The sequence below is a fragment of the Sphingomonas sp. AP28 genome (genome assembly GCF_056680455.1).
Genome location: NZ_CM155283.1, coordinates 1,707,501 through 1,933,004, shown reverse-complemented (window position 1 = coordinate 1,933,004; position 225,504 = coordinate 1,707,501). Strand labels below are relative to the sequence as shown.

Sequence of the window (225,504 nt, the reverse complement as noted above, 5' to 3'; positions counted from 1 at the left end):
CGATCGCGCAGATCCTCACCAACAGCCGGATGTGCGCGGAGGGCCACCGCCCGATCTGTCAGGACACCGGGATCGTCACGATGTTCGTCAAATGGGGCCAGGATTGCCGCCTCGACTCGACCCGCTCGCTACAGGAAGTGATCGATGAAGGCGTGCGGAAAGCCTATCTCAACCCCGAGAACAAGCTGCGCGCGTCGATCCTCGCCGACCCCGCCTTCACCCGGCGCAACACTAAGGACAACACGCCGAGCGTGATGCATGTCGAGATGGTGCCCGGCAACACCGTCTCGATCGACGTCGCGGCGAAGGGCGGCGGCAGCGAGAACAAGTCGAAGTTCAAGATGATGAACCCGAGCGATTCGATCGTCGACTGGGTGCTCGAGATGATCCCGCAGATGGGCGCCGGCTGGTGCCCGCCCGGCATGCTCGGGATCGGCATCGGCGGCACTGCCGAGAAGTCGATGATCCTCGCCAAGCAGTCGCTGATGGGCTCGATCGACATGGCGCAGCTGAAGGCGCGCGGGCCGAAGAACGACATCGAGGCGCTGCGGATCGAGATCTACGACAAGGTCAATGCGCTCGGCATCGGCGCGCAGGGGCTGGGCGGGCTGTCCACGATCCTCGACGTGAAGATCTTCGACTGGCCGACGCACGCCGCATCGAAGCCGGTCGCGATGATCCCCAACTGCGCCGCCACCCGCCACGCGCATTTCGTGCTCGACGGCTCGGGTCCGGTGTATCTGGAGGCGCCGAAGCTGGAGGAATGGCCCGACGTCAACTGGACGCCCGACAAGGCCGCGATCCGCGTCGATCTCGACACGCTGACGCCCGACGTCGTGCAGACGTGGAAGCATGGCGACCGCCTGCTGCTCAACGGCAAGATGCTCACCGGGCGCGACGCGGCGCACAAGCGGATCAGGGACATGCTCGATGCGGGCGAGCCGCTGCCGGTCGATTTCAAAGGTCGCGTGATCTATTATGTCGGGCCGGTCGATCCGGTCGGCGAGGAAGTCGTCGGACCTGCTGGCCCCACCACCGCCACGCGGATGGACAAGTTCACCCGCATGATGCTCGACCAGGGCCTGCTGGCGATGGTCGGCAAGGCCGAGCGCGGGGGCGATGCGACCAAGGCGATCGCGGAGGCCAAGTCGGCGTATCTGATGGCGGTCGGCGGCGCGGCCTATCTGGTCGCGCGCGCGATCAAGGGATCGAAGGTCGTCGGCTTCGAGGATCTCGGGATGGAAGCGATCTACGAGTTCGAAGTCAGCGACTTCCCGGTGACGGTCGCAGTCGATTCCGCGGGCGAGAACGTCCACCAGCTTGCACCGCTGGTGTGGCGCGAGAAGATCGCGCGCGAAGGCTTGCTGACGCCGGCATGACGACGCGCGCACGCAGAAGGGGCAGGGCCCCGTCCGGTGGGTCGTGGCCCTCCTCCTTCTGCTTGCCGTCGCAGTCGTCCACGCGCCGCAGTTGCTCGCGTTTCCGTATAAGCAGCACGTTGGCACCGTCACCGTCTATGCCGAGCGTCCGATCGATCCGCGGATCGGCAGCGAACTGGCACGCGCGGAAGGGTTGTTGCGCGCCAGTCCGATCTACACCGGTCCGCTCGATCGCTCGCTGTTCCTGACGGACGGTGGCTGGCGGTGGCGTCTTTTGGCGATCCAATCGCCGGGCGCCTTTGCATTCCGCCGGCCCTTCAGTTCGGCGATCGTCTTCAACCGCAGCGACGTCGCCGCCGACCGCGTGACGAACGGTCGTGCGATCGGTGGTACCCGGACGCTGTCCGGCGTGATCGCGCACGAGACGACGTACATCATGATCGCCAACCATCTTGGCGAAGTGCGCAGTGCGATGCTCCCGACCTGGCAGCAGGAGGGGTATGCGGATCATGTCGCGCGCGAGAGCAGCCTGACGGACGCGGAGGCCGCTCGTCTTCGCAAGACCGATCCGGGCGCGCCGGCGCTGGTATATTACGATGCCCGCCGACGGGTGTCGGCGGCGTTGAGCGCCAAGCGCGGATCGGTCGACGCGTTCTTCGCGGGCGGCTGAACGAAGCCGAGCCCGGAACGCACCCCGGCCAGTACTGTTGGTAATACGACCTTATCGGAGCACGCTCATCATGCCCAAGACCGCAATCGCCCTCGTCGCAGCCTTCGCCCTCGCGACCACGGCCTCGGCCCAGACCACCGCGCCGCAATCGGCGTCGACTCAGGGTGGCCTGGGCAGCCTCGGGGGACTCGGCGGTCTGCTAGGTGGCGCGTTGCCGAACGTCGGATCGATCGGCGCGGGCAATGCTGCCGGATTGCTCGGCTATTGCCTGAAGAACAATCTGCTCGGGCAAGGCGGTGCACTTGGCGCCTTAACTGGCGGGCGGAATGCTGCGTCACGAGCGGGCAGCGCAAAGGCCCCGGCCACCGGCGCGCAGTCGATCCTCCAGCGTCTGACCGGACGTCAGGGCGTGCAGACGTCGCCGGGCTATGCTGCGGGACAGGAAGGCGAAGTGCAGGCGCCGAACGGCCAGGCGTTTTCACTCGACGATCTCGGCGGGCAGGTGAAGACGCGGATGTGCAGCATCGTCCTCAACCGGGCGAAGTCGTTCCTGTAGGGCGGCGGTCTTGGGCAGCCGGCGCCTCTACCGTGCAAAGCGCCGCGTGTGTACCGGAACCAGCATGTTTCCCCGCGAAGGCGGGGATCCAGTCTGGGCTCCCGCCTTCGCGGGAGAACAAGGATGTGCGCTGCCCTTCGATCCGTCACGAACGGCGGCGTGCCAAACGTCCCGGAATCTCTGGATAGTTTCGGCCACACAATGCCGCAAAACTGAACCGATCAAGTACGTAGCGCGGTGGAGTCTGGAACTGGCCCCACACTAAACGGCGTGGGCCGGGCAATGGATTTGCTCCGAGCGCAGCTTGCCACCACGCCCCGTAGTTCCCACAAACGAAAAGAGGCTGCCGGATCGTCTCACGACGAACCGACAGCCTCCTGACATGGTCAGCGGCCGGAGAGCTCCAGCCCGGAGGACCATGCGTACCACCTATCCTATGACACACGCGTTGACTGGGAGAGGATACTCCCCACGCATGTCGGCGGCGTTAGCGGTGCGTCCCCCGAACGAACCGAACCGAACTCACTGCTGAACCATGAGACATCGGATCACCTCCTTTCGCTTGTTGAAACAACGCGGCCAAGCCTGACCGCAAGGCCAATGTGTGCCGAGCGCGCCTGCGATACAAGCCTTGTTTTACGGAAGTTTTCGGTCAATCCTGTACGACTGCCGGTTCGTCGAAATCAGCCGCGGCAATCCTCGGTGACGCGTTCGATCTCGGCCCAGGCGGGCACGACGAGCGGCGGCAGTCCGGCCTGCTGGACGACGAACCGCCCGCGACTGAACCCCATCGCCTCAAGCAACGAATCGTTCGGCATCAGCGCGGCTGCGACATAGGGCGGCGTGCCTCCGGTCGGCTGTACGGACACGGCCCGCGTAACGCTCGACGTGCGGATCGTCAGCGGCGTCGGTGTGCTGCCCGCGCGCGACAGATAGACTTGGCGCGCCGCGGTGTCGCATCGCACCGTCAGCGACGCATCGGCATTGGCTGGCCCGAACAACGCGATCGAACCGCGCGCATCGCGGCGATACACCCACGTGCCCGGCGAATAGGGCCAGTCGCGCCAGTCGGCGGCAATCGGTGCCGGACGCGGCTCCGGGGCAGGGGCCGGGGCCACGGTGCGCGGCGGGGGCGGCGCTTCCGCACGCGGAGGCGGCACGCAGCCCGCGATCGACGCTAGCGTCGCCAGACCGGCAAGTCGCGCCAGGACGAGAGGGCGGGCAAGCGATCGCAAGCCGACGAGGTGAGGGGACGGTGTGCGCATCGCATCGCTATGCGGCACGCCCGGCGGTCGCTCAAGTACGACGAAGCGCGCCCGGCGGGAACCGCCGCACGGTGATACCGGTTCAACGACGGAAGAAATCAGGAGAACGTCCATGTCCGATACCGCCGCCCAGACGCCCACCCAGTTGCTCGTCCAGTCGAACATCTCCGGCACGATGAAGGTCGAGAGCCGCGACGGCGACAATGTCGGCTCGGTCCACGCGTTCATGGTCCACAAGGGCACGGGCCGCGTCACGCACGCCGTCCTCAGCCTCGGCGGCTTCCTCGGCATGGGCAAGAGCTTCTACCCGCTGCCATTCGCGCTCCTCCAGTTCGACGCGGTCCGCGATCTCTACGTCGTCACGATCGACAAGCGCGTCCTCGAAGGCGGCCCGAGCTGGGCGAACAACGCACCAGTGTTCGACCAGGCCTATGCCGACCGCGTCGCAAGCTATTACGGGTCGAGCAGCGAAGACCTCGTCGTCGGCTAAGCTACATTTCGACCGGTGCGGGTGACTGCCCGCACCGGTAACTTCCGCGATCACCGCGACCGCGATCCCCCCATCCGCATTTTCTGGCTCTTGCCGTAACGCGTTTTGCGCGTGCCCGGCTTGCCCTCGTTCGACCGCCCCATGACCGGCGCCTTCTGCTGGTCGACGGGCAGGCCCAGTTCCTCGTTCTCCAGCTGACGGATCTCGTCGCGAAGGCGCCCTGCAGTCTCGAACTCCAGATCGCTCGCGGCCTTGCGCATCTGCTTCTCGAGATCCTCGATATACGCGCGCAGATTGTGGCCGACCATGTGCGGGCGGTCCTCGTCGATCGGGATCGTCACCTGATCCTGGCTCGCCACATGCGCGATGATGTCGCCGATGTTGCGGCGGATCGTCGTCGGGGTGATGCCGTGTTCGGTGTTGTACGCGACCTGCTTCTCGCGGCGGCGCGATGTCTCGTTCATCGCGCGCTCCATCGATCCGGTAACGCGGTCGGCGTACAGGATCACGCGGCCATCGACGTTGCGTGCCGCGCGCCCGATCGTCTGGATCAGCGACGTTTCGGAGCGCAGGAAGCCTTCTTTGTCCGCATCGAGGATCGCGACCAGCCCGCACTCGGGGATGTCCAATCCCTCACGCAACAGGTTGATGCCGATCAGCACGTCGTACACGCCGAGCCGCAGGTCGCGGATCAGTTCGATGCGCTCCAGCGTCTCGACGTCGCTGTGCATGTAACGGACCTTGATCCCCGCCTCGTGCATGTATTCGGTCAAGTCCTCCGCCATCCGCTTGGTCAGCGTGGTGACGAGCGTGCGGTATCCTAGCGCCGTCGTCTTGCCGACCTCGACGATCAGGTCCTGGACCTGTTCCTCGACCGGCTTGATCTCGACGGGCGGATCGATCAGCCCGGTCGGGCGGATGACCTGTTCGGCGAACACGCCGCCGGTCTGTTCCATTTCCCAGCTGCCGGGAGTGGCCGAGACATAGGTCGTCGGCGGCCGCATCGCGTCCCATTCGTTGAAGCGCAGCGGGCGGTTGTCGATCGCCGACGGCAGGCGGAAGCCGTACTCCGCGAGTGTCAGTTTACGACGGTGATCGCCACGCGACATGCCGTTGATCTGACCGATCGTGACGTGGCTTTCGTCGACGAACAGCAGCGCGTTGTCGGGGAGATATTCGAACAACGTGGGCGGCGGCTCGCCGGGCATGCGGCCGGTCAGGAAACGACTGTAATTCTCGATCCCCGCGCAGGAGCCGGTCGCGGCGATCATCTCCAGGTCGAAGTTGGTGCGCTGCTCGAGCCGCTGCGCCTCCAGCAGCTTGCCCTCCAGCACCAACTCCTTCAGCCGCTCGGCCAGCTCGTGCTTGATCGCCTCGCCCGCCTGCTTGAGCGTCGGACCGGGGGTCACGTAGTGCGAATTTGCGTAGACGCGCACCGAGTTCAGCGACGCGACCTTCTTGCCGGTCAGCGGATCGAACTCGATGATCTCCTCGATATCGTCGCCAAAGAACGAGATGCGCCACGCGCTGTCCTCGTAATGCGACGGGAAGATCTCGAGCGTATCGCCCTTCACGCGGAAATTGCCGCGCTGGAACGCCGCGTCATTGCGCTTGTATTGGAGCGCGACGAGTTTCCGCACGATCTCGCGCTGGTCGACCGTCGTGCCCTTCTTGAGGTCGAAGATCATCGCCGAATAGGTCTCGACCGAGCCGATGCCGTACAGGCATGACACCGACGCGACGATGATCACGTCGTCGCGTTCGAGCAGCGCGCGGGTGGCGGAATGCCGCATCCGGTCGATCGACTCGTTGGTCGAGGATTCCTTCTCGATGTACGTGTCGGAGCGCGCGACATATGCCTCGGGCTGATAATAATCGTAATAGCTGACGAAATATTCAACCGCGTTGTCGGGGAAGAACGACTTCATCTCGCCATACAGCTGTGCCGCCAAGATCTTGTTCGGCGCGAGGATCAGCGCGGGGCGCTGGACGCGGTTGATGACGCTGGCCATCGTGAAGGTCTTGCCCGATCCGGTGACGCCGAGCAGCACTTGGTCCTTCTCGCCGTCGCCGATCGCGGAGACGAGTTCGGCGATCGCGGTCGGCTGGTCGCCCGCGGGTTCGTATTCGCTGACGAGGTTGAACCGCTTGCCGCCCTCGACCTTGTCGGGGCGCGCGGTCGGGCGGTGCGGGACGAAGCTTTCGCCGGTTTCGGGCTCGGCGAGGCTGGTGCGGATCTGAATGGCCATCGAGGGGGAATATGGGGAACATGGCCTGAGTCGGCAACGGCCACGGGACCTGTTTGGGCGATGCCAAGTTTAGCTGTTGTTGACCCGTCCGGCTCACGCCCATAATGCGACCGTTTCGCAAGCCATCGATCCGCCAGCGCCCGCGCGCAGGCCAAGGAATAGACGCATGACCGCCCCGACCGTCGAAGCAACCCGCGCGCCCGCGCTGATCCCCGAGACCCCCGCGTTCCTCAACGCCAAGGTGCTGTGGGTGCGTCACTGGAACGAACATCTGTTCAGCTTCGCGATCGAGCGGCCATCGACCTTCCGCTTCCGCTCGGGCGAGTTCGTGATGATCGGTCTTCCGCAGGAGGGCGGCAAGCCGATCATGCGCGCCTATTCGATCGCGTCCCCGCATTATTCGGAGGAGCTGGAGTTCCTGTCGATCAAGGTCGAGGATGGCCCGCTGACCTCGAAGCTTCAGCTGATCCAGCCGGGCGACGAAGTGTATCTCGGCAAGAAGCCGACCGGCACGCTGGTGCTCGACGCGTTGCTGCCGGGGAAGCGCCTGTTCATGTTCTCGACCGGTACCGGCCTCGCGCCGTTCCTCAGCCTGATGCGCGACCCCGACGTGTACGCGGCGTATGAGCAGGTGATCGTCGTGCACAGCGTGCGCCGCGTGAGCGATCTTGCCTATCACGACGAGATGGTAGGACTGCTCTCGGAGGATCCGCTGATCGCCGAGGAGGCGCAGACGCAGTTCCACTACATCCCGACCGTGACTCGCGAGCCGTTCCGCACCACGCGACGGATCGGCGCGCTGATCGAGGACGCGTCGCTGTTCGGCCATCCGGTCCGTGGCGAGCAGAAGCTCAACCCCGAGACCGACCGTGCGATGCTGTGTGGCTCGACCGAGATGATCAAGGAATTCGCGGTGATGCTCGAGGCGAATGGCTTCGAGGAGGGCGCGAATTCGAAGCCGGGCACGTTCGTGATCGAGCGCGCCTTCGTCGGTTAATCCACGACCGCAACGCTAGCTGTTCCCCCGCGAACGCGGGGGGCGAGGGACTCATTTGCGCCGAACTCCGGGAGGGTGCGGGCCTGGCCCCCCGCGTTCGCGGGGGAACGGTAAAGGCGGATTGTCTCCGCCGTTGAACCCGTCGATAGGCCTCTCCACCAAACAGGAGAGACCCATGATCGGCTACGCAACGCTCGGCACCAACGACATCGACACCGCACTGGCGTTTTACGACGCGCTGTTTGCGACGGTCGGCGGCAAGCGCCTCATGCAGATGCCCGACGCCCGCCAGTTGACCTTCTACGGCGCGGGCCCCGACAAGCCGATGCTCGTGATCGGCAAGCCCTATGACGGCGCGGCCGCGACCGCGGGCAACGGTACGATGGTCGCGCTGGCAGCGGACTCGCGCGAGCAGGTCGACCAGGTTTACGCCAAGGCGATCGAACTCGGCGGCGCGGACGAAGGCGCTGCCGGCACGCGTGGACCCGAGGAGATGGGGTTCTACGGCGCGTATTTCCGCGATCCCGACGGCAACAAGCTCTGCGTGTTCAAGATGGGGTGAGGTACGGGCTGTGTTCGGCGCCTATCGCGTCCGAACAGGTACACCTCCCCGGCGAAGGCCGGGGCCCAGTTGGGTAACGTCGCTAACTCAACGCGGTCTTCCGTTGCTGCGACCTTGCCAACTGGGCCCCGGCCTTCGCCGGGGAGGTATGATGTGGGGGCGGCGTCACGTTTCTCTCTCGTTATTCTCCCGCGGAGGCGGGAGCCCAGTCTGGGTCCCCGCCTTCGCGGGGAAACAGGCTTACTTACTCGAAGGGGATGCTCGACGAGCAGCGCCAAGGTGACGGAAAATTTAGCGCAAAGCCTGAACCGTCGGCGTATCGAGACACTTCAACAAAGCCGCCCGAGCCATCGGCGTTACCGGCACCGGCTTTACATACCCCGCAACCTCTGTCGGCCGCCCGATCGCCACCGGCGCGAACCCAGTCTGCCCCGTGCACCGCATCGCCGCCGCCAGCAGTTTCGGCGGCGTATCATACCCTTCGAACGACAACCGGAACGTCCCCCAGTGGATTGGGATCGCGTGCGCCGCGCCGAGCCGGCGATAGACCTCGACCGCGTCGACCGGCCCGATATGGCTGCCCGACTCCATCTGCCCGTCGACGAACCGGAGCGCGCCGATCGGGATCAGCGCCAGCCGGATCGGCCCGAGTGCCGCCGCCTCGACCGGCCATTGGCCGTCGCCCATCCCGGTATCGCCCGCAAAGAACACATTCCCGCCCGGGAGCGTCACGACGAAGCTCGACCACAGCGCTCGATTGCGATCGGTGAACCAGCGGCTGCCCCAATGATGGTTGCGCGTCACGGTGACCGCGACGCCGGGCTTGATCGCTACCCGCTGCCCCCAGTCGAGCGCGGTCGCCTGCGCGCCGGTCTGACCGATCACGCTATCGTTGCCCAAACTCGTGACGATCCGCGGTCGATCGCGCTCCCAAAGTCGTTTCAGCGTCGCCTTGTCGAGATGATCGTAATGATTGTGGCTGACCAGCACGAGGTCGATCCTGGGCAACGCATCGAACGCGATCCCCGGCTCGGCGACACGACTAGGACCCGTGCCCAGCGGCCCGGCCTTCTCCGCCCAGACCGGATCGGTGAGGATGTTCAGCCCCTGCGTCTGGATCAGCACGCTGGCATGGCCGACCCAGGTCACGACCATCCGCTCGCCCTCGACGCGCGCGGGCGGCGCGATGCGGTTCACCGCGACCGTCTTCGGCCACGCAGGCCGCCCATCGCTGCCGGTGAAATACTTCCAGAAGAAGCTCGCCCGGCCGCCGCCGCTTCCCTTGGGCTGAATCTGCTTGGTATCCGCGTCGCCATCGGGATTAAAGAACCGCGCACCGTCGAAATGGGCCGAAGCCGACCCGCGATAGTAGATCCGGTCGAGGAATTGCGGCACGATCGTCACGATCAGCGCACCGACCACCACCAGCAACAGGATCGCACCGCCGACGATCTTCAATAGTCTCGTCACGGCGTTCCTGTCTGCATGGGATTGGATGTCGCCCTAACGCACGCTGGCGATCATCGTTCAGATCAAGCGTGAGATGCAGTCCGCCGCGCGAAATTCCGCCGCTCAAAATTCCATTGCCACAGCATCAGCAACGGCACGACGACCGTCTCCATGCCCAACCCGAGCACATGGCCCTGCGACGGCACGCCGACCGCGATCAACGATATCAGTCGCGCCACGCCCCCGACGAAGATCAGCCCACCAAGCAGCCGAAACCGCGGTCCCTTGCGCTCGATATCCGGGATGCAACTCACGAACCCGAGCCCGGTCGCGAAGAATATCCCCGAGATATACCGGAAATGGCTGTCGAGATCCCTCGGCACGTCGGCCAGATGCCCGAATGGCGCCGGGCCGTGCAGGATACCCTGGCCGCCGACGATCAGCGGCAACAGGCACGCCACCGCAATCACGGCCTGCAACAGGCGCTTCTCGATCGAGCCGGTCATGGCAGGGGCCTCAGCAATTCGGGGCGGATACGAAATGCGCGGAGCGAGATCCGCACCTCGAAGATGAACGAAATCAGCGCCGCGATCAGCAGGATCATCGCCAGGATGAAGCACACCGCGACGTAGGTCCCGAAGTGCAGCTTCGCGAGTTCGGCGATGAACAGCAGCGCGATCAGGATACACGTCATGATCGCGCTGGAGACCGCGAGGAACAACGCAGCGTTGATGATCGTCATCCGGCGGTCGAGCAGGCGCAGTTCCCAGACGAACCGGACATGCTCGGGTCCAGTGCTGCTCGCGTGGAGATGCTCCAGCTTGCGCGCGCGGTCGATCACCCGCGACAGGCGTCCGGCCAGCACGTTGAGCAACTGGCCGATACCCGCCAGCATGAACACGGGCGCTAGCGAAAGCTGGATCGTCTGGGCGATCGTCGAGACGGCGGGGATCGTCGGCATGCGGGCACCATGTGGTAAAACGCGGTCGATAGGAAGAATGCGCGTACCGCATGGCGCCGCAATTGCAGCGGTTTGTCGACCGAAGGGGTCGATCCAGCCGCAGCGACATCAAGCAGAGGTGGATTACGGGCTAGGTCAGAAGTCCTTGCGCAGCAGCAACCCGGCATAGCGCTTGTCGTCGCGCGGCACGAACCGGACGGTGCCGGCGAACGTGCCCGCGGTGAGGAACGACGAATAGGAGGTGTTCGTCAGGTTCTTCACATACGCGCGCAGCTGCCAGCCGGATGTATCGCTCAGCACCGCAACGCTCGCGTTCCAGATCGCGTACGAAGGCTGGATCGTGCTCGGCGTCTCGGCGAGCGAATATTGCACCTTGCTGCTGAACGTCACGTCGGTCTGGAGCTCGAGCGCCAGTGTGTCGGTCAGCCCGAACTTGTACGCTGCATTCTCGTACAGCTTGATCTTCGGCGCATAGGGGAGCGGCTGGCCGTTGATGTTGCAGCTCGTCGGCGCGCCGGTCGGGCAGAGAAAGTTGCGCACCGTCGCATCGGTATAGGCGGCGGAGATGTCGAGCGTCAGGCCCTTGGTCGGGCGCAGCGTCACGTCCGCCTCGACCCCGCGCGAGCGGACCGACCCGGCGTTGATCAGCCGGCTGACCTGCGCACCCGCGACAACGTCGTTGAAGCTCGCCTGATACCCGTCGAAATTGGTCGTGAACGCAGCCAAGCTATAGCTCAGCGCACGGTTCGCGGTGCTGCCCTTCAGCCCGACCTCGTAGGAGTTGGACGTCTCCGGGCTCAACGGCACTTCGTCCAAAGGCGTCGTCACGTTAAGCGAGCGCATGTTGAAATACACGTTGTACGCCGGGCCCTTATAGCCGTGCGAATAGGTGAAATAGGTCTGCGCATGGTCGCCGAGATCGTACTGGAGCCCGAGGCGATAGCTGTCGCCGCGCTTGTCGATCCCGCCGGTCGCGTTGTGATAGGCGCGGACGCCGGGGCGATCGAGCGCCGCCGCGCCGGTGTCGAGAGGATCCGCGGTCGAGGTGCGGACATGGTAGAAATCCAGGCTGTCCCAGGTCGAGCGATAGCCGGCGATACCCCGGAATTTCGGCGTGAAGTTGACGTTCGCCTCACCGAACAGCGCGTAATTGTCGTTTGTGATGCCGTAGTTGGCGACGCCCGTCGTCGTGCTCTGTGCGCCACCCGCCGCGAGTGAGGTCAGCGTGCGCTGATAGCGTTCGTCGGTCGTCGCGTGCAAATAATACGCGCCGACGACGTAATCGATCAGCCCGCCCTTGGGGGACGTCAGCCGCAGTTCCTCGGAAAATTGCTTGGTGTTGACGCTGCCCGCATCCTGCCCCGACGGGAACGCGGTCGAGAGCGCGGCGACGCTGTCGTAGTCCTGGCGCTGGTTGTTGAGCCATTGCCGCCAGCCGGTGATCGACGTGATGTGATAGTCGCCGAGCGAAAGTTCGCCGGTAAACGACCCGCCGTAATTCTCGTCCTTCACGTCGGTAATCGCATTGTTGTTGGTCCGGCGATTGCTCGGTCCCGCGACGATCCCGCTTGCCCCCAGCGCGGCGGCGAGGTCGGGTGAATTGGTGACGACACCGGTCGGATACGCCGTGCGGCTGGTGGCGGCATAGACGCTGGTCGGGGTGGTATCGTGCGAGTTGAGATAGTCGCCGATGATCGTGAACTTCAAGTCGTCCGACGGCGTGACGACCAGCTTGCCGCGCGCGCCGTAGCGCCGATAGCCGTTGACGTCCTGGTTGCGCGCGACGTTGCGGACGTTGCCCTTATAGTCGTCGTACAGCCCGCCGATCAGCGCCTGCACCTTGCCGGGGACGAGCGCGCCCGAGATGCCGGCCTTGATCCGGTATTCCTCGTCGGAGGTGATGCCCGCCTCGCCGAACGCGCGGAATTCGTCGGTCGGGTTGCGGGTGACGATGTTAACGACGCCCGCCGAGGCGTTCTTGCCGAACAGCGTGCCCTGCGGGCCGCGCAACACCTCGATCCGCTCGACTTCGCCGAGGTCGAGCGTCGACTGGCCGGGGCGGGTGAGGACGACGCCATCGAGCACGGTGGATACCGATGGCTCGACGCCCGGCGAGGTCGTGATCGTGCCGACGCCGCGGATGAAGATCGTGCGATCCTTGTTCGACGCGCCGCTGCGGAAGCCGACCGAGGGGATCGTCGCGGCGATGTTCTCGACCGTGTTCAACTGGCGCTCGGCGAGCGACTGGCCGCTGACCGCGGTGATCGCGATAGGCACCGACTGAAGCGTCTCGTTGCGATAGCGCGCGGTGACGATGACCTCGTCGCTCTGTGCAGCAGGGGCGGGTGGGGCTGTCGGCGTCGCTGCTGGTGCGGTCGTTGCCGGCGCGGGCGTTGCAGGCGTATCCTGCGCCGCGGCCGGGGTGGCAAGCGCAACGAGCGCGGTGCCGGCGAACAACGCGACATGGCGCCGCTGGATGCGTGGGTCGATCATGGGTTCCCTCCCCGAAATTGATGCCGCCTTGTAAATCCCATTCGCGTGATGGGTATAAAGAACGATATGCAGGTGCGTCGTATCAGCTTTAGCGCGCCTCGATCGGTCGCAGCGTTGGCAACAGCAGTTGGATCCATCCGACCGCGAGCAGGTACGACACGCTCGCGAACAGGAATAACGGGAGATATCCGAGTCCTGCGGTCAGCACGAGTCCCGCGACCTTGGCGATCACCATCCCCCCGACATTGCCGCTGAACGATCCGAACGCGGTCACGCGACCGAGCTTGTCCTGTGGCACGACGTCGGCGATCAGCGCGAAGAGATTGGTCGAGAATGCCTGATGTGCGGCGAGCGTCAGTGCCATAAGCCCGATCGTGATCGCGTAATTGCCTGCGTAGAGCACCAGCGGGATCGGCAGCACGCAAAGCGCGGCCACCAGCAAGATGCCTTTGCGCACCGCATTGATGCTGTAGCCCAGCCCCAGCAACCGCGTCGAAACGCCGCCGCCGAGCAACGACCCGACCGCGGCCCCACCGTATGCAATCGCGAGCGGCACGCCGAGCGCTACGCCGGTCAGCCCATATTGCCGATGGAAGAAGTCGGGCAGCCAGAACAGCAACAGCCACCACGTCGCGTCCGAGAGGATTTTCGCGCCCGCGACCGCCCAGGTCTGGCGGTTGCGGAGGATCGGTCCGTAATCAGTCGGGGGCGCGGCGTCTGTCTCGACCGAACTTGGCCGGGAGAAGGTCACGCGGCGCGTCGCGATCAGCCATACCGCGGCCCAGACAAGCCCGAGCGCGCCCGCCGCGACGAACGTCCCGCGCCACCCGACCAGCAACGCGACGCCCGGAATCGCAAGCGGCGCCAGGATCGCGCCGATGCTGTTGGCGGCGTTGGTCGCGCCGAACCCGCTCGATCGCCAGTTCTTCGGCAGCACGGAGGCGATCGTCTTGATCCCGGTCGGCGTCCCCATCGCCTCGGTCGCGCCGAGGCTGACGCGGATCATCACGAACTCGGTCATCGACCGCGCCCAGCCATGCGCCATCGCCGCGATGCTCCACGCCGCGACGCCGATCGGGTTCGCCCATTTGACGCCGAGCTTGTCGACGATCCACCCGGTGAACAGGAACGCGAATGCCGCGCCGCCCTGGAACCACGCGGCGAGCGTCCCGTAGTCATCGTCGCTCCAGCCGAGATCTGTGGCGATGATCGGCTTGAGGACGGAGATGATTTGGCGGTCGACGAGGTTGAGGATGCCGGCAGTGACGACGAGCGCGAACAGCAGCGCGCGGGCGCGGGCGCTGAGTTGCGCGACGGTCTTGGTAGGCTTGGTCATACGCGCATAGCATGGACGAGGCGCGCGCGGTGGCCAGCCAGTTTCTCTTCGCCGAGCCGGTTATTTGGTTGCAACGGTAGGGCTCACTCGAGATTGGCTTGGCGGCCATCTCCTTCGAGCATGCTTGTTTCCCCGCGAAGGCGGGGATCCAGACTGGGCTCCCGCCTTCGCGGGAGAACAAGGAAGGGGAGGGCGGCCGCGAACCCCACACCACCCCGGCGAAGGCCGGGGCCCAGTTGGGGGACGGTGCCAACTGCGCGCAGTCTCTAGTTACTGCGACTTTTCCAACTGGGCCCCGGCCTCCGCCGGGGTGGCGCTACTGTGGGGTGGGTGCGTAATTGAACCGCCGGCGACCAATCAGATCACCAAAGGCCCATGCTCGATCCGCGGCAACACATGCCGCGCAAACAGATCCGCCTCGGCCGCATGCGGATACCCGGAGAGAATAAACGCATCGATCCCCTCCGCCCGGTACGCATTCAGCTTAGCCAGCACCTGGTCCGGATCGCCAACGATCGCCGCCCCGCATCCAGACCGAGCCCGCCCGATGCCCGTCCACAGGTTCGCCTCCGCATACCCGTCGTCCGATCCTTCGCGCAGCTCGGCCTGACGCCGCACGCCAGCCGATTGCGAATCCAGCGACCGCTCCCGGATCGCGCGGCCCTCGGCATCGTCGAGCTTCGAGAGTAGCTGGTCGGCGGCAGCGCGGGCTTCTGCCTCGGTCTCGCGGACGACGACATGGACCCGGTACCCGAACCGCAAAGTCCGACCGTGCTTCGCTGCCCGCGACCGCAGATCCACGACGATCGCCCGAACCGCGTCCATCGTATCCGGCCACATCAGATATACGTCGGCATTGGTCGCCGCAGCCTCGCGCGCGGCCTCCGACAGGCCGCCGAAATACAGCGCCGGGCATGTCCCCGACACGGTCGTCACACGAGGGGGATCGACCTTCAGCTTCCAGAAGTCGCCATCATGATCGAGCAACTTCCCGTCGAGCAACGTCCGCAGAATGTGCATCGCCTCGACCGTCCGCGCATACCGCGGCGCGCTCTCCAGCTTCTCGCCCGGCAGGTCGCTCGAGATGATGTTGATCGCCAGTCGTCCGCCGAGCATCCGGTCGATCGTCGCGATCTGGCGCGCGAGTTGCGGCGGCCAGCTCTCGCCGATCCGCACCGCCATCAGCAGCCGCAACCGCTTGAGCATCGGCGCGATCCCTGCGGCGAACGCGGTCGTGTCGATCCCCAGCGCATAGCCCGACGGCAGCAGGATATTGTCATAGCCCGCGGTCTCGGCCTGCATCACGATGTCGCGGCAATGCTGCCAGCTCGATTTCAGCGCCGCATCGGGCACGCCCAGAAACTCGTAATCGTCGTCGCACAGCGCGGAGAACCAGCTGATCTCGCAGGGGGGCAGGACGGTCATGGCAGATTCTCGCCCATCCCAGCCTGCAGCACCGCATACCATTCGCTACGCGTCCATTCGACCTTGTACGCCTCTGCCGACGCCGCGATCCGCGCCGGGGTCTGAGACCCAACGATCGGGATGATCCGCGCGGGATGCGCCATGATCCAGGCTAGCGTCGCTGTCGCAGCATCGACGCCGTAGCGAGCACCGTGCTCGGCCAGCAGCTTGGCTGCCGGATGATCGCCCTGCGCCAGCCGCCCGCCCCCGAGCGGCGACCACGCTATCACCGCGACGTCGAGCCGCATCGCTTGGTCGAGCGTCCCGTCGAACAGCGGCGCGGTTCGCAGCGGCGAGAACTCAGGCTGCGTGCTAACGATCGGCTGGCGGAGGAACGCCTGCAACGCATCGAACTCGTCCACGCTGTAGTTCGACACGCCGATGCTGCGGATCTTGCCCGCCTCGGCCATCCGCGTCAGCGTCTCGGCCACCTCGTGCGGATGCGTCAGGAAGTCCCGGCGGTGGATCTGGTACAGGTCGACCTGCTCGACGCCGATCCGCGTCAGCGACGCGTCGAGCGCATCGGCCAGATACGTCGCGCTCGAGTTATACGGGATGCCGGGACGGATGCCCGCCTTGGTTGCGATCACCATTTTCGCACGCAATGACCGGTCTTCGGCCAGCGCACGCCCGAACAGTTCCTCTGCCGAGCCGAACCCGGCGGGCACGTCGCAGCCATAGATGTCGGCTGTGTCGAAGAAGTTGATCCCGGCAGAGAGCGCGGCCTCGATCATCGCGTGGACCGGCGCGACATCTCCGGCCAGCCGCCACATGCCCCAGGCTATCGGTGAAACAAGGATTTCGCTCTTGCCGAGCGGGCGAAGGTCGTTGGAAAGGCGGATCGTCGTCATGCAGGCGGCCATGGCATAGGGAATGACAGCTTGGTAGCCACGATCAGATACGGCGTCGTCGGAACGGGCATGATGGGCGTCGAACACCTTCGCAACCTGGCGATCCTGCCGGGCGCGGAGATCGTCGCGATCGCCGATCCGGTCGCGACCTCGATCGACTGGGCGACCGATGCGCTTGGCGACCGCGCCGCCACTGTCGCGCGGTTCGACAGCGTCGAGGCGTTCGCCAAAGCAGCAGATGTCGACGCGATCGTCATCGCCTCGCCCAACAACACGCACCGCGACGTGCTGGAACGACTGTTCGACATGGACGCCGCGATCCTCTGCGAGAAGCCACTGGCGACCACGATCGAGGACGCGCGCTGGATCGTCGAGCGCGCTGCCGCTCATGCAAAACCGTTCTGGACCGGCATGGAATATCGCTTCATGCCCCCCGCCGCCGCGTTCATCGAACAGGTGCGCGCAGGCCGCGTCGGTCGCCTCCAGATGCTCTCGATCCGCGAACACCGCTTCCCGTTCCTGCCCAAGGTCGGCGACTGGAACCGCTTTTCGGCCAACACCGGCGGCACGATGGTCGAGAAATGCTGTCATTTCTTCGATCTGATGCGGCTGATCGTCGGGTCGGAAGCTGTCCGCGTCTACTGCTCGGGCGCGATGGACGTGAACCATCTCGACGAACGCTATGACGGCCAGCGCCCCGACATCATCGACAACAGCTTCACGACCGTCGACTTCGCGAATGGGGTGCGCGCCATGCTAGACCTCAGCATGTTCGCCGACGGTGCCGAGAATCAGGAGGAGATGTCCGCGACCGGCGACGCCGCCCGCCTCGACGTGCTGATCCCCGCAGGCGAACTGGTCTACTCCCCCCGCGTCGGTTTCCTGAACCCGAAGCAGGTCGAGCGTGCCCACGTCGCCGTCGACCCCGCTGCCAAGGCCGCCGGCTCGCACGAAGGCGCGACCTACTACCAGCACGCCGCCTTCGCCGCAGCGGTCCGCGGGGAGGGCCCGGTCCAGGTCTCCGCAGAGGATGGCCTGCGCGCCGTCGCAATCGGCACCGCCGCCGAGATCAGCGCCCGCGAACACCGCGTCGTAACGCTGGCTGAACTCGGGCTCTAGAACGTTCGCGGGAGCCTCAATACAGGCCCTGGCGGAAGTCGGTGTCCCCGCAGGGGATGCTTGTCGCGACGATCAAATGTTGAAAAATGGTGCTGCCGGTGAGGATTGAACTCACGACCTCAGCCTTACCAAGGATGCGCTCTACCACTGAGCTACGGCAGCACTCGCTGGCATCGCTGCCGGCGGAGTGGGGCTAAGAGACGAGGGCGGGATGATTGTCAAGGCACCGTACCGCAATGTAGGGCATATTTATGGATGATCGGGATCGAAAGGCGGCGGAGAAGGCCGAGCGCATGGCCGCCGCACTGCGCGAGAACCTGCGGCGACGGAAGACGCAGGCGCGTGCTGTCAGGGCCGCGCCTGCGACCGAGGACGACCCGCTCAAGTAAGCGGTGCGCATTTGGCGGTGAGCCAGGCGCGATCCTCCGCGTCGGTCATTTCGGGGGTCAGGACCGCCAGCACCTGCGCGTGATAGTCGTCGACCCATTGGCGCTCTTCCGCGGTCAGCAGCGTCGGCTCGATCAGCGTGCGCTCGATCGGGCAGAAGGTGAGCGTCTCGAAGCCCAGCATCGCGCGGTCGGCACCGGGGATCGTGCGCGGTTCGATCAGGATCAGGTTCTCGATGCGGATGCCGTATTCGCCGGCCTTGTAATAGCCGGGCTCGTTGGAGAGCATCATGCCGGCGCGCAACGGCTCCATCGCCGCGCCGCCGGGGTAGTTGGGCGAGGCGATCCGCTGCGGGCCTTCGTGGACCGCGAGATAGGCGCCGATGCCGTGGCCGGTGCCGTGGCCGAAATCGAGGCCGGCTTCCCAGAGCGGACGGCGCGCGAACGCGTCGATCTGGCCGCCCATCGTGCCGTCGGGGAAGACTGCCGTGGCGATGCCGATATGGCCCTTCAGGACACGCGTGAAGCGGTCGCGCATCTCTTCGGTCGGTGCGCCGATCGGCATCACGCGCGTGACGTCGGTGGTGCCGTCCGCATATTGGCCGCCGGAGTCGATCAAATAGAGTTGGCCGGGTTCGATCGGCGCGCTCGACTCCTCGGTGACGTGGTAATGCGGGCTCGCGCCGTGCGGGCCGGTCGCCGAAATGGTGTCGAACGAGGTGTCCTTCAGCAGGCCGGTTTGTTCGCGGAAGGCGAGCAGCTTGGCGGCAGCGCTGAGTTCGGTTTGCCCCCCTTTCACGCATTCGCTCTCGACCCAGCGGAGGAAGCGCGCGAGTGCGGCGCCATCGCGGGCGGAGGCGGCACGGTGGCCGCTTATCTCGACCGGGTTCTTGATGGCTTTTGCGAGAACGACGGGATCACGCAGGGGCAGGATCTTCGCGCCGCCCGCCTGGAGTGCTTGCGTGATCGCGGCGACTGCGCGTTCGGGGTCGGCGGCGACGCGCTTGCGGGCGTAGGTGCCGAGCGCGGCGGCGAAGGCGGTGCGGTCGTGGAGGCGGACCGCGTTGCCGAGATGCTGGCGGACCGCGTCGTCGAGCTTGTCGGGGGCGACGAACAGGTCGGTGGTACCGTCCGCGCCGACGATCGCGTAGGATAGCGCGACGGGGGTGTGGTCGACGTCGCCGCCGCGGATGTTGAGCGCCCACGCGATCGAGTCCAGCGCGGTGAGGACGACCGCGTCGGCGTTCTGCTCGGAGAGCCAGTCGGCGATCTTCGCGCGCTTTTCGGCGGAAGATGCGCCGGTGAACTGGTCGGGCTGGACGGTGAGCTTGGCGGGGGAGGGGGCGGGGCGGTCGGTCCAGATCGCGTCGATGGGGTTGGTGTCGACCGCTTCGAGCGTTGCGCCGCGGTCGGCGAGGGCCGTGGTGGCGTCGGCGACCCAAGTGCCGGTGTGGAGCCACGGGTCGTAGCCGATCCGGCCGCCTTCGGGGGCGTGCTTGGCGAGCCAGGCGGCGGGGCTGGTCTGGGGGACGTCGGCATAGTCCCACTGCGCGCCGTCGACCTGTTCGCGGACCTGGATCGTGTAGCGACCGTCGGTGAAGATCGCGGCGCGGTCGGCGAGGACGACGGCTGTGCCGGCCGAGCCGCCGAAGCCGGTGAGCCAGGCGAGGCGCTGCGCGTAGCCGCCGACATATTCGCTCATGTGTTCGTCGGTGAGCGGGATGACGAAACCGTCGAGATCATCGGTGGTTAGCTGGGCGCGGAGAGCCGCGAGGCGGTCGGCTAAGCGGGCGGTCGGGGTCATCGGTTCGGTCTCTCGTCAAAAGTGAAGTATAGGAAGTGCAGACGCTGGCGAGGTTTCAATACTTGCATCCGGTGGGCGTTGGGGACGGGCGCGACGGCATGGATATGGGTGCGGATCGGGTGGTCACGGTCATGCCGGGGGTTGTGACAGAAAGCAGATGTGTAGGACAGCGGGTGCGGGCGGGGGAGCTTCGTCGGGTGGCTTTCTCGCAGGGCTGACGAACCACATTTACGGCCCCCTTGTTCTCCCGCGAAGGCGGGAGCCCAGACTGGGTCCCCGCCTTCGCGGGGAAACAGAGTTAGGGGCGCCACCGAAGTTTTGTACCACCCCGGCGAAGGCCGGGGCCCAATTGGGGGACGGCAATAACGGAGGATTGCGCGCAGTTAGTGCAACCTTTCCAATTGGGCCCCGGCCTTCGCCGGGGTGGTGTTGGCTGGGTCGGCCGTCACGCCTGCAACGCCGCAGCGTTTGGCTTCCACCCTCCGCCCGGCTAACACACTCGCATGACCACGCCCCCCATCGCCGAACAGCGGCCGCACAGCTTCACCACGCATGGCGTGACGATCGAGGATCCGTATGCGTGGCTGAAGGACCCGAACTATCCGGAGGTCGATGACGCCGACGTGCTCGCGTATCTCGCTGCCGAGAATGTGTATTTCGAAGAGCAGATGGCGCCGCACACTGCGCTGGTCGATACGATCTACGAAGAGATGAAGGCGCGCATCAAGGAGGATGAATCCTCGGTGCCGCAGAAGGATGGCGACTGGCTCTACTGGACCGCGTACGAGACCGGCGGGCAGTACAAGAAATGGTGGCGGAAACCCGTTGCGGGCGGTGACGACGAGCTGTTGCTCGACGAGCCGGCGCTGGCGGAGGGGCATGAGTATTTTCGGCTTGGGGCGTTCTCGGTCAGCAATGACGGGCGCTATCTCGCTTATGCGATCGACGACAATGGGAGCGAGCGGTTCGAGGTTCGGGTCAAGGACCTGGATACCGGCGAGCATCTGCCCGATGTGATCCCGGGGATGCTCAGCGAGATCGTCTGGACTGCGGACGATGCGGGCTTCCTGTACGGGCTGGCGAACGAGCAGTGGCGCACGGACAATGCGCGGTTCCACCGGTTGGGGACGCCGATCTCCGAGGACGTCGTGCTGTTCCACGAGGAGGACGAGGGGTTTCGCGTCGGTGTCGGCGAGACGAGTTCGCGCAAGTGGATCGTGATCGCGACGAGCGACCATGTGACGAGCGAACTGTACCTGCTGCCTGCGCACGAGCCTTTGGCGGTGCCGATCCTCGTCTCCGCGCGGAAAGTCGGGCGCGAGTATGACGTGGACGAGCATGACGGGACGCTGTTCATCCACACCAACGACGTCGATCCGAATTTCCGGCTTTGCACTGCGCTGGTCGAGGAGCCGGATGCGTGGAGCGAGCTGATTCCGGCCTCGCCACATTTCTATATGACGGGCGTGGAGTGCTATCAGGACTTCTTCGTGGTCGACGGGCGCGAGGACGGGCTCGATCAGATCGCGATTCATCGGTACGAGACGCCGACCGAGGGCAAGCGGATCGAGTTTCCCGAGGCGAGCTATGTCGCTGGGCTGGGGGATAATCCCGAATACGACATGACGGTGTTGCGCCTTGGGTATGAGTCGATGGTCACGCCTGGCACCGTGTACGATTATGACGTCGATACCGGTGAGCGGACGATGCTCAAGGTGCAGGAGATTCCGAGCGGGTATGACGCGGCGAAATACGCGACCGAGCGGCTCAAGATCGCCGCGCGGGACGGGACCGAGATTCCGGTCTCGATCGTGTATCCGGCGGGGTTCGTGCGCGATGGGTCGGCGCCGTTGTTCCTCTATGCCTATGGCGCGTACGGCTATGCGATCCCGCCGGGCTTCTCGACGGGCCGCATGAGTTTGCTCGATCGCGGGTTTGCCTATGCGATCGCGCATATCCGCGGCGGCGATGATCTGGGCCAGCAATGGTATCTGGATGGCAAGCTCGAGAAGCGCGCGAACACGTTCAACGATTTCGTCGATGTGGCGAAGGCGCTGGTCGACGCGCAGTGGACGTCGGCGGGGAAGATCGCCATCGCCGGGCGGTCTGCTGGCGGCGAGCTGATGGGGGCGGTGGTCAATTCCGATCCCGAACTGTGGGGCGCGGTAATCGCGGACGTGCCGTTCGTCGACGTGCTGAACACGATGCTCGACGAGAGCCTGCCGCTGACGCCGGGCGAGTGGCCGGAGTGGGGTAATCCGATCGAGGATGAGGCGGCGTTCAAGCTGATCCGGTCGTATTCGCCGTACGACAACGTGAAGGCGCAGGCTTATCCGCCGATGTTCATTTCCGGCGGCCTTAACGATCCGCGCGTGACCTATTGGGAGCCGGCGAAGTGGGCGGCGAAGCTGCGGTTGATGAAGACCGACGACAATGTGCTGCTGCTCAAGACCAACATGGGCGCGGGGCATGGCGGCAAGTCGGGGCGGTTCGAGTCGTTGCGCGAGGGCGCGGAGGAGCATGCGTTCGTGCTGTGGCAACTGGGCGTCGCGGGGTGAGCCGGTTCACGCTCTCGATCACGGCGCAGGACGCGGATATCGACGAGCTTGGGCATGTGAACAATGCGGTCTGGGTGCAGTGGATCCAGGCCATCGCGACCGCGCATTGGGAGGCGGTGGCGCCGGCCGAGCACAAGCTGGCGTATGTGTGGGTGGTGACGCGGCATGAGATCGATTACCGCGGGAGTGTCGTCGCGGGGGAGACTGTGACGGGCGAGACGTGGGTCGAGGGGGCGCCGAAGGGGGCTCGGTTCGATCGGCATGTGCGGTTTGTCGGGGATGATGGGCGGGTGAAGCTGGAGGCGGTTACGACCTGGGCTTTGCTGGATCGGGGGACCGGGCGGTTGATGCGGGTGCGCGAGGATGTTGCTGCGCCGTTTTACGATGGTCCCTCTCCCCTGCGGGGAGAGGGAGGGAGCGACGCAGGAGCGGAAGGGTGAGGGGTGTGAGGCTCGGGACGTTCATCCCAACGCCCCTCTCCCTTCCCACCGCAAGCGCGGCGGGCCCCTTCCCTCTCCCCGGAGGGGCGAGGGAGTTTTTAGCCGCTGTTTCTCAGGGCGGTGGCGATGGCGTTGATGGATAGGAGGATGCCTTCGCCGATGCGGGGGTCGTCCTCGCCTGCTCGGCGGCGTTTTATGAGTTCGATCTGGAGGAGGTTTAGCGGCTCGATGTAGGGGAGGCGGAGGCGGATCGAGGCGTCCAGCGCGGGGTGCTTTTCGAGGAGGCGGGACTGGCCTGTTACCGTGAGGAGCCCGTCGTGGGTCTGGTGCCAGCCGTCGCGGATCGTGGTGAAGATCTCGCGGAGCTTGTCGTCTTCGACCAGCCCGGCATAGCGTTCGGCGATGCCGATGTCGGACTTGGCCAGCACCATCTCGAGGTTGGCCAGCGCGGAGGCGAAGAGCGGCCAGCCTTGCGCCATGTCCTTTAGCAGCGCCTTGTCCTCGAAATCGGCGATCGCGCGGCCGACCCCGTACCAGCCGGGGAGCATGACTCGTGCTTGTGCCCAGCTGAACACCCAGGGGATCGCGCGGAGGTCTTCGATCCTGTCGGACTTGGTGCGGCTGGCGGGGCGGCTGCCGATCTTTAGGCCGGCGATCTCTGCGATCGGGGTCATCTGGCGGAAGAAGGTGCGGAAGCCTTCGGTGCCGTAGACGAGGTCGCGGTAGCTGTGGAATGCGGTGTCGCTGAGCGTGTCCATTGCCGCGGAGAAGCTGGCGTTGTCGGCGTTGGAGAGGCGTTCGGGTTCGAGGCTGGCGAGCAGTGTGGCCGACGCGATTGCCTCGAGATTGGTCATCGCGGCGTCGTGCGTGCCGTATTTCGCGGCGATGACTTCGCCTTGCTCGGTGATGCGGATGCGGCCCTGGACGGTGCCCGAGGGCTGCGCGCGGATCGCACGGAACGCCGAGCCGCCACCGCGCCCGACTGCGCCGCCGCGGCCGTGGAACAACTGCATGCCGACGCCGGCGGCGGCGAAGACGGGTTTGAGCGCGGTCGAGGCTTTCGAGAGCTGCCAGGTGGAGGTGAGGTAGCCGCCGTCCTTGTTGCTGTCCGAATAGCCGATCATCACCTCCTGATGGCCGCGCGCCTTGGAGATCGTGGCGATCTCGGGGAGCGCGAACCAGTCGGTCATGACGGCGGGGGCGGCTTCGAGATCGCCGATCGTCTCGAACAAGGGCACGGCCATGATCGCTGCGGTCGGGGTTTCGCCGGGGCGGTAGAGGCCGACTTCCTTGAGTAGCAGGTTCACTTCGAGCAGGTCGCTGACCGACTGTGCCATCGAGACGATGTAGTTGGTGATGCACTGAGGACCGTAGGCGGCGTGCGCGTCGGCGGCGGCCTGGACGATCGCGAGTTCGCCGGCGGTTTCCTCCGAATATTCGGCGAAGCGCGAGGTGAGGGGGCGGGCGTTGGCAAGCTCGCGGCGGAGTAGCGCGACGCGGGCGTCTTCGTCTAGCGCGAGGTAATCGCCCTCGACCCCTGCGACCTTGAGCAGTTCGGCGACGACGCGTTCGTGGACGGCGCTGTTCTGGCGGAGGTCCAGGGTGGCGAGGTGGAAGCCGAACGTCTCGACCGCGCGGATCAGCCGGCCGAGCGCGCCGCCGGTCTTGAGCGCGATGCCGAGGCCGTGCGCGAGGGTGACTAGGTCGGTGCGGAAGTCGGCGGGGCTCGCATAGGGCTCGCCGACGAGGCGACCGGGGCGGGGGGCGTGCTTGCCGGTGAGCGCGTCGTGCGTCGCGGACAGGCGGGCGTAGATGCCGGAGAGCGCACGGCGATAGGGCTCGTCGCTGCGGCTGGCGGCATCGTCGCCGCTGGCGTCGGCGAGCGCCTGCACCGCGGCATCCGCGGGGGCGTGTTCGGTCGAGATCGAGAGTTCGGCGCCGAGTGCGTGCACCGCGTCGCAGTAGTAACCGAGGACTGCCTCGCTCGCCTTCGACAGCGCGGTCTTGAGCGAGTCCGCGGTGACGTACGGGTTGCCGTCGCGGTCGCCGCCGATCCAGCTGCCGGGGCGCAAGAAACTGGGCGTGCGTTCGCCGAGTGCGCGGTCCCAGCGCTGGTAGAGCGCGGGGAGCGCGGGGAGGAACACGTCGCGGAGATAGCTGAGCGCGGTGTCGACCTCGTCGGTGACGTAGAGCCGGTCGCGGCGCAGGACGCGCGTTTGCCAGAGTAGCGCGATCTGGCGCAGGATCGCGTCGTCGACGCTGTCGCCATCCGGCGTGGTGTCGCGGCCGAGATCGCGCAGGCCCATCAGCTCGGCGATCCGGTTGCGGTGGTCGATCATGCTTTTGCGGCGCACTTCGGTCGGGTGCGCGGTGAGCACGGGCGCGATCAGCGCGTGGTCGAGCAGCGTGCGGATCTGGGCGCGGTCGATGCCTTCGAATTCGAGTTGCGCGATCGCGGAGGCGAGGTCGGCGCCGTCCTCCGCGGCGATGCCCTGGCGGTCCTCGGCGAGGTTGGCGAGCATCGAGAAGAGCATGAAGCCGCGAACGAAATCGAGCGTCTCGTCGAGGCTGAGCTTTTCGAGGCTGAGATCGACGGCAGTGTTGTCGGCGGCCTTGCCCTCGGAAACGTCGCGGTGGCGCTCGACCGATGCCTTGCGGATCGTCTCGGTGGCCTCGAACAGCCGCTCGCCGCCATAGGCGCGGATGACGTCGCCGAGCAGCTTGCCGAGGAAGCGGATGTCGGAATTGTTCGCGATTGCGGGGAGGCTTGCCATGATTCCCTGCTGCGCTGCGGCAGGGACCAGGTCAACCTCATGCGGTATATTTGTCGTGTCGAACCGGTCGCCGTCGACACTTAATTACGCTGATCAGCGCTTGCGCGACTCCGCCCGCTCTTCCGAGGTGACCGTGCCGTCATGGTTCAAGTCCATCTTGTCGAACCATGCGAGCGTGCCTTCGCTCCACTCGATTGCAGTAATGATGCCGTCCTTGTTGCGGTCGAACGCCTTGATCCGCGCGTTGGGCGAGGGCAGTTCGTCCTTGGTGATGCGGTCGTCGGCGTTGCGGTCGAGCGTGCGAAAACGCCGTTCCATGCTGGCGCCGAAGTCGAGCCGCGAGGTTACCGAGGGCGGCACGAAGCCGACCGCGTTGGCGTCGGCCTGCGCGCGCTGGGCGTCCTTGTCGCCGCACGCGGACACCATAATTCCTGTCGCGGCGAGCGCCGCTACCAGTTTCACCTGCATAGAATCTCCCGTCGTATCGATGCCGTCAGGCCTCGAGTTCGATGTCCCAGTACAGCCAGTCGTGCCATGTGTCGTGCAGGTAGTTGGGCGGGAAGCTGCGGCCGTGTTCCTGAAGGTGCCAGTTGGTCGGGCGGATCGCCTCGATGTGCAGCGGCATCGCCGCCTGTTTGGGCGTGCGCCCGCCTTTCTTGAGGTTGCAGGGCGAGCAGGCGGTGACGACGTTCTCCCACGTGGTACGCCCGCCTTGCGCGCGGGGGATGACATGGTCGAAGGTGAGATCGCGCAGCTTGCCGCAATATTGGCAGGTGAACTTGTCGCGCAGGAACAGGTTGAAGCGAGTGAAGGCGGGAAATTGCGACGGTCGGACGAACTGCTTGAGCGCGATCACCGAGGGCAGCTTCAGCGCGAAATTGGCGCTGCGCACTTCGCGTTCATAGGTGGCGACGATGTCGACGCGGTCGAGGAACACCGCCTTGACCGCGGTTTGCCACGGCCAGACACTGAGCGGATAGTAGGAAAGCGGCGTATAATCGGCATTGAGCACGAGCGCCGGACAACCATCCGGATGACGCATCAGATCGGGGTGAAACACGGCTCCTCCCACTCAGGCTTCGCAGAGCGCCCTATGGACGACAGCGATGACAGCGGCATGACAGCACGCCGCGTGGCGGTCGGTCAAGCATGCTGAGCGACGGACCGGTCGTAACGCGGTTCGCACCGAGCCCGACGGGGCGGTTGCACCTGGGGCATGCGGTGTCCGCGATCCGCGCGCACGACTATGCGCGGGAGCGGGGCGGGCGGTTCCTGCTGCGGATCGAGGATATCGATGGGACGCGGAGTCGGCCCGAGTTCGTCGCGGGGATTTTGGAGGACCTGGGGTGGCTTGGGTTGCGGTGGGACTCGTTGGTGTTCCAGTCGGAGCGGCTGGCGACGTATGATGTTGCGCTAGAGGCATTGAAGGCGCGCGGGCTGGTTTACCCCTGTTTCTGTACGCGGGCGGAGATCGCGGCGAGCGCGTCGGCGCCGCAGGGGGATGTCGGGCCGGTGTATCCGGGGATTTGTCGCGGTCTGAGCGCGGACGAGGTCGCTGCGCGGGGGGATGTGGCGCATTGCTGGCGGCTCGACATGGCGAAGGCTGTGGCGATTACCGGCGTGCTTGCGTGGCATGATGCGATTGCTGGGACGGTTGTCGCCGATCCGTTGGCGCAGGGGGATGTCGTGCTGGCGCGGAAGGATGCGCCGGCGAGCTATCATCTGGCGGTGACGCTGGACGATGCGGCGCAGGGGGTGACGGATGTGGTGCGCGGGGTGGATCTGTTCGCGGCGACGGACGTGCACCGGGTGTTGCAGGCTTTGCTGGGGTTGGCGGTGCCGGGGTATCATCATCATCCGTTGGTGGTGGATGCCGCGGGGCGGCGGTTGGCTAAGCGGGATGGGGCTTTGTCGCTGGCGGAGATGCGGGATGGTGGTGAGGATGGGGCGGTGTTGGCGGCTCGGGTGCGGGGTGGGGTGATCGCGGCCGTCTCGCGCTGCTGATCGTCAACGTCCGAGTCAGTCGCAAGGTGTGCTGAGAAACGGAGCGTAGCCGGTGTCTCCTTGTTCTCCCGCGAAGGCGGGAGCCCAGACTGGGTCCCCGCCTTCGCGGGGAAACATGGTGGAAGCGCGGTGTCCTCTCAGTAGCACCACCCCGGCGAAGGCCGGGGCCCATTTGGGGGACGTTGCCAACTAAACGCTGCGCTTCGTTACTGCGACCTTTCCAATTGGGCCCCGGCCTTCGCCGGGGTGGTGCTACGTACGGGTGGCGCTGATTTATATCTGATGAGGGCGCTGCTGCTACAGCTCGATCCCTAGTCTCGGCGCCACCGACGTCATCGCCGCGTACAGCGCGATCGTCAGCACGCAGCCCGCCACCAGCGATAGCCAGAAGGGTGCGCCGTGGCGGAGCAGCGCCGGGATCAGCAGGAACATCGGCAGCGACGGCAGCACGTACCAGAAGGTCGCGCTGGCGTGTGCGGCCATCGTCCGAGGGTCGGGCTTGTGGTGCCAGAGCCAGATCATGCCGAGCACCGAGACCAGAGGCAGGGAAGCGACGAGCGCGCCGAAGCCGGGGTAGCGCTTGGCGATCTCCGAGGCGGCGGCGATCAGGATGCCGGAAATCAAGGCTTTCAACGTCAAGTATAACATGCAGCATTTGCGCGCATCACCAGGCGATCCGCAACACTGTTCAAGCCATTGCTAGCGACAGCCGGTGCGCTTACATTCCGTTCATGAACACATTGCTCGTCATCCTCCTGATCGCGGCGATGATCGCGACCGTCGTGGCCCTGGTGCGGGGCGTCGTGTCGTTCCTGCAGGAGGGCACGGCGCAGGTTCGCGACGGCAACGGGCCGAGCGCGGCATCGCTGAAATCGAATCGGATGATGCAGCAGCGAATCTTCTTCCAGGCGCTGGCGATCCTGATCGTGGTGGTGATCCTGTTCGCGGCGGGACGGAACTAAGAAAGGGGCTGCTCCGCTTACGCGGTTCAGCCATTTCCGCAGTCGGTGTGCGTTCGTCATCCTGACGAAAGTCAGGATCCCGAGTAATTGGCGAGGCGCTCTGGGCTCTGGTTCCTGACTTTCGTCAGGACGACGAGTCTCGGTGTTGGTGGATAAAAATGGTCAAGCTCAACAAGATCTACACGCGAACGGGAGACGACGGCACGACGGGGCTGGTCGACGGATCGCGGGTATCGAAGGCGAGCGCGCTGATGCAGGCGATCGGCGATGTCGACGAGGCGAACTCCGCCATTGGTTTGGCGGTAGTGGCGCTCGGCGACGATCCGCTCGCCGCTGCCCTGGAGCGAATCCAGAACGACATGTTCGATCTTGGTGCCGACCTTGCGACGCCTGCAACCGACGACGGATTTGCACCGTCCGAGATGGTGTTGCGGATCATGCCGGCGCAGGTCGAGCGGCTGGAGCGCGAGATCGATGCGATGAACGTGTACCTCGCGCCGTTGCGCAGCTTCATCCTGCCGGGCGGGTCTCCGCAGGCCGCCGCCCTGCATCTGGCGCGGGCGATTTCGCGCCGTGCGGAACGGTCCGCGGTCGCGGCATCCCAGGACGTAGCGCTAAATCCCGCCGCATTAGCGTACGTTAACCGCCTGTCCGATTTCCTGTTTGTAGCATCGCGCGTGGTGAACCAAAACGGGGCCGGCGACGTTCTATGGCGACCGGGGGCTACGCGCGCGCAGGCGTGATCGGCGTTCGCGCGTTGCGGTACTGGGCGACGCATTGAAGGATAATCGATGCCGCAGCCTGTTCGTCCAGATATCACTCCCGCTCATTCGTCGGATTTGAGCGAGCGTTTCTCCACCGTACGTGCGCTGAGCCTGGCGCTCGCCGCGCCGCTGTCGGATGCCGATGCGACGGTGCAGTCGATGGACGACGCGTCGCCGACCAAATGGCATCTGGCGCATACGACGTGGTTCTTCGAGACGTTCGTCCTGCGCGATCATGTTGAGGGTTATGCGCTCCACGACGAGCGGTTCCCGTTCCTGTTCAACAGCTATTACGAGGCCGAGGGGCGGCGCCATGCGCGCGATCGGCGCGGGATGGTGACGCGGCCATCGCTCGACGAAGTGCGGGCGTACCGCGCGCATGTCGATGCGGCGCTGCTCGATGCGCTGCCCGGCTTGTCGGAGGATGCGCAGGCGCTGGTTGCGCTCGGGTGTCATCACGAGGAGCAGCACCAGGAATTGCTGGTGACGGACATCCTCCACATGTTTTCGGAGAACCCGCTGGAGCCAGCGATGTGGCCCGCACCGCGGAAAGTGCCGGTCGAGATGCCGGGGCCGATCGGCTGGATCGCGCGCGAGAGCGGGATCGTCGAGGTCGGGCATGACGGCGACGGGTTCGCGTTCGATTGCGAGGGACCGCGCCACGCCGCTTTGCTCGTGCCGCATGCGATCGCCGACCGTACCGTGACGAACGGCGAGTGGGCCGCGTTCATCGCCGACGGTGGCTATACCGAAGCGCGGCATTGGCTGGCGGATGGCTGGGCTTGGGTGAAGGCCGAGGGCATCGTCGCGCCGCTCTATTGGGAGAAGGGCGAGGCGGGCTGGACACGGTTCGGGCTCGACGGGCGGCGCGCGATCGATCCGGCGGCGCCGGTGACGCATGTGAGCTTCTTCGAGGCGGATGCGTATGCGAGCTGGGCCGGCGCACGCTTGCCGACCGAGTTCGAATGGGAGGCTGTAGCGGCTGCGCATGACGCGAACGGCGGCAACCAGATGGACGTAGCGGGGCCGGTCGAGCCTCGTCCGGCGGCAAACGGCCCGGCGTTCTTCGGCGACGTCTGGGAATGGACCGGCAGCGCGTACCGGCCGTATCCCGGGTTCGTGACGGCGGCGGGTGCTGTTGGCGAGTATAATGGCAAGTTCATGAGTTCGCAGTTCATCCTGCGCGGGGGCAGTTGTGCCACGCCGCGTGGCCATGCCCGGCCGAGCTACCGCAATTTCTTCTATCCGCACCAACGGTGGCAGTTCACCGGCGTGCGTCTCGCGAAAGATATCTGATGTTGAAGCCTGAGATCGAGGACGGCCAGCAGACGCTCGCCGATCCGCAATTCCGTGCCGATGTGCTGGACGGGCTCGCGCGGCGGCCGCGGGCGATCCCGGCACGGTGGTTTTACGATCGGCGCGGGTCGGAACTGTTCGAGAAGATCACCGACCTCCCCGAATATTATCCGACGCGGACCGAGCGATCGATCCTGGAGACGGCGTGTCCCGAGGTGGCGACGCTGGCGGGCGCAGGGCGTGCGGTCGTCGAGTTCGGCTCCGGGTCGTCGACCAAGACGCCGATCCTGCTCGAGGCCGTAGCGCCGTCGGTATACGTGCCGATCGACATCTCGGGCGACTTCCTGCGCGAGTCGTCGAAGGTGCTGGGCGATCAGTTCCCCGACCTGCTGGTGCTGCCGTTCGAGGCGGACTTCATGCGGCCGTTGAGCTTGCCGAAGACGATCGCGGACACGCCGAAGCTGGGGTTCTTTCCGGGGTCGACGATCGGCAACATGATCCCGCTGATGGCGGTCGATCTGCTGCGCGCGATGCGATCTTCGCTCGGCGTCGGCGCGATGCTGCTGATCGGGATGGACCGGATCAAAAGCGAGGACGTGCTGGTGCCGGCGTATGACGATGCGCAGGGCGTGACCGCGGCGTTCAACCTGAACCTGCTCGAGCGGATCAACCGCGAACTGGACGGCGATATCCCGGTCGACGCGTTCCGGCACAAGGCGGTCTGGAACGACGATCGCGCGCGGATCGAGATGCACCTGGAGGCGACGCGCGACGTCGCGTTCACCGTCGACGGGCGGCCGTTCGCGTTTGCCGAGGGCGAGACGATCCACACCGAGAATTCGCATAAATACGGGTCGCGCGATGCGCGGATCCTGTTGCGGTCGGGCGGGTGGACGCCGGTGGCGGCGTGGACCGATCCGGAAGGGCTGTTCGGGGTGTACCTGGCCGAGGCCCAGATGGAGCGGCCGGCGCCCTGAGGTAGGGGGCCTTCCTCCACCCACCATATGTGGACGGGAACGGTCCATGGGATACGCGAAGCTTGGTATCCGGCGCTAGGCGATCGCCGACGAGGCAGATATAGATCGCTGCGTGCAGGGAGCGCTCCGACGTCAAGTCGAGGCCTAGCCGGGAATACCCCAATTCGCCTCCTCGTTAGCCGATGCCGCGGTGCGAACGAGATGCTCGACGTAATGCTGGAAGATCGGAACCGTGAAGGTGACCAGCGTCGGCTCGCCCCCCGGTTCCTTGAACGTCAGCACCACGAAGCGCTGGCCGTCTTCGTCGAGAACCAGGCCGGCTTCCATCGCGCCGGGGCCGCTCGGAGTAATTACGGTCACTGCCATGATCGTCCTTCGTTGTCGGGTCTTCAGGCGCCCATAACGCCCTGTCGCACCGAGTCCAGGATCACCGGGATATCGCCACCCGTCAGCCTCCCATGTTCCTGGCATCGGCCCGGCGAAGATCTCGGATTTCCTCCCAGGTTATCGGTCGGTCCCGGCCTGCGCACTGGATGATCAAGTCGGCTGCCTCGGCATCGTCATACCCGTCGAACGCCCGGACCATCTCCTGCAACGATCCGCTGGCGACCGACTTGCCGACGTCCTCTTCATTCGCCGCATGCTCGCGCACTACTTTTGCGGGCATATTCCACATGGTCTTCAACACGATTACGGACTCCGGCCCCCCGGTGGACCACCGTCGTGAGCCGTGACGGAGCGTGCGTCCATAGTGTCGGCTGGCGGTATGCGATCGCTTCACGCGGCGGTACGGTGAACCGATCGCGCGGCCGGTTGGCGCATCGCAGGCGGCGACGCGATCGATCGCTACCCGATAGTATTGGCGCAGACTTTGCCGCACCGCGCCGTCGAGCCTTACTTTCCGCCCTCTCTTCGCGTCAGAGCCGCGACACAACTCGCGCGGTCGATCGTGCTGCCATCGGGCTCGCGCGCGTCGAGATAGGTGACGCGGGGTGCATCCGATCCCTTGGGATAGAGATACGCGTCGAGCACGCAGATGCCGCTCTGGAACTGAAGCTTGCGTGCCGCACCTTCGCGGACGTCGGCGTCGGGTTGTCCGAAAAGTCTCGTCAGGCCCGCGGCATCCTGGCCCAGCACGCGTTCCAGGCCGACGCTCGTGTAGGGGATTGCGGGGCGTCCGACCGAGGGCTTGGCCACCGGTGCCGCGCAGCCGGCGAGACCGCCGCCGAGTGTCAGCGCGATGGCTATGGTGGTCAGTCGCGTCATGGCCGGCCCTTGCGAAAATATTGGGTGCGAGAATATTGGGTGTGGAAGTAATGCGTCGCCATCGCCGCACCGAGAACCGGGGCGGCGATGTTGACGACCGGAACCACGAACAGCCCGGTGTTCGCAAGCCCCAGCACGAACCGCCCCGGCCTGGTCGTTGCACGCCAGCCCCGCATCGCCCCCGCATCCATGTGCCGCGCCGCCACCATGTCGCCAAGATCGCGCCCGAGCAGCCAGCCATTGACGACGAAGAACGCGGCGGCGGTGCCGACCCCGGTGACGAGCAGCGCGACGTAGACCGGCAGCATCAAAAGGTTGACGAGGACCACGCGCGCGGCGGAGCGCAGCCCCATGCCGAGGCTACGCGCCAACGCGACGGGGCGAGCGGTCCTGAGCGCGTCGGGGTAATGCCGAGCCTCGACCGCTTCGACGACCTCGTCCGCGAACACGCCGACGACCGCGATCGCGACGGCGCGGAATAGCAGCCACAGGGCAAGGACCGTGACGAACAGCGCGAACGCGGCGGCAAGGCCACCCGCATGCCAGTCGAGCCAAGCGGCCAACGCAGCTTGCGTGCCCCACCAGGTGCCGACGCCGAGGAGAGCAAAGACGAGCAGGGTGACCAGCATCGACTTGACGAACACGCGCAGGACGGGCGGATCGGTAAGCTGGCCAAGCGAAAGGAAGAGCGCGCGAAACATCGGCTCGGGATGGCGCGCGGGCACGGCAAGGTCAACGCGCGTTTCCGCCATGTCTCCGTCGTTTCGGCAGCCCGACCTTTTTCGTTCCCCCGCGGATGCGGGGGCCCAGCCAATCCACGAACATCGCCCGAAACCCTCGCCCCCCGCGTTCGCGAGGGAACGGCAGCGCGCGGTGAGGCTGTCGCGCAGGTATCGACGTCTTCGGCACGGCGAGAACCGTTGGACCCCTCAGAACCGGAGAAACCACACAAACCGCAAACCAAGGCCACCACCCCGGCAAAGGCCGGGGCCCAGTCGGGGGACGGAAATGATGACGGACGGCGTTCCGTTACAACCACCTCTCCACCTGGGCCCCGGCCTTCGCCGGGGTGGTGACCTGACCATAGCTCCATCCGATCGACGATGTTGATCGCTTCCACGTCGGTCACCACCCCCACACCGGTTGCGCCAATCCCCCCCGCCATTTACGGCACTCCTTTACCGCCCGCCCGGAGAGTTCCCCTTGCCCAACCCAACCTATGACGTCGTCGCGATCGGCAATGCCATCGTCGACATCCTCGCCACCGCAGACGACGCGTTCATCGAAGAGATCGGCGTCGCCAAGGGCTCGATGCAGCTCATGTTCTCGTCCGAGGAAGCCGACGCGCTCTACGCCAAGATGGGCCCGGGCATGGAGATATCCGGTGGCTCGGCTGCCAACACCGTCGCCGGCATCGCCGCGCTCGGCGGCAAATGCGGGTTCATCGGCCAGGTCGCCGACGACCAACTCGGCCAGGTCTTCGCGCACGACGTCCGCAGCATCGGCATCGAGTTCGCCACCCCCGTCCGCGCCGGCGACCCGACCACCGGCCGCTGCCTGATCTTCGTAACGCCCGACGGTCAGCGCACGATGAACACCTTCCTCGGTGCCGGCCAGTTCCTCCCCGCCGCCGCGATCGACACCGCGATGATCGCCGACAGCGCGATCCTGTATCTCGAAGGCTATCTCTGGGATCCCGAAGAGCCGCGCGCCGCGATGCGCGCCGCGATCGATTGCGCCCGCGGGGCAGGGCGAAAGGTCGCCTTCACGCTCAGCGACGTGTTCTGCATCTCGCGCCACGGTGGCGATTTCCGCCAGCTGCTGTCGGACGGCCTGATCGACATCCTGTTCGCCAACGAGAGCGAACTCGCCGCGCTCGCCGAGACCGACGAGTTCGACTCAGCGGTCGCCAAGATCTCCGCGCAGGTCCCGACCCTGGTCGTCACCCGCGGCGAGCACGGCGCCTGCGCTATCCAGAACGGTACCCGCGCCGAGGTCAAGGCCGAGCCGATCGCCAAGGTCGTCGACACCACCGGCGCCGGCGACCTGTTCGCGGCGGGCTTTCTCCATGGCCAGGCACAGGGCTACGACCTGAACGCATCGCTGAAGCTCGGCGCGGTCTGTGCGGCGGAGATCATCAGCCATGTCGGCGCCCGCCCGATGGTCGACATGAAGGCGCTCGCCGCCAAGCATATCGGCTGAAGCCTGTGTCCCCGCGAAGGTGGGGACACAGACTGGGCTCCCGCCTTCGCGGGAGAACAAGCCTGGGCACGAAGACATAAAAAAGGGCCGCGGGAGTTTCCTCCCGCGGCCCTTTTTCGTGACTTAATCTAACCCAGCCTCAGTGGTGGGTCGGACCGACATACTCGCCCATCTCGGGACCAGCCTCGTCGTCCAGCCCGTGATACAGCCGGCTGTTGCGCATTCCGTAGGCGAAATACATCACGATCGCGGCCAGCGTGTACCAGAAGAAGAACACCAGCACGCGGTACTCGACCGTCAGGATCAGCGCGCCGCACGCGACGATGCCGAGCGCCGGCAGCACCGGGTACAGTGGCACCTTGAAGCCGCGCGGGATCTCCGGATGCGTGCGCCGCAGCCAGATTACCGACAGGCAGACGATCGCGAACGCCGCTAGCGTGCCGACCGAAGTCATGTCGCCGAGCACGTTGATGTCGAAGAACCCGGCCGCGAACGCGGTGATCAGGCCGACCGCCAGCGTGTTGACCCACGGCGTCTTGAACTTCTTGTGCACCGTCGCGAACACGCGCGGCAACAGGCCGTCGCGCGCCATCGTGTAGAAGATGCGGGTCTGCCCGTACATCAGCACCAGTACGACCGAGGTCAGGCCGATGATCGCGCCGGCCTTGATGATCTGCGCGAACCACGCCCATTGCGGGCCCAGAGCGTCGACCGCGACCGCGACCGGATCGGGAACGTTCAGTTCCTTGTAGTTGACGATCAGCGTCATCACGATCGAGACGAGGATGTACAGGATCGTGCAGACCACGAGGCTGCCGATGATGCCGACCGGCATGTCCTTCTTCGGGTCCTTGGCCTCCTGGCCGGCGGTCGAGACCGCCTCGAAACCGATATAGGCGAAGAACACGATTGAGGCCGCGCGGAACACGCCGCCCCAGCCGAACTCGCCCTTGTCACCCGTCGCGGGCGGGATGAACGGCTGCCAGTTGTGCTTCAGCGTGTCGAAATGCTGGATCACGAACCAGCCGCAGATCAGGATGAACGCGATGATCACGGTCATCTTGATCGCGACGATCACGTTGTTGACCTTCGCGCTCTCGGACACGCCGACGACCAGCAGGCACGACAGCGCGATGCAGATCAGGAACGCGGGCAGGTTGAACAGATATTCGACCGGTGCGCCATTCACGAGGATGTCGACGCCGGCCTTCTGGACATGATGGCCGGTCGGGCCGGTCAGCTCGACCGGGATGACCACGCCGTAATCGCCGAGCAGGCTGACGACATAGCCTGCCCAGCCGACCGCGACGACCGAGGCGGCGAGGCCGTATTCGAGCAGCAGCAACGCACCCATGATCCACGCGGCGAACTCACCGATCGTGGTGTAGCTGTAGGTGTAGGCCGATCCGGAGACGGGCAAGGTCGACGACAGCTCGGCATAGCAAAGCCCGGCGAGCGCGCAGACGATGCCCGCGACGAGGAACGAGAGGAGCACGGCGGGGCCGGCATGCAGTGCGGCGGCGTTGCCGGTCCGCACGAAGATGCCCGCGCCGATGATGCAGCCGATGCCGAGGAACACCAGGTTCCAGGCACCGAGCGTGCGCTTGAGTTCGCTGGTCTGCGTCTCGCGCTGTACCTGCTCCACCGTCTTGCGGAGCGTCATACGCGACAGCAGACCCATTGCGGGTCGAGTGGCCATCAAATCTCCCTTGGCCGCCCCCCGGCGGCGCGGTCTTTCGTTAAGGCCGCAAGCCTAATGGCAATTTTATTACGTGCAATCCTTTAGTGCGGCAAAGCTGCCCTATCCCTGATCCGGGCGCGCAAGCATCGGCCCGAATGGGCGGCCGCCGAAGACATGAACATGCAGATGCGGGACTTCCTGGTTCCCGTGCTGGCCGATATTGGCGAGCAGGCGGTAACCGGGTTCGACGAGTCCCGCGGCGCGCGCGACGGTGCCGACCGCGCGGATGAAGCCGGCAATCTCCGCATCGGGCGCACGTGCGGAAAAGTCGTCCCACGACACGTACGCACTCCGGGGGATCACGAGCAGATGGGTCGGCGCCTGCGGGTTGATGTCGTGGAAAGCGATCGCGAAGTCATCTTCGTACACCCGCTTCGACGGAATCTCGCCACGCAGGATCTTCGCAAAAATGTTCTGGTCGTCATAAGGCTGGGTGGCGTCGATCGGCATGGGCAAGCTCCTTTCGCGGGAACATACCCACTTTCGTCATCCTCGCGAAGGCGGGGATCCATATCCTCGAACGACCGCACTCTCATCGTGGCGCCAGCCAGTATGGCTTCCCGCCTCCGCGGGAATGACGGATGTGGCGTTAGCTCGTCCGACCGGCCTTCTCGGCCAGCCCGCCAACACCTTCGCGCCGTTCCAACTCCGCGCGCACGTCGGCGAGGCTAAGCCCAGCATCCGCCAGCAACACCGCCAGATGAAACATTAGGTCCGCCGCTTCCGGCACAATGCTCGCCTCGTCGCCCGAGCACGCCGCGATCACCGTCTCGACGGCTTCCTCGCCGAGCTTCTGCGCGATCTTGGGTCGGCCCTTGGCGAACAGGCTCGCGGTGTACGAGGTGTCGGCGGGCGCGTCGCGACGCGCGCGGATGGTCGCCTCGAGGCGGTCGAATACGGGGTCCATGCGCGGCGTGCTGACGCAGCGGGGAGGGCGGGTCAATCCTCCGCAGGCGGTTTGGTCTTGGCGAACCGCTTCCGCAACGCTCGCCGGACGAGGAACACGCCCATCACCGCGAACACGAACAGCGCGACGTCCGACAGTTCGGGTCCGGTCCGAGGATGAACGATACCGCTATGCCCCGACTGCACCGCTAGGAGGGGCAGGGCGATCATCCGGTCAGGCCGTCCGGTACCGTCAAGCGTGCACCGGCGAGCGAACCGGGATTCCCGCCGCCGCCAGCGCCTCATGCGCGTCGCCGATCGACGCCTGCCCGAAATGGAAGATCGACGCCGCCAGCACGGCGCTAGCATGCCCGTCGCGGATGCCCGCGACCAGGTCGTCGAGCCCGCCAACGCCGCCGCTTGCGACAACCGGTACGCTTACCCGGTCGGAAATTGCCCGGATCAGGTCGAGGTCGTAGCCACTCCGCGTCCCATCCCGGTCCATCGATGTGACGAGCAACTCGCCCGCACCGAGTTCGGCGAGCTTCAGCGCATGCGCGATCGCATCGATCCCGGTCGCGCGGCGGCCGCCATGCGTGAACACCTCCCAGCCTTCATCCGACCGCCGCGCATCGACGCTGGCGACGCAGCACTGGCTGCCGAACCGCTCGGCGATATCCGCTACCAGTTCGGGCCGCTCGACCGCCGCGGAGTTCACGGCCACCTTGTCCGCCCCCGCCAGCAACAGCGCCCGCGCATCGTCGGCGGTCCGCACCCCACCACCGACCGTCAGCGGCATGAAGCACACCGCCGCGGTCCGTCGCACGACGTCGAGGATCGTCCCGCGACCCTCATGGCTCGCGCCGATATCGAGGAAACACAATTCGTCCGCCCCGGCAGCGTCATACGCCCGCGCCTGCTCGACCGGATCGCCCGCATCGCGCAGTTCGACGAAGTTCACGCCTTTCACCACGCGCCCATCGGCAACGTCGAGGCACGGAATGACGCGCGCGCGGACCGTCATGCGCTGTGCCGCAGGTTTTGTTCACGCGGAGACGCGGAGACGCGGAGACGCGGCGGAGCCGCTAAGAATGATTCACGCGAAGGCGCAAAGGCGCGAAGAGTAAGAAGGAAAGGTAGATCGAACTTCTGCTCACTCTTCGCGCCTTTGCGCCTTCGCGTGAACGAATCACTGCCTGCGGCGCCACAAGTCGCTCTGCGTCCTCCGCGCCTCTGCGCGAAACCACTATCTCCGCGTCTCCGCGTCTCCGCGTGAATCATCCTGCTGCCTTAGCCACGCTCAAAGCCGCCGCGAGATCGAGCCGGCCGTCGTACAAAGCCCGCCCCGTGATCACACCCTCGACCCCGTCCCGCACATGCAAAGCCAGCACGTGGATCTCGGCAATCCCCTTCACCCCGCCGCTGGCGATCACAGGAATGTCCACCGATCGCGCCAGATCGACCGTAGCATCGACGTTGCACCCCTTTAGCATTCCGTCGCGCCCGACATCGGTGAACAGCAACGACGCCACTCCCGCATCCTCGAACCGCCGCGCCAGATCGACCGCGCTCGTGGTCGACACGTCAGCCCAACCCTTGGTCGCGACCATGCCGTCCTTCGCGTCGACAGCGACGACGATCCCACCCGGAAAATCCTTCGCCACGCCGCGCACGAACTCTGGGTTCTCCAGCGCCGCCGTCCCGATCACGACGCGCGAGACGCCCAGGTCGAACCAGCCCTCGACGCTAGCCCGCGTCCGGATCCCGCCGCCGAGCTGCACATGCCCCGGAAACCGCGCGACGATCGACCGCACCGCATCGCCGTTGACCGAAGCCCCCGCGAACGCCCCGTCGAGATCCACCACGTGCAGATGCTCCGCCCCCGCCTCGGCGAACAACATCGCCTGCGCTGCGGGATCGTCGCCGTACACGGTCGCGCGGTCCATATCGCCCTCGGCGAGACGGACCACCTGACCCGCCTTGAGGTCGATCGCGGGGAAGATAATCAGGCTCACGGCCGCCACTCCAGGAAACGTTCGAGCAAGGCCAGGCCGTAGCGCTGGCTCTTCTCAGGATGAAACTGCACGCCGATCATTGTGTCACGACCGATCGCCGCAGTGACGGGACCGGCATGATCGGTCGTCGCGAGCACGTCGGCGCCTTCAAAGGCGAAGCTATGCAGGAAATACGCCTCGCCCGGCTCGATCAGCGGATGCGCCACGGAGGGAACGACGTCGTTCCAGCCCATGTGCGGGACCTTCGCCTCCATCGTCCCCGGCTCCAGCCGCCGCACGCGTCCCGACACCCAGCCAAGCCCGGCATGAGTCCCCATCTCCTCGCCCGCATCGGCCATCAACTGCATGCCGACACAAATGCCGAGAAACGGCGTACCCTCGTCGCGCACTCGCCGGTTCAAAGCCTCGACCATCCCCGGCACTGCGCGCAACGCCGCCGCGCAAGCGCCGTACGCGCCAACACCCGGCAACACGATCCGGTCAGCTTTCGCAACGACATCCGCATCCGAAGTTACGATCAGATCGACACACCCAGCCGTCCGCAACGCGTTCTCGACCGAATGGAGATTGCCAGCGCCGTAATCGATAAGCGCCAGCGTCACGCGAGTAACTCGGCGATCCCGGGCAGGACCATGCTCGCGGTAAACGCGCTGATCTCAGCCGTCGCAAGTCCGCTGCTTACGAACGGATCGGTCGCCACCACCGCTTCGACCGCCGCCTTCTCGCCGCGGATCAGGATGACCCCGCCGGTACGCGGAATTTGCCGGCCCGAAGCGAGAAACACCCCCTCCGCATAGCCCTTGGCGAGCCATGCAACGTGCTCCTTCATCCGCGCATCGATCGCGTCCAGTGGTGCGACGTAGGTCAGCACGACCACGCACATCGGCGCGTCGGTCCGCGCAAACGGCTCGCTCACAGGATTCCCTTGGTCGACGGAATCGCGTCCGCCTTGCGCGGATCGATCTCGATCGCCGCCCGCAACGCCCGCGCCACACCCTTGAAAGCCGCCTCGGCGATGTGGTGGTTGTTCGACCCGTACAGCGTCTCGACGTGCAGCGTGATCCCCGCCGCCTGTGCGAAGCTATGAAAGAAATGCTCGAACATCTCGGTATCCATCCCGCCGAGGCGCTTCTGCGAGAACAGGTCCTTCCACACCAGCCACGGCCGACCGGAAATATCCAGCGCCACCCGCGTCAGCGTCTCGTCCATCGGCGACAGCGCATCGCCGTACCGCGCAATCCCCCGCTTATCGCCGAGCGCCTGCGCGAACGCCTGGCCGATCGCGATGCCGGTATCCTCGACGGTGTGATGCTCGTCGATGTGCAAGTCGCCCTTGGTCCGCACGCGGATATCGATCAGCGAGTGACGCGACAATTGTTCGAGCATGTGATCGAAGAAACCGACCCCGGTCTCGACGTCGTACACGCCGGTCCCATCGAGGTTCACGGTGACGTCGATCGCCGTCTCGGCGGTGGAGCGGGTGATCGTGGCGGTGCGCATGCCACCTCCCATAACGTCCGCCACGACGCATGCAATCTTGACCGGCATCCGAATGGCGCTACCCAAGGGATATGACCGATGGACTGCCCGATAGCCTGATTCCGTACGACGAGATCGTACAAGAAGCCCTGCGTGCCGTGGTCGGCCGCGTGCTCGGTTCGGTCGCGGAGGCCGGCGGGCTTCCCGGCGAGCATCATTTCTACATCACCTTCAAGACGCAGGCACCGGGAGTCGACATCCCCAAGCGCCTGATCGAGCGCTTCCCGGACGAGATGACGATCGTCATGCAGAACCGCTACTGGGACCTCATCGTCGACGACGAGCGCTTCTCGATCGGGCTCAGCTTCAACCAGGTGCCGTCGAAGCTGGTGATCCCATACTCGGCGATCACCGCGTTCCAGGACCCGGCGGTAAGCTTCGAGCTCCGCTTCCAGGCGCAGGAAGGTGCGGAAGACGCACTCGGCGACCATGACGAAGCGGAAAACGACGGCCCGACGGCTGTGCCGATCGAAGACGGCTCGAACGTCGTCGCGGTGGATTTCAAACGGAAGAAGTGAACCTCTGAACTCCCTCTCCCCGTCGGGGAGAGGGAAGGGGCCCGCGGCACTTGCCGTGGGAAGGGTGAGGGGAATTGGGACGCGCGTTCCGAGCCTCAAGCCCCTCACCCTTCCGTCGCCTGCGGCTCCTCCCTCCCTCTCCCCGAAGGGGCGAGGGATCCCGCACACGCTACGGAAGGTTCTCCCCGCATGACCCAAACCCGCACAGAAACCGACACGATCGGCCCGATCGAAGTCCCCGCCGACGCCTATTGGGGCGCCCAGACCGAACGCTCGATCGAGAACTTCCCCTTCGCCACCCGCGAACGCATGCCGATCGAGATCGTCCACGCGCTCGCCCTCGTCAAACAAGCTGCCGCGCGGGTGAATCGCTCGCACGGCCTCGACGAAACCATCGCCACCGCGATCGACTCCGCCGCGCAGGAAGTCATCGACGGCAAGCTCGACGACCAGTTCCCGCTCGTCATCTGGCAGACCGGCAGCGGCACGCAGTCGAACATGAACGCCAACGAGGTCATCGCCGGCCGCGCGAACGAAGTCCTCACCGGCACCCGCGGCGGCAAGTCGCCGGTCCACCCCAACGACCACGTCAACATGAGCCAGTCGTCCAACGACAGCTTCCCCACCGCGCTCCACATCGCCGCCGCGATTGCCACCACCCACCGCCTGATCCCCGCGCTCGACAAGCTGCACGCCGCGCTCGACGCGAAGGCCAATGCCTGGGACGACATCGTCAAGATCGGCCGGACGCACCTGCAGGACGCGACACCGCTGACGCTCGGCCAGGAATTTTCCGGCTATGCGAACCAGCTCTATCGCTGTCGCCACCGGATCGAGCCTGCGATCAGTCACGGCATGGTGATCCTCGCGCAGGGCGGCACCGCAGTCGGCACCGGCCTCAACGCCCCCGCCGGCTTCGGCGACGCGATCGCGCACGAACTGGCCGGGATCACCGGCCTGCCGTTCGTCAGCGCGCGCAACAAGTTCGAGGCGCTCGCGTCGAACGACCCGCTCGTCCACCTGTCCGGCACGCTCAACACGCTGGCGGTCGCACTGACCAAGATCGCCAACGACATCCGCCTGCTCGGCTCGGGCCCGCGCTGCGGCTTCGGCGAGATCGACCTCCCCGCGAACGAGCCCGGCAGTTCGATCATGCCCGGCAAGGTCAACCCCACCCAGTGCGAGATGCTGACGATGGTCGCGGGGCAGGTGATGGGCAACCACGTCGCGGTCACCGTCGGCGGGATGCAGGGCCATCTCGAGCTGAACGTGTTTAAGCCGCTGATCGGCGCCAACGTCCTCCGCTCGATCGACCTGCTCTCGACTGCGATGGAAGGATTCGCCGAGCGCTGTGTCGACGGCATCGAACCCAATCGCGGCCGCATCGCGGACCTGCTCGACCGCTCGCTCATGCTCGTCACCGCACTCGCCCCCGAGATCGGCTACGACGCGGCCGCGAAGATCGCCAAATACGCGCACGCCGAAGGGCTGACGCTTAAGGAAGCCGGCCTCGCGCTGCGGTTGGTCGATGCCGAAACGTTCGACCGCGTCGTCAAACCCGAATCGATGCTAGGCCGCTGACCGTTCTCCTGCGCACGCAGGAGCCCAGGGTACCAACCGAACCGCCCGCGACCCTGGACTCCTGGGTGCGCAGGAGAACGCGGGCGCGGGGGAACCCAATCCTCCGCCAAACGCTAACCCGCCACACGGACAGGAGAAATTACGTGGGCGCAACGACCATAGGCGCGCTGATCGGCGCAGGCATCGACTCGCTCAGTGGCGACGACGGCAACGCGGACGGCGCGATCATCGGTGCGATCACCGCCAACGTACTCAAGATCGTCGTGCCGCTAGCCGTGACCTACGCGATCGGCTGGGCAGTGCTGCGCGGTGCAGCGGAACTCAAAGACCAGGTTCTCGGGGAGTCAGAAGCATGATCGGACGTATTATCAGTGCATTGGTTGGCCGCGAGATGGGCCGTCGCGACGGTTCGGGCGGCGCCTCGGGCGCAGTAAAGGGTGTCGTGGCTATGGGCCTGATGCGTCGCATGGGCCCGCTCGGCATGATCCTCGGCGGCGGCTACGCGGCCAAGAAGGCCTATGACCGCAACAAGGCGCGCAAGGCCGGCTATTAATCCGCCTTCGTAATGCCACGCGCGGGCCGCGCATGGGTTGACGCCCATATGCGGTCCGCGGCAAGGGCGCGCATGCCCCACACACTTCCGTCCGACCCGCATGGTTTCCGTCGTCGCGGAGTCCTGTTCGTCCTGTCCTCGCCGTCCGGCGCCGGCAAGTCGACCATCGCGCGCAGATTGCTCGCGGACGAGCACGAACTCGAGATGTCGGTCTCGGTCACGACCCGGTCGGTGCGACCCGGCGAAGTCGACGGCAAGGACTACCATTTTACCGACCTCGAGGGCTTTCGCGACATGGTCGCGAGGGACGAGTTTCTCGAATGGGCGCACGTCTTCAACCACCGCTACGGCACACCGCGCGCGCAGGTCGAAGAACTGCTTGCGGCCGGCAAGGACGTGCTGTTCGACATCGACTGGCAGGGCGCGCAACAGCTGTTCCAGATCGCCGGCGGCGACGTCGTCCGCGTCTTCATCTTCCCGCCGTCGATGGAAGAACTCCACCGCCGCCTCACCAGCCGCGGCACCGATTCGGAAGAAGTGATCGAAGCCCGCATGTCGCGCGCGGCGAACGAGGTCAGCCATTGGGACGGCTATGACTATGTGCTGGTCAACGACGACGTCGACAGCTGCATCCGCGGCGTAAAGACGATCCTGGCCGCCGAGCGGTTGAAGCGCTCGCGCCAGACCGGGCTGATCGGTTTCATCCGTCGCCTGACGCGCTAACCTGCCAACCCGTTCTCCTGCGAACGCAGGAGTCCAGGGTTACAGGCCGTAGCGTTTGGTATCCTGGGCTCCTGCGTTCGCAGGAGAACGCTTAAAGCAGCCCCAGAAACTTTACCCCGACCCCAAACTCCTTGCGCTTCAATTCCCGCAACTCCGCCGCCTGCCAGTCCTCCCCCCACATCTCGACCGACCAGTCCTCGTCGATCCCCGCCGCCGCCCAGGCCGCATCCGCATCGATCTCACCCTCGATCAACGCCAGCCCGATCACCAGCGACCCGGTCAGCGTCACCACCGGCGACAACCCGGCAAGCCGGAAATCGTCATACGCCGCGACCGCTTCATAAAGCCGCGCGACCGTCGCCGCCGGTTGCGCGACGTGCATCACGCCCGCCGTCACCGCGAAAGTCACGTCATACCGCCCCCGCGCCCAAGCCAGCAGCGGATCCCACGCCGCCGCCTGCCGTTCGACCAGCAGCGGCGGCCCCTCCGCGCGGTAGCAGAGCAGGTCGCTCTCGCCATACGCCGCCAGCCGCGCGGCGAACTGCGCCGGATCGTTCGCGATCGGATCGGTCGCCGCATTGGCCAGGCCCGTCAACGGCATCGTCCGCGGATCGATCGTCTCCCCGACCGCGCGCCATTCCTCCGCGACCGCCTCGGCCAGCGCATCGCTTGGCAACGCCAGCGGTCGCCGCCCGGGCGTCCGCACCGGCTTGCCGTCGAGCGTCACCACCCGGTCCGCATCGATCGCGACGTCTGTCCAGAACCGCTTCATGCGTCAGCACTCCGCCAGCGATGCGCCAAGCTGCGCGGCACGATCGCGATCATTGCCATCGCCGACAACACGATCGCCGTCCCGAGAATTTTCGGCCCGAGATCATGCGCGCGCGCGATCAGGATCAACCCGAGCAACGCGCCCGCAACCCCCGCGAGCCGCACTGCGACCAGCACGAACCAGCGCCGCTGCGCCAGCTTGTCCGCATCGGTCATCGTGGCGCCACCATATGCAGCAAGTCCGGCACAGTCACCGCAACAACATCCGCCCCCGCATCGGAAAGCTCGTGCACGTCGTGATACCCCCACGCGACCCCGACGGCGCGCACACCGGCCGCGCGGGCCATCGCCATGTCGAAGCTCGTATCACCGATCATCGCCGTCGTCTCCTGGGACGCCCCAGCCTCCGCGATCGCCGCGAACAGCATCGCCGGATCGGGCTTTGACGGATGCCGGTCAGCGGTCTGAAGCGTCACGAACCGATCGGTGATCCCGTGCGCGGCGAGGATATGCGCGAGCCCGCGATCGGACTTCCCCGTCGCCACACCTAGCAGCCAGCCGTCATCGGCGAGCGTCTCGATCACCTCGGCAATCCCCTCGAACAGCGGCTCGTCGGCCAGCTCGCCACTCGCCCGCATCGCATGGAACGCATTCTTGTAGTCGGTAGCGAGCGACCGGTGCCGCGCATCGTCCGCCTCCGGCAGCAACACCTGCATAGCCTCGACGAGACTCAAGCCGACGATCCGCCGAATGTCAGCGCGCGGTGGCGAGACCAGTCCGGCGCCTTCGAACGCGCGTTCGCACGCGACGCAGATATTCGCCTGGCTGTCGACAAGCGTCCCGTCGCAATCGAACACGGCAAGACGGATCATGAGATTTTCCAACGCATCGCCGCCTCGTAGATCACGCGTGCACGCGAGGGAACGCCAAACCGGAACGCGCACGCCTGCGAACGGTTCGTGTCGGATAGCTCTGGAGACTCAACGATGGCGCACGCACAGACCGACACCCCGAACATCTGGGCCGCCGCCGCTGCGGGCTTGGTCGCCGGCCTCGCCGCCTCGTTCGTGATGGACCGCTTTCAGGCCGGCGTCGCTGCGCTGTCCTCGTCGGAAAGCGACGCGGAACCCGCGACGGAGAAGGCGGCGGACAAGGTGTCGCAGGTGGTGGTCGGCCACGACATCCCCGACGATCGCAAGCCGCTCGCCGGACAGGTCGTGCATTATGCACTCGGGGCAGGGCTGGGGATCGCCTACGCGGTGGCGGCCGAATACCGGCCTTCGGTGACCGCTGGCTACGGCACCGCGTTCGCTGCGGCGACGACGGCGTTGCTTGATGAGGCTGCGGTGCCGGCGGTGGGTCTCTGTGATGCGCCGTGGAACACCGCGCCGACCACGCATCTGTATAGCGCGGCGTCGCATATCGTGTTCGGGACGGTAACGGAGGGTCTGCGGCGGTTGCTGCTGGGTTGGCTGAAATAGGGTCAGTCTAGTTCCCCCACGAAGGCGGGGGCCCAGGAATCAAGCAGCGCCGACGATCGTGGCCCCTGGACCCCCGCCTTCGCGGGGGAACGGAATGTGCTGAGAAGCTACCGCTAACCAACCATCCCACCCCGGCGAAGGCCGGGGCCCAGTTGGAAAGGTGGCAATAACGGAGCGATGCCCTCCGTTAGCAACGTCCCCCAACTGGGCCCCGGCCTTCGCCGGGGTGGCGCAATATGGTTAGGTCTGATTGCCCAGTCTGACCACTTCACCCTCTCCCCTCGGGGGAGAGGGAAGGGGCCCGCGGCTGCTTGGCCGTGGGAAGGGTGAGGGCACGCGTCAGCCGAAGAGCATCAATTACCGGCTCCCAGGCCCACTCCGAGGCCCAGGCTTCCCAGCCCCACCCGGACGCCCACGCCCAGCAGGCTTGGCCCCCTCAACCCGAGGCCCACTCCGCGGCGCCCCGAACTTCGACCCAGCCCCGGTCCGAGGCCCACCCGTCTTCGGCGCAGGCTTGCCGGTCGCCTTCTCCTCGACAACCCCACGCCCACGCCGCTCACCCTTACGGTCTTTCCGCACCGACTTCGCATGCGCCCTAGCCCGCGACTTCATCTGCTCGCGCGTCGGCGCGGTCTTCTCGTCGAGCACCAGATCGTCGCCCAGCTTCTCCTCGAAACCCAATTGCTTGAGACTCTCGGCGAAATGCGTCGGCAACTCGGCGGTGACGTCGATCGACCCGCCATCGGGATGATCCACCTTGATGCGGCGAGCATGCAGATGCATTTTCCGCGAGATCCCGCCGGTCAAAAACGCAGCAGCCCCGCCGTACTTGCCATCGCCGACGATCGGATGCCCGATCGCCGCCATGTGCACGCGCAACTGGTGTGTCCGCCCCGTAAACGGCTGCAACTCGACCCACGCCGCGCGGTTGCCCGCGCGTTCGATCACCCGGTACCGCGTCCGCGCCGGCGCGCCTTCGGCCTCATCGACGTGCATCTTCTCGCCGCCGGTGCCCGGCTGCTTGGCGATCGGCAGCTCGATCATGCCGTCCTCGATCGACGGCACGTCGACTACCAGCGCCCAGTAGACTTTCCGCGCGGTCCGCCCCGAAAACGCCTTCGCGAAGAACGCAGCAGCCCGCGACGTCCGCGCCACCAGCAGCGCGCCGGACGTGTCCTTGTCGAGCCGGTGGACCAGCTTCGGCCGACCTTCGTTGTCGTACTGCAACCCATCGAGCAGCCCGTCGACATGCTGCTTCGTCTTGGTGCCGCCCTGCGTCGCCAAGCCCGGCGGCTTGTTCAGCACGAACGCCTGGAAATCCTTGTGGATAACCATGGACTGCGCGAGCTCGGTCTCCTCGTCCGACAGGATCACGCGTTCGCGGACGCGCCTGGGCTTGTCGACGTCGGCGGCGGCCTTGTCGGCTTCGGGCGGCGGCACGCGCAGCATCTGGCCCGCCGCGATCCGATCGCCCGGCGTCGCACGCGCGCCGTCGACGCGGAGCTGCCCGGTGCGCGCCCACATCGCCACCGTCGTGAAGCTCGTGTCGGGCAGATGTCGCTTGAACCACCGGTCGAGCCGGATGCCGTCATCGTCGAACCCGACGTTGAATTCCCGAAAGCCGGAATCGCTATCGCTTTTGCCCGCAGTCATGCGACGGCCCTTACTGCGGAGAGACCCGCGAACAACGCGGCGACCGAACCGATCACCGACACCAAAACATACCCGAACGCGACGCCGAATGCGCCCCGCTCGATCATCGTGACGACGTCCAGCGAGAACGCCGAGAACGTCGTGAATCCCCCAAGCACGCCCACGCCGAGCAACAGCCGCCACGTTTCCGAAGCGGTATTGCGGGCGAGTACGCCGACCAGCACCCCCATCAGCAACCCACCGATCAAATTCACGGCGAGCGTACCGAAGGGATAGTCAGGGCCGAGCAACGACAGCATCGCGCGGCCATTCAGATAGCGCGCGCCGGATCCGACCGCACCACCGACCATGACATAGAGAAGGGGAAGCATTCTCGCGCCCTAGCGTGAATCGGGCAAAACGGAAAGGTGGGGTTGGAGGGTAGGGGTGCGCGCGTCATCCGGGTCAGTTCGAGATCACCGTGCGAGCCCTGTCCAAAAGCTTGTTTCCCCGCGAAGGCGGGGACCCAGACTGGGCTCCCGCCTTCGCGGGAGAACAAGGAGTGAGAGGCGTCGCCCCCCAACACGCCACCACGCCATACACCACCACCCCGGCGAAGGCCGGGGCCCAGTTGGAAAGGTGGCAATAACGAAGGACCGCGCTCGGTTAGCGACGTTCCGCAACTGGACCCCGGCCTCCGCCGGGGAGGTGAATCTCAAGCGAAGATTGTCGGGAGGCTTTCAGTAGCGCCAAACCGCTCGTCACCGCCCAGCGTTGGAAACCAGATCCACATCGCTCCCGCCACCAGCCCGCGTCGTCACATACACCACATAAGCGTCATTCCCCCGAACCCCGCCCAGCACATGCTGCTTGCCGTCGGTGCTATGCCCAGCCGAATACCCCGCCGCGCTAGCCTTCGTGAAATACCAGTCGAGCATCTTCTGCATCGGCGCGGCGCTCGCGAAACTCACCACGCGCAACCGACACCCATCGCGATCCGCCCCCGCAGCCTCGGTCAGCCGCGCCGCCGGATACAGCGGCAGGTCCGCCGGCAACCGGTTCGCCCACCCCGCCGAATAGCCGATCTTCTGCGCACAGACTCCCGCATCCGGCGTCGTCTGCCGCTCCGCCAGCGCCCCCAACGTCAAAGCGCCGTTCGCCGACTTGCACTCCGGACAGTCGTTAGACGCTGCCGGCGCACGCTTGAGAATCCGCGGATCGACCGGATCCGCCTTGAGCGGACCCTCCGGCGGCACCGCGCCACTATCCGGCCGAGGCGGCGGCCGCACCGCGTCGGTATTCGATGACTGTGCCAACCGGGGATCGACCATGATCTGCCCCCCCAGCGACGACGTCAGCGCCGGATCGCGCACCGCGCCATTGGTCAGCTCTGCATCGAGGCTGTTGAGATCCTGCTGATCGGTCGACGACCGTCCACACGCGGCCAGCGCGAGCGGCAAAAGAATCAGGGCGGGGCGCAGGGGAAAAGTCATCACTGCCATCCTATGCGCGAAAGATGGTGAAGAAAGCGTTTTCCACACACCCTCAATCCTCCCCCTGGCGGGGGAGGGTCGTAAGGGCCCGCCAAGTCTTGCCCGAACCCCCGCGACTCGCCATGTTCACCCCATGCTGAACATCGTCTCGATCCTCATCGGCCTCGTCACCCTGGTGCTTGGCCTCGTCGCGTTCATCCCGCTGCTCGGCTGGATGAACTGGCTCGTCATCCCGATCGGGATTGTCGGTGCAGCGGTTGGCGCGCTGTCGTCGAGCACCGGCGGCCGCAACCTCAACATCGTCCTGATCATCATCTTTGCGCTCCGCCTGAGCCTCGGCGGCGGCATCATCTGACGCAAGAAGGGCCCGGCGTTTCCACCGGGCCCTCCTGATTGCGAAACCTACCCGCCGTTATGCGGCGAGGTTGTGCTCCAGCGTGATCTCGGCGTTGAGCACCTTCGACACCGGGCAGTTCGCCTTGGCGTCCGCGGCGATCGCCTCGAACTCTTCCTTCGAGATGCCGTCGACCTTGGCGTTCAGCGTCAGCGCCGACTTGGTGATCTTGAACCCGTCGCCGTCCTTGTCAAGCGTCACCTTCGCCGACGTCTCGAGCGTGCCGGCCTCGTAGCCCTTGCCGGCGAGCGCGAAGCTCAGCGCCATCGTGAAGCACGACGCGTGGGCGGCCGCGATCAGCTCCTCGGGGTTGGTGCCGGGCTCGTTCTCGAACCGCGTGTTGAAGCCGTACGGGCTGTCGGACAGCACGCCCGACTGGGTCGAGACATGGCCCTTGCCGCTCTTGCCGAGGCCTTCATACTTTGCCGAACCGCTGCGTGTGGTCATCGTTTTGATCCTTCATCGGACAAGAAAAAAGGCGTCGCGGTTTCCCACGACGCCCTTCCCCAACGCGCAACTACCGAAATAGCGGCATTGATTTAGCCGATGAGTGTCAGCGGCAACGACGGTTGTTGTTGCTCGTGCCCTTGTCGATCGCGCGACCGGCGAGACCGCCGAGGACGGCGCCGCCCAGCGTGCCGACCGTGCGGTCGCCGCGGGTGTCGACCGTGCGGCCGAGCAGTGCGCCACCGACGCCGCCGATGATCGTGCCGGTCGTGCCGTTGCTCTTCTTGCAATAGACGCGGCCGTCGCGACCACGCCATTCGCGACGATCGCGCGCATCGGCGGCCGACACGGGAACGAGGACGGTCGGCAGGACCATTGCGCTGAGGCCCATGGCCAGAACGAACTTACGCATCATGTAACTCCCTAGTGAATTGATCTGCTGGTATAACGAAGCCTCTATAGCGCCAGTTGCATGAACCAAAAACAACACCGCGTTCATGCTGCCGTTCATCTTCGGGACCGGTATCGGACGTTGCTGTTTACGGCCGACGGGCATCATTCCGCGGTCCCGCTTTACGCTGGATGGCAGGCCGGTTACGTCGCCGCGATGTTGCCTGTGCCCTTGCCCGTCGAGATCCTCCCCGTCGCCGCGCCCTGGTTCGACCTCGCAGGCCTAGCGGTGTTCGCCGCGTCGGGTGCGCTTGCCGCGGCCAAGCGCGGCCAGACGTTCGTAACGCTGGTGTTCTTCGGGCTGATCACCGGCGTCGGCGGCGGCACGGTGCGCGACCTGCTGATCGGCGCGCCGGTGTTCTGGGTACACGACGCGCGCGCCGCGAGCGTGTGCCTCGGCATGGCGCTGCTGATCTGGGTGACGCCCGAGCGGTGGTGGAAGGACGAGGCGCTCGGCTGGTTCGACGCGGTCGGGCTCGCGGCGTACGCGGTCTACGGCGCGGCGAAGGCGTTGGGGTACGGCGTGCCACCGGTACCGGCGGCGCTGATGGGGGTGATGACGGCGTGCGTCGGCGGTATCATCCGCGATGTGCTGGCGGGGGAACCGTCGATCCTGATGCGGCCGGAGTTGTACGTGACCGCGGCGGCGCTGGCGGCGGCGAGCTATGTAGGGCTGGTGTTGCTGGGGGTGCCGCTTGCTTTAGCGGCGGTTATCGCGGCAAGTGCGGGGTTCACGTTAAGGGCCGCCGCGATCCGCTTCCATCTGGCGCTGCCTGCATATGGTGGACGCCGCTAACCCACGCAGCGTGTTACGCTATCACTTGTTTCCCCGCGAAGGCGGGGACCCAGTCTGGGCTCTCGCCTTCGCGGGAGAACAAGGATGGGTGGACCGGTGGTTGGGCTTGAACGGACGGCCCTATCTAGCTCGTTCTGATGCTGAGGCTGGTCTCCATCCGTGGGCAAAGCACTACCCAACACCCCAAACCACCCCGGCGAAGGCCGGGGCCCAGTTGGGAGACGTCGCTGAATAGCGTTGCGCTCCGTTACTCCAGCTTTCCCAACTGGGCCCCGGCCTCCGCCGGGGTGGTGGCTCCGCCGGCGGTGCCGCTCGGTCGGCGGTCAGGCCTCCACGAAAAGAAAAACTACCCCCGCACGACCCCAACATCCGCAAACCGCCGCGGCTCCACCGGCGGCACCGCAGGCTCATTCAGCGCGCACTGCCAATGCCCGACATCGATCCACTGCCCGTTCTTGTACCCGACCTCGCGGTACACCCCCGCGCGGCGAAACCCGACCGCCTCATGCAGCTTGATCGACGAATCGTTCGGCAACGCGATCGCCCCGATCGCCTGCGTAAACCCCTGAGCCCGCAACGTATTGATCAGCGCCTCGTACAACAGCCGCCCCGCACCCTGCCGCTGCGCCGCATCCGCGACATACACCGTGGTCTCGCACGCGAACCGATACGCCTCGCGCTTGTGGAACGCCGACGCATAAGCGTACGCCAGCAGGCCACCCTCGATGCCGATCGTTGCCACCAACCAAGGATACAGCCCGTCCGACGCCGCCATCCGCGCGCGCATCTGCCGCGCATCGGGCGCCTCGGTCTCGAACGACACCGTCCCGACCAGCACGTGCGGCGCATAGATCGCCGCGATCGACGCAGCGTCCTCCGGCACCGCCGCCCGAATGACGATCCCGCCGCCGTTGCCAGTTGCGGGGATCGCCATCAGAACCCGATCCGCGCCAACAGCAGATCGAGCAGCTTGGCATCCCCGAGCCCCGCAGCCGTCGGCCCCATCCCGCCGCACTCCAGGCAGCGCGCCTGGATCGAGCCCGACGTCGCCAGCCGCTTCATGTCGCCCACGGCGCGCGCGAGCATCTGGCGTCGGTCCGCCGCCACATGCGCGAACGCATCGCCGCCGGTCGCGCCATCTGCAGCGTCATCCTCGTCGCCCCTGAAATCCTGCGCGATCGTCGCTAGGAAGCCCGGCTTCTTCTCCAGATACTCGGCATGCACCTTGGCGGGATCGAGCTTGGCGCGCTTGGCGGCCTCGTCGATCGCGTCCTGCAACGTCCCGAACCGGTCGACCAGCCCGATCTGGCGTGCGGTGCCACCATCCCAGACGCGGCCCTGGCCGATCTCGTCGACCCGTGCCGGCGTCATCTTCCGCGAGGCGGCGACGCGCGAGACGAACTGGCGATAGCCGTTCTCGATCCCAGCCTGCGCGATCGCGTCGAACATCGGCGTGGTGCCGCCGGTAATGTCGGGCTGGCCCGACAGCGGCGTGGTCTTCACGCCGTCGCTGGTCACGCCGATCTTGGCGAGCGCGTTCTCGAAGGTCGGGATGACGCCGAAAATCCCGATCGAGCCGGTGATCGTGCCGGGCTCGGCAAAGATCACGTCGGCCGGCGTCGACACCCAGTAACCGCCGCTCGCAGCCAGTCCGCCCATCGACACGACGACGGGCAGCTTCTGCCGCTTGGCTTCGAGGATCGCGAGCCGGATCTGCTCCGACGCCAGCACAGACCCACCCGGCGAATCGACACGCACGACGAGCGCCTTCAGCGTCTTCTTGGCAAGCCCGTCGAGTACCGCCTTCTCGATCGTCTTGCCCGCGGCCTTGCCGGGGCCGCTCTCGCCGTCGACGATCTCGCCGGCGATCGTCAGCACGCCGATCGAATCGCCCGCGGTGGGGAGGGGGTTGGCCTTCACCCACGCGTCGTACTTGATCGCGGTGTAGTTGCCCGCCGGCTTGTTCGCGTCGCTGCCGGCATATTCCGCCACGCGCCGGCCGAAGCTGGTCCGATCGCCGAGCTTGTCGACGATGCCCGCGCGCAAATTCGCCTCGGCGATGTTGCCGTTCGCCGCGAGGATGACCTTGTCCGGCGCGGTCATGAACTGCGCGATCTGCGCCTTGGGGCGTGCTTTCGCGACGGCCTCACGCCACTGCGCGAACAACGTGCCGTACAGCGCGGTGCTGGCGGCGCGCGCGTCGTCGCTCTGGTCGGCCCGCGTGTACGGCTCGACGAACGACTTGTAGCGGCCGACGCGGTAGACGTGCGCGTTGACCCCGAGCTTGTCGATCAGGCCCTTGTAATACAGCTGGTTGCCGCCCGGCCCCATGAAGATCGTCCCGCCCAGCGGATTGACCCAGACCTCGCTCGCGTTCGCCGCCAGCCGGTAGCCGGCATCGGTGTACGCGGTCGCATAGGCCAGCACCGGCTTGCCACTAGCCCGCACCCGCGCCAGCGCGTCGCCGACCTCGCCCAGTGCCGCGGGATACGCGCCGCCGAAGCTGTCGAGATCGAGCACGACGACCTTCACGCGCGCATCGGTCCGTGCGGTGTCGATCGAGCGGACCACGTCGCGCAGGCGAAACTGCCGCGTCCTGCTCTGCCCGGAAAGTGCCGCGAACGCGGCCTGCTCCTCGGGCTGCTCGACGATCGAGCCGTTGAGATCGAGGACCAGCGCGCCATCCTTGATCGCCGTCGTGCTCTGCCGCGCGTTGAGTGCCGCGAAGATCAGCCCGAAGAACAGCAACATCGCGATCAGGACGAGCGCGTCCTTGATCGCCACGAGGAACTTCCACACGCCCCGGACAAGCCGCCACTTCCGCCGCGGCGGACGGGCAGGGTCGACATAGGAGGGGGCGTAGGACGGCGCAGCGGTATCGGTCATGGGACCAGAGCTAGAGCATGCGCGGACCGAGGTAAATGCCCTGTATTACGCGTCCAACACAGGAAGCGTTCTAGCCCGCGCATCCACCCCAACCACCACGCAGTTCCCCTCCCGCTTGCGGGAGGGGTTAGGGGAGGGGAGTCCCACGAGCACCCGTCCGAGAAACCCCTCCCCCTACCCCTCCCGCAAACGGAAGGGGAGCAGAAGAGAGTGGGCCCGTCTGGCCTCGTGTTCTCCTGCGAACGCAGGAGCCCAGGATACCAAGCACCGCCCTCCGTCACCCTGGACTCCTGCGTGCGCAGGAGAACGGCAGTGCTCGGCAGTGCCGTGGCTCACCCCCCTCAGCCACGCCGCCCGAATACCACGCCCGCCCGAAAAAATTCGCTCCCGGAACCTTTGACATGCCACACCACGAGGCACATATGCCGTCCGTTGGCACTCGATAACCTCGAGTGCCAGAAATCTGTCACAATCCAAAAGGACATGGACCCCATGAACTTTCGTCCGTTGCATGATCGCGTGCTGGTGAAGCGCCTCGAAGCCGAAGAGAAGACGGCTGGCGGCATCATCATCCCCGACACCGCCAAGGAAAAGCCGCAGGAAGGCGAAGTCGTCGCCATCGGCACCGGCACTCGCGCCGAGAACGGCACGATCACCCCGCTCGACGTCAAGACCGGCGACAAGATCCTGTTCGGCAAATGGTCGGGCACCGAGGTCAAAGTCGACGGCGAAGACCTTCTGATCATGAAGGAATCTGACATCCTCGGGATCGTCGGCTGACTTCTGCCGGGTTACCTTGGTGTAACCTTATCGTGACTTTTAAACTTATACGAAAGGGCAGCTGACATGGCTTCCAAGGACGTAAAATTCGGTCGTGACGCGCGTGAGCGCATCCTCCGCGGCGTCGACATCCTCGCCGACGCGGTCAAGGTGACCTTGGGCCCCAAGGGCCGCAACGTCGTCATCGACAAGAGCTTCGGCGCACCGCGCATCACTAAGGACGGCGTCACCGTCGCCAAGGAGATCGAGCTCAAGGACAAGTTCGAGAACATGGGTGCGCAGATGCTGCGCGAAGTGGCCTCGAAGACCAACGACATCGCCGGTGACGGCACGACCACCGCGACGGTCCTGGCGCAGGCTATCGTCCGCGAGGGCATGAAGTCGGTCGCAGCGGGCATGAACCCGATGGACCTGAAGCGCGGCATTGATCTCGCCGTCATCAAGGTCGTCGAGGACGTCAAGGCGCGTTCGAAGCCGGTTTCGGGTTCGAAGGAAGTGGCGCAGGTCGGCATCATCTCGGCAAACGGCGACCGTGAAGTCGGCGAGAAGATCGCTGAAGCCATGGAGAAGGTCGGCAAGGAAGGCGTGATCACCGTCGAGGAAGCGAAGGGTCTCGAATTCGAGCTCGACGTCGTCGAGGGCATGCAGTTCGACCGCGGCTATCTGTCGCCGTACTTCATCACCAACCCCGAGAAGATGACCGTCGAGCTTCAGGATCCCTACATCCTGATCCACGAGAAGAAGCTCTCGAACCTGCAGGCGATGCTCCCGATCCTGGAAGCCGTCGTTCAGTCGGGTCGTCCGCTCCTGATCATCGCAGAAGACATCGAGGGTGAGGCTCTGGCCACGCTCGTCGTCAACAAGCTGCGCGGCGGCCTGAAGGTCGCAGCGGTCAAGGCACCGGGCTTCGGCGATCGTCGCAAGGCGATGCTTGAGGACATCGCGATCCTGACCAAGGGCGAGATGATCTCGGAAGACCTCGGCATCAAGCTCGAGACCGTCACGCTCGGCATGCTCGGCACCGCCAAGCGCGTCACGATCGACAAGGACAACACCGTCATCGTCGACGGTGCCGGCGATCACGACACGATCAAGGGCCGCACCGAAGCGATCCGCCAGCAGATCGAGAACACGACCAGCGACTACGACAAGGAGAAGCTCCAGGAGCGTCTCGCCAAGCTTGCCGGCGGCGTTGCCGTGATCAAGGTCGGCGGCTCTTCTGAAGTCGAAGTCAAGGAGCGTAAGGACCGCGTCGACGACGCGCTGCACGCAACCCGCGCAGCCGTCGAAGAAGGCATCGTCCCCGGCGGCGGTACGGCTCTGCTGTACGCAACCAAGGCTCTCGACGGCCTCGAGGGTGCGAACGACGACCAGACGCGCGGTATCGACATCGTGCGCAAGTCGCTGACGGCTCTGGTTCGCCAGATCGCACAGAATGCGGGTCATGACGGTGCGGTGGTTTCGGGCAAGCTGCTCGACGGCAACGACACGTCGATCGGCTTTAACGCCGCGACCGACACCTACGAGAACCTGGTGGAAGCCGGCGTGATCGATCCGACCAAGGTCGTCCGCACCGCGCTGCAGAACGCAGCATCGGTCGCAGGCCTCCTGATCACGACCGAAGCGGCCGTGAGCGAAATGGCCGAAGACAAGCCCGCCATGCCCATGGGCGGCGGCGGCATGGGCGGCATGGGCGGCATGGACTTCTGATCTTGGACCGGGCCAGCGAGAGCTGGCCCGGACACAAGATCAGAACGGCCGGCGGGCTGGGCGGCGCAAGCCCCCAGTCCCGTCCGACGAAAAGGGCCGGCTTCGCCGGTCCTCCGTTTCGAACAAGACGACCAAGGCAAAGGGCCGGGGAGCAATCCCCGGCCCTTTGTTTGTCCGCCCGCAAGTGGTAAAACACACCGATGCGGCACGATCCCCTCTACAAGAAGATCACGGTCGACGAGTTCCTCGCGATCGACTTCGGCACCGACCGCAAGTTCGAATTGGTAGACGGCGTCATCCGCATGACGACCGGCGGCACTCCCGCCCATTCTCGGGTGGCTACCAACATCCTCGTATTCTTAGCCGGGAAGCTCCGCGGTACGGGATGCCGAGCGTACAACTCCGACATGGGTGTACGGGTCAATGACACCGATCTGCGCTACCCCGACGTCAGCGTCTTCTGCGGGAATCCGGCAACTCGCGAACGCGAAGAACAGCGCGTATTCAGCGATCCCCAAGTGATTTTCGAAGTCCTCTCCGGCTCGACCGCGAAGGTAGACCAGGGCGCAAAGCTCGCCGAATATCGCGAACTCCTATCGGTCAACACCATCGTCTTCGCCGACCCCGAAAACGAACTGACCGAGTCGTCCAACGTCTCGGACCAACGACGTGGCGTGACGACATGTTCGCCCAGCCGCACGACGTAGCGCTGCCGGCGTTAAACCTGACGATCCCCCATACCGAGATCTTCGCCCGGGACTGACACGCGCTACTTTGCCACCACTTCGTCCGCCGAAATCTGGTCCAGCGCCCGCCACACGACCGGCGCGATGTGGCCCAGGTCGAAGCTGTGATACGCCTCGCCGTCGATGGGCACGACCAACGCCTTGCCGCCAGCTGCCGCGCGTAACCGCTCCGCCGCGGCGAACGGCACGACCTCGTCCTTGCGGCCATGCATCAGCAGCACCGGCACCGTCACCCGCCGGATCGCCGCGACGTTGTCGAACGCGTTCGCGTAAAACGTCCGCGTCATGCCGGGTACGAACCGCGCGAACGAGTCGAACGCCCCCAATGTCACGACGCCATCGATGTCCGGTACCTCGGAGAGGTCCGCGGCCACGCGTAGCGCCACCGCCGCTCCAAGCCCGTCGCCGAAGACGAACCGCTTGCCGTTGGGCACCAGCTGTTTCGCCAGGTCCACGAACGCGCGGCCATCCTGGTACAGCCCGCGTTCGTCGGGAGTGCCGGAATTGTCGCCATAGCCGCGATACGACGCGACGAGTACGCCACGGCCGTCGCGGGCAAAGGCCTGGGCGGCCTTCGCAGCGACATCGCGATTGCCCGCGCGGCCCGGTAGGTAGATCAATACCCCACCGTTCGCGGTTTCGGGCGGCCAGAACCAGCCCTTCAATATGACGCCGTCGGCCGACACGGCCTCGACCATCCGGGGCGCCCGCCCGGTCCATGTCGGTGTCGCGGCAACCGGCACCGGCCGGTACAGTGCTTGCCCGACCGGGTTGACGCAACCGGCGAGCGTTGCGGAGAGAAGTGTCGCAGAAGTCAGCGAAAGCCAAACCCGCCAGGAATGCCCAGATTTGCATTCGCGCAAGCCAAGCCTGCCGTTCGCCGCAGCATTTATCATCACACCCTCTCTCATTGCGCGAACATTACGAACGGGCCGCCAATGAGGCACCAGAAATTCTTTCCAACTCAGAGGTTTGTCATTCAGTTCGCCCAATGATCACGCGAAGGGTGCAACGGTCCCGGGTTCCCGCTACCATCGCGGCATGACCGCAGGACGCATCGATCAGTTGACCGAGGCCCAACGCGCCTGTCTCCGGCTCGTACTCACCCATCACAATTCCAAGGAGATCGCGCAGATCGTTGGCGTTTCGCCGTCCGCGATCGACAAAAGGATCGAGCGTGCGATCCAGATCCTCAGGGTCGGAACGCGATTCGAGGCCGCGCGCCGGTTACAGGATCACGAGCGGACGTTGCCCGACCAGGGCGCCTTGGCCCGTACTCATTTGCCGCCCGATCTCGTCGTCGTCGTCGAGCCAGTCACGACCCCGGAACAGCCTCCGGCATACGAACGGCTACCATCCGAACCACTCGACGTTCCCTCCATCCCCTACAAGCCTGCAAGCAGCGGTCAGATCGAGCCGTGGGGGTTTGTTCGCCGCTTCCTCGGGCTATCCGGTGGCAGCGGATCGACGGGGGTGGCGCGCAATCGGTTTTCGATCGGCGACAGGATATTTCGACTACTCGCACTCATGGGACTGATCGCCGTCACGTCGATGGCGGTCGTCAACATGGCGATGACGTTGACGACATTGTTACGATCGAACCGAGACCAGACCGCTCCCGTACACGGCACCGCAACGTCGGTGCCCAGGGGAGGAATTTCGATGTTGAGGGAACGACGCCGCGCTGCCGACAGGGTGGCCAATGACTTTCTCGAGGCAGAAGCTGCGGTCGACAAGGCCGCGATGCTGACGGCGTCGTGCATGGCCACGTTGATGCAGCAGCGGGTCGCCGCGAACCTGCCGCTCGGCACCGGCGCCGCCGCGTTGCAGATGGTATCGCAGGCATCGTTCGAGATGATCGCCGTCCGACAGCGTTTCATCGAAGCGCACCGTGCGCTGGTCGACGTCCGTACCGAGATCGGCCTCGGCCAGTTCTACGGATATGGCGACACGGCGGAATGCCCGCCGAACGAAGGCGCGATGCGGTTCGCGGCCGACTTCGACACGCCGTTCCATCTGGCCGCGGTCGCCTGAACGGCCGACTGACGGTCCTGCGGAGATAAGAGTTGGATCGGGTCTGGGCTTTCTACGCGATACAGTTGACCGCGTCCGGCTACGCGCTCCTGCGGGGCGGGGCACCGGAGCGGTTGACAGGCCTGGCCTTGTTGCTGGCAGCGCTATCTACGAGCGTCATCCAGCGCGACATTCCGGTATTGTTCGCCGGGATTGAGGTCGGTGTCATGGTCGTCGACCTGATCCTGCTCGTCGTGATGATCGCGATCACGTTGCATGCCGATCGCTTCTGGCCAGCCTGGGTCACCGCGCTCCACGCGTTGGGGACGGGGGCTCATCTGGCCAAGGCGATCAGCCCCGACGTCATCCGCCTCGTCTACGCCGTCCTTTCCGCCGTCTGGAGCTATCCCATCGTTCTGCTTCTCGTGATCGGGACGGTCAGGCATTCGCGACGGATCCAGGCCCAGGGCTGGGATCTCGACTGGAGCCGTCAGGACCAAACGATCCGATAGGCGAATTCGGAAGACGTTTATGACTTACGCACTTGCCGTATCACCCATCAACAGCGCCAAGCGTGCGACCCCGTTCGCGATATCGGACACCGCGCTGGTCGATGCGGCCCGGCGGTTGTACGACCTTCGCAAGGTCCGGGACGCGATGCTCGGGAACGCGCTGTTTTCGGAACCTGCATGGGACATCCTGCTCGACCTGTTCATTTCCGAACACGAGCAGCGGCGGCTCAGCGTATCGGCGGTTTGTATCGGCGCACGGGCGCCATCGGCCACCGCACTGCGCTATCTGACGATGTTGCAGGATGCCGATCTGGTGGAACGCATTCGCGACGCACGGGACGGGCGTCGTTCCCACGTCCAGCTCACCGCGCTCGGCCATCTCCGCATGGCGAACCTGCTATGCCGTCTGATCGACGCCTGATCCGGGCTAGGACCAGGCCGAACCGTCTACCCGCAGGGGGCGGCCTTCGATTGACGGGCACCACGATCTTCGTCAGCGCGCCCACTGCCGGGTATGCCGTGCAAATGGGGTCGCACCGGCTATAGGGCCGCAACCGTCGTGAGGGACCGCGGTGGCGCGGTAGGAGGGGTAGGCTAGTCGCTGCCGATCAGGCATGGCGTTCGCATCTAACGAGGTGAGCGAACAGATGGACGAACGAGCGACGATGCCGCGGATTGCGGGGCCCGAGGATCATGTCGTCGTCGTCGGAGGCGGGTTCTCCGGCGCGTTGTTCGCGGTCAATCTGATGCGGCATGAGGGCCCGCGCGTCACGCTGATCGAGCGGCGCGACCGACAACTCGCGCGCGGCGTGGCGTATAGCGCGGCGCATTCCGATCACCTGTTGAACGTCCGTGCGGGGAACATGAGCGCGCTGCCCGACGACCCCGACCACTTCGTTCGCTGGCTGGAGGCGCACGGCAAGGGCGACCGCAAGACCTTCGTGCCCCGCACCACCTATGGCGCATATCTGCGCGAACTGCTCGATGCGGCGATCGCTGACTCGGACGGGCGTCTGGTGCATGTCGAGGGCGAGGTCTGCGCGATCGATCCGGTCGAAGGCGACGGCGTGACGCTGACGATGGCGGATGGGCGCAAGATCGCCGCCGATACCGCGGTGCTCGCACTTGGCAATTTGCCACCGCATACGCCGCCGGGGTTGAAGCCCGATGCGCTGCCAACCGGGGTCTATTACGCGGACCCGTGGGCGGCCAACCTCGCCGAGGGGCTGGGCGAAAACGACACCGTCGTGCTGGTCGGAACCGGGCTGACCGCGATCGACGCGGCGTTGCTGCTCGATGCGCAGGGGTTCGCCGGAAATATCTTGGCGATGTCGCGGCGCGGATTGTCGCCGCGGCGGCATGTCGATGGCGCGCCGGCGCACCGTGGCGTTTCGGACAAGCCCCAGGGTGGGCTGACCGATCTCGTCCGCCATGTTCGTGCACGGGCGGCGGAGGAAGGCTGGCGCTGCGCAGTCGACGAGCTTCGTCCGGTGACGCAGATGCTGTGGGCGGCGGCGTCGCAGGAGGTGCGCGGGCGCTTCCTTCGTCATCTACGCCCGTATTGGGATGTCCACCGCCACCGGCTCGCACCGGCGGTGGCGGACCGGGTCGAGGCGCTCGTCGCGACCGGGCGGCTGAGCTTCGCGGCGGGCAAGATCGTGTCCGCCGAAGCCGACGGGACGCAGGCAAAGCTGACGTGGCGGCCACGCGGCGAGACCGACCCGGTCGTCACGCGCGCGGCGCGGATCGTCAATTGCACCGGGCCGCAGGGCGACCTGCTGCGCTCGGAAGAGCCGCTCGTGAAGCACTTGCTAGCCGCCGGTGCGATCCGACCCGATCCATTGCGGCTCGGCGTCGACGTCGATGCGCAGTCGCGGGCGATCCGCGCCGACGGGACGCCCGACGACCGGATCCACTGCATCGGACCGATGACTCGCGGCGGCCTGTGGGAGGTCGTCGCGGTGCCCGATATCCGCGTCCAGAGCTGGGATCTCGCGCGCCGCCTGTCCAACGCGCAATGGGTCGGGGGCGAGGGCCTTTGACCGCGATCCGCCGCTTTTTCTCGGGTGATGCAGCGGGCGCCATCGTGCTGCTCGCGGCGGCGATAGCGGCGCTGATCGTCGCAAATTCACCGCTCGCGCCAACGTACTTCGCGACACTGCACCACGCGGTCGGCGGGATGAGCGTCCATCACTGGATCGACGACGGCGCGATGGCGCTGTTCTTCCTGCTGATCGGATTGGAAGTGAAGAGCGAGTTCGTCTCGGGGCATCTCTCGACCTGGGGCGAGCGCATCATGCCCGGTGCGGCGGCGCTCGCGGGCATGGCGGTGCCGGCGTGTATCTATCTGCTCGTCAATATCGGCACGCCAGCGAACTTGCGCGGCTGGGCGATCCCGGCGGCAACCGACATCGCGTTCGCGCTCGGCATCCTGGCCCTGCTCGGGTCGCGCGTGCCGACCTCGCTGAAAGTATTGCTGACGGCGATCGCGGTGATCGACGACCTGCTCGCGATCCTAGTCATCGCGCTGTTCTACACTGGCCATATCGCGCTGCTGCCGTTGCTTGCGGCGGGGTTAGGGCTCGGCGTACTCGTCGTCCTGAACCTTTCGGGCGTGCGGTCGCTGGTGCCGTACCTGCTGATCGGCGTCGGCATCTGGTACGGCGTCTTGTTGTCGGGTGTGCACGCGACGCTCGCGGGTGTGGCGGTCGCGTTGACGATCCCGCTGCGGACCGGGGACGGGCAGCCGCCGCTGAAACGGCTTGAACACGCGCTCCAGCCCTGGTCGAGTTTCCTGATCGTGCCGGCGTTCGGGTTCGCCAATGCGGGTATCGCGTTCGGCGGGATGGTGGCGGCGGACGTGATCTCGCCGCTGCCGGTCGGGATCATGCTGGGGCTGTTCCTCGGCAAGCAGATCGGCATTTTCGCGACGATCCGCGGTCTCGTGACGTTCCGGCTGGCCGAGGCGCCCAAGGACGCGAGTTGGGCACAGGTGTACGGCATGGCGGTGCTGTGCGGGATCGGCTTCACGATGAGCCTGTTCATCGGCGGGCTCGCCTTCGCCGGCGCACCGCACGCGACGGACGCGGTGAAGGTCGGGGTGTTCGCGGGCTCGATCCTGTCGGGGGTTGCCGGCTGGCTGATCCTTCGCCGCACCGCACGATAATTCGACAATACTACGCGAAACATATGCTCCGGCCCGGCAATCGATCTCGAATTGCTACGTCGCCGGAGCCTAATTGCCAGTCCTCGCGAACCGCCATCCTTTCGGCGGCGCGCGCATGGGGACCGCAATGCACATTCTTCGTTTCACCGCCGCCGTCAGCCTGATCGCCGGTATCGCCACGCCTGCGTTCGCACAGGACACCGCGCCGCCGTCACCCGTCACCGTCAGCGGTTCGGTGACGCTCGCGACCGATTATCGCCTGCGCGGCGTTTCGCAGTCGGACAAGGACGGCGCGATCCAGGGCGGGTTGACGATCGCGCACGAGAGCGGCGTGTATGTCGGCGCATGGGGATCGAACCTGTCGGGCTGGGGTACGTTCGGCGGCTCGAACATGGAGCTCGACCTGATCGGTGGCTACAAGCACAAGCTCGCGGACAACGCGACGATCGACGTCGGCCTGACCTGGTACATGTATCCGGGCGGCGCCTCGAAGACGGACTATGCCGAACCCTATGTCAAGCTCAGCGGCACGATCGGCCCGGCAACGCTGACCGCGAGCGCGTTCTACGCGCCGAAGCAGCAGGCGCTCGGCAAATGGTATCGCACCGGCGCCGATGCGGCTGCGGGCGTCTACACTGACGCGGGTGACAAGGAGGACAACCTGTACCTCACCGGCGACGGCGCGTTCGCGATCGTAGGAACGCCGATCACCGCCAAGGCACATATCGGGCATAGCTGGGGCAATGATGGGCTCGGCCCCAACGCGACCAGTGCGGCGCCGACCGGCGACTATTGGGATTGGTCGCTGGGTGCGGACACTACGTATCGAAACCTCACCTTCAACGTGAGCTATGTCGACACCGACATCACGCGTCGCAGTGCTGCGTATCTCCAGCCTAGCTTCAGTCGCGGCCAGGACGGCACCGGATCGATCGCCGACGGCACCGTGGTTGCCTCGCTCACCGCAGCCTTCTGAAAGGAGCCCAGCCATGCAGGACCTTCTCTGGATAGCCATCATGGTCGGACTGGTGGCGGCGACGCTCGCCTATGTCCGCCTGTGCGACAACGCCTGAGCCCATGAGGACACCATCATGACCCTCGACCTCTGGCTCGCCGCGATCGTCGCGCTCGGGCTGCTGTTTTACCTCGTGGCGGTGCTCATCCGCCCCGAACGCTTTTAGGAGCGCGTCCTCATGACATTCGAAGGATGGATCCTCATCCTGGGCTTCGTCGGCATCCTGCTGGCGTTGACCAAACCGGTCGGTATGTGGCTGTTCGCCTTGTACGAAGGCCGCCGCACGCCGATCCACGCGATCCTCGGCCCCGTCGAGACCGGCTTCTACAAGCTCAGCGGCATCGATCCGAAACAGGAGCAGGGCTGGCGCCGATACGCGCTGCACATGATCATGTTCAACGCGATGCTGATGGCGCTGACCTACGCGGTGCTGCGTCTGCAGGGCGTGTTGCCGGGTAACCCGCAAGGTCTCGCGGGGCTCAGCCCCCATCTCGCGTTCAACACCGCGATCAGCTTCACGACGAACACCAACTGGCAGAGCTATGGTGGCGAATCCACCGTGTCGAACTTCAGCCAGATGTTCGGCCTGACGATCCACAACTTCCTGTCGGCGGCCACCGGCATCGCGCTGGCGTTCGCGCTGTTCCGCGGGTTCGCGCGGCGATCGAGCGCGACGATCGGCAATTTCTGGGCCGACATGACGCGCGTCACGCTGTACGTGCTGCTGCCGATCTGCGTCGTGGTGACGATCTTCTACATCGCCAGCGGCGTGCCGCAGACGATGGCGGCCACGGTCGACATCTCCACGCTCGAAGGGCTGAAGCAGACGTTGGTGCTCGGCCCGGTGGCGAGCCAGGAAGCGATCAAGATGCTCGGCACCAACGGTGGCGGCTTCTTCAACGCGAACTCGGCGCATCCGTTCGAGAACCCCACCGCGCTCGTCAACCTCGTGCAGATGCTGTCGATCTTCGTCATCGGCTTCGGCCTGACGTGGACGTTCGGCAAGGCGGTCGGCAACACCAGGCAGGGCTGGGCGATCCTCTCGGCGATGCTCGTGCTGTTCCTCGCCGGCGTCACCATCACCTATGCCCAGGAGGCCGCGGGCAACCCGATCCTCCACCAGATCGGCGTCGCGGGCGGCAACATGGAAGGCAAGGAGGTCCGCTTCGGGATCGCCGCGTCCGCGCTGTTCTCGATCGTCACGACGGCGGCATCGTGCGGCGCGGTCAACGCCATGCACGACAGCTTTACCGCGCTCGGCGGCATGATCCCGTTGCTCAACATGCAGCTCGGCGAAGTCGTCATCGGCGGCGTCGGCGCGGGCATCTACGGCTTCCTGCTGTTCGCCATCCTCGCCGTGTTCGTCGCAGGGCTGATGGTCGGCCGCACACCCGAATATGTCGGCAAGAAGATCGAGAGTCGCGAAGTGAAATTGGCGGTGCTGGCGATCGCCATCCTGCCGCTCGTCATCCTAGGCTTCACCGCGCTCAGCGCCGTGCTGCCGGACGGGCTCGCCGGGCCGCTCAACAAGGGGCCGCACGGGTTCAGCGAGATCCTCTACGCGTTCACTAGCGCGGTCGGGAACAACGGGTCGGCCTTTGCCGGGCTCACCGCCAACACGCCGTATTATAACGGTCTGCTAGGCGTCGCGATGTGGCTCGGGCGCTTCTTCATCATCGTGCCGATGCTCGCCATCGCCGGTGGTCTCGCGGCGAAGAAATACACGCCCGAAAGCGCAGGCTCGTTCCCGACGACGGGTGCGCTGTGGGTCGGCCTGCTGGTCGGGATCATCCTGATCGTCGGCGGCCTGACCTTCCTGCCGAGCCTCGCGCTCGGTCCCATCGCCGATCATCTCGCAATGATCAGCGGCAAAACCTTCTGACGGGACAAGCCAAAATGGCACGCACCCCTACCAAGTCGCTGTTCACAGCCGACTTGATCGTTCCCGCGATCGGCGACGCTTTCCGCAAGCTCGATCCGCGGCAGTTGATCCGCAACCCGGTGATGTTCGTCACCGCCGTCGTCGCCACGCTGTTAACGATCCTCGTCAACGTCGGCGGCGACGGGCTCTCGGTCGGCTTCAAGATACAGCTGGTGATCTGGCTGTGGCTGACGGTGCTGTTCGGCACCTTTGCCGAAGCGCTAGCCGAAGGCCGCGGCAAGGCGCAGGCCGCGTCGTTGCGCGCGACCAAGGCCGAACTGACCGCCCGCCGCATGAAGGGCGACCAGGTCGAGTCCGTCCCCGCCAGCATGCTCCGCGCCGGCGACATCGTGCTCGTCACGATGGGCGACCTGATCCCGGCGGACGGCGAAGTCGTCTGGGGCGTCGCCTCGGTCAACGAAGCGGCGATCACGGGCGAGAGCGCACCGGTGATCCGCGAGGCGGGCGGCGACCGCTCGGCGGTGACCGCGGGCACGCGCGTCATCTCCGACGAGATCCGCGTGAAGGTCACTGCCAACCCTGGCGAAGGCTTTCTCGACCGGATGATCGCACTCGTCGAAGGCGCCGAGCGACAGAAGACGCCGAACGAGATCGCGCTCACGCTGCTGCTCGTCGGCCTGACGATCATCTTCCTGATCGCGGTCGGGACGATCCCCGGTTTCGCGAGCTATGCAGGCGGTAGCGTGCCGGTCGCGATCCTGGCGGCGCTGCTGATCACGCTGATCCCGACGACGATCGCGGCGTTGCTGTCGGCGATCGGGATCGCGGGGATGGATCGGCTGGTGCGCTTCAACGTGCTGGCCAAGTCGGGCCGTGCGGTCGAGGCGGCGGGCGATATCGATGTCCTGCTGCTCGACAAGACCGGCACGATCACGATCGGCGATCGTCAGGCGAGCGAGTTCCGCTCGGTTGGCGGTACGCGCGACGAGGATCTGGCCGAGGCAGCGTTGCTCGCCAGCCTCGCCGACGAGACGCCTGAGGGCCGCTCGATCGTCGTGCTGGCGCGCGAGAAGTTCGGGGTTACGACCAGCGAACTGCCGAGCGATGCGGAGGTGATTCCGTTCACCGCGCAGACGCGCATCTCGGGCGTGATCGTCGGTGGTTCGCTGATCCAGAAGGGGGCCGTCGACTCGATCTTGAAGGCCAATCCGGGGGCAGGGGCAACCGCCGCGGCCACCGAACTGCGCCGGATCACCGATGAGATCGCCCGTGCAGGCGGCACGCCGCTGGCGGTCGCTCGCGATGGGCGGTTGCTCGGTGCGATCTTCCTCAAGGACGTCGTGAAGGCCGGCATCCGCGAACGCTTCGGCGAGCTGCGCGCGATGGGCATCCGCACGGTGATGATCACCGGCGACAACCCGCTCACCGCCGCCGCCATCGCCGCCGAGGCGGGCGTGGACGACTTCCTCGCGCAGGCGACGCCCGAGGACAAGCTCGACCTGATCCGCAAGGAACAGCAGGGGGGCAGGCTGGTCGCGATGTGCGGCGACGGCACCAACGACGCGCCGGCTTTGGCCCAAGCCGATGTCGGCGTGGCGATGAACACCGGCACGCAAGCCGCGCGCGAGGCGGGCAACATGGTCGACCTCGACAGCGATCCGACCAAGCTGATCGAGATCGTCGGTCTCGGCAAGCAGCTGCTGATGACGCGTGGTGCGCTGACGACCTTCTCGGTCGCGAACGACGTGGCGAAGTATTTCGCGATCATCCCGGCGATGTTCGTCGCGCTCTATCCGGGGCTCGGCGTGCTCAACGTGATGCGGCTGGGTTCGCCAGAAAGCGCGATCCTGTCGGCGATCATCTTCAACGCGATCATCATTCCCATGCTGGTGCCGCTCGCGCTCAAGGGCGTCGCGTACAAGCCGATGGCCGCGGGGCCGCTGCTCGCGCGGAACTTGGCGGTGTATGGCCTGGGTGGCCTGATCGCGCCGTTTGTGGGGATCAAGCTGATCGACCTCTTGGTCGGTGCGCTGGGGCTGGCATGATGACAGAGCCTGACCCGTGGCGTGCACATGAACCCTCGCACCGACCCCCAAGACCACCCCGGCGAAGGCCGGGGCCCAAGTGGAAAGGTCGAGGTAACGAAGCGCAACGCAAATTGGCGACGTTACCCAACTGGACCCCGGCCTCCGCCGGGGAGGTGCCTGGCGGGCACGGCCGAGATGCGACGTGTGCCGCCACCCCAAAGAAATGTTCACCCGCCAAGGCGGGTGCCCAGACTGTGTACCCGCCCTCGCAAGGACACATGGAGAAGACAGAATGACCTCCGATTTCACCTCCGCCCTCCGCCCGGCGTTCGTCATGACGATCCTGTTCGCGCTGCTCCTCGGGATCGTCTATCCCCTCGCGATGACCGGGATCGGACAGGCCATCTTCCCCGCGCAAGCGAACGGCAGCCTCGTCATGGCCAACGGCAAGGCGATCGGATCGACCGTCGTCGGGCAGGCGTTCGCCACCGACCGCTATTTCCAGACGCGTCCGTCGGCCGCCGGCAAGGGCTATGACGGCCTGGCTTCGTCCGGCTCGAACTACGGCCCGACCAGCCAGGCGCTGGTCGATCGCACCAAGGCGGACGTTGCCAAGCGCCGCGCGGAAGGCGTGACCGGTCCAATTCCCGCCGATCTCGCCACCGCCTCGGGTTCGGGCCTCGACCCCGACCTGTCGCCGGCCTCGGCCTACGCGCAGGTCGCCCGCGTCTCCCGCACCCGCGGTCTGCCCGCCGACAAGGTCCGCGCGCTGGTCACCGCCAACGTCGACGGTCCGCTGCTCGGGATCCTCGGCGAGGCACGCGTGAATGTCTTCGCCCTCAACCGCGCCCTCGACGCAGCGCGTTGAACGACGACACGCGACCATCACCCGAGGCCCTTCTGCGACAGGCGTCGCAGGAGGGTCGCGGCCGTCTGAAGATCTTCCTCGGCGCCGCCCCCGGTGTCGGGAAAACCTACGAGATGCTCTCAGAAGGCGCGGAACGTCGCCGCGCCGGGGTCGACGTCGTCATCGGCGTGGTCGAGACGCACGGTCGCGTCGAAACCGAAGCGCTGATCAGAGGCCACGAGATCGTCCCACGGAAGGCGATCCCCTATGAAGGCCGCACGCTCGACGAGATGGACCTAGACGCCATCCTCGGACGCGCCCCTACGCTCGTCCTCGTCGACGAACTCGCGCACACCAACGCCCCCGGCAGTCGCCACCCCAAGCGCTATCAGGACGTCGAGGAACTCCTCGCCGCGGGCATCGACGTCTATTCGACGATCAACATCCAGCATATCGAGAGCCTCAACGACGTCGTCGCCTCGTTCACGCGCGTCCGCGTCCGCGAGACCGTCCCCGACAGCATCGTCGAGGCCGCCGAGATCGAAGTCGTCGACATCCCCCCCGACGAACTGATCGAGCGGCTGAAGGCGGGGAAAGTCTATCTCCCCCACGAAGCCACCCGAGCCCTCGCGCATTTCTTCTCCAAGTCGAACCTCTCCGCCCTGCGCGAACTAGCCCTCCGTCGCGCAGCGCAAGCCGTCGATGCGCAGATGCTCGAACACGTCCGCGCGCTTGGCGTCGGCGGCACCTGGGCGGGCGGCGAGCGGATCGTCGTCGCGATCAGCGAACTGCCCGGCGCACTCGGCCTCGTCCGCGCGACCAAGCGGATCGCCGACGCGATGCACGCGCCCTGGACCGCGGTGTATATCGAGACACCCCGCGCGCAGACCTTCGGCGAGCCCGAGCACCGCCGGCTCGCTGCGGTCTTCAACCTCGCGACGCAACTCGGCGGCGATGTCGCCACCGTCCCCGCGACGTCGGTGGTCGACGGCCTCAAGACCTTCACCGCCGAGGCGCGCGCGACGCAACTGGTGGTCGGCAAGTCGACCCGCTCGCGCTGGTTCGAACTCCGCCACGGCTCGGTCGTCGACCAGATGGTCCGCGAGTCACCGGGGATCGCCGTTCACGTACTGCCGATGGACCCAGCCACCGCACCCCGAGGCACGCGCGTGCGGACCGGCGGATGGGGCAGCAAGGCGGGGTACGCGTGGACGACGGCGATGGTCGCGGGCGTCACCGGCGTTGCGAGCGCGCTGTTCCACATCCTCAACCTCGGCAACGTTGCGCTGCTCTATTTGCTGCCAGTGATGGCTGCGGCGAGCCTGTTCGGCCTGCGCACCGGGCTGTTCGCAGGCGTGGTTTCGTCGATCGCGTACAACTTCTTCTTCCTGCCGCCGACCGGCACGCTGACGATCAACAATCCCGAGAACGTGATCTCGATCCTCGTGCTGCTCGGCATCGCGTTCGTGACGAGCCAGCTCACGTCGCGGGTCCGCGCGCAGGCCGATATCGCCGCCGCCAGCGCCCGCACCAACGCCGCGCTCGCCGGCTTTCTGCGCCAACTGACCTCGCTCAACGAACCGGTCGCGCTGGCCCGCGCGATCTGTGAGGAAATCGGACGGTTGTTCGGCGTGCGCTCGGTGATCCTCGTCGCGGAAGATCCGGGCCTCGCGGTACAGGCGGCGAACGGGGCGGATTACCGGCTCGAGACGATGGAGATGGCGGCCGCGCAATGGGCGTATGATACGGGTGCACCGGCGGGGCGTGGGTCGAGTACGCTGGCGGCATCCGAGTGGTTCTTCCAGCCTTTGCGCTCGGGCGAGCGGACGCTGGCGGTGCTCGGGCTCGCGCGTGAGGCGGGAGGCGATCCGGTTCGTTCCGACCAGCTACCATTGCTGATGAGCCTCGTCGACCAGGCCTCCCTCGTGCTCGAACGCGCGCGGCTCGAGGTCGAGATGCGCGACGTCGATGCGGTGCGCGAGCGCGATCGGTTGCGGCAGGCGTTGCTGTCGTCGGTGAGCCACGACCTGCGCACGCCGCTGACGTCGGTAATGGCAGCGGCAGCGGAATTGCATCGCGGCGTCACGCCCGAGCTGATCGACACGATCGAGACCGAGGCGGCGCGGCTCAACCGCTTCGTCGGCAATTTACTCGACATGGCGCGTGTGGAAGCGGGCGCGTTGCGGTTGCGGCTCGAACCGACCGACCTCACAGACGCGGTGGCGGGCGCGGTGCACGACACCAAGCGCGTGCTTGAAGGCCATGCGATCGAATTGGACGTCGCGCCGAACCTGCCGCTCGTCCGCGTCGATCCGCAATTGCTCCACCATTGCCTGCTCAACCTGCTCGACAATGCCGGCCGCTATGCCGACCCCGGCACGCCGATCGTCGTCCGCGCGGAGCACCGCTTCGGGCTGCTGCGGCTGTCGGTGATCGACCAGGGCCCCGGCCTGCCACCCGGCCGCGAGAAGGAGGTGTTCGAGACGTTCCGCCGCCTCGAAGGCTCCGACCGCGCGATCGGCGGCACCGGGCTCGGGCTTGCGATCGTGAAAGCGTTCGCCGAAGCGATGGGCATGACCGTCGAAGCCAGCAATCGCGAAGACCTGGCGGGCGCACGGTTCAGCCTATGCTTCCCCGTGGCCTTGCTGGTGCGTGACACCGATGGAGCGAATCTATGAGCGTGCAGACGGTCCTGATCGTCGACGACGAACTGCATATCCGGCGGCTGTTGAAGAACACGCTGGAGCGGGCGGGATACGGTGTCGAGGAGGCGGTCGACGCGCGCGAGGCGTTGCGGGTTGCAGCGAGCCGGCCGTTGACCGCGGTGCTGTTGGATCTGGGGTTGCCCGACCGTGACGGGCTGGAACTGGTACCGCTGCTGAAGAAGCTCGGCGATCCGATCATCCTCGTCGTCTCCGCGCGCGAGGCGACCGACCAGAAGGTGGCTGCGCTTGATCTCGGGGCAGAGGACTATGTGACCAAGCCGTTCGACACCGAGGAACTTCTCGCCCGCCTCCGCGTCGCGTTGCGCGGGCGAGGGGAGGCGACGTCTCGGCCGACAGTCCTGCGCGCACATGGGGTGGAGATTGATTTCGAACACCGCCTAGTCCGGCGTGGCAACGAGGAGGCGCATCTGACGCGGAAGGAGTTCGACGTGCTGTCGGCGCTGGCGGCGCATCCGGGGCGGGTGGTAACGCATCAGCGGATATTGGAGGCAGCGTGGCCGACCGATCATGACCGCCGGATCGAATATCTCCGCATCGTCGTGCGCAACCTGCGGCAGAAGCTGGAGGGGACGGGGGGAGTCGGCACGGTCATCGCGAACGAACTCGGGATCGGGTACCGGCTGCTCGTCGACGCTTGAGTTGAGAAAACTTGTTTCCCCGCGAAGGCGGGGATCCAGACTGGGCTCCCGCCTTCGCGGGAGAACAAGGAAGCGGGCGGTTCGCTGGTAAATGCACGCAGCCAACCGTCACCAGTGAAGGCCGGGGGATCTCCGCAACAGGTCGCCCCTGCCGCGCGAGGTCCCGGCTTTCGCCGTTATGACGGGGTTGCGCACTACGCGAACACTATGGCTCCCCCACGAAATCAATCTCGAACGCTTATGCGACTAGCGATAGCTGAAGCGTCGCATGACCGACGCCCGCCGACTCCGCACCGATCTCAGCCTCCGCGCTAGCGGAATCCTGTCGCTCGCGATTGCCGTCACCGCGATCTACTCGCTTGCTCGTCTCCACCCGGCAGCCGGCCCACTCGCATTCCTGCTCGCCACGATCGGTTTCCTCTGCGCCAGCGCCGGCGCGATGCTGGTGGTCGTTGGCGGACACATCCACGACCCGGTCAGGATCAGCGCCCGCTGGCAACGCGCCGCGCGATAGGCCGCGCCTGCGGCGGGACCTGTCGACGCGCGCGCCCGCCGGCACTATGCTACCGCGCTGCAGCATGATGACGACAAGGGAGCGCTCTGCATGATCGGTCGACGCGAAGTAGTAACCGCGCTGGGTCTGTTAGGGGTCCTCCCACAGGCCGCCGCCGCGATGCGTGCAGCGCCCGGCAAGGCCGAGCCGTTCTCTTGGGACGCGCTCCAGCAGCGCGCCGCGACGCTCGCCACCAAGCCATATGCCGCCCCTGCCAAGGTCGCAGCCGCCGCCGCGATCGATTACGACAAGGTCGGCAGCATCCGGTTCCGCGCCGACAAGACGCTGGCGGGCGGTATCCGCTTGTTCCCGCTCGGTCGCTATGCGCCGATGCCGGTCGCGATAAACGTCGTCGAGAACGGGCAGGCGCGCCGTGTCGAGTTCTCGCGCGACCTGTTCGAGGCCGAAGAAGGCCACGCCGCTGCGCTCGGTATCGCCGGGTTCCGCGCAATGGCACCGGGCGGGACCAGCGACTGGATGGCGTTCCAAGGCGCGTCCTATTTTCGGACCGCCGGCGCACAGGACCAATATGGCCTGTCCGCGCGCGGGCTCGCGATCAATACCGGGCTGCCCGGCCGCGAGGAGTTTCCCGACTTCACCGAATTCTGGATCGAGCGGACCGGCGCGGACGCGTACACGATCTATGCGCTGATGGACGGCGCGAGCGTCACGGGTGCCTACCGCATCCAGTCGCGACACGTCGCCGGCGCGGGGGTCGAGCAGCAGGTTTCGTCCGTGCTCAACGTCCGCCGCGACATCGAGCGGCTCGGCATCGCGCCTGCGACCAGCATGTTCTGGTACGGCGAAGGCAACCGCGCCGCCGCGGTCGACTGGCGTCCCGAGATCCACGATTCGGACGGTCTGGCGCTGCTCACCGGCGCGGGCGAGCGCATCTGGCGCCCGCTCAACAACCCGCCGCATGATACGCTGGACAGTTTCGCGGACCAGGCGCCCAAGGGCTTCGGGTTGATCCAGCGCGACCGGAATTTCGATCACTACCAGGATGACGGTGCGTTCTACGATCGCCGGCCGAACCTGTGGGTCCAGCCGCAGGGCGACTGGGGCAAGGGCGCGGTGATGCTCTATGCATTCCCGACCAACAGCGAGACGGTCGACAATGTCGTCTCGTTCTGGACCCCGGCAGCGCCTGCGAAAGCGGGGCAGCGGTTGCAGTTCGATTACTCGCTGTCGTGGAAATCGACCGATCCGACCGCCGTCGCCGCGACCGCGCACGTCGTCGATTGCTGGCAGGGCGTCGCCGGCCGACCGGGCGCCGAGCCGGTCAAGGGCGCGCGAAAGCTCGTGGTCGATTTCATCGGCGACGGTCTTGCCGGGCTCGACCGGCAGAGCGGGGTGACCGCCAAGATCGACGTCGTCCGCGGCAAGGTGCTCGCCAACGCGGCCTATCCCGTCGTCGGCCAGAAGAACCGCTGGCGCGTCACCGCCGACGTGGCCCCCGATGCGCAAGGACCCGCCGACGTCCGGCTGTTCCTCACGCGCGGCGGTCGTGCGCTCAGTGAAACCGTCCTGACGCCGATCTTCTGATGACCGTGCTTCCCGCCGTGATGCCCCCCATGATGCCGGGCGAAACGCCGATCGAGATGCTCCCGCAGCGTTTCGACGGGCCGCCGCCGCCCTGGTCCGCACCCGAGCCCGGGCCGGGGATGGTCGTGTCGTCGGACGACATGCTCGCGCGCCGGATCATCCTCGTTCTGATGACCGGCCTGCTGGCGACCGCGGCGTCGTCGGCGGTGCAGGAATCACTGCTCGCCGACGGACTTAGCTTCTGGGACGCGGCGTTGCTCGCGTTGTTCTTCCCGCTGTTCGCGTGGATCGCGTTCGGCTTCATGAACGCCGCGATCGGCTTCGTGCTGTTGATGACCGGCGGGCATCCGGGGTTCGTCCCGACGCCGCGCCAGTCAGAGCCGCTCGAGGGCCGCACCGCGATCCTGATGCCGGTCCACAATGAGGACATCGATGCGGTGTTCGAGCGGATCGCGTGGATGGCGCGTGCGATCGCTACCGGTGGTGTCGCCGACCGGTTCGACATCTTCATCCTGAGCGATTCCGGCGAAGCGGCGGAGGTGGCCGAGATCGCGGCGTGGGAGCGCCTCGCGCCGACGCTCGACTGCGCGCTCTATTACCGGCGCCGGACCGTGAACGTCGGCCGCAAACCGGGCAACGTCGCGGAGTGGATCCGGCGGTTCGGCGGCGGTTACCGCTATATGCTGATGCTCGACGCGGACAGTTTGATGGGCGGCAACACGATCATCGGCATGGCCCAGGTGCTCGAACGGCGGCCTGCGGTGGCGCTGCTCCAGACCGTGCCGGCGGTGATCAACGGCGTGACGTTCTTCCAGCGCTGGATGCAGTTCGCCAGTCGGTTGTATGGTCCGATTTCCACCGCCGGGCTGGTCTGGTGGTCGGGCTCGGAGGCGACCTTCTGGGGGCATAACGCGCTGATCCGGATCGAGGCGTTCGCTTCGAGTTGCGGGCTTCCCGATCTCCCTGGCCGCGCGCCGTTCGGCGGCGTCATTATGAGCCACGACATGGTCGAGGCGGCACTGCTGCGGCGGCGCGGCTGGTGCGTCCACATGCTGATGACCGAGGAGACGTTCGAGGAATACCCGCCCACGCTGATCGACGCGGCGGTACGCGACCGGCGCTGGGCGCAAGGGAATATCCAGCATCTCAGCCTGCTGACGTCGTCGGGGTTCCACTGGATCAGCCGGCTGCAACTGCTGATGGGTGCGTCGGCGTTCATCACGTCGCCGGTGTGGCTGCTGATGATCGCGACGAGCGTGGTGCAGGCGCTGATCGGCGAACGCAACATCGTCGAGGCGCAGACGTCGCTGCAGGTGCTGTTCGTCACGCTGTTGTTGCTGTTCGGGCCGAAGCTGCTGAGTGTAATCTGGGCGATCTCGAACGCGGAGCGGCGCGCGGGGTTCGGTGGGCGACGTGGGATCGTGCGGTCGGTATTGGTCGACGTGCCGTTCTCGATGCTGTCCGCGCCGGTGATCGCTCTGACCCAGACGATGGACCTCGCGGGGATCCTGATGGGGCGGAAATCCGGTTGGGCGCCGCAGAACCGTGACGCGCACGAGTTGTCGCTTGGCGACGTGATGCCGCGCTATCGCTGGCATGTCGGGGTGGGGGTGGCGTTGTTGCTGGTGACGCCGTTCGCCCCGGTCACCGCGGCTTGGCTCGCGCCGGTGACGTTGGGGCTGTTGCTCAGTCCGTTCCTGACGATGCTGACGGCGAGCGAGAAAGCGGGGCGGTGGGCGCTGTCGCACGGGATGTTCGTGGAGCCGGGCGAGCATGTCTCGGTGCTGTCTCGACCATCTTTGCCGGCAACGCAGGTCTGACGCTCTCTACTTCCCCCCTCCTTGAAAGGGAGGGGCCGGGGGTGGGTCGGTTTCCGTATCGCAGAACGGTCGCTGCACAAGCTGGCCTACCCACCCCCAACCCCTCCCTTTCAGGCAGGGGGGCAGGTTGGTCCTGCTATGCCCGGTGTCCACTCAGCTCCGAGCCCGCATTGACCGCGAACCGCCAATTCCAGATCGTAGCCGAGGCCGAAACCGCGGTTACCACCAGAAACGCCAGCGTGAAGTCCGTCAGCGCCGGCCGGGTCGCGCCTGTCCCGAGCATTCCGATGTGCAGCGACGCAGCCCCCACGCAGATGCCGAGCGACAGCATCAGTTGCTGGAACGTCGCGTAGAAGCTCGTCGCGCTGCTCATCCGCGACGACGGGATCTCGTCATACGCGATCGTGTTGTACGCCGAGAACTGGAACGACATGAAGAAGCCCGAGATCATCAGCACGCCGAAGATCGCGGGGATCGGCCAATCCGGGCGGAACAGCCCGGCGACCGCATAGCCCGAACTCGCGCAGAGTCCGCCGACGATCAGGCTGTTGCGGAACCCGAAGCGACGTAGAACGCGCGGTGCGAGGCTTTTCATCATCAGCGAGCCGATCGCGCCGGCGATGGTGATCGCTCCGCTGGCCGCCGCGGTCATGCCGAACCCAAGCTGGAGCATCATCGGCAGCAGGAATGGCTGCGCACCCTGCGTGATGCGGGTCAGCGATCCGCCGATCACCGACAGCCGGAAGGTCGGGATGCGCATCAGCGACAGATCGAGGATCGGATCGCTGCGATGTTTCGCGTGGCGGATATACGCGACGCCCGCAACCAGGCCGACCACGATCAGTACGACGGCGCGCGACAATTCGCCGGTGCGGCTGGTCATCTCGAACCCGAACAACAGGCAGCCGAGCGACACGCCAGACAGGATGAAGCCGGGCACGTCGAAGCGCGCCGGCTTGTCCTCGCGGACCTCGCCGATGAAGCGTGTTACCAGCACGACGCCGAGCAGGCCGATCGGCACGTTGAGGTAGAAGATCCAGCGCCAGTCGAGATACGTCACGATCGCGCCGCCGACCGGGGGGCCCAGGATCGGGCCGATCAGCGCGGGCATGATGAGCCATGACATTGCCTGGACCATGTCCTCCTTGGCGACGCTGCGGAGCAGGACGAGGCGGCCGATCGGGATCATCATCGCCCCGCCGAGCCCTTGCAGGAAGCGCGCGACCATCATGAACGGCAGGCTGGTCGCCTGGCCGCACAACATCGAGCCACCCACGAAGATCAGGATCGCCGCGCGGAAGATCGTCCGCGAGCCGAACCGGTCCGCGAGACGACCGCTCGCCGGGATGAAGATCGCGAGCGCCAGTAGGTACGAGGTCAGCGCCGAACTCATGCTGGTCGCGGGCACGCCGAAATCGCGCGCCATCGTCGGCAGCGCGGTGGCCAGCACGGTCGAATCCATCTGTTCCATGAATAGTGCGCAGGCGATTATCAGGGCGGTGACGCGGTAGTTGCTCGGCGTATGCGGCAACGCGTCCGGGTCCTTGGCGACGCGCGCGATCGTGTCGGCGGCGGGCATGATGCCGTCGCGGATTTCGCTGTTGATCGACGCCAGCCCGCGGCGACGCAGCCTCAAGTCTGCCACCCCCCGCCGAGCGCCTTGAAGACGTCGACCTGGCGATCGACCAGCAGCGCGTCGGACGCGGCAAGGTTCGCCTGCGCGGTGGTCAGCGCCGCTTGCGCCGTCAGCAGCGAGAGGAAATCGGTGCGGCCGAACCGGTACAGCGTACCGGCCTGGTCCGCGGCGCGCGCGGCGCTGGACTGCGCACGGCGGAGCGCGGCGTTGCGGTCGCCTTCACGCGCATAGGCGGAGAGTGCGGTTTCGGTCTGGCGGAGTGCTTCGAGCGTGGTCGAATTGAACTGCGCGAGCGCCTGGTCCGCGCTGGCGCCGGCCTGAGCGATCTGCGCGCGGATGACCGGGCGGTTGGGGAAGCTCCAGCTGATCAACGGCCCGAGCCCGAGATGGAACGCGTTAGTTGAGCCGAGCGACGAGACCGGCCCAGTGAATCCGGCCGAGCCGCCGAGACTTACTTGCGGATAGAGGTTGGCGGTCGCCACGCCGATCCGCGCGGTTGCGGCGGCGAGCGAGCGTTCGGCCTGACGGATATCGGGGCGACGCAGGATCAAGGCGGTTCCGTCGCCGATCGGCAGCGGGCGGGTAAGGGCGGGCGGCCTGGCGCACGTCGCGACGTCCTTGGGATAGTCCGCGGGCGCCCGACCCATCAGCGTGGCGAGGCGGTAGAGCGCGGCGGTGCGCGTCGCGACCTGCGAGGGGATCAACGCCTCGCTCTGGTCTACCGCAGTCCGAGCGCGCGTTACGTCGAACGCGGTGCCGCGGCCGCCGCGTTGCAAGCGCTGCGTCACGTTCAGCGTCTGGCGTTGCAGCGCGAGGATGCGGTTGTTCGCGGCCAGCACCGAGTTCGCGGTGCAAGCGGTGGCGTAGCTGCGCGCGGTCTCCGCGGCGACGGTCACGCGGACATTGTCGCGCGCGGCGGCGACCGCCTCGGCATCGCCCTGTGCCGCCTCGATCGCGCGGCGGATCCGGCCCGACAGGTCGAGCGGGTAGGCGAGCGTGATGCCGAGGTTGTAATCGAGCGTGCCCGGCAGGCTGCCGCCGGTCGTGTAGGGCCGATCAAGCGAGGCGCCGCCGCCGAGGACGGTCGACAGCGTGCGGCCCGCCGCGACTTCGGCGACCACCGCATCGGCGCGGCGCAGGTTCGCGTCGGCGGCGCGGAGGTCGGTGTTGGCGGCTAGCGCTTCGGTGACGAACGAGTCGAGGCGGGCGTCGCCGTATAACTGCCACCAGCGATCGGGAAGGGGGGCGTTGACGAACGCCTTCTCGCGGCCGCTGTCGAAATTGCCCTGGGCGGAGGGGCGGTTGACGACGGCGGACTCGGGGAGCGCATAGTTCGGGCCAGCGGTCGTGCACGCGGCGAGCAATGTGGAGGCCACCACAGCAGCCACGGACGCAACGGCCCCCCTCCCTGAGAGGGAGGGGTTGGGGGTGGGTAGGCCGGCTCGTGGCATAACGGTTCGGACGTGCGGAAGCCGACCCACCCCCGGCCCCTCCCTTTCAGGGAGGGGGGAAGAGAGGGCGTTTCTGAGCGACGTGAGATGGCGACCGAACATCATGCCGTCGTCCCCGGCGCGACCCGCGGCACGACCGTCACCGTCGCAGTCCGCCCGACGATCAGCTGTGTCCCCTTCGGCACGCTGGTCAGCTTCACCCGCACCGGGATACGCTGCGCCAGCCGCACCCAGTTGAAGGTCGGGTTCACGTTGGGCAGCAGGTTGGTCGTGTTGGTCCGCTCGCTGTCGTTGATTCCGGCCGCGATGCTGTCAACGCGGCCGTGCAGCGCCTGCGGTTCGCCCATCAGGTGGACGATCACCGGGTCGCCGACCCGGATGCTGCCGAGCTTGGTCTCTTCGAAATAGCCCTCGACGCGCAGCGAGTCGGTGTCGACCAGCGCCATCGCCTGCGCCCCCGTCGCGATATAGTCGCCGGGATGGAGATCGAGGTTGGTGACGATCCCGTGCACCGTCGCGCGCACCGTCGTCCGCGCGAGATTGAGCGCCGCCGTCGACCGTGCGCTCTGCGCCTGCGCCAGCGCGGCCGACGCGGTCGCCACGCGCGCGACGTTCTGCTCGTGCGTCTCCTTCGCCACAAGATCGCCGAGCGCCAGGTCACGCTGCGCCTCGCGCCGTGCCTGCAACAGCGTCGCGCGTGCGCTCGCGATCGACGCGTCGGACTGTGCCAGCGTCAGCTGGAAGCGCGGGCGATCGACCACGAACAGAACGTCGCCGGGCTTCACCGCCTGGTTGTCGCGCACCGCGACCTGCGTGACGAGACCCGCCACATCGGGCGTCACGCGGACGATATCGGCACGGATATGCCCGTCGCGCGTCCACGGATCGGTCTCGTACCGCTTCCACAGCCACAGCGCGACCAGCACCGCGAGCGCGACGATGATCAGCGTGACGGCCGAGCGACCCAGCGGGGCGAACAGCGATTTGAAGCGGGAAGAGGTCATGCGGAAGGTCCGGTCAGCAGGGCAAGCAGCCCGAGGATGAGGATGAACAGCGCGAGGTCGACGAGCGGTCGATACGTCACCACGCGGTAGGCGCCGGCGAACGCGAGCAGCCGCGTGGCGATGCCGGTCAGGATGACGGCGGCGACGGCGAGCAGCAGGATGCTCGGCAGATAGACGCCGCCGATCGAGATTTCGCCGGTCATGCCGGTGCTCCATACGCTGGTGCTTGCGGGAAGAGATTGCGGCGTAGCGAGGTCAGCGCGAGCACGCCGGTACGGTGGCGATCGGGCGTGCTGGTCGCGAAACCGGTCATCGCGGCGTCGATTCCGGCGAGCAGATCGGGTTCGGGTGGCGCGGGTTCATCCGGACGTAACGCACGGTAATGCGCGCCGATACCACGAAGGACCGGCGTGATCACTGCGGCCTCTTCGGATGAGCCATCCATCCGCAACTGCTTGAGTTCGCCGACCGCGACGCCGACGCGCAGGTCGGTCAGCGCGTCGAGCAGCGGCTTGCCCGGATCCTCGCCCTGCAACGCGAGGCGCGGCGCGAGCAGGCCGATGCGGTCGAGCATCCGGGCGATCCAACCCGCGGCATCGGGGCGGCTCATCGAATCGCTGCGCGCTGCCAGTTCGCGCCAGCCTGCGCGGATCAGTCGCCGCGCGCTGGTATCCGCGCCGATCGTCTGGAACAGGCCGACCGTCACGACCGCGAACAACGTGCCGATCAACTGCGCGATGCCGCCATTGAGGAACGCGTCGAAGCTGCCGCCGAACCGATCGTTGAGGCCGACCGTATTCAGCGCCCCGAGAAGCCCGCCGAGCGTCATCAGCAAGGTTGCCGGACGGGCCAGGAACATCCCTCCGATCAGCATCGGCGGTGCGAGCACGGCGGCGAGCGTCACGAAATCGGTCACGCGCGGCAGGATGGCGAAGGCGTAGACGGCGGATATGACCAGCCCGATGATCGTGCCGTAGAAGAACGCCAGAATCGATGGTGCGGGATCATCGCTGTTGCCGAACAGCGCGCAGCACACGCCCGCGATCAGCACCGCGCCCGCCCCGTCCGACCAGCCCGTACCGATCCAGAAGACGCAGCCGAGCAGAATGGTCGCGACGGTGCCGGCGGCGGCGCGGAGTGCGATGCCGCGGTCACGGTGCAGCGGTCGCTTGGCGATCCGGGCGAGCAGCCGTGCGACCGCGGGTGTGACCGGTGCGCGCGACGGCGACCGCATCTGGTCGCGCAGGTCGCGTGCATTGCGATGCGCGTCGACCAGTTCACCAAGCCGCGCGAGCAGGCTGAGCCGCAACGCATCGCGCCAGATCAGCGTGTCGCCCACCACCGGCTCGAGGACACGCGCCCGTTCGATCAAGGCGTCCGCGGTCGGGCCGCGTTCCGCCACGGGCGGCGGATCGCGCAGCCATTCGCGGACGTCCTCGATCAGAGCGAGCGCTTCGGGGCGGGGCGCATCGGCACCGCGCTTCAGTTCGACGATCCGGTCGTCGACAGCGCTCGCCAGGGGCAGCAACATCGACAGTTCGGCCTGGAGCGCGCGCAGGGTCCGCGTACGCGGCAGCAGGCGCGCGGTGTCGAACGGCAGGTGGATCGACAATTGGTGAAGCTCGTTGATGTCGAGCGCCAGCCGTCGCCGATCGCGGTCGAGCGCGGCATCGGACGCCCCCGCCAGAGAATCCCGCGACCAGCGTTCGGCATCGGCCAGGATCGCGTCGATCCGCGCGAGCAGCGTCGCGGTCACGGTCTGTGGGAAGACGAACCCGTGGATCAGGCTCCCGCACAAAATGCCGATCGTGATCTCCTGCACGCGCAACGCCGCGATCGTGAACACCGCACCCGGCGTCGTGACCGCGGGAAAGCCGATGATGCTGGCGGTATAGCCTGCAAGTAGGAACAGGTACGCGCGCGGCGTCCGGTCGAGCAGCGAAATATACAGGCACAGACCCAGCCACAGCGCGAGACCGAGCGAGAGAAGCTCGGGCGCGTTGACCAGGTTCGGCACCAGCACCACCGCTGCGGCGGCGCCCAGTACCGTGCCGGCGACGCGGAACACCGCCTTCGACAGGACCGCGCCGGCCAGCGGCTGCGCGACGATATACGACGTCGTGACGGCCCAATAGGGTCGCGTCAGCCCGATGCGTAACGCGATGTAATAGGCCAGGAACGCCGCGATCAGGCATTTGACCGAGAAGAGCGCTTCCTTCCCGCCGAACCGGGTGAGGTTCATCGTGCCGGCCTCATCGGGCGTGATCCGCCGTGAACCGTGCGCCGAGCCGTTCCGCGACGTGCAGCGCGGTGGCGAGATCGTCGTCGGACACGTCGTCGAGCATCCCCGCACGCAGGCTTGCGAACTTCGCCTCGATCGTGGTGACGAGCGCACGGCCGCGGTCGGTCAGGCGAATACGGCTGACGCGCGCGTCGGCGGCGTCGCGGCGACGCTCGACCAGTTTGGCCGCCGACATCTGGTCGATCGAGCGGACCAGCGAGGCCTGCGTCACGTCGAGTTCGTTAGCGAGATCGGTCTGGCGGACGTCGTCGCCGAGCCGCCCTACCTGCACCAACGTCCATCCGATCGACGCGGAGACGTTCATGTCGCTGAGCGCGCGATCGGCAGCCCGCCGCCACATCTTCGCGAGCGGCAGGAGAGTGCGAGCGTAGGACGATTCGAGGACGCCGCGAGGGGAAGTCATTAGCGTGCTAAGTAATGGCGATTCCCGATGCTGCAATGCGGAATCGGTTTGTGACGGAAATGTTAGGATTGAGTCGATGCCAAGCTAGCTCTGCCGTCCGAACCTGCGTTGAATTGAAGCCGGAGGCCGCACTAACAAAGCGTCCGTCATCCTGACGAAAGTCAGGATCCAGAGCAAAGCAGGGCAGCGCTCGGTTACCCTGGATCCTGACTTTCGTCAGGATGACGGGAGGAAAGCCACCTCGCATCCTTAAAGCCGGAAACTCTTACTCCACCGCCAGGATTACATGGCTAGCCTTGATCAAGGCCAGCGCCCGCGTGCCGATCTGCAGGTCGAGCGCCTCGGCACTCTCCTTGGTCAACGTCGCGGTCAGCGTCTTGCCGAGCGTCAGTTCCAGCGTCACTTCGCTCGAAATCGCACCGTCCTCGCGCGCGATCACCGTTCCCGCCAGCGTGTTCCGAGCCGACGTCCGCAGGGACTCGTCCCCACGCGCGAGGATTACGAAGCTCGACTTGATCAGCGCGAGCGCGGTCGCGCCCGGCACCAGTCCCAGATCCTCGGCACTGCCGCGCGTGATCGTCGCGACGATCTCCACGCCGTCCGCCAATGCCAGCGTCACCTCGGCATCGATCGTCCCCGGCGTCACGCGCGACACGGTGCCGCGCAAGACGTTGCGTGTGCTCGTCTTCATCCCGATTCCCCATAGCAATGGTTTCAGCGACAGCCCGTTCGACACACTCGCCTCGATCCGCGCCATCGCGCTGGCGAGTTCGGCCTCCGCGACCGCATAGCCGTCGAGCACCGCCACGCCCGCCTCGGTGATCGGGCTCGCGCCACCGTCCTTGCCGCCCGCCGCGGGGAGGACGAGCGGGCGGTCGAACAGATTGTTCATGACCTGCACCGCGTCCCACGCCGCCTTGTAGCTCAGCCCCACGACCTTCGCCGCGCTGGTGATCGAGCCGCCGTCGCGGATCGCGCGGAGCAGCGCGATCCGGTCGGCGCCGACGCGGCCGGTCTGGTCCTTGGCGAGCAGGATCGTGGCGTGGAGGGCGGGGTCCGTCATCCCCGCCTCATACTCACTGCTTGATGCGGAAGGTAAGCCCGATCGTGCGCGGGTCGCTCGGCGTGGCGAGGATCAGGCCCGAATTGCCCGCCTGGATCGTCACGTTCTGGGTGTAATCTTTGTTCAGCAGGTTGCGCGAGAACACAGCGAGTTCCCAGCCCTCCTTCGAGCGGAAGCCCATGCTGCCGTTGACGATCGTATAGCCTTCGATCACCGTGAACGCCGAACCCGAGGGATCGCCGAACTGCCGCGTGCGCGTGTTCGAATCGACGTGCAGGAAGCCGCTGCCGATGTCGGCGATCTGCTGGTTGTAGTCCGCGCCGAGCGTGTACGACCAGCGGGGCAGGCTCGACAGGCGCTGGCCGCTGAGATCGCAGAACGCCGCGGTATTGAAGATCCGTTCGATCGGGCAGGGGGCCGCCGGGTAGGAATTGAACTTGCCGTCCGCGTACGCGACGCTGCCGCGCAGCGACAGGTTGCGGGTGACGAGCGCGGTCGCGTCCGCCTCGAAGCCGCGGACGGTGACCTTCGGGATGTTGGCGAGGTAGGTACGCAAAGCGGCGGCGGCGCGGGTGTCGGTGACGTTCGCCTGGAAATCGGTGACGCGCGTGTAATAGCCGTCGACGTTGAAGATCAGGCGGTCGTCGAACAGCTGCGTCTTGAGGCCGATCTCGTACGCGGTGTTCTTCTCGGGGCGGACGACTGCGGTGCCGATCGCGGGCTGGTTCTGGTCGTTGAGCGGCAGGCCCGACATGTTGATCCCGCCCGACTTCTCGCCGCGCGCGTAGCTGGCATAGGCTAGGACGTTATCGGTCGCTTGGTACGCAATGTTCGCGCGGCCGGTGAGCGCGCCGTCCTTGTCGCTGGCGGCGTAGTTCTGGCCGCGCAGGATCGACAGCTTGGCCGTGTTCAGTGCGGCGTTGGTCGTCTGCAAGCCGCCGAAGGTGAAGGTGTCGTACGTTCCCTCCTTCTCTTCATAGGTATACCGAAGCCCGCCGGTGAGGGTGAGGCGATCGACCGGCTTCCAGTTCACTTCGCCGAATGCCGCATAGCTGTCCGAGCGGAAATCGGTGCGGCCGTCGGTGCCGTAGCCGTCGAGCAGGTTGCTCGGGACGGCGGTTGCGGCGGCGCCGGTGCCCGTCGACGTGCCGATCAGGTAGCGTGCGGCGGCGGAACCGTAGATCGAAATCGGGCGACCGATGACGCGCTGACGGAAGAAGTAGAGTCCGCCGACGTAGCTCAGCTTGTGGTCGCCGTTCGAGGCGAGACGCAGTTCCTGGCTGTACTGGTCCTGTCGCGAGGGAATGTGTTGTTCGGTCTGGATCGAGATGCTGGTGTAGTCGCGATCGTTCGCCGCGTCCCAGTTCCAGAACCGCCACGCGCTGACCGAGGTGAGCGTCGCACCACCAAGGTTCCAGTCCGCGATCACGCCGACGCCGCCCTCGTTGGTGTCGACACCAAGCGCCGCGTCGATGTCGGTCTTGCGGTCGTGCGGATTGGTGCTGGGCGGTGCGTAGTTGAACTGTGCGGCGAGGCCGGTCGGGCCGCCGAACTGGCGCGTGGCCGTGCGGAACACCGCGCCGCTGGCGCCGCTCGTCGGGCGGGTGGCGACGTTGTAATAGACCTGCGTGCAGCAGTTGCTCTGGAAGTTGGTGAAGTCGGCGCTGGCCTTCACCTGGAACACTTCCGAAGGTCGGAACAGCAATTGGCCGCGGATCGCCTGGTTGCCGATGGTGTTCTGATCGCGGCCGGTGACGACGTTGTCGATCACGCCATCGCGGCGCGTGCTGACCACCGACAGGCGACCGGCGAGCGTGTCGCCGATGATCGGGCCCGAGACGGCACCCTTCACCTGGAGGAAGTTGTAGCTCGCATAGCTGATCTCGGCCTCGCCCTGCGTCGTGAAGGTCGGGGCTCGGGTCGTGATGTTGATCGCGCCGGCGGTCGAGTTCTTGCCGAACAGCGTCCCCTGTGGCCCACGCAGCACTTCAACCTGCTGGATATCGCTGAAGTCGAACGCGGCGGTGGCGGGGCGCGCGTGATAGACCTGGTCGACATAATAGCCGACGCCGGGTTCGAGCCCATCGTTCGCCTGGCTGACCGCGACGACGCTGCTGCCGAGCCCGCGGATCGTGAACGCCGTATTGCGGGGATTGGCCGAGCTGTAGTTCAGCGCGGGGACGAGCTGTGCGAGCTGTTGCGTGTTCACGGTGTAGGAGCGGTCGAGCAGCGCGCCACCTACGACGGATAGCGAACCGGGGATCTTCTGCGCGTTTTCTGCGCGACGGCGGGCGGTGACGATCACCTCCATCGAGGTGTCGGGGTCGGCGCTCGGTTGGGCCGTGGTGCCCTCAGTGCGTGTCTGTTCCGGATTGGCGGCGCTGGTCTGCGCGTCTGCCATCATCGGCAGGCACATCGTAGCCAGCAACACGGCACTAAGCCGCGCGAAATCATGTCCCCGCATTGTCGCCACCCCTTCGTTATATAGTCAATCTACATAACGAGAAGTTTCGAAACAGATAGAGGGATTTGCGGACGCGCACGCGCGCGCAACCGCATACCACCCCGGCGAAGGCCGGGGCCCAATTGGGGGACGACGCTTGGCGGGCGTCGGATGCCGTTACTGTGACCTTTCCAATTGCGCCCCGGCCTTCGCCGGGGTGGAGGGCAGCGGCGTCAGGAAAGGAGGGCGACGATCTCCGCCGCGATCTCGGCGGGCAAGCGCGATGCACCATCAGCTACCGTCGACACCGTCGCCCAGCGCCCTAGCAACCCGACCTCGGCCATCGCCGCGTAGTTCGTCCGCACCCGATCCTGCAGTCCGGTATCCGCCTCGTACGCATCGAACGCATCGTCGGTGTAGGACCGCTTCCGCTTCTTCAGGATCAGCCCGCGCGCGATCGCGGCCGGGGTGTCAAGGTACACCGAGAGATCAGGCTTCGGCAGTGCGAACGACCCCGTTTCCAGGTCGGCGATCCACGCCATCATTGCGTCCGCTTCGTCCGCCGGCACCTGCGCCGCCTGATACGCCATGTTCGAGGCGATATACCGGTCGAACACCACCACATCGTTCGCCGCCATCGTCGCCAGCAGATGATCGCGCGACTCCATACGGTCGAGCGCATACAGCACCGCCGCTGCCTTGGGCGACGTGCCCCGCGGCAGGCTGCCGGCCAGCATCGCGCCCAGCGCCCAGCCGCCGACCGTCTCGGTATAGCGCGGGAACGAGACGACATCCGCGGTGCGGCCCGCGGCGCGCAACTGCTCGACCACCAGTGCCGAGGCGGTGGCCTTGCCCGCGCCGTCGGCGCCTTCGATTGCCAGGAGGAAGCTCATGGACGAGCCCTAGCAAGCCTTACCGGCTCACCAAAGCCCGCAAATCTATCAATCCACGCAGCAAGGACGTGCCGCCCGGCGAGGCGATATAGCGCGGCGTCCAGTTCGGTCGGAACTTCTCCTTGTACGCACGCAGCCCGGCAAACCCGTAGAACCGCTCGCCGTGCCGGAACAGGAAGGCGGCAACCTTCGACCAGGTCGGCGACAGGCGCCGCGCCTCGATCCCCGACAGCGGCGCCATCCCGAGCGAGAAATTGCGGTAGCCCTGCTCGTGGCCCCACAGCATTAGCCGCGTGAACAGGAAATCCATGCCACCCTGCGGCATGTCCTCGGCGTGGCGCATCAGGTCGACCGACAGCTCCTGCCTGTTCGGCGTGCCCCAGACGTTGGCGAAGGCAACGATCCTGCCCTCGATCCGCACCACCGCGCAGTCGAACTTCGCCATGTATCCAGGCTCGAACCGGCCGACGCTGAAACTCTTTTCGGCATGATCCTTGTCGGCCAGCCACCAGTCCGAGATCGCCTGTAATTCGGGAATGACCGCCGACATCTCGGCAGCGGGCACGACCGCGAACTCCGCACCTGCCCGTTCGGCGACACGGCTGGCCTTCCGTACGCTGCGCATCTCGGGCGTCTCCAGCGTGAAGCCGTCGAGCTCGACCGTTGCCTCCTCACCGTATTTGACGAGCTTCAGCCCCATCTCGATCGCGATCGGGACGATGCGCAGGCCGATCTGGTACAATAACAATCGGCCCTGCGCAGCGTCGGCGCGGGCGCGGATCGCCCATAACAGCTCGGACCACGCCTCGCTCGGCCCGACCGGATCGCCGAGCACGATCCAGCTCGCACCCTTGACCTGGTACATCAGGAACGCGTCGCCACTGTCCGAGACGAGGAAGCGCTTGTCGCCGGTGAAGGCGAGCATCGCGTCGGTGCGGTCGGCATGCGCGAGTGCGGCGGTCGCGACGTCGTCGGGCAGCATGTCGTGGACCATCGGCACGGGTGCTGCCGCGAACAGCCGCCAGATCGCCGCGCCGATCAGCAACAGCCCGACCGCGAGGCTGGTGCGGAGGAAGCGCGAGGCGTTGGCGTTGGTCTCGAACTGCCACCACAGGTCGCTCGAATAGCCGACGCGGCGGTAGGCGAAGAAGCCGATCAGCACCGACAGCCCGATCGCGGCACCTACGCCAACCAGCCATTCCGGGGACAGCGGCTCCGCGGTCAGTCGCGTCCGCCGGTAGAACGCGGCGCGCGTCCATTGCAGCGCGGCGGCGGTAAGCAGCAGGATCGTCGCCTCCTCGTAATCGAGGCCTTTCGCGATCGACAACAGCGCGCCCGCAACCAGTAGCGTCCGCGCCGCCCAGAATGCGCCGTCGAGCCGTCGATACAGCCCAAGCGCGACCAGCAGCAGCATCACGCCGACGAGGCTCGCCGCGACATGCGCCATCTCGCTGATCGGCAGCGGCAGGATCGTCGCCAGCGTGTCCATGCGACCGGGGGCCGCGGGCAGTGCGCCCGACACGAGCAGCATGGCGCCGCTCAGGAAAACCAGCACGCCCAGCAGCAAGGGCGCTAGCGGCAGTGCGATTGCGAGCGGATCTGTGCCTCGTCCACGCCATTGCCGACCCTCATGGAACGCCATCAGCACCGCGGCCAGGATCAGCGGCGCGACGTAATAGATGATCCGGTAGGCGAGCAGCGCGGCGAGGACCGTCGCATTGTCCTGCGGCATCGTCGCGATGATGACCGCCTCGAACACGCCGAGCCCGCCCGGCACATGGCTGATCAACGCAACGACGATCGCCACCGCGTAGCCGAGGAACAGCACCGGATAGAGCTCGGGGGAGGCATTGGGGAGCAGCACGAACAACGCCGCGCTCGCGGCTGCGAGATCGACCGTCGAGACCAGCAGGAGCGCGAGCGCCTGCCGCCAGTTCGGCAGGGGCAGCCGCCAGCCGAGCAGCCCGATCGAACCGCCCTGGCGGTGACGCAGGACGATCCCCAGCATGACGAGCGGGATGACGATGCCGACGCTGCGCTCGATCAGAGGCGGCATCGTCCACTTCACGATCGGCAGCGTCCCCGGATGGATCGCCATCGACAGGCACGCGACCGTGATTACGCCCGCCCAGAACGTCACGCCGGCTATCAGCACGACGCGCGCCACGGCGGCTTCGTCTAGCCCGGCGCGGCTATACACGCGGTATCGCGCCGAGCCGCCGGTCAGCATGGCCAGCCCGAGATTGTGGCTGATCGTATAGCTGGTGAACGACGCGACTGCAGCGGTCCTCCACGGCAGTGGATGGCCGATCACTTTCAGGGCGATCGAATCGTAGAAGGTCAGCGCGATATAACTGACGACGGTCAGCCCGATCGCCACCGAGAGCTGCGACAAGCCGAGCGCGGAAAACGCGGCGCGGACTTCGGACAGACGGATTTCGGCGGTCAGCTTGTGGATCGCAGCGAAGCCAAGCACCGCTACGATGAGCACCGCCAGCGCGATTAGCGTGCCCCGGCGGTGCGCGATCCAGTCGCGGACCCGAATAACGAACGGACGAGTCGTCATCGGGTCAACCGCGGTGCCAGGTCTGCGTCTTGCACAGGAACCCGCCGATCAGGCAGCCTTTCACGTCGATCGTATTCGCGTCGACCAGCGTCAGCGTCGACCCGAAGGTGCGGCCCATGTCGGGCACGAAGATCTGGCCCGACCATTTCCTGCGGCCGCTAGGGCGATATTCGCGGAGCAAGGCGGTGCCGATCAGTTTCGGCGTGCCGCCATCGCGGGCGTCGGCCTGCGCCTCGTCGCTGGCCCGCACCACCCAGCCGCACAGCCTGTCCCCGCAGGCGCCGGTCTTCACGGCCACGCTGTTCTTCGGGTTGTGCCAGGTCCCTTCCACGGGGGAAGCAGGGGCCGGGCTGCCCACGGCCATCGCGAGCGCCATCATCACAGGAATCATCGGTCGATCCTCAATCCGCGAAAACGAACCGCGCTAGCACTTCGTAGAGCGCATCGGCGTCGCGGTGAAGCGGGTGTCCGCCCGGCAACGCGATCCGCGTCGCATTGGCCTGGGTCAGCAACGGGCACAGGCTGCCGACTTCCTCCGCGCCCTGCACGCATAGCAAAGGTGCCCAGGTCAGCTGCCGCGCAGTCGGCATCGCGTCGACGGTCGGGGTCCAGAGATCGAAGACCTCGCTCGGTGACGCGCGGAACTGCACGTTGTCCTCGGGCACGATCAGCACGACCTTCGCGATCTTCGCGCGCAGTTCGGGCGCGAGATCGACCAGCCCGACATGTAGCATGTCCGCGCCGAACGACTGGCCGATCATCACGACCCGCTCGGTGTGCCCGAGCCGAAGCGCGCGCTGTTCGGCGCGCGCGATCAGCGTCGTTATGTCGGCCGGCGTCCGCCCGGTGCGCAGATAGGTCAGCGTGTTGACCGCAACCACCGGCACGCCGTCGGCCGCCAGCCGCCGCGCGATCTGCGGCGCCATGCCGATCTTGTAGCCGAGATCGCCGGTAAGGAGCACGACGGCGAACGGACGCCGCGGCTTGGCCGGATGGACGTCGGTGAACAGCGGCCCGCCGAAATAGCCGAGCCAGCCCATGAAACCGGTCGCGGCCAGCACGAACGCGACCAGGGCCAGCAGCAAACGGTAGAACCACGTCATCCGCAACCGATTGCACCAGACGAAGTGATCGATAGGTGGAGCGAAGGTGACGTTTTCGTCATGCAGTGGAGCGTCGTGCCGCAATCCTCCAACGCGCGAATTGCCAAGCGACGAAGCACCACCCCGGCGAAGGCCGGGCCCAATTGGAAAGGTCGTCGTAACAGCGCACTGCGTTCCGTTATCGCCGTTCCCCAGTTGGGCCCTGGCCCTCGCCGGGGTGGTAGTTCGGCGGAGTCGATACGCTCAAGCAACCGCCTCACGCCTCAACCCGGATCGTGTGCCAACCGCTCGTGATGCCGGATGACCTCGTCGATGATGAAGCGCAGGAATTTTTCGGAAAACTCCGGATCGAGCTGCGCCTCCGCGGCGAGGTGTCGCAACCGGGCGATCTGGCGTTCCTCGCGGCCGGGATCGGCGGCGGGCAGGCCGTGCGTCGCCTTGTGCCGGCCCACCGCCTGGGTCACCTTGAAGCGCTCGGCGAGCATGTGGATCAGCGCCGCATCGATATTGTCGATGCTCTGGCGGTATCCGGTCAACAGGTCGTCAGCCACCTACTACCCTTTCGTTGGTTCGGCGCGCCTTTTGCGGGCGTGGATCGCGAACGGCAAGGTGTCGCGAGGCGAGGTGAGGCCCGGCAAGGGTTGCTTTGCAGGGGCATAGGCGTCAGAGGCTCGGGAAGATGAGCGCTACCGTCCACCGCCTCGAAACCCTGCGTCCCAATCCCGAGTCCCAGCCGTCGCTGGACCCGATGGTCAAACTCGTCACCGGCGACATGGACCAGGTCAATGCGGTCATTCGCGGCCGGATGCAGTCGGAAATCCCGTTGATACCTGAACTGGCCGGTCACTTGATCGCGGGTGGGGGCAAGCGGATGCGGCCGATGCTGACGCTCGCGAGCGCGCAACTGATCGACTATACCGGGACGCAGCATCACCTGCTCGCCGCCGCGGTCGAATTTATCCATACCGCGACGCTGCTTCACGACGACGTCGTCGACGGCTCCGACCTGCGCCGCGGCAAGCGCACCGCGAACATCATCTGGGGCAATCCCGCGAGCGTGCTGGTCGGCGATTTCCTGTTCAGCCGCAGCTTCGAACTGATGGTCGAGGCGGGCAGCCTCAAGGCGCTGAAGATCCTCTCCTCTACCAGCGCCGTGATCGCGGAGGGCGAGGTCAACCAGCTCACCGCTGCACGCCGCGTCGATCTTGGCGAGGAGCGCTATCTCGATATCATCGGCGCGAAGACCGCGGCGTTGTTCGCGGCTGCTTGCCGGATTTCGGCAGTTGTTGCGGAAAGGCCCGAAGCGGAAGAGGCCGCACTCGACGCTTATGGCCGCAATCTTGGCATCGCGTTCCAGCTGGTCGACGACGCGATCGACTATGTCTCGGACGCGGACACGATGGGCAAGGACGCCGGCGACGACTTCCGCGAGGGCAAGATGACGCTCCCGGTGATCCTCGCCTATGCGCGCGGTTCGGTCGAAGATCGTGCGTTCTGGAAGGATGCGGTCGAGGGTCGCCGCGACAGCGAGGCCGATCTGCAACACGCGATCCGCCTGATCCGCTCGACCCGCGCGATCGACGACACCTTCGCGCGCGCACGGCATTACGGCCAGCGCGCGATCGATTCGATCGGTGGCTTCGCGAACGGCGCCGCCAAGGACGCGATGGTCGAGGCGGTCGAGTTCGCGGTCGCCCGCGCATACTGACGGTCTAGAGGACCGCCGTTCCGGTCTGCGGTAGCGTCGGTGCGATGGCGTCCGGCTTTTTGCCGAACAGTGCGCGGTCTGCGGGTCCGAACGCGTATTTCCACAGGATGTAGAGATAGGTCGCGGCGATCGCGGGTTCGCCGACTGCGAGTTCCACCCATTCGTAGCGCTTGGGCAATGCCGTGAAGCCCGCCCCCACGACGATCGCGGCGAGCGCCGCCCAGATCAGCGGCCAGCGCCACGGCGAGACATTGGCGCCCAGCAGATGGCCGAGCAGCTTTGCCTTGATGATCGAGGTCAGGCCAACCGACAACATCAGCGCGATCGCCGGGCCCGCCGCCTGGTAATTGACCGGGTAGCCCATCGCTCGGATCGTGAAGATCAGTACGAAGCTGAGACCCACCTGGAACGCGAGCATCGCCGCGGAGATCATCAGGTTGCGGTGGCGGGCGATGTAGACGAGCGCAGATTCGCTGACGGCACCGGTCGAGGCGAGCACCTCGGCGGTCAGCAGGAACGCGAGCGCTGCGGTGCCGGCGACGAACTGCGGTCCGACCACGCCCATCACCGCTTCGCCGGGAATCGAGCCCATCAGCGCAAGCCCGCCTTGTGCGGCCATGATCCAGAACGCGACCTGCCGCACCTGGTTGGCGATGGCTGCGCGGTCGTTGATCGCGAGGCTGTGGGTGATGACGGGGCCGAGGATCGGGTCGAAGCTGGTCTTCAATTTCTGCGGCAGGCTCGCGACCTGTTGCGCCATGTAATAGATGCCGACGACCTTGGGCTCGAACATCACGCCGAGGATGAAGCGGTCGACGTTGCGGCTGCCCCATTCGAGGATGTCGGCACCGGCGAGCGGCACGTTGGCGCGGGCGAGCGCGTAGAGTGGACGTAGCTGCGGTTTCCAGCCGCGCGGCACGCCGTAACTGCGCAGGAACGGCACGAGGCTGGCGATCAGCGCCGCGGTCATCGACGCGACGTAGCTGAGGACCAGGCCGTCGCGGATCGTGAAATAGGAAAACGCCCAGGCGGCGATCGAGATTGTCCAGGGCTCGACCACCGCGCGCGCTGTGACCGCGGCCTTGACGTTGAGGCGATAGGCGAGCGCGGCGAGGCTCACGTCGGACCAGGCGACCGCGACGATGATCAGCGGCAGGAACCGGTCGAGCCCGGTGATCGCGCTGTTCGGATACATGATCTGCGGGAAGGTGCAGAGGACTGCGCTGGCGATCAGCGAGGCGACGAACGCGACCGCCATCGCATCCCACACGACGTTGGCGTGCGGGCGGTCGGCGCTGCTGAGTGCTTGGGCGAGCCCTCGCTTTAGCCCAAGCGTCGCGAGAAGCGCGGCGAGTTCGACCACCACGACGGCAATTGCGAAGCGGCCGACGAGGTCGGGGCCGTAGATGCGGCCGGCGATGAACAGGAACGGGATACGCGCGGCGAGGCGGAGGACGAAGCCGGCGATGTTGGTTCGCCCGCCCTTGGCGAGCGTGTCGATATCCTGCGTGGCCGCGGTCACGCTTCTCCCCTCCCTGGAAGGGAGGGGTAGGGGGTGGGTTGGCCAGTGAGGTTCGGTTGCGCCTGCCTCGAGCCGACCCACCCCCGGCCCCTCCCTTCCAGGGAGGAGGGAAGGTTTTTGGGCAGTTTCTGGCTCAATGCGCGGCGCCCCAGCTGAGGCCTGTGCCGATCTCGATGCCGAGTGGGACGTCGAGCGTCACCGCGGGTTGCGCGGCGTTCGCCATGACCTGCTCGATCACCGGTTTGGCTGCGTCCACGTCACCTTCCGGCAGTTCGAACACGAGTTCGTCGTGGACCTGGAGAAGCATGCGGACATTGGGCAGCCCCGCTTCGAGCAACGCCGGCCCCATCCGCACCATTGCGCGCTTGATGATGTCGGCGCTTGTCCCCTGGATCGGCGCATTGATCGCGGCGCGTTCGGCGCCCTGCCGCTCATGCTGGATTTTCGAGCGGATGCGCGGGAAATGGGTCTTTCGGCCGAACAGCGTGGTCGTGAAGCCGCTCGCGCGAACGCTTTCCGTGGTCTCGACGATGTAGTTGGAGATACCGGGGAAGCGGTCGAAATAGCGGTCGATCATCGCTTGCGCTTCGTCCGCCGACACGTCCAGACGCCCGGCGAGTCCCCATCGCGAGATGCCGTAGAGGATCGCGAAGTTGATCGTCTTGGCGCGGCCGCGGGTGTCGCGGTTGACCTCGCCGAACAGTTCCTGCGCGGTGAGGCTGTGGATGTCGTCGCCGTTTGCGAACGCGGCCTTCAGTGCGGGGACGTTCGCCATGTGCGCGGCCAGCCGCAGTTCGATCTGCGAGTAATCGGCGGCGAGGATGACGTTGCCGGGCTCGGCTACGAACGCGTCGCGGATCTGGCGGCCGATCTCGGTGCGGATCGGGATGTTCTGGAGGTTTGGGTCGGTCGACGACAGGCGGCCGGTCTGCGCGCCGGTCAGCGAGTAGGACGTGTGGACGCGGCCCGTCGCCGGGTTGATCTGCGCCTGCAGCGCGTCGGTATAGGTCGATTTCAGCTTCGACAGCTGGCGCCAGTCGAGCACTTTCCGCGCGATCACGGCGCCGGGCGAGTCCTTGTCCGCCGCGATCCGCTCGAGTTCGTTGACGTCGGTCGAATAGACGCCGGACTTGCCCTTTCGGCCGCCCTTGATGCCCATCTTCTCGAACAGCACGTCGCCCAATTGCTTGGGGCTGCCGATCGTGAAGGGCGCGCCGGCGAGCGCGTGGATTTCTGTCTCCAGGCTCGCCATCTGGCCGGCGAACTCGGTCGAGAGCTTCGACAGTTTCGCGGCGTCGACCTTGATCCCGTACATTTCCATCTGCGCGATGACGGGGACGAGCGGGCGATCGACCATCTCGTAGACGCGGGTCGAGCCTTCCGCGGGCAGGCGGCGCTTGAAGCGGCGCCAGAGACGGAGTGTCACGTCTGCGTCCTCTGCGGCGTAACGGGTCGCGGCCTTGAGGTCGATTTCGTTGAAGGTCCGCTGCGTCTTGCCCGTGCCGACGACGTCCTTGAACGCGATGCAGCTGTGCGAGAGATGCGTGGCGGCGAGTTCGTCCATGCCGTGGCCGTGCAGACCGGCGTCGAGATCGAAGCTCATCACGATCGTGTCGTCGAACGGCGCGATGGTCACGCCGCCCGTCGACGCGTAGGCGCGGCCGAGGACGATCATGTCGTATTTGAGGTTGTGGCCGATCTTCAGGACGCTCGGATCCTCCAGCAACGGCTTCAGTTTCGCGAGCACGAGCGCGCGATCGAGCTGGACCGGGTTTTCCGCGAGCAAATCCGTGCCGCCATGCGCGATAGGTACGTAGCAGGCGAGGTTCGGATGCAGCGCCATGCTGACGCCGACCAGGTCCGCGCGCGTCGCATCGATGCCGGTGGTCTCGGTGTCGATCGCGATCCAGCCTTGGTGCTTGGCGACGGTGACCCAGCGATCGAGTGCGGCTTCGTCGACGACGGTTTCGTAGTCGTCGTGCTTGCAGGGCTCGTCCTCGTCGAACTCGGCTGTGCTTGCCGGTTCGGCAACAGGCGCTTCGGCGACCGCAGAGAGCTTGGCGATCAGCGACTTGAAGCCGTGGTGCTCCAGGAATGCCCGCAACGGCGCATCCGGGATGCCCTTAAGTTCGAGATCTTCGAGCGGCTCGGGCAGCGCAACGTCGCATTTGAGCGTGACGAGCACCTTCGACAGACGCGCCATCTCGGCATGCTCGATCAGATTGTCGCGCAGCTTGCCCTTTTTCATGCCGTCGGCGGCAGCGAGCACGGATTCGAGATCGCCGTGTTCGAGGATCAGCTTCGCCGCGGTCTTGAGGCCGACGCCGGGGACGCCGGGGACGTTGTCGACGCTGTCGCCCATCAGCGCGAGCACGTCGCCGAGCTGCGCGGGCGAGACGCCGTGGAACTTCTCCGCGACATGTTCCGCGCCGAGCCGGCGGTTGTTCATCGTGTCGTACATGTCGAGACCGGGCTCGATCAGCTGCATCAGGTCCTTGTCGGACGATACGATCGTGACTTCCCAGCCCTGTGCGAGCGCGGCCTTCGAGTAGCAGGCGATGATGTCGTCGGCTTCGAGTCCCTCGGTCTCGATGCAGGGGAGACTGAACGCGCGCGTGGCGTCGCGGATCATCGGGAACTGGGGGACGAGATCCTCGGGTGGGGGAGGGCGCTGCGCCTTGTACTTGTCGTAGAGATCGTTGCGGAAGGTCTTCGACGACTTGTCGAGGATGACCGCCATGTGGGTCGGGCCGTCGGCGGCGTGGACCTCGTCCGCGAGCTTCCACAGCATCGTCGTATAGCCGTACACCGCACCGACCGGCTCGCCATGCTTGTTGGTGAGCGGCGGCAGCCGGTGATAGGCGCGGAAGATATAGCCGGAGCCGTCGACGAGATAGAGATGGGGCATCGCGCGCGGTCTAGCGGATGCGGGGGCGCGGACCAATGGGCGATGCGTGCTTGTTGGGTATCAGGTAGGGAGAAAAGCGGTGGGGTGTTTGCGCGCTTCAGCTTTCCCGAGAGATGCACCACCCCGGCGAAGGCCGGGGCCCAGTTGGGGGACGGCGATCACAGAGCGGTGCGCGTCGTTACGACCACCTTTCCAACTGGGCCCCGGCCTTCGCCGGGGTGGTGCAGTGGTCAGTGCCAACGCTTCCTTGTTCTCCCGCAAAGGCGTGAGCCCAGTCTGGATCCCCGCCTTCGCAGGGAAACATGCTACCTTACTTCTTGATGAGACCGATCTCGACCAGCCGCTCGTACAGGTAGTCGTGCGCCGTAATCGGGTTCGGATAGCGGTTCGCGTTGTCCGGCGTGATCGTGCCGGGCAGCGTCTCGATCAGGAAATCCGGCGCCGGATGCAGGAAGAACGGCATCGAGTAGCGCGAGTGACCACGGCGCTCGGGTGGCGGGTTGACGACGCGGTGCGTGGTCGAGGGCAGCACGTTGTTGGTCAGGCGCTGAAGCATGTCGCCGACGTTTACCACCATCGCACCCTCGGGCGGCTTGATCGACAGCCAGCGGCCGTTCGCGCGGTCGAGCAGTTCGAGGCCGGCTTCCTCGGCGCCGAGCAGCAGCGTGATGAGGTTGATGTCCTCATGCGCACCGGCGCGGACACCTTCGGCATCGGCGGGGATCGGCGGGTAATGGAGCAAACGAAGTATGCTGTTGCCGTCCTTCACCGCCGGGTCGAACCAGTCGGGCTTGAGCTTCAGGTGGCGCGCGATCGCGGACAGGAGCTTGTCGCCGGCGCGGTCGAATGCGGCGAACAATTCGAGGAAGACCGGCTTGAAGCCCTCGGGGCGCGTTGGCCAGACGTTCGGCGCCATCGTGTCCGCGTAGCGATGCCCCTCGGGGAGTTCGCGGCCGACGTGCCAGAATTCCTTGAGGTCGACGACCTTGGCGTCCTTGGCGATCTCGGTCTTGAACGGCGTGTAGCCGCGCGCGCCGCCGCCGCCGGGGATGTGATAGCCGCGCTTTTCGTCCTCGGGGAGGTCGAACAGAAGCTTCGTCTCGGCCCAGGCGCGCTCGATCAGGTCGGCGGGGATGCCGTGATCGGCGACGATCGCGAAGCCGAACCGCTCGAACGATTCGCCGAACGCGGCGGCGAAGCCATCGGGGTCGGTATCCTGCGTTGCGAGGCTGAGCGTCGGGACCTGGGCGGCGGGCGTATCGAGCATGGGGTGCGTGTCCGGTTTGGGGGATGCCCGATATAGGCGATCGGGGGTGGCGTGCCAAATGCCTGGGTTAGGGTGGGGCGAGATTTCAATCCTCCCCTTGGCGAGGGACGATCGTAGACTAGCCGCTGATGACGATCGTGCCGGTCGCCTTGTCCTTGCCGTCGGGCGCGAGTTCGAGGCGGAAGGGTTTGTTCTCGTCGGTGGTGCCGATCAGGTTCGCGCCCTCGGGATGGACCTGGTAGCCGACCTTGCCGAGCCGCTGTGCAAACCAGTCGCGGACGATCGTCGGGGTGGCGGGGCTGGCGAAGGCGACGCGTAACCCGCCCGCCTTCTCATCGCCGACGATATTGAGCGACTTGATCGACGACCCCGGATACAGGCGCACGCCGTTGAGATCGAAATTGCCCGTGTCGATCTTGATCTTCGGCAGCTTCACCGTGCCCTGGAAGCCGGGCACGTCGATCTTCATCTCGCCGGTCTCGCCGTTGATCGCGCCGAGGACGTTGCCGCCATCGGCGTTGATCGAGACCGACGCATCCTCGTTCGAGCGATCGCAGGCGGACAGTGCTAGCACGCCGGTAAGGCCGACAGCGGCGAGAAAAAACGGACGGATCATGACTGTCTCCGAAGTGTGTTGTTCTGGCAATACAGATAGGAGGCGTTGGTGCATCGCGCAATCGTCACGGGGCGGCGCTGGTTAGCGGGTTCCGCGCGGCCGCCCGAGAGGGTACAGGCGCACGCATCATGCAGACCCAGGATCCCCAATCCGACGCGCCGGCGATGCGCGGCGCGCCGATCGGTTTCGTCGAGTTCGTCGCGCTCGTCGCCTCGCTGATGTCGCTGACTGCGCTCGGCATCGACTCGATGCTGCCCGCGCTGCCCGCGATCGGCGACGCGCTTGGCGTCGCGTCGGAGAACGGCCGGCAATTCGTGGTAACCGCATTCGTCATTGGGTTCGGCGTGGCGCAACTCGTTCACGGGCCGCTCGCGGATCGGTTTGGGCGGCGGACGGTGCTGCTCTGGTCGCTCGTGCTCTACATCATCGCCAACGTTGCCTGCGCGACCGCGGGGAGTTTCACGTTGTTGCTGGCCGCGCGCGCGTTCGGGGGCGCGGTGATCGCCGCGGCGCGGGTTGCGACGATCGCGTTGGTGCGGGACTGCTATCATGGGCGGGCGATGGCGCGGGTCATGTCGATCGCGTTCATGGTGTTCATGATCGTCCCGATACTGGCGCCGACGTTTGGCTGGGCAGTGCTCCAGTTCGGCGACTGGCGCGCGATCTTCTGGACGGTCGCGGTGCTGACGCTGGGCGTTCTGGTGTGGTTCTACTTGCGGATGCCCGAGACGCTGGCGCCCGAGAACGTCCTGCCGATCACGCCAGGGCGGATCCTCAGCGACTGGCGGCAAACGCTCGGCGACCGCAATTCGCTCGGCTATACGCTCGCGTCGACTGCGCTGATGGGCGCGCTGTACGGCTATCTCAATTCGATCCAGCAGATCATGGCGGACGTGTTCCACAAGCCATCGCTGCTGGCTTTGATCTTTGCGACGACGTCGGTGACGATGGCCGTGTGCAACCTGCTCAACTCACGCATCGTGATGCGGCTGGGCACGCGGTTGATCAGCCATGGCGCGCTGTCGCTGCTGATCCTGGTCTCGCTCGTCCATCTGTTCGCGATCGAGATCGGGTTCGAGACGCTGGTCAGCTTCGCGGTCTTCCAGGCGCTGACGCTCGGCTGTTTCGGGCTGGCCGTGTCGAATTTCTCGGCGATGGCGATGGAGAATATGGGGCGGATCGCCGGCACCGCGTCGAGCGTGCAGGGGTTCCTGAGCGTGACCGTCGGTGCGGTGTTCGGCGCGCTGATCGGGCAGGCGTTCAACGGCACGACGGTGCCGCTGGTCGGCGGGTTCCTGCTCGCGGGACTAGCGGCGCTCGTTGCCATCTTGATCACCGAGCGTGGGCGCCTGTTCCGGCCTGCGTCGACGGCGCCCACGCGCGCTTGAAGGAACTAGCGCGCACGTCCACCGTTCGCACCGGGTAAGCCTGCATCACGCGGGCGTCCTGGAACGAGGGAGTGTGACCATGGGCGGACATCAGGTGCCGAGTGCCGGTTCGGGCGACGACGGTTATGACGAAGAGGGCTATGACGAGAGCCAGCGCGCCGAGATCCTCGAGGCCACGCGCAACGGGCCGAGCGACGGCATCATCCTGACCGACCTCGAACCCGATCTGGGCGAAGACGATACCGACGACGAGTCGATCGAAGAGACCAAAATGGACTCCGAGGAGGTCGGCGAGACGGACTCGTCGGTGACGATGGACGAAGCCGACATGGACGAGGACGACGTCCAGGACGAACTCGACGACGACACGATCGACGACGACGAAGACCTGAAGGACGCAGACGACGTCGCGTTGAAGCCCTGAACTATCGGCGGCGCGCCTGCGATGGGCGCGTCGCCCTCAGCCTGCGGCGTTGGCAAGTATCGCCAGATCGTCCGCATTGAACGCAGCTCCGGCGGCGTCGGTCGGTTGTTCGACGACATTGCCTGGAACCGTGTTCGTGGCCACTGGTTCCGGTGCGTCGCTGGCCACGTCATACGCCGTCCACACGATGCCGGCCGCCCAGAACAGGGCCGCCCATCGGCTGCGGAACAGGCGTGAAAACCCCATTGCTGCTGCATCGCACACCAATCGTCACCAGCAGGTAAACGGATGGTGTGAGTATCGGCGCCGGCTGCTTTTTGCCGCTTTTCCGCTGTATTCCTGCCTATGTCGCCACGGCTTGGCCACGGTTCGTTCATCTGAGTGACAGGAACCGTTGCTGTAACGCAACACAGGCGAACAGTTCCCTGGCAGTTCCCTGAATGTGACGTTTTTTGTGCAACCATGTGCCCGCCGGCCTGTTTCGACTTGCCTGGACCGAACCGACGCACCGTGCAGTCGGGGATCCACGCAACACTCGAGATAAGGTCACACCCATGCGTAAGCTTTCCCTGGCAATCGCCCTTGCCGCCGCAACGGTCGCTTTTCCCGCCTTCGCGCAGGACATGTCGGCACCGGCACCCGTCGACAACAGCGCACAGCCCGGCGAAGCAGCCGCTCCGGACGGCTCGAAGGCATTCGGCATCGAGCCGTATTTCGGCGTGATGGGCGGCTGGGAGCAGTTCGACAACGAGCGCGGCCACGGCATCCCGCAGGCGCTGAACGCCGACGGTTCGACCCGTCGCGGCTACAAGCCATCGGGTTCGCTGGTCCAGGGCGTCCTTGGCGTGAACATCCCCCTCGGCCCGGTTTTCGTCGGTGCTGAAGGCAACGTCATCAAGGGCATCGAAGGCAACATCGATTGGGAATATGGCGCAGCAGGCCGTTTCGGCTTCCGCGCTGGCGACAGCGGCCTGATCTACGGCAAGGTCGGCTACCAGTGGGTCAACTTCGACAAGTTCTCGGCACGCTCGACCAACGGCGGCGACACCGGTCGTGACTACAGCGCGATCACCTACGGCATCGGCGCAGAAGTCGGTCCGCAGAGCATCGGCCTGAAGGGCATCACCGGCAACGCAGGCTTCCGCATCCGCGCCGAGGTCAACACCTTCGGCGACGCGCAGAGCTTCCGTCCGATGCTCGGCATCATCACGCACTTCTAAGCCTTTGCCTCGCAAGAGGGAAAAGCTGGGCGCGTAACGAGGGCGGGGAATGGTCAAGGCCATTTTCCGCCCTTCGTGTGTCTGGGGCCGTCGGGCTTTCGAGTCCCGATCGAGCGGTTCGAACGCCCGCCATCGCAGCTTCACCGATGCCCGGATGGCGCGGAAGTGCACAAAGTTCACACGCTGGCGCGGTTGCGCACATCGCTCGACAGCGTCGTAATCGGTCGTCCGAATGCGGATGGATGCCATGCTCACGCCGCATCTGATCACGGCTCGCCGATGTAGGACAGCAGCATCGCTCGTGCCCACGCCGCGTTCCAGGGATGCTGGACGCCCCCATGAAGTTGCTCCGGCACGACGCTGATGCGGCAACGCACACCGGTTATCGCACCCGAGATGTGCATCCGGTCAATGTTCACGATGCGTTCGCCTCGTTTCCGACTCCGCCCGTCGCAACCTTCGCCGCCGTGAGGTGACATCGTCGCGCGCGCGCGTACGCGCGAGGGACGATGGAGTATGTGTTTGATTTCATGCGGTTGCTGAGTGGTGATCGCGCTGGCGCCACGCGCCGCGGTGGATCCGGTCGACGCCCGGCGCCCGGAGTCCTGCTGCAACTCCGCCTGGTATTCTACGGCGTGCTGCTCGGGCTGATGGTGCCGGTGATCCGCCAGATCGACTGGGCGGCTCTGGTGCCGCCAGGCTTGAAGGTCGAATGGCCCAGCGGGTTCGGGATCGCCTGGCCCGCCGGGCATCTGCGTGTGCCGGGCGGCTGGAGCAAGGCCGCGGACGCTGCCGCGGCGGACGCGTCGACTTCCGCAAACGCTGCCGCCGCCGCCGCTTCCACCACCACCGGGGCGCTGGCCACGGCGGCAGGCGTCGCGAGTGCGGCGTCGACCGCCGCTGCCGCCGCCTCCGCGCTGTCGGGCGGCAAGGCGGTATCCGCGCGCTTCACGATATGCGGCCATGCCAAGCGGATCGACTGCATGGTCGACGGCGACACCTTCTGGATGGCAGGGACCAAGATCCGCATCGCCGACATCGACACGCCCGAAACTCATCCGCCCCGCTGTGCGTCCGAAGCGCGCGCCGGCAAGGCCGCCACGCTGAAGATGCAGGCGCTGCTCAACGCCGGCCCCTTCACGCTGGTCCCGATCAAGCGCGACGTCGATCGCTATGGCCGCAAACTGCGCATCGTCGAGCGCGACGGGAAGTCGCTGGGCGAGGCGTTGGTGCGGACCGGGCTTGCGCGGCGTTACGGCGGCGGCAAGCGCGCGCCCTGGTGTCGAACCGGCTGGTTTTGATCCGCGCCCGGTGGTGAGCGCCGTTTCATTCACCGACGTTGCGGTCGAGAACTGGGGTTTCCATCTCTCAGTCCGTCACCAGGCGACCTGCCCGGCTAGTCGAAGCGCTTACGCTCGATCGTGAGCCGAGAATCGTTGCAGAAGCCGCAGTCCTTGCCGACGAAGCGTGCTGCGGCGGTTCGGTCGTTCTTCAGCCGCCAGTCCAGCCACGCGGTTACTACCTCCGCCGCGATGCCGCCGTTGGGCTGCATGTAGGTGCCGCCATGGCCGACCGGTATGTTGACCAGCGCCGCGGGGATCTGGTCGATCCGCCGGAAGTCGTCGGTGCCGTTCGCGGCCGCGATGTCTGTCGGGCCGCCCAGGACGTAGAGGATCGAGCCGTGCAGCGTCTTCAGCAACGCCTTGTCGGACACCACGCCGCCGATCGGGTTCGCGCCTTCGGGAAAGAAGCCGCTGTTCATGATCACCGCGGTCGTCACGCGCGGATCCTGCGCTGCGGACAATGCCTGCAAGCCGCCGCAACTCCAGCCGGACGCCGCGATCTCGGTGGTGGCGATCCTACCCTTGAACGGACTGCCGGCGCGGGCATTCTCGCGCTGCGCCCAGTCGATCGCGTCGGTCAAAGCGCGTGTCGGCGTTGCCGAGGTCAGCTTCGCGCCGGGTGTTGGGGGCGGGGATGGTGTAGCGGCGGCGACTTTCGGCTTGGGGATCGTGCCCGACGCGATCACGAGATAGCCGTGCGAGGCGATCTCCAGCAGGTGGTTGCGCGAACTCGTGCCGTCCGCGCTGCATCCGCCATTGCCGAAGACGTAGATGCCGATCCTGGTCCTACCCAGCGTACCGAGGTTCGCCGGGCGGTAGACGACATGGTCGGGCAGGTCCGCTCGCTCCTCGAAGATGGCGGGGTAGCCGCCCGATCCGCGTTCCTGCGGCGCTGGTCGTGTCGCGGGGGTACCGCCGGTCTGCGCGACCCCGGACGAACCCAGCATCATGACGGCAATCGTAAAGGCGCACGTACGCATGCCGGGTCTCCTGTCGAGGGGGCGTGCCTGCCGCCATTCGCACGGCAGGCGTGGGTAGACGTGGGACGTCAGAACGAGAAGCGGACGCCGACACGGTAGATGCGACCGACGATGTCGTACAAGGCCGGATTGGCATTCTGCGGCGAGGCTGCCGGGTCGTGATCGAACACGTTGTCGACCTTGAAATAGCCGGACACCTGTTTGGTGATGTTGTACGTTCCGCCGACGTCGAGATAGAAGGCGCCTGGCATGAAGTTGCGGTCGATGGTCGGCGCGGTCGTGGTCGACAGCGGGCAGGTGCCGGGCGCGCAGACGACGTACTGGTTGCCGTAATTGCCGTCGCTGAACCAGCGTTCCTGCACCGTCAGGCCGAAGCGATCGTTATTGAACGCCTGGACTGCGAGCAGCTTCCAGCGCGGTGTCGCGCCCAGGTTGACGCCGGCGCCATCGGTCGGGATCGTGCCCGGCAGGCCGGTATCCGTGACGAACTTGCGGATGTGCGTGGCCAGGCCGCGCAGCGTGAAAGTGCCGTCGATGCCGAGCGGGCGCCGCCACCGATAGCTAGCCTCGATATCGAAGCCGTCGGTCTTGATCGAGGCGAGGTTGAACGCCTGTGTGTTGATGAAATTGGGTCCGGCGGTGTTGTTCAAATTATAGGCGCTGCACGTCTCGGGCAGGATATTGCGAAAGCACAGGTCGACGATCTGCGCCGCGCCAAGGCTGGAGATCACGTCCATGACCTTGATATTATAGTAATCGACCGAGGCGCTGAACCCCGGCAGCCAGGACGGGTTGGCGTAGACCGCGCCGACTTCGGTATTGCGCGCGATCTCGGGCGTGAGAGCGGGGTTGCCGATCGCGTTCTGGATGGCGACGACGTTGACGTTGCGCGCAGGGTCGAGAAAGTTCGGCAGCGTCGTCGTCACCGGGGCGGCGAACAGCTCCGATAGATTCGGTGCGCGAACGTCGCGCGAGGTGACGCCGCGCAGGCGCAGGCCGTTGAGCGGCGTGTCCCAGGTTCCGCCGATCTTCCACGTCCAGATCCGGCCCGACGTGCTGTAGTCGGTGATCCGCGCCGCGCCGTTGATGTTGGCCCGGCCCATGGTGTCAGATTTGAAGAGCGGGACGTCGAGTTCGAGGAACGCCTCCTTCACGTCGTAGGCACCGGTGCCGTTCTTGTAGTTGCCGGCGTACCAGTTGTTACCCGCCGCCAGCAGGGTCGGGTCGGCAGGGTATTCGCTGGTATACGGGCTGAGTGCGGAGACGCCGGCGCCGTACGCATCGGCGCGGACCTTGTAGAATTCCTTGCGATATTCGCCGCCGAACGCGACCGACAAGGGGCCTGCCCACAGCTCCAAGGGGGTGCCGGAGAAGGCGAGACTCGCGACGTCCTGTGTCAAATGAAGCCGCTGGATCGGGCCGTTCTCGGGCTGCACGTACCGGCGTGCGGCTTCGGAGGGGGTTGCGCCGCCGATGATGTTGAGCGGTATACAGCCATTGGCGCGCGCGACCGGATTGGCGCAGACGATGGCGCCGTTGAGCGTGATCGCCTGAATCGCCTGGTTGAAGTGCGGCGTGAGGACGATGTCGTCGACGTCGATCGCGGTATCGGTGATGCCGCGCTCGTAATAGGCGTCATAGGTCCAGGGCGAGCCGCCGAGTTGGAACTTGCCCTTCAGACCGCCGACGACACGGTATTGGCGGCGGTCGGTATGGACCTCGGTGTTGGGCAGTACGGCGACGCTGGCGCCGTACTGGAAGTCGGTGATCCCCGCGGTCGCGCATGCCGCCTGGATCGACGCCGGGACGAACGGGTTGGCGCACTGGATCGTCAGGCCGGGTCGGTTGGCCCCGTTGGTGGGCTGGTTGTGCGTCTTCACCTGGCCGACATTGACGCTGACATAGACCTCGTTGTCGGTCGCGAAGTCGTAGCCGAGGCGACCATAGCTATCGAGGCGCTGGATCGCCGATTGCAGCGTGCGGCCGGTATCGATGTTCCCGGACAGGTCGCCGCCGACGCAGAAGCCGGGGAAGCAGCCCTTGACCGCGCCGGACTTGTCCCGCGCGGGCACGCCGTTCGAGCCGTACTGGAACTGGAAGGGGCGCCCGCTCTGGTCGAACGCGGTGCCCTGCAGCGGGCCGGCGGTGATGAGGCCGTATTTGGTGAAGTTGTACGGCTGGGCGAAGTCGCGCATCACATATTGCGGCGATCCGTCGTTGGTGACGTTGCGGTTGATCATCGTCGTCTGCGTGAACCAGTCGCGACCACCGGCGAGATCGGTGCCGAAATCGCCGGGGCCGACGCCCGCTTCCTTGGCATATTCACCGCTGACGACGAGGTGCAGGCGATCGTTCAGGTAGCTTCGCCCTGCGGCGAACTGCGCCAGGCCCTGCCCATCGTCGCCGTAATTGGTGATGCCCCCCTGGATATTGCCCTTGAAGCCCGTGAAATGCGTGTCGGTGATGAAATTGACGACGCCGCCGACCGCGTCCGATCCGTAGGATGCCGACGCGCCGCCGTTGACGACGTCGACCCGCTTGATCAGCAATTGCGGGAGCAGGCTGACGTCGGTCACGCCGGTGTAATAGGCGCCGACGACGCGCTGGCCGTCGATCAGGGTGAGCGTGCGGATCGTGCCGAGGCCGCGGAGTGAGAACGAACTCAGCCCCTGCTGGCCGCTCGACGTGCTGAACGTGTTGGTCGCCGAGCCGCTCGATCCCTGCAACGACGGCAGCTGCGCGATCGTCGTGAAGATGTTGGGCTGCGCGTTGTTCTGGATATCGGCTTCGCTGATGACCGTGGTCGGGGTCGGGGCAGTAAAGCCGCTCGACTGGATACGGGAGCCTGTGACGATGATGTCGGCCGTTCTGACGGCGTCGGACTCGGCGGACTGTGGCGTCTCGACGACTTGCCCCGCGGCGGCGACCGGGTCGGTGGTTTGCGGCGCGGTGGCCTGTGCGAAGGATGGTGCCGAGTATAGCGAGAGGACGAGCGCGACGACGCTGCTGGAACCGGCGATCAGCGCGTGCAAACGACGGGCGGTCGGGCTGGAGCGCGTAGACGTCGACCGCGCCGCCGCTGCCGAAAACCAGGTCTGTTCTGTGCGACGGCCGGCGCGAGCGTGATCCGACGGAGTCGTGATTCTGGAAACCATTGCATCCTACCCCTTTTGACGGCGCGCCATGTCACTGACGTTCCCGCATCGTCATCCCGCAACTCGATGTTACTGTTTGATAACGTTACCACGCAACAATGCGGCGGCGTTGCGGGAGAGTCAATACTCATACTATCAGCGGGGCAAAACAGGGCACGGGGAGACGCGCCGAGAGACTTACGGCGCGGCGTCGTCCTGGGGCGGCGATGTCGACTGCCGCTTGACGATGCCGTGATCCAGCACACGGTCGGCGCGCGTGGGCTGGGTTCTCGGCGGCGTTGCGATCTCCGCGACCAGAAGGCCGAGCGCTTCCGCGGCGAGTCGGCGGACCGGCTGGTGAACCGTCGTCAGCGGCGGCCACAGCATCACGGCGGCGGTGGTATCGTCGAACCCGACGACCGTCAGTTCGCGCGGCACGTCAAGCTGTCGCCGATGCGCGACCGAGACGACAGCGGCGGCCATGTCGTCGTTGCTCGCGAAGATCGCGGTGGGGGGCGGATCGGCCTGGAGCAACTGGTCGCCGGCGGCGAGTCCCGAGGCAAAGCTGAAATCGCCCTGCGCGATCGTCGCGCGAACGCCAGGATGTTCGCGCACCGCGGCGTAGAAGCCGTCGAGCCGTTTCAAACTGGCGACCTGGTCGGGGTTGCCGACGACGAACCCGAGCCGACGGTGACCCATCGCGATCAGCTCGCGCGTCATCTCGTACGCGGCGAGACGATCGTCGATACGGACGCAGATCACGTTGTCGACATCGTGCGCGCCGACCGCCGCCACCGGCACGCGCGCCTTGCGCAACACGTCGAGGACCGCGGCGGACTCGCTCAACGGCGGCGCGCAGATCATGCCGGAGATGCCGGTTGCGACCAGGTTCTCCAGTGCAGCGGGGCTGGGCGGACGGCCGTCCTCGCCCTTCAGCAGGATCAAGCGCGCTCCGCGGATCGAGGCCTCCTCGAACACACCGGTGAGGAAGTCGCTCATGAACGCGGCGCTCGGGTTGGCGTAGATCACGCCGATCTTGAGTTCGGTGGACGTGACCAGGCTGCGCGCGGCGAGGTTCGGCGTGTAGCCGAGCGCGTCGATCGCGTCCTGAACGCTGGCGCGCGTGGTCGGATCGACGCTGGCGCGGCCGTTGATGACGCGCGACACGGTCATCGGCGATACCCCGGCCTGCGCGGCGACATCGATGATCGTCGGGCTGCGCGAGCGCCGAGCGCGTTCCTTCACACCGATCCCTTCAACCCCGCCCGACGATCGTCACGTCGAGCCCCTCAATACGAACCATACACGACGAAGCGACCTAGACCTTTGGCCCCGCGATGCAAGTTGGTCGGATCTCGACCAGAGTATGCCGACCCGCCGAACACTCATGTTGACGTTATCATTAGTCTGCGTAATCTATCTGGACATGCGCTGCGACATCGGGATCGAACCGGCGCGTCGCGATCATCGCCGGAATGGCGAGCACGCACCAAGGGGAGAGATCGATGAAACCGGTCGTCGCAGCGTTCGTCCTGTTCGCGGGTCAAGTCACGGTCTTGGTTTCGGCCGAGGCGCAACGGGCTCAGCCGATCGCCGTCCGGATCGACGCAACGGCGCGGTCTGCGGCCGTTACACCCTATGAATACGGCATGTTCATCGAACCGATCGGCGGACTGGTCGCGCGGACGCTGTGGGCGGAGATGCTCGACGACCGCAAATTCTATTATCCGATCGGCCCGGCCGCCAGCGACGCGCCACCACCGGTCAATGCCGAAGGGCGGCCCGGTGTCGTCTACCGCAAATGGCGCCCGATCGGCGGCGACGCGGCCGTGACGATGGACACGCAGCATCCGTACGTCGGCACGCAGAGCGCGCGGATCGCGGTGTCCCCCGACCATGTCACCGGCATCGGCCAAGGCGGGATCGAGGTCGTCCGCGACCGGCGGTATGTCGGCAAGCTCAAGCTGAGTGGCGAGCCGGGCGTGGCGGTGACGGTAACGTTGGTCTGGGGCGATAGGCCGCAGGACCGGCAGGTCGTGCCGTTGCCGACGCCGGGCGCGGACTGGAGCGAGGCCAGCTTTGCGTTCACGCCGACCGCGGCGGCGACCGATGCACGGTTGGAGATCACCGGCACTGGCCCCTCCACCGGTACGGCCGTGTTTCGGGTCGGCGTGGTGTCGCTAATGCCGGCGGACAACGTCAATGGCTGGCGTGCGGATACGACCGCGATCGCGGAGTCGCTGAACTCGGGCTTCTGGCGCTTGCCCGGCGGAAATTTCCTGTCCGACTGGGACTGGCATGAGGCGATCGGGCCCCGCGACGCCCGCCCGCCGATGTTCGATCACGCTTGGAGCGCGATGCAGCCGAACGATCTCGGCATGGACGAATGGATGGACCTGACGCGTATCCTGGGCGTCGAACCCTATGTCACGGTCAATGCCGGGCTGGGCGATGCGAACTCTGCGGCCGAGGAGGTCGAATATCTCAACGGCGCGGCGACCTCCGAATGGGGCGCGAAGCGTGTGGCGAACGGTCATCCCGAGCCCTACCGCGTCAAATGGTGGAACATCGGCAACGAACCGTTCGGCTGGTGGCAGATCGGCAAGACCTCGCTCGATTACTTCACGATCAAGCACAATGAATTTGCGAAGGCGATGCGCGCGAAGGACCCGTCGATAACGCTGATCGCATCGGGCGCGATGCCCGACCAGTTGCATCCGAAGGGCGTGCAACAGAACTCGTCGATCGAGAGCATCCAGGCGAAGTTCGGTACCGAGGAGGACTGGACCGGCGGCTTCTTCGCCAAGGCATGGGGCAATTTCGACGGCATCACCGAGCATTGGTATGATCGCGCGGAGAAGCGACCCGATGCGCCGGCCGCCGACGAGCTTATCGAGTTCGTTCGTTCGCCCTCGAACCATGTCCGCATGGAGGCGGAGGAATGGGCGATCTACGAAACGAAGTTCCCGAAGATCCGCGCCGCCAAGACGTTCCTGTCGATCGACGAATATGCGTACATGGCGGGGCCGCCGACGCTGAAATCCTCGCTGGCCTATGCGATGGTATTTCAGGAGATGCTCCGCCACACCGATTTCCTGACGATGTCGGCGTTCACCACCGGCGTGTCGACGATGGACATCTCGCCATCCGCCGCGACTCTCAACGCCACTGGCACCGTGTTCAAGCTGTACGGCGAGCATTTCGGCGCCGGGACGGTTCCGCTGAAGGTCGATGGCGATGTACCGCAACCAGAGCCGAAGTACCCGGTCGGCCATGCGCATCCCAAAGTGCGCGCGGGCAGCCCGACCTATCCGCTCGACGTGATCGCCGGGCTGTCGCCGGACGGCACCAAACTGCGCCTCGCAGTGGTGAACGCGACGTTCCAGCCACAGCGACTGAACCTTGCGATTTCCGGCATGAGGCTGCGAGGCGGCGGCAGGCGCTGGGTCATGACCGGCAAGACGGTGGAGGCGGCGAACACCATTGCGTCCCCAAGCGGCGTGACGATCGTCAAAAGCAAGGTGGCGGGGACACGCACCGTGATGGTACCGGCGATCTCCGCGGCGATCTACGAATTGCCGATCGCGGCGGCGCACTGAGCCGGACCGCGACCGCGCCGCGCATGGCTCCAGTTGCTCTCGACCGCAATTCGACGCGTTTTTGCAGCAGCAATGCTTGCCTAAGGCGAGCGTCGGCGGCTACCACGCGATGATAACGTTACCGAGGGGGTGAGGGTGCGGCGCTTCAGGAATATCCGCTGGACCATCATCGGCCTGTTCGTGGTGGCGATGGTCATCAACTATCTTGCACGCAGCGTGCTCGGCGTCGCGGCGCCGGCGATCATGGCCGAGCAGCATATCAGCGCCGCCGAATATTCCTGGATCACCGGCGCATTCCAGATCGGTATCATGTTCCAGCCGCTTGCCGGCTATGTGCTCGACGTGGTCGGGCTGAAGATCGGCTTCACGCTGTTCGTCACGGTCTGGTCGCTGATCACGATGGCGCACGGACTGGCGACCGGCTGGATGGGATTCGCCGGCCTGCGCGGCGCGCTGGGGCTGGTCGAGGGATCGGCGCAGCCCGCGGGTATGAAGCTGGTCGCCGAATGGTTTCCGGCACGAGAGCGCGGTGTCGCGGGCGGCATCTATCAGATCGGGGCCTCGTTCGGCGCCGTGTTCGCGCCGCCGCTGGTCGCCTGGGCGGTACTCAACCATAGCTGGCGCGCGGCCTTCTTCATCGCCGGCGCGCTCGGGCTGGTGTGGGTGATCGCGTGGCTGTTCTGGTATGCGCCGCCCGCAAAACATCGACGGCTGTCGCCGGCGGAACGCACGCTGATCGTCGAAGGACAGGAGGCATCGCTCGCCACGCATCGCAAGCGTCCGCCGCTCGGCGAACTGCTGCGGCGTCGTAACCTGTGGGCGATCGCGGCGGCGCGGTTCCTCGCCGATCCCGTGTGGGGCATGCTGTCGTTCTGGATGCCGCTATACCTCGTGCAGGTGCGCCATTTCGATCTCGGCCAGATCGCGATGTTCGCGTGGCTGCCGTTCCTGGCGGCGGACCTCGGATGCCTGTTCGGGACGATCGTGGTAGCGTGGCTGCAACGGCGCGGCGTCGACCTGATCGATGCGCGGCGTGGCGCCTTCACGGTGGGTGCGGTGCTGATGACGGGGATGATGTTCGTCGGCACGGTGACCAGCCCGATCGCGGCGATCGCGCTGCTGTGCCTCGGCGGTTTCGCGCACCAGACACTGTCGGTAACGGTCATCACGCTGTCGTCGGACCTGTTCCCGCAGGACCAGGTGGCGACCGCGACGGGAATGTCGGGCACCGCCGCCAATCTCGGCGTGCTGATCTTCACGCTGGTGCTCGGCTCGATGGTCGCGGAGGTCGGCTACCAGCCGTTCTTCATCCTGCTCGGACTGCTCGACCTGGTCGGCGCCGCACTCCTCTGGGTCCTGATACGAAAGCCCGCATGACTATTCGAAATCCGATCCTGCCCGGCTTCAATCCGGACCCGTCGATCGTCCGCGTCGGCGACGATTATTACGTCGCGACCTCGACCTTCGAATGGTATCCGGGCGTCCAGATCCACCATTCGCGCGACCTCGCGAACTGGCGGCTGGTGACGCGGCCGCTCAACCGCGCGAGCCAGCTGGACATGCGCGGCAACCCGGACTCGTGCGGAGTCTGGGCGCCGGACCTGAGCCACGCGAACGGCCGGTTCCACCTGATCTACACCGACGTGAAGCGCTACGGCCAGACCACGATCGACGGTGCGCGGGGGGCGTCGCTGCGCGATTTCCATAATTACTGGGTCACGGCGGAGCATATCGACGGACCGTGGTCCGATCCCGTCCACCTCAACAGCAGCGGCTTCGATCCGGCGCTGTTCCATGACGATGACGGGCGAAGCTGGCTGCTCAACATGCTGTGGGACCACCGGCCGGGCGGGCGGCGCTTTGCCGGGATCGTCGCGCAGGAGATCGATCTCGCATCGGGCGACATGCTCGGCGACCGTCGCATGATCTTCGAGGGCACGTCGCTTGGCTTCACCGAGGGCCCGCACCTCTACAAACGCGATGGCTGGTATCACCTGCTGGTCGCCGAGGGCGGCACCGAGCGCAATCATGCCGTCGTGATGGCGCGGGCACGGTCGCTGTTCGGCCCGTACGAGGTGCATCCCGATGGCCCGGTACTGACCGCGACGGGCAAGCAGGGCGTGCAGTTGCAACGAACCGGGCACGGCGATCTGGTCGAAACGCCGACCGGCGAAACCTGGATGGTGTATCTGTGCGGGCGGCCGCTGCCCGTCAGTGACCGGTGCGTGCTGGGCCGCGAGACCGCGATCCAGCCGATGCGCTGGGGCGAGGACGGATGGCTGCGGACGCTCGACGGCGATGCGAGTCCGGCACAGGTCGTGGAGGAGGGTGCGGCGTCGGCCGCTCCCGAACCGCGGCGCGACCGCAGCGTGTTCGATACCGCTATGTTGCCCGAAGCCTTTCAGTGGCTGCGCACCCCGGATGCCGACCAGTTGTTCAGCCTGACCGCGCGGCCCGGCTATCTGCGCCTCTACGGCCGCGAGACGATCGGGAGCCACTTCACGCAGTCGCTGGTCGCGCGCCGGCAGCAGGCGTTCGCCTATGCCGCCGAGACGCTCGTGACGTTCGAACCACGTCACTTCCAGCAGGCGGCGGGGCTGGTCTGCTACTATAATTCGACCAAGTTCCATTATTTGCACGTCACCGCCGACGACGATGGCCGGCGCGTGCTGCAGGTGCTGTCGGCGATACCGACCCCGCTCGGCAGCAGCGTGATCACCCAGCCGATCGCGATCGACGCGGGACCGATCGGACTGCGGGTCGAGGTGGATCACGAAAGCCTTCGCTTCGGATACCGGAGCGCGGGATCGAGCGCGTGGACTTGGCTCGCGGACCGGTTCGACGCGAGTATCCTGTCGGACGAGGCGACCCTGCCGGGCCTGCCCAACTTCACCGGTGCCTTTGTCGGAGTGGCCTGCCAGGATATGTCGGGCGCAGGTGAACCGGCCGATTTCAGCTATTTCGAGTATGTCGAAGCCGGCGGCGACTGAACGGACTGAACGCGGCGTTGATCCCCGTTCAGTCCGTGATTACTGGCCAGCCTTATGCGGCGATCTTCAAGTCCTGCATCACGTCGGCGGTGATCGAGAGGCTCTGCTTGCGTGCTTCGTGGTCGTAGATCGCGCTGGTGACCATGACCTCGTCGACGCCGGTCCGCTCGACGAACGCCGCGATGCCGCGCGCGACCTTGGCCGGGCTGCCGACCGCCGAGCATTGCAGCACGTGGTCGAGGATCTGGTTGCCCTGCGCACCGAGCGACTCGCGGTAGCCGGCGAGGGGGGGCTTCATCTTGCCGGGGTTGCCGGTGCGGAGCGCGACGAACGACTGTTGCTGCGAGGTGGCGAGCAGTTCCGCTTCCGCGTCGGTCGCGGCCGCGAACACGTTGAAGCCGGCCATGACGTGCGGTTTCGTCAGGCGTGCCGAGGGGCGGAAGTCGCGGCGGTAGATCGCCAGTGCGGCATCGAGCGCGTCGGGCGCGAAGTGTGAGGCGAACGCGTAGGGCAGGCCGAGCGCAGCCGCCAATTGCGCGCCGAACGTGCTTGAGCCGAGGATCCACATCTCGACGTCCGCGCCTGCGCCCGGGGTCGCGACGATGCCGGTCTGGCCATCGTTGGCGAAGTAGCTCTGGAGCTCCATCACGTCCTGCGGGAAGGCGTTGGCGTCGGTCTCGAGCGTGCGGCGCATCGCACGCGCGACGCGCTGATCCGAACCGGACGCGCGGCCGAGGCCCAAGTCGATCCGGCCGGGGAACAGCGCGTCGAGCGTGCCGAACTGCTCGGCGATCGTCAGCGGCGCGTGGTTGGGGAGCATGATGCCGCCCGAGCCGACGCGGATGGTCTTCGTGGCGGCGGCGATGTGCGCGATCACGACCGCGGTCGCGGCCGACGCGATGCCGGTCATGCCGTGGTGTTCGGCGACCCAGTAGCGCTGGAACCCGACGCTCTCGGCGTGCCGCGCGAGGTCGGCCGCGTTGGCGAGCGATTGGGAGACGGTGCCGCCTTCGATGACGGGGACCAGATCGAGCAGGGAATAGCGTGTCATGCGGCAGAGATAGGTACCGAGCGGTAGCTTATCCAGTGTTTGGGTCGAATGGTTTGCGACGAAGCCGAACCTGCTCCCCTCCCTGGAAGGGAGGGGTTGGGGGTGGGTCGGGTTCCGCGTGTTCGCCGGGGAGTGGCTCAAGCGGGCCTACCCACCCCCGGCCCCTCCCTTCCAGGGAGGGGGGAAGAGTCAGAAGCCCAGGCTGTACCGCATCGCCATGCCGTAATCGTTGGGGAGCGCGGCGAAGTTGCCGGGGTCGCGGCGGAAGAACAGATTGGTGTCCAGGCCACCGCCGAACGCGGGGAGGCCGTAGCGCAGTTCAACGTCCAACTCGCGGCCTTGTGGGGCGAGGTTGAGGCGTTGCGTGGTCCAGTCGGTGACGGTGTTGCTGGCGTAGTCGAAATAGGTCGGCAGCCCGAGGTCGATCCCGCCGCGCGCAACTCGCAACGGTTGCGCGATGCGGAGGCCGATGCTGTCGTGACCGAACACGCCGTCCTTGCCGATGTCGGCCGCGAACGCGTTGGTGCGGACGAGGCCGTCGCCGCTCAACCCGCCGCGCGCCGCCGCGCGGGTCCAGCCCTGGCGCATCGATCCGCCGATGCTCCAGCCGGCGCCGGCATCGAACCGCGCCTTCGTATCCAGGAACCAGGTCGCCGCGCGTGTCGCGCCCAGCGCCGCGTCGAAGCGCGCGCCGAGAACGGTGTCGTGCTCGTCCATCCGGGTGGCGGCCACCATCGTCGACAGCGCGCCGAAGCGGCGGTCGATGGTCAGAGAGGCGCGGTTGTAGCCGGAGCGCTGCCAGCGGTCGCGCAGGCGGAGGTCGCCGTCACGCTGCGTCAGGACGTCGCCATTCTCGATGCCCGCGGTGAAGCCGAACCCACCGACGCTCTGCCGCATCGCGCTGGAGGCACGGATGTTGCTGTCGAAGCCCATCCCGCCGGCGTTGGCGATCAGGAAGGCGGGCTCGGACTGGCCGGACAGTTGCGCGCTGAGGGCGTTCGATCCCTGCGCGAATCCGAAGCCGAACGACAGCGTGCTGCCGAGCCGCTGCGTCACCATCCCCGCGATCGCCCGCGCGCTGGTCGCGTCGGCTTTCGACAGCGAGGTGCGATCGAGCGCGACGTCGCCGTTCGCGCGCGGGGCTAGTGTCATCGACACGGTCATGCCGCCCTGCGCCAGTGCGACCGTGCGGAACCGCGACTGCAGCGCGCCGCCGAGCGAGCGGTCCGGGCTGCGGCGGGCGATCGTCTTGGCGAGGTCGATCGCGAACGCGCGGCTATAGCCATCGAGGATGACCGCGCCGAGTTCGCCTTGCGCGGCGTCGCCCATCGCTGCGGACAGCGATCCGTTGCCGGTGGTCGAGACGACCGCTTTCGATCCCGCGATCGAGGTCGTGCCGAGCGGCTGGAAGGCGCGCGTCAGGTCGAGCACGCCATTGCCGTAAACCGAGTCCACACCTAGTGCGCCGACGTCGCGTGCGCTCTTGAACAGGATGTCGACGATCTGCGCCCCGCTGAGGTTGGGGAAGGCCTGTGCGAGCAACGCGACCGCGCCGGAAATCTGCGGTGCGGCGAACGACGTGCCGGACCAGAGATAGGCGGTGTCTTTCTGGTCGGGCGCGCGGACACTTTCGCCGACCGCGGTGAGGAAATGCGCGGCGCTGGTGCCGGCGCGGTCGCTGAACGTCGAGATGCCGTCGCTCGCCCCGACCGAGCCGGCGATGATGACCTGGTTTCGGCCCTGCGCTTCGCCGGCGATATTGGTGAACGGATCGGGGTTGGTCGAGCCGTCGTTGCCGGCCGCGATCACGACGACCAGGCCGGCGGCAGTCGCGCGACCGACCGCATCCTTCAGGCTTTGCGGCATCTCGGAGCCGCCGAGCGAAATGTTGACGACCTTGGCACCCGCCGTGCGTGCCGCGTCGAGGCCGCGGGTGATCGCGTCGGTAGGGAATTTACAGCCCGATTCGTCGTCGTCCTTGCTGGCCGTGGCGCAAGTGCCCGGGCGATCGGCGCGCAGGACGATCAGCGTCGCGTCGAACGCCACGCCGTGCGATCCCGCGCCGTTTCTGCGGCCTGCCAGCGTGAACGCGACTGCGGTGCCATGGCCGCCCTCGTCGTCGATCGAGGTATTGCCGGCGACGTCCTGCGAGGCGGACGAGACGCGGCTGCCGAATTCCTGGCTTTGCAGGTCGATGCCGCTGTCGATCACGCCGACGCCGATCCCCTTGCCGGTCGCACCCACCTTGTAAGCCGCAAGCGCGTTCATCGAGACCGCGCCGACGGTGGCGCGATATTCGCTGGTATCGCTCGACGGGGTTGGCGTGGGTGTGGGGGCCGGAGTGGGGGCAGGCGTAGGTGTCGGCGCCGGGGTAGGTGCTGGAGTCGGGGCTGGCGTTGGAGTCGGCGTCGACGCCGTGGGCGGCGCCGGTATGCTGTTGATCCCGCCGCCACCGCCTCCGCAGGCGGCTAGCAACAGGCCGTTCGCCAATGCCGCCGATCTCAGCAGCCCCGCTCTCGTGCCGCGCATCAATCCCGCCCTTTTGTAATTTGCCGTAACGTACTGGAATGCAAAGGGTTACGCGATCGTAAACTTCGGGAATTGAGCCGGCGAAACTCATGGGGAACGTCGTCGACGAAGTTCCGGCTCGTGCACCGCTTGTCGCCGCGCGCCGCGGTCCGTAGAGGTTCCGGTCGATGCCTGTCCGCCTTGACCCCCGCCTAAATCATGTCCGCAACTGGATCTTCGATCTCGACAACACGCTGTACCCGGCGAGCGCGGACCTGTTCGCGCAGGTCGACGCGCGGATGACCGGGTTCATCCAGGACCTGCTCGGGCTCGAGCATGACGAGGCGCGACGCGTGCAGAAGGGGTATTTCCACAATCACGGCACGACGCTGTCGGGGCTGATGGCCGAGCATCAAGTCGATCCGCACACGTTCCTGGCGCATGTCCACGACATCGAGATGGACGTGTTGGAGCACGACGCGCCGCTGGTCGCCGCGATCGCCAAGCTGCCGGGCCGGAAACTCGTCTTCACCAATGGCGACAAGCCCTATGCGCTCAAGATCCTCGACCGGCTCGGGCTCGGCGAGAGCTTCGATGCGATCCACGACATCCACGCGATGAACCTGATGCCGAAGCCGCATGCGTCGGCCTATGCAGGGTTCTGCGCGGCGTTCGACATCGATCCGCGGGAGTCGCTGTTCGCCGACGACATGGCGCGCAATTTGACGCCGGCCAAGGCGATCGGGATGACCACCGTGTGGATCGACAACGGCTCCGAACAATCGCCCGACGCGGCGCGCGATCACATCGATTTTACCGTGCCGGTGCTTGCGCCATGGCTCGAAACCATCCTGGAGACATCATGACCTTGCAGACCATCATCGACGCCGCCTGGGACGACCGCGCGAACCTTGGCCTGGATACCAAGGGCGAGGTTCGCGAGGCGGTCGAGTCCGCGCTGGCGATGCTGGACGCAGGGACCGCGCGCGTTGCCGAGCCGACTGCTGACGGCTGGCAGGTCAACCAGTGGCTCAAGAAGGCCGTGCTGCTCTCGTTCCGGCTCAACGACAACGTCGTGATCGACGGCGGTTCGGCGGGGTCCCCGGGGTTCGACAAGGTGCCGTCGAAGTTCTCGACCTGGGGCGAGACCGAGTTCCGTTCGGCGGGCATCCGCGTCGTTCCTGGCGCGGTCGCTCGCCGTGGCAGCTTCATCGCCAAGGGCGCGATCCTGATGCCAAGCTTCGTCAACATCGGCGCGTATGTCGGCGAGGGCACGATGGTCGACGCCTGGGCGACGGTCGGGTCGTGCGCGCAGATCGGCAAGAACGTGCATCTGTCGGGTGGTGCCGGCATCGGCGGCGTGCTTGAGCCGTTGCAGGCCGACCCCGTCATCATCGGCGACGGCGCGTTCATCGGCGCGCGCGCGGAAGTGGCGGAGGGCGTCCGCGTCGGCGAGGGCGCAGTGCTGTCGATGGGCGTGTATCTGGGCGCCTCGACCAAAATCATCGACCGCGCGACTGGCGAAGTGTTCAAGGGCGAAGTGCCGCCCTATTCCGTCGTCGTGCCGGGCTCGATCGGTGGCGGGGACGGCAAGCCGGCGTTGTACTGCGCGGTGATCGTCAAGCGTGTCGATGCGCAAACGCGTTCCAAAACCTCGATCAACGACCTGCTGAGGGACTGATCGGGTCGACAACCGGATGGCCGCTGCCTATCCGGGACGAAACATACCGAGGAGATAGACTTTGACCGCTGCCGCCAGCCAGGTTCTCGACCGCGTACTCGTCCTCGAAATGGTCCGCGTGACCGAGGCGGCGGCGATCGCCGCCTCCACGCTCGTCGGGCGTGGCGACGAGAAAGCAGCGGATGCGGCGGCGGTCGAAGCGATGCGCGAGGCGCTCAACTCGCTGTACATGGACGGCACCGTGGTGATCGGCGAGGGCGAGCGCGACGAGGCCCCGATGCTGTTCATCGGCGAGAAGGTCGGCTCGGCGATCGGCAAGGCCCCGAAGATCGACATCGCGCTCGATCCCTTGGAAGGCACGACGATCTGCGCGACCGCGGGGCCGAACAGCCTCGCCGTGCTGGCGATCGCCGAAGAGGGCGGGCTGCTCAACGCGCCGGACGTCTACATGGACAAGATCGCGGTCGGGCCGGGCTATCCCGAGGGCATCATCGATCTCGACAAGACGCCGACCGAGAACATCAACGCCGTCGCCGCCGCCAAGGGCGTGCCGGCGCGCGACCTGATCGTGTGCGTGCTCGACCGGCCGCGTCACGAGGCGTTGATCGCGGAACTGCGCCAGGTCGGCTGCGGCATCATGCTGATCGGTGACGGCGACGTCGCCGGCGTGATCGCGACGTCCGATCCCGAGACCACGGTCGACGTGTACATGGGTTCGGGTGGTGCTCCCGAGGGCGTGCTGGCATGCGCGGCGCTGCGCTGCGTCGGTGGGCAGTTCAAGGGGCGGTTGCTGTTCCGCAACGACGACGAGCGTGGGCGTGCTGCGAAGTGGGGGATCACCGATCTCGACAAGCAGTATGACCTTTCGGAACTGGCGAAGGGCGACTGCATCTTTGCGGCGACCGGGGTTACGGATGGGTCGTTGCTGGCTGGCGTGAAGCGCAAGAAGGGCAAGATGACCACCGAGAGCGTGGTGATGCGGGCGTCTTCGGGGACGGTGCGGTGGGTGAAGGGTGAGCATCGGACTGATTGATTTGGCGACATTCCCAGTTGCAAAGTAAGCTCCACCCCGGCGAAGGCCGGGGCCCAGGTGGCAAGGTCGGAGTAACCGAGCGTTGCCCGTAGTCAGCAACGTTCCCCAACTGGGCCCCGGCCTTCGCCGGGGTGGAGCGCTGTGTGAGGGTGGTGAACCAGCCAACAATGGGTCCCCGCGAAGGCGGGGACCCAGACTGGGCTCCCGCCTTCGCGGGAGAACAAGCAGGCCGAGCGGTGGAACGCAGTAAAGGCGAAGTGTCGGCATGATCCTTCCCAACGTCCTCCTCCTCGTCACGATCATGAGCCTCGTCTGGTTCCTCAAGGGCGACCTGCTCGGCTACCGCCGGATCAAGCGCCTCTCCGACACAGCCTCGCGCCAGAAGACCTACCGCCTGTGGATCGCCAAGGCCGCGATCGGCTTCGTCCTGCCGGCGGTGATCGGACTGGCCCTGCTCGGCCGCCTCGACGCGCTCGTCACCGTGCCGCCCGAGTTCGACGCCCTCCGCACGCTCCTGCCCAGCTTCCAAGGCAACAGCCGCGCGGAACTGCTCGGCATGATCGGCGGCAGCGCGCTGGGTGGCCTGATCATCGGCGCGGTGCTCGCGACGCGGCGCAACTGGCGTATCCTCAAGACTGTCGGCAATGTCGGCTCGCTGCTCCCGCGCAACCGGCCGGAGATCGCGCATGCCGCGGCCATGTCGATCGCGGCGGGCATCTCCGAGGAGCTCGCCTTCCGCCTGTTCCTGCCGCTGCTGGTCGCGCTCGTATCCGGTAGCGCGTTCGTCGCGTTCGGCGTCGCGATCGCGGCGTTTGGCGCGATGCATCTGTATCAGGGGCGGGCGGGCGTGATCGCGACCACGCTGGTCGGCGCGCTGATGGCGGCGGTGTATCTGATGACCGGGGAGCTGTGGCTGGCGATGGTCCTGCACGCGCTGATCGATCTCAACTCGCTGGTATTGCGCCCGATGTTGACCGGAGCGTGGCGCGCGGCTTGACTTCGTAGGTCCGGGTTCGTCCAATCGAGGCACGGTCTACGAAGGGAATTCCATGTCGCGTCACGCCCTCCTGCTCGCGCTTGCCGTCACCGCAGCCGTCCCGGCCGCCACGCTCGCGCAGTCCGCGCCGCAAGCCGCCACCCAATCCCCCTTTACCTTCGAAGAGGTGATGGTGCCGATGCGCGACGGGGCGAAGTTGCAGACGGTCATCATGCGGCCGCGCGGCATGACCGGGCCGCTGCCGATCCTCCTCCAGCGAACGCCCTACGGCGTGCCCGATGCGCCGTTTCCCACCACCGATCGCTTCGCGCCGTTGATGAAGGACGGCTATGTGTTCGTGTTCCAGTCGATGCGCGGGCGGTTCAAGTCCGACGGCGTCTTCACGCTGTCGACTGCGGTCCACCCCGGCGATCCTAAAGTGGTCGACGAAGCGACCGACGCCTACGACACTGTCGGCTGGCTCGTGAAGAACGTCCCCGCCAACAATGGCAAGGTCGGCATGTGGGGCGTGTCGTACCCCGGTTTTGCCGCTGCCGTTGCGCTGGCACACCCACATCCGGCGCTGAAGGCGGTATCCCCGCAGGCGGCGTGGATCGATTACTGGCAGTCGGACGACCTGCACCGCAACGGCGCGCTGCGGTTGAGCTATGCGACCGACTGGGTGTCGTCGCTGCAACTCGACAAGACGAAGAATTCCGACTTTGCGTATCCGAGCGATACCTACGATTATTTCCTCAAGGCGGGCTCGGCGGAGGCGATCGATCGCAACGTGTTCAAGGGACGCGTGCCGATGTTCACGTCGCTGCTCGATCACCCCAATCATGATGCGTTCTATACCGCGCAACGCTGGACCGATGCGCTCGGCAAGACGACCGTGCCGACGCTGAATGTCGCCGGGTTCTGGGATCAGGAGGATCCTTGGGGTTCGTGGCAGATCTACGCGCGGCAGAAGCGCAACGATCCGAACCACTTGGCGCAGATGGTGGCGGGGCCTTGGCGGCATGGCGGGTGGCAGGGGGTGGCCGATCATCTCGGGCCGATCCCGCTTGGCACGGCGAGCGGCACGCAGTTCCAGGAGCAGATCCAGGCGCCGTTCTTCGCATACTGGCTGCACGGCAAGGGCCCACGGCCGGACTTTGCGGCGAAGATGTTCCAGTCGGGGTCGAACGTGTGGAAGACCTATGCGGCTTGGCCTCCGACGGGCGCGAAGACGACCGAGCTGTATCTGCATGCGGACGGCAGCCTGTCGTTCACCGCGCCGGCCGCTGGCGAGGGATGTCGCGACTACGTGTCCGATCCGGCGAACCCGGTGCCGTTCCGCCGGCGACCGATGTCGGCGACGTATGCCAGCCCGGACTGGGCGTGGTGGGAGGCGGACGACCAGCGTTTCGTCGATCACCGGCCCGATGTGCTGGGGTATGTGTCGGAACCCCTGACCACGGACCTGACCGTGACGGGAGCACTGTCCGCGACGTTGCGGGCTTCGACGAGCGGGACGGACAGCGATTTTGTAGTGAAGCTGATCGATGTGCTGCCCGACGATACCGAGTCGATGACGGGCCGTAGCCTTCAGCCGGGCGACTATGCCCGGACGCTCAACGGGTATCAGTTGCCGATCGCGATGGAGGTGCGGCGCGGGCGCTTCCTGGCGAGCGATACGGCGCCGCTACCGCTGGTGCCGGGGAAGGTCGTCGCGTGGGACGTGCCGCTGCGTGACCATGACCATGTGTTCAAGGCGGGGCACCGGATCATGGTGCAGGTGCAGTCGAGCTGGTTCCCGATGATCGACCGCAACCCGCAGTCTTTCGTGCCGAACATCGGGCGGGCGAAGGCGGCGGATTACGTGAAGGCGATGCAGAAGGTCTGCGCGGGCTCGCGGATCACGTTGCCGGTTATGCGCTAGGGTTTAACGGTCGATCAGCACGTACGCACCACCCCGGCGAAGGCCCGGGCCCAATTGGGAAACGCTGCTAACGAAAGACAGCGCGTCGTTACTGCAACCTCACCAATTGGGCCCCGGCCTCCGCCGGGGTGGTAGTTCTTTCTCCGATCAGTTCTTCATCCGCCAGCCGGTCTTGAAGATCCATGCGATCGCGATCAGGCATGCCGCGAGGAAGCCCGCCGTCACCGCCAGGCTGACCCCGACCGCAACGTCGCCTACCCCGAAGAAGCTCCAGCGGAAGCCGCTCACCAGGTAGACGACCGGGTTGAAGAGGCTGAACGTGCGCCAGGGCTGGGGCAGCATGTCGATCGAATAGAACGCGCCGCCGAGGAACGTCAGCGGCGTGATCAGCAGCGCGGGGACGAAGTTCAATTGCTCGAAGCCGTTCGCCCATACGCCGATGATGAACCCGAACAGGCTGAACGCGACCGCGGTCAGGATGAGGAACGCGATCATCGCGAACGGGTGCTCGATTCGCAGCGGCACGAAGAACGACGCGGTCGCGAGGATGATCAGCCCGAGGATCACCGACTTGGTGGTCGCCGCGCCGACATAGCCGATCACCATCTCCATCGCCGAGACGGGCGCCGACAACAGCTCATAGATCGTGCCGGTGAATTTGGGGAAGTAGATTCCGATCGACGCGTTCGAGATGCTCTGCGTGAGCAGTGAAAGCATGATCAGGCCGGGAACGATGAAGCTGCCATAGCCGACGCCGCCGACCTGCTGCATCCGGCTGCCGATCGCACCGCCGAAGACGATGAAATACAGCGAGGTAGTCAGAACGGGCGTGACGAGGCTCTGCCACAGGGTGCGCAGCGCGCGCGCCATTTCGAAGCGATAGATCGCCCAGATGCCATGGGTATTCATGCGCGTGTCCCTTCCGTCATGCCGGGCTCGTTCCGGCATCCACCGTTCCGCATAATCTTCGAGCCGTTGGTTTGCGGCACGGTGGACCCCGGAACGAGTCCGGGGTGACGGAGGGTTTTTGAGATGGTCATGCGCGGTCTCCGACGAGATCGACGAAGATGTCTTCTAGGCTCGATTTGCTGGTTTCGAGATCCTTGAAGCCGATGCCGAGTCCGCTGAGTTTGCGCAGCAGCGACGGGATGCCGGTGTGGTCGGCCTGCGCATCGAACACATAGCGCAGTCGCTTGCCGTCGTCTTCCAGCGACAGGTCCCAGTCGGCGAGTTCCGGGGGAAGCGCCGTCATCGGGTCCTGGAGCGCGATATCGAGTTCGCGCTTGCCGAGCTTCTTCATCAGCGACGCCTTGTCGTCGACGAGCAGCAGCTTGCCCTTGTTGATGACCCCGACGCGGTCGGCCATTTCCTCGGCTTCCTCGATGTAATGCGTCGTCAGGATGATCGTCGTGCCGCCTTCGCGCAGGCGGTGGACGAGCTTCCACATGTCGCGGCGCAGCGCCACGTCGACGCCCGCGGTGGGTTCGTCGAGGAACAGGATTTCGGGTTCGTGCGCGAGGGCTTTCGCGATCAGGACGCGGCGCTTCATCCCGCCGGAGAGTTCGCGGATCTTCGCGTCGCGCTTGTCCCAGAGCGAGAGGTCGCGGAGCACCTGTTCGATGTAGTCGCTGTGGCCCGAGCGACCGAACAGGCGGCGGCTGAAGGTGACGGTGGCGAGCACCGTCTCGAACATGTCGACGTTAAGTTCCTGGGGCACGAGGCCGATGCGGCTGCGTGCCTGTTTATAGTCGCGGATCGCGTCGTAGCCGGCCACCTTGATCGTGCCGGCGGACGGCGTGACGATGCCGCAGATAATGCTGATGAGCGTCGTCTTGCCCGCGCCGTTGGGGCCGAGGAGGGCGAAGATCTCGCCCTTCTGGATGTCGAGGTCGACGGGGTGGAGGGCTGTGGTGCCGCTCTTGTAGGTCTTGGTGACGCCCGCGATGGACAGGATCGGTTCGGTCATTGGCACCCCTTTTTCGTGAGGGGAAGATGGGGGTGGGGAGGGGGGAAAGTAAGGGCTCCCGCCCTGTTCTCCTGCGAACGCAGGAGCCCAGGATACCGGGCGTTGCGCCTTGTAACCCTGGGCTCCTGCGTTCGCAGGAGAACGGTTAGCCGGCCCGCGCTGCCGCTACGGCTTTTTGCAGGTCCTCTAGCGGCAACGCGCCGGACAGGACTCGGTCGCCGACCACCCAGCTGGGCGTCCCGGTCATGCCGAGCTTGGCGGCGGTTTCCATGTTCTTGGCGATCTCGGCGTCGGCGGTCTTGGCGAAGCTCGCCTGTGTGGTGTCGACCCCGGCCTTGCCCGCGGCGGCGGCGATCGAGGCGTCGCTGACGGGGCCGCCGGCGTAGAGCGCGTCGTGGAAGGTGGCGAACTTGCCCTGTTGCGCGGCGGCGAGGCTGGCGCGGGCGGCGATGCGGCTTTCGGCGCTGAGGATTGGGAGTTCGCGGAAGACCACGCGGACCTTGGGGTCGGCGGCGATCAGCTTGGCGATCATCGGCAGGCTCGCGCGGCAATATCCGCAATTATAGTCGAAATACTCGACGAGCGTGACGTCGCCCTTGGGGTTGCCGGCCCAGGCGCTGCCGAACGGCGTGACGATCGCGTCGCGGTTGGCGGTGACGGTCTTGCCCGACTCGCGGTCGCGCAGTTTCTCCATCGCCTCAGGGAGGATCTCAGGATGCGCCAGCAAATAGTCGTGGACGATCGATTCGACCTGCGCGCGCTCGACGCCGCCGCCCTGGCGGTCATAGCCCCAGACCGCGAGGCCTCCGATGACGGCGCCGGCAATAGCAATCGCCGGGAATGTAAGTTTGCTCATTTGCGGCGCTTATACTGCTTGGGATTGTCGTCCATCTCGTTCTGCGCGGCCATCGCGATATCCTGTGCGCGGATCCAGTCGGTCGTGTTCGCCGGGATGTTCGCCAGCGCATATTGCGCGCTCGCCGAGGCGGTCCGCATGTCGCCGCCCATGCTCGCGCGTTCGGCGGTGGCGAGCGCGGCGCGCGCCGTATCCCCGGTCAGTTCGTAGACGGTGCCGAGCTGCATCCAGGCGAACGGGTTCTGGTCGTCGCGACCTACCGCGGTGCGCAACACGCGAGTCGCCTCGGGGTAGTTCGCCTTGTTCTCGGTCGCGATCAGCGCGTGGCCGAAGGTGGTGGCGATCAGCGGGTTGTTGCGCGAGCCTTCCGTGGCTTCGCGCAGGGGGACCAGCGATTCGGTCGGCTTGCCCGCCTCGAGCAGGATCTGCCCCTTGATCTCGAGGAAATACGGGTCGGTCGGCTCGGCCTTTACCAGTGCGTTGGCTTCGGCGTCGGCTTTGTCGGGGTAGCCGGCTTTGTGATACGCGTAGGCGCGGGCGTAGTGGGCGTAGATCGACTGGTTGCTGGGCGGGTAGGCTTGCAGCGTCTGGTCGGCGGGCATGACGTAGCCGGCGAGCTTGGCCTTCACGCGGCGGAAGCGTTCTTCGAGCGCGGCGTCGGGCTTGTTGGCCCAGGCGGGCGAGGCTTGCAGGTCGGCGGTGAGCGTCGCGACGCGCTCGCCCGAGAGCGGATGCGACTGCATGAACGGATCGATGTTGGCGGTGCCGAAGCGGTATTCCTGCTGCTGCAGTTTCTTGAAGAAGCTGAGCATGCCGCGGCCGGAGACGTTCGCCTCGCGGAGGAATTTCGCGCCGGTCGCGTCGGCGGTCGACTCCTGGACGCGGCTGAACGAGAGGTAGCTGCCCATCGCCGCCTGCTGGCCCGCCGCCATGATGCCCGCGCCTGCTTCGCCGGAACCGGCCGCCATCGCGGCGAGGCCGAGGACCATCGAGAGCAGGTACATGCCCATTGCGGGCTTGGTGCCGCGGTCGGCGAGTACGACGTGGCCGTCGGCGATGTGGCCGAGCTCGTGCGCGATGACGCCCTGGACTTCGTTGGCGTTGTCGGCGGCCTGGATGAGCCCTGAGTGGACGTAGACGGTCTGGCCGCCGGCGACGAACGCGTTGATCGACTCGTCATTGATGAGGACGACCTTCACGTCGCGCGTCGAGAGCCCGGCCGCCTTGATCAGCGGGTTCGACATCTCCGCGAACATGGTTTCGGTTTCGGCGTCGCGAAGGATCGACTGGGCCTGGAGGGGCGTCGTCCAGAGGAGGAGGGCGGTGGCTGCGGCGGCTACGAAGCGCTTCATTTTACGGGGTATCGTCGATTGGGGGCGGGGGGGCAATGGTCGTGCGGTCGGGCGTGCGATAGAGTGAAGTATAGGAAGTGCAGACGCTGGGAGCGGTTTTGCGGGGGTGCGGGGATGGGGGTTTGGCATTTGGCATTGGGGGAGGGGAGCAGGGTTTGGGTGTGTAGGACAGGGGTTTGAGGGGGGGGGCGCGCGCGCGCGCTGCTTGCTGGTGTTTGCCTGCCCTTGCGGGAGTCGGGCCGCCATGATGTGCCACCTCCCCGGCGGAGGCCGGGGTTCAGTTGGGACACGTCGCTAACTGTGGGCGGCGCTTCGTTATTACCACCTCTCCAACTGGGCCCCGGCCTTCGCCGGGGTGGTTGTGGGTGAGGGAATGCCGAAGTGTCTCACTTTGGGCGCTGGAACCCAAACCTCGCGTCGCTCTCGTGTCTTGTTCACCCGCGAAGGCGGGTGCCCAGTCTGGGTCCCCGCCTTCGCGGGGATACAAGCTTTTTGCCGTTCGCCGTTACCACGGGAGGCTTTGGATGCTGACGGATAGCGTGCGGTCTCACGCCCCTCCCGCCCCCCACAAACGAAAACGGGCGCGGCCTTTCGGTCGCGCCCGTTCTTGATGGCTAGGCTCCGGCGTTAGCCGAAGGTGCGCTGCCACCAGCCGCGACGGGGGGCGCCGTCGGGGTCGTCGTTTGCGCCGTCATCGGTACGGGGGGGCGCGACGTCCTGGGGCTGGACTTCGGCCTTGGGCGGGGTGGTCGCGATCGGCTCGGCGAGCGGCTCGCTGGTCGGGGCGGCATCGCCGGCATCGACCACGGCTGCTTTCCGCGGACGACCGCGGGGCTTGGCGACCTTGGCAGGCGCTTCCTCGACGACCGGCGCTTCCACCGCCGGGGCTTCGACCACCGCGTCCGACGCCTTGCGACGCGCACGCTTGGGCTTGGGCGCCGACGCTTCGATGGTCTCGGCGGGCGTTGCGCTCACCTCGTCCATCGTCGCTTCCGCAACCGCTTCGCGACGGCGACGACCGGGCTTGGGTGCGGCCGGCTCGGCCGCGACAGGCTCCGGAGCGATTGGCGCCGGGACCACGGGCTCCGGTGCAACCGTCTCGGCTTCCGCCTCGATCGCACGTGGCTTGCGACCACGGCGTGCCTTGGGTGCTGCATCGGCCACCGCCTCGGCGATGTTCGCCGCTGCGGCTGCCGCACGGGCACGCGGACGACGGCGCATCTTCGGACCCTCGGCGACTTCCGCTACCGGAGTTTCCTCGACGACCGGTTCGAACGCCGGCTCGTAAGGCGGCTCGGCGTAGGTCGACTCGACCGGCTCATACGCTTCGGGCTCGGGTGCCTCAGCGATCAGCTGGGCATCATCGACGCTGCTGACGGCGACCGACTGGCCGTTCTCGGCACCCTGCTCGTTGCGGCGACCGCCACGACGTCCCCGACGACCGCGACGACGACGACCTTCGCCCTCTGCGCCATTGGCCTGCTCGGATGGCGCACCAGCCGAGACCATTTCGCCACCGCCGACTTCGACGATGTCGCCCTCGACCTCGTCAATCTCTTCGACGTTGGTGTCGGCGTCCTCGAACGTGCCGTCCTCGTTGACGCCCTCTGCTGCACCTTCCTCACCGGGACGTGCGCGACCACGGCGACCGCGACGACGACGGCGCTTCTTGCCGCCTTCACCGTCCGCATCGCGAGCTTCACGCGGCGCACGCTGCTCGCCATTGCCTTCGCGGGGCTCACGACCCCCCTCACGACGGCGCGGCTGCTCGGCTTCGGCCTCCTCGACCTCTTCCTCCTCGATCTCGTCCTCGATCTCCTCGGGGAGGTCGTCCTCGTCTTCCTCGATGATCTGGACGAACTTCGGGGCGTGCGCGGGCGGCGGGCCGCTCGCCTCGACCGTCATGTGCGCGCCTTCCTCGTCCTGGCCGGGGATGATCTCGACGATCACGCCGTAGCGATCCTCGATCTCGGCGATGTCGGCGCGCTTGCGGTTGAGGATGTAGACCGCCGCTTCCTGGCTCGCGCGCAGGGTGAGCAGCGAACCGCGACCGCGGGCGGCTTCGTCCTCGATCAGGCGGAGTGCGGAGATGCCCGACGACGATGCGGTGCGAACGAGGCCGGTGCCCTCGCAATGCGGGCAGGCGCGGGTCGACGCTTCGAGCACGCCGGTGCGCAGGCGCTGGCGGCTCATTTCCATGAGGCCGAACGACGAGATGCGGCCGATCTGGATGCGCGCGCGATCGTTCTTGAGCGCCTCCTTCATCGCCTTCTCGACCTTACGGACGTTGGAATTGTTATCCATGTCGATGAAGTCGATGACGACGAGCCCGGCCATGTCGCGCAGGCGGAGCTGGCGGCCGATTTCCTGAGCGGCCTCGAGGTTGGTCGCGGTCGCGGTCTGCTCGATCGAATGCTCGCGCGTCGACCTCCCTGAGTTGATGTCGATCGAGACGAGCGCCTCGGTCGGGTTGATGACCAGATAACCGCCCGACTTCAGCTGGACGACGGGATGGTACATCGCGGCAAGCTGATCCTCGACGCCGGCGCGCTGGAACAGCGGCACGGGGTCGGCGTAATGCTTGATGCGCCGCGCGTGCGTCGGCATCAGCAGGCGCATGAACTCGCGCGCCTGGCGATAGCCGTCCTCGCCCTCGACGATGACCTCTTCGATTTCCTTGTTGTAGATGTCGCGGATCGCGCGCTTGATCAGGTCGCTATCGCCGTAGACGAGCGCGGGGGCCGACGCCTTGAGCGTGGCTTCGCGGATGCCGTCCCACAGGCGGGCGAGGTAATCGAAGTCGCGCTTGATCTCGACCTTCGAGCGCTGGAGGCCCGCGGTGCGGACGATGCAGCCCATCGACGGCGGCAGCTGCATGTCGGCCATGATCGTCTTGAGGCGCTTGCGATCGCCCGCGTTGCTGATCTTCCGCGAGATGCCGCCGCCGTGCGACGTGTTCGGCATCAGCACGCAGTAGCGACCGGCGAGGCTGAGGTACGTGGTCAGCGCCGCGCCTTTGTTGCCGCGCTCCTCCTTGACGACCTGGACAAGCAGCACCTGGCGGCGATGGATCACGTCCTGGATCTTGTAGCGGCGGCGCAGGTTCATGCGACGCTCGCGCAGGTCCTCGACCGCGGCATCGTCGGCGCTTGGCTTGCGCTTGCGACGGGGTGCTTCGCCAGCTTCGCCGCCTTCGAGTTCCTCGGCGACGTCGGGGTCTACACCGCCATCGTCCTCGAAGCGCTCGATGTCGTCCTCGTCGTCACCCTCTTCGTCGTCCGAGTCGTAGTCGGCGCGAAGTGCTGCCTCCTCGGCGGCGTGCTCGGCTTCTTCACGGAGCAGCGCGTCGCGATCTTCCTTGGGGATCTGGTAGTAATCCGGGTGGATCTCGCTGAACGCGAGGAAGCCGTGGCGATTGCCGCCGTAATCGATGAACGCCGCCTGGAGCGACGGCTCGACCCGCGTGACCTTGGCGAGGTAGATATTGCCCTTGAGCTGCTTGCGTTCGGCACTCTCGAAATCGAATTCCTCGATCCGGTTACCCTTGACGACTGCGATCCGGGTCTCTTCCCGGTGGCGTGCGTCGATCAGCATGCGCGTTGTCATTATAGATTCTCCGCGCGCGCGCCGGGCCTGTCGGCAGCCGTCGCGCGCTTGATGGTGGTGCGGTCGGGCACGGACGCCCGGACTCGCGGATGGTATGCGAAACTGCCTCTGCGCGAAGTGCATGCCGCGGGAACTCTCCCTGCGGCGCCCGCACGACCGCGAGTCCGTCGGCGAAGGCCGGTCGGAGTGCGGGGCGGGGGGAATGCGTCATTCGAGCGTCAACCTGAATTGCCGCGCCGGCGAGGATCCGCAGGCGGGCGTGAAGACCGGCGCGTCGCTGGCAAAATCCAGGCGACACACGGCTGTACGACAGGACTAGCACTGCATACCCGATCTCGCAACTAGCCCCGGAACCGTCGCTTTCGCGGGCGTTTCGGCTCGAATTAGGGGCAGCGAGGCGCAGACTTGCCGGGGCGGCAGAGCCTTGCCGGCCAATACGTGGCAAACGGCAAATTAACCGCACTGCGCAACCGCGTCTTGTGATGCGAGGCGCTATCGCTCGCTCACAGAGATCGGATGTATCGATCAAAGGGGTGTAGCATGGGTTTTCGCTGGACCGGCGGCAGGGCCGCACGGCAAGGACGCGAGGTGTTGACGGTCATCGCCCTCATCGCCGGCTGGCTGGCGAGCGTCCCCGCCTGGGCGGCGACCGTGCAGAGCGTCGCGATCCGGGACGGGCGGATCGTCATCCGCTTCGACGAGGCGGTCGGCGATGCCGCCAGCCGGGTGCTGACCGGCCCGCGCCAGATCGCGGTCGACGTGTCGGGAGCGACTCCGGGGCGGGAGGTCGTGGGGCGCGGGCTGGTGACCGGCGTCACGCAGATGCGCAGCGGCCGGTCGGGGATGCGGATGGTATTCGATCTGGCCGAGCCGGCGATCGTGACCGACGGCGGGTTCGACTCCGATGGGCGCGAACTGACGCTCGCTGTGCGCACGGTCGATTACGATCAGTTCGCGGAAGCCGGGATCGCCGGGCCGCTGAACTTCTTTCCGTTCAATTTCGGGGCTGCGTCGCGGCCGAAGTACAAGGTGTCGGTGCCGGTACCGCCCAAGGCGCGAGGCATGAAACTGCCGCGCGTGCAGGGTGACGACACGCGGCCGCTGGTGGTGATCGATGCGGGGCATGGCGGTGTCGATCCCGGCGCGATCGGGCCGAACGGACTGCGCGAGAAGGACGTGACGCTGAAGGTCGCCAAGGCGATCCGCGACGAGTTGCTGGCGTCGGGGCGCGTGCGCGTGGCCCTGACGCGGAACGACGACCGCTACCTGATCTTGCGCGAGCGGTACGGCGTCGCTCGGCGGTTGAAGGGGGACCTGTTCATCTCGATCCACTGCGACAGCACTGGGTCGGAGAACGCGACCGGCGCGACGGCGTACACCTTGTCGGAGGTGGCGTCCGACAAGGAGGCCGCGCGGCTGGCGGCGCGCGAGAACAAGGCGGACGTGATCTCGGGCGTCAATCTCGGCGAGGCGCCTGCGGACGTGTCGTCGATCCTGATCGACCTCACGCAACGCGAGACGATGAACGCGTCGGCGACCTTTGCGCGGTTGCTCGGGCGTGAGGCCCGGCCGTTGATGCCGTTGAAGGCGAACTTCCACCGGATGGCGTCGTTGATGGTCCTGAAGGCGCCGGACATGCCGTCGATCCTGTTCGAGACGGGGTATATCTCGAACCCGCAGGACGCTGCGTTCCTGGATAGCGAAGAGGGGCGGCACCGGATCGCGGAGAGCGTGACGCGGGCGGTAGAAGTGCATTTCGCGCGTCGGATGGCTACGCGGTAGGTTTGGGTTGCGGGTTGGGCGAGGTCAGCCCGCCCTTCCTTGTTCTCCCGCGAAGGCGGGAGCCCAGTCTGGACTCCCGCCTTCGCGGGAGAACACGCTTCTGGCGGTCGATACGGTTTCCTCACGACCCACATCATGGCACAAGTCGCCCGAATTGCTTTGAGGCTGACCAGATGACCGACGCGACGCGGGGCGTAACCGACACGGGCCCCGAGACCAGCATGCGCGAGCTTACGTTTCGCGGGATCGTGCTCGGCGGGATCATCACGCTGCTGTTCACTGCGGCCAACGTGTATCTCGGGCTCAAGATCGGACTGACGTTCGCGACGTCGATCCCGGCTGCGGTGATCTCGATGGCGGTGCTGCGGTTGTTCAAGGATTCGACGATCCTCGAGAACAACATCGTCCAGACGATCGCGTCCGCCGCGGGCACGCTCGCCGCGATTATCTTCGTGCTGCCCGGCCTCGTGATGATCGGTTGGTGGCAGGGCTTCCCGTTCTTCACGACCGCGGCGATCACGATGTTCGGCGGCGTGCTCGGCGTGCTGTTCTCGGTGCCGCTGCGTCGTGCGCTCGTCGTCGACACCGTGCTGCCGTACCCTGAGGGCCGCGCGGCCGCCGAGGTTCTGAAGGTCGGTGCGGGTAGTCGCGAGGGCGGCGAGGAGAGCGCGCGCGGGCTCGGCATCATCGTCGCCAACGCGGTCGTTTCGGCCGGGTTCGCGATCCTGACGCAGACCAAGCTCGCCGCCGCCGAGGCCGCGACGTGGTTCCGCGTCGGCGCGGGCGCGACCGGGATCTCGGGCGGGCTGTCGTTCGCGTTGCTCGGCGCGGGGCATCTGGTCGGCATCTCGGTCGGCATGGCGATGTTCGCGGGCGTGGTGATCGGCTGGTGGATCCTGCTGCCGATCTTGACCTCGGGCGGGAGCGTCACCGGGACCGCGGAAGTGATCGCCAACACCGTGTTCCGCTCGGACGTCCGCTTCTTCGGCGCGGGAGTGATCGGCGTCGCGGCGATCTGGACGTTGTTGAAGATCGCCGGGCCGGTGGTCGGCGGTGTGCGCTCGGCGCTGGCGGCGTCGGCGGCGAAGCGCGGCGGCGAAGTGCTGGCTCTCGAAGAGCGCGACATTCCGATCGGGATCGTCGGGATCGGGTCGCTGGCGATGCTGGTGCCGATCGGCATCCTGCTCTGGACGGTGTTGCAGGGCGGGCCGCTGGAGGCTTCGGCGGTCGGGCTGATCGCGGGGAGCCTGGTGTTCATCCTCGTCATCGGTCTCGTGATCGCGGCGGTGTGCGGGTACATGGCGGGGCTGATCGGTGCGTCGAACTCGCCGGTGTCGGGGATCGGCATTCTCGCCATTCTCGCGGCGTCGATCCTGCTGGTGTCGTGGTTCGGCCGTGCGGTCGAGCCGGGAACGACGCAGGCTTTGGTCGCGTACGGGCTGATCGTGACGGGGATCGTGTTCGGCATCGCGACGATCTCGAACGACAATCTGCAGGATTTGAAGACGGGCCAGCTGGTCGGCGCGACGCCGTGGAAGCAGCAGGTCGCGTTGCTGATCGGCGTGGTGTTCGGGTCGATCGTGGTGCCGCCGGTGTTGAACCTGCTGGGGAGCACGCTCGGGTTTGCGGGGGCGCCGGGGGCGGGGCCGAATGCGCTGGCGGCGCCTCAGGCGGCGTTGATCTCGGCGCTGGCCAAGGGTGTGCTGGGGGGGAACCTCAACTGGGCGATGATCGGATATGGCGCGCTGACGGGCGTGGTCGTGATCGCGGTCGACGAGTTGCTCGGCAAGGCGGGGAAGCTGCGGTTGCCGCCGCTGGGCGTTGGGCTCGGGGTTTATCTGCCGATGTCGGTGACGTTGCCGGTGACGATCGGGGCGGTCGTGGGGTTTGCATATGATCGCTGGGCGGACCGGGCTCGCGATCCCGAGCTTGCCAGGCGGATGGGTGTGCTGACCGCGACGGGGATGATCGTCGGGGAGTCGTTGTGGGGCGTTGGCTTTGCGGGGATCGTGTACCTTACCAACAAGGAGACGCCGTTGGCGCTGGTTGGCGATGGGTTTGCGAGCGTGGCGCTGATTGGCGGGACGCTGCTGTTCGCGGTGCTGACGTGGGTGATGTACCGGCGGACGATGGCGGCTTCGCGGTAACGCGCGTGCCCTCACCCTTCCCACCCGGCAAGCGCCGAGCGGGCCCCTTCCCTCTCCCCCGAGGGGAGAGGGGGTAGGTAAGCGTGTTTCCCCGCGAAGGCGGGGATCTAGACTGGGTTCCCGCCTTCGCGGGAGAACAAGATTGGGTTGGGACCTTGGTCCATTCCACCACCCCGGCGGAGGCCGGGGCCCAATTGGAAAGGTGGTCGTAACGGAGCGCAGTTCGCCGTTATCTGCGTCCCCCAATTGGGCCCCGGCCTTCGCCGGGGTGGTGCTTTGGTGTGGGCAAGGGGGCTAACCCACTAGCCTCACTTCATCGCAGCAAGCATGTCCTTGATCGGCACGAACGCGAAGCCCACCGAGCTGTCGGCGATTCCGTACGGCATGAAGATCGTGTCGCCATGCTTCAGCGCACCGCAGCTATAGACGACGTTGGGGACATACCCCTCGCGGTCCTGGTCCTTCGCCGCCAAAATCGGCTGGCTCGTCCGGCCGATCACCTTCGACGGGTCGTCCTTGTCGAGCAACACCGCGCCGATCGAGTATTTGCGCATCGCACCCACGCCGTGCGTCAGCAGGAGCCAGCCTTCGTCGAGCTCGATCGGCGGGCCGCAATTGCCGATCTGCACCAGCTCCCACGGATATTCGGGCGTCAGGATCTTTTCGCCGTCGTCCCAGTCGGTCAGCGTGTCGGACTTGAGCAGGAAGAGGTTCTCGCCGTCCTGCCGACCGATCATCATGTACTGGCCGTTCACCTTCCGCGGGAACAGCGCCATGCCCTTGTTCCGCGCGGCGGGGCCGGTCATCGGCACGAGGTCGAACGCGCGGAAATCGCGGGTGCGCATCAGCTCGGACTGGATCACCGAGCCGTTATACGCGGTGTAGGTGCCGATCCACTCGTAATCGCCGTCCTCGTGCTGGAAGCGGACGATGCGGAGATCCTCGAGGCCCTTCGACTGCGCCTGCGTGATCGGGAAGATCACCGTGCCGCTCAGCGTGCTGTCGCGGTGGCGATAGACGGTGACGGGGCCGATCGGCATCTCGTCCTCGCCGCTGCCGACCGCATCCGTCGCGGTCGCGAACGGGGGTTCCGGTGCGAGCTTCATCTGGTTTTCGCAGGTGATGATGCCCTCGCGGAAGGCCACGGAGGAAATGTGACCCTCGCCGACCGCGCGCAGGCTCATCAGGATACGCATCGAGCCCGGCGGCATGCCCGACTGGTCGAAATGCGGCACCGCGCTCGGGTTCATCAGCGCAGCGGCGGCATAGCTGTATTCGTGGCAGAAATACGCGCCGATCAGCTGGCGCTTCTCGTCGCCGATCTCCGCACCATTCAGCCCGAGCATGTCCTCGATCTGGTCGTAGCGCGTCATGAACACGCGCCGCGTCTGCCAGTGGCGTGCCTCGAAATCCTTCAGCACGACCTCGAGCTGCGCGCGCGCCTGTGCGGGCGACATCTCCAGCACTTCGCCGACGAGCCGCTCGGTACGGCTCGGTGCGCCGCCATGACCGCCCCAGGCGATATGGAACGGCCGCACGACGACACGCGAAGGGTCCGCGTGCAGCCGCAGCTGGTGGTTGAACAGATCCATCGTAGCAGTGCCCCGCGTCGTTCCACTCAGCGCACCGTCGCCTGTCAGGCTGTCTCTAGCGTGGCTAGGCGACGACGCGCGCCGCTCCTGCCACGCTTTGCGCTGCCTTTGATACCCCTGAAATGGCACAACTTGCGAGTTGGAGCGCCAAAATCGACTCGGCACCCTGGTTTCGGTTGAGCCCGTTGGGCATCAGGCCGTCATAGCAACCGCCATCCGCGACGCTCGCGAGCGGCAGGTCGAGGTCGTTGACGCCGAGGAACCAGCCGTAGGCGCGCAACGCCTCGTCACGCCAGCGCACGTCGCCGGTCGCGTCGTACGCCGCGGCGCACGCGTCGACGGTGGCCTGCGCCTCCAGCGGCTGCTGGTCGAACTGCAACGGCTCCGCGTAGGGGCGGTTAAAGCTCTCCGAGCCGACCGCGCGAAACCGACCCTCCGGCGAGGTCTGCTTGGCGACGATCCAGTCGAGCGTGGCGAGGCCACAGTCGATCAGGTCCTGACGCCCCAGCGCCTGGCCTGCGCGGATCAGCGCCTGCGGAAGACGCGTGTTGTCATAGGCGAGCACGATCTCGAACCACTGCCATTCCGGACGGCGCGCCTTGGCGAGCAGGTCGAGATGGACCTTGGGGAAGGCTTCGAGGATCGACAGCGACAGCTGGTGACCGGGCTTGGCCTCCAGCATCGCCGCGGCGCCGAGCATCGCGAACGCCTGCGCACGAAGGCTGCCGAGTTCCAACGCCATCGACGCGGTGGAATCGAACATCGCCGTCGCCCAGTCGCGGTGCTTGGCGGCCTGCGCATCGCGCGCGGTGACGCCGAGCGACCAGAGCGTGCGGCCGTTCGAATCTTCCGAGCCCGAATCCTCGCACCAGGTGCGATCGAAGTTCATGAAGTTGCGGAAGCGGCGCGTGTCCGGGTTCCAAGCGTACTGCACGAACGACGCGTAGATCGTCATCCACTTGTCGCGCGTCACGTCGTCGAGACCCGGCATCGCGCTCATCAGCATCAGCGCGCGGCAGTTATCGTCAATACAGTAGCCGTGGCGACGATCGGGGATCGAATAGATCGAATGCTGGAGCATGCCGGTCGAATCGCTCATCCGCTCGACCGCGGCGAAATCAGGCGTCAGCTGCTTCAGCGGGGCTGGCACCTTGGCGAGGCGAAAAGGGCGCGCCGCCACGATCGCACGGATCTCCGTCATCATCGCCTCGGCGAGCTTCGGCCAGATCATCGTGCGGCCGCGCGCATAGGCACGCTCGGCGAGACGGTTGCGATCGCGGTCGTTCGACATCAGCGCATCGATCTCGCGTGCGAACGCATCGACGTCGCCGAACGGGACGAGCACGCCGTGGCCATCCGCGAGGATCTCGGTCGCGTGCACGTACGGCGTCGAGATGACGGGCTTGCCGACGCCGATCGCGTAGCTGAGCGTGCCCGACGTGATCTGCGCGGGGTTGGTGTACGGCGTCACATAGACGTCCGACGCCTGGAGATAATCGAGCAGTTCGCCATGCTCGAGGAAAGCGTCGACGAACGAGACGTTTTCGGCGACGCCCTTCTCGGCGGCGAGCGCCTTCAGCTTGTCGCGGTATTTCTCGCCTTCATACGCGACGAGGTTCGGGTGGGTCGCGCCGAGCACGACGTACAGCAGGTCGGGATGCTTCGCGATCACCGCGGGCAGCGCGTTGATGACCGTCTCGATCCCCTTGTTGGGCGCGAGCAGGCCGAACGTCAGCATGACCTTCCGCCCTTCCCAGCCGAACTTGTCCTTGAGCACGGCGGGATCGAGCAGGTCGCGATCGGGCACGCCGTGCGGAATCATGACGATCTGGCGCGAATTGGCGCCGTAGACGCGCTGGAGGATGTCGCGGCCACGCTCGGCCATGACGACCACGCGGGCAGCGCGACGCAGCAGCCCTTCGAGCACGCGGCGCTCATCGGCGTTGGGCTTTTCGAGGATCGTGTGCAGCGTGACGATAACGGGCAGCGTCGTGCGATCGAGCAGCGCGAGGATGTGCTCGCCGGCCGGGCCACCAAAGATGCCGTATTCGTGCTGGAGCCAGATCGCCTGTGCGCCGCTGGCCTCGATCTTCCGCGCGGTGTCGATATAGGCCGAAAGATCGGGCTCGGGGATCGTGCCGGTGACTTCAGCCGGGTAGTCGTATTTGCCGGGATGATCGTCCATCGCATAGACGTCGACGGCGATCTCGGGGAAGCGCGCGCGCATGGCCGTGAAAACGTCGGTCGTGAAGGTGGCGATGCCACACTGTCTCGGCAGGAAATTACCGATCAGCGCCAGTCGCGCGATATTCCCACCGTCCGCCGGTTTCACCATACCCTGTCCCTCGTTTGAGCGCGCACTTCTGGGAGAACCCGGTCGCGCATCCATTTGAACGGTTCAGGTAGCATAAAGTTTCATCACATACTGCAGTGCAGCACGGGAATAATATCAATCTAAATCAAACCGATATTTCAGGCGCCTCAACCGCGACCGCGATACGAGGCGACTCCCTGGTCCGGCAGCCACAGATCTTGCGGCGGTGCACTCGATTGCCAGAACACGTCGATCGGGATTCCGCCGCGCGGATACCAGTAACCGCCGATGCGCAGCCACACCGGTTTCATCTCGTCGAACAGGCGCTCGCCAATGCCGACAGTGCAATCCTCGTGGAACCCGGCATGGTTGCGGAAGCTGCTCAGGAACAGTTTCAGCGACTTGGATTCGACGATCGTCTCGCCGGGGACATAGTCGATGACGAGGTGCGCGAAGTCGGGTTGGCCGGTGACGGGGCACAGCGACGTGAACTCGGGCGCCGCGAACCGCACGAGATACGTGCGACCCGGGCGCGGGTTCGGAACATAATCGAGCACGGCCTCTTCTGGAGAGGCGGGGAGGGCGCTGTTCTGGCCGAGATGCAATGGGTTCTGGGGAGCGGTCATGTGCCGCCATGTAGGATGCGATGACGCGCAAGAAAACCACACTCGTACCGATCCTCGGCGACCAGCTCACGATCGATCTCGCCTCGCTGCGGGGCTGTGATCCCGAAACCACGATCGTGCTGATGATGGAGGTCGACGAGGAGACGACCTACGTTCGCCACCACAAGCGCAAGATCGCGTACATCCTGTCGGCTATGCGGCATCATGCCGAGGCGCTGCGCGAGGCCGGTTGGACGGTCGAATACACCACGCTCGACGACCCCGACAACGCGGGCAGCTTTACCGGCGAGATCGCGCGCGCGGTCGAGCGGCATGACCCCGAGCGGATCGTCGTGACCGAGGGCGGCGAGTGGCGCGTGATGGCGATGCTCGAAAGCTGGGAGACGCTGTTCGGCATCCCCGTCGAGATCCGCAGCGACGACCGCTTCCTCGCCAGCCATGCCGATTTCGAGACCTGGGCGGCGGAGCGGAAGTCGCTGACGATGGAGTGGTTCTATCGCCAGATGCGGACGCGCACCGGACTGTTGATGACCGCCGGCAAGCCCGAGGGCGATCGCTGGAACTTCGATAAGGAGAATCGGAAACCCGCCAAGAACGACCTGCTGATGCCGCGCCCGCTGGTCTTCAAGCCGGACGCGATCACTCAGGATGTGCTGGCGCTGGTGGCGGAGCGGTTCGCGGATCATCCGGGGAGCCTCGACGGGTTCGAATACGCCGTGACCGCGAAGGATGCGGAGCGGCAGGCGGCGAATTTCTTCAAGCACGCGCTCGCGCAGTTCGGTGACTACGAGGATGCGATGCTCACCGGCGAGCGGCATTTGTGGCACTCGATCCTGTCGCCCTACATCAATTCGGGGCTGCTCGATCCGCTCGATCTTTGCCGGCGGGCGGAGGCGGAATATCGCGCTGGGCGTGCTCCGCTGAACGCGGTCGAGGGGTATATCCGCCAGATCATCGGCTGGCGGGAATATATGCGCGGGATCTACTGGCGCGAGGGGCCGGACTATGTCGAGCGCAACTTCCTCGATCACCACCGCGAGTTGCCCGGTTGGTACTGGACCGGCGAGACCGACATGCACTGCCTGCGCGAGGCGATCGGCCAGACGCTGGAGACCGCGCACGCGCACCATATCCAGCGGCTGATGGTGACGGGCAATTTCGCGCTGCTGATCGGCGCGGACCCGGCCAAAGTGCACCTCTGGTATCTCGAGGTGTATGTCGACGCGTACGAATGGGTCGAACTTCCCAACACGCTGGGGATGAGCCAGTTTGGCGATGGCGGCTTGTTGGGGTCGAAGCCGTATATCTCGTCGGGCGCGTATATCGACCGGATGTCCGATTATTGCGGGACCTGCCGCTACAACGTGAAGCAGCGGATCGGGCCCGATGCGTGCCCGTTCAACGCGCTCTATTGGGATTTCCTCGCGCGGCACGAGGACAAGCTCGGGCGCAACAACCGGCTGGCGATGCCGTACCGCAACTGGGCGAAACAGTCCGAGGCGGACCGCGAGGCGACGCGGGCGCAGGCGGCTGGGTTCGTCGCCTCCCTCGACGCGAGCGGCCCGGCTGGCTACTGACCGATCGAGCACAAGGAGCCGCATATGGACGCGTTGGTAAGCACCGAATGGCTGGCGAACGAACTGGGCGCGAGCGATCTGCTGGTCGTCGACGCGACCTACGCCGAAGGGCGCGATGCAGCCGCGGAGTATGAAGCGGCGCATATTCCCGGTGCGGTGTTCATGAACCTCAGCGAGTTGCGCGATACCGACAGCGACCTGCCCAACACGCTCCCTTCAGCGGAGAAATTCGCGAGCCGGATGCAGACGCTGGGGCTCGGCGATGGTAGCCGGATCGTGCTGTACGACAGTTCGCCCTGGCACACGTCCGCGCGCGCGTGGTGGTTGCTGCGGCTGTTCGGCGCGCACAACGTCGCGATCCTCGATGGCGGGCTTGCCAAGTGGCAGGCCGAGGCGCGCGAGACGGCGTCGGGCAAGGAAACACCGCGCCATCGTCACTTCACGACATGGGCGGACCTGAAGGGCGTGCGCGATCTCGACCAGATGAAGGCGAACGTCGCAAGCGGCGCGGAGCAGGTGCTTGACGCGCGGTCCGCGACGCGCTTCACCGGCGCGCAGGAAGACCCGCGGCCGGGCACCGCACCGGGGCATATTCCGGGCTCGAAAAACCTGCCGCAAGGCGCTGTGTTTAACGCCGACGGGACGTGGAAGACCGGCGACGCGCTGAAGGCGGAGTTCGACAAGGCGGGCGTCGACCTGACGAAGCCGATCGTGATGACCTGCGGCTCGGGCATCACCGCGTCGGTACTGGCGTTCGGCGCGCACCTGCTCGGTAACGACGCGGCGCTGTACGACGGCAGCTGGTCAGAATGGGGCGGCGATCCCGAGACACCGAAAGCGACAGGCACGGCATGAGCGACACGAACAAGCCGGTCGGCGACGCGACCAAGGTCGTGCTCGCAGGTCGTCGCCCGGAATGGACTCAGGGGATCGTTAGCCCACCGGTCTGGCGCGCCTCGACAATCCTGTACGATTCCGTCGGTCACCTCCGCGAAAGCGCCACGCGGGATACGCATAACCGGCTATTCTACGGGCGCAAGGGTACGCCGACGCAGTGGAGCCTCGCCGACGCGCTGACCTCGCTCGAGCCCGGTGCGGAGGGAACGTTCCTCTATTGCTCGGGCGTCGCGGCAATCGCGGCGGCGCTGCTGTCGGTGCTGTCCCCCGGCGACGAGCTGCTGCTGGTCGACAGCGCCTATGACCCGACGCGCGGGATGGCCGGCGGGCTGCTCAAGCGGTTCGGCATCACCACGCGCTATTACGACCCGATGATCGGCGCGGGCATCGCCGACCTGATCGGCGAGAACACGCGAGCGATCTTCATGGAAAGCCCCGGTTCGCTGAGCTTCGAGGTACAGGACGTCCCCGCGATCGTCGCCGCCGCGAAGGCGCGCGGCGTGACGACGCTGCTCGATAACACCTGGGCCACACCATTGTTCTTCCCGGCGATCGAGCGCGGTGTCGACCTGACGATCCTCGCCGGCACGAAGTATGTCGTCGGCCATTCCGACGTCATGCTCGGCTCGGTCACCGCCGGGCCCGGTCACTTCAAGAAATTGCGCGAGACGAGTTTCCAGCTCGGCCAGGTCGCCAGCCCCGACGATTGCTGGCTCGGCAGCCGAGGCTTGCGCACGATGGCGGTCCGCCTCGCGCAACACCAGTCTAGCGCGCTGACCATCGCGAACTGGCTCAAATCGCGTCCCGAAGTCGCGCAGGTGCTCCACCCTGCGCTTCCTGATTGCCCCGGCTACGACCTGTTCGTGCGCGACTTCAAGGGCTCGAGCGGCCTCTTCTCGTTCGTCCTGAACGGCGGTGACGAAGCGTCCCGCGCCGCCTTGATCGACACGCTGCAACTATTCGGCATCGGCTATAGCTGGGGCGGCTTCGAAAGCCTCGCCATCCCCGCCGACCCGCATCGCTACCGCAGCGTCACGAAGCGCGAAGCCGCAGGCCCGATGGTCCGCCTCCAGATCGGTCTCGAAGACCCTGCCGACCTGATCGCCGACCTCGAAGCCGGGCTTGCGGCCTTCTCTGCCGCGCGGACTTAGGCGATTTCCGGCCAAGGCGTGCGCGCGGGGGCGATCACCGAAGCACCGATTTTTGCACCCGCGTTTCAAGCCGAACTGGAAACGCTGTTCCGCTGGCGCCGCGATGTCCGGCATTTTCGGTGCGACCCGCTGCCGGCCGGGTTGCTCGACCGGTTGCTGGAGATCGCCAACGCCTCGCCGTCGGTCGGGCTAAGCCAGCCGTGGCGGTTCGTCACCGTCGACGACCCCGCCCGCCGCCTCGCGGTCCGCGCGGATTTCGAGGCGTGCAATGCGGCGGCGTTGACGACGGAGGAAGGGGCAAGGGCCGCTAGCTACGCGCGGCTGAAGCTTGCCGGGCTCGAACGGGCGCCGTGCCATGTCGCCGTGTTCGTCGAACCCGATCCGGACCAGGGTCACGGACTCGGACGCCGGACCATGCCCGAAGCCGTCGCGTACTCCGCGGTCATTGCGGTCCACACGCTCTGGCTCGCCGCTCGCGCACAGGGGATCGGCCTCGGCTGGGTCTCGATCCTCGACCCGTCGCGGATCCATGCGATCCTCGACGTGCCCGAGACCTGGCACTTCGTCGCATATCTCTGCATTGGTTATCCCGAGACCGACGCGATTATCCCCGAACTCGAGCGCGAGGGTTGGGAAAACCGACGGTCGATCAACGTCCTAGCACGCTGAACGCACGTTGGACGCGCCGGTTGTCTTCGAAATGAGTGTGGCGGTTGCGCAACATGCGTGCTGTCAAAGCCCGATTGTACGCAAGATTCGCTTGTGCGGCGCACCATGGGCTGTCATCGCGGTGTCACCGTTGGAAAGACCGCACTGGGGTTCTGCCCCGAAAGATGCGGCGTCCACGGATGCAGGGCGGACATCGACTTCCGGTATCGAAAGGGAAACGATGCGCTTCACCACACTTCTTCTCGGCGGCATTGCTTTGGCTGCCGCAACGCCAGCGTTCGCGCAGGATGACACCGCACCTCCCAAGGAGGTCACGGTCAGCGGCGCGGTCGGGCTCGTCAGCGACTACCGCTTCCGCGGCGTGTCGCAGTCGGACGAAAATCTCGCCGTCCAGGGCGGCATCACGATCACGCACAAGAGCGGGCTGTACATCGGCACCTGGGGTTCCAACCTCGCAGGCTGGGGCACGTTCGGCGGCGCCAACATGGAGCTCGACCTGATCGCGGGCTACAAGGTGCCCGTCGGCGGCGGCGCACTCGACGTCGGCGCGACCTGGTACATGTACCCGAGCGGCTTCGACAACACCGACTTCATCGAGCCCTATGCCAAGCTGTCGGGCACCGTCGGCCCGGTCGCATTGCTCGCGGGTGTCGCCTACGCACCCAAGCAGCAGGCGCTGGGGCCGTGGTATACCAACGGGGCATCGGCGGCGGCCGGCGTTTACGACCGCGTCAATGCGAAGGACGACAATCTCTATCTCTGGGGTGATATCAGCAGCGGGATCCCCAACACGGGACTGACCGTGAAGGCGCATGTCGGTTATTCGAACGGCAACAAGGGCCTTGGCCCGTTCGCGACCAGCGTGTCGCCAACCGGCGAGTATTTCGACTGGCTGTTCGGGGCGGACTACGTGATCCCGACGACTCCGCTGACGCTGGGCGTGGCGTATGTCGATACCGACATCGGCAAGGGCGAGTCGGCGTATCTTCAGCCGAGCTTCAGCCGTGGCCAGGACGGCAATGGCTCGATCGCCAACGGCAAGGTACTGGTGTCGCTGACCGCGGCGTTCTGAACGCCTGAGAGTGGGCGCGGCGAGCTTTCCGCGCCCTTCAACCTGAAAGCTTGTTTCCCCGCGAAGGCGGGGACCCAGACTGGGCTCCCGCCTTCGCGGGAGAACAAGGAAGGGAAGCTAAGGCTTCCACTGGCATCTCCTGCTCTTCGAACCACATCGTTAGATACAAATAAGGGCGGCCCCGCGAGGAGCCGCCCTTTTTTTCGTCAGCCGCTAGGGCTCGATCAGTTCGCGGTGGTCTTCGCGTCCTGGCCGTCGCCCTCTGGCGCCGCGACGATGTCGCGCGTCGTCGAGCCCTTGTCGACCACCGTCGTGCCGGGATCGCCTGCGCTAGAGCGGATGCCGGGATCGTCGTTGTCGGCGCCCGCATCGGCGACGACACCCGACTCGGCCGGACTGCGCGCAGCGGCCCCACCGAACAGCGCGTCGAGCGTCTGCGCGTTGGCGGCGGTATCCTGCGGGCGGGCGGCGCCGGGCTGCGGCGGGACCAGCGCGAAGTCGGGCGGGATCACCAGCGGCGCCTGGCGCGCGACGGCGAACTCGTCCGGGCGGGCGCGATCGAGGCTTCGGCCTGCCCCGCAACCACTGAGCAGCGCGACGCAGGTGAGGCCGGCGGCCAGGGGTACGAACTTACGCATGGGAATTCTCCACAGGGGGCTTCTCGCGCACGAGGAGCGCCCGAACAAGCAGGACGAGCACGCCGACAGTAATCGCTGCATCGGCGACATTGAAGACCAAAAACGGACGCCACTCGCCGATATGCAGGTCGCAGAAATCGACCACATAGCCGAGCCGGATCCGGTCGAGGATATTGCCGATCGCCCCGCCCAGCACGGAGCCGAGCGCGACCTGATCGGCAGGGTTTTTCTCGCGCGTCATCCACACCGCGACCCCGACCGCGATCGCGCCGGTCAGCAGCACCAGCGCCCAGCGGGTCAGGTGGCCGTCGGCGGGCAGCAGCCCGAGCGAGATGCCGATGTTGGGGACGAAGCGGAGGTCGAAGAACGACGTGATCGTCTGGGAATCGCCGAGCGAATCGATCCCGAGCGGCTTGGTCACCGCCCATTTGCTGATCTGGTCGGCGAGGAAGAGCGCGATCGCCGCCCCGAACCCGGCTTTTGGCAGGTTACGCATCGGCCACTACCTCGTCGCATCGGTTGCAGAGTTCGCCATCGACGGTCACCTCGGGGAGGTGACGCCAGCAGCGGCCGCATTTGTGGAAGTCGGTGCGCGTCACGGTGACCGCGTCGCCCGGCGTGACCTTGGCGACGATGAACGCTTCGGCGAGCGCGTCTGCATCTAGCAGCATCGACGGCACGGTAACTTCGGCCTCCAGGCTGGAGCGCACGGTCTTTTCGCGGCGGAGTGGCTCGATCGCTTCGGTGACGGCCACGCGCAACTGGCGGATTTCATGCCATTTGCTGCCGACCACGTCGTCGGCGTCAAGCGACGGCAGCGTCGGCCACTCAAGGTAGTGAACCGAGCTGTCGTCGCTCGGGAAACGCGACTGCCACACTTCTTCCGCGGTGAAGCAGAGGACGGGCGCAGCGTAGCGGACCAGCGCGTGGAACAGCACGTCGAGGACGGTGCGGTACGACCGGCGCTTGATGTCGCTTGGCGCGTCGCAATAGAGCGAGTCCTTGCGGATATCGAAGAAGAACGCGGACAGGTCCTCGCTCGCGAAGTCGGTCAGCAGGCGCGTGTAGCGGTTGAACTCGTACGCTTCGGCCGCCTGGCGCAGTTCGGTGTCGATCATGCCGAGGCGGTGGAGCACGTAGCGTTCCAGCTCGGGCATGTCGGACACGGCGACGCGCTCCGACTCGTCGAAGTCTTCGAGCGCGCCGAGCATGTAGCGGAACGTGTTGCGCAGCTTGCGGTATGCGTCGGAGGCGGTGGCGAGCACCTCCTTGCCGATCTTCACGTCGTCGAAATAATCCGTGGAGGCGACCCACATGCGGAGGATGTCCGCGCCGGACTCGCCGATGATCTTGAGCGGATCGACGACGTTGCCGAGCGACTTCGACATCTTCCGGCCCTGGCCGTCGAGCGCGAAGCCGTGCGTGAGGACCGCGTCATACGGTGCGCGACCGCGCGTGCCGCAGCTTTCGAGCAGCGACGACTGGAACCAGCCGCGATGCTGGTCCGAGCCTTCGAGATACAGGTTGGCGCGTGTTCCCTCGCCGTAGCGTGCTTCCACGGTGAAGACGTGCGTGCAGCCGGAGTCGAACCAGACGTCGAGGATGTCCTTCACGACCTCATAGTCGGCGAGGTCGTAGTCGGGGCCGAGCAGCGCCTGGTGGCCGTCGGCATACCATGCATCCGCGCCGTTCTGGCGGAAGGCTTCGACGATGCGGGCGTTGACCGCGGGGTCGTTGAGGTACTGGCCGGTGGCGCGGTCGACGAACAGCGCGATCGGGACGCCCCAGGCACGCTGGCGCGAAATGACCCAGTCGGGGCGGCCCTGCACCATCGACGTGATCCGGTTTTCGGAGCGCGCGGGGATCCAGGTGGTCGCGGCGATCGCGTCGAGCGCGATTTCGCGGAGGGTGGCGCCGTTGCCACTTTCTGACTCCCTCTCCCCTGCGGGGAGAGGGCTGGGGTGAGGGGCTGTTCCGGGCGCGGCATTGCTTGGCTGCCCCTCACCCCGACCCTCTCCCCGCAGGGGAGAGGGAGCAGGAGAAGACGAGTCCATCGGGATGAACCATTGCGGGGTCGCGCGGAAGATCACCTTGGCCTTCGAGCGCCACGAATGCGGGTAGCTGTGCTTGAAGTCGTCGCTCGCCGCCAGCAACGCGCCGACCTCGCGCAGGTCGGTGCAGATCGGACCGTCCGCGCTCACGAACTTCTTGTTGATGACGCTGCCCTGGCCACCGAGCCATGCCCAGTCGGCACGGTACATTCCCGCGCCGTCGATCGCGAAGACCGGGTCGATGCCGTATTGCTTGCAGAGTTCGAAATCGTCCTCGCCGTGGTCCGGCGCCATATGGACGAGCCCGGTGCCCGCGTCGGTCGTGACGAACTCGCCGGGGAGGAACGGACGCGGCTTTGCGAAGAACCCGCCGAGTGCGTGCATCGGGTGACGTGCGGTGGCGTCAGCGAGAGAAGAACCCTTCCCGCGCCAAAGGATGGCAGCGCCACCCTCCTCTCCGTCACCCCGGCGGAGGCCGGGGCCCACCTCGCCGCGGTCTCCCCCGTTGGTAAGTGGGTCCCGGCCTCCGCCGGGATGACGAGAGGTGAGGGTACGGGCAAAAAAGCTGTCGATTAGCGCATCTGCGATCAGGTAACGGCGATCGCCGTCTGCCAGCAGAACATACTCGATCTCAGGACCATAGCTCAGCGCCTGGTTCACCGGGATCGTCCACGGCGTGGTCGTCCAGATCACCGCATGCGCGCCGACCAGCTCGGGCGCATTCGGCGCGTCGACGATCTCGAACGCGACGTCGATCTGCGTGGAGACGATGTCCTCATACTCGACCTCGGCCTCGGCGAGCGCGGTCTTTTCGACCGGCGACCACATCACCGGCTTGGCGCCGCGGTACAACTGGCCGCTCTCGGCGAACTTGAGCAGCTCGCCGACGATTGCGGCCTCGGCCTCGTACTTCATCGTCAGGTACGGGTCGGCCCAGTCGCCCATCACGCCGAGGCGTTCGAACTCGGCCTTCTGCACCGCCACCCATTTCTCGGCATAGGCGCGGCATTCGGCGCGGAACTGGTCGACGGGCACGTCGTCCTTGTTGAGCTTCTTCGCGCGGTACGCTTCCTCGACCTTCCACTCGATCGGCAGGCCGTGGCAGTCCCAGCCGGGGACGTACGGCGCGTCCTTGCCCATCAGCGACTGCGAGCGGACGATGATGTCCTTCAGGACCTTGTTCATCGCGTGGCCCATATGGATGTCGCCGTTCGCGTAGGGCGGGCCATCATGCAGGATGAACCGCTCGCGCCCGAGCCGCTGTTCGCGCAGCCGGTCGTAGATGCCGAGCTTGGCCCAGCGCTCCAGGATCGCCGGCTCCTTGGCGGCGAGGCCCGCCTTCATCGGGAAGTCGGTCTTCGGCAGGAAGACGGTATCGCGGTAATCGCGGGCGGGCGCAGGAGTATCGGTCATAAGTGGGCCGGGCTGTAGCCGGTAGCGGCTCACGTTGCCATCCCTCTCCCTCGCGGAGAGGGGCGCGGTTATGCCAGGATCGTCCGCGCGCGCGCGCAGTCGGCGTCCATCTGCGTGATGAGCGCATTGAGGTTGGCGAACTTGGCCTCGGGGCGGAGATACTCGATCAGCGAAACCTCGATCCGCTGGCCGTACAGGTCTTCGCCGAAATCGAAGAAATGCGGCTCGAGCAGTTCCTTGGGCGGATCGAAGCTCGGGCGGATGCCGAGGTTCGCGGCGCCCTTGAGCACGCGACCATCCTCCAGCCGCCCGGTCACCGCGTAGATTCCGTAGGCGGGGCGTAGGTAATTGCCCATGTCGAGATTGGCGGTCGGATAGCCGATCGTGCGGCCGACCTTGTCGCCGTGCTGGACGAAGCCCTGGATCGCGAACGGGCGCGTCAGCAGGCGGGTGGCGGTGGCCATGTCGCCAGCGCGCAGTGCCTCGCGGATGCGGGTGGAAGAGACGGTCTCGCCTTCCAGCTCGATCGCGCTCACCGTTTCCGCGCGAAATCCGTGCGCGGGCCCACGCGAGGCGAGCGTGCGGACGGTGCCGGCCTTGCCCTTGCCGAAGGTGAAGTCCTCGCCGGTGACGACCCCCGCTACCCGGAGGTTGCGTTCGAGCCGTTCGGTGATGAAGCGCTCGGCGGTCAACGCGGCGAGATCGCCGTCGAAATTGAACACGACCATCGCATCGGCGCCGGCCTTCTTGAACAGCTGCTGGCGCTGATCGAGCGTGGTCAGGCGGAACGGCGCGGTATCGGGGCGGAAATGGCGGACCGGATGCGGATCGAACGTCGCGACCAGCGCGGGGCGCCCCTCGGCACGCGCCCAGGCGACCGCGCGCGCGACCACCGCCTGGTGACCGAGGTGAAATCCATCGAAATTCCCCAGCGCGACGATCCCGTTCGCCAGATACGACGGGAGCACCGCACCGCCGTCGAGACGTTGCATGCGCGGGTCAGTAACCAGCCGTCGCGAAAGGCGATAGTCCTTCCGTAACCTTGTTGCCCCGCACTTTCTTGTTCTCCCGCGAAGGCGGGAGTCCAGTCTGGGCTCCCGCCTTCGCGGGAGAACAACTCAGGGGCGGGTGAGCGTGACGAAGCTGTAGGCCGGGCGGTCGTTTTCGGCGGGGTGGTCTTCGCGGGCGATCTCGTGCCAGCCGTCGAAGGCGGGGACGGTCGCGTCGCCGTCGGGGGCGGCGTGGACTTCGGTCAGTTCGATACGGTCCGCATGGGGAAGCAACTGCGCATAGATCTGCGCGCCGCCGATTACCGCCACGTCGTCGCCCGCCATTGCGAGCGCTTCCTCGACCGAATGTGCGACCTCCGCGCCGTCAGCAGTCCAGTTGCTGCGCGTGAGGACGATGTGGCGGCGACCGGGTAGGGGGCTCGGGAAGCTCTCGAACGTTTTCCGGCCCATCACCATCGGCTTGCCCATGGTCAGCGCCTTGAAGCGCTTTAGGTCGGCGGGGATGCGCCAGGGGAGTTGCCCGTCGCGACCGATGACGCCGTTGCTGGCGCGGGCGAGGTAGAAGGTGATCATGCGGCGGTCATGCCGGAATGAGGGGCGGGGTTCTAGTCCGGGGATTATGCCGAAACCTAACCCTAGCACCTCCCCGGCGGAGGCCGGGGTCCAGTTGGGAAACGTTCCCAACCGAGCGCTGCGTCCCGTCATTCCCACCTTTCCAACTGGGCCCCGGCCTTCGCCGGGGTGGTAGAATGGGCGTCGGTATTTGCGCCAATCAACCCGGCGCGTGTTCCTTCACATACGCCTCGGGGTCCTTGTCGACGACCTTCACCCCGTTCAGGTGGTTGGCCTCGAACGCAGCGAACCGCACGCCCAGTTCGTGCCGCTCTTCCAGCGTCGCGTGCTTGCGGAAATCCGTCAGGCCCTGGCGTTCTTCCTCGGCCAGATGATCGCTGTTCGCCTTGTTGCACTCGCCGACCGCCTCGAACCATGCGTCCGAGCCGACCGGGTGCTTGTCGACCGCTTCGCCGGTGTCGCGGATGTCGTTGTGGTCCTCGATCGCGTCTTCGGTTTCCTCGGCGGCCGAGTCGGCGTCGTTGCCGCCGGTGCCGATCTTCATCAGCCGCGGGTAGAAGAAGCGCTCTTCCGCCTCAGCATGCGCGTCGAGCAGGTTCTTGAGGTGGGTCCAGAGCGCCGACAGCGCCTCGGTGTCCTTGGCGTCGATCGAATCGATTTGTGCGAATAGGGCGCGCTGCTGCGCGTGTTCGTCGAGAATGAGCTGTGTGATATCCATGCGCATCTGAACCGCACAGCGCACGGGCGGTTCCTATTGCGATTCGGTCGCGCGGCGCTGCCGCGGCGTCGCTCTCTGTTCAGACCGCGACGGGCGCCTTGATATGCGCTTGCGCGACGTAATCGTGGAGGACGAAATCCTCATACTCGTACGCGTCGATCGAGTCCGGCTTCCGGAGAATCTCAAGGCGCGGGAGAGGTCCGGGCGAGCGCGTCAGCTGCAACTGCGCTTGCTCCAGATGGTTCGAATAAAGGTGGCAATCGCCGCCGGTCCAGATGAACTCGCCGACCTCGAGCCCGCATTGCCGCGCGAGGATGTGCGTGAGCAGTGCGTAGCTGGCGATGTTGAACGGCACGCCGAGGAAGATGTCGCCCGAGCGCTGGTAGAGCTGGAGCGACAGCTTGCCGTTGGCGACGTGCGTCTGGAAGAGGCAATGGCACGGCGCGAGCGCCATCGCGTGGAGGTCGCCGGGGTTCCATGCGCTGACGATCTGGCGGCGCGAGGCGGGGTTGGTCTTGATCTGCGCGATCAGCTCGGCGATCTGGTCGATGTGGCGACCGTCCGCGGCGACCCAGTCGCGCCATTGCTTGCCGTAGACCGGGCCGAGATCGCCCGCCTCGTCAGCCCACTCATCCCAGATCGCCACTTTGTGCTCCTGCAGCCATCGCACGTTGGTGTCGCCGCGGAGGAACCAGAGGAGCTCGACGATGATCGAGCGGAGGTGGAGCTTCTTGGTGGTGAGCACGGGGAAGCCCTGCGCGAGATCGAAGCGCATCTGCGCGCCGAACACGCTGAGCGTGCCGGTGCCGGTGCGGTCCATCGTCTCGACGCCGGTCGAGAGCACGCGGTCCATGAGGTCTAGATATTGGCGCATGCGGGCCTGCGTAGTCGGGTGCGCGGGCGGGCTCAAGCGGATGTAGTTGCGCGTGCGGTCGCCGGTGTCGCGGGGCAGGCGGGTCTGTGCCGCCGTCGCCCGTGCCTTCCCCTCGTATCGCCGGTCTGGGAGAGGCGCACGCGCTGTTTGCCAGCTTGCGTGATGCCACGGTCGAGACGGTAGCGGTCGCGTATCTTGATCCGGATCGGAGGCTTCTCGGGATGCGACATGTCGTCGGGGGGCGGGATCAGGTGACGATCTCGATCCGGACGGTGGCGATGGATGCGCTGGCGTTCGGCGCGATGGGCGTAATTATGGCGCACAACCATCCCAGCGGGGATGCGACGCCGAGCGAGCGGGACGTGGCGTTCACGCGGGCGCTGGCCGCTGGGTTGCGGACGTTGGAGGTTGTGTTGCTCGATCATCTGGTGATTGCGGGGGACGAGCTGACGAGTTTGCGAGCGATGGGGATCGTCTGATTTGTCGCATCTATCCCGACCGAACCTGTGGCTGGCATCAGCGAGATGGGGGGGCGTCTCCCAGATGACGACCCAAAAGCGTGTTTCCCCGCGAAGGCGGGGACCCAGACTGGGCTCCCGCCTTCGCGGGAGAACAAAAAAGGGTGGGCTGCCGTTGGATTGCGGACGACCGGTTCTCAAGTCTGCGACGATGGGTGTGGTGTAAGGAGCGCTAAACCCCCAATTCCACCACCCCGGCGAAGGCCGGGGCCCAGTTGGGGGACGTCGCCAACTTAGCGCCGAACGCCGTTACTGCTGCCTTCCCAACTGGGCCCCGGCCTTCGCCGGGGTGGCGTGGTTGGTTGAGCCACGACCCGAACCAAAGCTCACCCCAGCCGACACGCCCGTATCGCCTCCGGCGCCGGCCGCGGCCCAGTAGCACGAAACGTCGCGATGTACCCCCCGGCCGAGGGCATGTCGTCGGTATCCACCTGCGTATATCCCACCGCCGCGAACTCGCACTTCAACAGTGCCGGCGGCGTGCCGTGGTTCTGCGTCGGGCGGTTCGCATCGACCACCACCACCAGCCCGTCGGGCTTCAGCGAAAGCCGCAACCGCCACAGGAACTCGTAGGGCTGCTCGATCTCGTGATACATGTGCACCATCAGCACCCGGTCGAAGCTCGCCTCGGGCAGTTTGGGATCGTTCGCCTCGCCCAGCTTCACGCTGACGTTCGCCAGGTCCTCGCGCGCAACGCGTTCCGCGAGCTGGTCGCGCACCGCCGGGATGATGTCCTCGGCGAGCACGCGGCCGTCCTTGCCGACGCGCGCCGCGAGGCGGATCGTGTAATAGCCTTCGCCCGCGCCGATATCCGCGACCGTCATGCCCTTGCGGATCTCGCCCTTGTTCATGACCTCGCCGGCCTCGTTCAGCCGGTCGCGCGCTTCCTCGTTCGACCAGCGCGTCGAGACGATCGACGCAACCGGACGATCGGCGGCGGGGAACACCGGCTCCTTGGGCTCACGCTTGATCAGCGGCTTGCTGCCGTCACACGCGCCCAGCACGAGCATCGGCAGGACCATCAGGGCAAGGGCACCCCGCAAGCTCAATCGACGTCCTCCACCTCGACAGCCTCGCCGGTCACGCGCTGCGACAGCGCCGCGGCCATGAACATCTCGAGGTCGCCGTCGAGCACGTCCGACGGGCTGGTCGACACCACGCCGGTGCGCAGGTCCTTCACCATCTGGTACGGCTGGAGCACGTAGCTGCGGATCTGGTGACCCCAGCCGATGTCGGTCTTGCCGGCGTTCTCTGCATTCGCCGCGGTCTCGCGGATCGCCAGTTCGCGCTCGTACAGACGCGCGCGGAGCTGGTTGTATGCCTCGGCCTTGTTCTTGTGCTGCGAACGCTGGTTCTGACACTGCACGACGATCCCGGTCGGAATGTGCGTGATGCGCACCGCCGAGTCGGTCGTGTTGATGTGCTGGCCGCCGGCGCCCGACGCGCGGTAGGTGTCGATGCGCAGGTCGCTCTCGTTGTATTCGACCTCGATATTGTCGTCGACGACCGGATACACCCAGACGCTGGCGAACGACGTGTGCCGTCGCGCCGCCGAATCGTACGGGCTGATCCGGACGAGACGGTGCACGCCGCTCTCGGTCTTGGCGTAACCGTACGCGTTCTCGCCTTTCAGCAGCAGCGTGGCGGACTTGATCCCGGCCTGCTCACCCGAATGCTGGTCGACCAGCTCGACCTTCAGCCCGTGGCGCTCGCCCCAGCGCGAATACATCCGGCTGAGCATGCCGGCCCAGTCCTGGCTCTCGGTCCCGCCGGCGCCGGCGTTGACCTCGATATAGGTGTCGTTGGCATCGGCCTCGCCCGCGAGCAGCGCCTTGATCTTGTCCTTGTCCGCACGCGCGGCGAGTTCGGCGAGCGACGCAACGCCGTCCGCCTCCATCTCGGTATCGCCCTCGGCTTCGGCCATCTCGATCAGCTCGGCGGTGTCCGACAGCTCGCTCTGGATCGCGCGTGTCGCGCTGATCGCCTCGTCGAGACGACGACGCTCGCGCATCACCTCCTGCGCGGCCTTGGGATCGGACCAGAGCGCCTGATCCTCGACGCGCGCGTTCAGCTCGTCAAGACGACGCAGCGCGCGGTCCCAGTCGAGGAAGCGGCGCAGCAGCGCCAGCGCGTCGTTGATGGTGTCTACGTGAGCCTGCGCTTCGGCGCGCATGGGTATTCTCCAAAAATTCCGTCTTCCCGGCGGAGGCCGGGATCGCCGTCCCAAGCGAGCGGGGCGGGTCACCGGCGGGCGCCGGGATGACGTCTATATAAGCGCGCTAGTAGATTCCGCCTTGTCTTTGCAAGAAATCGCTGTCGCGCGGGGCTTCGGCCTTCTTCACCGCGGTCGTCGTCGTGGCAGCCGTAGGGGCGGCATCCGAGCGTCGTGCGGCACGCCGTGGTTCGCTCTCAGGCTTGAACGCCTCCCAGATCACGGCGGGTTTCGGATCGCTGGTATCGGGCCACGTGCCATAGACCGGCCGGCCGCTGCCGCGATCGATCCGGACCATGCGGATCCCGGCCGGCGCGCGGAACGGCAGCTTGGGCAGATCCTCATACGCCTTCACCGCGAACTGCTTGAAGATCGGCGCGGCGAGCGTGCCGCCCTGCGCTGCACCACCGAGGTTCTTCGGGGTGTCGAAACCGATATACAGCCCGCCGACGAACTGCGGCGTGCCCCCGACGAACCACACGTCGGTCGGGCCATTGTTGGTCCCGGTCTTGCCGAACATCGGCCGGTCGAGATCGCGCAACGTCACCGCGGTACCGCGCTGGACGACGCCTTCGGTGATGTGGACCATCTGGTAGGCGGTCATCGCGTCGAGCACCTGGCGCTGGCGCGTGATCGGGCGCGGCATCGGCTTGCCGTCCCAGTCGGGCGCGTTGCAGCGATCGCAGGGCCGCCAGTTCTCCGGCCAGATCACTTTTCCGTGACGATCCTGGACGAAGTCGATCAGCGACGGCGGGCCGCCTCTGCCGTTGTTCGCGAGGATCGAATACGCGTTGACCATCCGCCCGACGGTCGTCTCGCCGGCGCCGAGCGCGTAGGAGAGATAGGGCGCGTAATCGCCGACGCCCATCTTCTTGATCGTCGCGACGACCTTCGGCATGCCGGTCTGCGCGGCGGCGCGCACGGTCATCAGGTTGCGCGACTGCTCGATACCCCAGCGCATCGTATGCGGGCCGGACCCGCGCGAATTGCCGAAGTTGCGGAAGCATTTCTGCCCGAGCCGCGCGCCCTGATACACGCAGAACGGCCCGTCGACGATGATCGAGGCCGGCGTCATGCCGTTGTCGAGCGCGGCGGAATAAACGATCGGCTTGATCGTGGAGCCTGGCTGGCGCATCGCCTGAGTCGCGCGGTTAAACGCCTGCAAGCGGTCGTCGAAGCCGCCCTGCATCGCCAGCACGCGGCCGCTAGCTGGCTCCTCGACAACGAACGCGCCCGAGACCTTGGGGATCGCTCGCAGCGAGAATTCGCCACCGTCCGGCGCCACCGCGATAATGTCGCCCGTCTTGATCGCCCCGAATGCGTTGCCGCCCTTGCCGCGCACCGGCATCTGCGCGGCGTAGCGCGGCAGCGTGCCGGTCTTGCCGGTGCGGAAGCCGAGGCTCCAGGCATTGCCGTCCTTGCCGGTCACGATCGCCGCGACCCAGTCGCGGTAATCGAGCGCAATATTGCTGTTGAGCAGAGGCTGGAGCCAGTTGTCGTCCTCGATCTCCACGTGGCGGATCGGCCCGTTCCAGCCGCGCCCGCTGTCGAACCGCACCAGACCATCGCGCAAGGCTTGCTGCGCGAGATCCTGCAACTTCGCGTCGAACGAGGTCCGCACCCACAGCCCGCCCGAATAGACGCTGTACGGGCCATCCTTCGCGTTTTCGCCGAACTTCGCCATCAGCTGGCGACGGACTTCCTCGACGAAATAGCCGCCGACGCTCTCGAACTTCGGCGTGCGGCGCATCACCGCGCCGAGCGGCTCGGCATTCGCCTGGTCATGCTGCGCGCGCGTGATGAAGCCGTTGTCGAGCATCCGGTTGAGCACATAGTTGCGCCGCGTCATCGCCTTCTCGGTGTTGCGCACCGGATCGTAGTTCGACGGACCCTTCGGCAGGATCGCGAGATACGCCATCTGCGCGAGATCGAGCTGGTCGAGCTCCTTGTCGAAATACGCATGGCTCGCCGCCTCGACGCCGAACGCGTTGCGGCCGAGCGCGATCTGGTTGAGGTACAGCTCGAGGATCTGCTCCTTGGTCAGCGTATCCTCGATCTTGTACGCCAGCACCGCCTCGCGCAGTTTGCGCGACGGCGAATAGGCGTTGCCGATCAACAGGTTCTTCGCGACCTGCTGCGTGATCGTCGAGCCGCCCTTGGCACGCTTGCCGGTGCCGAGCTTGGTCGCATAGTCGTACACCGCGCCGGCGAGGCCGGGGTAGTCGACGCCGTGATGCTCGAAGAACGACTTGTCCTCCGCGGCGAGGAACGCCTTCACGAGCAGCGGCGGATATTCGGCGTAGCTGAGCTCGACGCGCCGTTCGCGCGCGTAGGAATGGATCGGCGCGCCGTCGATGCCACGGACGTTGGTCGGCAGCGGCGGCTCGTAGGTGCGCAACGTGTCCACGGAGGGCAGGTCGCGCATGACCGCGAACCAGAACGCGAAGATCGCGACGAAGCCGAGCACGACCAGCACCAGCGCGGCTTTGGTCCACCGACTCGCCCAGGCGCGCGCGACCTTGCCGCGCAGCCGGTCGGAAGTGCGGCCTGTCGCCGTCGTCGAGGTGGGGGAGGGATCGGACGCCATGATTACTGGTGGAGCGTCTAGCAGGTTCGCGGGCGCTTGCCAGCCTTCGGTGGTGGGGGTGGGGTGGGCTGTCGCAACGCGTTCGGCAGCGATCAACTCGTCTGGTGCCCGGCTCGTCCGGATATGCGCACCACCCCGGCGGAGGCCGGGGCCCAATTGGAGAGGTGGCAATAACGGAGCGCAACAGCAGTCAGCGTCGTTTCCCAATTGGACCCCGGCCTTCGCCGGGGCGGTGCTGTTGGCGGGTAGGTAAGCCATTGACGTCCGTGAGCTCGAACGATCCTCCCCCGCCAGGGGAGGTGGCGCCGAAGGTGACGGAGGGAGAGGACACGGAGCCGAAGTCATCGCTTACCGCCCCCTCCGTCAGGCAAGTGCCTGCCACCTCCCCCTGGCGGGGGAGGATCGAAGGCGCGCGATCATTGGTTTGAACCCGCACCGTCCCAAGGGACCGCCCAAGCAAAACCTGTCGCCAACCCCGCTACTGTGGCAGCAGGCGCGCATGACACCGCCGCCGCTCCCGATCCTAGCCGTACTTCCCGACCTGCTCGCCACCCTCCGCGACCGCACCTCGGCCGTCCTGGTAGCCCCCCCAGGCGCCGGCAAAACCACCGCGGTAGCCCCCGCGCTCCTCACCGAACCGTGGTGCATCGGCGAGATCCTTCTCCTCTCCCCCCGCCGCCTGGCCGCCCGCGCCGCCGCCGAACGCATGGCCTCGACCGCCGGCGAGCCCGTCGGCCAGACCTTCGGCTACGCGACCCGCATGGACAGCAAGCGCTCCGCCGCCACGCGCGTGACGGTCATCACGGAGGGCATCTTCGTCGCCCGCATCCAGGCCGACCCCGAACTCGCCGGCGTGTCCGCAGTCCTGTTCGACGAAGTCCACGAACGCAGCCTCGACGGCGATTTCGGCCTGGCGTTGGCGCTCGACGTGCAAGCCGGCTTCCGCCCCGACCTCCGCATCGTCGCGATGTCCGCAACGCTCGACGGTGCGAGGTTTGCAGCCCTCATGGATGACGCCTCGGTGATCGAGAGCGAGGGCCGCAGTTACCCCCTGACGCTCCGCCACATCGGCCGCCAAGCCGAACTCCACATCGAGGACTCGGTCGCTGCCGCCATCCGCCGCGCACTCGGCGAAGCGGAGGGCGGCGTGCTGGCCTTCCTCCCCGGCGTCGCGGAGATCGAACGCACCGCCGACCGTCTCGCCAACCTCCCCGACGACATCGTCCTGCACGAACTCCATGGCAGCCTCGACCCCGCCGCGCAGCGCGCCGCGATCCTCCCCGAGCCCGACGGTCGGCGAAAGATCGTGCTCGCCACCAGCATAGCCGAGACCAGCCTGACGCTCGATGGCATCCGCATCGTCGTCGACTCCGGCCTCGCGAGACGCCCGCGCTACGACCGCGCCGCCGGCATGACCCGCCTCGTCACCGAGCGCGCGAGCCAAGCGGCCGTCACGCAACGCGCCGGCCGCGCGGCGCGGCTTGGGCCGGGCGTGGCGTATCGTTTGTGGGAAGAGGCGGCGACTGCCGGCCTCCCGCGCTACGATCCACCCGAAATCTTGGAGGCGGACCTATCCGCGCTGGTCCTAGCCTGCGCTCTATGGGGTGTCGGCGACCCGCGCGACTTGCGCTGGATCGATCCACCCCCCGCCGCCGCGATCGACGAGGCGATGATGCGGCTGACGACGCTGGAGGCGATCGAGGATGGCCGCCCAACCCCGCACGGCCGCGCGATAGCCAAGCGGCCGATGCCGCCAAGGCTGGCGCACATGCTCCTGCGAGCGGGGGAGCGCGGGTTGGCAAATGTAGCGGCGCAAGTCGCGGTGCTGCTAGGCGAACGCGGCATAGGCGGCCAGGACGTCGACCTGGAAACCCGCCTCCGCAGATGGAAAACCGAACGCGGTTCAAAGGCGCAGGCGGCGAGAGCAATGGCGGACAGGTGGGCGAAACTTGCCCCCCCTCCCGCAAGCGGGAGGGGGCTGGGGGGTGGGCGCGACATATCCCAAGCGCGCGGCACTGCCGGGTCAGCCCCTCCCCCGACCCCTCCCGCAAGCGGAAGGGGGGCAGAAGTTTGCGTCGCGCTCGGTTTCCCCGACCGCGTCGCGCGACGGCGAGACCCATCCGGCGAAACCTGGGCTTCGGTCGGCGGCCGCGGGTTCAAGCTCGACCCGACCTCGCCGCTCGCGCGCTCCGAATGGCTCGCCGTCGCCGACACGCAGGGCTCCGCCGCCAGCGCGCGCATCCTTTCCGCCGTGGCAATCGACCAGGCCACCGTCGAAACCATCTTCGCCGACCGCATCGAATCCCGCCGCACCGTCACGTTCGACCAAACAACCGGCGGCATCCAAACCCTCCGCGAGCGCCGCCTCGGCGCGATCCGCCTGTCGAGCGGCCCGGACAGCGGCGCCGACCCCGACGCGATCCTTGCCGCGCTCATCGACGGCGTCCACGAGCACGGCCTCGCGCTGCTCCCCTGGAGCGACGGCGCGCAAGCGCTGCGCGACCGAGCCGCCTATGCGGGCGTGCCGCTCGACGACGAAACTTTGCTCGACCGCGCCGACGAATGGCTCGCACCGCTCCTGACCGGCAAGCGCCGACTCGACGCGATCGCCCCCGGCGCGCTCGCCGAAGCCTTGCGCAACCTGCTCGGCTGGGACGCGATGCAGACGATCAACCGGCTCGCCCCGCCCGACTTCACCAGCCCCGCCGGCAGCACGCACGCTATCGACTACGCCGCGGAAGGCGGTCCCCGGGTCGAACTCCGCGTGCAAGCCCTGTTCGGCCTCGCGGTGCATCCGACGATCGGCGAGGCGCGCGTGCCGCTGGTGCTGAGCCTCACATCGCCCGCCGGCCGTCCGATCCAGACGACGCGCGACCTGCCCGGTTTCTGGGCGGGCAGCTGGACCGCGGTGGCGAAGGAAATGCGCGGGCGCTACCCCAAGCACCCCTGGCCTGACGACCCCGCCGCGGCGTCCGCCACGCTGCGGACGAAAAAGGCGGATGCAAGGGCCGCCGGTTCGCGATAAGGGGGGCTCATGCCCACCGCCCGTATCTTCCAGCGCCCCAAGAACGCCATGCAGTCCGGCAAGCACCGGACCGACGCCTGGCAGCTCGAATTCGAACCCTCGGAGCCCAAGCGCCCCGACCCGCTCACCGGCTGGGCCGGCAGCGGCGACACCCGCGACCAGCTGCGGCTGCTGTTCCCGACTGCAGAAGCGGCGATCGCGCACTGCGAGCGCGAGGGGTTCGGCTACACCGTCGTGCCGGCGCCGCAGAAGACGCTGAAGCTGCAGAGCTACGCGGATAACTTCAAGTAAGCCGGCTGGCGTCCCACTAACTTGTTCTCCCGCGAAGGCGGAAGCCCAGTCTGGGTCCCCGCCTTCGCGGGGAAACAAATCTTCTGCGGTTTAGGCGACGCAACTCGTCGCTAGAGTATCGATCCCGCCAGGATCAGCAGCATCTTGGTGTCGATCGCCACGCCAGCCTTCCGCTTCTCCGCCACGAACGCCGGCACGTCCGCCAGCGCCACCCGGTGCACGGTGATGTTCTCGTCGCCATCCCCGCCGCCATCGCCGACCTTCGTAAGCCCGGTCGCGCGGACCAGTGTGAAGCATTCCGACGTCATCCCTGGCGACGAATAGAACACCCCCAGATCCTCGATCGCGTCCGCGCGGTAACCGGTCTCCTCCTCCAGCTCGCGGCCGGCAGCGACCGCGACACTCTCGCCCGCGGTCTCGTCACCGACCAACCCCGCCGGTAGCTCCAGACACGCCCGCCCCAGCGGCACGCGGAACTGCTCTACCAGGATCACATCGCCGTCGTCGATCGCGACGATCACCGCCGCCGCGATCTCGCCTTGGCGCGCGGCGAATTCCCACGTGCCCTCGGTCTGCACGGTCAGGAATTTGCCGGCCCACACGGTCTTGCTCATAGTTCGATCAGCCTGTCCGGAAGTTCGTTCACCGGCGCACCGGTCCTTGGGAAATGCTCGGCCAACACCGCGCCGATCTGCACGACCGCATCCGCCATCCCGTCGGCGGGGCGATCGTCGCGGACGCCAGCGAGTACCGCCGCCATCGCAGCGCCCCAGGTCTCGTTCGGCACGCGCGAGTGGATCGCATCGTCGGCGATGATCTCCGCGCGGTGCTCGGCGAGCGACAGGTACAGCAGCACGCCGGTCGAACCATTGGTCCGCTTCTCGGCCCCCGCCCGGAACAGGAGCAGAGCCCGCCGCCGGACGCGTCGCGCCTTGGTCGCGCCCGGGGTCAGCGCAAGCCGCGCCGGCGTCCACGCCAGCACCAGCCGTACGCCCAAGAACATCAGAGTCACCAGCACCAGCGCCACCACGTACAACGCACCCTGCGGTGCCGCCTGCCAGGGATCGACCAACGCGTAGATATGGTCCGCCGCGACCGGGTGATATGCGAGCAACGCCAGCGTCAGCAGCATCGCCAGCACGCCCCAGTGCATCGACACGTCGTGATACGCATCGGACTGCCGCGCGACGATCGTGACGATCTCGCCGGTCGTCGCGGTCTCCGCCTGCGTGACCGCCGCGGTGACGCGGTCGTGGTCGGTGTCGCTCAATCGCATGTCACCATCCCCCCGATGCGCCGCCGCCGCCGCCGGATCCCCCGCCGCCGCCGCCAAAACCACCGCCGCCCCAGCCGCCGCCGCTATCGCCGCCACCGCCGCCCCAGCTTCCGCCGCCGCCACTACCGCCGCCACAAGTCATCGCGTCGGCGATGCTCCACAGCACGATCGGCAAGGCCCCACTGCCACCGCTCCGGCTGCCGCCATCGACGTAATGCTTGCCGCCCGCGCGCCGCGAGATCATTGGGATGACGATCGCCGCCAGCACGATCCCGAAGAAGATCAGCCCGATCGGCACGCCGCCGCCGCCTGAGTTCGAACGACGATGCGTCTTGTCGTACTCCGCCGCTGCCGCCGTAACCTTCGCGCGCGCCTCCGCATCGGGGAGCGCAAGCTGGTCCGCCACCGCGTTCGTCCCCGCGACGATACCACCAGGAATGTCCCCCGCCTTGAAGCGCGGCAGGATCTGCTGGTTGATCACGACGCTGGAGAACGCATCGGTCAGCACCGGCTCGAGACCATAACCGACCTCGATCCGCACCTTCCGGTCGTTCGGCGCGACCAGCAGGATCGCGCCGTTGTTCGCATCCTTCAGCCCGACGCCCCAGCTCCGCAGCAGGCTATTGCCGTAATCCTCGATCGGATAGCCTTCGAGATCGGGCACCGTCGCGACGACCAGCTGGTTGCCGGTCGTCTTCTGCAGATCGTCGAGCCGCTTGGTCAGTGCCGCTTCCTGATCGGGCGGGATGACGTTCGCAGTATCGACGACGAAGCCGGTGAACTTGGGGAAGGTCTGCGCGGTCGCGGCACCGCTTCCCAGCAGCACCGCCAACGCCAGCGTCAGGAGGTGGCGGAGCATAATGCCCCGATCAGCTCGCGTTGCCGAAGTTCACCGTCGGCGCGTTCTCGGCGCCGGGCGTTGTCGCCGCGAACGGTACCATCGGCTTGGCGCCATAGAAGATCTTCGCGCCGACCGCGTCGGGGAAGGTGCGGATTTTGGTGTTATACGCCTGCACCGCGCCGTTGTAATCGCGTCGTGCGATCGTGATGCGGTTCTCGGTGCCTTCGAGCTGGCTCATCAGCGTGGCGTAGTTGCCCTGGCTCTTCAGCTCGGGATACGCCTCCTGCAAGCGCTGGAGCGATACGCCGACCGCACCCTGGACGCGCTGATACTGCTCCATCTTCGCCGGATCGGAGAGATCGGCGGCCGATACCTGCACCGAGTTCGCGGCGGAGCGCGCCTGCGTCACCTGGACGAGGATGTCCTTCTCCTGCGCCCCCGCGGCCTTCACGGTCGCGACGAGGTTGGGGATTAGGTCGGCGCGGCGTTGATAATTGTTCTGGACGTCGGCCCAGCGTGCCTTGGCAGTCTCTTCCGCGGTCGGAATGCTGTTGATCCCGCATCCGGCCAGCGCCGATGCGAGGAGGATCGCGGCGGTACCGCGGGCGATTGGGGCACGTGACATCGGGGCTCTCCTGAATACCTGTGTCACCCTCATAGGACAGTCCGCAGGGTTGGCGAAACCGAAATCGATGGTTAGCGTTGGCCGGCAACAAAGGGGGCAAACATGCTCAAGGAATTCGCCGGTGTTTAAAGAGTTTAAGGCGTTCATCATGCGCGGCAACGTGCTCGATCTCGCCATCGCGGTGATCATCGGCGCGGCGTTCGGCAAGATCGTCACGTCGCTGACCGACGACGTGCTGATGCCGGTGATCGGCAAGATCTTCGGCGGGCTCGATTTCTCGAGCTATTTCTGGCGGATGGGGCCGGTGCCGGCGAACTATGCGGGCTCGCTCAGCGACTACGCGGCGTTGAAGAAGGCCGGCGTGCCGCTGCTCGGCTATGGCGCGTTCGCGACGCAGCTGGTCAATTTCGTGATCGTTGCGGGTATCATCTTCATGATTCTGCGCGTGGTGAACCGGACGGCGGCGCTGATCGAGCGCGAGACGGCGCGGTTGAAGCGCGAGGAAGAGGCGGTGGCCGTCGCGCCTGCGCCGGAGCCGGTCGAGATCGCGCTGCTTCGCGAGATCCGCGACGAGTTGAAGGCGCGGGGGTGATATACTTGTCCCTCTTCCCTGCGGGGAGAGGGAGAGAGGAGCCGTAGGCGACGGAAGGGTGAGGGGCTTGAGGCACGGGACGGGATCCCAACTCCCCCTCATCCGATGCTGCCGCGCCACCTTCTCCCCTAGGGGAGAAGGATAGGGTTACGCTGCTACCAGTTCCTCGGCGTTGGCATCCGCGAGGCTGGTGCCATCCAGGATCCGCGCGGTCTCGTCGCGTACGCGCATCATCGCAAAGCGGATCGCGCAGTCGGCTTCGCTCTTGCAGTCGAGGCACGGCCGGTATGCGGTCCGGCTCACGCACGGCACCAGCGCGAGCGGGCCCTCGATGATCCGGATGATCTCACCCAGCGAAATCAGATGGCTCGGCCGCGACAGGCGGTAGCCGCCCATCTTGCCGCGATGGCTGTGGAGCAAGCCGGATTCGCGCAGGTCGGCAAGGATCAACTCGAGGAACTTGCGCGGCACGTTCGCCTCGGCGGCGATCCGCGTCATCGGGATGGGAGGGCCACCGGCGGGAGCACCGCCAAGAAAGATCATCGCGCGGAGCGCGTAGCGGGAGCGCTGCGTCAACATAATGCAGGTTGCTATGCACGCGCTTTGTGGCGAGCGAAAGGCGGTTTGGCACGCTGTGTGCTAACCCGAGGGAGATTTATCCGGGAGGGCGCTGCCATCGCGCCAGTCTTTTCATTCGGCCGGGCTTTTCAGATCGATGCGGCCCCCCTATATCGGTCGAGCCGTCGGGGGAATCTTCTCTTGGCGGCTATGGCGATAAACCGTGGCGTGTCATAGACACAGCGGACCCGGGGGCAGTACCCGGCGACTCCACCACCGCCCTCTTCGCAAGAGGGGGACGATGACGGGGTCGAACTAGGATCGACGTGTGTTCAACGACGCTATGTTTCGCTCGGAATGGGACCACCGCAACGGCCCATACACAAGTGCCAACGATAACGAAGCACTCGCAATTGCCGCATAACTGACGGTCTAACGACCTAGGTTATACGGACGAAAGCGCGGTTCGGGCCACACCGGGCAACAGAAGTGGACACCGGCGGTACGGGGGGCACCGAGCAACAGAAGCTCCCCACTACCTGATGGCGCCGACCCGGTCATCCGGCAGGCGCCCGATCGGCCGGCAGCCTGCGGTCAAAGGCCGACAGGACTGGCCAACTGGCATCCGACCTGGCCCGCCCCAACTCTGACTTATTTCAGCAGTTTGCCTAGCTGTGCCGCGGTGTAGGGTTTCTGCACGAAGCGCGCGGCCTCGGGTATCGCCGCCGTCGTGCCGTTGTCCGCACCCGACGTGACTAATATGGTGATGTCGGGCCGTTGCGCATGGACCACGTTTGCGAGGTCGATGCCGTTTAGAGCCCCCGGCATGCGGACATCGGTGAATAGGGACGAGATATCGGGGCGTTCCTCGAGCCTCGCCAGCGCGTCCGCCGCATTGCTAGCCTCGACGACTTCGTAGCCGGCGTCCTCCAGTACGAGGTTGGAATGGACTCGAACAAGGGCGTCGTCGTCGACGACGAGAATAAGCGGCTTCGAAATCAAGGTCATACCGGTTTGAACATCCGGCATGGCGCTGCGTTCCGCGGTTTACCGCGTTCTTGCGCTGCAACGCCGCAGACTTGATCTGGTATAAGAAAAGGGGCCCGGTTTCCCGAGCCCCTCCATCATTGCCGTCAGCAGCAAAGACTTAGTCGCGATCGCCAGTCAGGAACGCCGGAGCGAACTCGGGAGCCTTGTCGCCGTCGGTGCGTGCAGCACGCTCGCCGCCGCCGCCATTGCCGCCGTTTCCACCGCCGTCACGACGCGGACCACGGCCACCGCCGTTGCCGCCTGCGTCACGGCCGCCGTCGCCGTCACGACGCGGGCCGCGCGAGCCACGATCGCCCCCATCACGACCGCCGCCGCCTTCGCCGCGCGGACCACGACCACCGCCGTTGCCGCCAGCATCACGACCGCCATCGCCGTCACGACGCGGACCGCGCGGACCACGATCGCCACCTTCACGGGGCTCACGAGCAGGACGCGTGTCCTCCAGCTCTTCGCCGGTCGTCTGGTCGACGACACGCATCGACAGGCGAACCTTGCCGCGCGGGTCGATCTCGAGAACCTTGACCTTGACCTCCTGGCCTTCGGTCAGAGCGTCAGACACCTTCTCGACGCGCTCGTTCTTGATCTCGGACACGTGGACGAGACCGTCCTTGCCACCCATGAAGTTCACGAACGCCCCGAAATCGACCAGGTTGACGACCTTGCCGTCATAGACCTTGCCGACTTCGGCTTCCTCGACGAGGCCCTTGATCCACTTGATCGCGGCTTCGATCTGCGCGGGGTCGGACGACGACACCTTGATCACGCCCTCGTCGTCGATGTCGACCTTGGCGCCGGTCTGCGCGACGATCTCGCGGATCACCTTGCCGCCGGTGCCGATGACTTCACGGATCTTCGACTTGTCGATCTGGAAGCTCTCGATGCGCGGTGCGTGCGCCGACAGTTCCTCACGGGTGTGGTCGAGTGCCTTGGCCATCTCGCCCAGGATGTGCGCGCGGCCTTCCTTGGCCTGCGCCAGCGCCTTGCCCATGATCTCCTCGGTAATGCCGGCGATCTTGATGTCCATCTGCATCGTGGTGATGCCCTCGGACGTGCCCGCGACCTTGAAGTCCATGTCGCCGAGGTGATCCTCGTCGCCGAGGATGTCGCTGAGAACCGCGAAGTTCTTGCCTTCGAGGATCAGGCCCATCGCGATGCCCGACACCGGACGCTTCAGCGGAACGCCCGCATCCATCATGCTCAGCGAACCACCGCAGACCGTCGCCATCGACGACGAACCGTTGCTCTCGGTGATGTCGCTGAGGACGCGGATCGTGTACGGGAACTCTTCCTTGGTCGGCAGCACCGGGTGCAGCGCACGCCATGCGAGCTTGCCGTGACCGACTTCGCGACGACCCGGCGCACCGAAGCGACCGACTTCACCAACCGAATAGGGAGGGAAGTTGTAGTGCAGCATGAAGTTTTCGTACGACAGGCCGTTGAGACCGTCGATCATCTGCTCCGCATCACGCGTACCGAGCGTGGTGGTGCAGATCGACTGCGTCTCGCCGCGCGTGAACAGCGCCGAGCCATGCGTACGCGGGAGGAAATGCACCATCGCCTCGATCGGACGGATCTGCGTGGTGGTGCGGCCGTCGATGCGGGTGCCGTCCTTGAGGATGGCGCCGCGGACGATCTCCGCCTCCAGCTTCTTCATCAGCTTGCCGGCTGCCATCTGGTCCTGCGGGGACGCGTCCGCAAATGCGGTCTTGCCCTTCGCACGAGCGGCATTCAGCAGGTCAGACCGCTTGGACTTGTCGGTCACCTTGTAGGCGGCCGCGATGTCCTTGCCGATCAGCTTCTTCAGCTTGTCCTTGGCGGTCGAGAGATCAGCCTGCTCGGCCATTTCCCAAGGATCCTTGGCAGCCATCTCGGCCAGATCGATGATCAGGTTGGCGGCTTCGCGGCAGGCCTTGTGGGCGAACTGCACGGCGCCGAGCATGATCTCTTCCGAAAGCTCCTTGGCTTCCGATTCGACCATCATCACGGCCTGGCCGGTAGCGGCGACGACGAGGTCGAGATCGCCAGCCTTGGCTTCTTCCAGCGTCGGGTTGAGGATGTACGCGCCATCGACGTAACCGACGCGTGCTGCGCCGATCGGGCCCATGAACGGCACGCCCGAGATCGTCAGCGCTGCCGACGCCGCGACCATCGCGAGGACGTCCGGCTCGTTCTCGCCGTCATACGACAGAACCTGGCAGATCACGTTGATCTCGTTGTAGAAACCCTCGGGGAAGAGGGGACGGATCGGGCGATCGATGAGACGGCTGGTCAGCGTCTCCTTTTCGGTCGCGCCGCGCTCACGCTTGAAGAAGCCGCCGGGAATGCGGCCGCTCGCGGAGAACTTCTCCTGATAATGGACGGTGAGCGGGAAGAAATCCTGCCCTTCCTTGACGGTCCGTGCAGCCGTCACGGCGCACAGAACGACGGTCTCGCCGAGGGTGGCGAGGACTGCGCCGTTGGCCTGGCGCGCAACGCGGCCGGTCTCGAGCGTCAGCGTCTTGCCGCCCCACTGGGCGCTTACGGTCTTGGTATCGAACATTCTTTTTCCTTCACTCCAAACGCCAGATGCGTTTGGGGCCTATGTGCGGGCTTAGCCGGCCCGCGGCGGTGTGGAGCGAGTTGTCGCTCCTTGCCAGTGCACCGAATTGTGTCCTGGCGTTTGCCTCCGCGCGAAATGCGCGGAATCAAAACCCTATATACGAAAACGGCCCCCCGAGGGGAGCCGTTCGTGTTACTTGCGGAGACCGAGCTTCGCGATCAGATCCAGATAGCGCTGGCCGTCCTTGTGACGGAGATAATCCAGCAGCGTCCGGCGCTTGTTGACCATCATGAGAAGACCACGACGCGAGTGGTTGTCCTTCTTGTGGCCCTTGAAATGCTCGGTCAGGTTCTTGATGCGCTCGGTCAGGATCGCGACCTGGACTTCCGGCGAACCGGTGTCACCCTCGGCGCGCGAATGCTCCTTGACGAGCTCGGTCTTGCGTTCAACGGTAATCGTCATGAATTCATGTCCTCGACATCACAGATTGAAACCGCGAACGACCCGGACGTCTCCGTCCTCGACCTCGACCAGCGCGACCGGGACAGCGTCCAGTTCGGCGAAGTATTGGCCATCGTCTGCGGCGATCCCGGCCAAGATACGCCCCTGTCGGAGCGCCCCTGCCTGGTCGGGGGTGAGGGAGAGAGCCGGGATGTCGTCCAGCGCCACCCTCAAGGGCAGAAGTACATCTTCAAGCGCGGAGGCCTTAGCGAGTTCGTCCAGTTTGTCCAGCGATATCGCGGCGGTGAGGTCGAACGGGCCGGCCTTGGTCCGGCGCAGCATGGTGACGTGGCCGACGGTGCCAAGGGCGAGGGCGATGTCGCGCGCGAGGGAGCGGATGTACGTGCCCTTGGAGACATGCGCGGTAAGCGTGATCTCATCGACCGGCATGTGGGACAGGGGCGCATCCTGCAATTCCTCCCCGGCACGGGGAGGGGGACCGCCGTCCGCTTGGACGGGGGTGGAGGGGGGCTCTCCACCCGCGGTACGCTCGCCGAAGCCCCCCTCCACCAGCTGCGCTGGTCCCCCTCCCCGTACCGGGGAGGATAGCGAATAAATCGTCACATCCCGGCTCGCCAGCACCACCTCATGCCCAGCCCTAGCCAAATCATATGCCCGCTCCCCATCCACCTTCAGTGCAGAATACGCCGGCGGCACCTGAGAAATCGGTCCGGTAAACTGCGCCAGAACCGCCTCCACCGCCGCCAAAGTCGGCCGCACATCGGACGTCGCGATGCTCATCCCCTCAGCATCCAGCGTATCCGTCTGAACCCCGAACATCACCGTAAAGTCATAGATCTTATCGCTATCGAGCATTCGCCCGGCAAGCTTGGTCGCCTCCCCAACGGCGATCGGCAGAACCCCGGTGGCAAGCGGATCAAGCGTCCCCCCATGCCCCACCTTGAACTTCCCATAGCCGCCGCTCCGCAACGCCCGCTTTACCGCCGAAACGCCTTGCGTCGATCCCAAACCCAGCGGCTTGTCGAGAATGATCCAGCCATGCATGCCTTGAAGTCCTTAACCGAGCGCTTCGGTGAAATGCCGCCGGCACAGCGCGACATACCGGTCGTTCCCGCCAATCTCGGTCTGCTGCCCCTCGGCAATCGCCCGCCCGTTCCCATCGACCCGCAAGTTCATCGTAGCTTTCCGCCCACACCCGCAAACCGACTTGATCTCCACCAGCGAGTCCGCCAGCGCCAGCAACCGCGCCGACCCAGGAAACAGCGCGCCCTGGAAATCGGTCCGCAATCCGTAAGCCAGCACCGGTATCCCGATCACATCACAGATATGCGCGAGCTGATCGACCTGCGCGGACGTCAGGAACTGTGCCTCGTCCACCAGCACGCACGAAATCGCGTCCTCGCCGTGCTGCCGAACCACGCAGGCCCCGATATCCGTCCCCGCATCGAACGCGATCGCCGGCGCCTCCAGCCCGATCCGCGACGTGATCGTCCCCGCCGCGAACCGATCATCGATCGCCGCCGTGAACAGCATCGTCCGCATCCCCCGCTCGCGGTAATTGAAGTCCGCCTGCAACAGGTTCGTCGACTTCCCCGCGTTCATGGAGGCGTAGTAGAAATACAGCTTGGCCATGGGGGCAAAGAGCGGGAAGCTGGGGGGATGTCCAGAGCGGTCGCGTGCTACAGCTCGGAATCTCGAAACCAGAAACCTGCTCCTGTCCGACCGTCATTCCACCACCCGTTCGTCCTGAGTAGCTGCTGAGCTTGTCGAAGCGGCGTATCGAAGGATGGATTGGCGCGGGGGACTGTGCTTCGATACGAGCCCTCGATACGGCTCTTCGAGCCTACTCGGTCTCTACTCAGCACGAACGGGGAGGGGGAAGGGCACGAGGAGCGCAATGGCTAGGGAACGGGAGAGAAAAACGTAGGAGGCATTTTGCTACGACCGGCGCAAAGCTCCTACTGTCTGCAAGCAGGCCGCTCGCAGCCCGGCAAAGTCAATCTTCGGTCAGATCCCGCGCAACCTGCGGATCCCGCAACAACTGGTCGATGTGCGTGCCCTCGTCGAAGCTCTCGTCCGCGAGGAATTTCAGCTTGGCGGCATACCGCATCTGCACCCGGTTCGCGACTTCGCGCTGGAGGTAGGCAGTGTTGGTGCGCAGCGCCTTCAGCACCTTCTCCTCGTCCTTGCCGAGCAACGGCTTCACGAAGACGGTGGCGTGGCGGAGGTCGGGGGACATGCGGACTTCGGTGATCGTCACGAGGTGCTTTTCGAGCACCGGATCGTGGACGTCGCCGCGTGCAAGGATGTCCGACAGCGCGTGACGCGCCTGTTCGCCGACTCGCAACGAGCGGACGGCTTTTGCTTCTGGGGTATCGGTCTTCATTCTTCTAACTCCCTCGCCCCTCCGGGGAGAGGGTGGGGGTGAGGGGCTGCCACGAACGCTGTCGCGCGGTACTGCCCCTCACCCAACCCTCTCCCCGCAGGGGAGAGGGCTCTAGGCCTCAAAGCGTGCGTTCGCGCATCTCGACTTCGAACGTCTCGAGGACGTCGCCGGCCTTGATGTCGACGAAGTTCGACGTGAACGTCACGCCGCACTCAAGCCCAGCACGGACCTCAGCGACATCATCCTTGAAGCGACGCAGCGATGCGATTTCGCCCTGGTAGATGATGACGTCGTTGCGCGTGATACGTGCCTTGAGCGCCTTGCGGATGTTGCCCTCGGTGACGAGCAGACCCGCCGCCTTGCCGTGCTTGCCCGCCGAGAAGACCTCGCGGATATCGGCCCGGCCGACGACCGTCTCGAACGCTTCCGGCCCAAGCTCGCCTGCCATCCCCGCCCGGATCTCGTCGATCAGGTCGTAGATCACGTCGTAATATTTGAACGCGACCTTCTGGCGCTCGGCGATCTCGCGTGCCTTGGCGTTCGGACGAACGTTGAAGCCGATGATCGGTGCGCCCGATGCGGCCGCCAGGGTGACATCCGACTCGGTGATGCCACCAACGCCCGAGCTCAGCACGCGCGCCTTGATCAGGTCGGTGGAGATTTTGTTGATCGCCCCGACGATTGCCTCGACCGTGCCTTGCGTATCAGCCTTCACGACCAGCGGATATTCGATCGCCTGCTTTTCCTTCAGCGCCGAGAACATGCTCTCGAGGCTGGCAGGAACCGAAGCGGTCCGCTTGTCGGTCTTCACGCTGCGACGATATTCCGCGACTTCGCGGGCACGGGCCTCGTTCTCGACGACCTGGAACGGATCGCCCGCCTGCGGAACACCCGACAGACCGAGGACCTCGACCGGCATCGCCGGACCCGCTTCCTTGATCTGCTTGCCCTTGTCGTCGACCAGCGCACGGACCTTGCCGCTCTCGCCACCGACCACGAAGATGTCACCGACCCGCAGCGTACCGCGGTTGACGAGGATCGTCGCGACCGGACCGCGGCCCTTGTCGAGCTTGGCCTCGATCACCGTACCCTCGGCGGCGCGATCCGGATTGGCGCGCAGTTCGAGCAGTTCGGCCTGGAGCTGGATCTTCTCGATCAACGCATCGAGACCGATCTTCTTGGTCGCGGAGACTTCGACGTCCTGGACGTCGCCGCCCATGTCCTCGACCACGATTTCCTCGCTCAGCAGGCGCTCACGCACCTTCTGGGCATTGGCGCCTTCCTTGTCGATCTTGTTGATCGCGACGATCATCGGCACGCCCGCCGCCTTGGTGTGGGCGATCGCCTCCACCGTCTGCGGCATCAGGCCGTCGTCCGCCGCCACCACCAGGATGACGATGTCGGTGACGTCCGCGCCACGCGCACGCATCTGCGTGAACGCCTCATGGCCCGGGGTGTCGAGGAAGGTGATCTTCGACTTGTCCTTCAGCGTGACCTGGTAGGCGCCGATATGCTGGGTGATGCCACCCGCTTCGCCGCGCACCACGTCGGTGCCGCGCAGGGCATCGAGCAGCGACGTCTTGCCGTGATCGACGTGACCCATGATCGTGACGACCGGCGCGCGTGGCTTCAGCGTCTCCTCGGCATCGTCGATCGTGTCGTTCGCCAGATCCTGGTCGACATCGCTGACGCGCGTCAGGTTGTGGCCGAACTCGGTGACCAGCAACTCGGCGGTATCCTGATCGATCGTCTGCGTCATCGTGACAGGCATGCCCATCTTAAACAGCGCCTTGACGAGGTCGGCACCCTTCTCGGCCATACGATTGGCGAGTTCCTGCACCGTGATCGCCTCGGGGACGACGACGTCGCGGATCTGCTTGGCCTGCGCCTCGCGCGGACCACCGGTACCACGACGCTCCTTCTCGCGAGCCCGCTTCAGTGCGGCGAGCGAGCGAGCGCGTGCACCATCACCATCGCCGAGCGCGCGGTTGACGGTGAGCTTGCCCGAGGTGCGACGATCGTCACCCTTGCGGTCACGCTGCTGCGGACGCGCAGGCACGGCGTCGCGACGGACGCCACCAGCCGGAGCATTGACGCCGGTCGCGCCGGGGCGCGCCGCGGTCGTGCCGGCATTCGCAGCCGTGGTCGGCGCTGCGGCAGCGGGAGCTGCAACAGGCTTTGGCGGCGGCGGAGGACGCTCGGGACGTGCCACCGGCGAGAACCGGCGCGGTGCCGGGAACGCCGGATCGCGGGTCAGTTCGAGAATGGGCGGCGGTGCCGGCGGAGCAACGGGGGCAGGCGCAGGCTTGGGAGTTGGTGCAGGAGCAGCCACTACCGGAGCGGGCTTCGGCGCAGGCGCGGGTGCCACTGCAACTGGAGCCGCAGCAACGGGGGCCTCGACCGGAGCCGGCGCAGGCGCTGGCGTCGGAGCCGCGACCGGAGCGGGCGCCGCTTCGACCACAGGGGCGGGAGCTGGTGCGGGCGCAGGGGCCTCGACCGGCTTCGGCGCCTTGGCTTCAGCCTCGGCACGCGCACGATCGGCGACGCGATTGCGCTCGTCTTCGATCGCCTTGGCCCGTTCGGCCTCCTGGCGACGACGCCCTTCTTCCAGCGTGTTCATGCGCTGCTCTTCGGCCTCGCGGAGCAGCTTGGCCTGGCGTTCCTGCGGCGACAGATTGCTCTGCTGCTGACGCACGGGAGCGGGCGCAGGCTGCGGTGCGCGCGCCTGTGGTGCCGGCGCTGCGGGGGCAGCCGCCGGGGCGGGCGCGGCAACCGGTGCGGCATCCGCGACCTGCACGTCGGGCTCGCCCGGACGGCGCAGGACGCGCGCGCGCTTGGTTTCCACGATCACCGTATTCGATCGGCCGTGGCTGAAGCTCTGCTTCACCTGGCCGGTCTCGACCGTGCGCTTCACACCCAAAGGTGCGCGCATGCCAAGTTTCGGCTTCTCGTTGTCCGTGTCGCTCACTCAAATTCCTCAGTCATGTCCACGGCCGGGCGTGTTCCGGTCGATCCGGACGCCTGTTGTATCGGTGGCGCCCCATTTTGTGGTGACGCCGATGCGCCCTGCGAGGCCGTTTCGCAAGACACGGAAGAAGGTTCGGGGCCGATAAAATGCAGCCAACGGTCGAGCGCTTCGCTCACCCGCTTTGCTGCAGCGCGGTCGGTCAGGCCAATGTGTACCACATTTTCCCGCCCCAGCGCCAACGCCAATATGGTGCGTGACACAGGGAGTGCCAACCCCCGCAAGCCCGAGCCCTCGACATCGTTGCCGATCCGCCACGCCTGATCGAGCTTGCGGTTACCATCCTCGGCAGCGTCGGACGCGTGATACAGCGCCTTCAGCTTGCCCTGACGTGCGTTCTGCTCGATCCGGTCGGAGCCGATCAGAACCGTCCCCGAGCGCGACTCGAGCCCGAGCCGGTCGAGCGCGTTACGCTCCAGCGCGGCTTCGATCTTGGCGGGAAGCTCGGGATCGATGGTGAACTCGCCGGTCTTGAACGCGCGCGAAAGAGCGCCCTTGAGCTTACCCTTCTTGATCGCGGCTTCGAGCTCGACTCGCGTCACCCCGATCCACGCGCCGCGGCCGGGAGCCTTGGCGCGCACGTCGGGAAGGATCTGGCCATCGGGCGACAACGCGAGTCGCACCAGATGCGGCCGCACATCGCGCTCGCCGGAAAGAGTGCACTTGCGAACGGGCATGTCATCATCCCCCTCCCGCAAGCGGGAGGGGCTAGGGGTGGGCTCGCGCTCACCCTTATTGCCGCCCTTAGCCTTAGCCTTGGACGCGTGAGACTTGGCCGAAGCGTCGCCCTTGGCCGAAGCCGGGCGCCCACCCTTCGGTCCCCTCCCGCTTGCGGGAGGGGAGGAAGGAGTAGTGTCGGTAGCGCCTAGCGCCTCATCGGGAGGGTTCCGCATGTGCGTCCTCCTGCGCCGGAGTCTTCGCTGCGTCGCGGTCGACCAGCAACTGGCCGCCCGCGCCGTAATTCTCGGTCGAGACCTCTTCGATCACGATCTGCACCGCAGCCGGGTTCTTTCCCAGCCGCTGCACGAGCGACTGGGTGACGTCGGCGACGATGCCGGACTTCTGGTCCTTGGTGGCGGACCCCGAGATGCGGATGCTGACGAAGGGCATCAGGCCTTGTCGCCCTCGCTCTTCGTGTCGGTCTTGTCCGCCGCGTCTTCAGCCGAAGCGTCCTCGACCGAAGCGTCCTCGACCGCAGCGTCCTCGACCGAAGCGTCGTCCGCGGAAGCGTCCTCAGCCACAGCTTCGTCGGCCGTCGCCTCTTCCGTCGCAGCGTCCTCGACCACGGCGTCGTCAGCCGAAGCCTCTTCCACCGGAGTCTCGTCCGCCTCAACGTCGTCAGCCTCGGGAGCCTCGTCCTCGAACCAGTGCGCACGCGCCGCCATGATGATCTCGTTGCCCTGCTCGTCGCTCAGGCCGTACTCGGCGAGAATCCCGCCCTTGGGCTCAGGCCGCTTCGGCACGTCCTCGTTGCGACGACGTGGCTCGACGCGCTTCTTCTCGACCAGCTCGTCGGTCGCGAGATCGGCGAGATCGTCGAGCGTTTTGATGCCCGCCTTGCCGAGCGTGACCAGCATCGCCTCGTTGAGATACGGCATGCCGGCAAGCGCGTCCTCGACGCCGAGCGCGGTACGCTCTTCGCGGCTCGCGGCGTCGCGACGCTCCAAAGCCTCGGTCGCGCGGTTCTGCAACTCGCCCGCCAGGTCCTCGTCGAAGCCCTCGATGCCGGCGATCTCCTCGACCTCGACGTACGCGACCTCCTCGAGGTTCGTAAACCCTTCGGCGACCAGCAGCTGTGCGAGCGTCTCGTCGACGTCCAGTTCCTTCTCGAACATCGCCGAACGCTCGACGAAGTCCTTCTGGCGCTTCTCCGACGCATCCGCCTCGGTGAGGATATCGATCGCCTTGCCGGTCAGCTGCGACGCAAGCCGCACGTTCTGGCCACGACGACCGATCGCGAGGCTGAGCTGGTCGTCGGGAACGACCACCTCGATGCGCTCTTCTTCCTCGTCGATCACGACGCGTGACACCGAGGCCGGCTGCAATGCGTTGACGACGAAGGTCGCGATGTCGGGCGACCAGGGGATGATGTCGATCTTCTCGCCCTGCATTTCCTGGACAACGGCCTGGACGCGCGAGCCCTTCATGCCGACGCACGCGCCGACCGGATCGATGCTCGAATCATGCGAAATGACGCCGATCTTCGCGCGCGAACCCGGATCGCGGGCCGCGGCCTTGATCTCGATGATGCCGTCGTAGATCTCGGGCACTTCCTGCGCGAACAGCTTCTTCATGAAGTCGGGGTGCGCGCGGGACAGGAAGATCTGCGGCCCACGGTTCTCGCGGCGGACGTTGAGGATCAGCGAGCGGATGCGGTCGTTGACGCGCACCACTTCGCGCGGGATCTGCGCGTCGCGGCGGATCACGCCCTCGGCGCGGCCCAGGTCGACGACGACATGGCCGAACTCGACGCGCTTGACGACGCCGGTGATGATCTCGCCCGCGCGGTCCTTATACTCTTCGAACTGGCGCTCGCGCTCGGCGTCGCGGACCTTCTGGAAGATGACCTGCTTGGCGGCCTGTGCGGCGATGCGGCCGAACTCGATCGGGGGCAGCGGATCGACGATGAAGTCGCCCAGCGCCGCGTCCTTCTGGAGCTTCTGCGCGCCCTTGACGTCGACCTGCTTGAAATAATCGTCGACCGCCTCGACCACTTCGACGACGCGCCACAAGCGCAGATCGCCGGTGTTCGGATCGAGCTTCGCGCGGATGTCGTTCTCGGCGCCGTAGCGCGAACGGGCGGCGCGCTGGATCGCGTCCTCCATCGCCTCGATCACGATCGCCTTGTCGATCATCTTCTCCGACGCGACCGAATTCGCGATCGCGATCAGTTCCGCGCGGTTTGCGGTGACTGCCGTGGCCATCAATGCTGTCCTTCTTCGGTGTCGGCCTCGTGAGCATCGGGCTCATCGGTGGGCGTGTCTTGATAGAAAACTTCGTCCGCGCCTTCGGTGGAAAGCGGCGCGGTCGCGGCGATGAGACGGTCGGTCATGACGAGCTTGGCGTCAGCGACCTGCGAAAAGTCGATCGTCATGAGCTTGTGCTTGTTGACGTCGACGGTGATCTTGGTCCCCTCGACGCCCATCAGATTGCCCGAGATCTGCTTGCGGTCCTCGAACGGCTCGACGAGGCGGATACGCGCCTCCTGGCCTTCCCAGTCGGCGAAATCCTGCAGCCGGGTCAGCGGACGATCGATACCAGGGCTCGATACCTCAAGACGATACGCGTCCTCGCCGACCGGGTCCTTGCCCTCGGCTTCGAGAGCATCGAACTTGTCAGAGATCCGGCGCGACAGCTCGGCGCAATCCTCGATCACCAGCTGGCGGGTGTCGGGGCGCTCGGCCATCACCTGCAACGTCGGATCGGACTTGCCGCCCTGCATGCGCACGCGCACGAGGCTGAGGCCGAGCGCGGTCGCCTCGGGTTCGATCAGGTCGGTCAGCAGGGCGATATTCGCCATCGAAATTCCAAACAGGGCCAAAGCACAGGTGATTGCCGCCGCGGAGCAAGCCCCGCAGCCTCTTCATCTGGCGATGTAGAGAAGTGGTGCCTCTATACGCGGGGTGGTGTCGCTCCGCAAGCCGGGGCAACCTTCATTGGTAACGCCGCGTTTGCGGAGAGATTTCCGGGAGAAGATCATGATTCGCAAAACGCTGTTCGCCACTGGGTTGCTGACCGCCACGCTGCTCGCCTCGACCGCCTGTTCGGCTCAACCGGCTGCGGCGGGGAAGCCGTTCAAGGAGACGGTGGTCGCCGACTTCGATTCGCCTTGGGCGATGACGTTCCTGCCCGACAAGCGCATGCTCGTGACCGAGAAGAAGGGGCAGATGCTGCTGGTCTCCGCCGACGGCAAGTCGCGGCAGACGGTCGCAACGCTCACCGTCGATTCGGCCGGGCAGGGCGGCTTGATGGACGTCGTCCTCGCGCCCGACTTCGCGACCAGCCAGCGCGTCTATTTCAGCTATTCGACCGCAGGCGAGGGCGGCAAGGGCGTCGTCCTCGCGCGCGGTCGCCTGCGCGCGAACGGGGGCGGCGGCGAGCGTCTCGGCGAGATCGAGGTGATCTTCAGCGCGCGGCCCTTCGTGGAGGGGAACGGCCACTACTCCGGTCGTATCGCCTTCTCGCCCGACGGCAAATACCTGTTCTTCACCAACGGCGAGCGCCAGAAATTCACCCCGGCGCAGGACCCGAAGATGACGCTCGGCAAGGTGCTGCGTCTCACGCTCGACGGCAAGCCCGCCCCCGGCAACCCGCTCGTCGCAAAGGGCTTCGCGCCCGAGATCTGGAGCTATGGCCACCGCAACCTGCTCGGCATCGCGTTCGACAAACAGGGCAATCTCTGGGAGCAGGAGATGGGGCCAAAGGGTGGCGACGAGGTCAATTTGATCAAGCCCGGCCTCAACTACGGCTGGCCCAACGCCTCGAACGGCAGCAATTATGACGGCACCGACATCCCCGATCACAAGCCCGGCGACGGCTACGAGCCGCCCAAGGTGTTCTGGAACCCGGTGATCTCGCCCGGCGGCCTGATGATCTATTCGGGCAGCATGTTCCCGCAGTGGAAGGGCGACGCGTTCATCGGCGGGTTGTCGTCGAAGTCGCTTGTCCGCGTCCACCTGACCGGCACGAACGCCGCCAAGGGCGACCAATGGGATATGGGAGCAAGGATCCGCGAAGTAGAGCAAGGCCCCGACGGCGCGATCTGGGTGCTGGAAGATGGCGGCGACTCGCAAGGCCGCCTGATCAAACTGACCGCGAAGTAGGTCACACCAAGATCCCCCTCCCGCAAGCGGGAGGGGCTAGGGGTGGGCACGCGCTCACCTCGATTGCTGACGTCGCAGTCTGCGCACTCGTCACATTAACGTCAGCCCACGCGGAAGCCGCGTGCCCACCCCTCGGTCCCCTCCCGCTCGCGGGAGGGGAGGAAGATCAGTCGCGCACGATCAGATAATTCATCCGTGCCGCGGCAATCGGTTTCTCCCGCTCGTCCTGCCACGCGGTCGCCTCGACATTGGCCACCCGCGTCCCCAACCGAGTCACCACGCCCGCCGCCCTCGTAGGCTTGTCCCGACCACCCCGCATGAAATCGACCGTAACGTTGACCGGCTTGATCCGCGGGTCGGAGCCAGTGGCACCCTCAGCCTCCAACGCATGCTGCAAAGCCGCAATCGCCGCCATCTCCAGCAACCCCGAGATCGCACCCCCATGCAAAAACCCAGGCCGCCCCAGCACGTCATCCGCAAACGGCATCAGCAATACCGGTGGCGCGCCGTCCTCGGCTTCGACCGAAACGCGAAGAATCTCCGCATAGGGCGGCAAACCGATGGTCATGCCTCGGTCCTCCTGTTGAGACCCATGCCGGCGACATCGCCCACCACCATGAACGTCCCCGCGACATGCGCGAGCGGATCGCCCGGATCGCCGTCATGCGCCTGCCCGCGGACGAACGCGATCGAGCGCGTGATCCGGTAACACTCCCCGCGCCCGATCACCGTCTTCCCCGGCGTCGCCGGCCGCAGGTAATCGACCCGCAGGTCGAGCGTCGCATGCGGCACGAACGCATTGCGTTTGATCCAGATGGCCAGACTCGTCGCCATGTCCATCATCGTGATGATCGGCCCCGACGCGATCACGCCGCTCGCGCGGTCGCCGATCAGCCGTTCGTCATAGGGCAGCGCAAGCTCCGCCCAGTCGTCGCCATGCGCGTGATAACGCATTCCCAGCGCGGCGCCGTGCCCGCCGAACCCGCGCGTCGCAAACCATTGTGGATCAAAACCAGCCATGCGCGGAGCCTCTACACGCCGTGTGAGCGCGCGCAACATTGCGGGGGAGGGCAGGGGCGGTTAGCGTTCGAGAAAAGATCGAGAGGATCGCCACTATGAACGACCGGGTCACCATCACCGTCACGGACGGCATCGCCGACGTCCGCCTCGCGCGCGCCGACAAGATGAACGCGATCGACCCGGCGATGTTCGAGGGCATCGCCGCCGCGATCGACCGCCTCAAGGGGATGACCGAAGTCCGCTGCGTCGTCCTCTCGGGCGAAGGCAAGGCGTTCTGCGCCGGCCTCGACATGGCGTCGATGGCGAGCGGCGGCTCGGGACTGGCGCTAGGCGACCGCACCGACGAGGGCGCCAACCTCGTCCAGCAGGTTGCCTGGGGTTGGCGCACCTTGCCGATGCCGGTGATCGCCGCGGTCCACGGCGTCGCGTTCGGCGGCGGCTTCCAGATTATGTCCGGCGCCGACATCCGCATCGCGCATCCGCAGGCGAGGTTCGCGATCCGCGAAAGCTATTGGGGCCTGGTCCCCGACATGGCCGGCATCGCGCTCTGGCGGACGCTGGCCCGCGACGACGTGCTGCGCGAACTGACCTACACCGCCCGCGAGTTCGATGGCGCGGAGGCGTTGCGCCACGGCTTCGTCACGCGGCTGTCGGAAGACCCGCTCGGTGAGGCGATGATGCTCGCCCGCGAGATCGCGGCGAGGAACCCCCACGCGATCCGCGGCTCGAAGGCGCTCTACAACCTTGCTGCGGATGCCGATGCGGTGGCGGTACTCCACGCGGAAACCGAAGAGCAGCTGAAGGTCATCCGCACCCCCAACCAGGTCGAACAGGTCCGCGCGAATATGGAAAAGCGGGCGGCGGTGTTCGAGGACTGAGCCCACCCTGTCGTCAGGATGACGGAGGGGGCGACGTTCCGCCCCACTTCTACCACCCCGGCGCAGGCCGGGGCCCAATTGGAAAGGTCGATGTCACGGAGCGCCGTCCTCAGTCAGCACCGTCCCCCAATTGGGCCCCGGCCTCCGCCGGGGTGGTGCAACAAACGGGCGGCGCATTGAGGCGGAACGAACCTCCTACTTTACCTTGTCGTACGGCGTGAAATCCCGAAACCGGCAATACCCCGACGGGATCGACATACCCGCCGACACCGTCCGGAACCGGTCGTTCCGACACAATTGCCCCCCGTAAACATCGACGATCAACGTATCGAGCGGCCGCAGCGAAGGACATTCGCCGACCGGCCCGGTCTTCCAGATCCGCTTGCCCGACTGCCGATACAGGATCGTCTGCGAATCGACGATTTCAGGCCCGTTGAGTTGTTGAAGATCAATGCACCGCACCGGCGTCCCAGCGACCCGGCCTTCCAGCGGATCAGACTTTCCCGCCCCGAGCATTCCCACCGTCAGCAGCGCCACCGACGCCAAAATAGCGCCGCGCATCACGGCTTCCGATACGGGACGAAGTCGCCGAAGCTGCAACTCCCGGTCGGAAAGCGCGACGCCTGGTCGAACGTCTGCGCGATGTCACCACGGCAGAGTTGCCCGCTCGGCGTCCGCGTCACGAGGATATCGCCGCGCGCGATTCCCTCGCACCCACCGGCGGTATCGCTGCGATACACCAGCCCGCTATTCACCCGGTACAGGATCGTCGCGCCGTAGCCCGAGCTCTGTTTCTGCGGAAACTGGGTGAGACACGTTTCGGGTTTGCCCGGTACAAGTCCCGCCAGTTCCTTGGCGAGTTTCTCCTGCACGCCCGCTTCACGAACCTGCGCGCGTTCGACTTCCGCCTGGGTCTGCGTACATCCCACCAGCATCATCGCGGGCAGCAACATCATCGGTAAGGCTCGCATAGTCATCGAAACGCTCCTCGGGATCTTGCCGCTATGCCGCTATTACGCGCGAAACGAGTCCTTGGCCGCACGATATCCTGCGAACTGTTCGAGCGACGTCGCGCGGAGGAACGGATTGGTCGCCCGCTCGCGCCCGATCGTCGTCGGCACGGTAGGCTCACCCTTCGCGCGCAACGCGTCGACCTCGGCCATACGCGTCACGATCGCCGCATTGTCCGGCTCGGCGACCAGCGCATAGCGCCCGTTGCTCTGCGTATATTCGTGCCCGCAGAACACCTCGGTCTCGTCCGGCAGCGTCGCATAGCGCTGCATGTTCGCGAACATGTCCGCCGGCGTTCCCTCGAACAGCCGGCCACACCCCATCGCGAACAGCGTGTCCCCGGTGAAGATCGCCGCGTCGTAGGCAAAGTGGAACGCGATATGCCCCTGCGTATGCCCCGGCACCGTCATCACGGTTGCCTCGTGCGCACCAAGGCGGACGACGTCGCCCTCGCCGACCTGCTCGTCGAGCGTCGGGATCTTGTCCGCCTCCGCCGCCGGGCCGACGACGGTAGCACCATACGCCTTCATCTCGGCGTTGCCGCCGGTATGATCAGGATGCCAGTGCGTCGTCCACACCCGGTCGATCCGCCAGTCGCGCTTCTTGGCGGCAGCGATCACCGGCCCCGCCTCGCCCGGATCGACTACCACCGTCTCGCCCGAGACGGTGTCGTGGATCAGCCAGGCATAATTGTCGGAAAGCACCGGAACGCGGACGATATCGAGCATCAGCGTGTCACCACTTGCCGGTGTTGGGCATCGACGCCCACGGCTCGGCGGGATCGAGCGCGCCATCGGCCTGCAACAGCTCGATCGAGATGTTGTCCGGCGTCCGCACGAACGCCATGTGGCCATCGCGCGGCGGCCGGTTGATCGTCACGCCCGAGTCCATCAGCTGCTGGCACGTGTCGTAGATATTGTCGACGCGGTAGGCGAGGTGACCGAAGTTGCGACCCTCGCCATACTCCTCGGGATCCCAATTGTGGGTGAGCTCGACCTCCGCGCCCTCGTCGCCGGGGACGGACAGGAAGATCAGCGTGAACCGACCCTTCTCGTTCTCCATCCGGCGAACCTCCTTCAGGCCCAGCGTCTCGAAGAACGCGATCGTCTTCGCCGGGTCGCTCACGCGGATCATCGTGTGGAGGTATTTCATGCTTGCTCCGAGGGTTGTTCGGACCAGCAGATAGGGATGGCGGCGAAGTCGTGAAAGGGTGCGATCGACCGCCCGAGCCCTATTCCTCCGACCGGATCAGCACCGCCTCGCCGATGAAGAAGAACAGCAGGAACGGCGCCCAGGCGGCAAGAAACGGCGGATAGGCGCCGAGATTGCCCATCGCGAGCGCGAAATTGTCCGCGACGAAGAACGCGAAACCGAGCCCCATGCCGATCACGGCGCGGACGAACAACTTGCCCGATCGCGCGATCCCGAACGCCGCGACCGCGCCCAGCAGCGGCATCAGCACCGACGACAGCGGCCCCGACAGCTTGTGCCACAACGATCCTTCGAGCGCCTTGGTTGGCCGCCCCGCATCGGACAGGTCGGCGATCGCCGCCTTCAGCGCGCCGAACGACAGTCCGTCCGCATCGACGCTCGCCAGCGTGAACTGGTCCGGCCGCACATCCTTCGCGATCACGACCGCACCGAGGTTCGCGACGGTACCGCGCGCCACGTCGAACCGCGTCGCCGGCCCGACCAGCCAGCCGCCACCGCCACGCTTGCCGTGATCGGCGCGCAGGATCGCGACGAGGTTGCCACCGGTGCGATCGTACAGCGTGATCCCGCCAAGCCGGGTCGCATTGCCGCGCCCGCGGATCTGATTGACCTCGATCAGATCGTCGCCATCGCGCACCCACACGTTTGCGCGGTCGCCGCGATCGATCGGCAGCGGGCCGTAATTGACCTTCTGCCACTGGTTCAGCGTCGCGGTCGATCGCGCCACCACCCGGTCGTTGAACGCGAAACTGATCACCGCCACGCCGAGGCTCGCCACCAGCAACGGGGCAAGCACCTGGTGTGCGGAAAGGCCGGAGCCCTTGAGCGCGACGATCTCGCTGTTCTGGTTCATCGTGATCAGCGTCAGGATCGTCCCGAGCAGCACGGAGAAGGGCAGGAACCGCGACACGATCTGCGGCACGCGCAACGCGACATATTGCCAGACCTGTGAATCGCCATTGCCGGGATAGGCGAGGATGTCGCCGGAGTTGCTCAGCAGGTCGAGCGCCTGGAGTACCAGCACGAGCGCGGCGAGCACCGCGAACGTCCGCACCAGGAACATCCGTCCCATGTAGATCGCGACCGTCCGCGACGGGAAGAAGCTGATCAGGTTCATGCGGCTTTGCTCTTACGGAAGCCCGGGATGCGCTTGGTGATCGCCTTGAACGTCTTCGAGAAGACGCGTTCGAGCGCACCGATCGGTTGCCCGCCGGGGACATAGGCGATCGTGTAGTACATCCACAGGATCAGCCCGGCGAAGATCGTGAACGGCACCCACAGCGCAATGATCGGATCGATCCGGCCGAGTTCACCGACGTCCGCCGCATACTGGTTCACCTTGTGATAGGTGACGATCATCACGATCGACAGGAACACGCCGAGCGCGGACGAGGATCGCTTGGGCGGCACCCCGAGCGCAAGCGCGAGCAGTGGCAACAGGAACATCGTCGCGACTTCGGCAAGGCGGAAGTGGAACTCCGATCGGCTGCCATCGCGTTGCTCCAGCGTCTTGCCACGCTGGCCCTGCTTGGCGAGTTCGGGCAGCGTGTATTCGAGATTGCGCCCGCCTCGGACGCGGAAGCTCTCGAACTTGGGCAGGTTGATCGGCAGGTCGTGGCTGGTGAAGGTCAGCACGCGCGGCGTCTTGAACTCGGGCCGGTTGTGGACGAGCGTACCGTTGGCGAGCCGGAAGATGATGACGTTGGGATCGTCGGTCGCGAGGAACTTGCCCTTCTCCGCGGTCACGCCCAGCCAGTCGCCGTTCGGGCTCTGCGCGTGGACGAAGATGCCCGACAGTTCTCGGCCCTTGTCCTTGCTCTCCTCGATCCGCAGCGTCATCTTGCTGCCGAGATTGGTGAACTCGCCGACCTTGATCGACGCGCCGAGCGCACCGGTGCGCAGCTCGAAGCGCAGGCCTTCGTAATAATAGCGCGCGATCGGCTGGACATAGCCGACGATCGCGAGGTTCAGCAGCGCCAGCGCGATCGTGTACATGTACGGCACGCGCAGCAGCCGATTGTAGCTCATCCCCACGCCGCGCAGCACGTCGAGCTCGGACGAGGTCGACAGCCGCCGGAACGCCAGCAGGATGCCGAGCATCAGCCCGATCGGAATGCCCAAGCCCAGATATTCGGGCAGCAGATTGGCGAGCATCCGCCACACGACGCTGATCGGCCCGCCTTGCGTCGCGACGAAATTGAACAGCCCGAGCATGCGATCGAGCACGAACAGCATGACGGCGATCAGCAGCGTCGAAAAGAGCGGCACCGCGATCAGCCGGGCCATGTAGCGGTCGATGGATTTCATGCGCGGGTTGGGCTCGGTATGCTGGGTCGCGCGGGTATAGGGGCGCACGCGCTATGCGTCATCCTCAATCGCAACACGTCAGTGAACGCTCATTCCGCGGCGATCGGCTGGTCCGTCTCGCGGCGCTCCGCGGCCATCGCCGTCACGACCGCGCGCTCCAGCCCGTTGAGCGTGAAGGGTTTACGCAGCACCTCGTGCCGGCCGAACTGCGCGACGTTCACTTCGCCGGCAAACCCGGTGACGAACAGCACCGCGACGTTCGGATAGAGCGGGCTTAGCGCCGCGATCATCTCCGGCCCGGTCTGGCGCGGCATCAGCACGTCGGAAATGATCAACCCTATCCCCGGGTTCGCCGCCAGGAGCGCAGGCGCGGCAAGCGGATCGTCGCACGCGATCGGATGATGCCCGATCTCCTCCAGCGCGCCGGTCGTCGCGGCCAGCACGCGCGGATCGTCCTCGACCACCAGGATCTGCAACGTCTCGGGCATCGTCGGCGCGATCGGCTCGGCCATCGCGATCGGGACGGTCGGCAGGGGGAGGGCGACCAGCTCGGCAGCGCGCGGGAAATAGAGCGTGACAATCGTCCCTTCGCCGGGGGCGGAGACGATGCCGACTTCGCCGTGCAACTGCTGGGCCAGCGCGAAGATCTGGCTCAGCCCGAGCCCGGTGCCCTTGCCGACCTCCTTGGTGGTGAAGAACGGCTCGAACACGCGCTCGGCGACGTCGGGCGCCATCCCGCAGCCATCGTCGCCGACCATGATCGTGACGTAGTCGCCCGCCGCGCACCGGCCGACCTGCTCCGCCGCCAATGTCGTCGTGCCGGTCGCGACGGTCAGCGTGCCGCGCCCGTCCATCGCGTCGCGCGCGTTGACCGCGAGGTTCAGGACCGCGTTCTCCAGCTGTACCCGATCGGCACGGACGCACCCGCCGGCCGCATCGTCGCGCACGATGACGGTGATCGCGTCCCCCAGCGTGCGGTCGAGCAGGTCCGACATCCCCGCGACCAGCGCGGCGGCGTCGATCGTCTCGGCCTTCAGCGAATCCTCGCGACTGAAGGCGAGCAGCCGGCGGGTAAGCGCCGCCGCGCGATTGGCACCCTCGGTCGCGCTGTCGATATGGCGACGCACGCTGGCCGGATCGCTCGCGAGATTACGGCGCGCCAGTTCGAGACCGCCCAGCACCACCGCCAGCATGTTGTTGAAGTCGTGCGCGATCCCGCCGGTCAGCTGCCCGACCGCCTCCATCTTCTGGATCTGGCGCAGCTTGGCCTCCTGCACGCGCAGTTCGGCGGTGGCGGCAGCGACCGCGGTCGTCAGCTCGTCGGCGCGCTCGCGTTCCAGCTCGGCATCGGCCAGCGCGGTCGCCCGATCGCCGACCGCACGGATCGTGAACCAGCCCAGCACGATCGCGCCCAGCACGATCAGCACGCCGAATATCGCGAGCACGCCCGCGACCCAGCTCGACCGCTCGACCGACCCCATCGCCGCCGCCGTCCGGTCGTCGAGCAACGCGCGCTCGCGTGCGATCAGCGTGTCGAGCGTCGTGTTGATCTCGATGAGCGTCGGCGCCTTTCGCCCCTGGTAATAGCGTGCGAGCGCCTGGCCGTTCTTGCCGTAGCGCGTGTTGAGCGCCGTCAGCGACAATTCCCGCCCGCGCGCGTCATAAGCGGTACGCAGCCGATCGACTCGCGGCTGCTGCTCGGGATTGTCGTTCGTGATCTGGTCGAGCCGGTCGATCTGCGTCCCCGCGAGCAGCCATTCGTCGAAATAGAGCTGCCCGAGCTGCTTGTCGCCGCTGATCACGTAGCGCCCGAGCGACGCCTCCGACCGCGCGATCGTCCCGGACAGCGTCCGCGCGAGAATCATCACGTCATAGCTGTGCGCCTGCAGCGCTAGCGCGCGATCCCGCTGGCGATTGGCGTGGCCGAGCGTCACGATCAGCGCCACGAGCACCGCCGCACCGAGCAGGCCCATCACGACCAGCATGGCTGTGCGCCACCTTGCCCCGCCCACCTGGGCCGCAGTCTCGACCTCGTCTTGCGTCACGGCCGGCATCCTAACGCGTCGTTGCCCACACGCAATGACTTGGAATGCCGGTACCGATCGAACATTTCACGGATGTTTCCTCCTCCTCGCGGGAGGGGGAAACCGTCAGCCGATCACGCCGACGGCGCGGCCAGCGGTCTCGAACATCCCGAGGATCGTCGTGATCTGCTGGTCGGTATGCTCCGCGCACAGCGAGCATCGCAGCAGGAACGTCCCAGCCGGAGTCGCCGGCGGGCGCGCCATGTTGACGTAGAGACCGCCCTCGAGCAGCGACTGCCAGATCGCGATCGCCTGTTCCTGGTCGGTCAGGATCACCGCGATGATCGCCGAATCGGACGTCTCGGTGCCGAGCTTGAACCCCATCGCCTTCAGCCCGCCGTGCAGCCGGCGCGCGTTCTTCCAGAGCTGCGTGCGCTTGTCGTGTGCGGTCATCAGCTTGCGGATCGAGGTCGCGGCGGTCGCGACCACCGACGGCGGCAGCGACGCGGTGAAGATGTACGGACGGCAGGCGAACCGCACCATCTCGAACTTCGGGTGGTTCGATACGACGAACCCGCCGACGGTGCCGACCGACTTCGAGAAGGTGCCGACGACGAAATCGACCTCGTCGGTGAGCCCCATCTCCTCGTACACGCCGCGGCCATTGGGGCCGAAAAAGCCCATCGAATGCGCCTCGTCGACCAGCACCATGCAGCCATGCTTCTTGGCGACCGCGACCATCTCCTTGAGCGGGGCGATGTCGCCGAGCATCGAATAGACGCCTTCGAGCACCACCAGCTTGCCGGCTTCCTTCGGCAGGCGGCCGAGGCGCTTGTCGAGATCGGTAACGTCATTGTGACGGAAGCGGACGATCTCGGCATTGCCCTGCTTGCAGCCGTCGTAGATCGACGCGTGGCTGTCGGCGTCGAGGATGACGTATTCGCCCTTGCCGGCGAGCGTCGAGATGATCCCGAGATTGGCCATGTACCCGGTCGAGAACACGATCGCGCCGGTCATGTCGTAGAATTCGCGGAGCGCCTGCTCGACGTCGATATGGTCGTGGAACGTGCCGTTGAGCATCCGGCTGCCGTTGGTGCCCGACCCGAACGCGTCGAGCGCATCCTTACCCGCCTGGATGACGTCGGGGTCGAACGTCATGCCCATGTAGTTGTACGTGCCGAGCAGGATCGTGTCCTTGCCGCGGATTACCGCCTGCGTCGGGCCCTTCACCTCGTCCATCACGATCGCGAACGGATTGCGCACGCCACTGGCGATCAGCGCCTCGCGTTCGGCGATCAGCGCGTCGAATTTCGACATGAGGTCACGTTCGGGAGCGACCTCCGGAGCGTCGACGGGGAGGGCGTGGGCAGTGGTGGCGGCTTCGGTCATCGTCATTCGGCCTTGAAAATTTCCGTTCGTCCTGAGTAGCGGCTGAGCGAAGCCGAAGACGCGTATCGAAGGGCAGGTGGTTCGATACGGGCCCCTTCGACTGCCTGCTATGGCAGTCGCTCAGGGCAGGCTTCGCCATGCTCAGTCCCTACTCACCACGAACGGGATATTTTTGGTTAGTCCTGCTTCAGCTTCGCGACCGCGTCGACCAGCTGGCCGACCGTCTCGATCTCGGCCTGCATGTTCATCGTGATGATGATGTCGAATTCGTCCTCGATCGCCGCGACGAAATCCATGACCGTGAGGCTGTCCCACTCCAGGTCGCCCTGGAACGTCGTCGCATCGGTGAGCGGGGCGCCCTTCTTGTTGAACGGCTCGATCTGCGCGGTGACGGTGTCATAGATCTGCTGACGGTCGCTCATGATAATCCCTTCGGTGTCGCAAGCATCCCTGACAGGAAATTGCGGCGGCTTTTCGGCGCTATAGCAGCCCGGCGGCGCGATACCATGCGGCGGTTTGCGCCAGCGCCTGCGGGGTCGGGACGGACGGCGTCCACAGCGCGGCCGGCGGCGGCTTGTGCGAGACCCAGTCGGGGTGGCAGAAATAGCTGACCCGGTCGCGCGTCAGCTTGGCCTTGCCGCGGCGGACGAGCCGGTCGGCGGCGGACGCGAGCTTCAGAAGCGCACGGGGTGTGGAGAACACCTTGACCGACTTGCCGACCGCCCCGTTCACCGCCGAGCCGATCGCGCGCGCGAAGTCACGGTTGTCCCAGCCGTTCGGCACCCCGTCGTCGGGCTCCATGATCGACGGCGCATCGGGGATGTCAGCAAGCGCGAGCAGCAGCGTCGTCAGGTCCTCGACATAGAGCAACGAGACGCGCGTATCGGCGGGTGGCATCGGCACGTAGCCCAAGCGTGCCGCCTTGAAGACGTCGAGCAGCTCGTGGTCGCGCGGGCCGAAGATCGCGGGCGGACGGACGATCGTCCAATCCAGCCCCGACGTCTGCACGCGCGTTTCCGCCTCGGCCTTCGACCAGCCATAATTCGACAGCGTCGGCTCGCGCGCGGCAAGCGAGGAGACGTGGACGAAACGGCGGATGCCGGCCGCCCGCGTCGCCTGAAGGATGCCCTCGGTTCCGGCGACGTTGCCCTCGGCAAAGCCCGCACGGTCGGCCGCGTTGACGACACCTGCGACGTGGATCACCACATCCGTGCCTTCGACCAAGGTCGCGAGGCTCTTCGGGCGATCGAGTGCGCCTTCGATCCAGGTCACGCCGATGCGCTTGGCCTGCGGCTTCCGTGCGAGCGCACGAACCGTGTGCCCGGTCTCAAGCGCGTGATCGATCAGGTGGCTGCCGACGAACCCGGTGCCGCCAGTGATCGCGAGAATCATGAGCCCATTCCCCAGACAGAAGCTTGTTCACCCGCGAAGGCGGGTGCCCAGACTGGGCACCCGCCTTCGCGGGTGAACAATGCTTGGCCGGTCATACGAGCGCCAGATGATTGCGGTGCACGAGCGCGGATCTTGGAGCGTAGCCAAGGATGGCCGCATGATCGTCGCTATGTCGACCAAGCAGGCGCGCGGTATCTGCCGCGTCATATTCCGCAAGCCCCCGCGCGACAGTCCCGCTCGGCCCTTCGATCGTCACCAGATCCCCGCGCGTGAAACCGCCATCGATTCGAGTCGCGCCGGTGGCGAGCAGACTCCGCCCCTGGCTGAGTGCCGCCGCAGCCCCCGCATCGACATGGATCGCCCCCTTAGCGGTCAGCCCACCCGCCAACCACGCTTTCCGCGCAGAAGCCGTCCGCTCGGCCGTAAAGATCGTATGACGGGCAGGGGTGGACAGCGGATGCTCGATCCGACCCGACGCGATCGCCAGAGGAATGCCAGCACCGGTCGCGATCCGCGCCGCGGCGATCTTCGAGGCCATCCCGCCCGAACCCATCCCCGAGCCCGACCCGTCATCCGCCATCCCCGCAACCGCATCGATCCGCGGCACGCTGGCGATATGAGTCGCGGACGGATCGGCATGCGGATTGGCGGTGTAGAGCCCGTCGACGTCGGACAGCAAGATCACGCCCTGCGCGCCGGCGGCCTGCGCGACGCGGGCAGCAAGGCGGTCATTGTCGCCGAACCGGATTTCCTCGGTGGCGACGCTGTCGTTCTCGTTAATGACGGGCACGACCTTGAGCGACAACAGACGGTTGAGCGTCGCGGCCGCGTTGAGATAGCGGCGACGGTCTTCTAGGTCGTCGAGCGTGACGAGAATCTGCGCAGCGTTCAGCCCCTGCGCGGCAAGCAGTTCGGCCCAAACCTGGCTAAGCGCAATCTGGCCGGTCGCCGCGGCGGCCTGCGCGTCCTCGAGACTGGCCCGACCGCCCTTGGCAAGACCAAGCCGGCGCGCCCCCAAGGCAATCGCGCCTGACGACACGATCGCAACCTGCTGGCCTTCACCGGTCCGAGCAGCAATGTCAGCGACAAGTCCAGTCAGCCACTCCCGCCGAACGCTCCCATCAGGATCGACCAGCAACGCCGACCCGATCTTCACGATCAGCCGCGCGCACGAAGACGGTGGAAACATCACGCATTCCCCTCCCGCTTGCGGGAGGGGTTAGGGGAGGGGCGGGCGTGACCTGTCGGCAAGAAAGCCCTCCCCCGACCCCTCCCGCAAGCGGGAGGGGAGAAATCGAAAGCCAACCCTCTCCCCGCGGGGGAGAGGGCCAAGACGGCGCCTACAGCGGCGACCATGCGACCGGCACTTCGCCTTCTTCCAATTCCTTCGCCGCGCCCGGAGCAGGGCCGATCGCCTCGATCAGCTGGTCGAGCACCGCCTCGATACCAGCGCCACTCGCCCCCGAAATCGCCATAACCTCGGCACCGCTCGCCTCAGCCAGCTCCGCGGACAATGCCGCGATCAGCTCAGGATCGAGCATGTCGATCTTGTTCAGCGCGACGATCACCTTCTTGTCGGTGAGCCCCTCGCCGTAATTCTCCAGCTCGTCACGCACGATCCGGTACGATTCGGCCACGTCACGGTCGTTCGCATCGACCAGATGCAGCAGCACCCGGCAGCGCTCGATATGCCCGAGGAAACGGTCGCCGATCCCCGCACCTTCGGCCGCGCCCTGGATCAGCCCCGGAATATCCGCGACCACGAACTCGCGCTGCTTGTGGCGCACCACGCCCAGCTGCGGGCGGGTGGTGGTAAAGGCATATTCGCCGACCTTGGCCTGCGCGTTGGTCACCTGGTTGATGAAGGTCGACTTGCCCGCATTCGGCAGCCCGACCAGACCCGCATCGGCGAGCAGCTTCAGCCGCAGCCAGACCCATGCCTCGCCGAACGGCCAGCCGGTGCCGTGCTGGCGCGGGGTGCGGTTGGTCGATGTCTTGTAGCTCGCATTGCCGCGCCCGCCGTCGCCGCCGCGGAACAGCACTTCGCTTTGGCCGACCTCGGTGAAGTCGATCAGTACCTCTTCCTTGTCCTCCGACAGCACCTGCGTGCCGAGCGGGACGCGGATGACGAGGTCCTTGCCGCCTGCGCCGGTGCGGTTCGAGCCCGATCCGCCCGAGCCGCGTGGCGCGCGGAAATGCTGCGTGTAGCGAAAGTCGATCAGCGTGTTCAGGCCGGCGATGCATTCGAACACGATGTCGCCGCCCTTGCCGCCATTGCCGCCATCGGGGCCGCCATATTCGATATATTTCTCGCGGCGGAAGCTGACGGCCCCGGGGCCGCCCTCACCCGAACGTACGTAGATCTTGGCTTGGTCTAGAAAATGCATCGCCGCCCCATAGCGAAATTGGCGAAAATCTCCACCCTCTGCGATTCGCCTCGCGATTCGAGCCCAGATCCGGTGTGCTCAGCAGCGGGCAGGGGCAGCCGCGTCCTTGCTGGCGAGCAGTGCGTCGAGCGCGAGTTCGCGTGCCTTGCCGACCGGGAGGCCGAGCGCGCGCGCCATCGGTGCCCCCATCAACGCATCGCCAAGCGCCATCAGCACCAACGTCAGAGTCTGTTCCTGGATCGGCTGGTCGCCAGGCATGTCGCCCTCCGCCAGTTCGTCGACGAGGTCGTGGATCGCGGTCAGGATCGGATCGAGCGCATTGGTATTGCCCGACAGGATCATCCAGCTCGCCAGCGCCCCCGCGCCGCCCTTGCCGAACGCGTCGAAGGTCATCTCGACGACCTCGCGCGGATCCAGCTCGCCCGCCCGCACGCGCAGCACGGCGGCGCCGATCGTGCCGACGATATCCGCCGCCATCCGCGTGATCAGCGCAGTGTGCAGCGCCTCCGCCGAGCCGAAATGGTGGAGCAGATTGGCGTGCGTCCGCCCGACGCGGCCTGCCACGGCCTTGAGTGTGACGGCGCTCGGGCCGCTCTCGACAAGCAGGGCTCGCGCAGCCTCGACGGCGGCTTCACGCGATTCGGTGGGGGAGAGTCGCTTGCGCGGAGTTGACGTCACGGACCGGGAAACCTATTTACATCAATGTAAGTAACGAGTGTTCATTCCTGTTTGGAGGTTTCCGTGGCGAAAGCAACCACGCCTGCCGATCTGACGATCACCCCGCGCGACCGCCGCTTCGGCCGCGGCGCCGCGATTCGCCGCTGGTGGCTGAACGACGATCCCATCGCGACCGCGTTCTACAACGCGTTGTCGGTGACGTTCCCGAAGGGCGAGGGCTATTTCGTCGACAGCGTGCGGAAGTTCCGCGAGGGCACGCCGCCGAAACTCCACGCCGAGATCAACGCCTTCATCAAGCAGGAGGTGATCCACACCCGCGAGCACGTCGCGTTCAACCGCCACGTCGCCGACCAAGGGTATGACGTCGCGCCGCTGATCGTCGATGTCGATGCGGCACTGGCGCTGACCAAGGGGCGTCCCGAGATCGCGAGCCTCGCCGCCACCACCGCGCTCGAGCATTTCACCGCGATGCTGGCGCACGAACTGATCGCGAACCCGAAGCACCTCGCGGGCGGTGACCAGCAGGCGGCGGCGCTCTGGTTGTGGCATGCCGCCGAGGAGATCGAGCACAAGGGGGTCGCCTACGACACGTGGCTCCACGCAACGCGGGACTGGCCGCGGTTTACGCGCTGGCGGGTGAAGTCGCTGGTGATGCTGATCACGACGTGGCGGTTCTTCACCGGACGCGCACGGGGGATGGCGGAACTGTTGCGGCAGGACGGGCTGACCGGGCCGAGGATGTGGGCGCGGATGGCGTGGTATGCGTTCGGCAATCCGGGGATGGCGCGCAAGATCGCAGGCGTGTGGGCGGCGTATTTCCTGCCGGGGTTCCACCCGTGGAAGCACGACGACCGCGCTCTGATCGGTCTGGCGGAGAGCGAGTATGAGGCGGCGGTGTTGCCGGTTGCGAAGCGGGCGGTGGCGGTAGCCTGAGCCTCGGCCTGCAAGCTCCAAGCTTCTCCGCTACTTCCTAGTCCTCCCGTGAAGGCGGGAGCCCAGGATACCAAGCACCACCGCCCGTGATTCCTGGACCCCCGCCTTCGCGGGGGAACAGCTATTGCTAGAGCAGCAACTCACCTGAACTGAGGCGCCACCCCGGCGAAGGCCGGGGCCCAATTGGGGGACGTTGCTAACGGAGTACATCGCTCCGTTACTGTGACCTTTCCAATTGGGCCCCGGCCTTCGCCGGGGTGGTGTGCCATCGTACGGCGACGGTGCTGCGACTCACGCCGCCAGCGGCATCGGCGCACATCGATCGTCATCCAGATCCAGCTCGAACATTACCGCAGGCGCTTCCCCACCACGGCCCCGCGAAGTTCGCGCCTCGACCCGCCCCGTAGGCCGAAACCCGAGCTTAGCCAGCACGCGCCCCGACGCCGGGTTATCGACAAAATGAAACGCATCCAGCCGCCGCAAGCCAAGCGCATGCCGCGCCATCGCCACCACCGCCTCGCCAGCCTCGGTCGCATAGCCACGACCCCAGGCGTCCGGCGCCAGCCAATAGCCGAGTTCGTGCCCCGCATCCGCCGCGCGGATACCGATCCCGCCGACGAGTCGCGGCGCACCCGCCTCCATCGTCTCGATCATGAAATGGGGATCGTGCGGCCCACGCGGCTGCGCCAGGAACGCCTCGGCATCCCCCAGCGCGTAAGGCCAGGGCGCCCGCGCCAGCTTGGCGATCACCGACTCATAGCCGATCGCCCGCGCTAGTGCAGGCGCATCCTCCGGCCAACCCGGCCGTAATGTCAGTCTCTTGGTGCGCGCGAACACGTCTCTCTCCTATCGCGTCATTGGCTGCGCGCATGCCACGTCGGGATGACGGGACCGCGACAGCCGCGTGGAGGGAGCAATAAAAAAGGGAGCCGGGGTGACCCGTCTCCCTTGTTCAGGTTCGCTTTCGCGACCCGGGTCACCCTGGTGGGCAACCCGGATGGTTACCCGATGTTATTCGGCTGCTGCTGCCATGTCGCCAGCATCTTGGCCAACGTCGTTCGCTGCCAGCTCGACCGAGCAGAACTTGCGCCCGAGTTTGCCCTGGCTGAACACGACGCGGCCATCGACTAGCGCGAACAGCGTGTGGTCGGTGCCGATACCAACGTTCGTGCCCGGGTAGAACTTCGTCCCGCGCTGACGCACGAGGATGTTGCCGGCGACGCACGCCTGGCCACCGAACTTCTTGACGCCGAGGCGACGACCGGCCGAATCGCGACCGTTGCGCGAAGAGCCGCCTGCTTTCTTATGTGCCATCTGAAGCTACTCCTTATGCCTGAGCGGCCGGGGCGGTGTCGCCCTCGTTGCGCGCCGAGTTCGCCTGGGCAGTCTGGCCGCCAACGCTGACGATCTTCAGGATCGTATGCTGCTGGCGATGGCCGTTCTTACGACGATAGTTATGACGACGACGCTTCTTGAAGACGATGACCTTGTCCGCCTTCGCCTGCGCGATGATCTCTGCGGCGACGACGAAGCCCTCGACGGACCGCAGCTCCGAGCCTTCGCCCGCCAGCAGAACGTCACCCAGCGTCACCGACGCACCTGCATCGCCCTCGATCTTCTCGATAACGATCTTATCTCCGGCGGCGACGCGATACTGCTTGCCGCCCGTGCGCACGACTGCGAACATGGCCCTTGTCACTTTCCAAATACGTGTATCCCACGAACGCAGGGTCCGCCGGAAGAAGCCGGGCAGCTAAGCGAGGGGGGGAGAGTTGTCAACCGCGAAGGGGCGGGAAAGAGGGGGCGCGTAGGGTCGTCCACCACAACTGCACAAGATTTTCGCCGCGAAGGCGAGGCCCAGACTGGACGCCCGTCTTCGCGGAAGAACAAACTTCACTAAATCAAAGCGATTCGCTCTTAGTGCCGATGAACCTGCCGCAGCGCGTACCGACCATCCGCATAGTCACTGAACAGCCCGTCAATCGCCGGATGGTCGACCGGCTCGTCGCTGTCGTCCGGCACCAGGTTCTGCTGGCTCACATAGGCGACGTAGCTCGACTCCATGTTCTCCGCGAGCAAATGGTAGAAAGGCTGGTCCTTGCGCGGACGAATGTCCTCGGGGATCGCCGCATACCATTCGTCGCTGTTCGCAAACACCGGGTCCACGTCGAAGATCACCCCGCGAAAATCGAACAGCCGGTGCCGCACGACGTCGCCGATCGAGAAATTCGCATGCGAGATCGGCGGTGCGACCACCTCGGCGGGCACGATCGGGCGGGTGATGTCGTGAGCGATACTGTCGTGTCGGGGCATATCGAGCAATTTAGGGTTTGTTTTGCGCCGCACAAGGAAAACGCGTCGAGCGGCGCCCGGAGCGCTCAAAACCCTCTTGCATCGCTGGGGCCCTTTCATTAGAGGCCGCGCTTCGACCGATCGGAGGCGCTGTTCGCAGAGCTTCGGATGACCTGCGGAGAGGTGGCAGAGTGGTCGAACGTACCGCACTCGAAATGCGGCGTACCCGCGAGGGTACCGTGGGTTCGAATCCCACCCTCTCCGCCATTTATTCCCTATACCACCGGACATTCGCCGTCAGGCGCACTCCCAATTGGGCGGTCCCACGCGCATACGGCGATGGCAATGCCCTCCGTCGCGGCCTAGACGATGGGCGGTACGACCGCCGCCGCCGCGTCGTCGAGAAGGATGCCGCACCAAGCCTATGATATCGACCGACCAGGCACTGGCAGACCTTGGCTGGACTGCGCATTTCGCAAACCAGCTTGCCGAAGATGAGCTTCAATATTGCCACCCTGTCCGCGTGATGGCGGTGCACCGCGGCAAGATCGCGGTGTCCGGCGCCAAATCGGACGGTTTCGTCTCGCCCTATATCGCGGGCGCGCAGCCAGGGGACGATCACCCGACGGTCGGCGACTGGCTGCTGATCGACGATCGCACGCAGGAGGCGACGCGCGTCCTTCGGCGCATGAACCTGTTCAAGCGACGCTCGCCGGCCGATCCGCGGAAAGATCAGATGATCGCCGCCAATGTCGACACCGTCTTCATCGTCGCATCGTGCAACCAGGATTTCAGCATCGCCCGGCTCGAGCGCTATCTCGTGCTGGCGCGCGAGGTGGGGGTGCCCCCGGTCGTCGTCCTCACCAAGGCCGACCTGACCGACACGCCCGAGCAGTTCGCCGCCGCCGCGCGCGCGATCGAACCGGGATTGCTCGTCGAAACCGTCGACGGGCGCGACCGGGCGGACGTCAAGCGGCTGGCGGCATGGTGCGGGCCCGGCAAGACCGTCGCGTTCCTCGGTTCGTCCGGCGTTGGCAAATCCACGCTCGTCAACGCCTTGCGCGGATCGGACAGCATCGGAACGCAGGCGGTGCGGGTCAAGGACGGTACCGGCCGCCACACGACGACGGTGCGCGAGATGCACCGGCTCGACCAGGGCGGCTGGCTGCTCGACCTGCCCGGTATGCGTGAGCTGCAATTGTCGGAGGCCGCGACCGGGCTGGCCGAGGTGTTCGACGATATCGCGCTGCTCGCGCAGGAATGCCGCTTTGCCGATTGTTCGCACGGCGTCGAGCCGGGATGCGCGATCCAGGCGGCGATCACTGCGGGGACGCTGGCACCTGACCGCTTCGAACGCTGGCGCAAGCTCAACGCGGAGGAAAACGGCGCCGCGTCACGGCTGACGAAGCGCCGGACGCGGTAACGCAGGCGCCGCGCCGCGACGTTTTCAAGGGATCGGACGCGGTAGAGCATCAGAGCGCAGCGTCTCGACTGTATTGTCGAGGCGGCCGCGACAGCAGCTCAAGATCTGACCAAGTATAGCCGGCCGCTACGATCTACGCCGGACAAGCAAACGCCCGGACCGTTGCCGATCCGGGCGCCTGCGTGACGATCGCTCGTCAGCCCCCATTTTGTCGCTCTCGCATCTCGTCTTGCGACGGAGCGGAAAAGCAGTCCCCGAACCACGGCCGTTGCCTGTGTCTCAGCGAGTTTGTTGCTAGTTATGTCCGTGGATTTTGTCACGGTCTTTGCGCGGGGCGGCTCACGATTGAACTGCGCCTGTGGCGATTACGCAACAGACCAATCTAGACACTTCCGGATCGGTACTATTAGGTCTGCGGCGGGGGATGCCGCAGCGCTACGCAAGGCCTGGCGCACAGGGGCCCGGCAGTTGCCTCGCAACGGGCCGCGTCCTAGAGCCGCTGCACTCTATCCCTAACGATCGAACCTGGCCGCCCATGATCCTGTCCCGCTACGAACGGATGATAGCCCGCCGCTATCTGCTGCCGGGCAAGGGCGAGGCGTTCATCTTCCTCGTCGCCTCGATCAGCCTGGTCGCGGTCATGCTCGGCGTCGCCGCGCTGGTGATCGTGATGAGCGTGATGAACGGCTTCCGCGCCGAACTGTTCGACAAGATCGTCGGGCTCAACGGCCATGCGGTGGTGCAGGGCGTCGGCAACCGGCTTCCCGACTGGCGCGAGATCGTCGCGCAGGCGCAGAAGACGCCGGGCGTCACCAGCGCGCTGCCGCTGATCGAACAGCCGCTCGCCGCGACCTATAACGGCCGTGCCGAGGCGGTGCTGGTGCGCGGCATGCGTGTCGACGACATCCGCCGCAATTCGACGATCAGCAACAAGGTGATCATGGGCTCGCTCCAGTCGATTACGCAGGGCAGCGGCCGTATCGCGATCGGCTCGCGGCTCGCCGAATCGCTCGGTGCGCAGGTCGGCTCGGAGATTTCGCTGTTCAGCCCGCAAGGCCAGACCACGCCGTTCGGCACCGTCCCGCGGATCGTAAGCTATACGGTCGGCGCGATCTTCGAGATCGGCGTCTACGATTACGACAAGGCGTACATCATCATGCCGATCGAGGATGCGCAGACGCTCCTCCTGATGGGCGACGCGGCTGGCATGGTCGAGCTGAAGACGGTCGATGCGGACCGCGTCGGCGAGATCCTGAAGCCGCTCGCGGACAAGATCGGGGGCAACGCGGTGATCGCCGACTGGCGGACGATGAACGCCCAGCTGTTCGAGGCACTCGCGGTAGAGCGCGTCGCGATGTTCACCGTGCTGTCGATCATCATCCTGGTCGCGGTGTTCAACATCCTCTCGTCGCTGATCATGCTGGTCCGCGCCAAGACGCGCGACATCGCGATTTTACGCACGATGGGCGCGACGCGTGGCTCGATGATGCGAATCTTCATCGTCGTCGGCACCACCATCGGTGCGCTCGGCACGGTCGCGGGCCTCGTGCTCGGCTTCATCTTCCTGTTCTACCGGCAGGGCGTAGTGAATTTCGTCCAGCTCCTCACCGGCCAGAATCTGTGGGACCCATCGATCCGCTATCTGACCGAACTCCCGTCGAAGACCGACCCCGTCGAGATCGTCGTGATCGCGCTGATGGCGCTCGTTTTCAGCTTCCTCGCAACGCTCTATCCGGCCTGGAAAGCGGCGAGTACCGACCCCGTGCAGGTGCTGCGTTATGAATGAAGGCCTCAAAATCGATCGCCAGATCGAGAAGTTCGACGATTACGTCCTCCAGACCAGCGGGCTGACCAAGAGCTTCACGCAGGGTGGCGCGACCATCGACGTGCTGCGCGGCGTCGACCTCGCGATCGCACCGGGCGAGATCGTCGCGCTGCTCGGGCCATCGGGCTCGGGCAAGTCGACGCTGTTGCAAGCCGTCGGCCTGCTCGAGGGCGGCTTCCAGGGATCGATCAGGATCGCCGGCACCGAGGCGGCCAAGCTCAACGCGCATGAGCGCACCGTGGTACGCCGCGACAGCCTCGGCTTCGTCTACCAGTTCCATCACCTGCTGCCGGATTTCAACGCGACCGAGAACGTCGTCCTCCCGCAGCTCGTCCACGGTGCCACGCGGGTCGAAGCGGACAGGCGCGCGGCTGAACTGCTGACCCAGCTCGGTCTCGGTCACCGCCTGACGCACCGCCCAAGCCAGCTTTCCGGCGGCGAGCAGCAGCGCGTCGCGGTCGCCCGCGCGCTCGCCAACAAGCCCGCGCTGGTGCTGGCGGACGAGCCGACCGGCAACCTCGACGAGCATACCGCCGACATCGTCTTCGCCGAGTTCATCCGCCTGGTCCGCGAACAGGGCACCGCGGCGGTGGTCGCGACGCACAACGAGCGGCTCGCGGCGCGGATGGACCGCGTGCTGCGACTGCATGAGGGACGGCTGGCGTGACCTGGGGCGAGACGCCGACGCTGACCGGGCGTCACGTCACGCTCCGCCCGCTGGTGCGCGACGATGGCGCCGCGCTGGTTGCGGCCGCGTCGGCGGACGGGCTCTGGGACCTGTTCTACGCCGGCGTGGCGAAGCTGAAGGACATCGACGGATGGTTCGCGGAGGTTTTCGCGGAGCAATCCTATGGCCGTGCGCTCGCGTTTACCGTGCTGGATCCCGCCGGGCAAACGATCGGCACCACGCGGCTGATGCGGATGAACGAGAAGAACCGGCGGCTTGAGATCGGCGGCACCTTCTACGCCAAATCGGTTCAGCGCACCGGCGTCAACACCGAAGCCAAGCTGCTGCTGCTGACCCACGCCTTCGATGCCCTCGGCTGCGAATGCGTCCAGATCCGGACCGACTCGCTCAACAAGAACTCCCAGCGCGCGATCGAGCGCCTGGGTGCCAAGCGCGACGGCGTCCTGCGCGGGCATCAGGTGACGGCCGACGGCCGCTTACGCGACACGGTGGTCTACAGCATCCTCCGCCACGAATGGCCCGGCGTGCGCCAGAACCTGACGTATCTGCTGGCCCGAAACGAGGACCGCCCATGACCGCGATCACCGACTTCACCGTTAAGAGCGCCGACGGCAGTGCGGCTTCGCTAGAACCGTATCGCGGCAAAGTGCTGCTGATCGTCAACACCGCCTCGAAATGCGGCTTCACCCCGCAATATGACGGCCTCGAAGCACTCCATCGCGACTATGCGGAGCGAGGGTTCGAAGTGCTCGCCTTCCCCTGCAACCAGTTCGGCGGGCAGGAGCCGGGTGACGCAGCCGAGATCGCCAATTTCTGCACGCTGACGTATGACGTGACGTTCCCGGTGTTCGCGAAGATCGACGTCAACGGCTCGGACGCGGACCCGCTGTTCGAGCGGTTGAAGTCGGACGCGCCGGGCGTGTTGGGGTCGAAGGCGATCAAGTGGAACTTCACCAAGTTTCTGGTCGGTCGCGATGGGGTTGTGGTGGATCGCTACGCTCCAACGACCAAGCCCGAGGACATCCGCAAGGATATCGAGAAGCTTCTGTAAACCACAGGGGCACTCCCCATACCACCACCCCGGCGAAGGCCGGGGCCCAATTGGGGGACGGCGGTGAAAACCGCTGCGCTCCGTTACTGCAACCTCACCAATTGGGCCCCGGCCTTCGCCGGGGTGGCGCTTTCTCGCGGGGAGAGGCCAAGCATCCCAACGTAGCGTGTTCCCCCGCGAAAGCGGGGGCCCAGACTGGACTCCCGCCTTCGCGGGAGAACAAGCAGTTCGCGGGGAAAGTCAGGCGGTCACCGAGAAAGCCGGCGCCCCCTTCTTATGCGCAAGCGCGGAAGCAACCGAAGTCACTCCACCAAACAAGAAGCTGATCCCCAGCACATACCCCGGCAGCGTCAACGCCGACCAAGGCAGTGTCGCCAACACGATCACCGCCAGCACGATGTTCACCACCCCCAGCACAATCATCAGCCCCTTACCCCGCCGAAACCGCGCCCCAAGCCCGATCTCCAGCGCCCCACGAACACCAAGCCAAACCGCAATCAGCAACGTCAGCGAGATCGCGCCCGTCGCCGGCTCGAACGCCATGATCAGCCCGATCACCAGCGACACCACCCCGAACCCGATCGCATAACCGCGCCCCTCATGCCCCTTGCCGGCAAACCCCGACACGATCGACACGATCCCGGCTGCGATGAGGAACGCCCCGATCACCAGCGTCGCGGCATAGGTTGCGGAAAACGGCGACGCGAACGCCATGATCCCGAGCACCACCGAAAGCAGGCCATACGTCAGGATCCACCCCCAGCCGGCACCCGCACGCGGCGTCCCCGCTGCTGTGGTTTCGGTATCGGCAAAGCGCCCGCGTGGATCGGTCATGAAGAATGCTCCCAGAAGTCCCCGCCGCAACGGCTCGTCGTGTCCACGGTTCCGATCGGACTCATCCCGGCTGGTCGAATCACGCCGCAGCGCCTACCTCCGGTCGATGCATTCCGGTTACGTCCCCCTTCGCGTTTTCTCCTGCTACACCATGCTCGACGGCGCCATCGATCCGAAGGCGATCGCCAAGCAGGCGCGCGCATTGGGCTTTCCCGCCGCCGCGCTGACCGATCGCAACGGGCTCTACGCCGCGATGGCCTATTCGGACGCCGCCAAGAAGGACGGCGTCCAGCCGATCATCGGCGTGATGCTCGGCGTCAGCCGCCCCGACATGCCCGACGGCGTCGCCACCCCGTTCGACTGGATCGCGCTCTATGCGCAGGACATGAAGGGCTACGACAATCTCTGCGCACTCGTCTCGATGGCGCATCTCGACCGCCCGATCGAGATGCCCGCGCACGTCGACTTCGCCGCGCTCGAACGCCACACCGACGGCCTGATCGCGCTGACCGCAGGCGGCGAGGGTGGTCTCGCCCGGCTGTTCGCGGAAGGTCAGCCCGACCGCGCCCGCGCGTATCTCGACCGCCTGCAAGGGTTGTTCGGCGACCGCCTCTACATCGAACTCTCGCGCCGCAACGATGCTACCGAGATGGCGGCTGAGAACGACCTCATCGACATCGCCTACGAGCGCAATCTCCCGCTCGTCGCGACCAACCCCTGCTGCTTCACCGAGAGCGCGTTCGGCGACGCACACGACGCCATGCTCTGCATCGCGCACTCGACCTATGTCGAGACCGAGGACCGCATCCGCAGCTGCCCAGAAGCCTGGATGAAGCCCGCGCCGGTCATGCACGAGATGTTCGCGGACCTGCCCGAGGCGATCGCCAACACGCTCGTCGTCGCGCAGCGCTGCGCGGTGATGGCACCGTATCGGAAGCCGATCCTCCCCAGCCTCGCCGGCGATATCGAGGGCGAGGCCAAGCTCCTCCGTGACGACGCCGAAGCCGGCCTCGAAGCGCGTCTCGCCCGTATTACCGAACTTCACGGCGAAGGCGAAGACGGCTGGCGCGACGTGTACCGCAAGCGCCTCGCGTTCGAAGTCGACGTGATCGTCCAGATGGGCTTCCCCGGATATTTCCTGATCGTCGCCGACTTCATCAAATGGGCGAAGGACCACGACATCCCCGTCGGCCCGGGCCGTGGTTCGGGCGCAGGCTCGGTCGTCGCCTGGTCGCTGACGATCACGGACTTGGATCCGATCAAACTAGGCCTGCTGTTCGAGCGGTTCTTGAATCCAGAACGCGTGTCGATGCCCGATTTCGACATCGATTTCTGCGAAACCCGCCGCGTCGAGGTGATCCGCTACGTCCAGGAGAAATACGGCCGCGATCAGGTCGCGCAGATCATCACCTTCGGGAAGCTGAAGGCGCGCGCGGTGCTTAAGGACACCGGCCGCGTGCTGCAGATGAGCTACGGCCAGATCGATCGTCTCGCGAAACTGGTCCCGAACCACCCAACCGACCCCTGGACGCTGGAACGCGCGCTCAACGGCGTCGGCGAACTGGCGAAGGAATACGCCAACGACAACGGCGTCCGGAAGCTCCTCGATCTGGCGATGAAGCTGGAAGGCCTGCCCCGCCACTCGTCGACGCACGCCGCCGGCGTGGTCATCGGCGACCGGCCCTTGGCGCAGCTAGTCCCGCTCTACCGCGACCCTCGCTCCGACATGCCCGTTACGCAGTTCGACATGAAATATGTCGAGGGTGCCGGCCTCGTGAAGTTCGATTTCCTCGGGCTGAAGACGCTGTCGGTCCTCCAGAAGGCGGTGCAGCTGCTCGCCAAGCGCGGCATCGTCGTCGATCTCGATGCGCTGGAATGGGACGACGCTGGCGTCTACGCGCTCCTGCAAAAGGGCGACACGGTCGGCGTGTTCCAGCTCGAGTCGGAGGGCATGCGCCGCACGCTGTCCGCCGTCCGCCCGTCCAATTTCGGCGACATCATCGCGCTCGTGTCGCTCTACCGACCGGGCCCGATGGACAACATTCCGTCGTTCGGCCGCCGCAAGAACGGCACCGAGGCGATCGACTACCCGCACCCGCTGCTCGAACCGATTCTGGCGGAGACCTACGGGATCTTCGTCTATCAGGAGCAGGTCATGCAGGCCGCGCAGGTCCTCGCGGGCTTCTCGCTCGGCGGCGCCGATCTGCTGCGCCGCGCGATGGGCAAGAAGGTGAAGGCCGAGATGGACGCGCAGCGCGCGGGGTTCGTCGAGGGGTGTCTCACCGTCAACGGTATCAAGAAGGCCGAGGCGAACGCGCTGTTCGACTTGATCGACAAGTTCGCCGGCTACGGCTTCAACAAGAGCCACGCCGCGGCTTACGCACTGCTCGCATACCAGACCGCGTGGCTCAAGGCGCATCACCCGCACGAATTCTTCGCCGCGTCGATGTGCTACGACCTGCACCAGACCGACAAGCTCGCGATCTTCACCGACGATATGCGTCGTTTGGGGATCACCGCGCTGCCCCCGTGCATCAACGCGAGCCAGGCGGAATTCGACGTCGAGGTGTTGCCTGACGTCGAACTCGCGCCCGAACCCGAAGCGTGTTCACCCGCGAAGGCGGGTGCCCAGACTGGGTCCCCGCCTTCGCGGGGAAACAATCTTGCTGTTCGTTACGCGCTAGGCGCCCTCAAGAGCGTAGGCGAAGGCGCAATGGAGAAGCTCATCGTCGAGCGCGTCCAGAACGGACCGTTCGCCGGCCTCGACGATCTCGCCAAGCGCGTCGATCCGCGCCTACTCAACAAGCGCCAGCTCGAAACGCTCGCCGCTGCCGGTGCCTTCGACGGCCTTGACCAGAACCGCGCCGGCATCCACGCCACCGCCGAAACGATCCTCGCGATCGCCGCGCGCACGCACGAACAGAAGACCAGCGGGCAGGGCGGCCTGTTCGGTGACGCCGAACCTGCCGGCGACGCGATCAAGCTGCCGCCATCGGTCCGCTGGACGCTCAGCCAGCGCATGGACCAGGAGAAGGAGGCGTTTGGCTTCTATTTCTCCGCGCACCCGGTCGATCGCCATCGCCACATCGCGGTCAGCCACGGCGCCCGCGCCTACACCGCGCTGTCCGAGCTCAACATCCCCGACGACGGCAGCCGCGCCGGCGCGACGATGGCGGTGCTGGTCGAAGACGCGCGCTATCGCACCTCCGCACGCGGCAAGCGTTTCATGATGGCGCAATGCTCCGACGCCAGCGGTCAGTTCATGGCGACCTGCTTCGACGACCAGGTCTCGCGCGATCTCGAAGAAGCGGCCAAGGCCGGCGGCTGCGGCCTGATCACCGTCGAGCTCGATCGCAAGCCCGGCGAGGACACGCCCCGCGTCAGCATCAAGCGCATCCAGCCGTTCGAAGGCCTCGCCAACCTCGCGCGCTTCCAGGTGGTTGTGACGATTTCCGACATGGCCGCATTCGCCGGCCTCGCATCCTTGCTCGCCGAGCATCGGGGTGCGCGCGGAGAGGTCCGCGTGCGCGCGCAACTCCCCGATGGCGAAGTCTGCATCCTGCTTGGGCGCGATTTCCTGCTCGACGCCGAACTTGCAGAGCACATCGAGTCGTTGCACGGTGTCACCAAGGTGGAGCTGAAGACCTCGGAAACGAGGCTTGCTCTGGTCGGCTAACAGCTTGGGAGAGCACGAATGCTTGGTGGAATGCAGGATTTCGAACTTCGTGTTCCCCGACTGATCGACCACGCCGCGCGCGAACACGGGGGCCGTGAACTCGTCAGCTATTGGGCCGACGGCCGCGAGACGCGCACGAACTGGGCGGGCATCTCCCGCGACGCCCGCAAGCTCGCGCAAGCCCTCGAAAAGCTTGGCGTAGCCCCCGGCGACCGCGTCGCGACGCTGGCGATGAACCACGCGCACCACCTCGTCGCCTGGTACGGTACGATCGGCATGGGCGGCGTGATCCACACGATCAACCCGCGCCTATTCGACGAACAGCTCGTCTACATCGCAAACCACGCCGAAGACCGCGTGATGCTCTACGACAAGGCGTTCCAGCCGCTCGTCGATCGTCTGCGCGCGCAATGGACCAGCATTCGGCACTTCATCTGCTTCGACGATCTCGGTCCCGACGGCTTCCAAGCGCTGCTCGACGCCGAGGACGGCGATTACGAGTGGGTCGAAGGCCCCGAGCGCGAGCCGTGCATGCTCTGCTACACCAGCGGCACCACCGGCAATCCTAAGGGCGTGCTCTATACACACCGCTCGACGCTGATCCACGCGATGGCCGAGGTCGCGCCTTGGGTGTTCGATCTGTCGCCCAACGCCGTCGTGCTCCCGGTCGTGCCGATGTTCCACGCCGCCGCCTGGGGGCTGCCGTTCGCCTGTGCGCTGTCGGGGGCGAAAGTCGTCTATGCCGCGGTCAACGATCCGGCCGTGCTGTGCCGCCTAATGAACGACGAAAAGGTGACGCACTCCGCCGGCGTCCCGACCGTTTGGCTCGCGATGTTCGGCCACATGGACGCCTCGGGCGACGCGCCGCGCCACCTGAAGCAGGTGACGATCGGCGGCTCGGCAGCCCCCCGCGCGATGATCGAGCGGATCATGGGCATGGGCGCCACGGTCAAGCACCTCTGGGGCATGACCGAAACCTCTCCCATCGGCACGGCGGGCTTCAATCCACCGCACTGGGACGACATGAGTAATGACGAAAAACTCGACCTCGTCGGCAAGCAGGGCAGCGTCCCGTTCGGCATCGAACTTCGCATAATCGACGACGAAGGCGTGGTCCTCCCCCGCGACGGCTCGATCGCCGGCCGGTTGCAGGTGAGGGGCCCCTGGGTCGTCCAACGCTATTTTGGCGCCGACCAGGATGCGGTCGACGCGTACGGCTGGTTCGATACCGGAGACGTCGCGATGCTGCACGTCGACGGCACGATGCAGATCACTGATAGGTCGAAGGACGTCATTAAGTCCGGCGGTGAATGGATCAGTTCGGTCGACCTCGAGAACGCAGCGGTCGGCTGCCCGGGCGTTGCGGAGGCAGCGGCGATCGGCATCTACCACCCGAAATGGGACGAGCGGCCTTTGCTGCTGGTGGTCCGCAAACCCGGCAGCGAGGTCGGCGAAGCCGAAATCCGGGATCACCTCGCCAAGCACGTCGCTAAATGGTGGCTCCCCGACGCGATCGTCTTCGTCGAAGACCTGCCCCACACCGCCACCGGCAAGCTGCTGAAGACCGCCCTGCGCGAACGCTTCAAGGATTTCGCGCTGGCGGCCTAGTGACCGCGATATCCCGTACCCCCTGTTATAACCGTCCGCGGTGAACCACGGCGCGGCACTCAAGCCGCCCGAGGCGTTCGCTTCGCTTTTCGGATCCGAGGCTCGGTAATCATGTCCGCCGCCTTCTTGATCTCCTGCCGCAACTCGTCCCGCTTCTCATGAATCGAAGCGATCACCGGCCCCATCGCAACCCCCAGATCGACCAGCACCGCCTCCGCCAACTGCAGCGAACTCTCGAGCGTCTCCGGCACCGCATCCGTCACGCCAGCCCGGTACAGCTCCGCCGCATGCGCCGTATCCCGCGCGCGCGCAACGATAGGCAAGTCCGGCGCCAACGCCCGGACCCGCCGCGCCAGCCGGACCGTCAGCACCGGATCGTCCATCGTCAGGATCAGCGCCTTGGCGGTATGCAGCTTTAACCGATCGACCAATTCCGCCCGCGCGACGTCCCCGAACAATACCGGGTGTCCTTGCGCCCGCGCGGCCTCGACCGCGTCGATATCCGCCTCGACCGCAACGTATTTCTGCCCGTGCACCGCGAGCATGTCCGCCACCATTCGGCCGACGCGACCAAAGCCGATGACGACCGTTCCCGGACCGTCGTCGTCGATCTCGACATCGCCGGTGTCGGCCACCGACCGGCTTTCGAGTTGGCGCGAAGCGGTGCGGCCGAGCTTTGCCAGCAAGGGCGTGATCGTCAGCCCGATCGCCGTGACCGTCTGCCAGAACGTGGCGGTCGAGGGCAGGATCAGTTGCGCTTGTGCGGCCGTCGCGAGCACGATCAGCGTCGTCTCGGACGGGCTCCCCATCAGCAACCCCGTTTCCGCAGCCACCCCGCGCCGCGAATTGGCGACCCGCAGGAACAGGAACGTCACGATCGCCTTTGTCGCGACCACGCCTGTCACCGCGAGTAACAATGATGGCCAGTTCTGCGCGATCAGGCGGAGGTCGAGGCTCATGCCGACGGTGATCAGGAACACGCCGAGCGCGAGGCCCTTGAACGGCGCGGTGATGACCTCGACTTCGCTATGATACTCGGTCTCCGCGATCAGTAGCCCGGCCAGCAACGCGCCGACGATTGGCGACAGGCCCGCGGCGGTGGTCGCGACGCTCGCAACGATCACCACCAGCAGCGACGCGGCGAGGAAGAGTTCGGGGCTCTTAGTGCGCGCGGCCTGCCCAAACAGGCGGGGAAGGACGACCCGCCCGCCGATATACATCGCGACTACGGTCAGCCCACCGCGCAGCGCGACGCCGGCGATGTTGGACCAGCCGTCTGCGCTCGCGGTCGGCGCCAGTGCGCCCAGCACGAAGATGATCGGTACGAGCGCCAGGTCCTCGAACAACAGCATAGCGAACGCACCACGCCCGACCGCGCCGGTGGTGCCGACGAGCGGCAGGACAAGCGCGGTCGACGACAACGCCAGCGCGAATCCCAGTCCAATCGCGCCGGCCCAGCCCTGGCCGATGAAGTGCAAGGCCGTACCGATTATCAGTGCTGATCCGATCAGTTCGGCGGCTCCGGTGCCGAACACCAGCCGCTTCATCGACCACAGGCGCTTGAACGAAAGCTCAAGGCCGATCGAGAACAACAGCAGGATGATGCCGAACTCCGCGAACGGCTCGATCGATTCCGGGTTCGATATGGTGAGATAATACAGCCACGGCGCGGAGCCAGTGAGCGAACCTAGGCCCGCGGGCCCGACCAGCAGGCCGACCAGGATGAAACCGATGACCGGGCTGACCCGGAACCGCGCGAAGGCGGGAATGACGAGGCCCGCCGCGCCGAGAATGACGAGCGTGTCGCTGAAACCTTGATTGTCGAGCCGTAATGCCATGCTAGTCTTAGACCAGCCTTGCGGCGAGGCGGCTAGGCTGTTTGTGTCGTAGAGGGTCGAAACGCCATGCACGTGCGAACACCGAAACGGGCATGGACGCTATGGATCGTCGGGGTCGTGCTGGCCTGCGCGCTGATCCCGCTGATCATGTACCACGGCCATCTCTATTATGCGGAGGGCGGCACGAGCGTCGACGGACCGGCGATGCTCTTGATGTCGGTGATCATGACCAGCCCAGGCTGGGGCGTCATCTGGCTGATGATCCTTGCGCCCTACCTTGTCGGCTATCGCGGGGCGGGACCGTTGACGCTGCGCGTCGGTGCCACTTTCTTATCGATCCTGTTGTCGACGATCGCATTCGGTCTGACCGGGCTTTTCCTATGGCTCGCGTGCGCCCGGGTCGATTTCTGGAGGCCGTCCCGCATACCGTTCACGGCGCATCTGATCGGCTGTGCCGTGTATTTCCAGTATCTCCGCGCCGCGGCGGTCAACCGGAGCTTACGCGTCGGATCGCGGTGAATGAGACCGGGCGGCGTTGCACCGCCCGGTCGTCGGCTCAGGCCCAGTTGGCCATTTCGGTCTCGAGGTTCGCACGGACCTGCTCGAAGAACTGCTCGGTCGTCATCCAGGGCTGGTCGGGGCCGATCAGGATCGCGAGATCCTTGGTCATGTGGCCGTTCTCAACCGTCTGGACGCAGACGCGCTCGAGCGTCTCGGCGAACTTCGTGACGTCGGGCGTGTCGTCGAACTTGCCGCGATACTTCAGGCCACCGGTCCATGCGAAGATCGACGCGATCGGGTTGGTCGAGGTCGCCTTGCCCTGCTCGTGCATGCGGAAGTGACGCGTGACGGTGCCGTGCGCCGCCTCGGCCTCGACGGTCTTGCCGTCCGGGGTCAGCAGGATCGAGGTCATCAGGCCGAGCGACCCGAAGCCCTGTGCGACCTGGTCCGACTGGACGTCGCCGTCATAGTTCTTGCAGGCCCAGACGAACTCGCCGTTCCACTTAAGCGCCGAAGCGACCATGTCGTCGATCAGGCGATGCTCGTAGACGATCCCGGCTTCCTTGAACTTGTCCTTGAACTCGGCTTCGAACACCTCGGCGAACAGGTCCTTGAAGCGGCCGTCATAGGCCTTCAGGATCGTGTTCTTGGTCGACAGGTACACCGGCCACTTCAGGTTGAGGCCGTAGTGCATCGACGCGCGGGCGAAATCGCGGATCGAATCGTCGAGGTTGTACATCGCCATCGCGACGCCCGCCGATGGGAACTGGAACACCTCGCGGTCGATGACCGTGCCGTCGTCGCCTTCGAAGACGAGGCGCAACTTGCCCGGACCCGGGACCAGATAGTCGGTCGCGCGGTACTGATCGCCGAATGCGTGACGGCCGACGACGATCGGGTGCGTCCAGCCCGGGATCAGGCGCGGGACGTTCTTGATCACGATCGGCTCGCGGAAGATGGTGCCGCCGAGGATGTTGCGGATCGTGCCGTTCGGCGACTTCCACATCTTCTTCAGGCCGAACTCGGTGACGCGCTGCTCGTCGGGCGTGATCGTCGCGCACTTCACCGCGACGCCGTGCTTCTGCGTGGCGAGCGCGCTGTCGATCGTGACCTGGTCGTCGGTCGCATCGCGATGCTCGACGCCGAGATCGTAATAATCGAGCTCGATATCGAGATACGGCTTGATCAGGCGCTCGCGGATCCATTCCCAGATGATCCGGGTCATCTCGTCGCCATCGATCTCCACGATCGGATTCTTAACCTTGATCTTCGCCATATCCGGGTCCTTCGGGGGAGGGGTTTGGGAAGCGTCTAGGGGAGCATGTCGCGGCGATCAACCACTGGTCCTGTAAGGAAAAGCCGGTTCATCGTTGTATCGCGCGTCCTGCACGGATAGACCCGCGGGTTATGGCATCGCTCGACAAGCCGCCCGTCACGACCTCCACGGTCAAATGGCGATTTCCCGCAGTCCATCCGGAAGGCCACAAATACGTCGCGATCGCGACCGGCATCACGCTGCTGCTGACGATCATCAGCCACGTGCTGTTCTGGCCGATGGTCGGCGTCGTGATCTGGGTCGCGACGTTCTTCCGCGATCCGATCCGCACGACCCCTCAGGGCGAAGGCCTGATCGTCGCTCCCGCCGACGGGCTGATCACGATGATCCAGCGCGTACCAATCCCGCGCGAGCTCGCCGGCGAGAACGGTCTTGGCGACGCGCCGCTGGTGCGCGTGTCGATCTTCATGTCGGTGTTCGACGTGCACATCAATCGCACGCCGATCGCCGGGACTATCCGCCAGGTGGTCTATATCTCGGGCAAGTTTCTCAACGCGGATCTCGACAAGGCGAGCGACGAAAACGAGCGCCAGCATTTCGTCGTCGAGGACCGCAACGGCATGCGGATCGGCTTCACGCAGATCGCCGGCCTGGTCGCGCGGCGTATCCTTGGCTTCGTGAAGGCCGGTGACATGGTCGCGGTCGGCCAGCGCATTGGCCTGATCCGGTTCGGCAGCCGAGTCGACGTATACCTGCCCGATCACGTCGTCCCGCAGGTGTGTCTCGGCCAGCGCAGCATCGCTGGCGAGACCGTGCTCGGTCGCGTCGGTGGCGTTCCGGTCGGTGGTATCGCCCAGTGATGGACCGCGACGGTTCGATCGATCCGATCGAAGAGCGGGGCCGGGGGCGGTTCGGTCGCGCACGTCGTGCACCGCGCGGACTTCCCCTGCGCGCCGTCGCTCCCAACGCCGTTACCGCGCTAGCCTTGTGTTCAGGCCTCAGCGGCGTGCGGTTCGCGATCGGTGGGCAGTGGGAAAGCGCGGTCGCGATGATCATGGTTGCGGGCGTGCTCGACGGACTCGACGGTCGAATCGCCCGGATGCTGCACGGCGAAAGCCGGTTTGGCGCCGAGCTCGATTCGCTGTCCGACGCGATCTCGTTCGGCGTCGCGCCAGCGTTGATTGTCTATCTCTGGTCGCTCACGGCTTTGCCGCGTGTCGGCTGGATCTGCTCGCTGATCCTCGCCGTGTTCTGCGCGCTGCGTCTCGCACGCTTCAACGCCAAGATCGACGAGAGCCACCAACCGCACAAGTCGGCGGGCTTCCTTACCGGCGTCCCGGCTCCGGCTGGCGCAGGACTCGCGCTGATGCCGATGTTCTTCTGGTTCTGGACCGACGAACCCAAGTTCGCGTCGCCGTATTTCGTGGCACCCTGGGTTGCGTTCGTCGCGCTCCTGATGGTGTCTAGTATCGCGACCTACTCGTGGAGTTCGGTCAAACTCCGCAGCAACATCCGGTTCGAGGCCATCGCTCTCGTCGTGCTGCTCGGCGCTGCCATCGTGAGCGCGCCGTGGCATACGCTCAGCATCATCTGCGTGCTGTACCTGCTCTCGATGCCGTTCAGCATCGCGAGCTACGCCAAGATCAGGCGGCAGCGTTCCAGCGGCGGGCGGGCACCGGAGCCGACGTCGAAGCCCAACGCCTGACCGCAATTCGGCGCTCCGCAACGGCCAACGTGCGGAGCGGCTGGAACGCGGGTTCGACGTTGCCCATCGCGAGGCGGACGATACGGTCCCACTGCGGCGCGATCGACGAGACGATCATCATGCCCGCGACCGCGAATGCACCAGCAAAAACCATGAAGCTCAGAACCAACATCACGTCCGCCTTCCTATGAGTTGCGAACAAATTCCTAATATCCGCAAACACTTGGTCAGAAACATCGTTCCACTCGTCGCATTTCGAATCCCGTCATGCCGGGGTGATTCCGCGCCGAGTCGAACATCTGTTCCCCTCTGGGCCCTTTATGTTCTCATTGCGTTCCATGAGTCAAGCGGGCCTTGTGCGATTGCTTTTCGAATAGAGCCACGCTAAGGGCCGCGCCTCTAACCCCGCATGGGAGGCATCATAGCCCGGTGCGTCATGGTCATTCGGCCACGACGTCATCCGCTTCCCAGAGGCACAACCGGAAGGATATATCCCTATGGCGGCTCCAGTCGTCTCCATGCAGCAGCTCATCGAAACGGGCGCGCATTTCGGCCACCAGACTCATCGGTGGAACCCCAAGATGAAGCCTTACATCTTCGGTGATCGTAACGGCGTCCACATCCTCGACCTTTCGCAGACCGTGCCGCTGTTCGCGCGCGCGCTCGAATTCGTCTCGTCGGCTGTTGCCGGTGGTGGCAAGGTCCTGTTCGTCGGCACCAAGCGCCAGGCACAGGATCCCGTCGCGGACGCAGCGCGTCGCTCGGGCCAGCACTTCGTCAACCATCGCTGGTTGGGCGGCATGCTCACCAATTGGAAGACCATCTCGGGTTCGATCAAGCGTCTCAAGACGCTCGAGGAAATGCTGTCGGGCGACACCGTCGGCCTGACCAAGAAGGAAGTTCTCCAGCTTACCCGCGAGAAGGACAAGCTCGAGCTTTCGCTCGGCGGCATCCGCGACATGGGCGGCATTCCCGACGTGATGTTCGTGATCGACGCGAACAAGGAAGAGCTGGCGATCAAGGAAGCCAACACGCTGGGTATTCCCGTCGTCGCGATCCTCGATTCGAACGTGTCGCCGGACGGCATCGCCTTCCCGGTTCCCGCGAACGACGACGCAGCCCGCGCCATCCGCCTGTACTGCGAGGCGATCGCGATCGCAGCGACGCGCGGCGGCCAGGAGCAGCAGCGCCGCACCGGTGCCGACATCGGCGCGATGGTCGAGCCGCCGAAGGAAGAGGCACTGAGCGCAGAGCCGACCGTCGAGGCTACGGCTGACACGGCACAGGCAACTGCGAATGCCGATACCGCTGCAGAATTCGCAGCCGAGGGTGAGCGCCAGATCGACGCATAAGCGTCGTCGCCGAACCGTCATGCGGGCGGGGTAGGGCGAAAGCTCTGCCTCGCCCGCAACCATATTCAGACCTAAAAAGGATTAGAGACATGGCCGATATCACGGCAGCGATGGTCAAGGATCTGCGCGAGAAGAGCGGCGCGGGCATGATGGATTGCAAGAAGGCGCTGAGCGAGAACGCCGGCGACATGGAGCAGGCAATGGATTGGCTGCGCACCAAGGGGCTCGCAGCCGCCGCCAAGAAGTCCAGCCGTACCGCGGCCGAGGGTCTGGTCGGCGTCGCCGTGTCGGGCACCAAGGGCGCAGCGGTCGAAGTCAATTCGGAGACCGATTTCGTCGCCAAGAACGACCAGTTCCAGTCGTTCGTCCGTGACGTCACGCAGATCGCTCTGGCAACCGGCGGCGACATCGAGGCGCTGAAGTCGCAGGCGATGCCATCGGGCAAGACCGTCGAGGAAGTCCTGACGAACAACGTCGCGACGATCGGCGAGAACCAGTCGTTGCGCCGCTCGCGCACGCTGGAAGTCAGCAAGGGTGCGGTCGTTCCGTACATCCATAACGCGGCGGCCCCCGGCCTCGGCAAGATCGGCGTTCTCGTCGCGCTCGAGTCGGAGGCTTCGGACGAGGTTCTCCAGGCACTCGGCAAGCAGCTCGCGATGCACATCGCAGCCGCGTTCCCGAAGGCATTGAACGAAGCCGACCTCGACGAGTCCGAGATCGAGCGCGAGCGCGCGATCGCGACCGAAAAGGCCGCCGAGTCGGGCAAGCCTGCCGATATCATCGCCAAGATGGTCGAAGGCGGCATCGCCAAGTACCGCAAGGAGCATGCCCTGGTCAGCCAGCTGTTCGTGATGGACGGCAAGACCAAGATCTCCGACGTCGTCGCCAAGGCCGGCAAGGATGCGGGCGCCGAGATCAAGCTGGTGGACTATGTCCGCTTCCAGCTCGGCGAAGGCATCGAGAAGGAGCAGTCCGACTTCGCAGCCGAGGTTGCTGCTGCTTCGGGCGTTCCGCAGGCGTAAGCCGACTTCCTCCCTCGCCCCAACGGGGAGAGGGAAGGGGCCCGCGGCCACTTGGCCGTGGGAAGGGTGAGGGGAGTGGTGAGGTCTCGAACCTCACTCCCCCTCATCCGGCCCTGCCGGGCCACCTTCTCCCCGAGTGGAGAAGGGTAGCGGGGTAGCCTTCGGGCTGCCTCGTCATCCCCGCGTAGGCGGGGATCCATATACTCCGGAGCTGGTGATCCATTGGGACGCCAGCCCAAATGGGTTCCCGCCTCCGTGGGAATGACGATAATTCTCTGGTGCGCGAGTATCGCGAACGACGATTTTCCGTCTCATCTCCATCCAGTTTCGATGCACGCGCCGCACAGCGCTTCACATCCCGGGCCTCGCCGCCTAAGGTCCGCGCCGCCCCGCCAATCACAATTCGAGATTTATGACGCCTCCGCGCTACAACCGTATCCTGCTGAAACTGTCGGGCGAAGTCCTGATGGGGCCATCGGGTCTTTCGATCGATCCGACCGTCACCGCGCGCGTCGCGCAGGAGATCGCGGACATCAAGGCGAAGGGCTACGAGATCTGCATCGTCGTCGGCGGGGGCAACATCTTCCGCGGCATGGCGGGGGCGGCACGCGGCATGGACCGGGCGACCGGCGATTACATGGGCATGCTCGCGACCGTGATGAACGCGCTGGCCGTACAGAACGCGCTGGAGCAGATAGGCGTCGACACGCGCGTCCAGTCGGCCATCCCGATGGCGTCGGTCTGCGAGCCGTTCATTCGCCGCCGCGCCGAGCGTCACCTGGAGAAGGGCCGCGTCGTGATCTTCGCGGCGGGCGTCGGCAGCCCCTATTTCACCACCGATTCTGGCGCCGCGCTGCGTGCTGCCGAGATGAAGTGCGATGCGCTGTTCAAGGGCACTTCGGTCGACGGCGTCTATAACGCCGACCCGAAGACGCACCCGGACGCAGTGCGCTACGAAACGGTCACGTACAGCCGCGTGCTGTCCGACGACCTCAAGGTCATGGACGCGAGCGCGATCGCGCTGTGCCGCGACAACAACATCCCGATCGTCGTCTTCAACATCCGCGAACCCGGCAATCTCGCCGCGGTCTTGGCGGGTGATGGCGTGTCGACGATCGTCCAGAACGAGCAGGAGCTTTAAGATGGCTGCATACGACAAGACCGACCTCGAACGCCGCATGGCGGGTGCCGTCGAAGCGCTGAAGAGCGATCTCGCCGGCCTGCGCACGGGTCGCGCGTCGACCGCGTTGCTCGATCCGGTGATGGTGACGGTGTACGGCTCGTCGATGCCGCTGAACCAGGTCGCGACCGTCTCGGCGCCCGAGCCGCGGATGCTGTCGGTGCAGGTCTGGGACAAGTCGAACGTCGGCCCGACCGACAAGGCGATCCGCTCGGCCGGCCTCGGGCTTAACCCGATCGTTGACGGCCAGACGCTGCGCCTGCCGATCCCGGATCTGACCGAGGAGCGCCGCAAGGAACTCGCCAAGCTTGCCGGCCAGTATGCCGAGAAGGCCCGCATCGCGGTCCGCAACGTCCGCCGCGACGGCATGGACTCGCTCAAGGTCGACGAGAAAAAGGGCGTGTTCGGCGAGGACGAGCGCAAGCGTCACGAGACCGAAGTCCAGAAGCTGACCGATAGCATCATCGCCGAGCTCGATACGACTGCGACCGCCAAGGAAAAGGAAATCCTGGGCAAGTGAGATTGCAGGCCTCCTCGGCCGCGCCGCTCGCTGCTGTTCCTGTGGGCGCCGTTCCTGCAGGCGGGGCGGTGCCGCGTCATGTCGCGATCATCATGGACGGCAATGGCCGCTGGGCGAAGAAGCGGTTCCTGCCGCGCTTCGCCGGGCACAAGGCCGGCGTCGAGGCGGTGCGCAAGGTGACGCGCGCGGCGCGGGCGATGGGGATCGAGGCGCTGACGCTGTACGCATTCTCGTCGGAGAACTGGCGGCGCCCGGCCGAAGAGGTCAGCGACCTGATGGGGCTGCTGCGGCATTTCATCCGCAGCGACCTCGACGAACTCGCGCGCGAGAACGTCCGGCTGCGCGTGATCGGGGATTACCATAGCTTTTCGCCGGATCTGGTGGCGATGGTCGACGATGCGATCGCGCGGACGGCGGGGAATACCGGGCCGATCCTGGCGATCGCGCTGAATTATGGCGCGCATGCCGAACTGGTGGGCGCGGCACGGCGTCTGGCGGAGCGCGCGCGCGATGGTACGCTGGATCCGGCGAGCATCGACGAGGCGACGATCGAAGCCGAACTCGATACGCACGACCTCCCGCCGCTGGACCTGATGATCCGGACGTCGGGCGAGCAGCGCTTGTCGAACTTCCTGTTGTGGCAAGCGGCGTATGCGGAACTGCTGTTCGTCGACACGCTCTGGCCCGACTTCGACGCCGCCGCGCTCGCCGATGCTGTCGCGGCGTTTGGTCAGCGTCAGCGCCGCTACGGTGGTCTGTGAACCTCACCGACCCTGAAAAGGCGCCCGATCAGGCGTTGCGCACGCCGTCCAATCTCCAGCTCCGGATGATCGCCAGCGTCGGCATGATCGCGGTGGCGAGCTTTGCGCTGACGCTCGGCGGGATTGCGTTCTGGGTGCTCGGCGTGGTCGCCGCGCTGTTCATGATGGCGGAATGGTCGATGCTGCAAGGCGCCGACGCCAAGACCAAGCGGATGACGCAGTTCGCATTGTCGGTGCCGCTCGCGCTGATGGCGCCGGCGTCGCTGATCCTCGTGATCCACGATTTCTTCACGCTGGGCCTGCTCGTGGGGGCGGCGTTCTTCGTCGTCATCACGACTCGCAAACCCAAGCTGGCGCTGGGCATTATCTATTGTGGTCTCCCCGTCTTCGCGCTGATGATCATCCGGCGGCAGGACGAGGGCATCCTCTACACGCTGTGGGCGCTGTCGCTGGTTTGGGCATGCGATATCGGCGCGTTCTTCACCGGGCGCACGCTGGGCGGTCCCAAGCTTGCGCCGGTGATCAGTCCGAACAAGACATGGTCCGGGCTGATCGGTGGCGTTGTGCTGGCGAGCGCGGTCGCGGCCGTGCTGCACACGCAATACGGCCTGCCGATGCGGATGACGCTGGCGACACCGGTACTCGCCGTGCTCGCGCAGATGGGCGATCTCTACGAAAGTTGGTTGAAGAGAGTGGCGGGCGTGAAGGACAGTGGCAATATCCTGCCGGGGCATGGCGGCGTGATGGATCGCCTCGACGGCCTGGTTCCGGTCGCGCCGGTCGCGGCGTTCCTCGTCCTGTTGCCGCACTTCTACGCATGAAAAGCGTCACAATTTTGGGGGCGACCGGCTCGGTCGGTACCTCGACGCTCGACCTGATCGAGCGGGAACCCGATCGCTTCCGCGTCGTCGCGCTGACCGCCAATTGCGACGTGACCAAACTCGCCACCGCCGCGATCCGTACCAACGCCGAGTTCGCCGTAGTCGCCGACGAAAAGTGCCTGCCGGAGTTGCGCGAGGCGCTGGCCGGCACGCGGATCCGCGCGGGCGGTGGTGCCGACGCGATAGCCGAGGCTGCGTCATCGGGTGCGGATTGGACGATGGGCGCGATTGTCGGGTGCGCGGGTTTGAAGCCGGTGATGGCGGCGATCGAGCAGGGCGGTACCGTCGTCATCGCGAACAAGGAGCCGCTGGTCTCCGCCGGCGACGTGATCCTTGCGGCAGCCAAGCGCACCGGCGCGACTCTGTTGCCAGCCGACTCCGAGCACAATGCGATCTTCCAGTGCTTCGATGCGACTCGCCCCGAGCGCGTCCGCCGGATCATCCTCACGTGCAGCGGCGGGCCGTTTCGAGACTGGACGACCGAGCAGATGCGTGGCGTCACGCGAGAACAGGCGGTCAAGCATCCCAACTGGTCGATGGGCGCGAAGATCTCGGTCGATTCGGCGACCTGCATGAACAAGGGCCTCGAACTGATCGAGGCCGCGCGGCTGTTTCCGATCGCGCACGGCCGGATCGAGATCGTCATCCACCCGCAATCGGTGATCCACAGCCTGGTCGATCACGTCGACGGATCGGTCCTCGCCCAGCTTGGGCCCCCCGACATGCGGACGCCGATCGCGCACACGCTGGCGTGGCCTGACCGGATGACAACGCCGATGGCCCCGCTCGATCTCGTCGCGATCGGCCGACTCGACTTCGAGGCTCCCGACCCGGTTCGCTTCCCCGCGTTGCGGCTTGCCCGCGAGGCACTCGACGCAGGTGGCGCTCGGCCGGCAATTCTCAATGCCGCCAACGAGGTAGCGGTCGAGGCATTCCTGCAACGACGCATCGGCTTCCTCGAAATTGCCGCAATCGTCGAACATACGTTGTCGTGTTATGACCCGGCCGCGCCGGAAAGCGTCGATGCCGTGCTGGCGATCGACGCCGAAGCGCGGATCTTGGCCGGCGAGCGTGTGAAGGATTACGCGGTTTGATCGAAACACCCGGTGTCCTGCTGACCATATTGTCGTTCGCCGCGGTGATCGGCCCCCTCGTGTTCGTGCACGAGATGGGACATTACCTCGCAGGGCGCTTTTTCGGGATCAAGGCGGATGCCTTCGCGATCGGCTTCGGCCACGAGATCGCAGGCTTCACCGACAAGCGCGGCACGCGGTGGAAGTTCGGTTGGCTGCCGCTGGGTGGCTACGTGAAGTTCGCTGGCGACATGAACCCGGCCAGCCAGCCCTCCGCGGAGTGGCTGTCGCTACCCGCAGAAGAGCGTCAGCGTACGTTCCAGTCGAAGCCGGTATGGCAGCGCGCGATCGTTGTCGCAGCCGGCCCGGTCGTCAATTTCGTCGTCGCGATCCTGATCCTGGCGGGCTTTGCATTCGCGTACGGCGACATCCGCATGCCCCCGATCGTCGGCGGTACCGTCCCCGGTAGTGCAGCCGCGGCAGCCGGCCTTCAGGCTGGTGACCGGATCACGGGGATCGGCGGCCGTTCGGTCGAGACGTTCGACGACATGGCACGCTATGCCCGCATCCGTGCCGGCGAGCGGACCCGGATCGACGCCGTGCGCGGCGACCAGGCGCTGTCACGCGACATCGTCATCGGTACCGAACTCCAGCGCGATCGCTTCGGCAACGAATATCGGATCGGTCGCCTCGGCATCGCCGGCAGCAAGCCGATCATCGTTCCCGTCAGCCTTCTCGAAGCACCGGTCGTCGCAGTGAAGCGGACCGGCGAGATCGTGTCGATGATGGTCGAGACTCTTGGTCAGGTCATAACCGGACGCCGTTCGGTCAAGGAACTCGGCGGGCCACTCAGCATCGCCAAGGTGTCGGGCGAGCAGATGTCGCTGGGTCTCGACGCCTATGTCTTCCTGATCGCGCTGGTGTCGATCAATCTGGGGTTCATCAATCTGCTGCCAGTGCCGATGCTCGATGGAGGCCATTTGTTCTTCTATGCGATCGAAGCGGTGCGCAGGCGCCCGGTCGAGCCGCAGGTTCAGGAATGGGCGTTTCGTGGCGGTCTTGCGGCAATCCTCGCGCTGATGTTGCTCGTGACCTTCAACGATCTCGGCAATTTCGGGCTCTGGAAGAACTTGGCCGGCTTGATCGGCTGACGACGATAGGGCAGGGCGGGCGCGCCTTGTATGTGCACGTTTTTAAGGTGGGTTTGGTGACAGCGATCAACGGTTACGATTTCGCGCGTAAGGGCGCCCTGCTGCTTGCAGGAACGATCCTGTCGGGCGTCCCCGCCTTTGCGCAGACGGCACCCGCCGCCTCGCCTTCTACCTCGCCCGCCGGAACGGCGACGCGGAGCGGTGCGACGCGAGTCGCTCCGCCGGTAGTAACGCCCGTCGGCACGCCGGTATCCGTGCGGACGATAAAGACTTTGCGCGTCGAGGGATCGCAGCGCATCGAGGGCGAGACGGTGCTGAGCTATACCAAGCTGCGCGTCGGCATCCCGTACACCGCCGAGACGCTCGACCAGGCGCTGAAGGACCTCCAGGCCAGCGACCTGTTCGCGGATTACTCGATCGCGGGTGTCGAGGACGGCAACATCGTTCTCCGCGTGCGCGAGAACCCGATCATCAACCGCGTGATCATCGAGGGCAACAAGGCTCTCAAGAGCGACAAGATCACCAAGGAGATCAAGCTCGCGCCGCGCCAGATCTTCACGCGCACCGCAGTCCGCCAGGATATTGCGCGGATCATCGAGCTGTATCGTCGCCAGGGCCGCTTCGCCGCGGTGATCGATCCGAAGATGGTCAACCTCGACCAGAACCGCGTCGACGTCGTGTTCGAGATCAGCGAAGGACCGAAATCGAAGGTCCGCCAGATCAACATCCTCGGTAACGAGGTGTTCTCCGACGACCAGATCCGCGGCCAGATGGCGACCAAGCAGTCGCGCCTGTTTCGTCTGCTCTCTTCGGCGACCAGCTATGATCAGGATCGCCTGTCCTACGACCAGCAGAAGCTTCGCCAGTTCTATCTGACGCAGGGTTATGCCGATTTCCGCGTGACCTCGGCGGTCGCCGAGCTGACGCCGGACAAGAAGGACTTCATCATCACGTACGTGGTGGAGGAGGGTAAGCGCTACAAGTTCGGCGACGTCACCGTCGACAGCCAGATCCGCGACTTCGACAATACCAAGCTCGCCGCCTCGCTGCCGCTGAAGAAGGGCGACTGGTACAACGCTAAGCTGGTCGAGGATTCGGTCGACAACCTCAGCCAGACGGCGGGCCTGTTCGGCTATGCGTTCACCGAGGTGAACCCGGAGTTCCAGAAGGACTCCGAGACGCTGACGATGGGGATCAACTTCAACATCGCCGAAGCCAAGCGGACCTATGTCGAGCGGGTCGAGATCAACGGCAACACGCAGACGCAGGATAAGGTCGTGCGTCGCGAGATCCGTCTGGCCGAGGGGGATGCGTTCAACAGCTTCCAGGTGAAGCGGTCGCAGGATCGCATCAACTCGCTGGGCTATTTCCAGGACAAGATGGAGATCAAGCAGCTGCCGGGGTCGGCGCCCGATCGCGTTATCCTCGAGACCAACCTCGAAGAGAAGTCGACCGGCGAGCTTCAGCTTTCGGCGGGGTATTCGAGCCTCGAGCGCTTCATCATCCAAGCGAACATCACGCAGCGCAACTTCCGCGGCAAGGGCCAGGAACTGCGCGCCGGTGTGAATTATTCGAGCTATTCGAAGTCGATCGAGCTGGGCTTCACCGAGCCGTATCTGTTCGACAAGAACATTGCGGTCGGCGGCGATATCTTCCGCCGCGACTACAACTCGTTCAACTATATCGGCAACGATCGCCAGACGACTTATTCGCAGGTGTCGACAGGCTTCCAGCTTCGTACCGGCGTGCCGCTGACCGAATTTTGGTCGCTGTCGGGGCGTTACGGTCTGTCGTACGACGAAGTTGGGCTCAGTGAGGGCACCTATTTTACCGACGGGAAGTGCGACATCCTGAAGGCCGGGCGATACCTTTGCGAAGCCATCGGCAATCGCTGGACGTCGTCCGTCGGCTATTCGCTGAGCTATGATACGCTGAACAGCCGCCTGCGCCCGACCGCGGGCTCGCGCTTCTCGTTCAGCCAGGACTTTGCGGGTCTCGGCGGCGACGTGAAGTACATCCGGACGCGCGCGGAAGGCGCGAAATACTGGAATGCGGGCAGCGGCTTCATTCTGTCGGCGATCGCGGAGGGTGGCTACATCAAGTCGCTCGAGGGTAGTCGCGGCGAAGGTATCGACAAGGTCCGCATCACCGACCGCTTCTATCTGGGCGAGCCTCAGTTCCGCGGTTTCGACATTCGCGGCGTCGGCCCCCGCGTGCTGCGCGTTCCCTACACCACCGACGCGACGACGGGTAAGCAGGTCCTGGTCACCGACCGCAACCAGTTCATCGACGATGCGCTCGGCGGCAACGCCTATTACCTCGGCCGTATCGAGATGGAGATCCCGCTTGGTTCCGGCGCGCGCGAACTCGGGCTGCGTCCGTCGATCTACGTCCAGGCAGGCTCGCTGTTCAGCATCACGCGGCCGAACCTGACCGTACCGGCGCTCGGACAGCCGGGCTCGTACCCGGTCGCAGCGGACGGTACGATCCTGCCATTGTTGACGCCGATCAAGAACGCGGCCGGCGAAACGCAGTATGTCGTACCGACGCCGACGACCGGCACCGATCCGAATGCGGGGGCGATCACCACGTGTCAGACGGGCTTCGGCGCCGGGTGCGTCGGCACCTCGGCGAACACATTGTATGCGTCGTCTTATGGACCGTATAACGAACAGTTCCTGGGTAACTCCGCAAAGCCGCGCCTGTCGGTCGGTATCGGCGTGAACTGGAATTCACCGTTTGGTCCGCTCCGGATCGACTTGGCGCGTGCGTTGCTCAAGCAGCCGGGCGACGACCCCAAACTCATTACTTTCAACGTAGGGACACAGTTCTGATGACGACGTTCAAGACGCTTCTCCTCGCCGCAGCGCTCGTCGCGCCGGCTGCCATGACCGCGACCGCTGCCGATGCGCAGGTTTCGGGCATCGCCGTCGCCGACGCGCAGGGCGCGATCGCCAACTCGAAGGCCTGGAACGCCGCGCGCGCCCAGATCGAGACGACGTACAAGGCACAGCTCGACCAAGCCGAGACGCGCCGCCAGGCCGTGGCCCGCGAACTCCAGCCACTGGTCACCGCGTTCCAGACGGCCCAGCGTGCGCCCGGCGCCAGCGAAGCGACGCTTCGTCCGCAGGCCCAGGCGATCCAGACGCGCGAGAATGCCGCCAACCAGGAACTCGCCCGTCTGACTCAGCCCGCACAGCGCGCGCAGCAATATGCGATCGAGCAGATCCAGGCGAAGCTAAGCGACGCCGTGACCGCAGCGGTTCGTGCCAAGAACGTCAGCCTGTTGCTGCGTCCCGAGGCAGCACTGTTCGCACAGCCGACCGCCGACATCACCGCGGCGATTACCACCGAGCTCGATCGCCTGGTGCCGTCGGTCAGCACCGCGGTTCCCGCGAACTGGCAGCCGAACCAGCAGGGTGGCCAGCAGCAGGGTGCCGCTCCTGCCGCAGCGGGTCGCGCACCTGCTGCAACGCGTACGCCGCAGGGTCGCTAAGTCACACCGATGACCGAGACTGTGAACGACACGGCCAAGACCGGTCTTGGTCCGCTCGATATCGGGCGCGTCATGGCCGCGTTGCCGCATCGCTATCCGTTGCTGCTGGTCGATCGTGTCGAGGACCTGGT

At 66.1% G+C, this 225,504-nt stretch carries 209 protein-coding genes, 2 tRNA genes and 1 other RNA gene (2 of these 212 running past the window's edge); 92 read left to right on the top strand and 120 right to left on the bottom strand.

Annotated features, from left to right (window positions below):
• From AC1MH0_RS08760 to AC1MH0_RS08750, 3 genes are all read left to right on the top strand, one after another.
• Window positions 1-1,379 carry the 3' portion of a fumarate hydratase gene (locus AC1MH0_RS08760; RefSeq protein ID WP_480965556.1) on the top strand. The gene continues 139 nt to the left of window position 1, outside the view, so only the last 1,379 of its 1,518 coding nucleotides appear in the window; its start codon lies beyond the left edge, outside the window; its stop codon occupies window positions 1,377-1,379.
• 43 nt (window positions 1,380-1,422) lie between these two features.
• Window positions 1,423-2,049: a hypothetical protein gene (locus tag AC1MH0_RS08755; RefSeq protein WP_480965555.1), complete on the top strand. Its 627-nt coding sequence runs from the start codon at window positions 1,423-1,425 to the stop codon at window positions 2,047-2,049.
• A 70-nt stretch (window positions 2,050-2,119) separates the two neighbouring features.
• Complete coding sequence (locus AC1MH0_RS08750; RefSeq protein ID WP_480965554.1) at window positions 2,120-2,605, top strand: DUF2501 domain-containing protein; 486 nt, start codon at window positions 2,120-2,122, stop codon at window positions 2,603-2,605.
• 683 nt (window positions 2,606-3,288) lie between these two features.
• On the opposite strand, the gene AC1MH0_RS08745 is transcribed toward AC1MH0_RS08750, so the two are convergent.
• Complete coding sequence (locus AC1MH0_RS08745; protein ID WP_480965553.1) at window positions 3,289-3,870, bottom strand: hypothetical protein; 582 nt, start codon at window positions 3,868-3,870, stop codon at window positions 3,289-3,291.
• A gap of 112 nt (window positions 3,871-3,982) precedes the next feature.
• On the opposite strand from AC1MH0_RS08745, the gene AC1MH0_RS08740 reads away from it, so the two are divergent.
• On the top strand, window positions 3,983-4,360 hold the full coding sequence (locus AC1MH0_RS08740) for a PRC-barrel domain-containing protein (protein ID WP_056065550.1): 378 nt from the start codon (window positions 3,983-3,985) through the stop codon (window positions 4,358-4,360).
• 50 nt (window positions 4,361-4,410) lie between these two features.
• Here the strand turns inward: AC1MH0_RS08740 and uvrB are convergent, their stop codons facing one another.
• Entirely contained in the window at window positions 4,411-6,609 is a 2,199-nt protein-coding gene (gene uvrB / locus AC1MH0_RS08735; RefSeq protein ID WP_056065553.1) for an excinuclease ABC subunit UvrB, read from the bottom strand.
• A 166-nt stretch (window positions 6,610-6,775) separates the two neighbouring features.
• Between uvrB and AC1MH0_RS08730 the strand changes: the two genes are divergently transcribed.
• Window positions 6,776-7,606 (top strand): ferredoxin--NADP reductase, encoded by an 831-nt coding sequence (locus AC1MH0_RS08730; protein ID WP_480965552.1) that lies wholly within the window; start codon window positions 6,776-6,778, stop codon window positions 7,604-7,606.
• Between the two features lie 175 nt (window positions 7,607-7,781).
• A complete protein-coding gene (locus AC1MH0_RS08725; protein ID WP_480965551.1) occupies window positions 7,782-8,168 on the top strand; it encodes a VOC family protein in 387 nt (128 codons plus the stop codon).
• Between the two features lie 291 nt (window positions 8,169-8,459).
• Here the strand turns inward: AC1MH0_RS08725 and AC1MH0_RS08720 are convergent, their stop codons facing one another.
• From AC1MH0_RS08720 to AC1MH0_RS08690, 7 genes are all read right to left on the bottom strand, one after another.
• Complete coding sequence (locus AC1MH0_RS08720; RefSeq protein WP_480965550.1) at window positions 8,460-9,638, bottom strand: MBL fold metallo-hydrolase; 1,179 nt, start codon at window positions 9,636-9,638, stop codon at window positions 8,460-8,462.
• Window positions 9,639-9,700: 62 nt separating this feature from the next.
• Window positions 9,701-10,123: a DUF4345 domain-containing protein gene (locus AC1MH0_RS08715; protein ID WP_480965549.1), complete on the bottom strand. Its 423-nt coding sequence runs from the start codon at window positions 10,121-10,123 to the stop codon at window positions 9,701-9,703.
• A complete protein-coding gene (locus AC1MH0_RS08710; RefSeq protein ID WP_056065567.1) occupies window positions 10,120-10,578 on the bottom strand; it encodes a DUF2721 domain-containing protein in 459 nt (152 codons plus the stop codon). The genes AC1MH0_RS08715 and AC1MH0_RS08710 overlap by 4 nt, the downstream gene beginning before the upstream one ends.
• Window positions 10,579-10,713: 135 nt before the next feature.
• The gene (locus tag AC1MH0_RS08705) at window positions 10,714-13,071 is read right to left on the bottom strand and encodes a TonB-dependent receptor (protein ID WP_480965548.1); all 2,358 of its coding nucleotides are present in this window, start codon (window positions 13,069-13,071) and stop codon (window positions 10,714-10,716) included.
• Window positions 13,072-13,159: 88 nt separating this feature from the next.
• A complete protein-coding gene (locus AC1MH0_RS08700; RefSeq protein WP_480965547.1) occupies window positions 13,160-14,407 on the bottom strand; it encodes an MFS transporter in 1,248 nt (415 codons plus the stop codon).
• 357 nt (window positions 14,408-14,764) lie between these two features.
• Window positions 14,765-15,832: an LLM class flavin-dependent oxidoreductase gene (locus AC1MH0_RS08695; protein ID WP_480965546.1), complete on the bottom strand. Its 1,068-nt coding sequence runs from the start codon at window positions 15,830-15,832 to the stop codon at window positions 14,765-14,767.
• Window positions 15,829-16,722, bottom strand: a complete 894-nt coding sequence (locus tag AC1MH0_RS08690; RefSeq protein ID WP_480965545.1) for an aldo/keto reductase — start codon at window positions 16,720-16,722, stop codon at window positions 15,829-15,831. The genes AC1MH0_RS08695 and AC1MH0_RS08690 overlap by 4 nt, the downstream gene beginning before the upstream one ends.
• Before the next feature lie 42 nt (window positions 16,723-16,764).
• Here AC1MH0_RS08690 and AC1MH0_RS08685 point away from each other — a divergent pair, with 42 nt between their 5' ends.
• Window positions 16,765-17,841 carry a Gfo/Idh/MocA family protein gene (locus AC1MH0_RS08685; protein ID WP_480965708.1) on the top strand — a complete coding sequence of 359 codons (1,077 nt, stop codon included), beginning with the start codon at window positions 16,765-16,767 and terminating at the stop codon, window positions 17,839-17,841.
• A gap of 87 nt (window positions 17,842-17,928) precedes the next feature.
• Here the strand turns inward: AC1MH0_RS08685 and AC1MH0_RS08680 are convergent.
• Window positions 17,929-18,003: transfer RNA gene (locus AC1MH0_RS08680), tRNA-Thr, on the bottom strand.
• An 89-nt stretch (window positions 18,004-18,092) separates the two neighbouring features.
• Here AC1MH0_RS08680 and AC1MH0_RS08675 point away from each other — a divergent pair.
• Window positions 18,093-18,230, top strand: a complete 138-nt coding sequence (locus tag AC1MH0_RS08675) for a hypothetical protein (RefSeq protein WP_480965544.1) — start codon at window positions 18,093-18,095, stop codon at window positions 18,228-18,230.
• Here AC1MH0_RS08675 and AC1MH0_RS08670 read toward each other — a convergent pair.
• Complete coding sequence (locus AC1MH0_RS08670) at window positions 18,223-20,031, bottom strand: aminopeptidase P family protein (protein ID WP_480965543.1); 1,809 nt, start codon at window positions 20,029-20,031, stop codon at window positions 18,223-18,225. The two genes, AC1MH0_RS08675 and AC1MH0_RS08670, sit on opposite strands and share 8 nt — an antisense overlap.
• A 503-nt stretch (window positions 20,032-20,534) precedes the next feature.
• Between AC1MH0_RS08670 and AC1MH0_RS08665 the strand changes: the two genes are divergently transcribed.
• Both AC1MH0_RS08665 and AC1MH0_RS08660 read left to right on the top strand, forming a co-directional pair.
• A complete protein-coding gene (locus AC1MH0_RS08665) occupies window positions 20,535-22,589 on the top strand; it encodes a S9 family peptidase (protein ID WP_480965542.1) in 2,055 nt (684 codons plus the stop codon).
• Complete coding sequence (locus AC1MH0_RS08660; RefSeq protein WP_480965541.1) at window positions 22,565-23,029, top strand: acyl-CoA thioesterase; 465 nt, start codon at window positions 22,565-22,567, stop codon at window positions 23,027-23,029. Before AC1MH0_RS08665 ends, AC1MH0_RS08660 begins: the two co-directional genes overlap by 25 nt.
• A gap of 98 nt (window positions 23,030-23,127) precedes the next feature.
• On the opposite strand, the gene ppc is transcribed toward AC1MH0_RS08660, so the two are convergent.
• The 3 genes from ppc to AC1MH0_RS08645 all read right to left on the bottom strand — a co-directional run bounded on the left by ppc (window position 23,128) and on the right by AC1MH0_RS08645 (window position 26,863).
• The gene (ppc, locus tag AC1MH0_RS08655; RefSeq protein ID WP_480965540.1) at window positions 23,128-25,803 is read right to left on the bottom strand and encodes a phosphoenolpyruvate carboxylase; all 2,676 of its coding nucleotides are present in this window, start codon (window positions 25,801-25,803) and stop codon (window positions 23,128-23,130) included.
• Between the two features lie 93 nt (window positions 25,804-25,896).
• Window positions 25,897-26,271 carry an EF-hand domain-containing protein gene (locus tag AC1MH0_RS08650; protein WP_480965539.1) on the bottom strand — a complete coding sequence of 125 codons (375 nt, stop codon included), beginning with the start codon at window positions 26,269-26,271 and terminating at the stop codon, window positions 25,897-25,899.
• Window positions 26,272-26,296: 25 nt separating this feature from the next.
• The gene (locus AC1MH0_RS08645; protein ID WP_121884142.1) at window positions 26,297-26,863 is read right to left on the bottom strand and encodes an HNH endonuclease; all 567 of its coding nucleotides are present in this window, start codon (window positions 26,861-26,863) and stop codon (window positions 26,297-26,299) included.
• 89 nt (window positions 26,864-26,952) lie between these two features.
• On the opposite strand from AC1MH0_RS08645, the gene gluQRS reads away from it, so the two are divergent.
• A complete protein-coding gene (gluQRS, locus tag AC1MH0_RS08640) occupies window positions 26,953-27,807 on the top strand; it encodes a tRNA glutamyl-Q(34) synthetase GluQRS (RefSeq protein WP_480965538.1) in 855 nt (284 codons plus the stop codon).
• A 297-nt stretch (window positions 27,808-28,104) separates the two neighbouring features.
• Here gluQRS and AC1MH0_RS08635 read toward each other — a convergent pair whose 3' ends face one another.
• Window positions 28,105-28,455: a DUF3147 family protein gene (locus AC1MH0_RS08635; RefSeq protein WP_480965537.1), complete on the bottom strand. Its 351-nt coding sequence runs from the start codon at window positions 28,453-28,455 to the stop codon at window positions 28,105-28,107.
• Window positions 28,456-28,538: 83 nt separating this feature from the next.
• On the opposite strand from AC1MH0_RS08635, the gene AC1MH0_RS08630 reads away from it, so the two are divergent.
• The 4 genes from AC1MH0_RS08630 to egtD all read left to right on the top strand — a co-directional run bounded on the left by AC1MH0_RS08630 (window position 28,539) and on the right by egtD (window position 31,806).
• Window positions 28,539-28,769: a twin transmembrane helix small protein gene (locus tag AC1MH0_RS08630; RefSeq protein ID WP_480965536.1), complete on the top strand. Its 231-nt coding sequence runs from the start codon at window positions 28,539-28,541 to the stop codon at window positions 28,767-28,769.
• Window positions 28,770-28,927: 158 nt separating this feature from the next.
• Window positions 28,928-29,512, top strand: coding sequence for a cob(I)yrinic acid a,c-diamide adenosyltransferase (locus tag AC1MH0_RS08625; protein WP_480965535.1), 585 nt, complete (start codon window positions 28,928-28,930; stop codon window positions 29,510-29,512).
• Window positions 29,513-29,560: 48 nt separating this feature from the next.
• A complete protein-coding gene (gene egtB / locus AC1MH0_RS08620; protein WP_480965534.1) occupies window positions 29,561-30,829 on the top strand; it encodes an ergothioneine biosynthesis protein EgtB in 1,269 nt (422 codons plus the stop codon).
• Window positions 30,829-31,806: an L-histidine N(alpha)-methyltransferase gene (gene egtD / locus AC1MH0_RS08615; RefSeq protein WP_480965533.1), complete on the top strand. Its 978-nt coding sequence runs from the start codon at window positions 30,829-30,831 to the stop codon at window positions 31,804-31,806. Before egtB ends, egtD begins: the two co-directional genes overlap by 1 nt.
• 144 nt (window positions 31,807-31,950) lie before the next feature.
• On the opposite strand, the gene AC1MH0_RS08610 is transcribed toward egtD, so the two are convergent.
• The 4 genes from AC1MH0_RS08610 to AC1MH0_RS08595 all read right to left on the bottom strand — a co-directional run bounded on the left by AC1MH0_RS08610 (window position 31,951) and on the right by AC1MH0_RS08595 (window position 33,824).
• Window positions 31,951-32,172, bottom strand: coding sequence for a hypothetical protein (locus AC1MH0_RS08610; protein WP_480965532.1), 222 nt, complete (start codon window positions 32,170-32,172; stop codon window positions 31,951-31,953).
• A gap of 82 nt (window positions 32,173-32,254) precedes the next feature.
• Window positions 32,255-32,473 carry a hypothetical protein gene (locus tag AC1MH0_RS08605; RefSeq protein ID WP_480965531.1) on the bottom strand — a complete coding sequence of 73 codons (219 nt, stop codon included), beginning with the start codon at window positions 32,471-32,473 and terminating at the stop codon, window positions 32,255-32,257.
• Between the two features lie 227 nt (window positions 32,474-32,700).
• Window positions 32,701-33,072 carry a hypothetical protein gene (locus AC1MH0_RS08600; protein ID WP_480965530.1) on the bottom strand — a complete coding sequence of 124 codons (372 nt, stop codon included), beginning with the start codon at window positions 33,070-33,072 and terminating at the stop codon, window positions 32,701-32,703.
• The gene (locus tag AC1MH0_RS08595) at window positions 33,069-33,824 is read right to left on the bottom strand and encodes an EI24 domain-containing protein (RefSeq protein ID WP_480965529.1); all 756 of its coding nucleotides are present in this window, start codon (window positions 33,822-33,824) and stop codon (window positions 33,069-33,071) included. Before AC1MH0_RS08595 ends, AC1MH0_RS08600 begins: the two co-directional genes overlap by 4 nt.
• 451 nt (window positions 33,825-34,275) lie before the next feature.
• Between AC1MH0_RS08595 and AC1MH0_RS08590 the strand changes: the two genes are divergently transcribed.
• Window positions 34,276-35,274, top strand: coding sequence for an adenosine kinase (locus tag AC1MH0_RS08590; RefSeq protein ID WP_480965528.1), 999 nt, complete (start codon window positions 34,276-34,278; stop codon window positions 35,272-35,274).
• A gap of 139 nt (window positions 35,275-35,413) precedes the next feature.
• Here AC1MH0_RS08590 and AC1MH0_RS08585 read toward each other — a convergent pair whose 3' ends face one another.
• From AC1MH0_RS08585 to hisB, 9 genes are all read right to left on the bottom strand, one after another.
• A complete protein-coding gene (locus AC1MH0_RS08585; protein ID WP_480965527.1) occupies window positions 35,414-36,973 on the bottom strand; it encodes an amino acid permease in 1,560 nt (519 codons plus the stop codon).
• A gap of 102 nt (window positions 36,974-37,075) precedes the next feature.
• The gene (locus tag AC1MH0_RS08580) at window positions 37,076-37,465 is read right to left on the bottom strand and encodes a histidine triad nucleotide-binding protein (RefSeq protein WP_480965526.1); all 390 of its coding nucleotides are present in this window, start codon (window positions 37,463-37,465) and stop codon (window positions 37,076-37,078) included.
• 139 nt (window positions 37,466-37,604) lie between these two features.
• The gene (locus tag AC1MH0_RS08575) at window positions 37,605-37,922 is read right to left on the bottom strand and encodes a phosphoribosyl-ATP diphosphatase (protein ID WP_480965525.1); all 318 of its coding nucleotides are present in this window, start codon (window positions 37,920-37,922) and stop codon (window positions 37,605-37,607) included.
• A 32-nt stretch (window positions 37,923-37,954) separates the two neighbouring features.
• Entirely contained in the window at window positions 37,955-38,131 is a 177-nt protein-coding gene (locus tag AC1MH0_RS08570; RefSeq protein ID WP_480965524.1) for a hypothetical protein, read from the bottom strand.
• Window positions 38,132-38,153: 22 nt separating this feature from the next.
• Window positions 38,154-38,924, bottom strand: coding sequence for an imidazole glycerol phosphate synthase subunit HisF (gene hisF, locus AC1MH0_RS08565; protein WP_480965523.1), 771 nt, complete (start codon window positions 38,922-38,924; stop codon window positions 38,154-38,156).
• 253 nt (window positions 38,925-39,177) lie between these two features.
• Complete coding sequence (gene hisA, locus AC1MH0_RS08560; protein ID WP_480965522.1) at window positions 39,178-39,915, bottom strand: 1-(5-phosphoribosyl)-5-[(5-phosphoribosylamino)methylideneamino]imidazole-4-carboxamide isomerase; 738 nt, start codon at window positions 39,913-39,915, stop codon at window positions 39,178-39,180.
• Window positions 39,912-40,517 (bottom strand): imidazole glycerol phosphate synthase subunit HisH, encoded by a 606-nt coding sequence (gene hisH, locus AC1MH0_RS08555; protein ID WP_480965521.1) that lies wholly within the window; start codon window positions 40,515-40,517, stop codon window positions 39,912-39,914. The genes hisA and hisH overlap by 4 nt, the downstream gene beginning before the upstream one ends.
• Entirely contained in the window at window positions 40,514-40,831 is a 318-nt protein-coding gene (locus tag AC1MH0_RS08550; RefSeq protein ID WP_480965520.1) for a YciI family protein, read from the bottom strand. The genes hisH and AC1MH0_RS08550 overlap by 4 nt, the downstream gene beginning before the upstream one ends.
• Window positions 40,828-41,415 (bottom strand): imidazoleglycerol-phosphate dehydratase HisB, encoded by a 588-nt coding sequence (hisB, locus tag AC1MH0_RS08545; protein WP_133020768.1) that lies wholly within the window; start codon window positions 41,413-41,415, stop codon window positions 40,828-40,830. The genes AC1MH0_RS08550 and hisB overlap by 4 nt, the downstream gene beginning before the upstream one ends.
• A gap of 71 nt (window positions 41,416-41,486) precedes the next feature.
• On the opposite strand from hisB, the gene AC1MH0_RS08540 reads away from it, so the two are divergent.
• From AC1MH0_RS08540 to gmk, 5 genes are all read left to right on the top strand, one after another.
• Window positions 41,487-41,972, top strand: coding sequence for an SspB family protein (locus tag AC1MH0_RS08540; RefSeq protein WP_056489744.1), 486 nt, complete (start codon window positions 41,487-41,489; stop codon window positions 41,970-41,972).
• Between the two features lie 189 nt (window positions 41,973-42,161).
• Window positions 42,162-43,553: a class II fumarate hydratase gene (fumC, locus tag AC1MH0_RS08535; protein WP_480965519.1), complete on the top strand. Its 1,392-nt coding sequence runs from the start codon at window positions 42,162-42,164 to the stop codon at window positions 43,551-43,553.
• A 143-nt stretch (window positions 43,554-43,696) separates the two neighbouring features.
• On the top strand, window positions 43,697-43,909 hold the full coding sequence (locus AC1MH0_RS08530) for a hypothetical protein (protein ID WP_480965518.1): 213 nt from the start codon (window positions 43,697-43,699) through the stop codon (window positions 43,907-43,909).
• Window positions 43,906-44,106 (top strand): hypothetical protein, encoded by a 201-nt coding sequence (locus AC1MH0_RS08525; RefSeq protein ID WP_056052077.1) that lies wholly within the window; start codon window positions 43,906-43,908, stop codon window positions 44,104-44,106. Before AC1MH0_RS08530 ends, AC1MH0_RS08525 begins: the two co-directional genes overlap by 4 nt.
• A 72-nt stretch (window positions 44,107-44,178) precedes the next feature.
• Entirely contained in the window at window positions 44,179-44,829 is a 651-nt protein-coding gene (gmk, locus tag AC1MH0_RS08520; RefSeq protein ID WP_480965517.1) for a guanylate kinase, read from the top strand.
• 91 nt (window positions 44,830-44,920) lie between these two features.
• Here gmk and AC1MH0_RS08515 read toward each other — a convergent pair whose 3' ends face one another.
• The 3 genes from AC1MH0_RS08515 to AC1MH0_RS08505 are packed head-to-tail and all read right to left on the bottom strand — an operon-like array spanning window position 44,921 to window position 46,472.
• A complete protein-coding gene (locus tag AC1MH0_RS08515; RefSeq protein ID WP_480965516.1) occupies window positions 44,921-45,601 on the bottom strand; it encodes an ATP12 family chaperone protein in 681 nt (226 codons plus the stop codon).
• The gene (locus tag AC1MH0_RS08510; RefSeq protein WP_480965515.1) at window positions 45,598-45,816 is read right to left on the bottom strand and encodes a hypothetical protein; all 219 of its coding nucleotides are present in this window, start codon (window positions 45,814-45,816) and stop codon (window positions 45,598-45,600) included. The genes AC1MH0_RS08515 and AC1MH0_RS08510 overlap by 4 nt, the downstream gene beginning before the upstream one ends.
• Window positions 45,813-46,472 carry an HAD-IA family hydrolase gene (locus AC1MH0_RS08505; protein ID WP_480965514.1) on the bottom strand — a complete coding sequence of 220 codons (660 nt, stop codon included), beginning with the start codon at window positions 46,470-46,472 and terminating at the stop codon, window positions 45,813-45,815. The genes AC1MH0_RS08510 and AC1MH0_RS08505 overlap by 4 nt, the downstream gene beginning before the upstream one ends.
• Before the next feature lie 114 nt (window positions 46,473-46,586).
• Between AC1MH0_RS08505 and AC1MH0_RS08500 the strand changes: the two genes are divergently transcribed.
• Window positions 46,587-47,081, top strand: coding sequence for a DUF1440 domain-containing protein (locus AC1MH0_RS08500; RefSeq protein WP_480965513.1), 495 nt, complete (start codon window positions 46,587-46,589; stop codon window positions 47,079-47,081).
• 357 nt (window positions 47,082-47,438) lie between these two features.
• Here AC1MH0_RS08500 and AC1MH0_RS08495 read toward each other — a convergent pair whose 3' ends face one another.
• From AC1MH0_RS08495 to AC1MH0_RS08485, 3 genes are all read right to left on the bottom strand, one after another.
• Window positions 47,439-48,734 (bottom strand): RluA family pseudouridine synthase, encoded by a 1,296-nt coding sequence (locus AC1MH0_RS08495; protein ID WP_480965512.1) that lies wholly within the window; start codon window positions 48,732-48,734, stop codon window positions 47,439-47,441.
• Window positions 48,731-49,105 (bottom strand): fluoride efflux transporter CrcB, encoded by a 375-nt coding sequence (gene crcB / locus AC1MH0_RS08490; protein WP_480965511.1) that lies wholly within the window; start codon window positions 49,103-49,105, stop codon window positions 48,731-48,733. Before crcB ends, AC1MH0_RS08495 begins: the two co-directional genes overlap by 4 nt.
• A 369-nt stretch (window positions 49,106-49,474) precedes the next feature.
• Complete coding sequence (locus tag AC1MH0_RS08485; RefSeq protein WP_480965510.1) at window positions 49,475-50,206, bottom strand: hypothetical protein; 732 nt, start codon at window positions 50,204-50,206, stop codon at window positions 49,475-49,477.
• 133 nt (window positions 50,207-50,339) lie between these two features.
• On the opposite strand from AC1MH0_RS08485, the gene AC1MH0_RS08480 reads away from it, so the two are divergent.
• Window positions 50,340-50,561, top strand: coding sequence for a hypothetical protein (locus tag AC1MH0_RS08480; RefSeq protein ID WP_132737284.1), 222 nt, complete (start codon window positions 50,340-50,342; stop codon window positions 50,559-50,561).
• 57 nt (window positions 50,562-50,618) lie between these two features.
• Here the strand turns inward: AC1MH0_RS08480 and AC1MH0_RS08475 are convergent, their stop codons facing one another.
• Together AC1MH0_RS08475 and AC1MH0_RS08470 are read right to left on the bottom strand one after the other, a co-directional pair.
• Window positions 50,619-51,047, bottom strand: coding sequence for an OsmC family protein (locus AC1MH0_RS08475; RefSeq protein ID WP_056065668.1), 429 nt, complete (start codon window positions 51,045-51,047; stop codon window positions 50,619-50,621).
• Window positions 51,048-51,153: 106 nt separating this feature from the next.
• Window positions 51,154-51,459: a glycine zipper 2TM domain-containing protein gene (locus AC1MH0_RS08470; protein ID WP_056065671.1), complete on the bottom strand. Its 306-nt coding sequence runs from the start codon at window positions 51,457-51,459 to the stop codon at window positions 51,154-51,156.
• A 195-nt stretch (window positions 51,460-51,654) separates the two neighbouring features.
• Between AC1MH0_RS08470 and AC1MH0_RS08465 the strand changes: the two genes are divergently transcribed.
• Window positions 51,655-52,293, top strand: coding sequence for a trimeric intracellular cation channel family protein (locus AC1MH0_RS08465; protein WP_192145875.1), 639 nt, complete (start codon window positions 51,655-51,657; stop codon window positions 52,291-52,293).
• Window positions 52,294-52,639: 346 nt separating this feature from the next.
• Here the strand turns inward: AC1MH0_RS08465 and AC1MH0_RS08460 are convergent, their stop codons facing one another.
• Together AC1MH0_RS08460 and sppA are read right to left on the bottom strand one after the other, a co-directional pair.
• Window positions 52,640-53,227: an N-acetyltransferase family protein gene (locus AC1MH0_RS08460; RefSeq protein ID WP_480965509.1), complete on the bottom strand. Its 588-nt coding sequence runs from the start codon at window positions 53,225-53,227 to the stop codon at window positions 52,640-52,642.
• Window positions 53,227-55,179 (bottom strand): signal peptide peptidase SppA, encoded by a 1,953-nt coding sequence (sppA, locus tag AC1MH0_RS08455; protein ID WP_480965508.1) that lies wholly within the window; start codon window positions 55,177-55,179, stop codon window positions 53,227-53,229. The genes AC1MH0_RS08460 and sppA overlap by 1 nt, the downstream gene beginning before the upstream one ends.
• Window positions 55,180-55,671: 492 nt before the next feature.
• Here sppA and groES point away from each other — a divergent pair, with 492 nt between their 5' ends.
• The 3 genes from groES (at window position 55,672) to AC1MH0_RS08440 (ending at window position 58,376) form a co-directional block, all read left to right on the top strand.
• A complete protein-coding gene (groES, locus tag AC1MH0_RS08450) occupies window positions 55,672-55,959 on the top strand; it encodes a co-chaperone GroES (protein ID WP_056052039.1) in 288 nt (95 codons plus the stop codon).
• Window positions 55,960-56,025: 66 nt separating this feature from the next.
• Window positions 56,026-57,669, top strand: a complete 1,644-nt coding sequence (gene groL / locus AC1MH0_RS08445) for a chaperonin GroEL (RefSeq protein ID WP_056065680.1) — start codon at window positions 56,026-56,028, stop codon at window positions 57,667-57,669.
• 200 nt (window positions 57,670-57,869) lie between these two features.
• Window positions 57,870-58,376 carry a Uma2 family endonuclease gene (locus tag AC1MH0_RS08440; protein ID WP_480965507.1) on the top strand — a complete coding sequence of 169 codons (507 nt, stop codon included), beginning with the start codon at window positions 57,870-57,872 and terminating at the stop codon, window positions 58,374-58,376.
• Window positions 58,377-58,438: 62 nt separating this feature from the next.
• On the opposite strand, the gene AC1MH0_RS08435 is transcribed toward AC1MH0_RS08440, so the two are convergent.
• The gene (locus tag AC1MH0_RS08435; protein WP_480965506.1) at window positions 58,439-59,311 is read right to left on the bottom strand and encodes an alpha/beta hydrolase; all 873 of its coding nucleotides are present in this window, start codon (window positions 59,309-59,311) and stop codon (window positions 58,439-58,441) included.
• Between the two features lie 145 nt (window positions 59,312-59,456).
• On the opposite strand from AC1MH0_RS08435, the gene AC1MH0_RS08430 reads away from it, so the two are divergent.
• The 15 genes from AC1MH0_RS08430 to mdoH all read left to right on the top strand — a co-directional run bounded on the left by AC1MH0_RS08430 (window position 59,457) and on the right by mdoH (window position 77,159).
• Entirely contained in the window at window positions 59,457-60,449 is a 993-nt protein-coding gene (locus tag AC1MH0_RS08430; RefSeq protein WP_480965505.1) for a sigma factor-like helix-turn-helix DNA-binding protein, read from the top strand.
• Window positions 60,450-60,481: 32 nt separating this feature from the next.
• Entirely contained in the window at window positions 60,482-60,940 is a 459-nt protein-coding gene (locus AC1MH0_RS08425) for a hypothetical protein (RefSeq protein WP_480965504.1), read from the top strand.
• A 19-nt stretch (window positions 60,941-60,959) separates the two neighbouring features.
• The gene (locus AC1MH0_RS08420) at window positions 60,960-61,361 is read left to right on the top strand and encodes a winged helix DNA-binding protein (RefSeq protein ID WP_480965503.1); all 402 of its coding nucleotides are present in this window, start codon (window positions 60,960-60,962) and stop codon (window positions 61,359-61,361) included.
• A 226-nt stretch (window positions 61,362-61,587) separates the two neighbouring features.
• Window positions 61,588-62,982 carry an FAD/NAD(P)-binding protein gene (locus AC1MH0_RS08415; RefSeq protein ID WP_480965707.1) on the top strand — a complete coding sequence of 465 codons (1,395 nt, stop codon included), beginning with the start codon at window positions 61,588-61,590 and terminating at the stop codon, window positions 62,980-62,982.
• Complete coding sequence (gene nhaA, locus AC1MH0_RS08410; protein ID WP_480965502.1) at window positions 62,979-64,106, top strand: Na+/H+ antiporter NhaA; 1,128 nt, start codon at window positions 62,979-62,981, stop codon at window positions 64,104-64,106. Before AC1MH0_RS08415 ends, nhaA begins: the two co-directional genes overlap by 4 nt.
• Before the next feature lie 127 nt (window positions 64,107-64,233).
• Entirely contained in the window at window positions 64,234-65,082 is an 849-nt protein-coding gene (locus AC1MH0_RS08405; RefSeq protein ID WP_480965501.1) for a TorF family putative porin, read from the top strand.
• 115 nt (window positions 65,083-65,197) lie between these two features.
• Complete coding sequence (kdpF, locus tag AC1MH0_RS08400) at window positions 65,198-65,287, top strand: K(+)-transporting ATPase subunit F (RefSeq protein ID WP_055875324.1); 90 nt, start codon at window positions 65,198-65,200, stop codon at window positions 65,285-65,287.
• A gap of 12 nt (window positions 65,288-65,299) precedes the next feature.
• On the top strand, window positions 65,300-67,003 hold the full coding sequence (kdpA, locus tag AC1MH0_RS08395) for a potassium-transporting ATPase subunit KdpA (protein WP_480965500.1): 1,704 nt from the start codon (window positions 65,300-65,302) through the stop codon (window positions 67,001-67,003).
• Between the two features lie 14 nt (window positions 67,004-67,017).
• Complete coding sequence (gene kdpB, locus AC1MH0_RS08390) at window positions 67,018-69,048, top strand: potassium-transporting ATPase subunit KdpB (protein WP_480965499.1); 2,031 nt, start codon at window positions 67,018-67,020, stop codon at window positions 69,046-69,048.
• A gap of 274 nt (window positions 69,049-69,322) precedes the next feature.
• Complete coding sequence (gene kdpC / locus AC1MH0_RS08385) at window positions 69,323-69,898, top strand: potassium-transporting ATPase subunit KdpC (protein ID WP_480965498.1); 576 nt, start codon at window positions 69,323-69,325, stop codon at window positions 69,896-69,898.
• Window positions 69,895-72,555, top strand: a complete 2,661-nt coding sequence (locus AC1MH0_RS08380) for a DUF4118 domain-containing protein (RefSeq protein WP_480965497.1) — start codon at window positions 69,895-69,897, stop codon at window positions 72,553-72,555. Before kdpC ends, AC1MH0_RS08380 begins: the two co-directional genes overlap by 4 nt.
• The gene (locus AC1MH0_RS08375; RefSeq protein ID WP_480965496.1) at window positions 72,552-73,241 is read left to right on the top strand and encodes a response regulator transcription factor; all 690 of its coding nucleotides are present in this window, start codon (window positions 72,552-72,554) and stop codon (window positions 73,239-73,241) included. The genes AC1MH0_RS08380 and AC1MH0_RS08375 overlap by 4 nt, the downstream gene beginning before the upstream one ends.
• 268 nt (window positions 73,242-73,509) lie before the next feature.
• Window positions 73,510-73,755 carry a hypothetical protein gene (locus AC1MH0_RS08370; protein ID WP_480965495.1) on the top strand — a complete coding sequence of 82 codons (246 nt, stop codon included), beginning with the start codon at window positions 73,510-73,512 and terminating at the stop codon, window positions 73,753-73,755.
• Between the two features lie 90 nt (window positions 73,756-73,845).
• Complete coding sequence (locus tag AC1MH0_RS08365; RefSeq protein ID WP_480965494.1) at window positions 73,846-75,339, top strand: OpgD/OpgG family glucan biosynthesis protein; 1,494 nt, start codon at window positions 73,846-73,848, stop codon at window positions 75,337-75,339.
• Complete coding sequence (gene mdoH, locus AC1MH0_RS08360) at window positions 75,339-77,159, top strand: glucans biosynthesis glucosyltransferase MdoH (protein WP_480965493.1); 1,821 nt, start codon at window positions 75,339-75,341, stop codon at window positions 77,157-77,159. The genes AC1MH0_RS08365 and mdoH overlap by 1 nt, the downstream gene beginning before the upstream one ends.
• Before the next feature lie 136 nt (window positions 77,160-77,295).
• Here the strand turns inward: mdoH and AC1MH0_RS08355 are convergent, their stop codons facing one another.
• The 13 genes from AC1MH0_RS08355 to AC1MH0_RS08295 form a co-directional block, all read right to left on the bottom strand.
• Window positions 77,296-78,795, bottom strand: coding sequence for a DHA2 family efflux MFS transporter permease subunit (locus tag AC1MH0_RS08355; RefSeq protein ID WP_480965706.1), 1,500 nt, complete (start codon window positions 78,793-78,795; stop codon window positions 77,296-77,298).
• Window positions 78,792-80,183, bottom strand: coding sequence for an efflux transporter outer membrane subunit (locus AC1MH0_RS08350; RefSeq protein WP_480965492.1), 1,392 nt, complete (start codon window positions 80,181-80,183; stop codon window positions 78,792-78,794). The genes AC1MH0_RS08355 and AC1MH0_RS08350 overlap by 4 nt, the downstream gene beginning before the upstream one ends.
• Window positions 80,184-80,347: 164 nt before the next feature.
• Entirely contained in the window at window positions 80,348-81,250 is a 903-nt protein-coding gene (locus tag AC1MH0_RS08345; protein ID WP_480965491.1) for an efflux RND transporter periplasmic adaptor subunit, read from the bottom strand.
• The gene (locus AC1MH0_RS08340; RefSeq protein WP_056065737.1) at window positions 81,247-81,453 is read right to left on the bottom strand and encodes a DUF1656 domain-containing protein; all 207 of its coding nucleotides are present in this window, start codon (window positions 81,451-81,453) and stop codon (window positions 81,247-81,249) included. Before AC1MH0_RS08340 ends, AC1MH0_RS08345 begins: the two co-directional genes overlap by 4 nt.
• Window positions 81,450-83,492: an FUSC family protein gene (locus AC1MH0_RS08335; protein WP_480965490.1), complete on the bottom strand. Its 2,043-nt coding sequence runs from the start codon at window positions 83,490-83,492 to the stop codon at window positions 81,450-81,452. Before AC1MH0_RS08335 ends, AC1MH0_RS08340 begins: the two co-directional genes overlap by 4 nt.
• Before the next feature lie 10 nt (window positions 83,493-83,502).
• Window positions 83,503-83,955 (bottom strand): MarR family winged helix-turn-helix transcriptional regulator, encoded by a 453-nt coding sequence (locus AC1MH0_RS08330; protein WP_480965489.1) that lies wholly within the window; start codon window positions 83,953-83,955, stop codon window positions 83,503-83,505.
• Between the two features lie 265 nt (window positions 83,956-84,220).
• Complete coding sequence (locus AC1MH0_RS08325; protein WP_480965488.1) at window positions 84,221-85,018, bottom strand: TOBE domain-containing protein; 798 nt, start codon at window positions 85,016-85,018, stop codon at window positions 84,221-84,223.
• A gap of 13 nt (window positions 85,019-85,031) precedes the next feature.
• Window positions 85,032-87,482, bottom strand: a complete 2,451-nt coding sequence (locus tag AC1MH0_RS08320) for a TonB-dependent receptor (RefSeq protein WP_480965487.1) — start codon at window positions 87,480-87,482, stop codon at window positions 85,032-85,034.
• 212 nt (window positions 87,483-87,694) lie between these two features.
• Window positions 87,695-88,354 (bottom strand): dTMP kinase, encoded by a 660-nt coding sequence (locus AC1MH0_RS08315; protein WP_480965486.1) that lies wholly within the window; start codon window positions 88,352-88,354, stop codon window positions 87,695-87,697.
• Between the two features lie 19 nt (window positions 88,355-88,373).
• Window positions 88,374-90,920 (bottom strand): bifunctional lysylphosphatidylglycerol flippase/synthetase MprF, encoded by a 2,547-nt coding sequence (mprF, locus tag AC1MH0_RS08310; RefSeq protein WP_480965485.1) that lies wholly within the window; start codon window positions 90,918-90,920, stop codon window positions 88,374-88,376.
• 4 nt (window positions 90,921-90,924) lie between these two features.
• Entirely contained in the window at window positions 90,925-91,311 is a 387-nt protein-coding gene (locus AC1MH0_RS08305) for a DUF2147 domain-containing protein (RefSeq protein ID WP_120301320.1), read from the bottom strand.
• 10 nt (window positions 91,312-91,321) lie between these two features.
• A complete protein-coding gene (locus AC1MH0_RS08300) occupies window positions 91,322-92,023 on the bottom strand; it encodes an AcvB/VirJ family lysyl-phosphatidylglycerol hydrolase (RefSeq protein ID WP_480965484.1) in 702 nt (233 codons plus the stop codon).
• Window positions 92,024-92,286: 263 nt separating this feature from the next.
• Entirely contained in the window at window positions 92,287-92,574 is a 288-nt protein-coding gene (locus AC1MH0_RS08295; RefSeq protein ID WP_480965483.1) for a chorismate mutase, read from the bottom strand.
• Between the two features lie 128 nt (window positions 92,575-92,702).
• Between AC1MH0_RS08295 and AC1MH0_RS08290 the strand changes: the two genes are divergently transcribed.
• Window positions 92,703-93,731, top strand: a complete 1,029-nt coding sequence (locus AC1MH0_RS08290; protein ID WP_480965482.1) for a polyprenyl synthetase family protein — start codon at window positions 92,703-92,705, stop codon at window positions 93,729-93,731.
• Between the two features lie 4 nt (window positions 93,732-93,735).
• On the opposite strand, the gene AC1MH0_RS08285 is transcribed toward AC1MH0_RS08290, so the two are convergent.
• The 4 genes from AC1MH0_RS08285 to AC1MH0_RS08270 form a co-directional block, all read right to left on the bottom strand.
• Window positions 93,736-95,253, bottom strand: a complete 1,518-nt coding sequence (locus AC1MH0_RS08285; protein ID WP_480965481.1) for a lipopolysaccharide biosynthesis protein — start codon at window positions 95,251-95,253, stop codon at window positions 93,736-93,738.
• 133 nt (window positions 95,254-95,386) lie between these two features.
• Complete coding sequence (polA, locus tag AC1MH0_RS08280) at window positions 95,387-98,161, bottom strand: DNA polymerase I (RefSeq protein WP_480965480.1); 2,775 nt, start codon at window positions 98,159-98,161, stop codon at window positions 95,387-95,389.
• A gap of 310 nt (window positions 98,162-98,471) precedes the next feature.
• Window positions 98,472-99,428, bottom strand: coding sequence for an isopenicillin N synthase family dioxygenase (locus AC1MH0_RS08275; RefSeq protein ID WP_480965479.1), 957 nt, complete (start codon window positions 99,426-99,428; stop codon window positions 98,472-98,474).
• Between the two features lie 118 nt (window positions 99,429-99,546).
• Window positions 99,547-100,044, bottom strand: coding sequence for a hypothetical protein (locus tag AC1MH0_RS08270; protein ID WP_480965478.1), 498 nt, complete (start codon window positions 100,042-100,044; stop codon window positions 99,547-99,549).
• 128 nt (window positions 100,045-100,172) lie between these two features.
• On the opposite strand from AC1MH0_RS08270, the gene AC1MH0_RS08265 reads away from it, so the two are divergent.
• Both AC1MH0_RS08265 and AC1MH0_RS08260 read left to right on the top strand, forming a co-directional pair.
• Window positions 100,173-101,432: a multidrug effflux MFS transporter gene (locus AC1MH0_RS08265; protein ID WP_480965477.1), complete on the top strand. Its 1,260-nt coding sequence runs from the start codon at window positions 100,173-100,175 to the stop codon at window positions 101,430-101,432.
• A 79-nt stretch (window positions 101,433-101,511) separates the two neighbouring features.
• Window positions 101,512-101,856: a DNA primase gene (locus AC1MH0_RS08260; protein ID WP_480965476.1), complete on the top strand. Its 345-nt coding sequence runs from the start codon at window positions 101,512-101,514 to the stop codon at window positions 101,854-101,856.
• 36 nt (window positions 101,857-101,892) lie between these two features.
• Here the strand turns inward: AC1MH0_RS08260 and AC1MH0_RS08255 are convergent, their stop codons facing one another.
• Window positions 101,893-102,102: a hypothetical protein gene (locus AC1MH0_RS08255; RefSeq protein WP_480965475.1), complete on the bottom strand. Its 210-nt coding sequence runs from the start codon at window positions 102,100-102,102 to the stop codon at window positions 101,893-101,895.
• 308 nt (window positions 102,103-102,410) lie between these two features.
• On the opposite strand from AC1MH0_RS08255, the gene AC1MH0_RS08250 reads away from it, so the two are divergent.
• Window positions 102,411-103,076, top strand: coding sequence for an outer membrane protein (locus AC1MH0_RS08250; RefSeq protein WP_480965474.1), 666 nt, complete (start codon window positions 102,411-102,413; stop codon window positions 103,074-103,076).
• Between the two features lie 266 nt (window positions 103,077-103,342).
• Here the strand turns inward: AC1MH0_RS08250 and AC1MH0_RS08245 are convergent, their stop codons facing one another.
• Window positions 103,343-103,495 carry a hypothetical protein gene (locus AC1MH0_RS08245; protein WP_480965473.1) on the bottom strand — a complete coding sequence of 51 codons (153 nt, stop codon included), beginning with the start codon at window positions 103,493-103,495 and terminating at the stop codon, window positions 103,343-103,345.
• 111 nt (window positions 103,496-103,606) lie between these two features.
• Between AC1MH0_RS08245 and AC1MH0_RS08240 the strand changes: the two genes are divergently transcribed.
• Window positions 103,607-104,377: a thermonuclease family protein gene (locus tag AC1MH0_RS08240; RefSeq protein WP_480965472.1), complete on the top strand. Its 771-nt coding sequence runs from the start codon at window positions 103,607-103,609 to the stop codon at window positions 104,375-104,377.
• A gap of 95 nt (window positions 104,378-104,472) precedes the next feature.
• Here AC1MH0_RS08240 and AC1MH0_RS08235 read toward each other — a convergent pair whose 3' ends face one another.
• The 3 genes from AC1MH0_RS08235 to AC1MH0_RS08225 all read right to left on the bottom strand — a co-directional run bounded on the left by AC1MH0_RS08235 (window position 104,473) and on the right by AC1MH0_RS08225 (window position 109,778).
• The gene (locus AC1MH0_RS08235; RefSeq protein ID WP_480965471.1) at window positions 104,473-105,399 is read right to left on the bottom strand and encodes an alpha/beta hydrolase; all 927 of its coding nucleotides are present in this window, start codon (window positions 105,397-105,399) and stop codon (window positions 104,473-104,475) included.
• 68 nt (window positions 105,400-105,467) lie between these two features.
• Window positions 105,468-108,554, bottom strand: coding sequence for a TonB-dependent receptor plug domain-containing protein (locus AC1MH0_RS08230; RefSeq protein ID WP_480965470.1), 3,087 nt, complete (start codon window positions 108,552-108,554; stop codon window positions 105,468-105,470).
• A 177-nt stretch (window positions 108,555-108,731) separates the two neighbouring features.
• The gene (locus AC1MH0_RS08225; RefSeq protein ID WP_480965469.1) at window positions 108,732-109,778 is read right to left on the bottom strand and encodes a LacI family DNA-binding transcriptional regulator; all 1,047 of its coding nucleotides are present in this window, start codon (window positions 109,776-109,778) and stop codon (window positions 108,732-108,734) included.
• A gap of 260 nt (window positions 109,779-110,038) precedes the next feature.
• Between AC1MH0_RS08225 and AC1MH0_RS08220 the strand changes: the two genes are divergently transcribed.
• From AC1MH0_RS08220 to AC1MH0_RS08210, 3 genes are all read left to right on the top strand, one after another.
• A complete protein-coding gene (locus tag AC1MH0_RS08220; protein ID WP_480965468.1) occupies window positions 110,039-112,132 on the top strand; it encodes an alpha-L-arabinofuranosidase C-terminal domain-containing protein in 2,094 nt (697 codons plus the stop codon).
• Window positions 112,133-112,267: 135 nt separating this feature from the next.
• Window positions 112,268-113,509 (top strand): MFS transporter, encoded by a 1,242-nt coding sequence (locus AC1MH0_RS08215; RefSeq protein WP_480965467.1) that lies wholly within the window; start codon window positions 112,268-112,270, stop codon window positions 113,507-113,509.
• Window positions 113,506-115,122, top strand: coding sequence for a glycoside hydrolase family 43 protein (locus AC1MH0_RS08210; protein ID WP_480965466.1), 1,617 nt, complete (start codon window positions 113,506-113,508; stop codon window positions 115,120-115,122). The genes AC1MH0_RS08215 and AC1MH0_RS08210 overlap by 4 nt, the downstream gene beginning before the upstream one ends.
• 52 nt (window positions 115,123-115,174) lie before the next feature.
• Here AC1MH0_RS08210 and AC1MH0_RS08205 read toward each other — a convergent pair whose 3' ends face one another.
• Complete coding sequence (locus tag AC1MH0_RS08205; RefSeq protein WP_480965465.1) at window positions 115,175-116,173, bottom strand: LLM class flavin-dependent oxidoreductase; 999 nt, start codon at window positions 116,171-116,173, stop codon at window positions 115,175-115,177.
• Window positions 116,174-116,362: 189 nt separating this feature from the next.
• Window positions 116,363-118,702 (bottom strand): S8 family peptidase, encoded by a 2,340-nt coding sequence (locus AC1MH0_RS08200; protein ID WP_480965464.1) that lies wholly within the window; start codon window positions 118,700-118,702, stop codon window positions 116,363-116,365.
• 167 nt (window positions 118,703-118,869) lie between these two features.
• Between AC1MH0_RS08200 and AC1MH0_RS08195 the strand changes: the two genes are divergently transcribed.
• From AC1MH0_RS08195 to AC1MH0_RS08175, 5 genes are all read left to right on the top strand, one after another.
• A complete protein-coding gene (locus AC1MH0_RS08195; protein WP_480965463.1) occupies window positions 118,870-119,547 on the top strand; it encodes a pyrimidine 5'-nucleotidase in 678 nt (225 codons plus the stop codon).
• Complete coding sequence (dapD, locus tag AC1MH0_RS08190) at window positions 119,544-120,362, top strand: 2,3,4,5-tetrahydropyridine-2,6-dicarboxylate N-succinyltransferase (RefSeq protein WP_480965462.1); 819 nt, start codon at window positions 119,544-119,546, stop codon at window positions 120,360-120,362. Before AC1MH0_RS08195 ends, dapD begins: the two co-directional genes overlap by 4 nt.
• Window positions 120,363-120,423: 61 nt before the next feature.
• Window positions 120,424-121,395 carry a class II fructose-bisphosphatase gene (gene glpX / locus AC1MH0_RS08185; protein ID WP_480965461.1) on the top strand — a complete coding sequence of 324 codons (972 nt, stop codon included), beginning with the start codon at window positions 120,424-120,426 and terminating at the stop codon, window positions 121,393-121,395.
• 265 nt (window positions 121,396-121,660) lie between these two features.
• Window positions 121,661-122,392 (top strand): CPBP family intramembrane glutamic endopeptidase, encoded by a 732-nt coding sequence (locus AC1MH0_RS08180; protein ID WP_480965460.1) that lies wholly within the window; start codon window positions 121,661-121,663, stop codon window positions 122,390-122,392.
• A 52-nt stretch (window positions 122,393-122,444) separates the two neighbouring features.
• A complete protein-coding gene (locus AC1MH0_RS08175; protein ID WP_480965459.1) occupies window positions 122,445-124,295 on the top strand; it encodes a CocE/NonD family hydrolase in 1,851 nt (616 codons plus the stop codon).
• A 147-nt stretch (window positions 124,296-124,442) separates the two neighbouring features.
• On the opposite strand, the gene AC1MH0_RS08170 is transcribed toward AC1MH0_RS08175, so the two are convergent.
• From AC1MH0_RS08170 to AC1MH0_RS08150, 5 genes are all read right to left on the bottom strand, one after another.
• Complete coding sequence (locus AC1MH0_RS08170) at window positions 124,443-125,204, bottom strand: ABC transporter permease (protein ID WP_060526780.1); 762 nt, start codon at window positions 125,202-125,204, stop codon at window positions 124,443-124,445.
• A 127-nt stretch (window positions 125,205-125,331) separates the two neighbouring features.
• Window positions 125,332-126,261, bottom strand: coding sequence for an ABC transporter ATP-binding protein (locus tag AC1MH0_RS08165; protein WP_480965458.1), 930 nt, complete (start codon window positions 126,259-126,261; stop codon window positions 125,332-125,334).
• A gap of 145 nt (window positions 126,262-126,406) precedes the next feature.
• Complete coding sequence (locus AC1MH0_RS08160) at window positions 126,407-127,117, bottom strand: DsbA family protein (protein ID WP_480965457.1); 711 nt, start codon at window positions 127,115-127,117, stop codon at window positions 126,407-126,409.
• Window positions 127,114-128,469, bottom strand: a complete 1,356-nt coding sequence (locus AC1MH0_RS08155) for a M48 family metalloprotease (RefSeq protein ID WP_056051639.1) — start codon at window positions 128,467-128,469, stop codon at window positions 127,114-127,116. Before AC1MH0_RS08155 ends, AC1MH0_RS08160 begins: the two co-directional genes overlap by 4 nt.
• A 627-nt stretch (window positions 128,470-129,096) precedes the next feature.
• Window positions 129,097-132,063: an Rne/Rng family ribonuclease gene (locus AC1MH0_RS08150; protein WP_480965705.1), complete on the bottom strand. Its 2,967-nt coding sequence runs from the start codon at window positions 132,061-132,063 to the stop codon at window positions 129,097-129,099.
• Between the two features lie 552 nt (window positions 132,064-132,615).
• Between AC1MH0_RS08150 and AC1MH0_RS08145 the strand changes: the two genes are divergently transcribed.
• Both AC1MH0_RS08145 and AC1MH0_RS08140 read left to right on the top strand, forming a co-directional pair.
• Window positions 132,616-133,857, top strand: coding sequence for an N-acetylmuramoyl-L-alanine amidase (locus AC1MH0_RS08145; protein WP_480965456.1), 1,242 nt, complete (start codon window positions 132,616-132,618; stop codon window positions 133,855-133,857).
• Between the two features lie 173 nt (window positions 133,858-134,030).
• Complete coding sequence (locus AC1MH0_RS08140) at window positions 134,031-136,004, top strand: OPT family oligopeptide transporter (RefSeq protein WP_480965455.1); 1,974 nt, start codon at window positions 134,031-134,033, stop codon at window positions 136,002-136,004.
• A gap of 308 nt (window positions 136,005-136,312) precedes the next feature.
• On the opposite strand, the gene AC1MH0_RS08135 is transcribed toward AC1MH0_RS08140, so the two are convergent.
• From AC1MH0_RS08135 to queF, 3 genes are all read right to left on the bottom strand, one after another.
• Window positions 136,313-137,596, bottom strand: a complete 1,284-nt coding sequence (locus AC1MH0_RS08135) for a glycoside hydrolase family 130 protein (RefSeq protein WP_056051630.1) — start codon at window positions 137,594-137,596, stop codon at window positions 136,313-136,315.
• Window positions 137,597-137,660: 64 nt separating this feature from the next.
• The gene (locus AC1MH0_RS08130) at window positions 137,661-139,931 is read right to left on the bottom strand and encodes a glycosyltransferase family 4 protein (RefSeq protein WP_480965454.1); all 2,271 of its coding nucleotides are present in this window, start codon (window positions 139,929-139,931) and stop codon (window positions 137,661-137,663) included.
• 146 nt (window positions 139,932-140,077) lie between these two features.
• The gene (gene queF / locus AC1MH0_RS08125; protein WP_056411723.1) at window positions 140,078-140,536 is read right to left on the bottom strand and encodes a preQ(1) synthase; all 459 of its coding nucleotides are present in this window, start codon (window positions 140,534-140,536) and stop codon (window positions 140,078-140,080) included.
• A 20-nt stretch (window positions 140,537-140,556) separates the two neighbouring features.
• Between queF and AC1MH0_RS08120 the strand changes: the two genes are divergently transcribed.
• From AC1MH0_RS08120 to AC1MH0_RS08100, 5 genes are all read left to right on the top strand, one after another.
• Window positions 140,557-142,113, top strand: a complete 1,557-nt coding sequence (locus AC1MH0_RS08120) for a cryptochrome/photolyase family protein (protein ID WP_480965453.1) — start codon at window positions 140,557-140,559, stop codon at window positions 142,111-142,113.
• Between the two features lie 24 nt (window positions 142,114-142,137).
• Complete coding sequence (locus tag AC1MH0_RS08115) at window positions 142,138-142,968, top strand: sulfurtransferase (protein WP_480965452.1); 831 nt, start codon at window positions 142,138-142,140, stop codon at window positions 142,966-142,968.
• Window positions 142,965-144,161: a cystathionine beta-lyase gene (metC, locus tag AC1MH0_RS08110; protein WP_480965451.1), complete on the top strand. Its 1,197-nt coding sequence runs from the start codon at window positions 142,965-142,967 to the stop codon at window positions 144,159-144,161. The genes AC1MH0_RS08115 and metC overlap by 4 nt, the downstream gene beginning before the upstream one ends.
• 18 nt (window positions 144,162-144,179) lie before the next feature.
• The gene (gene bluB, locus AC1MH0_RS08105) at window positions 144,180-144,830 is read left to right on the top strand and encodes a 5,6-dimethylbenzimidazole synthase (RefSeq protein ID WP_480965450.1); all 651 of its coding nucleotides are present in this window, start codon (window positions 144,180-144,182) and stop codon (window positions 144,828-144,830) included.
• Window positions 144,831-145,050: 220 nt separating this feature from the next.
• On the top strand, window positions 145,051-145,902 hold the full coding sequence (locus AC1MH0_RS08100; RefSeq protein WP_480965449.1) for a TorF family putative porin: 852 nt from the start codon (window positions 145,051-145,053) through the stop codon (window positions 145,900-145,902).
• Window positions 145,903-146,126: 224 nt separating this feature from the next.
• Here AC1MH0_RS08100 and AC1MH0_RS08095 read toward each other — a convergent pair whose 3' ends face one another.
• The 7 genes from AC1MH0_RS08095 to AC1MH0_RS08065 all read right to left on the bottom strand — a co-directional run bounded on the left by AC1MH0_RS08095 (window position 146,127) and on the right by AC1MH0_RS08065 (window position 153,179).
• Window positions 146,127-146,540 carry a DUF3035 domain-containing protein gene (locus AC1MH0_RS08095; protein WP_056065856.1) on the bottom strand — a complete coding sequence of 138 codons (414 nt, stop codon included), beginning with the start codon at window positions 146,538-146,540 and terminating at the stop codon, window positions 146,127-146,129.
• On the bottom strand, window positions 146,533-147,036 hold the full coding sequence (lspA, locus tag AC1MH0_RS08090) for a signal peptidase II (protein ID WP_480965448.1): 504 nt from the start codon (window positions 147,034-147,036) through the stop codon (window positions 146,533-146,535). Before lspA ends, AC1MH0_RS08095 begins: the two co-directional genes overlap by 8 nt.
• Window positions 147,029-150,004, bottom strand: coding sequence for an isoleucine--tRNA ligase (locus AC1MH0_RS08085; protein WP_480965447.1), 2,976 nt, complete (start codon window positions 150,002-150,004; stop codon window positions 147,029-147,031). Before AC1MH0_RS08085 ends, lspA begins: the two co-directional genes overlap by 8 nt.
• A gap of 68 nt (window positions 150,005-150,072) precedes the next feature.
• Window positions 150,073-150,996 (bottom strand): bifunctional riboflavin kinase/FAD synthetase, encoded by a 924-nt coding sequence (locus AC1MH0_RS08080; RefSeq protein WP_480965446.1) that lies wholly within the window; start codon window positions 150,994-150,996, stop codon window positions 150,073-150,075.
• A 126-nt stretch (window positions 150,997-151,122) separates the two neighbouring features.
• Complete coding sequence (locus AC1MH0_RS08075) at window positions 151,123-151,587, bottom strand: dihydrofolate reductase (RefSeq protein WP_480965445.1); 465 nt, start codon at window positions 151,585-151,587, stop codon at window positions 151,123-151,125.
• 199 nt (window positions 151,588-151,786) lie between these two features.
• Window positions 151,787-152,305 carry a hemerythrin domain-containing protein gene (locus AC1MH0_RS08070; RefSeq protein ID WP_480965444.1) on the bottom strand — a complete coding sequence of 173 codons (519 nt, stop codon included), beginning with the start codon at window positions 152,303-152,305 and terminating at the stop codon, window positions 151,787-151,789.
• Between the two features lie 79 nt (window positions 152,306-152,384).
• Window positions 152,385-153,179 carry a thymidylate synthase gene (locus AC1MH0_RS08065; RefSeq protein ID WP_480965443.1) on the bottom strand — a complete coding sequence of 265 codons (795 nt, stop codon included), beginning with the start codon at window positions 153,177-153,179 and terminating at the stop codon, window positions 152,385-152,387.
• A gap of 155 nt (window positions 153,180-153,334) precedes the next feature.
• Here AC1MH0_RS08065 and AC1MH0_RS08060 point away from each other — a divergent pair, with 155 nt between their 5' ends.
• Window positions 153,335-153,658, top strand: a complete 324-nt coding sequence (locus AC1MH0_RS08060) for a JAB domain-containing protein (RefSeq protein WP_480965442.1) — start codon at window positions 153,335-153,337, stop codon at window positions 153,656-153,658.
• Between the two features lie 365 nt (window positions 153,659-154,023).
• Here AC1MH0_RS08060 and AC1MH0_RS08055 read toward each other — a convergent pair whose 3' ends face one another.
• From AC1MH0_RS08055 to AC1MH0_RS08045, 3 genes are all read right to left on the bottom strand, one after another.
• Window positions 154,024-154,719, bottom strand: coding sequence for a class I SAM-dependent methyltransferase (locus AC1MH0_RS08055; protein ID WP_480965441.1), 696 nt, complete (start codon window positions 154,717-154,719; stop codon window positions 154,024-154,026).
• Between the two features lie 23 nt (window positions 154,720-154,742).
• On the bottom strand, window positions 154,743-155,870 hold the full coding sequence (gene prfB, locus AC1MH0_RS08050) for a peptide chain release factor 2 (protein ID WP_056051599.1): 1,128 nt from the start codon (window positions 155,868-155,870) through the stop codon (window positions 154,743-154,745).
• Between the two features lie 106 nt (window positions 155,871-155,976).
• Window positions 155,977-158,496, bottom strand: a complete 2,520-nt coding sequence (locus AC1MH0_RS08045) for a penicillin-binding protein 1A (RefSeq protein ID WP_480965440.1) — start codon at window positions 158,494-158,496, stop codon at window positions 155,977-155,979.
• A gap of 499 nt (window positions 158,497-158,995) precedes the next feature.
• Between AC1MH0_RS08045 and hrpB the strand changes: the two genes are divergently transcribed.
• Both hrpB and AC1MH0_RS08035 read left to right on the top strand, forming a co-directional pair.
• Complete coding sequence (hrpB, locus tag AC1MH0_RS08040; RefSeq protein WP_480965439.1) at window positions 158,996-161,521, top strand: ATP-dependent helicase HrpB; 2,526 nt, start codon at window positions 158,996-158,998, stop codon at window positions 161,519-161,521.
• 9 nt (window positions 161,522-161,530) lie between these two features.
• Window positions 161,531-161,812 (top strand): ETC complex I subunit, encoded by a 282-nt coding sequence (locus AC1MH0_RS08035; RefSeq protein ID WP_056051595.1) that lies wholly within the window; start codon window positions 161,531-161,533, stop codon window positions 161,810-161,812.
• Window positions 161,813-161,922: 110 nt separating this feature from the next.
• On the opposite strand, the gene AC1MH0_RS08030 is transcribed toward AC1MH0_RS08035, so the two are convergent.
• Genes AC1MH0_RS08030 through AC1MH0_RS08015 form a run of 4 tightly spaced genes read right to left on the bottom strand, consistent with a single transcriptional unit; the run spans window position 161,923 to window position 164,554 of the window.
• Window positions 161,923-162,426: an NUDIX hydrolase gene (locus AC1MH0_RS08030; protein WP_480965438.1), complete on the bottom strand. Its 504-nt coding sequence runs from the start codon at window positions 162,424-162,426 to the stop codon at window positions 161,923-161,925.
• Complete coding sequence (locus AC1MH0_RS08025; RefSeq protein ID WP_480965437.1) at window positions 162,423-163,088, bottom strand: TPM domain-containing protein; 666 nt, start codon at window positions 163,086-163,088, stop codon at window positions 162,423-162,425. The genes AC1MH0_RS08030 and AC1MH0_RS08025 overlap by 4 nt, the downstream gene beginning before the upstream one ends.
• Before the next feature lies 1 nt (window position 163,089).
• A complete protein-coding gene (locus AC1MH0_RS08020) occupies window positions 163,090-163,947 on the bottom strand; it encodes a TPM domain-containing protein (protein WP_480965436.1) in 858 nt (285 codons plus the stop codon).
• 10 nt (window positions 163,948-163,957) lie between these two features.
• Window positions 163,958-164,554, bottom strand: a complete 597-nt coding sequence (locus tag AC1MH0_RS08015) for a LemA family protein (protein WP_480965435.1) — start codon at window positions 164,552-164,554, stop codon at window positions 163,958-163,960.
• 121 nt (window positions 164,555-164,675) lie between these two features.
• Between AC1MH0_RS08015 and mscL the strand changes: the two genes are divergently transcribed.
• Window positions 164,676-165,146, top strand: coding sequence for a large conductance mechanosensitive channel protein MscL (gene mscL, locus AC1MH0_RS08010; RefSeq protein ID WP_480965434.1), 471 nt, complete (start codon window positions 164,676-164,678; stop codon window positions 165,144-165,146).
• Between the two features lie 147 nt (window positions 165,147-165,293).
• Here the strand turns inward: mscL and AC1MH0_RS08005 are convergent, their stop codons facing one another.
• Entirely contained in the window at window positions 165,294-165,725 is a 432-nt protein-coding gene (locus tag AC1MH0_RS08005) for an RrF2 family transcriptional regulator (protein WP_107954747.1), read from the bottom strand.
• 121 nt (window positions 165,726-165,846) lie between these two features.
• On the opposite strand from AC1MH0_RS08005, the gene ssrA reads away from it, so the two are divergent.
• Window positions 165,847-166,202: a transfer-messenger RNA gene (gene ssrA / locus AC1MH0_RS08000) on the top strand.
• Between the two features lie 153 nt (window positions 166,203-166,355).
• Here ssrA and AC1MH0_RS07995 read toward each other — a convergent pair.
• The 11 genes from AC1MH0_RS07995 to rimP all read right to left on the bottom strand — a co-directional run bounded on the left by AC1MH0_RS07995 (window position 166,356) and on the right by rimP (window position 178,686).
• On the bottom strand, window positions 166,356-166,712 hold the full coding sequence (locus tag AC1MH0_RS07995) for a response regulator (protein WP_480965433.1): 357 nt from the start codon (window positions 166,710-166,712) through the stop codon (window positions 166,356-166,358).
• 139 nt (window positions 166,713-166,851) lie between these two features.
• Window positions 166,852-169,293, bottom strand: a complete 2,442-nt coding sequence (gene pnp, locus AC1MH0_RS07990; protein ID WP_480965432.1) for a polyribonucleotide nucleotidyltransferase — start codon at window positions 169,291-169,293, stop codon at window positions 166,852-166,854.
• Window positions 169,294-169,485: 192 nt separating this feature from the next.
• Window positions 169,486-169,755, bottom strand: coding sequence for a 30S ribosomal protein S15 (gene rpsO, locus AC1MH0_RS07985; protein ID WP_480965431.1), 270 nt, complete (start codon window positions 169,753-169,755; stop codon window positions 169,486-169,488).
• A gap of 18 nt (window positions 169,756-169,773) precedes the next feature.
• Complete coding sequence (gene truB / locus AC1MH0_RS07980; protein WP_480965430.1) at window positions 169,774-170,799, bottom strand: tRNA pseudouridine(55) synthase TruB; 1,026 nt, start codon at window positions 170,797-170,799, stop codon at window positions 169,774-169,776.
• A 12-nt stretch (window positions 170,800-170,811) separates the two neighbouring features.
• The gene (locus tag AC1MH0_RS07975) at window positions 170,812-171,387 is read right to left on the bottom strand and encodes a thymidine kinase (protein WP_480965429.1); all 576 of its coding nucleotides are present in this window, start codon (window positions 171,385-171,387) and stop codon (window positions 170,812-170,814) included.
• Window positions 171,388-171,751: 364 nt separating this feature from the next.
• Complete coding sequence (gene rbfA / locus AC1MH0_RS07970) at window positions 171,752-172,141, bottom strand: 30S ribosome-binding factor RbfA (RefSeq protein ID WP_480965428.1); 390 nt, start codon at window positions 172,139-172,141, stop codon at window positions 171,752-171,754.
• Window positions 172,142-172,259: 118 nt separating this feature from the next.
• Window positions 172,260-175,109 carry a translation initiation factor IF-2 gene (gene infB, locus AC1MH0_RS07965; RefSeq protein ID WP_480965427.1) on the bottom strand — a complete coding sequence of 950 codons (2,850 nt, stop codon included), beginning with the start codon at window positions 175,107-175,109 and terminating at the stop codon, window positions 172,260-172,262.
• Window positions 175,106-175,843 (bottom strand): DUF448 domain-containing protein, encoded by a 738-nt coding sequence (locus tag AC1MH0_RS07960; protein ID WP_480965704.1) that lies wholly within the window; start codon window positions 175,841-175,843, stop codon window positions 175,106-175,108. The genes infB and AC1MH0_RS07960 overlap by 4 nt, the downstream gene beginning before the upstream one ends.
• 196 nt (window positions 175,844-176,039) lie before the next feature.
• Entirely contained in the window at window positions 176,040-176,276 is a 237-nt protein-coding gene (locus AC1MH0_RS07955; RefSeq protein WP_132735838.1) for a tautomerase family protein, read from the bottom strand.
• Entirely contained in the window at window positions 176,276-178,090 is a 1,815-nt protein-coding gene (gene nusA, locus AC1MH0_RS07950) for a transcription termination factor NusA (protein ID WP_480965426.1), read from the bottom strand. Before nusA ends, AC1MH0_RS07955 begins: the two co-directional genes overlap by 1 nt.
• Window positions 178,090-178,686 carry a ribosome maturation protein RimP gene (gene rimP / locus AC1MH0_RS07945; RefSeq protein WP_056065919.1) on the bottom strand — a complete coding sequence of 199 codons (597 nt, stop codon included), beginning with the start codon at window positions 178,684-178,686 and terminating at the stop codon, window positions 178,090-178,092. Before rimP ends, nusA begins: the two co-directional genes overlap by 1 nt.
• Window positions 178,687-178,864: 178 nt before the next feature.
• Here rimP and AC1MH0_RS07940 point away from each other — a divergent pair, with 178 nt between their 5' ends.
• Entirely contained in the window at window positions 178,865-179,989 is a 1,125-nt protein-coding gene (locus tag AC1MH0_RS07940; RefSeq protein WP_480965425.1) for a PQQ-dependent sugar dehydrogenase, read from the top strand.
• 166 nt (window positions 179,990-180,155) lie between these two features.
• On the opposite strand, the gene AC1MH0_RS07935 is transcribed toward AC1MH0_RS07940, so the two are convergent.
• Together AC1MH0_RS07935 and AC1MH0_RS07930 are read right to left on the bottom strand one after the other, a co-directional pair.
• Window positions 180,156-180,557, bottom strand: a complete 402-nt coding sequence (locus AC1MH0_RS07935) for a PaaI family thioesterase (RefSeq protein WP_480965424.1) — start codon at window positions 180,555-180,557, stop codon at window positions 180,156-180,158.
• Complete coding sequence (locus tag AC1MH0_RS07930) at window positions 180,554-181,009, bottom strand: PaaI family thioesterase (RefSeq protein ID WP_480965423.1); 456 nt, start codon at window positions 181,007-181,009, stop codon at window positions 180,554-180,556. The genes AC1MH0_RS07935 and AC1MH0_RS07930 overlap by 4 nt, the downstream gene beginning before the upstream one ends.
• Window positions 181,010-181,104: 95 nt before the next feature.
• Here AC1MH0_RS07930 and AC1MH0_RS07925 point away from each other — a divergent pair, with 95 nt between their 5' ends.
• Window positions 181,105-181,887: a crotonase/enoyl-CoA hydratase family protein gene (locus AC1MH0_RS07925; RefSeq protein ID WP_480965422.1), complete on the top strand. Its 783-nt coding sequence runs from the start codon at window positions 181,105-181,107 to the stop codon at window positions 181,885-181,887.
• A gap of 195 nt (window positions 181,888-182,082) precedes the next feature.
• On the opposite strand, the gene AC1MH0_RS07920 is transcribed toward AC1MH0_RS07925, so the two are convergent.
• The 13 genes from AC1MH0_RS07920 to AC1MH0_RS07860 all read right to left on the bottom strand — a co-directional run bounded on the left by AC1MH0_RS07920 (window position 182,083) and on the right by AC1MH0_RS07860 (window position 194,287).
• On the bottom strand, window positions 182,083-182,448 hold the full coding sequence (locus AC1MH0_RS07920; protein ID WP_480965421.1) for a hypothetical protein: 366 nt from the start codon (window positions 182,446-182,448) through the stop codon (window positions 182,083-182,085).
• Window positions 182,448-182,864 (bottom strand): hypothetical protein, encoded by a 417-nt coding sequence (locus AC1MH0_RS07915; protein ID WP_480955706.1) that lies wholly within the window; start codon window positions 182,862-182,864, stop codon window positions 182,448-182,450. The genes AC1MH0_RS07920 and AC1MH0_RS07915 overlap by 1 nt, the downstream gene beginning before the upstream one ends.
• 36 nt (window positions 182,865-182,900) lie before the next feature.
• Complete coding sequence (gene gloB / locus AC1MH0_RS07910) at window positions 182,901-183,626, bottom strand: hydroxyacylglutathione hydrolase (RefSeq protein WP_480965420.1); 726 nt, start codon at window positions 183,624-183,626, stop codon at window positions 182,901-182,903.
• A 7-nt stretch (window positions 183,627-183,633) separates the two neighbouring features.
• Complete coding sequence (locus AC1MH0_RS07905) at window positions 183,634-184,050, bottom strand: VOC family protein (RefSeq protein ID WP_480965419.1); 417 nt, start codon at window positions 184,048-184,050, stop codon at window positions 183,634-183,636.
• A gap of 79 nt (window positions 184,051-184,129) precedes the next feature.
• Window positions 184,130-185,227, bottom strand: coding sequence for an LPS export ABC transporter permease LptG (gene lptG / locus AC1MH0_RS07900; protein ID WP_480965418.1), 1,098 nt, complete (start codon window positions 185,225-185,227; stop codon window positions 184,130-184,132).
• Window positions 185,224-186,417 (bottom strand): LPS export ABC transporter permease LptF, encoded by a 1,194-nt coding sequence (lptF, locus tag AC1MH0_RS07895; protein WP_207897156.1) that lies wholly within the window; start codon window positions 186,415-186,417, stop codon window positions 185,224-185,226. The genes lptG and lptF overlap by 4 nt, the downstream gene beginning before the upstream one ends.
• A gap of 89 nt (window positions 186,418-186,506) precedes the next feature.
• Window positions 186,507-188,471: an ATP-binding protein gene (locus tag AC1MH0_RS07890; protein WP_480965417.1), complete on the bottom strand. Its 1,965-nt coding sequence runs from the start codon at window positions 188,469-188,471 to the stop codon at window positions 186,507-186,509.
• Between the two features lie 96 nt (window positions 188,472-188,567).
• A complete protein-coding gene (spt, locus tag AC1MH0_RS07885) occupies window positions 188,568-189,830 on the bottom strand; it encodes a serine palmitoyltransferase (RefSeq protein ID WP_480965703.1) in 1,263 nt (420 codons plus the stop codon).
• 176 nt (window positions 189,831-190,006) lie between these two features.
• The gene (locus AC1MH0_RS07880; RefSeq protein ID WP_480965416.1) at window positions 190,007-190,252 is read right to left on the bottom strand and encodes an acyl carrier protein; all 246 of its coding nucleotides are present in this window, start codon (window positions 190,250-190,252) and stop codon (window positions 190,007-190,009) included.
• A gap of 58 nt (window positions 190,253-190,310) precedes the next feature.
• On the bottom strand, window positions 190,311-191,222 hold the full coding sequence (locus tag AC1MH0_RS07875) for an NAD-dependent epimerase/dehydratase family protein (RefSeq protein WP_480965415.1): 912 nt from the start codon (window positions 191,220-191,222) through the stop codon (window positions 190,311-190,313).
• Between the two features lie 91 nt (window positions 191,223-191,313).
• A complete protein-coding gene (gene proB, locus AC1MH0_RS07870) occupies window positions 191,314-192,411 on the bottom strand; it encodes a glutamate 5-kinase (protein ID WP_480965414.1) in 1,098 nt (365 codons plus the stop codon).
• A gap of 151 nt (window positions 192,412-192,562) precedes the next feature.
• Complete coding sequence (obgE, locus tag AC1MH0_RS07865; protein ID WP_056065949.1) at window positions 192,563-193,609, bottom strand: GTPase ObgE; 1,047 nt, start codon at window positions 193,607-193,609, stop codon at window positions 192,563-192,565.
• A 78-nt stretch (window positions 193,610-193,687) separates the two neighbouring features.
• Window positions 193,688-194,287 (bottom strand): TetR/AcrR family transcriptional regulator, encoded by a 600-nt coding sequence (locus tag AC1MH0_RS07860; protein WP_056055838.1) that lies wholly within the window; start codon window positions 194,285-194,287, stop codon window positions 193,688-193,690.
• 63 nt (window positions 194,288-194,350) lie between these two features.
• Between AC1MH0_RS07860 and AC1MH0_RS07855 the strand changes: the two genes are divergently transcribed.
• Window positions 194,351-195,220 (top strand): metal-dependent hydrolase, encoded by an 870-nt coding sequence (locus AC1MH0_RS07855; RefSeq protein WP_480965413.1) that lies wholly within the window; start codon window positions 194,351-194,353, stop codon window positions 195,218-195,220.
• Window positions 195,221-195,511: 291 nt separating this feature from the next.
• Here the strand turns inward: AC1MH0_RS07855 and AC1MH0_RS07850 are convergent, their stop codons facing one another.
• The 4 genes from AC1MH0_RS07850 to hspQ form a co-directional block, all read right to left on the bottom strand.
• Window positions 195,512-196,057 carry a GNAT family N-acetyltransferase gene (locus tag AC1MH0_RS07850; RefSeq protein ID WP_480965412.1) on the bottom strand — a complete coding sequence of 182 codons (546 nt, stop codon included), beginning with the start codon at window positions 196,055-196,057 and terminating at the stop codon, window positions 195,512-195,514.
• Window positions 196,058-196,231: 174 nt separating this feature from the next.
• Window positions 196,232-196,534, bottom strand: a complete 303-nt coding sequence (gene rpmA, locus AC1MH0_RS07845) for a 50S ribosomal protein L27 (RefSeq protein ID WP_060527420.1) — start codon at window positions 196,532-196,534, stop codon at window positions 196,232-196,234.
• A gap of 13 nt (window positions 196,535-196,547) precedes the next feature.
• The gene (gene rplU / locus AC1MH0_RS07840) at window positions 196,548-196,907 is read right to left on the bottom strand and encodes a 50S ribosomal protein L21 (protein WP_120301376.1); all 360 of its coding nucleotides are present in this window, start codon (window positions 196,905-196,907) and stop codon (window positions 196,548-196,550) included.
• Window positions 196,908-197,137: 230 nt separating this feature from the next.
• Complete coding sequence (gene hspQ / locus AC1MH0_RS07835; protein WP_136191180.1) at window positions 197,138-197,533, bottom strand: heat shock protein HspQ; 396 nt, start codon at window positions 197,531-197,533, stop codon at window positions 197,138-197,140.
• 156 nt (window positions 197,534-197,689) lie between these two features.
• Here hspQ and AC1MH0_RS07830 point away from each other — a divergent pair.
• The 6 genes from AC1MH0_RS07830 (at window position 197,690) to AC1MH0_RS07805 (ending at window position 202,499) form a co-directional block, all read left to right on the top strand.
• Window positions 197,690-197,779 (top strand) — tRNA-Ser (locus AC1MH0_RS07830).
• A gap of 157 nt (window positions 197,780-197,936) precedes the next feature.
• Entirely contained in the window at window positions 197,937-198,935 is a 999-nt protein-coding gene (gene rsgA / locus AC1MH0_RS07825) for a ribosome small subunit-dependent GTPase A (protein WP_480965411.1), read from the top strand.
• A gap of 535 nt (window positions 198,936-199,470) precedes the next feature.
• Complete coding sequence (locus tag AC1MH0_RS07820) at window positions 199,471-200,721, top strand: lipoprotein-releasing ABC transporter permease subunit (RefSeq protein WP_480965410.1); 1,251 nt, start codon at window positions 199,471-199,473, stop codon at window positions 200,719-200,721.
• Window positions 200,714-201,427, top strand: coding sequence for an ABC transporter ATP-binding protein (locus tag AC1MH0_RS07815; RefSeq protein WP_093399625.1), 714 nt, complete (start codon window positions 200,714-200,716; stop codon window positions 201,425-201,427). Before AC1MH0_RS07820 ends, AC1MH0_RS07815 begins: the two co-directional genes overlap by 8 nt.
• Window positions 201,424-202,023, top strand: a complete 600-nt coding sequence (locus tag AC1MH0_RS07810; RefSeq protein ID WP_480965409.1) for a GNAT family N-acetyltransferase — start codon at window positions 201,424-201,426, stop codon at window positions 202,021-202,023. The genes AC1MH0_RS07815 and AC1MH0_RS07810 overlap by 4 nt, the downstream gene beginning before the upstream one ends.
• Window positions 202,020-202,499, top strand: a complete 480-nt coding sequence (locus tag AC1MH0_RS07805) for a glutathione peroxidase (protein ID WP_480965408.1) — start codon at window positions 202,020-202,022, stop codon at window positions 202,497-202,499. Before AC1MH0_RS07810 ends, AC1MH0_RS07805 begins: the two co-directional genes overlap by 4 nt.
• Window positions 202,500-202,739: 240 nt before the next feature.
• On the opposite strand, the gene AC1MH0_RS07800 is transcribed toward AC1MH0_RS07805, so the two are convergent.
• Window positions 202,740-203,333, bottom strand: coding sequence for an HdeD family acid-resistance protein (locus AC1MH0_RS07800; RefSeq protein ID WP_480965407.1), 594 nt, complete (start codon window positions 203,331-203,333; stop codon window positions 202,740-202,742).
• A gap of 151 nt (window positions 203,334-203,484) precedes the next feature.
• Between AC1MH0_RS07800 and dnaE the strand changes: the two genes are divergently transcribed.
• Window positions 203,485-207,009: a DNA polymerase III subunit alpha gene (dnaE, locus tag AC1MH0_RS07795; protein ID WP_480965406.1), complete on the top strand. Its 3,525-nt coding sequence runs from the start codon at window positions 203,485-203,487 to the stop codon at window positions 207,007-207,009.
• Between the two features lie 18 nt (window positions 207,010-207,027).
• Window positions 207,028-208,617: a long-chain fatty acid--CoA ligase gene (locus AC1MH0_RS07790; RefSeq protein ID WP_480965405.1), complete on the top strand. Its 1,590-nt coding sequence runs from the start codon at window positions 207,028-207,030 to the stop codon at window positions 208,615-208,617.
• Window positions 208,618-208,676: 59 nt separating this feature from the next.
• Here AC1MH0_RS07790 and AC1MH0_RS07785 read toward each other — a convergent pair whose 3' ends face one another.
• Window positions 208,677-210,455: a cation:proton antiporter domain-containing protein gene (locus tag AC1MH0_RS07785; RefSeq protein WP_480965404.1), complete on the bottom strand. Its 1,779-nt coding sequence runs from the start codon at window positions 210,453-210,455 to the stop codon at window positions 208,677-208,679.
• 72 nt (window positions 210,456-210,527) lie between these two features.
• Between AC1MH0_RS07785 and AC1MH0_RS07780 the strand changes: the two genes are divergently transcribed.
• Window positions 210,528-210,974: a hypothetical protein gene (locus AC1MH0_RS07780; RefSeq protein WP_480965403.1), complete on the top strand. Its 447-nt coding sequence runs from the start codon at window positions 210,528-210,530 to the stop codon at window positions 210,972-210,974.
• Between the two features lie 37 nt (window positions 210,975-211,011).
• Here the strand turns inward: AC1MH0_RS07780 and AC1MH0_RS07775 are convergent, their stop codons facing one another.
• A complete protein-coding gene (locus AC1MH0_RS07775; protein ID WP_480965402.1) occupies window positions 211,012-212,232 on the bottom strand; it encodes an NADP-dependent isocitrate dehydrogenase in 1,221 nt (406 codons plus the stop codon).
• Window positions 212,233-212,363: 131 nt separating this feature from the next.
• Between AC1MH0_RS07775 and AC1MH0_RS07770 the strand changes: the two genes are divergently transcribed.
• The gene (locus AC1MH0_RS07770) at window positions 212,364-213,092 is read left to right on the top strand and encodes a phosphatidylserine decarboxylase (protein ID WP_480955720.1); all 729 of its coding nucleotides are present in this window, start codon (window positions 212,364-212,366) and stop codon (window positions 213,090-213,092) included.
• Entirely contained in the window at window positions 213,092-213,937 is an 846-nt protein-coding gene (locus tag AC1MH0_RS07765; RefSeq protein WP_480965401.1) for a CDP-alcohol phosphatidyltransferase family protein, read from the top strand. Before AC1MH0_RS07770 ends, AC1MH0_RS07765 begins: the two co-directional genes overlap by 1 nt.
• Here AC1MH0_RS07765 and AC1MH0_RS07760 read toward each other — a convergent pair.
• Entirely contained in the window at window positions 213,876-214,109 is a 234-nt protein-coding gene (locus tag AC1MH0_RS07760; RefSeq protein ID WP_056489532.1) for a hypothetical protein, read from the bottom strand. The two genes, AC1MH0_RS07765 and AC1MH0_RS07760, sit on opposite strands and share 62 nt — an antisense overlap.
• 325 nt (window positions 214,110-214,434) lie before the next feature.
• Here AC1MH0_RS07760 and rpsB point away from each other — a divergent pair, with 325 nt between their 5' ends.
• The 11 genes from rpsB to fabZ all read left to right on the top strand — a co-directional run.
• Complete coding sequence (gene rpsB, locus AC1MH0_RS07755; protein WP_192146653.1) at window positions 214,435-215,289, top strand: 30S ribosomal protein S2; 855 nt, start codon at window positions 214,435-214,437, stop codon at window positions 215,287-215,289.
• An 89-nt stretch (window positions 215,290-215,378) separates the two neighbouring features.
• Window positions 215,379-216,311: a translation elongation factor Ts gene (gene tsf / locus AC1MH0_RS07750; RefSeq protein ID WP_056055945.1), complete on the top strand. Its 933-nt coding sequence runs from the start codon at window positions 215,379-215,381 to the stop codon at window positions 216,309-216,311.
• 412 nt (window positions 216,312-216,723) lie between these two features.
• On the top strand, window positions 216,724-217,452 hold the full coding sequence (pyrH, locus tag AC1MH0_RS07745) for a UMP kinase (RefSeq protein ID WP_056066004.1): 729 nt from the start codon (window positions 216,724-216,726) through the stop codon (window positions 217,450-217,452).
• A gap of 1 nt (window position 217,453) precedes the next feature.
• Window positions 217,454-218,011, top strand: coding sequence for a ribosome recycling factor (gene frr, locus AC1MH0_RS07740; protein ID WP_480965400.1), 558 nt, complete (start codon window positions 217,454-217,456; stop codon window positions 218,009-218,011).
• Between the two features lie 68 nt (window positions 218,012-218,079).
• Complete coding sequence (locus tag AC1MH0_RS07735; RefSeq protein ID WP_426279637.1) at window positions 218,080-218,772, top strand: isoprenyl transferase; 693 nt, start codon at window positions 218,080-218,082, stop codon at window positions 218,770-218,772.
• A 65-nt stretch (window positions 218,773-218,837) separates the two neighbouring features.
• Window positions 218,838-219,593, top strand: coding sequence for a phosphatidate cytidylyltransferase (locus AC1MH0_RS07730; RefSeq protein ID WP_480965702.1), 756 nt, complete (start codon window positions 218,838-218,840; stop codon window positions 219,591-219,593).
• The gene (locus AC1MH0_RS07725; protein ID WP_480965399.1) at window positions 219,590-220,747 is read left to right on the top strand and encodes a 1-deoxy-D-xylulose-5-phosphate reductoisomerase; all 1,158 of its coding nucleotides are present in this window, start codon (window positions 219,590-219,592) and stop codon (window positions 220,745-220,747) included. The genes AC1MH0_RS07730 and AC1MH0_RS07725 overlap by 4 nt, the downstream gene beginning before the upstream one ends.
• A complete protein-coding gene (gene rseP / locus AC1MH0_RS07720) occupies window positions 220,744-221,877 on the top strand; it encodes an RIP metalloprotease RseP (protein ID WP_480965398.1) in 1,134 nt (377 codons plus the stop codon). The genes AC1MH0_RS07725 and rseP overlap by 4 nt, the downstream gene beginning before the upstream one ends.
• A gap of 53 nt (window positions 221,878-221,930) precedes the next feature.
• Complete coding sequence (gene bamA, locus AC1MH0_RS07715; protein ID WP_480965701.1) at window positions 221,931-224,711, top strand: outer membrane protein assembly factor BamA; 2,781 nt, start codon at window positions 221,931-221,933, stop codon at window positions 224,709-224,711.
• Entirely contained in the window at window positions 224,711-225,373 is a 663-nt protein-coding gene (locus AC1MH0_RS07710; RefSeq protein ID WP_480965397.1) for an OmpH family outer membrane protein, read from the top strand. The genes bamA and AC1MH0_RS07710 overlap by 1 nt, the downstream gene beginning before the upstream one ends.
• 9 nt (window positions 225,374-225,382) lie before the next feature.
• Window positions 225,383-225,504, top strand: partial view of a 3-hydroxyacyl-ACP dehydratase FabZ gene (fabZ, locus tag AC1MH0_RS07705; protein WP_480965396.1) — the start only. 364 nt of this gene lie beyond the right edge of the window; the window shows 122 of its 486 coding nt (coding positions 1-122); the start codon lies at window positions 225,383-225,385; its stop codon lies beyond the right edge, outside the window.

Excerpts from the sequence above, each read along its gene's own strand:
- AC1MH0_RS08750 (WP_480965554.1), top strand. The coding sequence starts at position 2,120 with ATGCCCAAGACCGCAATCGCCCTCGTCGCAGCCTTCGCCCTCGCGACC.
- AC1MH0_RS08745 (WP_480965553.1), bottom strand. The coding sequence starts at position 3,870 with ATGCGCACACCGTCCCCTCACCTCGTCGGCTTGCGATCGCTTGCCCGC.
- AC1MH0_RS08740 (WP_056065550.1), top strand. The coding sequence starts at position 3,983 with ATGTCCGATACCGCCGCCCAGACGCCCACCCAGTTGCTCGTCCAGTCG.
- uvrB (WP_056065553.1), bottom strand. The coding sequence starts at position 6,609 with ATGGCCATTCAGATCCGCACCAGCCTCGCCGAGCCCGAAACCGGCGAA.
- AC1MH0_RS08730 (WP_480965552.1), top strand. The coding sequence starts at position 6,776 with ATGACCGCCCCGACCGTCGAAGCAACCCGCGCGCCCGCGCTGATCCCC.
- AC1MH0_RS08725 (WP_480965551.1), top strand. The coding sequence starts at position 7,782 with ATGATCGGCTACGCAACGCTCGGCACCAACGACATCGACACCGCACTG.
- AC1MH0_RS08715 (WP_480965549.1), bottom strand. The coding sequence starts at position 10,123 with ATGACCGGCTCGATCGAGAAGCGCCTGTTGCAGGCCGTGATTGCGGTG.
- AC1MH0_RS08710 (WP_056065567.1), bottom strand. The coding sequence starts at position 10,578 with ATGCCGACGATCCCCGCCGTCTCGACGATCGCCCAGACGATCCAGCTT.
- AC1MH0_RS08705 (WP_480965548.1), bottom strand. The coding sequence starts at position 13,071 with ATGATCGACCCACGCATCCAGCGGCGCCATGTCGCGTTGTTCGCCGGC.
- AC1MH0_RS08700 (WP_480965547.1), bottom strand. The coding sequence starts at position 14,407 with ATGACCAAGCCTACCAAGACCGTCGCGCAACTCAGCGCCCGCGCCCGC.
- AC1MH0_RS08695 (WP_480965546.1), bottom strand. The coding sequence starts at position 15,832 with ATGACCGTCCTGCCCCCCTGCGAGATCAGCTGGTTCTCCGCGCTGTGC.
- AC1MH0_RS08690 (WP_480965545.1), bottom strand. The coding sequence starts at position 16,722 with ATGACGACGATCCGCCTTTCCAACGACCTTCGCCCGCTCGGCAAGAGC.
- AC1MH0_RS08675 (WP_480965544.1), top strand. The coding sequence starts at position 18,093 with ATGGATGATCGGGATCGAAAGGCGGCGGAGAAGGCCGAGCGCATGGCC.
- AC1MH0_RS08670 (WP_480965543.1), bottom strand. The coding sequence starts at position 20,031 with ATGACCCCGACCGCCCGCTTAGCCGACCGCCTCGCGGCTCTCCGCGCC.
- AC1MH0_RS08665 (WP_480965542.1), top strand. The coding sequence starts at position 20,535 with ATGACCACGCCCCCCATCGCCGAACAGCGGCCGCACAGCTTCACCACG.
- ppc (WP_480965540.1), bottom strand. The coding sequence starts at position 25,803 with ATGGCAAGCCTCCCCGCAATCGCGAACAATTCCGACATCCGCTTCCTC.
- AC1MH0_RS08650 (WP_480965539.1), bottom strand. The coding sequence starts at position 26,271 with ATGCAGGTGAAACTGGTAGCGGCGCTCGCCGCGACAGGAATTATGGTG.
- gluQRS (WP_480965538.1), top strand. The coding sequence starts at position 26,953 with ATGCTGAGCGACGGACCGGTCGTAACGCGGTTCGCACCGAGCCCGACG.
- AC1MH0_RS08635 (WP_480965537.1), bottom strand. The coding sequence starts at position 28,455 with ATGTTATACTTGACGTTGAAAGCCTTGATTTCCGGCATCCTGATCGCC.
- AC1MH0_RS08630 (WP_480965536.1), top strand. The coding sequence starts at position 28,539 with ATGAACACATTGCTCGTCATCCTCCTGATCGCGGCGATGATCGCGACC.
- AC1MH0_RS08625 (WP_480965535.1), top strand. The coding sequence starts at position 28,928 with ATGGTCAAGCTCAACAAGATCTACACGCGAACGGGAGACGACGGCACG.
- egtB (WP_480965534.1), top strand. The coding sequence starts at position 29,561 with ATGCCGCAGCCTGTTCGTCCAGATATCACTCCCGCTCATTCGTCGGAT.
- egtD (WP_480965533.1), top strand. The coding sequence starts at position 30,829 with ATGTTGAAGCCTGAGATCGAGGACGGCCAGCAGACGCTCGCCGATCCG.
- AC1MH0_RS08610 (WP_480965532.1), bottom strand. The coding sequence starts at position 32,172 with ATGGCAGTGACCGTAATTACTCCGAGCGGCCCCGGCGCGATGGAAGCC.
- AC1MH0_RS08605 (WP_480965531.1), bottom strand. The coding sequence starts at position 32,473 with ATGCCCGCAAAAGTAGTGCGCGAGCATGCGGCGAATGAAGAGGACGTC.
- AC1MH0_RS08600 (WP_480965530.1), bottom strand. The coding sequence starts at position 33,072 with ATGACGCGACTGACCACCATAGCCATCGCGCTGACACTCGGCGGCGGT.
- AC1MH0_RS08595 (WP_480965529.1), bottom strand. The coding sequence starts at position 33,824 with ATGGCGGAAACGCGCGTTGACCTTGCCGTGCCCGCGCGCCATCCCGAG.
- AC1MH0_RS08585 (WP_480965527.1), bottom strand. The coding sequence starts at position 36,973 with ATGGCCACTCGACCCGCAATGGGTCTGCTGTCGCGTATGACGCTCCGC.
- AC1MH0_RS08580 (WP_480965526.1), bottom strand. The coding sequence starts at position 37,465 with ATGCCGATCGACGCCACCCAGCCTTATGACGACCAGAACATTTTTGCG.
- AC1MH0_RS08575 (WP_480965525.1), bottom strand. The coding sequence starts at position 37,922 with ATGGACCCCGTATTCGACCGCCTCGAGGCGACCATCCGCGCGCGTCGC.
- AC1MH0_RS08570 (WP_480965524.1), bottom strand. The coding sequence starts at position 38,131 with ATGATCGCCCTGCCCCTCCTAGCGGTGCAGTCGGGGCATAGCGGTATC.
- hisF (WP_480965523.1), bottom strand. The coding sequence starts at position 38,924 with ATGACGGTCCGCGCGCGCGTCATTCCGTGCCTCGACGTTGCCGATGGG.
- hisB (WP_133020768.1), bottom strand. The coding sequence starts at position 41,415 with ATGCGCACCGCCACGATCACCCGCTCCACCGCCGAGACGGCGATCGAC.
- AC1MH0_RS08540 (WP_056489744.1), top strand. The coding sequence starts at position 41,487 with ATGACCGATGGACTGCCCGATAGCCTGATTCCGTACGACGAGATCGTA.
- fumC (WP_480965519.1), top strand. The coding sequence starts at position 42,162 with ATGACCCAAACCCGCACAGAAACCGACACGATCGGCCCGATCGAAGTC.
- AC1MH0_RS08525 (WP_056052077.1), top strand. The coding sequence starts at position 43,906 with ATGATCGGACGTATTATCAGTGCATTGGTTGGCCGCGAGATGGGCCGT.
- gmk (WP_480965517.1), top strand. The coding sequence starts at position 44,179 with ATGCCCCACACACTTCCGTCCGACCCGCATGGTTTCCGTCGTCGCGGA.
- AC1MH0_RS08515 (WP_480965516.1), bottom strand. The coding sequence starts at position 45,601 with ATGAAGCGGTTCTGGACAGACGTCGCGATCGATGCGGACCGGGTGGTG.
- AC1MH0_RS08510 (WP_480965515.1), bottom strand. The coding sequence starts at position 45,816 with ATGACCGATGCGGACAAGCTGGCGCAGCGGCGCTGGTTCGTGCTGGTC.
- AC1MH0_RS08505 (WP_480965514.1), bottom strand. The coding sequence starts at position 46,472 with ATGATCCGTCTTGCCGTGTTCGATTGCGACGGGACGCTTGTCGACAGC.
- AC1MH0_RS08500 (WP_480965513.1), top strand. The coding sequence starts at position 46,587 with ATGGCGCACGCACAGACCGACACCCCGAACATCTGGGCCGCCGCCGCT.
- AC1MH0_RS08495 (WP_480965512.1), bottom strand. The coding sequence starts at position 48,734 with ATGACTGCGGGCAAAAGCGATAGCGATTCCGGCTTTCGGGAATTCAAC.
- crcB (WP_480965511.1), bottom strand. The coding sequence starts at position 49,105 with ATGCTTCCCCTTCTCTATGTCATGGTCGGTGGTGCGGTCGGATCCGGC.
- AC1MH0_RS08485 (WP_480965510.1), bottom strand. The coding sequence starts at position 50,206 with ATGACTTTTCCCCTGCGCCCCGCCCTGATTCTTTTGCCGCTCGCGCTG.
- AC1MH0_RS08480 (WP_132737284.1), top strand. The coding sequence starts at position 50,340 with ATGCTGAACATCGTCTCGATCCTCATCGGCCTCGTCACCCTGGTGCTT.
- AC1MH0_RS08475 (WP_056065668.1), bottom strand. The coding sequence starts at position 51,047 with ATGACCACACGCAGCGGTTCGGCAAAGTATGAAGGCCTCGGCAAGAGC.
- AC1MH0_RS08470 (WP_056065671.1), bottom strand. The coding sequence starts at position 51,459 with ATGCGTAAGTTCGTTCTGGCCATGGGCCTCAGCGCAATGGTCCTGCCG.
- AC1MH0_RS08465 (WP_192145875.1), top strand. The coding sequence starts at position 51,655 with ATGTTGCCTGTGCCCTTGCCCGTCGAGATCCTCCCCGTCGCCGCGCCC.
- AC1MH0_RS08460 (WP_480965509.1), bottom strand. The coding sequence starts at position 53,227 with ATGGCGATCCCCGCAACTGGCAACGGCGGCGGGATCGTCATTCGGGCG.
- sppA (WP_480965508.1), bottom strand. The coding sequence starts at position 55,179 with ATGACCGATACCGCTGCGCCGTCCTACGCCCCCTCCTATGTCGACCCT.
- groES (WP_056052039.1), top strand. The coding sequence starts at position 55,672 with ATGAACTTTCGTCCGTTGCATGATCGCGTGCTGGTGAAGCGCCTCGAA.
- groL (WP_056065680.1), top strand. The coding sequence starts at position 56,026 with ATGGCTTCCAAGGACGTAAAATTCGGTCGTGACGCGCGTGAGCGCATC.
- AC1MH0_RS08440 (WP_480965507.1), top strand. The coding sequence starts at position 57,870 with ATGCGGCACGATCCCCTCTACAAGAAGATCACGGTCGACGAGTTCCTC.
- AC1MH0_RS08435 (WP_480965506.1), bottom strand. The coding sequence starts at position 59,311 with ATGATAAATGCTGCGGCGAACGGCAGGCTTGGCTTGCGCGAATGCAAA.
- AC1MH0_RS08430 (WP_480965505.1), top strand. The coding sequence starts at position 59,457 with ATGACCGCAGGACGCATCGATCAGTTGACCGAGGCCCAACGCGCCTGT.
- AC1MH0_RS08420 (WP_480965503.1), top strand. The coding sequence starts at position 60,960 with ATGACTTACGCACTTGCCGTATCACCCATCAACAGCGCCAAGCGTGCG.
- AC1MH0_RS08415 (WP_480965707.1), top strand. The coding sequence starts at position 61,588 with ATGGACGAACGAGCGACGATGCCGCGGATTGCGGGGCCCGAGGATCAT.
- AC1MH0_RS08405 (WP_480965501.1), top strand. The coding sequence starts at position 64,234 with ATGCACATTCTTCGTTTCACCGCCGCCGTCAGCCTGATCGCCGGTATC.
- kdpF (WP_055875324.1), top strand. The coding sequence starts at position 65,198 with ATGACCCTCGACCTCTGGCTCGCCGCGATCGTCGCGCTCGGGCTGCTG.
- kdpA (WP_480965500.1), top strand. The coding sequence starts at position 65,300 with ATGACATTCGAAGGATGGATCCTCATCCTGGGCTTCGTCGGCATCCTG.
- kdpB (WP_480965499.1), top strand. The coding sequence starts at position 67,018 with ATGGCACGCACCCCTACCAAGTCGCTGTTCACAGCCGACTTGATCGTT.
- kdpC (WP_480965498.1), top strand. The coding sequence starts at position 69,323 with ATGACCTCCGATTTCACCTCCGCCCTCCGCCCGGCGTTCGTCATGACG.
- AC1MH0_RS08375 (WP_480965496.1), top strand. The coding sequence starts at position 72,552 with ATGAGCGTGCAGACGGTCCTGATCGTCGACGACGAACTGCATATCCGG.
- AC1MH0_RS08370 (WP_480965495.1), top strand. The coding sequence starts at position 73,510 with ATGACCGACGCCCGCCGACTCCGCACCGATCTCAGCCTCCGCGCTAGC.
- AC1MH0_RS08365 (WP_480965494.1), top strand. The coding sequence starts at position 73,846 with ATGATCGGTCGACGCGAAGTAGTAACCGCGCTGGGTCTGTTAGGGGTC.
- mdoH (WP_480965493.1), top strand. The coding sequence starts at position 75,339 with ATGACCGTGCTTCCCGCCGTGATGCCCCCCATGATGCCGGGCGAAACG.
- AC1MH0_RS08345 (WP_480965491.1), bottom strand. The coding sequence starts at position 81,250 with ATGACCTCTTCCCGCTTCAAATCGCTGTTCGCCCCGCTGGGTCGCTCG.
- AC1MH0_RS08340 (WP_056065737.1), bottom strand. The coding sequence starts at position 81,453 with ATGACCGGCGAAATCTCGATCGGCGGCGTCTATCTGCCGAGCATCCTG.
- AC1MH0_RS08335 (WP_480965490.1), bottom strand. The coding sequence starts at position 83,492 with ATGAACCTCACCCGGTTCGGCGGGAAGGAAGCGCTCTTCTCGGTCAAA.
- AC1MH0_RS08330 (WP_480965489.1), bottom strand. The coding sequence starts at position 83,955 with ATGACTTCCCCTCGCGGCGTCCTCGAATCGTCCTACGCTCGCACTCTC.
- AC1MH0_RS08325 (WP_480965488.1), bottom strand. The coding sequence starts at position 85,018 with ATGACGGACCCCGCCCTCCACGCCACGATCCTGCTCGCCAAGGACCAG.
- AC1MH0_RS08320 (WP_480965487.1), bottom strand. The coding sequence starts at position 87,482 with ATGCGGGGACATGATTTCGCGCGGCTTAGTGCCGTGTTGCTGGCTACG.
- AC1MH0_RS08315 (WP_480965486.1), bottom strand. The coding sequence starts at position 88,354 with ATGAGCTTCCTCCTGGCAATCGAAGGCGCCGACGGCGCGGGCAAGGCC.
- mprF (WP_480965485.1), bottom strand. The coding sequence starts at position 90,920 with ATGACGACTCGTCCGTTCGTTATTCGGGTCCGCGACTGGATCGCGCAC.
- AC1MH0_RS08305 (WP_120301320.1), bottom strand. The coding sequence starts at position 91,311 with ATGATTCCTGTGATGATGGCGCTCGCGATGGCCGTGGGCAGCCCGGCC.
- AC1MH0_RS08300 (WP_480965484.1), bottom strand. The coding sequence starts at position 92,023 with ATGACGTGGTTCTACCGTTTGCTGCTGGCCCTGGTCGCGTTCGTGCTG.
- AC1MH0_RS08290 (WP_480965482.1), top strand. The coding sequence starts at position 92,703 with ATGAGCGCTACCGTCCACCGCCTCGAAACCCTGCGTCCCAATCCCGAG.
- polA (WP_480965480.1), bottom strand. The coding sequence starts at position 98,161 with ATGCCCCATCTCTATCTCGTCGACGGCTCCGGCTATATCTTCCGCGCC.
- AC1MH0_RS08275 (WP_480965479.1), bottom strand. The coding sequence starts at position 99,428 with ATGCTCGATACGCCCGCCGCCCAGGTCCCGACGCTCAGCCTCGCAACG.
- AC1MH0_RS08270 (WP_480965478.1), bottom strand. The coding sequence starts at position 100,044 with ATGATCCGTCCGTTTTTTCTCGCCGCTGTCGGCCTTACCGGCGTGCTA.
- AC1MH0_RS08265 (WP_480965477.1), top strand. The coding sequence starts at position 100,173 with ATGCAGACCCAGGATCCCCAATCCGACGCGCCGGCGATGCGCGGCGCG.
- AC1MH0_RS08260 (WP_480965476.1), top strand. The coding sequence starts at position 101,512 with ATGGGCGGACATCAGGTGCCGAGTGCCGGTTCGGGCGACGACGGTTAT.
- AC1MH0_RS08255 (WP_480965475.1), bottom strand. The coding sequence starts at position 102,102 with ATGGGGTTTTCACGCCTGTTCCGCAGCCGATGGGCGGCCCTGTTCTGG.
- AC1MH0_RS08250 (WP_480965474.1), top strand. The coding sequence starts at position 102,411 with ATGCGTAAGCTTTCCCTGGCAATCGCCCTTGCCGCCGCAACGGTCGCT.
- AC1MH0_RS08240 (WP_480965472.1), top strand. The coding sequence starts at position 103,607 with ATGCGGTTGCTGAGTGGTGATCGCGCTGGCGCCACGCGCCGCGGTGGA.
- AC1MH0_RS08235 (WP_480965471.1), bottom strand. The coding sequence starts at position 105,399 with ATGCGTACGTGCGCCTTTACGATTGCCGTCATGATGCTGGGTTCGTCC.
- AC1MH0_RS08230 (WP_480965470.1), bottom strand. The coding sequence starts at position 108,554 with ATGGTTTCCAGAATCACGACTCCGTCGGATCACGCTCGCGCCGGCCGT.
- AC1MH0_RS08220 (WP_480965468.1), top strand. The coding sequence starts at position 110,039 with ATGAAACCGGTCGTCGCAGCGTTCGTCCTGTTCGCGGGTCAAGTCACG.
- AC1MH0_RS08210 (WP_480965466.1), top strand. The coding sequence starts at position 113,506 with ATGACTATTCGAAATCCGATCCTGCCCGGCTTCAATCCGGACCCGTCG.
- AC1MH0_RS08205 (WP_480965465.1), bottom strand. The coding sequence starts at position 116,173 with ATGACACGCTATTCCCTGCTCGATCTGGTCCCCGTCATCGAAGGCGGC.
- AC1MH0_RS08200 (WP_480965464.1), bottom strand. The coding sequence starts at position 118,702 with ATGCGCGGCACGAGAGCGGGGCTGCTGAGATCGGCGGCATTGGCGAAC.
- AC1MH0_RS08195 (WP_480965463.1), top strand. The coding sequence starts at position 118,870 with ATGCCTGTCCGCCTTGACCCCCGCCTAAATCATGTCCGCAACTGGATC.
- dapD (WP_480965462.1), top strand. The coding sequence starts at position 119,544 with ATGACCTTGCAGACCATCATCGACGCCGCCTGGGACGACCGCGCGAAC.
- AC1MH0_RS08180 (WP_480965460.1), top strand. The coding sequence starts at position 121,661 with ATGATCCTTCCCAACGTCCTCCTCCTCGTCACGATCATGAGCCTCGTC.
- AC1MH0_RS08175 (WP_480965459.1), top strand. The coding sequence starts at position 122,445 with ATGTCGCGTCACGCCCTCCTGCTCGCGCTTGCCGTCACCGCAGCCGTC.
- AC1MH0_RS08170 (WP_060526780.1), bottom strand. The coding sequence starts at position 125,204 with ATGAATACCCATGGCATCTGGGCGATCTATCGCTTCGAAATGGCGCGC.
- AC1MH0_RS08165 (WP_480965458.1), bottom strand. The coding sequence starts at position 126,261 with ATGACCGAACCGATCCTGTCCATCGCGGGCGTCACCAAGACCTACAAG.
- AC1MH0_RS08160 (WP_480965457.1), bottom strand. The coding sequence starts at position 127,117 with ATGAGCAAACTTACATTCCCGGCGATTGCTATTGCCGGCGCCGTCATC.
- AC1MH0_RS08155 (WP_056051639.1), bottom strand. The coding sequence starts at position 128,469 with ATGAAGCGCTTCGTAGCCGCCGCAGCCACCGCCCTCCTCCTCTGGACG.
- AC1MH0_RS08150 (WP_480965705.1), bottom strand. The coding sequence starts at position 132,063 with ATGCTGATCGACGCACGCCACCGGGAAGAGACCCGGATCGCAGTCGTC.
- AC1MH0_RS08145 (WP_480965456.1), top strand. The coding sequence starts at position 132,616 with ATGGGTTTTCGCTGGACCGGCGGCAGGGCCGCACGGCAAGGACGCGAG.
- AC1MH0_RS08140 (WP_480965455.1), top strand. The coding sequence starts at position 134,031 with ATGACCGACGCGACGCGGGGCGTAACCGACACGGGCCCCGAGACCAGC.
- AC1MH0_RS08135 (WP_056051630.1), bottom strand. The coding sequence starts at position 137,596 with ATGGATCTGTTCAACCACCAGCTGCGGCTGCACGCGGACCCTTCGCGT.
- AC1MH0_RS08130 (WP_480965454.1), bottom strand. The coding sequence starts at position 139,931 with ATGGTGAAACCGGCGGACGGTGGGAATATCGCGCGACTGGCGCTGATC.
- queF (WP_056411723.1), bottom strand. The coding sequence starts at position 140,536 with ATGACCGCTCCCCAGAACCCATTGCATCTCGGCCAGAACAGCGCCCTC.
- AC1MH0_RS08120 (WP_480965453.1), top strand. The coding sequence starts at position 140,557 with ATGACGCGCAAGAAAACCACACTCGTACCGATCCTCGGCGACCAGCTC.
- AC1MH0_RS08115 (WP_480965452.1), top strand. The coding sequence starts at position 142,138 with ATGGACGCGTTGGTAAGCACCGAATGGCTGGCGAACGAACTGGGCGCG.
- metC (WP_480965451.1), top strand. The coding sequence starts at position 142,965 with ATGAGCGACACGAACAAGCCGGTCGGCGACGCGACCAAGGTCGTGCTC.
- AC1MH0_RS08100 (WP_480965449.1), top strand. The coding sequence starts at position 145,051 with ATGCGCTTCACCACACTTCTTCTCGGCGGCATTGCTTTGGCTGCCGCA.
- AC1MH0_RS08095 (WP_056065856.1), bottom strand. The coding sequence starts at position 146,540 with ATGCGTAAGTTCGTACCCCTGGCCGCCGGCCTCACCTGCGTCGCGCTG.
- lspA (WP_480965448.1), bottom strand. The coding sequence starts at position 147,036 with ATGCGTAACCTGCCAAAAGCCGGGTTCGGGGCGGCGATCGCGCTCTTC.
- AC1MH0_RS08085 (WP_480965447.1), bottom strand. The coding sequence starts at position 150,004 with ATGACCGATACTCCTGCGCCCGCCCGCGATTACCGCGATACCGTCTTC.
- AC1MH0_RS08080 (WP_480965446.1), bottom strand. The coding sequence starts at position 150,996 with ATGCAACGTCTCGACGGCGGTGCGGTGCTCCCGTCGTATCTGGCGAAC.
- AC1MH0_RS08075 (WP_480965445.1), bottom strand. The coding sequence starts at position 151,587 with ATGATCACCTTCTACCTCGCCCGCGCCAGCAACGGCGTCATCGGTCGC.
- AC1MH0_RS08070 (WP_480965444.1), bottom strand. The coding sequence starts at position 152,305 with ATGGATATCACACAGCTCATTCTCGACGAACACGCGCAGCAGCGCGCC.
- AC1MH0_RS08065 (WP_480965443.1), bottom strand. The coding sequence starts at position 153,179 with ATGCGCCAATATCTAGACCTCATGGACCGCGTGCTCTCGACCGGCGTC.
- AC1MH0_RS08055 (WP_480965441.1), bottom strand. The coding sequence starts at position 154,719 with ATGGTCCTGCCGATGCTCGTGCTGGGCGCGTGTGACGGCAGCAAGCCG.
- prfB (WP_056051599.1), bottom strand. The coding sequence starts at position 155,870 with ATGCGCGCCGAAGCGCAGGCTCACGTAGACACCATCAACGACGCGCTG.
- AC1MH0_RS08045 (WP_480965440.1), bottom strand. The coding sequence starts at position 158,496 with ATGGCGTCCGATCCCTCCCCCACCTCGACGACGGCGACAGGCCGCACT.
- hrpB (WP_480965439.1), top strand. The coding sequence starts at position 158,996 with ATGACACCGCCGCCGCTCCCGATCCTAGCCGTACTTCCCGACCTGCTC.
- AC1MH0_RS08035 (WP_056051595.1), top strand. The coding sequence starts at position 161,531 with ATGCCCACCGCCCGTATCTTCCAGCGCCCCAAGAACGCCATGCAGTCC.
- AC1MH0_RS08030 (WP_480965438.1), bottom strand. The coding sequence starts at position 162,426 with ATGAGCAAGACCGTGTGGGCCGGCAAATTCCTGACCGTGCAGACCGAG.
- AC1MH0_RS08025 (WP_480965437.1), bottom strand. The coding sequence starts at position 163,088 with ATGCGATTGAGCGACACCGACCACGACCGCGTCACCGCGGCGGTCACG.
- AC1MH0_RS08020 (WP_480965436.1), bottom strand. The coding sequence starts at position 163,947 with ATGCTCCGCCACCTCCTGACGCTGGCGTTGGCGGTGCTGCTGGGAAGC.
- AC1MH0_RS08015 (WP_480965435.1), bottom strand. The coding sequence starts at position 164,554 with ATGTCACGTGCCCCAATCGCCCGCGGTACCGCCGCGATCCTCCTCGCA.
- AC1MH0_RS08005 (WP_107954747.1), bottom strand. The coding sequence starts at position 165,725 with ATGTTGACGCAGCGCTCCCGCTACGCGCTCCGCGCGATGATCTTTCTT.
- AC1MH0_RS07995 (WP_480965433.1), bottom strand. The coding sequence starts at position 166,712 with ATGACCTTGATTTCGAAGCCGCTTATTCTCGTCGTCGACGACGACGCC.
- pnp (WP_480965432.1), bottom strand. The coding sequence starts at position 169,293 with ATGTTCGATACCAAGACCGTAAGCGCCCAGTGGGGCGGCAAGACGCTG.
- rpsO (WP_480965431.1), bottom strand. The coding sequence starts at position 169,755 with ATGACGATTACCGTTGAACGCAAGACCGAGCTCGTCAAGGAGCATTCG.
- truB (WP_480965430.1), bottom strand. The coding sequence starts at position 170,799 with ATGCATGGCTGGATCATTCTCGACAAGCCGCTGGGTTTGGGATCGACG.
- AC1MH0_RS07975 (WP_480965429.1), bottom strand. The coding sequence starts at position 171,387 with ATGGCCAAGCTGTATTTCTACTACGCCTCCATGAACGCGGGGAAGTCG.
- rbfA (WP_480965428.1), bottom strand. The coding sequence starts at position 172,141 with ATGAAGACCGATACCCCAGAAGCAAAAGCCGTCCGCTCGTTGCGAGTC.
- AC1MH0_RS07960 (WP_480965704.1), bottom strand. The coding sequence starts at position 175,843 with ATGCCCGTTCGCAAGTGCACTCTTTCCGGCGAGCGCGATGTGCGGCCG.
- AC1MH0_RS07955 (WP_132735838.1), bottom strand. The coding sequence starts at position 176,276 with ATGCCCTTCGTCAGCATCCGCATCTCGGGGTCCGCCACCAAGGACCAG.
- nusA (WP_480965426.1), bottom strand. The coding sequence starts at position 178,090 with ATGGCCACGGCAGTCACCGCAAACCGCGCGGAACTGATCGCGATCGCG.
- rimP (WP_056065919.1), bottom strand. The coding sequence starts at position 178,686 with ATGGCGAATATCGCCCTGCTGACCGACCTGATCGAACCCGAGGCGACC.
- AC1MH0_RS07940 (WP_480965425.1), top strand. The coding sequence starts at position 178,865 with ATGATTCGCAAAACGCTGTTCGCCACTGGGTTGCTGACCGCCACGCTG.
- AC1MH0_RS07935 (WP_480965424.1), bottom strand. The coding sequence starts at position 180,557 with ATGACCATCGGTTTGCCGCCCTATGCGGAGATTCTTCGCGTTTCGGTC.
- AC1MH0_RS07930 (WP_480965423.1), bottom strand. The coding sequence starts at position 181,009 with ATGGCTGGTTTTGATCCACAATGGTTTGCGACGCGCGGGTTCGGCGGG.
- AC1MH0_RS07925 (WP_480965422.1), top strand. The coding sequence starts at position 181,105 with ATGAACGACCGGGTCACCATCACCGTCACGGACGGCATCGCCGACGTC.
- AC1MH0_RS07920 (WP_480965421.1), bottom strand. The coding sequence starts at position 182,448 with ATGCGCGGCGCTATTTTGGCGTCGGTGGCGCTGCTGACGGTGGGAATG.
- AC1MH0_RS07915 (WP_480955706.1), bottom strand. The coding sequence starts at position 182,864 with ATGACTATGCGAGCCTTACCGATGATGTTGCTGCCCGCGATGATGCTG.
- gloB (WP_480965420.1), bottom strand. The coding sequence starts at position 183,626 with ATGCTCGATATCGTCCGCGTTCCGGTGCTTTCCGACAATTATGCCTGG.
- AC1MH0_RS07905 (WP_480965419.1), bottom strand. The coding sequence starts at position 184,050 with ATGAAATACCTCCACACGATGATCCGCGTGAGCGACCCGGCGAAGACG.
- lptG (WP_480965418.1), bottom strand. The coding sequence starts at position 185,227 with ATGAACCTGATCAGCTTCTTCCCGTCGCGGACGGTCGCGATCTACATG.
- lptF (WP_207897156.1), bottom strand. The coding sequence starts at position 186,417 with ATGAAATCCATCGACCGCTACATGGCCCGGCTGATCGCGGTGCCGCTC.
- AC1MH0_RS07890 (WP_480965417.1), bottom strand. The coding sequence starts at position 188,471 with ATGCCGGCCGTGACGCAAGACGAGGTCGAGACTGCGGCCCAGGTGGGC.
- spt (WP_480965703.1), bottom strand. The coding sequence starts at position 189,830 with ATGACCGAAGCCGCCACCACTGCCCACGCCCTCCCCGTCGACGCTCCG.
- AC1MH0_RS07880 (WP_480965416.1), bottom strand. The coding sequence starts at position 190,252 with ATGAGCGACCGTCAGCAGATCTATGACACCGTCACCGCGCAGATCGAG.
- AC1MH0_RS07875 (WP_480965415.1), bottom strand. The coding sequence starts at position 191,222 with ATGATTCTCGCGATCACTGGCGGCACCGGGTTCGTCGGCAGCCACCTG.
- proB (WP_480965414.1), bottom strand. The coding sequence starts at position 192,411 with ATGTTTCCACCGTCTTCGTGCGCGCGGCTGATCGTGAAGATCGGGTCG.
- obgE (WP_056065949.1), bottom strand. The coding sequence starts at position 193,609 with ATGCATTTTCTAGACCAAGCCAAGATCTACGTACGTTCGGGTGAGGGC.
- rpmA (WP_060527420.1), bottom strand. The coding sequence starts at position 196,534 with ATGGCACATAAGAAAGCAGGCGGCTCTTCGCGCAACGGTCGCGATTCG.
- rplU (WP_120301376.1), bottom strand. The coding sequence starts at position 196,907 with ATGTTCGCAGTCGTGCGCACGGGCGGCAAGCAGTATCGCGTCGCCGCC.
- hspQ (WP_136191180.1), bottom strand. The coding sequence starts at position 197,533 with ATGCCCCGACACGACAGTATCGCTCACGACATCACCCGCCCGATCGTG.
- rsgA (WP_480965411.1), top strand. The coding sequence starts at position 197,937 with ATGATATCGACCGACCAGGCACTGGCAGACCTTGGCTGGACTGCGCAT.
- AC1MH0_RS07820 (WP_480965410.1), top strand. The coding sequence starts at position 199,471 with ATGATCCTGTCCCGCTACGAACGGATGATAGCCCGCCGCTATCTGCTG.
- AC1MH0_RS07815 (WP_093399625.1), top strand. The coding sequence starts at position 200,714 with ATGAATGAAGGCCTCAAAATCGATCGCCAGATCGAGAAGTTCGACGAT.
- AC1MH0_RS07805 (WP_480965408.1), top strand. The coding sequence starts at position 202,020 with ATGACCGCGATCACCGACTTCACCGTTAAGAGCGCCGACGGCAGTGCG.
- AC1MH0_RS07800 (WP_480965407.1), bottom strand. The coding sequence starts at position 203,333 with ATGACCGATCCACGCGGGCGCTTTGCCGATACCGAAACCACAGCAGCG.
- dnaE (WP_480965406.1), top strand. The coding sequence starts at position 203,485 with ATGCTCGACGGCGCCATCGATCCGAAGGCGATCGCCAAGCAGGCGCGC.
- AC1MH0_RS07790 (WP_480965405.1), top strand. The coding sequence starts at position 207,028 with ATGCTTGGTGGAATGCAGGATTTCGAACTTCGTGTTCCCCGACTGATC.
- AC1MH0_RS07785 (WP_480965404.1), bottom strand. The coding sequence starts at position 210,455 with ATGGCATTACGGCTCGACAATCAAGGTTTCAGCGACACGCTCGTCATT.
- AC1MH0_RS07775 (WP_480965402.1), bottom strand. The coding sequence starts at position 212,232 with ATGGCGAAGATCAAGGTTAAGAATCCGATCGTGGAGATCGATGGCGAC.
- AC1MH0_RS07770 (WP_480955720.1), top strand. The coding sequence starts at position 212,364 with ATGGCATCGCTCGACAAGCCGCCCGTCACGACCTCCACGGTCAAATGG.
- AC1MH0_RS07765 (WP_480965401.1), top strand. The coding sequence starts at position 213,092 with ATGGACCGCGACGGTTCGATCGATCCGATCGAAGAGCGGGGCCGGGGG.
- AC1MH0_RS07760 (WP_056489532.1), bottom strand. The coding sequence starts at position 214,109 with ATGTTGGTTCTGAGCTTCATGGTTTTTGCTGGTGCATTCGCGGTCGCG.
- rpsB (WP_192146653.1), top strand. The coding sequence starts at position 214,435 with ATGGCGGCTCCAGTCGTCTCCATGCAGCAGCTCATCGAAACGGGCGCG.
- tsf (WP_056055945.1), top strand. The coding sequence starts at position 215,379 with ATGGCCGATATCACGGCAGCGATGGTCAAGGATCTGCGCGAGAAGAGC.
- pyrH (WP_056066004.1), top strand. The coding sequence starts at position 216,724 with ATGACGCCTCCGCGCTACAACCGTATCCTGCTGAAACTGTCGGGCGAA.
- frr (WP_480965400.1), top strand. The coding sequence starts at position 217,454 with ATGGCTGCATACGACAAGACCGACCTCGAACGCCGCATGGCGGGTGCC.
- AC1MH0_RS07730 (WP_480965702.1), top strand. The coding sequence starts at position 218,838 with ATGATCGCCAGCGTCGGCATGATCGCGGTGGCGAGCTTTGCGCTGACG.
- AC1MH0_RS07725 (WP_480965399.1), top strand. The coding sequence starts at position 219,590 with ATGAAAAGCGTCACAATTTTGGGGGCGACCGGCTCGGTCGGTACCTCG.
- AC1MH0_RS07710 (WP_480965397.1), top strand. The coding sequence starts at position 224,711 with ATGACGACGTTCAAGACGCTTCTCCTCGCCGCAGCGCTCGTCGCGCCG.